This window comes from Metabacillus sp. KUDC1714 (assembly GCF_014217835.1).
Taxonomy (GTDB): Bacteria; Bacillota; Bacilli; order Bacillales; family Bacillaceae; genus Metabacillus; species Metabacillus rhizosphaerae.
Genome location: NZ_CP055263.1, coordinates 5,469,431 through 5,700,116, shown reverse-complemented (window position 1 = coordinate 5,700,116; position 230,686 = coordinate 5,469,431). Strand labels below are relative to the sequence as shown.

The 230,686-nt window shown below is 34.3% G+C and carries 249 protein-coding genes, 1 other RNA gene, 3 pseudogenes and 1 riboswitch (2 of these 254 cut by a window edge); of the genes and pseudogenes, 196 read left to right on the top strand and 57 right to left on the bottom strand.

Annotated elements, in window-relative coordinates:
• The 4 genes from HUW50_RS26455 to HUW50_RS26440 form a co-directional block, all read left to right on the top strand.
• Positions 1-483, top strand: partial view of a MerR family transcriptional regulator gene (locus tag HUW50_RS26455; RefSeq protein WP_185653536.1) — the 3' portion only. 429 nt of this gene lie to the left of the window's left edge; the window shows 483 of its 912 coding nt (coding positions 430-912); its start codon lies beyond the left edge, outside the window; it ends in the stop codon at positions 481-483.
• 126 nt (positions 484-609) lie between these two features.
• On the top strand, positions 610-1,215 hold the full coding sequence (locus HUW50_RS26450) for a genetic competence negative regulator (RefSeq protein WP_066330003.1): 606 nt from the start codon (positions 610-612) through the stop codon (positions 1,213-1,215).
• Positions 1,216-1,546: 331 nt separating this feature from the next.
• Positions 1,547-2,818, top strand: a complete 1,272-nt coding sequence (locus tag HUW50_RS26445) for a Glu/Leu/Phe/Val family dehydrogenase (RefSeq protein WP_066330001.1) — start codon at positions 1,547-1,549, stop codon at positions 2,816-2,818.
• A 203-nt stretch (positions 2,819-3,021) separates the two neighbouring features.
• A complete protein-coding gene (locus HUW50_RS26440; RefSeq protein WP_066329999.1) occupies positions 3,022-3,984 on the top strand; it encodes a YpdA family putative bacillithiol disulfide reductase in 963 nt (320 codons plus the stop codon).
• A 68-nt stretch (positions 3,985-4,052) separates the two neighbouring features.
• Here HUW50_RS26440 and HUW50_RS26435 read toward each other — a convergent pair whose 3' ends face one another.
• Positions 4,053-5,021, bottom strand: a complete 969-nt coding sequence (locus HUW50_RS26435) for an asparaginase (RefSeq protein WP_185653535.1) — start codon at positions 5,019-5,021, stop codon at positions 4,053-4,055.
• Positions 5,022-5,256: 235 nt separating this feature from the next.
• On the opposite strand from HUW50_RS26435, the gene prsW reads away from it, so the two are divergent.
• From prsW to ltrA, 10 genes are all read left to right on the top strand, one after another.
• Complete coding sequence (gene prsW / locus HUW50_RS26430) at positions 5,257-5,919, top strand: glutamic-type intramembrane protease PrsW (RefSeq protein ID WP_066329991.1); 663 nt, start codon at positions 5,257-5,259, stop codon at positions 5,917-5,919.
• Between the two features lie 189 nt (positions 5,920-6,108).
• Positions 6,109-7,389: a spore cortex-lytic enzyme gene (gene sleB / locus HUW50_RS26425; RefSeq protein WP_185653534.1), complete on the top strand. Its 1,281-nt coding sequence runs from the start codon at positions 6,109-6,111 to the stop codon at positions 7,387-7,389.
• 15 nt (positions 7,390-7,404) lie between these two features.
• The gene (gene ypeB, locus HUW50_RS26420; RefSeq protein WP_185653533.1) at positions 7,405-8,748 is read left to right on the top strand and encodes a germination protein YpeB; all 1,344 of its coding nucleotides are present in this window, start codon (positions 7,405-7,407) and stop codon (positions 8,746-8,748) included.
• 262 nt (positions 8,749-9,010) lie between these two features.
• Positions 9,011-9,673 carry a flagellar brake protein gene (locus HUW50_RS26415; protein ID WP_066332061.1) on the top strand — a complete coding sequence of 221 codons (663 nt, stop codon included), beginning with the start codon at positions 9,011-9,013 and terminating at the stop codon, positions 9,671-9,673.
• A gap of 286 nt (positions 9,674-9,959) precedes the next feature.
• Entirely contained in the window at positions 9,960-10,136 is a 177-nt protein-coding gene (locus HUW50_RS26410) for a YpfB family protein (RefSeq protein ID WP_185653532.1), read from the top strand.
• Between the two features lie 145 nt (positions 10,137-10,281).
• A complete protein-coding gene (gene cmk, locus HUW50_RS26405) occupies positions 10,282-10,953 on the top strand; it encodes a (d)CMP kinase (protein WP_066332052.1) in 672 nt (223 codons plus the stop codon).
• 4 nt (positions 10,954-10,957) lie between these two features.
• A complete protein-coding gene (locus HUW50_RS26400; RefSeq protein ID WP_066332043.1) occupies positions 10,958-11,533 on the top strand; it encodes a lysophospholipid acyltransferase family protein in 576 nt (191 codons plus the stop codon).
• A 169-nt stretch (positions 11,534-11,702) separates the two neighbouring features.
• A complete protein-coding gene (rpsA, locus tag HUW50_RS26395; protein ID WP_066332041.1) occupies positions 11,703-12,851 on the top strand; it encodes a 30S ribosomal protein S1 in 1,149 nt (382 codons plus the stop codon).
• An 11-nt stretch (positions 12,852-12,862) separates the two neighbouring features.
• Positions 12,863-13,921, top strand: a complete 1,059-nt coding sequence (gene fni, locus HUW50_RS26390) for a type 2 isopentenyl-diphosphate Delta-isomerase (protein ID WP_066332039.1) — start codon at positions 12,863-12,865, stop codon at positions 13,919-13,921.
• 597 nt (positions 13,922-14,518) lie between these two features.
• Positions 14,519-15,778, top strand: coding sequence for a group II intron reverse transcriptase/maturase (ltrA, locus tag HUW50_RS26385; RefSeq protein ID WP_185653531.1), 1,260 nt, complete (start codon positions 14,519-14,521; stop codon positions 15,776-15,778).
• A gap of 309 nt (positions 15,779-16,087) precedes the next feature.
• Here ltrA and HUW50_RS26380 read toward each other — a convergent pair whose 3' ends face one another.
• Positions 16,088-16,222 carry a YpzI family protein gene (locus HUW50_RS26380; protein WP_066332037.1) on the bottom strand — a complete coding sequence of 45 codons (135 nt, stop codon included), beginning with the start codon at positions 16,220-16,222 and terminating at the stop codon, positions 16,088-16,090.
• A 131-nt stretch (positions 16,223-16,353) separates the two neighbouring features.
• Between HUW50_RS26380 and HUW50_RS26375 the strand changes: the two genes are divergently transcribed.
• The 37 genes from HUW50_RS26375 to ypjB all read left to right on the top strand — a co-directional run bounded on the left by HUW50_RS26375 (position 16,354) and on the right by ypjB (position 51,475).
• Positions 16,354-16,953, top strand: coding sequence for a YphA family membrane protein (locus HUW50_RS26375; RefSeq protein ID WP_185653530.1), 600 nt, complete (start codon positions 16,354-16,356; stop codon positions 16,951-16,953).
• Position 16,954: 1 nt separating this feature from the next.
• Entirely contained in the window at positions 16,955-17,848 is an 894-nt protein-coding gene (locus HUW50_RS26370; RefSeq protein ID WP_066332021.1) for a YIEGIA family protein, read from the top strand.
• Complete coding sequence (locus tag HUW50_RS26365; RefSeq protein WP_066332019.1) at positions 17,845-18,036, top strand: capping complex subunit for YIEGIA; 192 nt, start codon at positions 17,845-17,847, stop codon at positions 18,034-18,036. The genes HUW50_RS26370 and HUW50_RS26365 overlap by 4 nt, the downstream gene beginning before the upstream one ends.
• Positions 18,037-18,360: 324 nt before the next feature.
• The gene (gene der, locus HUW50_RS26360; RefSeq protein ID WP_066332010.1) at positions 18,361-19,671 is read left to right on the top strand and encodes a ribosome biogenesis GTPase Der; all 1,311 of its coding nucleotides are present in this window, start codon (positions 18,361-18,363) and stop codon (positions 19,669-19,671) included.
• A gap of 93 nt (positions 19,672-19,764) precedes the next feature.
• On the top strand, positions 19,765-20,796 hold the full coding sequence (locus tag HUW50_RS26355; protein WP_066332001.1) for an NAD(P)H-dependent glycerol-3-phosphate dehydrogenase: 1,032 nt from the start codon (positions 19,765-19,767) through the stop codon (positions 20,794-20,796).
• 827 nt (positions 20,797-21,623) lie between these two features.
• Entirely contained in the window at positions 21,624-21,824 is a 201-nt protein-coding gene (locus HUW50_RS26350; protein ID WP_066331999.1) for a DUF2768 domain-containing protein, read from the top strand.
• Between the two features lie 26 nt (positions 21,825-21,850).
• Positions 21,851-22,573 (top strand): hypothetical protein, encoded by a 723-nt coding sequence (locus HUW50_RS26345; protein WP_185653529.1) that lies wholly within the window; start codon positions 21,851-21,853, stop codon positions 22,571-22,573.
• Positions 22,574-22,807: 234 nt separating this feature from the next.
• Positions 22,808-24,286 carry a stage IV sporulation protein A gene (gene spoIVA / locus HUW50_RS26340; protein ID WP_185653528.1) on the top strand — a complete coding sequence of 493 codons (1,479 nt, stop codon included), beginning with the start codon at positions 22,808-22,810 and terminating at the stop codon, positions 24,284-24,286.
• 485 nt (positions 24,287-24,771) lie between these two features.
• A complete protein-coding gene (gene hbs, locus HUW50_RS26335) occupies positions 24,772-25,050 on the top strand; it encodes a non-specific DNA-binding protein Hbs (RefSeq protein ID WP_034332307.1) in 279 nt (92 codons plus the stop codon).
• Positions 25,051-25,324: 274 nt separating this feature from the next.
• The gene (folE, locus tag HUW50_RS26330; protein WP_066331987.1) at positions 25,325-25,891 is read left to right on the top strand and encodes a GTP cyclohydrolase I FolE; all 567 of its coding nucleotides are present in this window, start codon (positions 25,325-25,327) and stop codon (positions 25,889-25,891) included.
• A gap of 192 nt (positions 25,892-26,083) precedes the next feature.
• The gene (gene mtrB, locus HUW50_RS26325; protein ID WP_066331986.1) at positions 26,084-26,308 is read left to right on the top strand and encodes a trp RNA-binding attenuation protein MtrB; all 225 of its coding nucleotides are present in this window, start codon (positions 26,084-26,086) and stop codon (positions 26,306-26,308) included.
• Positions 26,309-26,661: 353 nt separating this feature from the next.
• Positions 26,662-27,447, top strand: a complete 786-nt coding sequence (locus tag HUW50_RS26320; RefSeq protein WP_185653527.1) for a heptaprenyl diphosphate synthase component 1 — start codon at positions 26,662-26,664, stop codon at positions 27,445-27,447.
• 2 nt (positions 27,448-27,449) lie between these two features.
• On the top strand, positions 27,450-28,163 hold the full coding sequence (locus HUW50_RS26315) for a demethylmenaquinone methyltransferase (RefSeq protein WP_066331976.1): 714 nt from the start codon (positions 27,450-27,452) through the stop codon (positions 28,161-28,163).
• Between the two features lie 155 nt (positions 28,164-28,318).
• Positions 28,319-29,290 (top strand): heptaprenyl diphosphate synthase component II, encoded by a 972-nt coding sequence (gene hepT, locus HUW50_RS26310; RefSeq protein WP_396652565.1) that lies wholly within the window; start codon positions 28,319-28,321, stop codon positions 29,288-29,290.
• Positions 29,291-29,402: 112 nt separating this feature from the next.
• Positions 29,403-29,849, top strand: a complete 447-nt coding sequence (gene ndk, locus HUW50_RS26305) for a nucleoside-diphosphate kinase (RefSeq protein WP_066331965.1) — start codon at positions 29,403-29,405, stop codon at positions 29,847-29,849.
• Positions 29,850-30,097: 248 nt separating this feature from the next.
• On the top strand, positions 30,098-30,877 hold the full coding sequence (locus HUW50_RS26300; RefSeq protein ID WP_311774021.1) for a CheR family methyltransferase: 780 nt from the start codon (positions 30,098-30,100) through the stop codon (positions 30,875-30,877).
• Positions 30,878-30,953: 76 nt separating this feature from the next.
• Entirely contained in the window at positions 30,954-32,126 is a 1,173-nt protein-coding gene (gene aroC / locus HUW50_RS26295; protein WP_066331960.1) for a chorismate synthase, read from the top strand.
• A complete protein-coding gene (gene aroB, locus HUW50_RS26290) occupies positions 32,126-33,223 on the top strand; it encodes a 3-dehydroquinate synthase (protein ID WP_185653525.1) in 1,098 nt (365 codons plus the stop codon). Before aroC ends, aroB begins: the two co-directional genes overlap by 1 nt.
• Positions 33,216-33,581 carry a chorismate mutase gene (gene aroH, locus HUW50_RS26285; protein WP_066331954.1) on the top strand — a complete coding sequence of 122 codons (366 nt, stop codon included), beginning with the start codon at positions 33,216-33,218 and terminating at the stop codon, positions 33,579-33,581. Before aroB ends, aroH begins: the two co-directional genes overlap by 8 nt.
• A gap of 409 nt (positions 33,582-33,990) precedes the next feature.
• Positions 33,991-35,538, top strand: coding sequence for an anthranilate synthase component I (trpE, locus tag HUW50_RS26280; RefSeq protein WP_185653524.1), 1,548 nt, complete (start codon positions 33,991-33,993; stop codon positions 35,536-35,538).
• The gene (gene trpD / locus HUW50_RS26275; protein WP_066331942.1) at positions 35,507-36,526 is read left to right on the top strand and encodes an anthranilate phosphoribosyltransferase; all 1,020 of its coding nucleotides are present in this window, start codon (positions 35,507-35,509) and stop codon (positions 36,524-36,526) included. Before trpE ends, trpD begins: the two co-directional genes overlap by 32 nt.
• A complete protein-coding gene (gene trpC, locus HUW50_RS26270) occupies positions 36,519-37,283 on the top strand; it encodes an indole-3-glycerol phosphate synthase TrpC (protein ID WP_066331940.1) in 765 nt (254 codons plus the stop codon). Before trpD ends, trpC begins: the two co-directional genes overlap by 8 nt.
• Positions 37,276-37,932 (top strand): phosphoribosylanthranilate isomerase, encoded by a 657-nt coding sequence (locus HUW50_RS26265; protein WP_185653523.1) that lies wholly within the window; start codon positions 37,276-37,278, stop codon positions 37,930-37,932. The genes trpC and HUW50_RS26265 overlap by 8 nt, the downstream gene beginning before the upstream one ends.
• On the top strand, positions 37,913-39,139 hold the full coding sequence (trpB, locus tag HUW50_RS26260) for a tryptophan synthase subunit beta (RefSeq protein WP_185653522.1): 1,227 nt from the start codon (positions 37,913-37,915) through the stop codon (positions 39,137-39,139). The genes HUW50_RS26265 and trpB overlap by 20 nt, the downstream gene beginning before the upstream one ends.
• Entirely contained in the window at positions 39,105-39,920 is an 816-nt protein-coding gene (trpA, locus tag HUW50_RS26255; protein ID WP_185653521.1) for a tryptophan synthase subunit alpha, read from the top strand. The genes trpB and trpA overlap by 35 nt, the downstream gene beginning before the upstream one ends.
• Positions 39,921-40,041: 121 nt before the next feature.
• Complete coding sequence (hisC, locus tag HUW50_RS26250) at positions 40,042-41,127, top strand: histidinol-phosphate transaminase (RefSeq protein ID WP_185653520.1); 1,086 nt, start codon at positions 40,042-40,044, stop codon at positions 41,125-41,127.
• Between the two features lie 190 nt (positions 41,128-41,317).
• Positions 41,318-42,421: a prephenate dehydrogenase gene (locus tag HUW50_RS26245; protein WP_066331925.1), complete on the top strand. Its 1,104-nt coding sequence runs from the start codon at positions 41,318-41,320 to the stop codon at positions 42,419-42,421.
• A 53-nt stretch (positions 42,422-42,474) separates the two neighbouring features.
• Entirely contained in the window at positions 42,475-43,770 is a 1,296-nt protein-coding gene (aroA, locus tag HUW50_RS26240; protein WP_066331923.1) for a 3-phosphoshikimate 1-carboxyvinyltransferase, read from the top strand.
• A gap of 213 nt (positions 43,771-43,983) precedes the next feature.
• Positions 43,984-44,904 (top strand): hypothetical protein, encoded by a 921-nt coding sequence (locus HUW50_RS26235; protein WP_066331920.1) that lies wholly within the window; start codon positions 43,984-43,986, stop codon positions 44,902-44,904.
• A 133-nt stretch (positions 44,905-45,037) separates the two neighbouring features.
• Positions 45,038-46,306 (top strand): tetratricopeptide repeat protein, encoded by a 1,269-nt coding sequence (locus tag HUW50_RS26230; protein WP_185653519.1) that lies wholly within the window; start codon positions 45,038-45,040, stop codon positions 46,304-46,306.
• Positions 46,307-46,386: 80 nt separating this feature from the next.
• A complete protein-coding gene (locus tag HUW50_RS26225; RefSeq protein ID WP_066331916.1) occupies positions 46,387-46,938 on the top strand; it encodes a ReoY family proteolytic degradation factor in 552 nt (183 codons plus the stop codon).
• Positions 46,939-47,193: 255 nt separating this feature from the next.
• Positions 47,194-47,646 carry a YpiF family protein gene (locus HUW50_RS26220; RefSeq protein WP_185653518.1) on the top strand — a complete coding sequence of 151 codons (453 nt, stop codon included), beginning with the start codon at positions 47,194-47,196 and terminating at the stop codon, positions 47,644-47,646.
• Positions 47,647-47,790: 144 nt separating this feature from the next.
• On the top strand, positions 47,791-48,297 hold the full coding sequence (locus HUW50_RS26215) for a QcrA and Rieske domain-containing protein (protein ID WP_066331903.1): 507 nt from the start codon (positions 47,791-47,793) through the stop codon (positions 48,295-48,297).
• Between the two features lie 4 nt (positions 48,298-48,301).
• Positions 48,302-48,976 (top strand): menaquinol-cytochrome c reductase cytochrome b subunit, encoded by a 675-nt coding sequence (gene qcrB, locus HUW50_RS26210; protein WP_066331901.1) that lies wholly within the window; start codon positions 48,302-48,304, stop codon positions 48,974-48,976.
• Between the two features lie 79 nt (positions 48,977-49,055).
• On the top strand, positions 49,056-49,823 hold the full coding sequence (locus tag HUW50_RS26205) for a menaquinol-cytochrome c reductase cytochrome b/c subunit (protein ID WP_066331899.1): 768 nt from the start codon (positions 49,056-49,058) through the stop codon (positions 49,821-49,823).
• A gap of 180 nt (positions 49,824-50,003) precedes the next feature.
• A complete protein-coding gene (locus HUW50_RS26200; protein ID WP_066331887.1) occupies positions 50,004-50,600 on the top strand; it encodes a lipoprotein heptaprenylglyceryl N-acetyltransferase LhaT in 597 nt (198 codons plus the stop codon).
• Between the two features lie 83 nt (positions 50,601-50,683).
• Positions 50,684-51,475 carry a sporulation protein YpjB gene (gene ypjB / locus HUW50_RS26195; protein ID WP_066331884.1) on the top strand — a complete coding sequence of 264 codons (792 nt, stop codon included), beginning with the start codon at positions 50,684-50,686 and terminating at the stop codon, positions 51,473-51,475.
• 61 nt (positions 51,476-51,536) lie between these two features.
• Here the strand turns inward: ypjB and HUW50_RS26190 are convergent, their stop codons facing one another.
• Positions 51,537-52,409, bottom strand: a complete 873-nt coding sequence (locus tag HUW50_RS26190; RefSeq protein ID WP_066331881.1) for a YitT family protein — start codon at positions 52,407-52,409, stop codon at positions 51,537-51,539.
• Positions 52,410-52,556: 147 nt separating this feature from the next.
• Between HUW50_RS26190 and HUW50_RS26185 the strand changes: the two genes are divergently transcribed.
• The 17 genes from HUW50_RS26185 (at position 52,557) to HUW50_RS26105 (ending at position 68,959) form a co-directional block, all read left to right on the top strand.
• Positions 52,557-52,883, top strand: coding sequence for a nucleotide pyrophosphohydrolase (locus HUW50_RS26185; protein WP_066331877.1), 327 nt, complete (start codon positions 52,557-52,559; stop codon positions 52,881-52,883).
• Between the two features lie 76 nt (positions 52,884-52,959).
• Positions 52,960-53,757, top strand: coding sequence for a 4-hydroxy-tetrahydrodipicolinate reductase (gene dapB / locus HUW50_RS26180; protein ID WP_066331873.1), 798 nt, complete (start codon positions 52,960-52,962; stop codon positions 53,755-53,757).
• A gap of 14 nt (positions 53,758-53,771) precedes the next feature.
• On the top strand, positions 53,772-54,179 hold the full coding sequence (gene mgsA / locus HUW50_RS26175; RefSeq protein WP_066331868.1) for a methylglyoxal synthase: 408 nt from the start codon (positions 53,772-53,774) through the stop codon (positions 54,177-54,179).
• 175 nt (positions 54,180-54,354) lie between these two features.
• Entirely contained in the window at positions 54,355-55,068 is a 714-nt protein-coding gene (gene bshB1, locus HUW50_RS26170) for a bacillithiol biosynthesis deacetylase BshB1 (RefSeq protein WP_066331866.1), read from the top strand.
• Positions 55,065-56,198: an N-acetyl-alpha-D-glucosaminyl L-malate synthase BshA gene (bshA, locus tag HUW50_RS26165; protein ID WP_066331861.1), complete on the top strand. Its 1,134-nt coding sequence runs from the start codon at positions 55,065-55,067 to the stop codon at positions 56,196-56,198. The genes bshB1 and bshA overlap by 4 nt, the downstream gene beginning before the upstream one ends.
• A 125-nt stretch (positions 56,199-56,323) precedes the next feature.
• Complete coding sequence (locus tag HUW50_RS26160; protein WP_066331849.1) at positions 56,324-57,538, top strand: CCA tRNA nucleotidyltransferase; 1,215 nt, start codon at positions 56,324-56,326, stop codon at positions 57,536-57,538.
• Positions 57,508-58,488: a biotin--[acetyl-CoA-carboxylase] ligase gene (locus HUW50_RS26155; protein ID WP_185653517.1), complete on the top strand. Its 981-nt coding sequence runs from the start codon at positions 57,508-57,510 to the stop codon at positions 58,486-58,488. Before HUW50_RS26160 ends, HUW50_RS26155 begins: the two co-directional genes overlap by 31 nt.
• 645 nt (positions 58,489-59,133) lie before the next feature.
• On the top strand, positions 59,134-59,973 hold the full coding sequence (panB, locus tag HUW50_RS26150) for a 3-methyl-2-oxobutanoate hydroxymethyltransferase (RefSeq protein ID WP_066331843.1): 840 nt from the start codon (positions 59,134-59,136) through the stop codon (positions 59,971-59,973).
• Positions 59,970-60,818, top strand: a complete 849-nt coding sequence (gene panC, locus HUW50_RS26145) for a pantoate--beta-alanine ligase (protein WP_066331841.1) — start codon at positions 59,970-59,972, stop codon at positions 60,816-60,818. The genes panB and panC overlap by 4 nt, the downstream gene beginning before the upstream one ends.
• A 72-nt stretch (positions 60,819-60,890) precedes the next feature.
• Positions 60,891-61,274: an aspartate 1-decarboxylase gene (panD, locus tag HUW50_RS26140; protein WP_066331824.1), complete on the top strand. Its 384-nt coding sequence runs from the start codon at positions 60,891-60,893 to the stop codon at positions 61,272-61,274.
• 339 nt (positions 61,275-61,613) lie between these two features.
• Entirely contained in the window at positions 61,614-64,439 is a 2,826-nt protein-coding gene (gene dinG, locus HUW50_RS26135) for an ATP-dependent DNA helicase DinG (RefSeq protein WP_066331822.1), read from the top strand.
• A gap of 203 nt (positions 64,440-64,642) precedes the next feature.
• Entirely contained in the window at positions 64,643-64,813 is a 171-nt protein-coding gene (locus HUW50_RS26130) for a YpmA family protein (RefSeq protein ID WP_066331820.1), read from the top strand.
• Positions 64,814-64,828: 15 nt separating this feature from the next.
• A complete protein-coding gene (locus HUW50_RS26125) occupies positions 64,829-65,335 on the top strand; it encodes a cell wall elongation regulator TseB-like domain-containing protein (RefSeq protein WP_066331816.1) in 507 nt (168 codons plus the stop codon).
• A 99-nt stretch (positions 65,336-65,434) separates the two neighbouring features.
• Positions 65,435-66,727 (top strand): asparagine--tRNA ligase, encoded by a 1,293-nt coding sequence (gene asnS, locus HUW50_RS26120; protein WP_066331812.1) that lies wholly within the window; start codon positions 65,435-65,437, stop codon positions 66,725-66,727.
• 197 nt (positions 66,728-66,924) lie between these two features.
• Positions 66,925-67,632, top strand: a complete 708-nt coding sequence (locus HUW50_RS26115; protein ID WP_066331808.1) for a DnaD domain-containing protein — start codon at positions 66,925-66,927, stop codon at positions 67,630-67,632.
• 102 nt (positions 67,633-67,734) lie between these two features.
• A complete protein-coding gene (gene nth / locus HUW50_RS26110; protein ID WP_066331803.1) occupies positions 67,735-68,400 on the top strand; it encodes an endonuclease III in 666 nt (221 codons plus the stop codon).
• Complete coding sequence (locus tag HUW50_RS26105; protein WP_066331800.1) at positions 68,390-68,959, top strand: YpoC family protein; 570 nt, start codon at positions 68,390-68,392, stop codon at positions 68,957-68,959. Before nth ends, HUW50_RS26105 begins: the two co-directional genes overlap by 11 nt.
• A 33-nt stretch (positions 68,960-68,992) precedes the next feature.
• Here the strand turns inward: HUW50_RS26105 and HUW50_RS26100 are convergent, their stop codons facing one another.
• The gene (locus tag HUW50_RS26100; RefSeq protein ID WP_185653516.1) at positions 68,993-71,692 is read right to left on the bottom strand and encodes a penicillin-binding protein 1A; all 2,700 of its coding nucleotides are present in this window, start codon (positions 71,690-71,692) and stop codon (positions 68,993-68,995) included.
• A 74-nt stretch (positions 71,693-71,766) separates the two neighbouring features.
• Complete coding sequence (recU, locus tag HUW50_RS26095; protein WP_066332085.1) at positions 71,767-72,357, bottom strand: Holliday junction resolvase RecU; 591 nt, start codon at positions 72,355-72,357, stop codon at positions 71,767-71,769.
• 282 nt (positions 72,358-72,639) lie between these two features.
• Here recU and HUW50_RS26090 point away from each other — a divergent pair, with 282 nt between their 5' ends.
• Complete coding sequence (locus HUW50_RS26090) at positions 72,640-73,623, top strand: DUF2515 domain-containing protein (RefSeq protein WP_066331789.1); 984 nt, start codon at positions 72,640-72,642, stop codon at positions 73,621-73,623.
• Between the two features lie 67 nt (positions 73,624-73,690).
• On the opposite strand, the gene HUW50_RS26085 is transcribed toward HUW50_RS26090, so the two are convergent.
• Positions 73,691-73,789 carry a spore protein gene (locus HUW50_RS26085; protein WP_066331786.1) on the bottom strand — a complete coding sequence of 33 codons (99 nt, stop codon included), beginning with the start codon at positions 73,787-73,789 and terminating at the stop codon, positions 73,691-73,693.
• Between the two features lie 177 nt (positions 73,790-73,966).
• On the opposite strand from HUW50_RS26085, the gene HUW50_RS26080 reads away from it, so the two are divergent.
• Both HUW50_RS26080 and HUW50_RS26075 read left to right on the top strand, forming a co-directional pair.
• Positions 73,967-74,227, top strand: a complete 261-nt coding sequence (locus tag HUW50_RS26080) for a hypothetical protein (RefSeq protein WP_066331781.1) — start codon at positions 73,967-73,969, stop codon at positions 74,225-74,227.
• 55 nt (positions 74,228-74,282) lie between these two features.
• Positions 74,283-74,648: a DUF1798 family protein gene (locus HUW50_RS26075; RefSeq protein WP_083964605.1), complete on the top strand. Its 366-nt coding sequence runs from the start codon at positions 74,283-74,285 to the stop codon at positions 74,646-74,648.
• A gap of 177 nt (positions 74,649-74,825) precedes the next feature.
• On the opposite strand, the gene HUW50_RS26070 is transcribed toward HUW50_RS26075, so the two are convergent.
• Positions 74,826-74,990, bottom strand: a complete 165-nt coding sequence (locus HUW50_RS26070) for a hypothetical protein (protein ID WP_185653515.1) — start codon at positions 74,988-74,990, stop codon at positions 74,826-74,828.
• 141 nt (positions 74,991-75,131) lie between these two features.
• Between HUW50_RS26070 and HUW50_RS26065 the strand changes: the two genes are divergently transcribed.
• Entirely contained in the window at positions 75,132-75,593 is a 462-nt protein-coding gene (locus HUW50_RS26065; protein ID WP_066331777.1) for a YppG family protein, read from the top strand.
• Between the two features lie 148 nt (positions 75,594-75,741).
• Here HUW50_RS26065 and HUW50_RS26060 read toward each other — a convergent pair whose 3' ends face one another.
• The 3 genes from HUW50_RS26060 to HUW50_RS26050 are packed head-to-tail and all read right to left on the bottom strand — an operon-like array spanning position 75,742 to position 76,502.
• Positions 75,742-76,002 (bottom strand): Acb2/Tad1 domain-containing protein, encoded by a 261-nt coding sequence (locus tag HUW50_RS26060; RefSeq protein WP_066331772.1) that lies wholly within the window; start codon positions 76,000-76,002, stop codon positions 75,742-75,744.
• A 60-nt stretch (positions 76,003-76,062) separates the two neighbouring features.
• Entirely contained in the window at positions 76,063-76,311 is a 249-nt protein-coding gene (locus tag HUW50_RS26055; protein WP_066331769.1) for a sigma-G-dependent sporulation-specific acid-soluble spore protein CsgA, read from the bottom strand.
• Positions 76,312-76,316: 5 nt separating this feature from the next.
• Complete coding sequence (locus tag HUW50_RS26050) at positions 76,317-76,502, bottom strand: hypothetical protein (RefSeq protein ID WP_066331767.1); 186 nt, start codon at positions 76,500-76,502, stop codon at positions 76,317-76,319.
• A 122-nt stretch (positions 76,503-76,624) separates the two neighbouring features.
• Here HUW50_RS26050 and HUW50_RS27360 point away from each other — a divergent pair, with 122 nt between their 5' ends.
• Positions 76,625-76,750, top strand: coding sequence for a hypothetical protein (locus HUW50_RS27360; RefSeq protein ID WP_260445623.1), 126 nt, complete (start codon positions 76,625-76,627; stop codon positions 76,748-76,750).
• Positions 76,751-76,811: 61 nt separating this feature from the next.
• Here the strand turns inward: HUW50_RS27360 and HUW50_RS26045 are convergent, their stop codons facing one another.
• Positions 76,812-77,288 (bottom strand): Hsp20/alpha crystallin family protein, encoded by a 477-nt coding sequence (locus tag HUW50_RS26045; RefSeq protein WP_066331760.1) that lies wholly within the window; start codon positions 77,286-77,288, stop codon positions 76,812-76,814.
• Between the two features lie 165 nt (positions 77,289-77,453).
• On the opposite strand from HUW50_RS26045, the gene HUW50_RS26040 reads away from it, so the two are divergent.
• The 14 genes from HUW50_RS26040 to HUW50_RS25975 all read left to right on the top strand — a co-directional run bounded on the left by HUW50_RS26040 (position 77,454) and on the right by HUW50_RS25975 (position 92,257).
• Complete coding sequence (locus HUW50_RS26040; protein WP_066331759.1) at positions 77,454-77,951, top strand: PTS sugar transporter subunit IIA; 498 nt, start codon at positions 77,454-77,456, stop codon at positions 77,949-77,951.
• A 143-nt stretch (positions 77,952-78,094) separates the two neighbouring features.
• Complete coding sequence (locus HUW50_RS26035; protein ID WP_066331757.1) at positions 78,095-80,371, top strand: DEAD/DEAH box helicase; 2,277 nt, start codon at positions 78,095-78,097, stop codon at positions 80,369-80,371.
• 75 nt (positions 80,372-80,446) lie between these two features.
• Entirely contained in the window at positions 80,447-81,712 is a 1,266-nt protein-coding gene (locus HUW50_RS26030) for a ribonuclease H-like domain-containing protein (protein WP_066331753.1), read from the top strand.
• A gap of 302 nt (positions 81,713-82,014) precedes the next feature.
• Positions 82,015-82,314 (top strand): CotD family spore coat protein, encoded by a 300-nt coding sequence (locus HUW50_RS26025; protein ID WP_066331749.1) that lies wholly within the window; start codon positions 82,015-82,017, stop codon positions 82,312-82,314.
• A 137-nt stretch (positions 82,315-82,451) separates the two neighbouring features.
• Entirely contained in the window at positions 82,452-83,012 is a 561-nt protein-coding gene (locus HUW50_RS26020) for an SLOG family protein (protein ID WP_066331747.1), read from the top strand.
• Between the two features lie 104 nt (positions 83,013-83,116).
• Positions 83,117-83,416 carry a cell division regulator GpsB gene (gpsB, locus tag HUW50_RS26015; protein WP_066331745.1) on the top strand — a complete coding sequence of 100 codons (300 nt, stop codon included), beginning with the start codon at positions 83,117-83,119 and terminating at the stop codon, positions 83,414-83,416.
• A gap of 70 nt (positions 83,417-83,486) precedes the next feature.
• An RNA gene (gene rnpB / locus HUW50_RS26010) (RNase P RNA component class B) lies at positions 83,487-83,881 on the top strand.
• A 204-nt stretch (positions 83,882-84,085) separates the two neighbouring features.
• On the top strand, positions 84,086-85,231 hold the full coding sequence (locus HUW50_RS26005; RefSeq protein ID WP_066331744.1) for a THUMP domain-containing class I SAM-dependent RNA methyltransferase: 1,146 nt from the start codon (positions 84,086-84,088) through the stop codon (positions 85,229-85,231).
• A gap of 263 nt (positions 85,232-85,494) precedes the next feature.
• Entirely contained in the window at positions 85,495-85,680 is a 186-nt protein-coding gene (locus HUW50_RS26000; protein WP_066331733.1) for a hypothetical protein, read from the top strand.
• 321 nt (positions 85,681-86,001) lie between these two features.
• Positions 86,002-86,196 carry a hypothetical protein gene (locus tag HUW50_RS25995; protein WP_066331726.1) on the top strand — a complete coding sequence of 65 codons (195 nt, stop codon included), beginning with the start codon at positions 86,002-86,004 and terminating at the stop codon, positions 86,194-86,196.
• Positions 86,197-86,375: 179 nt separating this feature from the next.
• Positions 86,376-88,298 carry an ATP-dependent DNA helicase gene (locus tag HUW50_RS25990; RefSeq protein WP_066331725.1) on the top strand — a complete coding sequence of 641 codons (1,923 nt, stop codon included), beginning with the start codon at positions 86,376-86,378 and terminating at the stop codon, positions 88,296-88,298.
• A gap of 175 nt (positions 88,299-88,473) precedes the next feature.
• Positions 88,474-89,937, top strand: coding sequence for a carboxypeptidase M32 (locus HUW50_RS25985; protein ID WP_066332072.1), 1,464 nt, complete (start codon positions 88,474-88,476; stop codon positions 89,935-89,937).
• A gap of 133 nt (positions 89,938-90,070) precedes the next feature.
• A riboswitch (purine riboswitch) is annotated at positions 90,071-90,172 on the top strand.
• A gap of 181 nt (positions 90,173-90,353) precedes the next feature.
• Positions 90,354-90,947 carry a xanthine phosphoribosyltransferase gene (locus HUW50_RS25980; RefSeq protein WP_066332477.1) on the top strand — a complete coding sequence of 198 codons (594 nt, stop codon included), beginning with the start codon at positions 90,354-90,356 and terminating at the stop codon, positions 90,945-90,947.
• Positions 90,944-92,257: a nucleobase:cation symporter-2 family protein gene (locus tag HUW50_RS25975; RefSeq protein ID WP_185653514.1), complete on the top strand. Its 1,314-nt coding sequence runs from the start codon at positions 90,944-90,946 to the stop codon at positions 92,255-92,257. The genes HUW50_RS25980 and HUW50_RS25975 overlap by 4 nt, the downstream gene beginning before the upstream one ends.
• 618 nt (positions 92,258-92,875) lie before the next feature.
• Here the strand turns inward: HUW50_RS25975 and HUW50_RS25970 are convergent.
• On the bottom strand, positions 92,876-93,019 hold the full coding sequence (locus HUW50_RS25970) for a hypothetical protein (protein ID WP_157094390.1): 144 nt from the start codon (positions 93,017-93,019) through the stop codon (positions 92,876-92,878).
• A gap of 355 nt (positions 93,020-93,374) precedes the next feature.
• Complete coding sequence (locus HUW50_RS25965) at positions 93,375-93,560, bottom strand: hypothetical protein (RefSeq protein WP_066332484.1); 186 nt, start codon at positions 93,558-93,560, stop codon at positions 93,375-93,377.
• A gap of 353 nt (positions 93,561-93,913) precedes the next feature.
• On the opposite strand from HUW50_RS25965, the gene HUW50_RS25960 reads away from it, so the two are divergent.
• Positions 93,914-94,150, top strand: a complete 237-nt coding sequence (locus HUW50_RS25960; protein WP_066332494.1) for an HPr family phosphocarrier protein — start codon at positions 93,914-93,916, stop codon at positions 94,148-94,150.
• A gap of 110 nt (positions 94,151-94,260) precedes the next feature.
• Here HUW50_RS25960 and HUW50_RS25955 read toward each other — a convergent pair whose 3' ends face one another.
• Positions 94,261-94,707: a hypothetical protein gene (locus tag HUW50_RS25955; RefSeq protein WP_185653513.1), complete on the bottom strand. Its 447-nt coding sequence runs from the start codon at positions 94,705-94,707 to the stop codon at positions 94,261-94,263.
• 258 nt (positions 94,708-94,965) lie between these two features.
• The gene (locus tag HUW50_RS25950) at positions 94,966-95,184 is read right to left on the bottom strand and encodes a helix-turn-helix domain-containing protein (RefSeq protein WP_066332500.1); all 219 of its coding nucleotides are present in this window, start codon (positions 95,182-95,184) and stop codon (positions 94,966-94,968) included.
• Between the two features lie 163 nt (positions 95,185-95,347).
• Between HUW50_RS25950 and HUW50_RS25945 the strand changes: the two genes are divergently transcribed.
• The 13 genes and pseudogenes from HUW50_RS25945 (at position 95,348) to HUW50_RS25895 (ending at position 105,318) form a co-directional block, all read left to right on the top strand.
• The gene (locus HUW50_RS25945; RefSeq protein WP_066332501.1) at positions 95,348-95,602 is read left to right on the top strand and encodes a hypothetical protein; all 255 of its coding nucleotides are present in this window, start codon (positions 95,348-95,350) and stop codon (positions 95,600-95,602) included.
• Between the two features lie 13 nt (positions 95,603-95,615).
• Positions 95,616-95,858 carry a hypothetical protein gene (locus HUW50_RS25940; protein WP_066332502.1) on the top strand — a complete coding sequence of 81 codons (243 nt, stop codon included), beginning with the start codon at positions 95,616-95,618 and terminating at the stop codon, positions 95,856-95,858.
• A gap of 181 nt (positions 95,859-96,039) precedes the next feature.
• Positions 96,040-96,264, top strand: a complete 225-nt coding sequence (locus HUW50_RS25935) for a hypothetical protein (protein ID WP_066332510.1) — start codon at positions 96,040-96,042, stop codon at positions 96,262-96,264.
• Positions 96,265-96,341: 77 nt separating this feature from the next.
• The gene (locus tag HUW50_RS25930; RefSeq protein WP_066332514.1) at positions 96,342-96,749 is read left to right on the top strand and encodes a VWA-like domain-containing protein; all 408 of its coding nucleotides are present in this window, start codon (positions 96,342-96,344) and stop codon (positions 96,747-96,749) included.
• Positions 96,750-97,007: 258 nt separating this feature from the next.
• A complete protein-coding gene (locus tag HUW50_RS25925) occupies positions 97,008-97,550 on the top strand; it encodes a GNAT family N-acetyltransferase (protein ID WP_066332523.1) in 543 nt (180 codons plus the stop codon).
• A 343-nt stretch (positions 97,551-97,893) separates the two neighbouring features.
• Entirely contained in the window at positions 97,894-98,991 is a 1,098-nt protein-coding gene (locus HUW50_RS25920) for a type III polyketide synthase (RefSeq protein ID WP_066332525.1), read from the top strand.
• Positions 98,992-98,995: 4 nt separating this feature from the next.
• Entirely contained in the window at positions 98,996-99,544 is a 549-nt protein-coding gene (locus HUW50_RS25915; RefSeq protein WP_066332528.1) for an isoprenylcysteine carboxyl methyltransferase family protein, read from the top strand.
• Between the two features lie 370 nt (positions 99,545-99,914).
• Positions 99,915-100,535, top strand: a pseudogene (locus HUW50_RS27705) (dynamin family protein); the annotation flags it as partial.
• Between the two features lie 1,266 nt (positions 100,536-101,801).
• Positions 101,802-102,485: pseudogene (locus HUW50_RS27700) on the top strand (dynamin family protein); the annotation flags it as partial.
• A gap of 1,122 nt (positions 102,486-103,607) precedes the next feature.
• Entirely contained in the window at positions 103,608-103,796 is a 189-nt protein-coding gene (locus HUW50_RS25905) for a hypothetical protein (protein ID WP_066332534.1), read from the top strand.
• The gene (locus tag HUW50_RS25900) at positions 103,789-104,055 is read left to right on the top strand and encodes a DUF2533 family protein (RefSeq protein ID WP_066332537.1); all 267 of its coding nucleotides are present in this window, start codon (positions 103,789-103,791) and stop codon (positions 104,053-104,055) included. The genes HUW50_RS25905 and HUW50_RS25900 overlap by 8 nt, the downstream gene beginning before the upstream one ends.
• 99 nt (positions 104,056-104,154) lie before the next feature.
• Entirely contained in the window at positions 104,155-104,289 is a 135-nt protein-coding gene (locus HUW50_RS27350; RefSeq protein ID WP_260445621.1) for a hypothetical protein, read from the top strand.
• Between the two features lie 132 nt (positions 104,290-104,421).
• Entirely contained in the window at positions 104,422-105,318 is an 897-nt protein-coding gene (locus HUW50_RS25895; RefSeq protein ID WP_066332540.1) for a 5'-3' exonuclease, read from the top strand.
• Between the two features lie 173 nt (positions 105,319-105,491).
• On the opposite strand, the gene sspL is transcribed toward HUW50_RS25895, so the two are convergent.
• Positions 105,492-105,632 carry a small, acid-soluble spore protein L gene (gene sspL, locus HUW50_RS25890; RefSeq protein ID WP_066332541.1) on the bottom strand — a complete coding sequence of 47 codons (141 nt, stop codon included), beginning with the start codon at positions 105,630-105,632 and terminating at the stop codon, positions 105,492-105,494.
• Positions 105,633-105,841: 209 nt separating this feature from the next.
• Between sspL and HUW50_RS25885 the strand changes: the two genes are divergently transcribed.
• Positions 105,842-106,117 (top strand): DUF6123 family protein, encoded by a 276-nt coding sequence (locus HUW50_RS25885; protein ID WP_083964614.1) that lies wholly within the window; start codon positions 105,842-105,844, stop codon positions 106,115-106,117.
• A 20-nt stretch (positions 106,118-106,137) separates the two neighbouring features.
• Here HUW50_RS25885 and HUW50_RS25880 read toward each other — a convergent pair whose 3' ends face one another.
• Positions 106,138-107,034, bottom strand: a complete 897-nt coding sequence (locus HUW50_RS25880) for a DMT family transporter (RefSeq protein ID WP_066332547.1) — start codon at positions 107,032-107,034, stop codon at positions 106,138-106,140.
• Between the two features lie 28 nt (positions 107,035-107,062).
• The gene (locus tag HUW50_RS25875) at positions 107,063-107,452 is read right to left on the bottom strand and encodes a reverse transcriptase-like protein (RefSeq protein WP_066332549.1); all 390 of its coding nucleotides are present in this window, start codon (positions 107,450-107,452) and stop codon (positions 107,063-107,065) included.
• Between the two features lie 315 nt (positions 107,453-107,767).
• Here HUW50_RS25875 and HUW50_RS25870 point away from each other — a divergent pair, with 315 nt between their 5' ends.
• Both HUW50_RS25870 and HUW50_RS25865 read left to right on the top strand, forming a co-directional pair.
• On the top strand, positions 107,768-108,454 hold the full coding sequence (locus tag HUW50_RS25870; protein WP_311774020.1) for a reverse transcriptase-like protein: 687 nt from the start codon (positions 107,768-107,770) through the stop codon (positions 108,452-108,454).
• Positions 108,447-108,623: a zinc-finger domain-containing protein gene (locus HUW50_RS25865; RefSeq protein WP_066332555.1), complete on the top strand. Its 177-nt coding sequence runs from the start codon at positions 108,447-108,449 to the stop codon at positions 108,621-108,623. Before HUW50_RS25870 ends, HUW50_RS25865 begins: the two co-directional genes overlap by 8 nt.
• 66 nt (positions 108,624-108,689) lie before the next feature.
• On the opposite strand, the gene HUW50_RS25860 is transcribed toward HUW50_RS25865, so the two are convergent.
• Positions 108,690-108,920, bottom strand: coding sequence for a DUF2564 family protein (locus HUW50_RS25860; RefSeq protein ID WP_066332803.1), 231 nt, complete (start codon positions 108,918-108,920; stop codon positions 108,690-108,692).
• Between the two features lie 234 nt (positions 108,921-109,154).
• Here HUW50_RS25860 and HUW50_RS25855 point away from each other — a divergent pair, with 234 nt between their 5' ends.
• Positions 109,155-109,343 (top strand): hypothetical protein, encoded by a 189-nt coding sequence (locus HUW50_RS25855; protein WP_066332557.1) that lies wholly within the window; start codon positions 109,155-109,157, stop codon positions 109,341-109,343.
• A 139-nt stretch (positions 109,344-109,482) separates the two neighbouring features.
• On the opposite strand, the gene cspD is transcribed toward HUW50_RS25855, so the two are convergent.
• Complete coding sequence (gene cspD, locus HUW50_RS25850) at positions 109,483-109,683, bottom strand: cold-shock protein CspD (protein WP_046590248.1); 201 nt, start codon at positions 109,681-109,683, stop codon at positions 109,483-109,485.
• Positions 109,684-109,954: 271 nt separating this feature from the next.
• Here cspD and HUW50_RS25845 point away from each other — a divergent pair, with 271 nt between their 5' ends.
• A complete protein-coding gene (locus HUW50_RS25845) occupies positions 109,955-110,209 on the top strand; it encodes a hypothetical protein (RefSeq protein WP_066332565.1) in 255 nt (84 codons plus the stop codon).
• Between the two features lie 154 nt (positions 110,210-110,363).
• Positions 110,364-110,630 (top strand): phosphocarrier protein HPr, encoded by a 267-nt coding sequence (locus HUW50_RS25840; protein WP_066332577.1) that lies wholly within the window; start codon positions 110,364-110,366, stop codon positions 110,628-110,630.
• Positions 110,631-110,681: 51 nt separating this feature from the next.
• Here HUW50_RS25840 and HUW50_RS25835 read toward each other — a convergent pair whose 3' ends face one another.
• From HUW50_RS25835 to metA, 4 genes are all read right to left on the bottom strand, one after another.
• Positions 110,682-110,834 (bottom strand): hypothetical protein, encoded by a 153-nt coding sequence (locus tag HUW50_RS25835; protein ID WP_185653511.1) that lies wholly within the window; start codon positions 110,832-110,834, stop codon positions 110,682-110,684.
• Between the two features lie 452 nt (positions 110,835-111,286).
• Positions 111,287-112,282 (bottom strand): metal-dependent hydrolase, encoded by a 996-nt coding sequence (locus HUW50_RS25830; protein ID WP_066332578.1) that lies wholly within the window; start codon positions 112,280-112,282, stop codon positions 111,287-111,289.
• Positions 112,283-112,332: 50 nt separating this feature from the next.
• A complete protein-coding gene (locus HUW50_RS25825) occupies positions 112,333-113,490 on the bottom strand; it encodes a diglucosyl diacylglycerol synthase (protein ID WP_066332580.1) in 1,158 nt (385 codons plus the stop codon).
• Between the two features lie 327 nt (positions 113,491-113,817).
• A complete protein-coding gene (gene metA, locus HUW50_RS25820) occupies positions 113,818-114,726 on the bottom strand; it encodes a homoserine O-acetyltransferase MetA (protein WP_066332584.1) in 909 nt (302 codons plus the stop codon).
• Positions 114,727-114,999: 273 nt separating this feature from the next.
• Here metA and HUW50_RS25815 point away from each other — a divergent pair, with 273 nt between their 5' ends.
• The 3 genes from HUW50_RS25815 to HUW50_RS25805 all read left to right on the top strand — a co-directional run bounded on the left by HUW50_RS25815 (position 115,000) and on the right by HUW50_RS25805 (position 117,857).
• On the top strand, positions 115,000-116,691 hold the full coding sequence (locus HUW50_RS25815; protein ID WP_066332587.1) for a formate--tetrahydrofolate ligase: 1,692 nt from the start codon (positions 115,000-115,002) through the stop codon (positions 116,689-116,691).
• Between the two features lie 122 nt (positions 116,692-116,813).
• Positions 116,814-117,326, top strand: a complete 513-nt coding sequence (locus tag HUW50_RS25810) for a hypothetical protein (protein ID WP_066332589.1) — start codon at positions 116,814-116,816, stop codon at positions 117,324-117,326.
• 39 nt (positions 117,327-117,365) lie between these two features.
• On the top strand, positions 117,366-117,857 hold the full coding sequence (locus HUW50_RS25805; protein ID WP_066332592.1) for a glutathione peroxidase: 492 nt from the start codon (positions 117,366-117,368) through the stop codon (positions 117,855-117,857).
• A gap of 289 nt (positions 117,858-118,146) precedes the next feature.
• Here HUW50_RS25805 and HUW50_RS25800 read toward each other — a convergent pair whose 3' ends face one another.
• Positions 118,147-118,395: a hypothetical protein gene (locus tag HUW50_RS25800; RefSeq protein WP_260445620.1), complete on the bottom strand. Its 249-nt coding sequence runs from the start codon at positions 118,393-118,395 to the stop codon at positions 118,147-118,149.
• A 129-nt stretch (positions 118,396-118,524) separates the two neighbouring features.
• On the opposite strand from HUW50_RS25800, the gene HUW50_RS25795 reads away from it, so the two are divergent.
• The 9 genes from HUW50_RS25795 to HUW50_RS25755 all read left to right on the top strand — a co-directional run bounded on the left by HUW50_RS25795 (position 118,525) and on the right by HUW50_RS25755 (position 125,451).
• The gene (locus HUW50_RS25795; protein WP_066332596.1) at positions 118,525-119,136 is read left to right on the top strand and encodes an HD domain-containing protein; all 612 of its coding nucleotides are present in this window, start codon (positions 118,525-118,527) and stop codon (positions 119,134-119,136) included.
• A 253-nt stretch (positions 119,137-119,389) separates the two neighbouring features.
• Entirely contained in the window at positions 119,390-120,514 is a 1,125-nt protein-coding gene (locus tag HUW50_RS25790; RefSeq protein ID WP_066332598.1) for a conserved virulence factor C family protein, read from the top strand.
• 128 nt (positions 120,515-120,642) lie between these two features.
• Positions 120,643-121,077, top strand: coding sequence for a BrxA/BrxB family bacilliredoxin (locus HUW50_RS25785; protein ID WP_066332607.1), 435 nt, complete (start codon positions 120,643-120,645; stop codon positions 121,075-121,077).
• A 142-nt stretch (positions 121,078-121,219) separates the two neighbouring features.
• Positions 121,220-121,999 carry a class I SAM-dependent methyltransferase gene (locus HUW50_RS25780; RefSeq protein ID WP_066332612.1) on the top strand — a complete coding sequence of 260 codons (780 nt, stop codon included), beginning with the start codon at positions 121,220-121,222 and terminating at the stop codon, positions 121,997-121,999.
• Positions 122,000-122,030: 31 nt separating this feature from the next.
• Positions 122,031-122,162, top strand: coding sequence for a YuzL family protein (locus HUW50_RS25775; RefSeq protein WP_083964617.1), 132 nt, complete (start codon positions 122,031-122,033; stop codon positions 122,160-122,162).
• A 311-nt stretch (positions 122,163-122,473) separates the two neighbouring features.
• Positions 122,474-123,073: a YpjP family protein gene (locus tag HUW50_RS25770; protein WP_066332617.1), complete on the top strand. Its 600-nt coding sequence runs from the start codon at positions 122,474-122,476 to the stop codon at positions 123,071-123,073.
• A gap of 316 nt (positions 123,074-123,389) precedes the next feature.
• Positions 123,390-124,127 (top strand): anthrax toxin lethal factor-related metalloendopeptidase, encoded by a 738-nt coding sequence (locus HUW50_RS25765; RefSeq protein WP_066332619.1) that lies wholly within the window; start codon positions 123,390-123,392, stop codon positions 124,125-124,127.
• Positions 124,128-124,171: 44 nt separating this feature from the next.
• A complete protein-coding gene (locus tag HUW50_RS25760) occupies positions 124,172-124,966 on the top strand; it encodes a thymidylate synthase (RefSeq protein WP_066332627.1) in 795 nt (264 codons plus the stop codon).
• Complete coding sequence (locus HUW50_RS25755; protein WP_066332631.1) at positions 124,963-125,451, top strand: dihydrofolate reductase; 489 nt, start codon at positions 124,963-124,965, stop codon at positions 125,449-125,451. The genes HUW50_RS25760 and HUW50_RS25755 overlap by 4 nt, the downstream gene beginning before the upstream one ends.
• A gap of 132 nt (positions 125,452-125,583) precedes the next feature.
• On the opposite strand, the gene trhA is transcribed toward HUW50_RS25755, so the two are convergent.
• Together trhA and HUW50_RS25745 are read right to left on the bottom strand one after the other, a co-directional pair.
• Complete coding sequence (gene trhA / locus HUW50_RS25750; RefSeq protein WP_066332634.1) at positions 125,584-126,225, bottom strand: PAQR family membrane homeostasis protein TrhA; 642 nt, start codon at positions 126,223-126,225, stop codon at positions 125,584-125,586.
• A 188-nt stretch (positions 126,226-126,413) separates the two neighbouring features.
• Positions 126,414-127,508, bottom strand: coding sequence for a sigma 54-interacting transcriptional regulator (locus HUW50_RS25745; protein WP_185653510.1), 1,095 nt, complete (start codon positions 127,506-127,508; stop codon positions 126,414-126,416).
• A 205-nt stretch (positions 127,509-127,713) separates the two neighbouring features.
• On the opposite strand from HUW50_RS25745, the gene ilvA reads away from it, so the two are divergent.
• The 10 genes from ilvA to ypmT all read left to right on the top strand — a co-directional run bounded on the left by ilvA (position 127,714) and on the right by ypmT (position 136,716).
• Positions 127,714-128,982, top strand: coding sequence for a threonine ammonia-lyase IlvA (gene ilvA, locus HUW50_RS25740; protein WP_066332641.1), 1,269 nt, complete (start codon positions 127,714-127,716; stop codon positions 128,980-128,982).
• A 93-nt stretch (positions 128,983-129,075) separates the two neighbouring features.
• Complete coding sequence (locus tag HUW50_RS25735; protein WP_066332648.1) at positions 129,076-129,327, top strand: DUF2535 family protein; 252 nt, start codon at positions 129,076-129,078, stop codon at positions 129,325-129,327.
• A 275-nt stretch (positions 129,328-129,602) separates the two neighbouring features.
• A complete protein-coding gene (locus HUW50_RS25730; RefSeq protein WP_185653509.1) occupies positions 129,603-130,445 on the top strand; it encodes a DegV family protein in 843 nt (280 codons plus the stop codon).
• A 128-nt stretch (positions 130,446-130,573) separates the two neighbouring features.
• Complete coding sequence (locus HUW50_RS25725; RefSeq protein WP_260445619.1) at positions 130,574-131,548, top strand: nucleoside hydrolase; 975 nt, start codon at positions 130,574-130,576, stop codon at positions 131,546-131,548.
• 99 nt (positions 131,549-131,647) lie between these two features.
• Complete coding sequence (locus tag HUW50_RS25720; RefSeq protein WP_066332660.1) at positions 131,648-132,241, top strand: SCO family protein; 594 nt, start codon at positions 131,648-131,650, stop codon at positions 132,239-132,241.
• A 214-nt stretch (positions 132,242-132,455) separates the two neighbouring features.
• A complete protein-coding gene (locus HUW50_RS25715) occupies positions 132,456-133,262 on the top strand; it encodes an SGNH/GDSL hydrolase family protein (protein ID WP_066332663.1) in 807 nt (268 codons plus the stop codon).
• Positions 133,263-133,269: 7 nt separating this feature from the next.
• Entirely contained in the window at positions 133,270-133,851 is a 582-nt protein-coding gene (locus HUW50_RS25710; protein WP_066332665.1) for a YpmS family protein, read from the top strand.
• 295 nt (positions 133,852-134,146) lie between these two features.
• Positions 134,147-135,295, top strand: coding sequence for an FxLYD domain-containing protein (locus tag HUW50_RS25705; protein WP_066332670.1), 1,149 nt, complete (start codon positions 134,147-134,149; stop codon positions 135,293-135,295).
• A 3-nt stretch (positions 135,296-135,298) separates the two neighbouring features.
• Positions 135,299-136,420: a S1C family serine protease gene (locus HUW50_RS25700; protein WP_066332672.1), complete on the top strand. Its 1,122-nt coding sequence runs from the start codon at positions 135,299-135,301 to the stop codon at positions 136,418-136,420.
• A 101-nt stretch (positions 136,421-136,521) separates the two neighbouring features.
• Positions 136,522-136,716: a protein YpmT gene (gene ypmT, locus HUW50_RS25695; RefSeq protein ID WP_066332674.1), complete on the top strand. Its 195-nt coding sequence runs from the start codon at positions 136,522-136,524 to the stop codon at positions 136,714-136,716.
• A 205-nt stretch (positions 136,717-136,921) separates the two neighbouring features.
• Here the strand turns inward: ypmT and HUW50_RS25690 are convergent, their stop codons facing one another.
• Positions 136,922-137,107, bottom strand: coding sequence for a hypothetical protein (locus HUW50_RS25690; RefSeq protein ID WP_066332681.1), 186 nt, complete (start codon positions 137,105-137,107; stop codon positions 136,922-136,924).
• 322 nt (positions 137,108-137,429) lie between these two features.
• Here HUW50_RS25690 and HUW50_RS27345 point away from each other — a divergent pair, with 322 nt between their 5' ends.
• Both HUW50_RS27345 and HUW50_RS25685 read left to right on the top strand, forming a co-directional pair.
• The gene (locus HUW50_RS27345) at positions 137,430-137,561 is read left to right on the top strand and encodes a hypothetical protein (RefSeq protein WP_260445616.1); all 132 of its coding nucleotides are present in this window, start codon (positions 137,430-137,432) and stop codon (positions 137,559-137,561) included.
• A gap of 280 nt (positions 137,562-137,841) precedes the next feature.
• Positions 137,842-138,651, top strand: coding sequence for an alpha/beta fold hydrolase (locus HUW50_RS25685; protein WP_185653508.1), 810 nt, complete (start codon positions 137,842-137,844; stop codon positions 138,649-138,651).
• A gap of 161 nt (positions 138,652-138,812) precedes the next feature.
• Here HUW50_RS25685 and HUW50_RS25680 read toward each other — a convergent pair whose 3' ends face one another.
• Both HUW50_RS25680 and HUW50_RS25675 read right to left on the bottom strand, forming a co-directional pair.
• Positions 138,813-139,058 (bottom strand): DNA alkylation repair protein, encoded by a 246-nt coding sequence (locus HUW50_RS25680; RefSeq protein ID WP_066332687.1) that lies wholly within the window; start codon positions 139,056-139,058, stop codon positions 138,813-138,815.
• A gap of 150 nt (positions 139,059-139,208) precedes the next feature.
• Complete coding sequence (locus tag HUW50_RS25675; RefSeq protein WP_066332690.1) at positions 139,209-139,631, bottom strand: MarR family winged helix-turn-helix transcriptional regulator; 423 nt, start codon at positions 139,629-139,631, stop codon at positions 139,209-139,211.
• A gap of 171 nt (positions 139,632-139,802) precedes the next feature.
• Between HUW50_RS25675 and msrB the strand changes: the two genes are divergently transcribed.
• The 5 genes from msrB (at position 139,803) to HUW50_RS25650 (ending at position 142,800) form a co-directional block, all read left to right on the top strand.
• On the top strand, positions 139,803-140,759 hold the full coding sequence (gene msrB / locus HUW50_RS25670; RefSeq protein ID WP_066332693.1) for a peptide-methionine (R)-S-oxide reductase MsrB: 957 nt from the start codon (positions 139,803-139,805) through the stop codon (positions 140,757-140,759).
• Positions 140,760-140,877: 118 nt separating this feature from the next.
• Positions 140,878-141,255 carry a VOC family protein gene (locus tag HUW50_RS25665; RefSeq protein WP_066332695.1) on the top strand — a complete coding sequence of 126 codons (378 nt, stop codon included), beginning with the start codon at positions 140,878-140,880 and terminating at the stop codon, positions 141,253-141,255.
• Between the two features lie 137 nt (positions 141,256-141,392).
• Positions 141,393-141,518 carry a YjcZ family sporulation protein gene (locus HUW50_RS25660; protein WP_066332700.1) on the top strand — a complete coding sequence of 42 codons (126 nt, stop codon included), beginning with the start codon at positions 141,393-141,395 and terminating at the stop codon, positions 141,516-141,518.
• Between the two features lie 131 nt (positions 141,519-141,649).
• The gene (locus HUW50_RS25655; protein WP_066332704.1) at positions 141,650-141,877 is read left to right on the top strand and encodes a YozE family protein; all 228 of its coding nucleotides are present in this window, start codon (positions 141,650-141,652) and stop codon (positions 141,875-141,877) included.
• Positions 141,878-142,119: 242 nt separating this feature from the next.
• Complete coding sequence (locus tag HUW50_RS25650; RefSeq protein ID WP_066332709.1) at positions 142,120-142,800, top strand: hypothetical protein; 681 nt, start codon at positions 142,120-142,122, stop codon at positions 142,798-142,800.
• Here HUW50_RS25650 and HUW50_RS25645 read toward each other — a convergent pair.
• A complete protein-coding gene (locus tag HUW50_RS25645) occupies positions 142,797-142,985 on the bottom strand; it encodes a hypothetical protein (RefSeq protein ID WP_066332711.1) in 189 nt (62 codons plus the stop codon). The two genes, HUW50_RS25650 and HUW50_RS25645, sit on opposite strands and share 4 nt — an antisense overlap.
• Positions 142,986-143,273: 288 nt before the next feature.
• On the opposite strand from HUW50_RS25645, the gene HUW50_RS25640 reads away from it, so the two are divergent.
• Entirely contained in the window at positions 143,274-143,456 is a 183-nt protein-coding gene (locus tag HUW50_RS25640) for a YozD family protein (RefSeq protein WP_066332712.1), read from the top strand.
• Positions 143,457-143,642: 186 nt separating this feature from the next.
• Here HUW50_RS25640 and HUW50_RS25635 read toward each other — a convergent pair whose 3' ends face one another.
• Positions 143,643-144,755, bottom strand: coding sequence for a DUF2515 family protein (locus tag HUW50_RS25635; protein ID WP_066332715.1), 1,113 nt, complete (start codon positions 144,753-144,755; stop codon positions 143,643-143,645).
• 157 nt (positions 144,756-144,912) lie between these two features.
• On the opposite strand from HUW50_RS25635, the gene HUW50_RS25630 reads away from it, so the two are divergent.
• The 7 genes from HUW50_RS25630 (at position 144,913) to HUW50_RS25600 (ending at position 149,488) form a co-directional block, all read left to right on the top strand.
• Positions 144,913-145,092 carry a hypothetical protein gene (locus tag HUW50_RS25630; RefSeq protein ID WP_157094392.1) on the top strand — a complete coding sequence of 60 codons (180 nt, stop codon included), beginning with the start codon at positions 144,913-144,915 and terminating at the stop codon, positions 145,090-145,092.
• The gene (locus tag HUW50_RS25625) at positions 145,093-145,887 is read left to right on the top strand and encodes a serine/threonine protein kinase (protein ID WP_185653507.1); all 795 of its coding nucleotides are present in this window, start codon (positions 145,093-145,095) and stop codon (positions 145,885-145,887) included.
• Between the two features lie 17 nt (positions 145,888-145,904).
• Entirely contained in the window at positions 145,905-146,675 is a 771-nt protein-coding gene (locus HUW50_RS25620; protein WP_066332722.1) for a sporulation protein, read from the top strand.
• A gap of 51 nt (positions 146,676-146,726) precedes the next feature.
• Entirely contained in the window at positions 146,727-147,341 is a 615-nt protein-coding gene (locus HUW50_RS25615) for a PH domain-containing protein (RefSeq protein WP_066332725.1), read from the top strand.
• Between the two features lie 544 nt (positions 147,342-147,885).
• Positions 147,886-148,395 carry an AAA family ATPase gene (locus HUW50_RS25610; RefSeq protein WP_066332727.1) on the top strand — a complete coding sequence of 170 codons (510 nt, stop codon included), beginning with the start codon at positions 147,886-147,888 and terminating at the stop codon, positions 148,393-148,395.
• An 84-nt stretch (positions 148,396-148,479) separates the two neighbouring features.
• Positions 148,480-149,106 (top strand): phosphatase PAP2 family protein, encoded by a 627-nt coding sequence (locus HUW50_RS25605; RefSeq protein ID WP_185653506.1) that lies wholly within the window; start codon positions 148,480-148,482, stop codon positions 149,104-149,106.
• Between the two features lie 70 nt (positions 149,107-149,176).
• On the top strand, positions 149,177-149,488 hold the full coding sequence (locus tag HUW50_RS25600; protein WP_185653505.1) for a YodL domain-containing protein: 312 nt from the start codon (positions 149,177-149,179) through the stop codon (positions 149,486-149,488).
• A 42-nt stretch (positions 149,489-149,530) separates the two neighbouring features.
• On the opposite strand, the gene HUW50_RS25595 is transcribed toward HUW50_RS25600, so the two are convergent.
• Positions 149,531-149,680 carry a hypothetical protein gene (locus HUW50_RS25595; protein ID WP_185653504.1) on the bottom strand — a complete coding sequence of 50 codons (150 nt, stop codon included), beginning with the start codon at positions 149,678-149,680 and terminating at the stop codon, positions 149,531-149,533.
• Between the two features lie 5 nt (positions 149,681-149,685).
• Entirely contained in the window at positions 149,686-149,826 is a 141-nt protein-coding gene (locus tag HUW50_RS25590; protein WP_185653503.1) for a hypothetical protein, read from the bottom strand.
• A 212-nt stretch (positions 149,827-150,038) separates the two neighbouring features.
• Here HUW50_RS25590 and deoD point away from each other — a divergent pair, with 212 nt between their 5' ends.
• From deoD to HUW50_RS25575, 3 genes are all read left to right on the top strand, one after another.
• Positions 150,039-150,746 carry a purine-nucleoside phosphorylase gene (gene deoD, locus HUW50_RS25585; RefSeq protein WP_066332740.1) on the top strand — a complete coding sequence of 236 codons (708 nt, stop codon included), beginning with the start codon at positions 150,039-150,041 and terminating at the stop codon, positions 150,744-150,746.
• Positions 150,747-150,944: 198 nt separating this feature from the next.
• Positions 150,945-151,781, top strand: a complete 837-nt coding sequence (locus HUW50_RS25580) for a M15 family metallopeptidase (protein ID WP_260445615.1) — start codon at positions 150,945-150,947, stop codon at positions 151,779-151,781.
• A 13-nt stretch (positions 151,782-151,794) separates the two neighbouring features.
• On the top strand, positions 151,795-152,301 hold the full coding sequence (locus tag HUW50_RS25575) for a mismatch-specific DNA-glycosylase (protein ID WP_066332747.1): 507 nt from the start codon (positions 151,795-151,797) through the stop codon (positions 152,299-152,301).
• A gap of 125 nt (positions 152,302-152,426) precedes the next feature.
• Here the strand turns inward: HUW50_RS25575 and HUW50_RS25570 are convergent, their stop codons facing one another.
• The 3 genes from HUW50_RS25570 to HUW50_RS25560 all read right to left on the bottom strand — a co-directional run bounded on the left by HUW50_RS25570 (position 152,427) and on the right by HUW50_RS25560 (position 153,820).
• A complete protein-coding gene (locus tag HUW50_RS25570; RefSeq protein WP_066332751.1) occupies positions 152,427-152,681 on the bottom strand; it encodes a hypothetical protein in 255 nt (84 codons plus the stop codon).
• Between the two features lie 94 nt (positions 152,682-152,775).
• Positions 152,776-153,489: a class I SAM-dependent methyltransferase gene (locus HUW50_RS25565; RefSeq protein WP_185653502.1), complete on the bottom strand. Its 714-nt coding sequence runs from the start codon at positions 153,487-153,489 to the stop codon at positions 152,776-152,778.
• Positions 153,490-153,547: 58 nt separating this feature from the next.
• Positions 153,548-153,820: a hypothetical protein gene (locus tag HUW50_RS25560; RefSeq protein WP_185653501.1), complete on the bottom strand. Its 273-nt coding sequence runs from the start codon at positions 153,818-153,820 to the stop codon at positions 153,548-153,550.
• Between the two features lie 295 nt (positions 153,821-154,115).
• Between HUW50_RS25560 and HUW50_RS25555 the strand changes: the two genes are divergently transcribed.
• Entirely contained in the window at positions 154,116-155,504 is a 1,389-nt protein-coding gene (locus HUW50_RS25555; RefSeq protein ID WP_260445612.1) for a S41 family peptidase, read from the top strand.
• Between the two features lie 498 nt (positions 155,505-156,002).
• Here HUW50_RS25555 and HUW50_RS25550 read toward each other — a convergent pair whose 3' ends face one another.
• Positions 156,003-156,629 (bottom strand): nitroreductase family protein, encoded by a 627-nt coding sequence (locus HUW50_RS25550; protein WP_066332766.1) that lies wholly within the window; start codon positions 156,627-156,629, stop codon positions 156,003-156,005.
• 143 nt (positions 156,630-156,772) lie between these two features.
• Here HUW50_RS25550 and HUW50_RS25545 point away from each other — a divergent pair, with 143 nt between their 5' ends.
• The 3 genes from HUW50_RS25545 to HUW50_RS25535 all read left to right on the top strand — a co-directional run bounded on the left by HUW50_RS25545 (position 156,773) and on the right by HUW50_RS25535 (position 158,205).
• Positions 156,773-157,093 (top strand): winged helix-turn-helix transcriptional regulator, encoded by a 321-nt coding sequence (locus HUW50_RS25545; RefSeq protein ID WP_066332772.1) that lies wholly within the window; start codon positions 156,773-156,775, stop codon positions 157,091-157,093.
• 4 nt (positions 157,094-157,097) lie between these two features.
• Complete coding sequence (locus tag HUW50_RS25540) at positions 157,098-157,838, top strand: SDR family oxidoreductase (protein ID WP_185653499.1); 741 nt, start codon at positions 157,098-157,100, stop codon at positions 157,836-157,838.
• 127 nt (positions 157,839-157,965) lie between these two features.
• The gene (locus tag HUW50_RS25535; RefSeq protein WP_066332779.1) at positions 157,966-158,205 is read left to right on the top strand and encodes a hypothetical protein; all 240 of its coding nucleotides are present in this window, start codon (positions 157,966-157,968) and stop codon (positions 158,203-158,205) included.
• 205 nt (positions 158,206-158,410) lie between these two features.
• On the opposite strand, the gene HUW50_RS25530 is transcribed toward HUW50_RS25535, so the two are convergent.
• A complete protein-coding gene (locus tag HUW50_RS25530) occupies positions 158,411-158,872 on the bottom strand; it encodes an Hsp20/alpha crystallin family protein (RefSeq protein ID WP_066332783.1) in 462 nt (153 codons plus the stop codon).
• Between the two features lie 143 nt (positions 158,873-159,015).
• Between HUW50_RS25530 and rarD the strand changes: the two genes are divergently transcribed.
• From rarD to bshB2, 4 genes are read left to right on the top strand one after another with little or no spacing between them, the layout of a single operon-like run.
• Positions 159,016-159,957, top strand: coding sequence for an EamA family transporter RarD (gene rarD / locus HUW50_RS25525; RefSeq protein WP_066332786.1), 942 nt, complete (start codon positions 159,016-159,018; stop codon positions 159,955-159,957).
• Positions 159,958-159,980: 23 nt separating this feature from the next.
• Positions 159,981-160,247 carry a hypothetical protein gene (locus HUW50_RS25520; RefSeq protein ID WP_260445611.1) on the top strand — a complete coding sequence of 89 codons (267 nt, stop codon included), beginning with the start codon at positions 159,981-159,983 and terminating at the stop codon, positions 160,245-160,247.
• Between the two features lie 22 nt (positions 160,248-160,269).
• Positions 160,270-160,620, top strand: a complete 351-nt coding sequence (locus tag HUW50_RS25515) for a YojF family protein (protein WP_066332792.1) — start codon at positions 160,270-160,272, stop codon at positions 160,618-160,620.
• Between the two features lie 42 nt (positions 160,621-160,662).
• Complete coding sequence (gene bshB2 / locus HUW50_RS25510) at positions 160,663-161,337, top strand: bacillithiol biosynthesis deacetylase BshB2 (RefSeq protein ID WP_066332796.1); 675 nt, start codon at positions 160,663-160,665, stop codon at positions 161,335-161,337.
• 56 nt (positions 161,338-161,393) lie between these two features.
• Here bshB2 and HUW50_RS25505 read toward each other — a convergent pair whose 3' ends face one another.
• Positions 161,394-162,758 carry an MATE family efflux transporter gene (locus tag HUW50_RS25505; protein WP_185653498.1) on the bottom strand — a complete coding sequence of 455 codons (1,365 nt, stop codon included), beginning with the start codon at positions 162,756-162,758 and terminating at the stop codon, positions 161,394-161,396.
• A 323-nt stretch (positions 162,759-163,081) separates the two neighbouring features.
• Here HUW50_RS25505 and cdaS point away from each other — a divergent pair, with 323 nt between their 5' ends.
• From cdaS to HUW50_RS25470, 7 genes are all read left to right on the top strand, one after another.
• Positions 163,082-163,705, top strand: a complete 624-nt coding sequence (gene cdaS / locus HUW50_RS25500) for a sporulation-specific diadenylate cyclase CdaS (RefSeq protein ID WP_232329029.1) — start codon at positions 163,082-163,084, stop codon at positions 163,703-163,705.
• A gap of 349 nt (positions 163,706-164,054) precedes the next feature.
• Positions 164,055-165,089 carry a C40 family peptidase gene (locus HUW50_RS25495; protein WP_066334136.1) on the top strand — a complete coding sequence of 345 codons (1,035 nt, stop codon included), beginning with the start codon at positions 164,055-164,057 and terminating at the stop codon, positions 165,087-165,089.
• 446 nt (positions 165,090-165,535) lie between these two features.
• Positions 165,536-166,423: an AAA family ATPase gene (locus HUW50_RS25490; RefSeq protein ID WP_185653497.1), complete on the top strand. Its 888-nt coding sequence runs from the start codon at positions 165,536-165,538 to the stop codon at positions 166,421-166,423.
• A gap of 10 nt (positions 166,424-166,433) precedes the next feature.
• Positions 166,434-168,353 (top strand): vWA domain-containing protein, encoded by a 1,920-nt coding sequence (locus HUW50_RS25485; RefSeq protein ID WP_185653496.1) that lies wholly within the window; start codon positions 166,434-166,436, stop codon positions 168,351-168,353.
• A gap of 445 nt (positions 168,354-168,798) precedes the next feature.
• The gene (gene sucA / locus HUW50_RS25480; RefSeq protein ID WP_066334129.1) at positions 168,799-171,660 is read left to right on the top strand and encodes a 2-oxoglutarate dehydrogenase E1 component; all 2,862 of its coding nucleotides are present in this window, start codon (positions 168,799-168,801) and stop codon (positions 171,658-171,660) included.
• Positions 171,661-171,753: 93 nt separating this feature from the next.
• Positions 171,754-173,007: a 2-oxoglutarate dehydrogenase complex dihydrolipoyllysine-residue succinyltransferase gene (gene odhB / locus HUW50_RS25475; protein WP_066334126.1), complete on the top strand. Its 1,254-nt coding sequence runs from the start codon at positions 171,754-171,756 to the stop codon at positions 173,005-173,007.
• Positions 173,008-173,296: 289 nt separating this feature from the next.
• On the top strand, positions 173,297-174,643 hold the full coding sequence (locus HUW50_RS25470; RefSeq protein WP_185653495.1) for a sodium-dependent transporter: 1,347 nt from the start codon (positions 173,297-173,299) through the stop codon (positions 174,641-174,643).
• Positions 174,644-174,798: 155 nt separating this feature from the next.
• Here HUW50_RS25470 and HUW50_RS25465 read toward each other — a convergent pair whose 3' ends face one another.
• Positions 174,799-175,710 carry a superoxide dismutase gene (locus HUW50_RS25465; protein WP_260445610.1) on the bottom strand — a complete coding sequence of 304 codons (912 nt, stop codon included), beginning with the start codon at positions 175,708-175,710 and terminating at the stop codon, positions 174,799-174,801.
• A 64-nt stretch (positions 175,711-175,774) separates the two neighbouring features.
• The gene (shc, locus tag HUW50_RS25460) at positions 175,775-177,667 is read right to left on the bottom strand and encodes a squalene--hopene cyclase (RefSeq protein WP_185653494.1); all 1,893 of its coding nucleotides are present in this window, start codon (positions 177,665-177,667) and stop codon (positions 175,775-175,777) included.
• A gap of 113 nt (positions 177,668-177,780) precedes the next feature.
• Here shc and HUW50_RS25455 point away from each other — a divergent pair, with 113 nt between their 5' ends.
• From HUW50_RS25455 to HUW50_RS25440, 4 genes are all read left to right on the top strand, one after another.
• Positions 177,781-177,987: a DUF6501 family protein gene (locus tag HUW50_RS25455; RefSeq protein ID WP_185653493.1), complete on the top strand. Its 207-nt coding sequence runs from the start codon at positions 177,781-177,783 to the stop codon at positions 177,985-177,987.
• Positions 177,988-178,192: 205 nt separating this feature from the next.
• The gene (locus tag HUW50_RS25450) at positions 178,193-178,723 is read left to right on the top strand and encodes a helix-turn-helix domain-containing protein (protein ID WP_260445609.1); all 531 of its coding nucleotides are present in this window, start codon (positions 178,193-178,195) and stop codon (positions 178,721-178,723) included.
• 247 nt (positions 178,724-178,970) lie between these two features.
• Positions 178,971-179,480, top strand: coding sequence for a GNAT family N-acetyltransferase (locus tag HUW50_RS25445; RefSeq protein ID WP_185653492.1), 510 nt, complete (start codon positions 178,971-178,973; stop codon positions 179,478-179,480).
• Positions 179,481-179,746: 266 nt separating this feature from the next.
• Positions 179,747-180,934 (top strand): DHH family phosphoesterase, encoded by a 1,188-nt coding sequence (locus HUW50_RS25440; protein WP_185653491.1) that lies wholly within the window; start codon positions 179,747-179,749, stop codon positions 180,932-180,934.
• 180 nt (positions 180,935-181,114) lie between these two features.
• On the opposite strand, the gene HUW50_RS25435 is transcribed toward HUW50_RS25440, so the two are convergent.
• Positions 181,115-181,264 (bottom strand): hypothetical protein, encoded by a 150-nt coding sequence (locus HUW50_RS25435; protein ID WP_185653490.1) that lies wholly within the window; start codon positions 181,262-181,264, stop codon positions 181,115-181,117.
• A gap of 95 nt (positions 181,265-181,359) precedes the next feature.
• Complete coding sequence (locus HUW50_RS25430; RefSeq protein WP_185653489.1) at positions 181,360-181,803, bottom strand: cupredoxin domain-containing protein; 444 nt, start codon at positions 181,801-181,803, stop codon at positions 181,360-181,362.
• Positions 181,804-182,057: 254 nt separating this feature from the next.
• Between HUW50_RS25430 and HUW50_RS25425 the strand changes: the two genes are divergently transcribed.
• Complete coding sequence (locus HUW50_RS25425; protein WP_185653488.1) at positions 182,058-182,435, top strand: KGG domain-containing protein; 378 nt, start codon at positions 182,058-182,060, stop codon at positions 182,433-182,435.
• A gap of 330 nt (positions 182,436-182,765) precedes the next feature.
• On the top strand, positions 182,766-183,569 hold the full coding sequence (proC, locus tag HUW50_RS25420; RefSeq protein WP_185653487.1) for a pyrroline-5-carboxylate reductase: 804 nt from the start codon (positions 182,766-182,768) through the stop codon (positions 183,567-183,569).
• Between the two features lie 228 nt (positions 183,570-183,797).
• Here proC and HUW50_RS25415 read toward each other — a convergent pair whose 3' ends face one another.
• From HUW50_RS25415 to HUW50_RS25400, 4 genes are all read right to left on the bottom strand, one after another.
• On the bottom strand, positions 183,798-184,466 hold the full coding sequence (locus tag HUW50_RS25415; RefSeq protein ID WP_185653486.1) for a serine/threonine-protein kinase: 669 nt from the start codon (positions 184,464-184,466) through the stop codon (positions 183,798-183,800).
• A gap of 346 nt (positions 184,467-184,812) precedes the next feature.
• On the bottom strand, positions 184,813-185,022 hold the full coding sequence (locus HUW50_RS25410) for a cold-inducible protein YdjO-related protein (RefSeq protein WP_066334089.1): 210 nt from the start codon (positions 185,020-185,022) through the stop codon (positions 184,813-184,815).
• Positions 185,023-185,266: 244 nt separating this feature from the next.
• On the bottom strand, positions 185,267-185,446 hold the full coding sequence (locus HUW50_RS25405) for an H-type small acid-soluble spore protein (protein ID WP_066334086.1): 180 nt from the start codon (positions 185,444-185,446) through the stop codon (positions 185,267-185,269).
• Positions 185,447-185,560: 114 nt separating this feature from the next.
• Complete coding sequence (locus tag HUW50_RS25400; RefSeq protein WP_185653485.1) at positions 185,561-186,733, bottom strand: DUF418 domain-containing protein; 1,173 nt, start codon at positions 186,731-186,733, stop codon at positions 185,561-185,563.
• 320 nt (positions 186,734-187,053) lie between these two features.
• On the opposite strand from HUW50_RS25400, the gene HUW50_RS25395 reads away from it, so the two are divergent.
• The 10 genes from HUW50_RS25395 (at position 187,054) to HUW50_RS25350 (ending at position 196,146) form a co-directional block, all read left to right on the top strand.
• Complete coding sequence (locus tag HUW50_RS25395; protein ID WP_185653484.1) at positions 187,054-187,620, top strand: tetratricopeptide repeat protein; 567 nt, start codon at positions 187,054-187,056, stop codon at positions 187,618-187,620.
• Positions 187,621-187,622: 2 nt separating this feature from the next.
• Positions 187,623-189,773 carry a tetratricopeptide repeat protein gene (locus tag HUW50_RS25390; protein ID WP_185653483.1) on the top strand — a complete coding sequence of 717 codons (2,151 nt, stop codon included), beginning with the start codon at positions 187,623-187,625 and terminating at the stop codon, positions 189,771-189,773.
• Entirely contained in the window at positions 189,770-191,104 is a 1,335-nt protein-coding gene (locus tag HUW50_RS25385; RefSeq protein WP_066334077.1) for a phenylacetate--CoA ligase family protein, read from the top strand. The genes HUW50_RS25390 and HUW50_RS25385 overlap by 4 nt, the downstream gene beginning before the upstream one ends.
• A gap of 11 nt (positions 191,105-191,115) precedes the next feature.
• Positions 191,116-191,868 (top strand): amidohydrolase family protein, encoded by a 753-nt coding sequence (locus HUW50_RS25380; RefSeq protein WP_066334067.1) that lies wholly within the window; start codon positions 191,116-191,118, stop codon positions 191,866-191,868.
• A 16-nt stretch (positions 191,869-191,884) separates the two neighbouring features.
• Positions 191,885-193,138 carry a phenylacetate--CoA ligase family protein gene (locus tag HUW50_RS25375; RefSeq protein WP_185653482.1) on the top strand — a complete coding sequence of 418 codons (1,254 nt, stop codon included), beginning with the start codon at positions 191,885-191,887 and terminating at the stop codon, positions 193,136-193,138.
• A gap of 21 nt (positions 193,139-193,159) precedes the next feature.
• Entirely contained in the window at positions 193,160-194,266 is a 1,107-nt protein-coding gene (locus HUW50_RS25370; protein ID WP_066334057.1) for a 3-dehydroquinate synthase II domain-containing protein, read from the top strand.
• 18 nt (positions 194,267-194,284) lie between these two features.
• Entirely contained in the window at positions 194,285-195,046 is a 762-nt protein-coding gene (locus HUW50_RS25365; RefSeq protein WP_066334055.1) for a 2-amino-3,7-dideoxy-D-threo-hept-6-ulosonate synthase, read from the top strand.
• Positions 195,047-195,060: 14 nt separating this feature from the next.
• Positions 195,061-195,219, top strand: a complete 159-nt coding sequence (locus tag HUW50_RS25360) for a hypothetical protein (RefSeq protein WP_157094415.1) — start codon at positions 195,061-195,063, stop codon at positions 195,217-195,219.
• An 18-nt stretch (positions 195,220-195,237) separates the two neighbouring features.
• Positions 195,238-195,390, top strand: a complete 153-nt coding sequence (locus tag HUW50_RS25355) for a hypothetical protein (protein ID WP_157094414.1) — start codon at positions 195,238-195,240, stop codon at positions 195,388-195,390.
• Between the two features lie 132 nt (positions 195,391-195,522).
• Positions 195,523-196,146 (top strand): CAP domain-containing protein, encoded by a 624-nt coding sequence (locus HUW50_RS25350; RefSeq protein ID WP_083964656.1) that lies wholly within the window; start codon positions 195,523-195,525, stop codon positions 196,144-196,146.
• Between the two features lie 116 nt (positions 196,147-196,262).
• Here the strand turns inward: HUW50_RS25350 and HUW50_RS25345 are convergent, their stop codons facing one another.
• Together HUW50_RS25345 and HUW50_RS25340 are read right to left on the bottom strand one after the other, a co-directional pair.
• Positions 196,263-196,445, bottom strand: coding sequence for a hypothetical protein (locus HUW50_RS25345; RefSeq protein ID WP_066334053.1), 183 nt, complete (start codon positions 196,443-196,445; stop codon positions 196,263-196,265).
• A gap of 139 nt (positions 196,446-196,584) precedes the next feature.
• Entirely contained in the window at positions 196,585-196,791 is a 207-nt protein-coding gene (locus HUW50_RS25340) for an alpha/beta-type small acid-soluble spore protein (protein WP_066334046.1), read from the bottom strand.
• A 421-nt stretch (positions 196,792-197,212) separates the two neighbouring features.
• On the opposite strand from HUW50_RS25340, the gene HUW50_RS25335 reads away from it, so the two are divergent.
• The 3 genes and pseudogenes from HUW50_RS25335 to HUW50_RS25325 all read left to right on the top strand — a co-directional run bounded on the left by HUW50_RS25335 (position 197,213) and on the right by HUW50_RS25325 (position 199,973).
• A complete protein-coding gene (locus HUW50_RS25335; RefSeq protein WP_066334042.1) occupies positions 197,213-198,001 on the top strand; it encodes an alpha/beta fold hydrolase in 789 nt (262 codons plus the stop codon).
• Positions 198,002-198,123: 122 nt separating this feature from the next.
• Positions 198,124-199,173, top strand: coding sequence for an aldose epimerase family protein (locus HUW50_RS25330; protein ID WP_066334038.1), 1,050 nt, complete (start codon positions 198,124-198,126; stop codon positions 199,171-199,173).
• Between the two features lie 241 nt (positions 199,174-199,414).
• Positions 199,415-199,973 (top strand): annotated as a pseudogene (locus tag HUW50_RS25325) (shikimate kinase).
• A gap of 307 nt (positions 199,974-200,280) precedes the next feature.
• On the opposite strand, the gene HUW50_RS25320 reads toward HUW50_RS25325, so the two are convergent.
• Positions 200,281-200,472, bottom strand: coding sequence for a hypothetical protein (locus HUW50_RS25320; RefSeq protein WP_185653481.1), 192 nt, complete (start codon positions 200,470-200,472; stop codon positions 200,281-200,283).
• A 196-nt stretch (positions 200,473-200,668) separates the two neighbouring features.
• Positions 200,669-201,451: a hypothetical protein gene (locus tag HUW50_RS25315; protein WP_066334027.1), complete on the bottom strand. Its 783-nt coding sequence runs from the start codon at positions 201,449-201,451 to the stop codon at positions 200,669-200,671.
• A gap of 153 nt (positions 201,452-201,604) precedes the next feature.
• Here HUW50_RS25315 and HUW50_RS25310 point away from each other — a divergent pair, with 153 nt between their 5' ends.
• Positions 201,605-202,237: a hypothetical protein gene (locus HUW50_RS25310; protein ID WP_066334024.1), complete on the top strand. Its 633-nt coding sequence runs from the start codon at positions 201,605-201,607 to the stop codon at positions 202,235-202,237.
• Between the two features lie 80 nt (positions 202,238-202,317).
• On the opposite strand, the gene HUW50_RS25305 is transcribed toward HUW50_RS25310, so the two are convergent.
• Positions 202,318-203,868, bottom strand: coding sequence for a bifunctional metallophosphatase/5'-nucleotidase (locus HUW50_RS25305; protein ID WP_185653480.1), 1,551 nt, complete (start codon positions 203,866-203,868; stop codon positions 202,318-202,320).
• Positions 203,869-204,112: 244 nt separating this feature from the next.
• Between HUW50_RS25305 and helD the strand changes: the two genes are divergently transcribed.
• The gene (gene helD, locus HUW50_RS25300; RefSeq protein WP_066334012.1) at positions 204,113-206,458 is read left to right on the top strand and encodes an RNA polymerase recycling motor HelD; all 2,346 of its coding nucleotides are present in this window, start codon (positions 204,113-204,115) and stop codon (positions 206,456-206,458) included.
• A gap of 21 nt (positions 206,459-206,479) precedes the next feature.
• Positions 206,480-206,758, top strand: coding sequence for a hypothetical protein (locus HUW50_RS25295; RefSeq protein ID WP_066334008.1), 279 nt, complete (start codon positions 206,480-206,482; stop codon positions 206,756-206,758).
• A gap of 64 nt (positions 206,759-206,822) precedes the next feature.
• On the opposite strand, the gene HUW50_RS25290 is transcribed toward HUW50_RS25295, so the two are convergent.
• Positions 206,823-206,981 carry an anti-repressor SinI family protein gene (locus HUW50_RS25290; protein WP_157094413.1) on the bottom strand — a complete coding sequence of 53 codons (159 nt, stop codon included), beginning with the start codon at positions 206,979-206,981 and terminating at the stop codon, positions 206,823-206,825.
• 151 nt (positions 206,982-207,132) lie between these two features.
• A complete protein-coding gene (locus HUW50_RS25285; RefSeq protein ID WP_066334005.1) occupies positions 207,133-207,894 on the bottom strand; it encodes an NADPH-dependent oxidoreductase in 762 nt (253 codons plus the stop codon).
• Between the two features lie 213 nt (positions 207,895-208,107).
• On the opposite strand from HUW50_RS25285, the gene HUW50_RS25280 reads away from it, so the two are divergent.
• Entirely contained in the window at positions 208,108-208,902 is a 795-nt protein-coding gene (locus HUW50_RS25280) for a glycerophosphodiester phosphodiesterase (protein ID WP_260445607.1), read from the top strand.
• A gap of 149 nt (positions 208,903-209,051) precedes the next feature.
• On the opposite strand, the gene HUW50_RS25275 is transcribed toward HUW50_RS25280, so the two are convergent.
• Positions 209,052-209,234 (bottom strand): hypothetical protein, encoded by a 183-nt coding sequence (locus HUW50_RS25275; RefSeq protein WP_066327605.1) that lies wholly within the window; start codon positions 209,232-209,234, stop codon positions 209,052-209,054.
• 290 nt (positions 209,235-209,524) lie between these two features.
• Positions 209,525-210,427, bottom strand: coding sequence for a glutamate biosynthesis transcriptional regulator GltC (locus tag HUW50_RS25270; protein WP_066327604.1), 903 nt, complete (start codon positions 210,425-210,427; stop codon positions 209,525-209,527).
• A 172-nt stretch (positions 210,428-210,599) separates the two neighbouring features.
• Here HUW50_RS25270 and gltB point away from each other — a divergent pair, with 172 nt between their 5' ends.
• The 11 genes from gltB to HUW50_RS25215 all read left to right on the top strand — a co-directional run.
• Positions 210,600-215,165, top strand: a complete 4,566-nt coding sequence (gene gltB / locus HUW50_RS25265) for a glutamate synthase large subunit (RefSeq protein WP_185653479.1) — start codon at positions 210,600-210,602, stop codon at positions 215,163-215,165.
• 15 nt (positions 215,166-215,180) lie between these two features.
• Positions 215,181-216,665 (top strand): glutamate synthase small subunit, encoded by a 1,485-nt coding sequence (gene gltD, locus HUW50_RS25260; protein WP_066327592.1) that lies wholly within the window; start codon positions 215,181-215,183, stop codon positions 216,663-216,665.
• Between the two features lie 227 nt (positions 216,666-216,892).
• The gene (locus tag HUW50_RS25255; protein ID WP_185653478.1) at positions 216,893-218,881 is read left to right on the top strand and encodes a beta-galactosidase; all 1,989 of its coding nucleotides are present in this window, start codon (positions 216,893-216,895) and stop codon (positions 218,879-218,881) included.
• 15 nt (positions 218,882-218,896) lie between these two features.
• Positions 218,897-220,096 carry an oligogalacturonate lyase family protein gene (locus tag HUW50_RS25250; RefSeq protein WP_185653477.1) on the top strand — a complete coding sequence of 400 codons (1,200 nt, stop codon included), beginning with the start codon at positions 218,897-218,899 and terminating at the stop codon, positions 220,094-220,096.
• A gap of 265 nt (positions 220,097-220,361) precedes the next feature.
• The gene (locus tag HUW50_RS25245) at positions 220,362-222,971 is read left to right on the top strand and encodes an exo-rhamnogalacturonan lyase family protein (protein ID WP_232328979.1); all 2,610 of its coding nucleotides are present in this window, start codon (positions 220,362-220,364) and stop codon (positions 222,969-222,971) included.
• Positions 222,972-223,230: 259 nt separating this feature from the next.
• Complete coding sequence (locus HUW50_RS25240) at positions 223,231-224,754, top strand: extracellular solute-binding protein (RefSeq protein WP_066327578.1); 1,524 nt, start codon at positions 223,231-223,233, stop codon at positions 224,752-224,754.
• A 158-nt stretch (positions 224,755-224,912) separates the two neighbouring features.
• Positions 224,913-225,839, top strand: a complete 927-nt coding sequence (locus tag HUW50_RS25235; RefSeq protein ID WP_066327753.1) for an ABC transporter permease — start codon at positions 224,913-224,915, stop codon at positions 225,837-225,839.
• 36 nt (positions 225,840-225,875) lie between these two features.
• Complete coding sequence (locus HUW50_RS25230) at positions 225,876-226,760, top strand: carbohydrate ABC transporter permease (RefSeq protein WP_066327751.1); 885 nt, start codon at positions 225,876-225,878, stop codon at positions 226,758-226,760.
• A 135-nt stretch (positions 226,761-226,895) separates the two neighbouring features.
• A complete protein-coding gene (locus HUW50_RS25225; RefSeq protein ID WP_083964475.1) occupies positions 226,896-229,259 on the top strand; it encodes a helix-turn-helix domain-containing protein in 2,364 nt (787 codons plus the stop codon).
• A gap of 82 nt (positions 229,260-229,341) precedes the next feature.
• Positions 229,342-230,052, top strand: coding sequence for a DUF1961 family protein (locus tag HUW50_RS25220; RefSeq protein ID WP_066327746.1), 711 nt, complete (start codon positions 229,342-229,344; stop codon positions 230,050-230,052).
• 25 nt (positions 230,053-230,077) lie between these two features.
• A protein-coding gene (locus HUW50_RS25215; RefSeq protein WP_066327574.1) for a polysaccharide deacetylase family protein crosses the window boundary here: on the top strand, positions 230,078-230,686 show its 5' portion. 192 nt of this gene lie beyond the right edge of the window; only the first 609 of its 801 coding nucleotides appear in the window; its start codon is at positions 230,078-230,080; the stop codon falls past the right edge of the window.

The following is a 230,686-nucleotide window of genomic DNA, read 5'->3' as shown; positions in this document are numbered from 1 at the left end:
ATTGACGATCAAATAAGAGAAGGCAACATAACAACTCCTCAAAAACAATTTGCTTTTTCGTTTTTACGGTCGCGCATCGGGATGATTTTGCATACACTACCAGGAATTGGATTGTTGCCTAAGGTAGTTGCTGTCTGTGGTCCAGAAGAATCATATGAACTAGGATTGCTAACCTTTACTGTGTTTTTGCGGATTATGGGATTTGAAGTAATATACATAGGAGCGTGTCTTGTAGATGATGATTTCGAAATTGTCCTAGAAAAAGTCAAACCAAGGTTTCTGTTTTTATCATGTGATTCAGACGGAAATGCGAAAAAAACCTTGGATCTTGTTGAAACTCTTTCTTCAAAATATAAGCAATTACAAATTGGTTTATACGGAAAAGCTTTTAGTAAAACAATGAATGCTCAGTATGATAAACATCTGTTAGGTCAAAGTAAACAACAATGGGAAAAATGGTTGAAGGAAAAATTAGGGCATTAAAATCAAGATTTTAAACTTGTCTTAATTATGTACAGAGTGTAAACTGTTAAAAAATATTAGAACCATCTCATATAAAAATCATATTATGATTGTATATAGAGCGTTCTGACGGCAGGAGGGTATGGGATGCGGCTAGAGCGACTGAACTATGATAAGATAAAAATTTTCTTAACAACAGATGATTTGAAAGACAGAGGACTAACGAAAGAAGATCTCTGGAAAGACTCTTTAAAAGTTCATCAATTATTTAGGGATATGATGAATGAAGCAAGCGTGGAATTGGGCTTTGAGGCGCATGGACCTATAGCTGTCGAAGTGTATTCACTTCATGCTCAAGGGATGGTTGTTATTGTCACAAATAGTCAAGAAAACGACGAGATTGATGATGATTTTTCTGATGATTATATAGAAATGCAAGTTAAATTAGATGAAAGCTTTGACGTTATCTATGAATATGAATCATTTGAAGATATCATTCAACTTTCAAATTGTCTATATCAGCAAAATGTTTTTGAAGGTATGATCATATTTTTTCAAGAACGTTATTACTTACTCTTAAGTGACGATCAGCAAATTGAACTTGATGACTTAGTCTCGATATTAGCTGAATATGGAAGTCCTTCGACCTTAACCGTCCATAGATTAAAAGAATACGGTAAAATCATAATGGAAGATAATGCGATTCAACAAATCTATTATCATTTTTGGAATAAGAGCAAAGAACAAAAATGAAAAAATCCTCTTTAAGGATTGCGTCGATAAAGGCTTCTTAGTGAATTATTTCAAACTATTAAAAAACGACATATAAAAAAATATGTCGTTTTTTTCGTTTTTAAAGTAGTGTGGAAAAGATATAATAAGTTACTGAATTCTAGTTATAATAAACTAAATGGTCAAAATCTACATACGTTAATCTAGTTAATATTGAAATCGTTTACGCAATGAAATGAAAATCTTATAATTATGATTTTTCTTCTTTGCATAAACATTTTTAAAGTGTATACTAATGTCTGAAAGGTGGACATTCTTTCATTTACTGATAAGATTTAGGAGGTTAGCTTAAATGGTAGCCGAGAAAAACACCGGTGCTAAAAATGATAAACTTGATGTGTTGAAATCCACACAAACGGTGATACATAATGCTCTTGAAAAACTAGGGTATCCTGAAGAAGTATACGAATTATTAAAAGAACCAATTAGATTGATGACAGTAAAAATTCCCGTTCGCATGGATGATGGTTCAGTCAAAATCTTTACTGGCTATCGTGCACAACATAATGATGCAGTCGGTCCAACAAAAGGTGGAATTAGATTTCATCCAAATGTAACAGAAAAAGAAGTGAAAGCTCTTTCCATATGGATGAGTTTGAAATGTGGAATTGTTGATCTTCCATATGGTGGAGGTAAGGGTGGAATTGTTTGTGATCCAAGAGATATGTCGTTTAGAGAACTAGAGAGATTAAGTCGTGGCTATGTTCGTGCGATTAGTCAGATTGTAGGTCCGACTAAAGATATTCCTGCTCCTGATGTTTTTACTAATTCTCAAATTATGGCTTGGATGATGGATGAATACAGCCGAATTGATGAATTTAACTCTCCTGGATTTATAACTGGAAAGCCTTTAGTCTTAGGTGGTTCACATGGACGTGAATCTGCAACGGCAAAAGGAGTTACAATCTGTATTCGTGAAGCAGCAAAGAAGAAGGGTATAAAGCTTGAGGGTGCGAGAGTTGTTGTACAAGGCTTTGGTAACGCTGGAAGTTTCCTTTCGAAATTCATGCATGATGCTGGAGCGAAAATAGTTGGGATTTCTGATGCTTATGGTGGACTACATGATCCTAATGGTTTAGATATTGATTATTTACTTGATCGTCGTGATAGCTTTGGTACAGTAACAAAGCTGTTTAATGATACAATTACAAATAAAGAATTACTTGAACTTGATTGTGATATTCTTGTACCAGCAGCAATCGAGAATCAGATAACTGAAGAAAATGCTGGGAATATTAGAGCAAGCATTGTTGTAGAGGCTGCAAATGGGCCAACAACATTGGAAGGGACTAGAATCCTTTCTGAACGTGGTATTCTTTTAGTCCCAGACGTTTTAGCAAGTGCTGGTGGCGTAACAGTTTCTTATTTTGAGTGGGTTCAAAATAACCAGGGCTACTATTGGACTGAAGAAGAAGTGGAAGAAAAGCTAGAAACTGTAATGGTGAAATCGTTTAATAATATTTATGATACAAGCCAAAATCGAAGAGTTGACATGCGCTTAGCTGCCTATATGGTTGGTGTGAGAAAAATGGCAGAGGCTTCTAGATTCAGAGGCTGGATCTAAGGTTTTCTATTTGCAACAGATTGAAAAATCTCCTATCATGTTTGATAGGAGATTTTTTTTGTAGGCTCTATTTAAGCTCACTGTTGATTTTTGCACTTTGTTGATTGGATCGGAAATTTTACTTAGAGGTAATTTCTTAGCTTAAGGAGTTTCATAATATATAAAAATTAAAATAATTATAAATAATACAGGAGTGGGGAATTGTGATTAAGGAAGATACTATAATTGTCGGTGGGGGCCCTTGTGGTCTATCTGCTGCGATCGCTTTAGAACAAACAGAGAAAAAGCCTCTAGTGATTGAAAAAGGAAATATTGTAAATGCTATTTACAATTATCCTACACATCAAACGTTTTTTAGTTCAAGTGAGAAACTTGAAATAGGTGATGTCCCATTTATTACAGAAAATCGAAAGCCATTTCGAAACCAGGCATTAGCCTATTATCGGGAAGTGGTACGTAGAAAAGAGATTCGCATTCATTCGTTTGAAACCGTCGAAAGTGTTGAAAAAAAGGGTAAATACTTTATCGTTTATACCGATAAAGAGGTTTATGAAGCAAAAAATATCATAATTGCGACAGGCTATTATGACCATCCCAATTATATGAATATCCCTGGTGAGGATTTACCGAAGGTATTTCATTATTTTAAAGAAGGACATCCCTATTTTAATAAAGATGTTGTTGTTATTGGTGGGAAAAATTCAAGTGTTGATGCGGCTTTAGAGCTAGTAAAAGCAGGTGCAAGGGTTACTGTGCTATATCGAGGAAATGAATATTCGCCTAGTATTAAGCCGTGGATTTTACCAGAATTCGAAGCACTTGTTCGAAATGGTACAATTACGATGGAATTTCAAGCGAATGTTACTGAAATAAGTGAACATTCATTAAAATTTCAAGTCAATGGACAAACAAAAGAAATAAAAAATGATTTTGTTTTTGCTATGACAGGCTATCATCCCGACCATCAGTTTTTAACAAAAATGGGTGTATCGATCGATCGAGAGACTGGTAGGCCAACCTATAATTCTGAAACGATGGAAACTAATATTGAAGGTATTTTTATTGCTGGTGTTATTGCAGCAGGAAATAATGCAAACGAAATATTTATTGAAAATGGACGTTTTCATGGTCAACTTATCTACAGTGCAATTCAACAAAGAAACTAAGAGAAAAAGTGAGAGATGCATGTTGCGCACCTCTCACTTTTGCAATATTCACCATTTTAACCGACGATTTATATCGAAAATATCTTTTCTAGTTCTTTACGATCAGTTGTTGTTTCTAATGCGATCATCAGCTTTAGTCTAGCCTTTTGACCATTTAAACCATTGCTAAAAATCATTCCGAGTTCCCTCAGGTGTCTGCCTCCGCCTTCATAACCGTAAATATCTTGAACAATACCATTAAAGCAGCGGGATACAAGAACTATTGGTACACCTTTATTTAATAAATTTTTCAAGCTAGGAAGGAGCATTGGTGGTAAATTTCCTTGTCCTAATGCCTCAATAACCAGCCCATCAAGTTGTAACAGGTCAATTGCATGGAAAAGAGAATCATCCATTCCAGCAAAAGCTTTAAGTAAAAGTACGTTTTTATCAAGATTAGCAACATGTAATGGTTTGTTGATTACTGGTTTGTGGTGGAAAAACACACCACCCTTATTTACAATTCCAATTGGGCCGTATTGTGGACTTTGGAAGGTTGCAACATTGCTAGTGTGTGTTTTTGTTACATTTTTTGCTGTGTGTATTTCATCATTCATAACGACAAGAACACCCATATTCTTAGCGTTTTCGGATATTGCAACCTTTAATGAAGATAAAAGATTGTACAACCCATCAGATCCTAATTCATTACTTGATCTCATCGCTCCAGTTAAAACAATTGGAATAGGTAATGATAATGTCACATCAAGAAAAAATGCAGTTTCTTCTAGTGTATCTGTGCCGTGCGTAATAACAACTCCATCGAGATTATGATTCTTTCTATTTTCTTCAATATAATTTTTAATTTGCAGCATGTTAATTGGCGTAATATGTGGTGATGGTAAATGGAATAGCTCTGTTGATATTATATTAATATCAGGAACTTCTTTAATATGATCGACGAGAGGATTTTTTTCACCAGGCTTTACTTCACCAGTCTTTTCATCTTCTTTCATAGAAATTGTCCCGCCTGTATGAATTAATAGTATATTTTTCATCGTTGAATCCTCCATGTATGTGCTAGAATAAATGTTCTGTTTAAATGACGTTTAGTCATTTTCAATTTTACGATAACATGATACGATTAAAAAAGTGAATCGTCTATAGAAAATTCGTTTTTAATCCTATTTATTATTACTTATACATAAATCATTTCGATATGTATATATTTGATTTAAGGTTTATTAATGCTAGTTTAATCGAAAGATTTTCATTTAGAAAAGAGGCCTGTGAATGATTGCGATTATTTCTGCGGGCATCGCCCCAGGTCTTGCTTTATTATGCTATTTTTATTTGAAAGATCAATACGAATCTGAGCCTATTTATATGGTGCTACGTTCGTTTATTTTCGGGGCACTGCTTGTTTTTCCAATTATGTTTATTCAATATGTTTTAGAAACTGAATCAGTTTTTCCATCTAAAATCCTATATACGTTTGTTGCAGTTGGGTTTCTTGAAGAATTTTTTAAATGGTTCATCTTGTTCTTTACAATCTATCAGCACGTCCATTTCAATGAACATTATGATGGGATCGTATATGGTGTATCTGTCTCACTAGGATTTGCTACATTAGAAAATATCGTCTATTTATTTGCGAATGGAGTTGAGTACGCCTTTGGTCGGGCAATTTTACCTGTTTCAAGTCACGCCTTATTTGGTGTCTTAATGGGTTATTATTTAGGAAAAGGTAAATTCTCAATTGGTGATAATCGAACAAAGTGGATTTTGTTTTCTTGCATAATCCCAATCTTACTACATTCTATGTATGATTCTATTTTATTAAGCTATATGAATTGGCGCTATATCATGCTTCCGTTTATGCTATTTCTATGGTGGTTCGCGTTACATAAAGCTAAAAAAGCAAGAGTGAAGATAATTGATTCTAAGCTGCCCTAGTGCAGCTTTTTTTGTCGTTATTTTATTAACTTTCCAACCGATTTTCATCCATAAAACTAAATCAAGTATTAATTGTTCATAATGCCATGAATTGTTTAAATTGGTTGTCACATAATTTAGTATGAATAAAATACCAAAGACTACAAAAAATACGTTTAAGCATTTACATCTACTTGAGGAGGCAGCAACATGAAAAACATGCGCATAATGTTGATGGTAGCAGTAGTAACTTTTACATCCGTCACATTTCAATTTTTTTCAATACATGTCCCAGAGGCACATGCTTTTTCAGAACAAACTATTCAAAGAGGTGCAACGGGTAGTGATGTTATTGAATTGCAGTCAAGACTTCAATATAACGGGTATTACCATGGAACTATTGATGGAGTTTATGGATGGAGTACGTATTGGGCAGTACGAAATTTTCAGCATATGTTTGGTTTAGATGAAGTTGATGGCCTAGTTGGTCAAAAAACGAAGGATATGCTAAGAAATTCTACCAAGTTCTATAAAGATTTTGTTTATAAACAAATTAATGAAGGGAAAAAATTCACACACTATGGTGGGGTCCCATTAGCTCAACAGACTGCGCCTAGTGAACAACAGATACAAAAGGCAAGACAAATAGCAGAACAAAGAAAACAACAGCGTGAGCAAAAATACAAAGCACAAGCAAAAGAACAGCAAGCCCAGCAGAATCAGCAAGCCCAGCAAAAACAGCAAGAACAACAAAAACAGCAAGCTCAACAGAATCAGCAAGAACAACAAAAACAGCAAGCTCAACAGAATCAGCAAGAACAACAAAAACAGCAAGCTCAACAGAATCAGCAAGCACAACAAAAACAGCAAGCTCAACAGAATCAGCAAGCACAACAAAAGCAGCAAGCTCAGCAGAATCAGCAAGAACAACAAAAACAGCAAGCTCAACAGAATCAGCAAGCACAACAAAAGCAGCAAGCTCAGCAGAATCAGCAAGAACAACAAAAACAGCAAGCACAACAGAATCAGCAAGCACAGCAAAAGCAACAGGCACAACAGAATCAGGAAGCACAAAATAAAGCAACTCAAAACAAAGAACAAAAGGAGTCAACTGCAGTTAATTTACCAGGTGGTTATTCACAAAATGATATTCAATTAATGTCAAATGCGGTATATGGGGAGTCCAGGGGTGAACCGTACATCGGACAGGTAGCAGTTGCAGCTGTTATTTTAAATCGTGTTAACAGTGCTACATTCCCTAATACAGTAGCAGGTGTTATCTTTGAGCCTCGAGCTTTTACTGCAGTCGCAGATGGGCAAATTTGGCTCACACCTAATGAACAAGCTAAGAAGGCTGTGTTAGATGCAATTAATGGGTTTGATCCAACTGAAGGAGCCATTTATTATTTTAACCCTGATACAGCAACTAGTTCATGGATTTGGGGCAGACCACAAATTAAACGGATTGGAAAGCATATTTTCTGTGAATAGAAAGGGTGATGAAGCATGATACGTGGAATCTTTATTGGTATTTTATCAATTGCAGTTATTGGTTCCGGTTATTGGGGGTACAAAGAACACCAAGAAAAAAACGCAGTGCTGATTCAAGCAGAGAATAATTATCAGCGAGCCTTTCATGATTTAACATATCGAGTGGACCAATTGCATGATCGTATTGGAGCAACTTTAGCTATGAATTCAAAACAATCTTTATCACCTGCACTTGCAGACGTGTGGAGAATAACATCTGAAGCACAGTCAGATGTAGGACAACTTCCTTTAACATTATTGCCTTTTAATAAAACTGAAGAACTTTTAGCTGGAATAAGTGATTTTACTTATCGAGCAGCTGTTCGTGATTTAGAGAAAGAACCGTTAACAGATGAAGAGTATAAAAAGCTAAAGACAATGTACACGAAATCTGAAGATATTCAAAATGAACTTCGAAATGTTCAACACTTAGTCATTGAAAACAATTTACGCTGGATGGATGTTGAATTAGCTTTAGCTTCTGGACAAAAGCAAGCAGATAACACAATCATTGATGGTTTTAAAACAGTCGAAAAAAATGTAGAGGCATATTCAGAGTCTGATTTTGGTGCAAGTTTTACGTCAATGAATAAAACAGGAGAAGGTTTTGATAAGTTAGAGGGGAAAGAAATAAGTAAAGAAACAGCAATAAAAATCGCAAAAACCTTTGTCCAAAACAAAGTGACAGATTTGAAGGTAACAGAAAATGGCGAAGGCTCATCATTTGGTTTCTATAGTGTTTCTATGCACGACAAAGAGAATAATACGGATATCGATATGGACTTAACGAAAAAAGGTGGGCATCCCGTTTATTTAGTGCAAAATCGCGACATTAAAGAAAATGTTATTAGTCTTAATGAAGCCTCTAATAATGCCAGAGAATTCTTAAATGATCATGGTTTTGAAGATCTTGATCTATTTGAAAGCGCACAGTATGATAATATCGGGGTCTTTTCTTTCGTATCAATTGTAGATGGTGTGAGAATCTACCCAGATTCAATACGAATGAAGGTTGCTTTAGATGATGGTCAGGTCATAGGTCTTTCTGCACGTGATTATTTAGCTGCACATAAAAAAAGGGAAATACCAAAACCAAATATTTCTAAAGAAGAAGCTGCTAAAAGGTTAAATCCAAGTTTAGAAGTACAACAAGATAGATTAGCCATAATAATAAATGAATTAGGGCAAGAAGTACTATGCTATGAGTTCCTAGGAACAATTAATGCTGACACATATCGAATTTTCATTGATGCAGAAAACGGTATGGAAGAAAAAATTGAGAAATTGAAAAATCCAGAACCAATCTTCCAAGAAGTTTAAGAACTTTAAAAAAATCAAAGTGAAATCTTAATAAATATTCTTTATTTTTTCAATTGAGTTGATAAGAATATTAGGTTGTATATACTGTATTATTATTAAAATAGAATGAGAATATTTTAAAGGATATCCTAATTGTTTTATTTTTTAGGGTATCCTCTTTCGTTTTAACACACTTAGCTATTTTCTGAAGTTTGTACTCTTGCGCATCGGAATGGTCCATGCTTTAATAAGAATGAGAGTGTATTCAGAAAGAGTGATATTTGTGCTTAAAATTGGGGATGTCATAAATTTAGAAACATCAGATGGTAATGGCGAAAGACTAAAGTGTAAGCTAGTCGAAAGAAAAGGAAATCAACTATATATCGATTATCCAATTAATGCAATTACAGGTCGTTCGGCCTATTTGATGCTCGGTACAGAGCTTATCGCTTCTTTTGTTAATAAGGATCATAATGCGTTTCATTTTCAAACAGAGGTTACTGGACGTGTAAAGGAAAACATTCCAATGATTTCTATTACATATCCTGGTGACAACATGTTAATTCGGATTCAAAGGAGAGAATTTGTAAGGGTTGATACTTCAGTAGATGTGGCAATTCATCCTAAGCAAGATGAATTTCAACCTATAATTGCTGTTACAACAGATATAAGTGCTGGAGGCTCAGCGATCCTTCTTCCAAAATCTACAAAGTTGAAGCAAGGTCAAGAGATAGTTGTATGGTTTTCCCTGCCATTTCAAAATGAATCAATTGAATATATAAAACTAAATGCTAAAATTATCCGTTTTATTCCTGCTGAAAATGAGTTATTTTTAAAAGCACCGCTACAGTTTTTAGAAATCGATGATGCCACTCAACAAACATTGATTCGTTTTTGCTTTCAGCAACAAATTCAACTGCGTAGAAAAGGACTTATTACAGAATAAATTTTGGTATTTTTATGCATACTATAATTAAAAGTGCAAGCGCCAGTTTAGCGACATATGAACTGTAGCACTCGAATGAGATAAAGCGAGACTTATCGGACTTTTAAGGGCAGGTATCATTTACTGCTCGTTAAGTGTGGCAAAGAAACACGAAGAGTGATAGTAATTCGATGTTGGCTTAATGTATAAGAAGTGTAAAGTTCATTTCTACTTTAGTGCTGGAGCTGGATGTTAAACTGTTACGCATACGCTAGATGCATTTTTAAAAAATACCGGAGTTGAAGCAATGAAACGGTTTGAACGTATTTTAATCAAATTAATTGTCATTCAATTTGTAGCATTAGTATGTGCGCAACTATTGATCCAACAATCGACCATTCAACCATACCTTTCTCGTGTTGTTCAATATGAAGGGGTAAATAAAATTACGATTACAGAATGGCTGGAAACATTTAGTCAATAGAAAATGATGCAGGTGGGGATTTGACCTGCTTCATTTATTTGGCATGCTGTATCTATGGCATTATTAATGCATCAACCAAATGCGTTCTCCTTTGGCAACTTAATGACATCAAAACTACTAGACTAAAAACCTATTTGGAGGAAATATGGAACAGAAAATTTCAATCGCAATTGATGGACCAGCTGCTGCTGGTAAAAGTACGGTAGCAAAAATAATTGCTGAGCATTATTCATACATTTATATAGATACTGGTGCAATGTATCGTGCTTTGACATACAAAGCATTGCAAGAAAACATTGATCTAAAAGATGAAGAAAAGGTAGCAGACGTTCTTTCTACCATTATTATTGAACTACAGCCATCAGAAGATGGTCAAATCGTATTGGTCAATGAAGATAATGTTACGGAAATCATTCGGTCAAATGAAGTGACAAATAATGTGTCAATTGTGGCTATGCACCCTAAGGTAAGAGACGAGATGCTAAAACGTCAGCGGTTATTGGCAAAAACAGGTGGCGTAGTAATGGATGGACGTGATATCGGAACTCATGTATTACCTAACGCTGAGTTGAAAATTTTTTTACGAGCAACTGTTGAGGAAAGAGCAAAAAGACGTCATGAAGAAAATCAAAAAAAAGGTTATATATCTGATTTTGAACAACTTAAACTTGAAATTGCCAATCGAGACAAACTAGACTCTGAGAGAGAAGTTGCACCTTTAAGAAAAGCGGAGGATGCAATCGAAATTGACACTACAGCTTTGTCTATACACGATGTCGTAAAAAAAATAGAAGATTATATAGAAGAAAGGCTTTGATAACGTGTCATTATATCCTTTTGCAAGATCAGTTGTAGCTGGTATTTTAAAGCCAACTTATCGAATTAAAGTCGAAGGTTTAGAGAATTTCCCAAGAGATGGAGGGGTGTTTCTCTGTACCAATCATATTAGCAATTATGACCCGCCAGTCGTTGGAATTACTGCACCAAGAAAAGTATTTTTTATGGCGAAAGCAGAGTTATTCAAAGTGCCCATATTAAAGGACTTACTGATGAACTTTGGGACTTTTCCAGTAAACAGAGGTGGTAGTGATCGTGAAGCACTGCGAACAGGTCTTAAAATTTTAAAAGAAGGTAATGTATTAGGATTTTTTCCAGAAGGAACAAGAAGCAAAGATGGAGAATTAGGTAAAGGACTTCCTGGAGCGGGATTTTTTGCACTCCGTTCTAATGCTGCAGTAGTACCTTGTGCAATTATCGGGCCATATAAACCTTTTAAAACATTACGGGTTGTTTACGGTAAGCCGATTAATATGGACGAATATCGTGAGAAAAAAATTACTACTGAGGAAATGTCCGGGATTATTATGGGAGAAATAGGAAAACTTCTCAAAAAGTAACCAAGATGAGTACTTACTACTTGACAAAAAGTAGCATTTATTAGAAGTTTATTAAAAGAGGTTTTTTTTATTTTATTTTCAAAGAATAAAAATTCCTTTTAAATAAAATGAAATCTTACATATATTTAATCAAAAGTCGCGCAGGTTTTGACCAAGGAGGGTAATTGAAATGGTAGAAGAGTTGAATAACGTACAAGTTGAAACGCCTGAAGTTGGAGATATCGTAAAGGGTATCGTGACAAAGGTAGAAGAAAAACAGGTTATTGTCGAAATAGAAAACTGTAAGCATACTGGTATAATTCCAATTAGTGAACTTTCTAGCCTTCATGTAGAAAAAGCTTCTGATGTGACAAAAGAAAATGACGAATTAGAATTAAAAGTAACTAAGGTTGAAGATGAAGCATTAGTTCTTTCAAAAAGAGCAGTAGATGCAGAAAAAGCATGGGACTCATTAGAACAAAAATTCGAATCAAAAGAAATCTTTCAAGCTGAAGTTAAAGATGTTGTAAAAGGTGGCCTTGTTGTTGATTTAGGAGTAAGAGGCTTTATACCTGCATCATTGGTTGAAGCGCATTTTGTAGAGGATTTTTCAGAATACATGGGGAGAACTCTTTCATTAATTGTTGTCGAGCTAGACCGCGAGAAAAACAGAGTGATTCTTTCACATCGTGCTGTAATAGAAAAAGAACAAACTGAAAAGAAATCAGTTGTATTAGAATCTATTAAGGTAGGGTCTACAATCGAAGGTACAGTTCAGCGTCTTACAGATTTTGGTGCTTTTGTTGATATTGGTGGAATAGATGGGTTAGTTCATATTTCTCAGCTTTCCCATACACATATTGATAAACCATCTGATGTTGTTGAAGAAGGTCAGAATGTAACGGTTAAAGTTCTAGCAGTTGATCGTGATAATGAAAGAATTTCTTTATCTATTAAAGAAACGCTCCCTGGACCATGGGCAAATATTGCAGATAAAGTAAAGGTTGGAGATGTTCTTGAAGGTGAAGTAAGAAGACTAGTATCCTTTGGTGCATTTGTAGAGATTTTACCTGGAGTTGAAGGCCTTGTCCACATTTCGCAAATTTCTAATAAACATATTGGTACTCCACAAGAAGTATTAGATGAAAATCAATCGGTTAAAGTAAAGGTATTAGATGTTAATGAATCTGAACAACGCATTTCGTTAAGCATTCGTGAATTAGAAGAATCTCCAAAAGCAACTGATGAAGATTTCCGTAATTACCAAGCAAAGGAAGAATCATCGTCTGGCTTCCAATTAGGTGAAATGATTGGGGATCAATTAAAAAAACTTAAATAATGGTGATATAGGTGAGCAAAAGAGCACAAAGAAAAATCGAACATATCCAACATGCATTAGCAACGGGGCAACAACGCACAAATGGATTCGATGATATTACCTTTGTTCACCAGAGTCTACCAAACTTGTCTATAGCAGAAATAGATTTATCAACAAAAGTTGGCGAACTTACTTTAAGTTCGCCTCTTTTTATAAATGCTATGACCGGTGGTGGCGGTGAGGATACGGTAATTATTAATGAAGCATTATCAAAAGCTGCAAAAAATGCAAATATAGCAGTTGCAGTTGGTTCACAAATGTCTGCGATTAAAGATAAGAGTGAGCGTCCTTCCTATGAAATTATTAGAAAGGTTAATAAAGAAGGAATTATCTTTGGGAATTTAGGCAGTGAGGCAACAGTTGAACAAGCAAAAATAGCAGTTGATATGATTCAAGCGAATGCATTACAAATCCACTTAAATGTAGTACAAGAACTAGTAATGCCAGAAGGTGACCGTGACTTTAGTGGAGCCTTATCAAGAATTGAGCAAATTGTCAAAGGTGTTGACGTACCTGTAATTGTAAAAGAAGTTGGCTTCGGTATGAATCGAGAGGTAGCCGCTAAGTTAAAAGAGGTAGGAGTAACTGCTGTTGATGTTGGAGGATTTGGAGGAACAAATTTTTCAAAAATCGAAAATATGAGAAGGCGAAAAATGCTCAAGTTTTTTGATCAATGGGGAATATCAACTACAGCCTCAATTGCAGAGGTAAGCAGTTTAAAACGTATCCCTGTAATTGGTTCAGGTGGTATTCAAGATGCACTTGACATTGCAAAGGCAATAGCGTTAGGAGCATCATCAGTAGGAGTAGCTGGTTATTTACTGAAAGTATTCATAGATAAGGGCTATGAGCATTTAGAGCAAGAAATTAACCAAATGATAGAGGAATTAACGATCGTTATGTCTGCACTTGGTTCTAGAACAATACAGGAACTTCAATATGCTCCATTAATTATCAGTGGAAAAACCCATCATTGGTTAACTGAAAGAAGTATCGATACAAAGGAATATAGCAACAGAAAAATTCGATGAAAAAATGGCTAGTTGGTTATTAAACCAACTAGTCATTTTTAAGTGCGCCCAGCATGGGTGCAGTCTATAGGGTGAAAGTCCCGAACTGTGAAGGCAGAAGTAGCAGTAGCTTAACGCAAGGGTGTCTGTGGTGACGCAGAATCTGAAGGAAGCGAGCGGCAAACCTCCGGTCTGAGGAACACGAACTTCATATAAGGCTAGATACCATTGGATGAGTTTGCTTAACAAAACAAAGTCCTTTCTGCCGAAGGTGGTATAGAGTAAATGAAGCAGATAGATGGAGTGAAAGACTGTACTCTTACCTGGGGAGGTCTGACTGATAAGCCAAGCACTCTTGGTAACCTATCTAGTGATAGATAGCTGAACAGTCAGAAGTCAGCAGAGGTCATAGTACCTTTCAAACTCGAGAATGAAAGGGAAGGACTGAACAAGTTAGGAAGGATGAGAACTAGGCGTTCATAAGTAGTGTAGAAGCAGACAATCTCTTACGAGACTTACTTGAAGGAAGAAGTGGTGAATACACAGGGGACTTCAAGAGGGTGGAGCTACAAATGGCACAAATAGAACATCTCATTCACGTAGAGAGGATATATCTTAATGTTAATGGAACGAATTCTATCACGAGAAAACTTACTGAACGCTCTTAAACGAGTGGAACGTAACGGAGGCAGTCACGGTGTAGACAAGATGTCGACCCAATACCTGCGTTCGTATATTGTCGAGCACTGGGACGAATTGAGAAAGTCTCTCCAACAGGGAACCTATGAACCTCAACCCGTTCGTCGTGTCGAAATCCCGAAACCAAACGGCGGAGTTAGATTACTAGGAATCCCTACCGTGATAGACCGTTTCATTCAACAAGCGATTACTCAAACATTAACCCCAATTCATGACCCAACATTTTCTGAAAACAGTTATGGGTTTCGTCCACAAAGGCGAGGGCATGACGCTGTACGGAAAGCGAAAAGATACATCGAAGATGGTTATAGGTGGGTAGTCGACATAGACTTAGAGAAATTCTTCGATAAAGTGAACCATGACAAACTCATGGGGCTACTGTCAAAGCGTATTGACGATAAAGTTCTACTAAATCTTGTTCGAAAATATCTCAATGTCGGGATTATGATGGGTGGCGTGGTCTCACAAAATACAGAGGGAACTCCACAAGGAGGTCCGCTAAGTCCACTACTTTCAAATATCATTCTAGATTTGTTAGATAAAGAATTAGAGAATAGAGGGCATAAATTCGTGAGGTATGCGGATGATTGTAATATTTACGTGAAATCTAAGAAAGCTGGCTTACGAACAATGGCGGGTGTAACGTCTTTCATTGAAAAGAAGCTTAGTTTAAAGGTAAATCGTGAGAAATCAGCCGTAGATCGACCATGGAACCGAAAATTCTTAGGCTTTAGTTTTACTAACAGAAAAGAGCCGAAAATACGTATATCCAAACAAAGTATCAAGAGATTTAAACAGAAGGTTAGGGAAATAACGTCAAGAAAATCACCGATACCAATGGATGTAAGAATAAAGAAATTAAATCAGTATTTAGTGGGTTGGTGTGGGTATTACGCATTGGCAGATACTCCAAGTATCTTTAAAGGTTTGGAAAGTTGGATTCGAAGAAGACTGAGATTGTGTTACTGGAAACAGTGGAAACTTCCTAAAACAAGGATAAGGAAACTTATAGGACTAGGAATTGATAAACACAAAGCATATGAATGGGGAAATAGCAGAAAGGGCTACTGGCGAATAACCAGTAGTCCAATCCTTCACCGTGCCCTCAATAACTCTTTCTGGAGAAAAGAGGGTCTCAAAAGTCTATCTGAACGATACGAAACTTTACGTCACACTTAATTTGAACCGCCGTATACCGAACGGTACGTACGGTGGTGTGAGAGGTCGGGGGTTAGTCACCCCCTCCTACTCGATTATTCAGGAAATTATAAAATTCAATTACTGTTGCTAAGAGATTGGCATCCAGTTCCAGCGCCTAGCCCCTCTTGGGTCTAAGCCACTCAAGAATTGAAGGTTAAAAACACCTTCAATTCATGAGCGTCTTAATTGCCCGATGCTGTTCAAGGCGCTTGCGCTTTTGTTCTTATCAGTGACCTGTAAACTCTTCGTAAAGGACAATAATATAGGACCAGGCAAAACAACTTCTAATTATTTTTTATTTCTGTTTCTAGCGGATTCAGGACCTTCTAATGTTGTAGCCCCAGGGTAGTTAAGTGATTGATCACGATCAGATTCTACTCTTCCGCTTTTTCTAAGCTTTTTTTCTTGACGATCTTTTCCCATTTTAAAACCTCCAATCATGTGTACTATTATTTTTTGTCTGTTTTCTTTTATTCATTAGTGCTATTTTTTGTTAATTTTTCGATTAAAGGTAATTGGAAAAAGACATAATGGGAATAGTAGGAGGGATGAGAGTGGAAGGAATATTTTTTTATTGGCTTATGTGGTTAGCTTGGGTTGTTACAACTTTTTTTATGAAAAAAGGAAAAGCGAGAATAAAATTAGCAATTTTCATAATGCTTAACATCATTATTAGTGAATTTTATATGATTATTGGAGATTTTTATGTCAGGGTTTCGCTGCTATTATTTTTGCTTTTAGGATATTACCTTGCTGTTAAACATAAAAAACAAAGAATAGTGTCCTTTTATATGACAACATTAACATTAATGTTTGCTTATGCAGGTATTTTACTATTTCGAATTTATGATCCAGTTTGGTTTTTGTTCGATTATCGATTAATCGTAAGTGTAGCTGTCAGTTTGTTAGCTATCTATCTAGGGAAACAAACTGTACAAAAGTATGCTCTTTACATTATTTCAGTATGTCAAGGCGAATTTTTATATTGGTTTATTTTAGGGAAGTTTCATAAAGGCTTAACAATTGGGACTGCTGCCTTTTTAGATATGATAGTCATTGGGTGCTTAATTATTTATATTTGCACAATATCTCAACAATTTATTGTCTTTATTGAACAAACGTTACAAAAACCGGCAAAGGAGAAACAAGGATGATATGAATGAATACACGTTGCCAGTACTTTTTGGTGTGATAGTTGGAGTTCTAACTCGTCTCCATATGCTTAGAACAGATTATAGGCAATATCCTACTTACTTACATGGGAAAATAATTCATATTGCGCTCGGGTTTATTGCAGCTGGTTTAGGTACAGTTGCAGTTCCATCGATTATGGAAGAGGATTTTACCGCGATTACCTTTCTTACATTGGCAGCATCACAATTTCGTGATGTTCGTAATATGGAGAGGAACACGTTAACCGTTTTGGATGGTTTTGAACTTGTTCCGCGGGGGAGTACATATATTGAAGGAATTGCAATTGCGTTTGAAAGTAGAAATTATTTGGTTATATTTACATCATTGCTTACTACATTTGCCTATTTAACAGTAAATATTTATACTGCATTAATTGTTGGGGCTATTTGTTTTTTTATTTGTAGAAAGCTTATGGCTGGAAGTAGAATAAAGGATATAGTAAATATCAAAACAGCAGATCTTCATTTTGAAGGAGCAGGATTATATGTTGATGATATTTATATAATGAATATAGGGATTCCTGATAAACAAAAGGCCATTTTAAAGTATGGTCTAGGTTTTGTTCTCACGCCTAAAAATGACAACTCAAAAACAACAATTGCTAATTTAGGACAACGTCAAGCGATACTTCATGATGTATCGACTGCATTAGGGGTTGTTCGTGATTCAGGAGAACCATCTTTGGTTCCGTTGGCAAAAAGAGATCTTGATGATGGTCGACTAGGTGTGTTTGTACTTCCTCAAGAACGTGATATTGAAAAAGCAATTCAAGTAATTGGAGATTGTCCAACACTTGAAAATGCTATTAGAATGCCATCTGAAGCGAAGGCAAACCGACATGGAGGAAAAAAATGAGTAGTGTACTTGAAAAATATATACTGGCTATCATTACAACTGATGAAACGAAAGCTGCTGGTGGTACTGCAATTTTCATTTGCAAAACTCAAGAGGAAATGCATTTTTATGCCAAAAATCTTGAAGCAATATTAGATGGAATAGCACATGGAATTGGGGAAGATTTGTATATTATTGTGAAACACTAAGTTGAGTATTTGTGAATTGTTTGCTAATATATAAAAGTTAAGCCCTTCTTGTTTAAATAGAAGGGTTTCTTTTGTAGAGGGAAATTAGTTTTTACATATTAGGTGTGATGTAGTGCGCTGGTGCTTTTGTAAGTTTACCCAGTCGTATTAAAATACTTTTAATGTTATGAAATTAGATATAGAACATTTTTAACTTTTCATAGACTGTTGAATGTACAGCTTCTCATCTTATATGTAGGTGAGTTGAGACTTCTTCTCTTTAGGAAATTCACAATTAAATGTGGAAACATAATAATGGAATGTAGAATAGGAAGGGTGTAAGACATGGCAAAACCAGTTGTTGCAATCGTAGGACGGCCTAATGTAGGAAAATCTACAATTTTTAACCGAATTGTAGGAGAACGAGTTTCGATTGTAGAGGATATTCCTGGAGTGACAAGAGATCGAATCTATAACTCTGGAGAATGGCTTAATAATCAATTTAATATCATCGATACAGGTGGAATAGATATCGGAGATGAACCGTTTTTATCACAAATTCGTCAACAAGCTGAAATTGCAATTGAAGAAGCAGATGTCATCATTTTCTTAACAAATGTACGTGAGGGTGTAACTGCTGCAGATGAAGAGGTAGCCAAAATTCTCTATCGTTCAAATAAACCTGTTGTACTTGCTGTTAACAAGGTGGACAACCCTGAAATGAGAGCAAATATTTATGACTTTTATTCTCTAGGATTCGGAGAACCATATCCGATTTCAGGTTCTCATGGATTAGGATTAGGTGATTTATTAGATGAAGTGGCGAAACATTTCAAAAATATAGGCGCAGAAGACTATGATGACACAACAATTAAGTTTTCATTAATTGGTAGACCGAATGTGGGCAAATCATCACTTGTAAATGCAATATTAGGTGAAGAGCGTGTCATTGTAAGTGATATTGCGGGTACAACTCGTGATGCAATTGATACAGTATATAAATATGAAGGTCAAGAGTTTGTTATTATTGACACAGCTGGTATGAGAAAAAAAGGAAAAGTATATGAAACAACAGAAAAATACAGTGTTCTTCGTGCATTAAAGGCAATTGATCGTTCTGATGTTATTTTAGTTGTTATAGATGGTGAAGAAGGAATTATTGAACAGGACAAGCATATAGCAGGTTATGCTCATGATGCTGGGAAAGCTGTTGTAATAGTTGTGAATAAATGGGATGCAGTTGAAAAAGACGAACGAACAATGAAGGAATTTGAAGAAAATATTCGTGAACATTTTAAATTCTTAGACTATGCTCCGATCGTTTTCTTGTCAGCAATGACAAAGAAACGTATTCACACATTAATGCCTAATATAATCTTAGCAAGTGAAAATCACTCTAGAAGAGTTCAAACAAACGTCTTAAACGATGTCGTCATGGATGCTGTCGCTATGAATCCAACTCCAACACATAAAGGGAAACGATTAAAAATATTCTATACGTCACAGGTTGCAGTCAAGCCACCTACATTTGTTGTTTTTGTTAATGATCCAGAACTCATGCATTTTTCTTATGAACGATTTTTAGAAAATCGAATAAGAGCAGCTTTTGAATTTGAGGGTACTCCTATAAAAATCTTTACCCGAGAAAGAAAGTAGTCCTGAATTTAAATGATTTGCTATTGTGTAATAAGGCTAACTCTATATTAATGGGGGTTAGTCTCATTTCTTAAAGAAAAGGGGCGTGACAAAATGGAACAAATTACAGTGTTAGGTGCTGGGAGTTGGGGTACGGCTTTAGCGATTGTCCTTGCAGATAACGGTCACAATGTTAAGTTATGGGGCCATCGTCCAGAATTAATTAATAATATTAATAAAACGAAAAAAAATGATAAATACCTTCCAGGAGTTGAATTGCCAGCTAAAATTGAGGGATTTTCAAACTTAGAGGAAAGCTTGGTAGGTTCAAAAACTATTGTACTTGCTGTGCCTACAAAAGCAATTCGTGGTGTTTTGAATGAAATTACGAAGGTGATTAAAGAAGCAATTACAATTGTTCATGTTAGCAAAGGGATTGAACCTGATACACTCTTACGTATATCAGAAATAATTGAAGCTGAGATGCCAAGTCACTTACTAAAGGATGTTGTTGTCCTATCTGGTCCAAGCCATGCAGAAGAGGTTAGTCAAAGACATATTACAACAGTAACATCTTCATCTAAAAATATGGTAGCTGCTGAATACATACAAGATTTGTTTATTAATCAACATTTCCGCGTCTATACCAATCCTGATGTTATTGGTGTAGAAATCGGTGGAGCATTGAAAAATATTATCGCTTTGGCTGCTGGTATTACAGATGGTCTAGGTTATGGTGATAATGCAAAAGCTGCTCTTATTACCCGTGGACTTGCTGAAATTGCACGGTTAGGTAGCAAGATGGGGGGGAACCCATTAACTTTTTCAGGTTTAACTGGAATTGGAGATTTAATTGTTACGTGTACAAGCGTGCATTCTAGGAACTGGAGAGCAGGTAATCTGCTTGGGAAAGGTCAAAAGCTAGAAGAAGTATTAGAAAATATGGGAATGGTAGTTGAAGGAGTACGGACAACAAAAGCTGCCTACCAGCTTGCTCATAAATATGATGTGAAAATGCCAATAACTGAGGCTTTATACGAGGTATTATTTAATGGACAATCGCCAAAAGTAGCGGTTGATTCTTTAATGGCACGTGTAAAAACACATGAAATGGAAGATCTTGTGAACATAATGGAAAATCGATAATTCAAATCGAATATATATTTACTTCAGTCACACTTTCTATAGTTGAATTACATGTACTATTAGAATGACTAATCAATACAGCAAGCCCAAATGGAGCTGCATTATTAATAGAACTAGTCTATTTTCTAAATCGGGAAGCCATTCAAATAAAATAGCCTAGTTACTTACCCATTTCCTTCTGTTAATAGGTGACAAACACATCATACCTAGCATATAATACGAAGAATTAAAAAAATAGGAACAATATATCCTATAAGGTATGAAAGCTGCATGTTAATAATGCGGATTAATATGACATGTTTGATCTGATTTCTTGGGTAGCCTGACCAATAAAACCTGACTTGTAAAGTTTACACGGCATATCTAGGCATTAGAGGATGCAAAATCATTTATATCCGCATAGAATGCAACGAAGTCAAATAAGAGTTGTTCTTATTGATGGGTACTGTTTAGTCGTATAAATTGCTGAAGTAAAGTTCGTCCCCTCTTTACTTCAGTTTTTTATTGTATCTAAACAAGGATTAACATAAAAAGGACAAGCTTTGGACAAGCCCTGTAAAGTATATTATAATCGACCATGGAATTAACTTTTAGTTATTATAAATAGTAGGTCTTAAAATTTTAATACATAATGAACAAGGCGGATACGCTTTTCATAAAGCTTAGGTAATGATAAATTTCAAGTGCTGTGGATAAGTGCTTGCATCTGCAAGCGTCTAGCTATATCGAAATGTATGTAAATACAGCTTTTATTCATGAATATCTAATTTGTTTGCCCGAGAATGACCAAGGCTTTTGCGTTTTGTTTTTAAAGGAGGAGTCTGTTTATGAGTGCAGCCCTTATGAAAATGTGGATATCATTTGCATCGATGGGGTTTATGTTTATTGCAATATTGTTTATTTATCTAAGTCGCTTTAAATTAAAGGGGTTATTAAAAGTAATCTTTACAATATTAGCCTATATTTTTATGATTCTAGCAGGGATTATCATTTTGTTTGTCGTATTCAGCGGACCTGTTACCGAATAATTAAATGTAAAAGGAAGTTATTGCGGATGAAATTTATTAAGATTATGGCTTGTTTTTTTGGCTGTTTCCTTTTATCTGGTTGTCTCTATCCAGAAGAAAAGCTACAGAAAAATACAATACCCTATGAAGACCAAATTGCTGCAGTCCAAAATTCTGTAGATCGATTTCAGGAAGAATCGGGAGGACTACTTCCTATAAAGACGAGGGATATGACAACACCGATTTATCAAAAATATCCAATAGATTTTTCAGCGTTATCTCCTAAATATATGGCAGAACCACCAGGAACCGCGTACGAAAGTGGTGGAATCTATTTATATACACTTGTAGATGTGGAAGAAAACCCAACAGTGAAATTAATTGATTTACGTATTGCTGAGACAATACATGAACTAACTGTTAGGTTAGATGTCTATCGTCAATCAAATGGTTATCCACCATTTAAAGATCTTATAACAAATGATATCTACACATTAGATTATGAGAAACTTGGATATGACGAAGATCCATTCGTTGAAAGTCCGTTTTCGGGGGAGAATTTACCTTTAGTTATCGATAAAAACGCAAAGGTTTATGTAGACTATCGTATTGATTTATTTAAAGCATTGCAAGAAAAAGAACATTCTTACAAGCCGGGGGATGATATTCGGGATCTGTTAGTGAAGGATACCTATTTTGTTCCTGCGTATTCTTTGCCCTATAGAATAAATGAAAAAGGCGAACCTGTATTTGTTGAAGCGAAAGAATAACACTTTGTTTTTAAAAAACTTTATAAAAAAGTCATGAACCCTTCTTTAAAGAATAAACTCTAAAAGAAGGGTTTTCTTTTTCACTTTTGAGGGGTTATTAATAAAAAAATCGATATTTGGAAAAAAAATTGCGGGCAAAGGCATAAATAAATAGGACAACGTCATACATATATAATGTCCTATAAGAAGACGGATAAGCTTTATCCCAATATTGTATGATCGGGAGGGGATCACTTGGAAAAAGTAGATATTTTCAAGGATATCGCTGAACGAACTGGTGGCGATATATATTTAGGAGTGGTTGGTGCAGTAAGAACAGGTAAATCTACTTTTATAAAGAAATTTATGGAATTAGTCGTACTACCTAACATTGACAATGAATCTGACAAAGCTAGAGCTCAAGATGAATTACCACAAAGTGCAGCTGGTAAGACAATTATGACAACTGAGCCGAAATTTGTCCCGAATCAAGCAGTTTCTATTCATGTGGATGAGGGACTTGATGTCAATATTAGATTAGTAGACTGTGTAGGTTACACTGTTCCTGGCGCTAAAGGTTATGAGGATGAAAACGGTCCTCGCATGATTAATACTCCTTGGTATGAAGAGCCAATACCATTTCATGAAGCGGCAGAAATTGGAACACGTAAGGTTATTCAAGAGCACTCTACACTTGGTTGTGTGATTACAACTGATGGTTCGATTGGAGATATACCACGCCAGGATTACTTAGAAGCTGAATCAAGAGTAATTGAAGAATTAAAAGAAGTGGGGAAACCGTTTATTATGATTATTAATACGGTCCGCCCTCATCATCCTGAAACGGAAGCCCTTCGCAAGCAATTAAATGAAAAATATGATATTCCAGTGCTAGCAATGAGTGTTGAAAGCATGAGGGAATCAGATGTTATGAGTGTCTTAAGAGAATCTTTATACGAATTCCCTGTGTTGGAAGTAAATGTAAACTTACCAAGTTGGGTAATGGTCTTAAGAGAAGATCACTGGCTACGTGAGAGCTATCAGGAAGCTGTAAAAGATACAGTAAAAGATATTAAAAGACTTAGAGATGTAGATCGAGTTGTCGGACAATTTAGTGAATATGATTTTATTAACAAAGCAAGCTTAGCTGGTATTGAGATGGGGCAAGGGATTGCTGAGATTGATTTATATGCTCCAAATGATTTATATGATCAAATTTTGAAAGAGGTTGTAGGAGTAGAAATTCGTGGTAAAGATCATTTGCTACAGTTAATGCAGGACTTTGCTTATGCTAAAGCTGAATACGATCAAGTTGCAGATGCTTTAAAGATGGTAAAACAAACTGGATATGGTATTGCAGCACCTGCTTTGAGTGACATGAGTCTTGATGAGCCTGAAATCATTAGACAAGGATCAAGATTTGGTGTTCGTCTTAAGGCTGTTGCACCATCTATTCATATGATCAAAGTTGACGTAGAGTCTGAATTTGCTCCAATCATTGGAACTGAAAAGCAATCGGAAGAATTAGTACGCTATTTAATGCAAGACTTTGAGGATAATCCATTATCAATATGGAATTCTGATATTTTTGGACGTAGCTTAAGTTCCATTGTCCGTGAAGGAATTCAAGCGAAATTATCGTTAATGCCTGAAAATGCTCGATATAAACTAAAAGAAACATTGGAGAGAATTATTAATGAAGGCTCCGGTGGTTTAATAGCGATTATATTATAACTTTTGGACCTCTATTTAAGAGGTCTTTTTTTAATTATAAGGAAATTAATTTTATCATCGCCTTTATTATTCTGGTAAATTAATAAAGTTAAATAGATATAAAATTTCATACTAAATGCTCAAATATGACATATATTAAGATAATATTTACAAAAATGTAATGTAAGTGGCGAAATTTAACTTAAAATAAGAACATTCATTCTTGTTTTAGTAATTAACCCTTGATATGATTGGTTTTTTATTAGGATAAAACTTGATTCACTTGTTTTATTATGTTACTCTTTTTACAGAAATTATTTTCTCTATTGGTCGATTCTTCCTAAAACACCAATATTCATGATGAAAATCATTGAATTATGTAGAAAAATCATATAAGATAAGCGTGTTGATAGTATTTTCACGTTCTATCATGTATAGAATTTATCGAATCTGTGAAGAAATGAAGACTAATAGTAATTCCATCCCTTTGGGAGGAGGTGAAAGGCATGAATAAAACTGAACTAATCAATGCGGTAGCAGAAGCTAGTGAATTATCTAAAAAAGACGCAACTAAAGCAGTAGATGCTGTTTTCGATACAATTTTAGATGCACTAAAAGATGGTGATAAAGTACAACTTATCGGTTTTGGTAACTTCGAAGTTCGTGAGCGTGCGGCTCGTAAAGGTCGTAACCCACAAACTGGTGAGGAAATTGAAATTGCTGCTAGCAAGGTGCCTGCTTTCAAACCAGGTAAAGCACTTAAAGACGCTGTAGCAGGAAAATAAGTTATAGTTTGTCATGTAATATCTATTACATACAGCCATTCTTCACAGAAGCCCCTTTCTAAGGGGCTTTTCATTTGTCTGTCGGAATGGTTTCATTATCCACTTCAGGTGTGTCAATCGGCAGTGGGAAATCCATACTTGAAGAGAAAAAACACCTTCTACTTTGCCCTTTAATGATAGCCTGCAGTATACCTCTTTACACTTTTAATTTTGCTTTTATCTTATTATTTATGCTAGAATCTAAAATCAAATGTAATCGAATAGGAGGACAGAAATGGGACAAGTGGATTTTGGGAAAATCGAACAAGCGGTAAAGTTAATACTTGAAGCGATCGGTGAAGACCCAACGCGAGAGGGCTTACTAGATACCCCCAAACGTGTTGCTAAAATGTATGGTGAAGTTTTCAGCGGGTTAGATGAAGACCCATCAGAACATTTTAAAACAATTTTCGGTGAGGATCATGAAGAACTAGTATTAGTTAAAGATATTCCTTTTTATTCAATGTGTGAGCATCATTTAGTTCCTTTTTATGGTAAAGCACATGTAGCTTATATTCCTAAAGGTGGCAAGGTGACAGGTCTTAGCAAGCTTGCACGTGCAGTTGAGGCAGTTGCTAAAAGACCCCAATTACAAGAGAGAATCACATCTACTATAGCAGATAGTATAAATAGATCTCTTGAACCTCATGGGGTTATGGTTGTTGTAGAGGCAGAACACATGTGTATGACAATGAGAGGTGTTAAAAAGCCAGGTTCGCAAACAGTTACATCTGCTGTAAGAGGGATATTTAGAAAAGATGAAGCTTCTAGAGCAGAAGTATTATCATTAATTAAAGGATGAGCTTTTTCATTATCCTGGGTGGAAAATCATATGAATTTAAAACATAAAGATAGTCTTCATCATTTATTAAGTGGTATGATAGAGATATGTTATGGTTGATTTCATGATTTATTGGCAAGTCTGAAATGCATATATCATTAAAATAATCTTAATAGGTTTAAAAAGACAATCTGTAAATAGGCAGGTGTAGGAATGAATCAAAAAAATGACTTCGTTATGATAAAAGCCATTGAGGATGGCGTGAACGTGATCGGACTTACTAGAGGTTCAGATACTCGATTTCATCACTCTGAAAAGCTAGATAAAGGTGAAGTGATGATAGCTCAGTTCACAGAACATACTTCTGCAATTAAAATAAGAGGTAAAGCGCATATTCAAACAGGCATTGGAGAATTAGAAAGTGATTCACGAAAATAAGCAGGGTTCCCTGCTTTTATTTGCGTTTAAAAACAGTGTAGACTGCATAAAGTAGATTAAAAAGAACAAATATGATTCATTGTGTTATAATTGATTGTAATTTAATTTTTGAATGGAAGAATATTAATTAACGTTACAATATTAACCATGATACTAATTTATATTGCATGATTTACTACATAAAATATGTGGATTATAGGTATTGACGAACACTTAAAAGTGGATAACCGTCCCCTTTTCCACGTTAACCGCTTAGCTTCCACTTGAGTGGATTCTGTATAGATTTTTACATGAATAGCTATTGTAACATTCAATAGAGAGAGAATGTTAAATTGGGGACAAGGGTGATATATTTGCAGGACATCTATGTAAAGTTAGCGAAAATGAAAATAGCGTTAGAGGAGAAACTCACACATCCATTTTTGGGAAAGTATTTACCTTTACCAAAAATAGATGAGGATAAGCTATTGCTCTTTTGTGCAATTTTTGATGAGATAGATCTTTCAGAGGAATTAAAAGAAAGTTATATTTTGACGGCTATGCTTGTTCAAATTGCCCTTGATACTCATGACGATGTAACAACTCATAATAATATTAATTCAACTGAATTTGTGCAAAGACAATTAACCGTATTGGCTGGCGATTACTTTAGTGGATTATATTATTTTATGCTTTCAGAGGTAAAGGATTTCAAAATGGTAAGAACATTGGCCGTCGCGATTAAGCAAATTAATGAACATAAAATTAGACTCTACCATGATGATGAAGTCAATATTCAATCTATAATGGATAGTTTGCTTATTGTCGAAACAGCTTTATTTCAACGTGTAGCCGAGCATTTTAATCTCGATCGATGGAAATTGATATCTACAAAGTTTTTAATTTATAAAAGACTATCTCATGAAAAATTTCAAATTGAGAACGAATCAAATATTCCCGAAAATCAAAAATATGAAGGCATGTTCTCAGGTAACTATTTAAAGAGAGTATGTAATATGTATTTTGAAGAGACGTCCTCTCTTTTAGAATCAGGTTTTCTTAAGACTCCTGCTATAAAAAATCTACTGCATAAACGATTGCAATCCATTCGTTTCTATGAAACATTACATTATAAAAAGACTGTGGAAGAAGGTTTGTAAAAATGGATCAATCTAAAGAAGAAAGAGTCCATGGAGTATTTGAAAAAATATACAAAAACTATGATCAAATGAATTCAGTTATAAGCTTTCAGCGTCATATTGCATGGAGAAAAGAAACCATGAAGCGAATGCAAGTTAAACCAGGTCAAAAGGCATTAGATGTTTGTTGTGGTACAGCTGATTGGAGTATTGCACTTGCAAATGAGGTTGGTCCTAACGGACAGGTGATAGGGCTAGATTTCAGTCAAAATATGCTTCAAATCGGACAGCAAAAGGTTACGCAGCTTGGCTTATCAAATGTAGAACTTATTCATGGAAATGCAATGAAACTACCTTTTGAAGATCAATCCTTTGACTTCGTGACAATTGGTTTCGGATTAAGAAATGTACCAGACTACATGCAGGTATTAAAAGAAATGAATCGAGTTTTGAAACCAGGCGGCAAGGCTGTATGTTTGGAAACCTCACAACCAACAGCACCTCTATTTAAACAAGGATATTATTTATATTTTCGCTTTATTATGCCTTTATTTGGTAAGTTGTTCGCAAAAAGTTATCAAGAATATTCATGGTTACAAGAATCGGCTCGTGATTTTCCTGGAATGAAGGAACTTGCTGATATGTTTAAAGAGGCAGGGTTTGAAAGAATTCAAGTAAAACCATTTACTGGTGGAGTGGCAGCAATGCATTTAGGAATAAAACCTAATACGAAATAATCAATTATATAGATTACCACTGCATGGTTTGAGTGCTTACATAAAAGCAAACTCCATTAATTCTGAAAGTTTATTCCTCCTCGATAAAGTTAATTAAGATACAGATCGCAAAGTTAGAAATAGTAATAATATGTTCGACAATAAGATGTATTAAGGTGAATAGTATGAAATTTAAAGCATTGTATTCCTTTTTGAATACAGACCTCTCAATAATTGAACAAGAATTAGAAAAGACAGCTATTTCAGAGCACCCTTTGTTAAGAGAAGCGAACTTAGAGCTTTTGCAAGCAGGAGGCAAACGAATTCGGCCTGTTTTTGTTTTATTATCAGCCATGTTTGGAAACTATGATATAAATAGAGTGAAATATGTTGCAGTTGCACTTGAAACCATTCATATGGCATCACTAGTTCATGATGATGTTATTGATGACGCTGAGTTGCGTAGAGGAAAACCTACAGTGAAATCGAAGTGGGATAATCGCATTGCAATGTATACGGGAGACTATTTATTAGCAAGATCATTAGAGGTCATGACAAATATTGATGATTCTCTGGCACATCAAATCTTATCCAAGACGATTGTAGAGGTTTGCTTAGGTGAAATTGAGCAAATTAAAGACAAATATCGTCTTGATCAATCTATTCGTACATATTTAAAGCGAATTAAAAGAAAGACTGCTTTATTAATAGCTGTAAGTTGTCAATTAGGAGCCATTTCAACAGGGGCTTCAGAAGAAATACATAAAAAGCTTTATTGGTTTGGTTATTATGTTGGAATGTCATTTCAAATTACCGATGATATTCTCGATTTTACTTCAACTGAAGAAGAACTCGGAAAGCCAGTTGGAAGTGATCTTCTGCAAGGGAATATAACACTCCCAGTTTTGTTTGCATTGGAAAATCCGATGATAAAAGCAGAAGTAGAAAAAATAACAAATGAAACATCACCAAATGAAATTCAACCACTATTAAAAAAGATTTTAGAATCTGATGTAATCGAAAGATCTGCGAAAGTAAGTGATCAATACCTTCAAAAAGCATTTGAAATAGTAGAGACTTTACCAAAAAATCGCTCGAGGACTTCCTTGATTAGTATCGCAAAGTATATTGGAAAAAGAAAATTTTAATTATTAGACTTTTTCTCCATCCCATTATTGCATATTGCTCCTTATGCATGGTATTATTTTCTTGGGGTCATGAAAGCCTATACATAAACTTCAATGGGGTGGAGAATATAATATGGAAAAAACATTCTTAATGGTAAAACCTGATGGCGTGCAACGTCAGCTTATTGGGGAAATAGTTGGTAGATTCGAAAGAAAGGGCTTACAACTAGTTGGAGCTAAACTTATGACGATTCCTGTTTCTCTCGCTGAGCAACATTATGGAGAGCATAAAGGTAAACCTTTTTATGATGATCTGGTCAGCTTTATTACATCAGGCCCAGTATTTGCTATGGTATGGCAAGGAGAAAATGTAGTTGAGCTCACTCGTAAGATGATGGGAAAAACAAATCCAAAAGATGCTGAGCCAGGAACAATCAGAGGTGATTACAGCATGTTTGTTAGTAAAAATATTATTCACGGATCAGATTCACCTGAAAGTGCAAACCGTGAAGTTGCGCTATTTTTTAACGAAAATGAGCTAGTTGAATATGATAAATTAATTAATAGTTGGATTTACTAGAAGCTAGCATTTGCTAGCTTCTTGTTTTTTAGATAAAAATTGTATAAGACCTTTAGTTATTGTTTATACAATCAAAATTTATATTTCAGAGAAGGTAATATAACTGAGATTTTCCCCATTGTAGGGCGTTAAGCCATGTTTTTTAAAAAAATTGCGCAAATTCTCACAAATTTAAGATATACTATAAATTATTCATAAAAAGATGAAGAGAATTTTTTAATCGCTTTGGTTATGTATTAGGAGAGTAAATGATGGTTGATAAGGATTATGAGCAATTTATCACAAAAGTAAAGCACAAAACTGGTATTGATTTATCCCTTTACAAAGAAGCTCAAATGAAGAGAAGGTTAATATCTTTATATGAGAAGAGAGGCTTTTCTAGCTTTAGTGATTTTTACAACGGTCTTAGTAAAGATAATGACTTATATTATGAATTATTAGATCGGATTACGATAAATGTTTCTGAATTTTACCGTAATTATAAAAGATGGCAAGTGCTAGAAGAAAAAATTCTTCCTAGCCTACTAGAAAATAATAATCAGTTAAAGATATGGAGTGCTGCATGTTCGACAGGTGAAGAGCCATATACAATTGCGATGATCCTTTCGAAACTTGTAGATCTATCAAAAGTAAAAATTATTGCAACAGATATCGATGAAAATGTTATTGCTAGAGCCAAGCAAGGGATTTATCCTGAACGGTCACTAAATGAAGTTCCTAATGATATGAAAAAGAAATATTTTAAACAAGTGGGGACGAATTATCAGGTTAGTGATCAAATTATTAATGCAGTTCAATTCAAGAAACAGAATTTGCTAGCAGATCCATTTGAATCTCAATTTGATTTAATAGTGTGTCGAAATGTCCTTATTTATTTTACGGAAGAAGCGAAAGAGATTCTGTACAAAAAATTCAGTGGTGCATTAAAAAAACAAGGGATATTCTTTGTTGGAAGTACTGAACAAATTTTTAATGCAGAGCGTTATCAACTCACTTCTGTTGATACGTTTTTTTATCAAAAGAGCTAAAATCAGCTATTTTTTTTATACTAGTTATGGTATATTTGTACTTAAAAGCGTTAGTGCGTTGAAGGGAGAGAGAATTATGAGATATTTAACTGCTGGAGAATCTCACGGACCTCAATTAACTGCAATTGTTGAAGGTGTTCCGTCCGGTTTAAATTTAACTGCAGAAGATATAAATAGAGATTTAGCTAGAAGACAAAAGGGCTATGGTCGTGGCCGTAGAATGCAAATTGAAAAGGATCAAGTTCAATTATTGGGTGGGGTAAGACATGGTAAAGCCTTAGGGTCTCCAATCTCTTTAGTTGTAGAAAACAGAGACTGGAAGCATTGGACAAAAATAATGGGTGCAGAGCCAATTACTCCTGAGGAAGAACAAGAAGTAAAACGTCAAATTACACGTCCACGTCCTGGTCATGCTGACTTAGTTGGTGCGATGAAGTATGGTCATCGAGATATGAGAAATGTATTAGAACGTTCTTCAGCACGTGAGACAACAGTTCGTGTAGCTGTTGGTGCTTTAGCAAAGCAAATTTTAGCAGAGTTAGATATAAAAGTTGTTGGACATGTTTTAGAAATTGGCGGTGTAAGGGCTGAAAATACTGAATACCGTGATATTGATGATCTTTTAGCAGTAACAGAAGAATCACAAGTAAGATGCTATGATCGTCAGGCTGAAACTAAAATGATGGAAGCAATTGATCAAGCGAAGGAAAATGGCGATTCAATCGGAGGAATTGTTGAAGTTGTCGTTGAAGGACTACCAGCGGGAATTGGCAGCTATGTACATTATGATCGCAAGTTAGATAGTAAGATTGCAGGTGCTATTGTCAGCATTAATGCCTTTAAAGGTGTGGAATTTGGTATCGGCTTTGAAGCGGCTAGAAAATTTGGTAGTCAAGTTCATGATGAGATTGAATGGACTGAAGAAGCTGGATATACTCGTAAAACAAATCGTCTAGGTGGATTCGAAGGTGGCATGACAACAGGTATGCCAATTGTTGTAAGAGGGGTTATGAAACCAATTCCAACACTGTATAAACCATTAAAAAGTGTGGATATTGAAACAAAGGAACCATTTACTGCAAGTATTGAACGTTCTGATAGTTGTGCAGTCCCTGCAGCAAGTGTTGTAGCAGAGTCAGTTGTAGCATGGGAAATTGCAAATGCAATTGTCGAGCAGTTTGGTGCTGATCGTATGGATCTTATAAAAGAAAATATTAAGAAAATGCGCGAATATACGAGGGATTTTTAATGAAGTCGATTTTAATCAATACTACTGAGGAGAGCTACCCGGTATTTGTTGGTAATGAAGCGATAAATGAATTGCCTTCCCTTTTAAGAAGCCTTTCTCCATCAAAGGTTCTTATTGTAACAGACACAAATGTTGACCAATTATATGGTAATATGTTGGTCGATAAAGTTGACAAGGAATGGATGACCTATAAGTATGTAATTAAAAGTGGTGAGGCAGCTAAATCATTTGATATGTTTTACGAACTCCACTCTTATGCCTTAAAACAAGAACTAGATCGTAAATCAGTTATCATCGCCTTCGGAGGTGGAGTAGTTGGTGATTTAACGGGTTTTGTTGCCGCTACATATATGAGAGGAGTACCTTTCATACAAGTGCCAACAACATTATTAGCACATGATAGTGCAGTTGGTGGTAAAGTAGCGATAAACCATCCTGAAGGAAAAAATATGATCGGTGCTTTTTATCAACCAAAAGCAGTTGTTTATGATAGTAACTTTTTACAAAGCCTGCCAACTAATGAACTGAGATCAGGTTTTGCAGAGGTTATTAAGCATTCTCTTATTCGAAGTGAAAGTCTGTATCAGTTCTTATATTCAGAAATTCGCCATTTAGAAGACATAACAACAGATAAATTACAACGCATGATTCTTGAAGGAATCCAAATAAAAGCAGATGTTGTATCAAAGGATGAAAAGGAATTAGGACTTCGAGCAATCTTAAACTTTGGACATACACTTGGACATGCAGTAGAAGCAGAAGCAGGCTATGGAAAGCTTTCACATGGTGATAGTATTGCGATTGGTATGCTATTTGCTACATGGTTAAGTAATAAAACACTTAATGTTACGCTTCCATACTACGAATTGAAATCATGGTTTAAAGCGATTGGTTTTCCAACAGAGGTGCCTTATTCACAAACAACGAATCAATTGATTAATAAAATGAAAAAAGATAAAAAAACTAAGTCGAATCAATTGACAATGATTTTATTAGAAGAAATCGGTGTTACAACATCAGTGCTTTTTTCTGAAGATGAATTATATTCTTTACTTGATGAGTGGAGAGCTGAAGAACGAGGTGAAAAGGTTGATTAGGGGAATTCGAGGAGCAACAACTGTTATTGAAAACAAAGAAGATGTTATTTTAAAAGCTACTGAAGAGTTGATACATGAAATGATTCGTAAAAATGATATACGACCTGAAAATGTTGCACAAGTGATTATGACTGTTACAGAGGATCTAACAGCAACATTTCCTGCAAAAGCTTTAAGAACACTAAGAGGCTGGACATATGTTCCTGTTATGTGCATGAAGGAAATACCAGTTCCTAACAGTCTTGGGAAATGTATAAGAATTATGATGACTGTAGAGACAAATGAAAAGCAAGAAAATATCCATCATGTTTATTTGGAAGAAGCAGTTAAGCTAAGACCAGATTTGTCTATTATCTGAGCGTTTGTTAATAGTAGAAGCTAATCGAAGTAATAATTTTACAGCGTGAAAATTCAGAACAATCTTACATTAACCTTGACAATAATTGATGTAATGTAATAACATGATGAAGAAGATTGATTAGTTAATTAGTTGAGTAGAATAGATTAGTATAGTATAGGGTAGCAGAGAATGAGTTAGTTTAGCTGAGGTTTTATTTTTAACGGCACAAGTCTACCCAAAAACCACAGTGTTTTTGGGTTTTTATTTTTTCTTTTAAGTATTTGTATACTTTAAACATACTAAAAGGACATACTTTTTCAAAAGACCTGTCCTTGTATGTAACAGAGAAAATGTGCTTATACAATCTTCAAATAGTTACAACCTCCTAAATCCTCGTTCTCCAAATTTATTGGAGGAGTGAGTCAATTTGAATTTTTCTTCTTTTACTACATTTTGTGAAGATAGTAAGCATTATCGAACAATCCCCATTGTTAAAAAATATATCGTTGATACATTTACACCCATTCAATTATTTCAGCTTTTTCAGGATGAAGCTGTTTACTTATTAGAGAGCAAGGATTCTGAATCTAGTTGGTCTCGTTACTCATTTATAGGTCTAAATCCATTTTTATTTATAGAAGAAAACCATGGAGAATTTTCGATCTTAAATGAACAAAGAAAAACACTTTCTAAGTCTCATTCTTTAACGGAAATATTTGAGAATCTGCAAGAGCATTTGGCCATTAAACTTCCTGAATTGGATATTCCTTTTGTAGGAGGAGCGGTAGGTTATATTGGCTATGACACAGTATCGATCTTAGAAAAGGTAGAAAAACATGTAACTGACGATCTTAAGCAGCAAAATTGTATGTTTTTTGTCTGTGAAACAGTTATTGCTTTTGATCATCAAGAGAAACAACTCTATTTTATTCATTTTGAACGAGTAAACGGAGAAGAAGTTGAAGATGAAGTACACCTTAAAGCAACTTACCAGCTTGCTGAAGCAAAAATGAACAAATATATAAGTAAGCTGAAGCAAAAAGAACAGCCAGAACATTTTCCATTACCAGTTTCAGCTGAATTTGACGTTAATTTCGATGAAATTAAGTCAAATTATGAAAAGAATAAGTTTCTAGAGGATGTTGAGAAAGTAAAGGAATACATTCGTGCAGGAGATATTTTCCAAGGAGTTTTGTCACAAAGATTTGAAATTCCGATCTCAACTGATGGCTTTTCATTATACCGTATTTTACGAATAGTAAATCCATCCCCATATTTATTTTATATTCGTTTTAATGATACAGAGCTTGTAGGTAGCTCTCCTGAAAGGTTAATTTATATTCAAAATAAACATCTTGAAATACACCCTATTGCTGGAACAAGAAGACGTGGCAAAACAACTGAGGAAGATCTTTATTTTGAAGAAGAATTAAAAAATGACGAAAAAGAAAAAGCAGAACATTATATGTTAGTAGATTTGGCGCGTAATGACCTCGGTCGAGTAGCAGAATATGGTTCAGTAATAACACCGACGTTAATGGAGGTAGGGCGATTTTCACATGTTATGCACCTAATCTCAAAGGTTACAGCAAGAATTAAAAGTGATATTCATCCAATTGATGCACTACTTTCATCATTTCCAGCAGGAACTGTATCTGGTGCTCCAAAAATTCGGGCAATGCAAATCATTCAAGAATTAGAACCTACAGCAAGAGGCAGCTATGCTGGTTGTGTCGCATATGTAGGCTTTGATGGAAATATTGATTCATGTATAACAATACGAACGATAACTGTTAAAAATAATACTGCATATGTGCAAGCTGGAGCTGGAATTGTTGTTGATAGTGTTCCTGAGCTTGAATGGAAGGAAACGTGTAATAAAGCGAGTGCCATGTTAAAAGCAATCCAATTAGCAGAAAAGGTTTTTAATGAGGAGGTAAATGGTGATGAAAGAGCTACTAGCACAATGTATTGAAGGAAATACATTAACTGAGAAACAGGCAGAACAAGTAATGGATTCGATTATGGAAGGAGAGGTAACACCAAGTCAAATTGCTAGCCTTGTTTCGATTATGCGACTTAGAGGCGAAACAGTTGATGAAATCGTTGGTTTTACAAAATCGATGAAGAATCATATGACATCGATACACTATGAAAGCGATGTTGTCGATACGTGTGGCACTGGTGGTGATGGAGCCTCAACCTTTAATATATCAACAGCTGCTGCAATAGTTGTTTCATCATTAAAGGTGAAAGTTGCAAAACATGGAAACCGTGCATTTTCCTCTAAAAGTGGAAGTGCAGATGTCCTTGAAACTCTAGGAATAAATATTCAAACAACACAAGATGAAGCTGTGAAAAGCCTTGATGACAAAAACATGAGCTTTTTATTTGCGCCGATGTTCCATTCATCAATGAAGCATGCTGTTAATCCTCGAAAAGAAATCGGCTTTCGAACTGTTTTTAATCTACTAGGACCATTATCAAATCCGGCTAATGCCAAAAGGCAAGTAATTGGTGTATTTTCAACTGAATATGCTGAAAAAATGGCAAAAGCGTTAAATCGTTTAGGTGCAGAGCATGTATTGCTTGTTACAGGACGTGATGGGTTGGACGAAATCTCTATTTCAGCTGAGACAGATGTCGTTGAGCTTAAAAACGGTGTGATCACTAGATATGTTCTCCATCCAAATGACTTTGGGCTATTAGAAGGTGATATTGAAGATATAAAAGTATCAAATGCGCAAGAAAGTGCGGAACTAATCGAAAGTATTTTTCGAGGAAGAGCACCAAAAAGTGCTGAGGATATTGTGGCAATTAATGCTGCAGCTGCACTATATGTAGCAAACTATGTCCAAACATTTGCAGACGGTGTTATGTTTGCTAAAGAAGCGATTAGGAACGGTTTAGCTTTACAGCAATTAACGGTGTTACGTCATCAGCGGGAGGAAAACTATGCTTGATAAAATAATAGAAACAAAGAAAGAAGAAATAAAAAAACTAATCTTACCTGATGATGAGAGGCTACCACGTCTCTCCTTCTATGATGCATTAAAAGCTCCACATCGTGAACTAGGACTTATTGCAGAAGTCAAAAAGGCATCCCCATCTAAGGGATTAATAAAAGCGGATTTTCACCCTGTTGAAATTGCCCTAGCATATGAAAAGGGTGGAGCAGATTGTTTGTCAGTACTAACAGATACACCATACTTTCAAGGGAAACGAGAGTATTTAACTGATGTAAAGAAGGCTGTAAACCTTCCAATATTAAGAAAGGATTTCATTATCGACCACATTCAGATTGATGAGGCAAATCGTATTGGTGCAGATGCCATATTATTAATTGGAGAAGCACTTGAGTCTTCGCTATTAAAGGAACTTTATCAATATGCGTTACAGTTAAATTTAGATATACTAGTAGAGGTACATGATCAAGATACACTAGAAAAGGTATTAAAGGTTATAACACCAAAAATTCTAGGGGTTAATAATCGAAACTTAAAAACCTTTGAAACAAATATTGGGCAGCTAGAAGAAATGGCATCTTCTATCCCAAGGGATACGTTACTCGTTAGCGAAAGTGGCCTATATACAAGAGATGATTTAAATCTTGTTCAGCAATATGGAGCTAAGGCTGTATTAGTAGGAGAATCGCTTATGAGAAAAGACGATCAAGCTGTGGCAATTAAAGAACTGTTTGGAGAAAGTATCAATGCCTAAACCGTTATTGAAATTTTGTGGAATTCGTTCTCTTGATGATTTGAAAATTGTTTCTAGCTCTCAAGCTGAATACATCGGTCTTATTTTCGCAGAAAGTAAACGGAGAGTAGATCCAAAAATCGTAAAAACATGGCTAAAAGAAGTAGATATTACTGCAAAAAAACTTGTTGCAGTTTTTGTTAATCCTACCGCAAATGAACTCGCTGATGTTTTAACAAATCTTCCTATCGATGTTATACAATTTCATGGAAATGAATCCTATGAGGATATAAAAAAAGTAAAAGAGACTTTTGCGGGCACTGTGTGGAAAGCCCTTCATCACCATTCTAAAACTATTGAAGAGATGCATTCTTTTAAAAATATTGTCGATGGATTTGTTATCGATTCAAGGATGAAAGGTCAATGGGGTGGGACAGGTGTTAGCTTTGATTGGTCTGCAGTCCCTCATTATATAAAGTTCTCTCGCGATACAAGCAAGCTATGTTTTATTGCTGGTGGTGTTAATGAAAGCAATATTGGAAAATTATTAACATATCACCCTCAAGGAATCGATTTATCTAGTGGTATAGAAGTAGATAACAAGAAAAGTAAGGATAAGATCGAACGAATAGAAGAAAGGGTGTTACAGAATGTCAATATATCCAGATAAGAATGGCAGATATGGAGAGTTTGGTGGTCGCTTCGTACCTGAAACATTAATGAGTCCATTAGCAGAAATAGAACAAGCACACAAAGAAGCAATGCAAGACCCAGCATTTTTAGAAGAATATCATCATTTATTGAATGAATACTCTGGCAGACCGACTACTGTTACGCTTGCAGGAAATGTAACAGAAAAACTTGGCGGTGCTAAAATCTACCTAAAAAGAGAAGATTTAAACCATACAGGTGCTCATAAAATTAATAACGCCATCGGACAAGCTTTACTTGCGAAAAGAATGGGTAAAACAAAGATTATTGCTGAAACGGGTGCAGGGCAGCATGGTGTTGCAACAGCAACTGTCGCTGCAAAGTTTGGTATGGAATGCAAAGTGTTCATGGGTGAAGAGGATGTAAGACGTCAACAGTTAAATGTGTTTCGTATGCAGTTACTTGGTGCAGAGGTTATTCCTGTAACAAGTGGAAATAAAACATTGAAAGATGCAACAAATGAGGCAATGCGTTATTGGGTTCAGCATTGTGAGGATCATTTTTATATAATTGGGTCGGTTGTTGGTCCACATCCATACCCTTATATCGTTAGAGAGTTTCAACGTGTAATTGGTGACGAAGCTAAAGAGCAGTTTCAAAAAATTGAGGGCACTCTGCCTACTAAAGTAATGGCTTGTGTTGGTGGTGGAAGTAATGCCATTGGTATGTTTGCTGCATTTTTAAAAGAAAAAGTTGATCTAGTTGCAGTAGAAGCAGCTGGAATGGGTGTTGATACAGACATGCATGCGGCTACAATTACAAAAGGAACAAAAGGTGTTCTTCATGGATCATTAACCTATTTATTACAGGATGAATTTGGTCAAATTACTGAACCATATTCAATTTCTGCAGGGCTTGATTACCCTGGTATAGGACCTGAACATGCCCATTTAGCAAGCACAGGACGAGTGAAGTATGAAAGTGTAACAGACCAAGAAGCTTTAGTTGCGCTAGAATTATTGGCAAAGGAAGAAGGAATCTTAGCAGCAATTGAATCTGCACATGCACTTTCTTCTGCTTTTGAACATGCAAAACAAATGGCTAGTCATGAAAGTATTCTTATTTGCTTATCAGGTAGAGGAGATAAGGATGTACACACCTTAATGTCTCATTTCAAGGAGGAAGCAAAACATGAAGACACTATTCAAGCAGCCACTACAAAATAAACTTTTTATACCATTTATTACTGCGGGTGATCCAGATGGTAACGCAACAATAGATTTAGCAGTTGCATTGCAAGAGGCTGGTGCGTCAGCAATCGAACTAGGGATACCGTATTCTGATCCAGTAGCGGATGGACCCGTTATTCAGAAAGCATCCAGCCGAGCATTAAAGAACGGTATGAATATAGTAAAAGCAATGAAGCTAGTTCCTGAAATGAGGAAAAAAGGAGTAAATATTCCGATTATTCTATTCACGTATTATAATCCTGTGTTACAATTAGAACAGGAATCCTTTTTCGCTTTACTGCGAGAAAATACGATTGATGGTTTGCTTATTCCTGATATCCCTTTTGAAGAAAGCGCGGAACTTCGTCAAAAATGTCAGGAGCATTCAATCTCATTTATATCTCTTGTTGCACCAACATCATCAAGTCGAATTAAAATGATTGCGGAAAATGCAGAAGGATTTGTATATTGTGTTTCTTCCTTAGGAGTAACTGGTGTCAGAAAGAATTTTGACAACTCAATAACCTCTTTCCTAGATGAAGTAAAACAATATAGTAATGTACCTGTCGTCGTTGGTTTTGGCGTATCTTCTAAAGAGCAGGTAGAAGAGTTATCAAGCATTTGCGATGGTGTTGTAGTAGGTAGTGCATTAGTTCGAGAAATTGAACGACTACAAACATCCTTATTAAACGAAACAACTCGCAACAAGGCAATTGACGAATTCAGAGAATTCGCTAAAACCTTTGGCTCTGAAAATGAAAGTAAAGAGTATGTATAAGCACATGCAATTCATTATTTAATTGCTTAATTTTAATTAACACATTAAGATAGTATACAACATTATCAGAGGGAAGTTCCCTCTGATTAAGTTTCACTTATAGTAGGAGAGGTGTTATGCTTTGCAAATTAAAGAGCAGTTACTAAGTTTAAAACCATATCAACCAGGAAAACCAATTGAAGAAGTAAAAAAAGAGTTTAACTTAACAAAAGTAGTCAAACTTGCATCAAATGAAAACCCATATGGTTGCTCAAAAAAAGCAAAACAAGCGATACTAGATGAACTTGATCAGCTAGCTATTTATCCGGACGGCTATAGTGCTCTTCTTCGTACACAAGTAGCTAAGCATGTAGGTGTAAATGAAGATGAATTATTGTTCGGAAATGGGTCTGACGAAGTCGTGCAAATTATTTGTCGTGCACTTTTAAGCCCACAAAAAAATACGGTGATGGCTACTCCAACATTTCCTCAATACAAACATAATGCTGTGATTGAAGGAGCAGAAATTCGGGAAGTTCCACTTGTTGATGGAGACCATAACCTTGATGAAATGCTCACTAAGATTGATGAAAACACTACAGTGCTATGGGTTTGTACACCAAATAATCCTACTGGTACATATGTAAAAAAACAAGAATTATTAGATTTCTTAAGTAAAGTACCTAAACATGTTCTTGTTGTAGTTGATGAAGCCTATTATGAATATGTTGTGGCAGAGGATTATCCTCAAACTGTCCCACTTTTAAAAGATTATCCGAATTTAATGATCCTTCGAACTTTTTCAAAAGCATACGGACTTGCAGCGTTGCGTGTTGGCTATGGGATTGCAAATGCTGACTTAATCCGAAAAATCGAGCCAGCAAGGGAACCATTCAATACGAGTCGTGTTGCACAGGCTGCGGCAATTGCTGCCTTAGAGGACCCAGCATTTGTTTCTGAATGCAGTGATAAAAATAAACAAGGTTTGCAACAATTTTACCAATTCTGTGAAGATCTAAAATTAGAATTTTACCCATCAGAAGGAAATTTTATCTTAATCGATTTTAAGCGAGATTCAGATGAAGTTTTTAATGCATTACTAAAAAAAGGGTATATCGTTCGTTCCGGAAATGCATTAGGTTTTCCAACACATTTGCGTATTACTGTTGGGACGGAAGAACAAAATGCAGAAATTATTGAGATATTAAAAGAATTTGTTCTTGAATAAAGTTTTAGTCCTCTTTTCAAATAGAAGAGAGGACTAAGTTTTAGAAAGCTATTCTTTAATGCAACAACTATTAAACTTATTGATATATATAATTAAATAATGTTCTTTTTTTATAGTTTCTCTTATAGTATAACCCTTACTTTATCTATGAATAGCCTCTTTAGAATGATAGGCAAAAAAGGTGATTTTGATGGTGAAAAACATTTATTTAATAGGACTCGGCTTAATAGGGGGCTCTATTGCTTTATCAATTAAACAAAAAGATCCTTCAATACATATCATTGGGTTTGATATTAATGAAGATCAAGTGATGCTAGCAAAAAAGATCGGTGCTATAGATGAAATCTCACCAACTCTTTTTCCGAATCTAGCCTCTGTTGATATTATTTTTATTTCTACACCTGTTCAGCAAACAATAAACATTATCGAACAGCTTCAAGCTGTGGAGTTGAAACAGGGTGTAATTATTACAGACGTTGGCAGCACAAAAGTGAAAATAGTAGAATGTGCAACAAAATATCTAAATGGTAGAATTAAATTCATCGGAGGTCATCCGATGGCTGGCTCACATAAGTCGGGAATTTTAGCCGCAAAGCCTCATTTATTTGAGAATGCTTTTTACATATTAACCCCTTCAGAATATGTAACCCCTCATGATCTTTCTGTTCTAACAGAGGTCTTGGATGGAACGAAAGCTAATTTCATAGAGATGTCTCCCGAAGAGCATGATAAGGTGACAGGGGTAATAAGTCATTTTCCTCATATAGTTGCTGCAAGCTTAGTGTATCAAGCAGAAAGCTATGAAGAACAATTTCCACTTGTTAAAAGACTCGCAGCTGGCGGCTTTCGAGATATAACGCGAATTGCCTCTAGCAACCCTGCAATGTGGAGAGATATTTTACTACACAACAAAGGTCCATTGTTAAATCTGTTTGAAGAATGGATTTCTGAGATGGAACGAGTAAAAAGCTTTGTAGAAAATGAACAAGCTGATCAATTATATACGTATTTTGAGCATGCGAAACAATATCGAGATGGTTTGCCTGAAAAACAAAAAGGGGCAATCCCATCATTCTATGATTTATTTGTGGATGTTCCTGATTACCCAGGTATAATCTCTGAGATTACTGGTTATTTAGCGAAAGAAGAAATAAGTTTAACAAATATACGGATTATTGAAACGCGAGAAGAGATTTATGGGGTATTAAGATTAAGCTTCCAAACTGAACGTGATCGTGAATTAGCAATAGATTGTATTGGTAAATATTCAAATTATGATACATTTATCATATAACAAGTGAACAACAACAAAAAAGAATTCTTATGTATTTAATAGAGGTGGATTTAATGGCAGATTTAAAAAAGTTATCAAAGGTAAGCAGTTTAGCCGGTTCTGTTGAAGTACCAGGTGATAAATCAATCTCACATCGAGCTGTTATGTTTGGGGCTATAGCAGATGGTAAAACAGAAATTTCAAATTTTTTAATGGGTGCTGATTGCTTAAGTACGGTTTCCTGTTTTCGAAAAATGGGTGTAGCAATCGATATTCAGGAAGGTCTTGTTACTGTTGAAGGAAAGGGCTTAGATGGTTTAGAAGAGCCTTCAGAGATCCTAGATGTAGGTAATTCAGGTACCACAACCAGATTAATGATGGGAATATTAGCTGGAACCGATTTCCACTCTTGTATCATTGGTGATGAGTCAATTGCAAAAAGGCCTATGTCTCGTGTAACTAATCCATTAAAGCTGATGGGTGCAACAATTGATGGACGAGAAAACGGACAATATACTCCTTTAGCAATTCGTGGTAACAACCTAAACGGGATAAACTACGAATCACCAGTTGCTAGTGCACAGGTTAAATCAGCAATACTTTTAGCGGGGTTACGGACGAATCAAGAAGAAACAATCGTAACTGAACCACATAAATCGCGAGATCATACTGAACGTATGTTAAGAGCGTTTGGTGTTAAAGTTAAAGAGGATGAGAGGTCAGCTTCAGTTATAGGTGGCCAAAACCTTAAAGCAACAAATATCTTTGTACCAGGTGACATCTCATCTGCAGCCTTTTTCCTTGTTGCAGGAGCTATTGTCCCTAATAGTGAAATACTCTTAAGAAATGTCGGAATTAACCCAACAAGAACAGGAATTCTCGATGTGTTAAAAATGATGGGTGCCTCAATTGAAATAATCCCGCAAGAAAACCAGTCTTTTGAACCAATTGCTGATATTTTAATTAAATCATCATCTTTAAAAGGAACAACCATTAGTGGTGACTTAATTCCTAAACTAATAGATGAAATTCCAGTTATAGCGTTATTGGCAACTCAAGCTGAAGGTGACACAATCATTAAAGATGCAAGTGAGCTTAAAGTGAAGGAAACAAATCGAATCGATACGGTAGTCGGTGAATTAACAAAAATTGGAGCTAACATTAAGGCGACTGATGACGGCATGGTTATTACAGGTAAATCGAACTTGCTAGGAAATGCAACTGTATCTAGTCATGGAGATCATCGAATTGGGATGATGCTTGCTATAGCTTCATGTATTACCGAACAGCCAATCAACTTACAAGATGCTACAGCAATTGATGTTTCCTATCCAAACTTTTTTGATCATTTATCAGTATTATCAAAATAATATTTTACTTAAAAACTATTGAGATTAGCTTTCTATTATTGATTAGTCAATCAAAACCAAGCTTGGTTTTGATTCAATTAATGATAAAAGCTGTCTCTTTTTTGTCGTCTAGAAACTTTTAATATCCTGTACTGTGGTGTGAAAACAATAAGCATAATTTTTCAGATCCCCACATAGCTTGTCTTATAGAGGATGAAAGGTGGGGAGTGTATCATGAGTTATATCATTGACAGAGTAAATCTATTAAAGTCTGATGGTCTAGAGAAAACATCATTATTAATTGTTAAAAATAAAATTGAATTTATGCGTCACACTATGGAAAATATTCGTTTTATGAAAATGGATATGAGCTCTTATTTATTAACCCCAGGATATGTCATGCTGGATTTTTCTCTTCATACGTCACTTCATTTCCAAGAATTCAAACAATCTATCATTGAAAAGTATCTAAAAAAAGGATGTACATCACTTCTTACGGTTGTAAATATAGATTATGAACAACAACTAAGTGCAAAAGTAAAACAAAAAAGACACTTAATGATAAATTCTCCGATTGATTATTATATTAGTGTTAAGATTCCATTTAAAGCTTTGAGCCCATCAATTTTAAGAAGATGTAAACAAGAAAATATATCTGTGGTTTTTGTGGAAATTGATAATACTGATAAGCTCACCTCAAAATCCTGGGGATGGATAAGGGACGCAATGTTTTCAAATCCAATCACTCTTATTCCATTTTCACGAGATGAAAGCACTGTTATTAGTAAAAAGCAAAAGCTCCTTCAAGTATGGGAGAAAATCATGAAAGAACATCGATTATCTTCTATTCCAACTCCATTAAAAGAAGGAGTACCATTAACAAAAGAAGCATTAATGAGATTAGGTATTTATCCTGAAAAAGGAGATATTCGAGTTGGTGGACAAGTAAATTATAATTTGTACAAACTAAACGAAATAAGGTATCATACCGATGGTAAGCCTATTATCAATTATGATGAACACTTCCCGAACATTACAGCACACCAAGGAAGATTAATTAATGTAAACGGAGAAGTCTCATTTCATCCAGGAATTGGCGAAGAATGTTTTATCACAATTTCAAGTCGTTTCATACCACAATCAGCATCATTTTGATGTATGATAAAGATATGTAAATAACAAAACGAAATAGGGCAAACCTCAAAGTCATCAAACATCAAGTTTTAAATAAACATTTGATATGTCGATTTAATAATTCAAACAATTGTTTATAAAGAAAGGAATTACTATGTTTAATCAAGTGCTAAACGAAGCAATAAATCTTGTAAATAAGGGTGAAACTGAAGAAGGATTAAATTTATTAGCAAATATACTTCCAACACTTCATGATGAAGAGAAACTCCATTTAGCTGATCAATATTATCAATGGGGTATCATTGATCAAGCACATGAAATAGTTGAAGAACTTCATTTTCTGTATCCTGAGGAAACACAAGTAACTTTATTTTTAGCCGAACTTTTCTTAGATTTGGAGAAAGAGGAAGAAGCGATCAATTTATTAAATACAATTACATCTGACCATGAGGCATATCCACAAGCGTTGCTACTTTTAGCTGATTTATATCAAATGCAAGGTTTAGCTGAGGTCAGTGAACAAAAATTGCAAGAAGCAAAGCAGTTACTACCTGAGGAGCCTGTTATAGACTTTGCACTAGGAGAATTTTACTTTCACCAAGGCCAATATAAGCATGCAATACCTTTTTATAAAGCAATTGTAAAAGATCAGAAGTCTATTTCAGGTGTTTCAATTGAACAAAGGTTAGCTGAGTGTTTAAGCGCAACAGGGGAGTTTGAGGAATCGCTTGATTATTATAAACAAGCCGTAATCGAACAAGAGGATCTAAATACGTTATTTGGTTACGGATTTACTGCTTATCAAGGTGGATTTTATAAAACAGCCATTCAACAATTTACTAGGCTAAAAGAAGCAGATCCGCATTTTTCTTCCCTTTATTTGTATTTGGCGAAGGCGTATGAGAATGAAGGTCTCTTACCAGAAAGTCTTGAAACTGTTCAAGAGGGAATTAAGGTTGATGAATATAATAAAGAACTATACTTATATGGCGGTAAGATTGCCATTAAATCTGGCCATATTCATGATGCTGAAAATTTATTGCGTGAAACGCTTGCCATAGATCCAGGTCATATAGAGGCTGCTATTACTTTAACTCATATTTTCCTTCAAGATGAGCGATATGATGATGTAATTGATTTAATATCTGAAAGTAAAAGATATGGAGAAGAGGATCCTCAGTTTGAATGGAACTTAGCACGAGCTTATCATCAAAAAGAAGAGTATTCAGAGGCATTAAACCATTATCAACTTGCATATAATTCTTTCAAGGATCAACGAGAATTTCTTCATGAATATGGGTACTTTTTATTAGAAGAAGGTCGTAAGCAAGAAGCTAAGGAAATATTTGAAAAAATATTAATGCAAGACCCTTCAAATGTCGAAATTGGTGAGATATTGCTACAATTAGAAGATGAGTTTTAAGGGAAATAAGGAGGATTTTATTTTGTTTTTGTGGAATTAACCATAGTATGAATTAATTGAACTGCAGAGGAGGGAATTGTATGGTGGCCCCTGTATCTGTCCACGAAAAGAAAGATTTTGTCAGGTGGTTTTTAAACCATTATCAGCTGAAAAGAAGAGAATGTGTGTGGATTTTAAATTATTTAATGAGTCATGATACCTTAATGGAAAAAGTTCATTTTGTTGAGCAAGCTCAGTATTGTCCTAGGGGTATAATCATGTCAACGCATTGTGTTGAAGAAGTTCCTTTTCGCTTTTATAAAGAAAACGTAATGACAACAGATGCAGAAAAATCATTCCATGATATACGTTTAAATAAAGATGAAGAACTTTTTATTCAACTAAATTTTAGATCTGTTTATCAATCGCCACAGTACGCCGCTGTATTAGAATCAAATCCATTTATGCCCGAACACTTACATGGAAATGAGAAGGATCGTGAAGTTGCTGAAAAAGTTCTAGATCATTCCCTTCAAACTTTTCAAAAGGAAAAATTGTTACAATTAATTGATGAAGCTCTTGATCGTCAAGACAAGGAAGGTTTTCAAAGACTTACTCAGCAATTGATAAACTTGAAAAATCATCAAAGCTAAATAAGTGAGAGCGGCCTACATATCTGGTTGCTAAATAAAGTAACACTTTTAAAGTACCTGAAAAATTTCATTAAACCGGAGACTATTAAAGAAGCTAACAACCTATTCACTAGGTGTGGCTTCTTTTTCTTTTTAAGGACTTTTCCAGTTTCTAAAGACTATCATAGTCTCTTTATATGCTTCAAATTTAACAATTTGTAAGACAAGCTTTATAATAGATCTAGTCGTAAAAATATCGGAAAGGAGTGGAATAAATTGAAGTGGGTTGCAAGTGATGTAGATGTTATTAACCAATCAAAAGAGTACGTAGATACTGCGATAATTCCGTTAATACCTGTTTCTTTAAAGTCAGATTTTAAAGGTACTGTGTCAAAAGGTGAGTTTATTACGTATGTTTCAGATGAACTTGAGAGACAATTAAAAGGAAGAGTTTTCTTATTTCCTTCATTTTCATATTTAAAGAATTCTGAGAAAGTGATTGAAAATGTAATAGAATGGAAAAATGAAATACAACAGGAATTTAAGCATGTTCTTTTTCTTACAAGTGATGAAACTTTAAAAAACAGTAAATGCGAACAGTTAAAGGCTCATCTTATTTGGTTACCATCAGTACCGTTTGAGCATATGAATGAGGGTTTGAAGAGAAAGCTTTTACAGGACCAAGTCGAACAAATTTTGAACATTTTATTACAATCTTGGAATAATTGAAAAAAACCTTTTTATTTCCAAGATTACAAATCAGGATTTTATTGACCTCATGGAAAGATTGATATATCATGAGTATGTCCTAGTTTTATATATCATTTCCGTATGTCCTAAACGGACTTAGCTTAAGATAGAGGGGGGAAAATGATGAGCGAGAAAAAACATCGAGTTTCTAGACGTCAATTCTTAAACTACACGCTTACCGGTGTAGGCGGTTTCATGGCTGCAGGTATGCTTATGCCTATGGTTCGCTTCGCACTTGACCCTGTGCTCCGACCAGCAGAAGAAACAGAGTTAGTACAAGTTGTAAAGGTTGACGAAATTACGGAAGAACCTCAACGCTTTGACTTTAAAATCAAGCAAGTAGATGCTTGGTATGAATCAGAAGAAACAAGATCAGCTTGGGTTTTTAAAGAAGGTGACAAAATTACGGCTTTATCACCAGTTTGTAAGCATTTAGGCTGTACTGTCGGTTGGAATAATGATCCAGCAAACCCGAACCAATTTTTCTGTCCGTGTCACTATGGCCGATATAAAAAGGATGGTACAAATGTTCCGGGAACACCACCAATTGCTCCGCTTGATGTTTATAAGCAAGCAGTTAAGGATGGCTATTTATTTTTAGGTGCAGCAAAACCACGTGGGGAGGCGTAATCTATTGTTAAACAAAATTTATGATTGGGTTGACGAACGGTTAGATATTACGCCGATGTGGCGAGATATTGCTGACCATGAAGTTCCTGAACATGTTAACCCTGCACACCATTTTTCTGCCTTTGTTTATTGCTTTGGCGGATTGACATTCTTTGTAACAGTTATTCAAATTCTTTCTGGTATGTTCTTAACAATGTATTATGTACCAGATATTAAAAATGCATGGGAATCAGTTTTCTATTTGCAAAACGAAGTAGCTTTTGGTCAGATTGTCCGTGGTATGCACCACTGGGGAGCTAGTCTTGTAATAGTTATGATGTTCCTACATACATTGCGTGTATTTTTCCAAGGTTCATATAAAAAACCTCGTGAATTAAACTGGGTTGTTGGCGTACTTATTTTCTTTATTATGCTAGGTCTTGGTTTAACAGGTTATTTATTACCATGGGATATGAAAGCGTTATTTGCAACAAAGGTTACATTGCAAATTGCTGAATCAGTACCATTAATTGGACCAACAGTTAAAACATTATTATCTGGTCATCCAGAAATCGTTGGTGCGCAAACACTTACACGTTTCTTTGCTATCCATGTATTCTTCTTACCAGCTGCTCTTTTCGGTTTAATGGCAGCTCACTTTATCATGATACGTAAGCAAGGTATTTCTGGTCCACTATAAGATCTAAAGAGTAAATAGAAATTTATAACCGATACCATTAACTTTTTATCGGAAACCACCTTAGTAAGGAGGGGAAATCATGCATCGCGGAAAAGGTATGAAATTTGTAGGTGACTCTCGTATTCCTGCAGAGAGAAAGCCGAATATTCCGAAAGACTATTCGGAATATCCTGGAAAAACAGAAGCGTTCTGGCCAAACTTCCTTTTAAAGGAGTGGCTAGTAGGTGCTGTTTTCTTAATTGGTTTTTTATGTTTAACAGTAGCACATCCATCGCCGCTTGAGCGTGTGGCTGACCCTACTGATGCTGGTTACATACCATTACCAGACTGGTACTTCTTATTCTTATACCAATTGTTGAAATATTCTTATGCATCTGGACCTTATACGGTTATAGGTGCAATTGTTATTCCAGGTCTTGCTTTCGGTGCTTTAATGTTAGCTCCATTTTTAGACCGTGGCCCACATCGTCGTCCGGCAAAGCGTCCTATTGCAGTAGGAATGATGATTCTAGGTGTAGCGGGTACGTTTTACTTAACTTGGGAATCTGTTGCAACTCATGACTGGGAAGCTGCAGCTGAACAAGGTAAGATTAAAGCAGAAGCAGATATTGATAAAGAATCTGAAGGCTATGCAATCTATCAGGAGCAAGGCTGTATTTCTTGTCATGGTGACAATCTTGAAGGTGGAGCTGCAGGTAAGGCTCTAGTTGATAATGGATTAGAACCTGATAAAATTGCGGATATTGCTAAAAATGGTCAAGGTGCTATGCCTGCTGGCGTATTCAAAGGCACAGATGAACAATTAAAAGTACTATCAGAATTTATCTCTGGTGTTACGGCAAAATAAAAGCTGACTATTGTCAGCTTTTTTTGCACGATCAGAATTAAGAAAAAAAGACATTCACTATCAGGAATATGAAGAAAATCAAAGCAATATTAGAAAGTATAAATTATTTGTACTAAGTTTAATGTCAGATCCGTCATCTAGTATTTCTAATAAAAAACAAAGAGTCTGGTGAGTGGGAAAATGAAAATATTTCAATATGTTTTAGGTCAGAAGCCTATTTTAATAGTCATGTTTTTAATTAACTTTTTCGGAACCTTTTACGGTTACTATTGGTACAGATATCAATTGTCTGAAACCCCAGCACACTTTTATTTATTTGTTCCTGATAGTCCCACTGCAAGTTTATTTTTTTTGATTGTTTTACTCGGGTTTTTAATTCGTAAAAACTTTCCTCTAATAGAAGCTTTAGCGATTGTTACGCTATTCAAGTATGGGATTTGGGCAGTCATAATGAACATCTTAGTATTGTTGATTGATGGAAGTTTACCTTGGGAGGGGTACATGTTAATTGCATCCCATTTTGGAATGGCTATTCAAGGCTTACTTTATGCACCCTATTATCGCTTTAAAGCTTGGCATTTATTAGTTGCTGCTGTTTGGACTTTACATAATGATGTAATTGACTATGTTTTTGGGATGATGCCGCATTATAGCATGTTAATGGATTATAGTAATCATATTGGTTACTTTACATTTTGGCTAAGTATTATTTCACTTTTAATTGGTTATGGTTTAGTACTGAATAAACGGTCTTACAAATTATCTCTTCCAAAATAAAAACTTTTTTAGCTTGAATAATTTGGTCTAACCTTGTCCATTTCTACATACGATTCTTAGTAGAAGTTCTAGGGGGGACAAGGATGAAGAAATGGATAGTCGCACTCATTATTGGAATGGTGCTGATTCACATAAAACCAGCACTTGCAGAAGAAACTTATGACTGGGAATCGTTAAATCAGATTTCTGATTCAGCATTACAACTAGCGAAGCAAGAACGCTTTAGCGAGTCTGCCCAATTACTTGAATATTTTGCTGTTAAATTTGAAGAAATACCAATTGATAGAGAGTATATATCACTAGACCATTTTCGAACCATTACTAGTACTCACAAAAATGCAAAAGATATCATACAGGATGAAAAGATAAGTACAGATGAAAAAGTTCGTTCCTTAACAAAATTCCGCTTAGTTGTAGATGCGATGGTATCTGAACATCAACCATTGTGGGGTTCGATGGAATCTTCAATTATGGAAACATTCTCTCAAATGAAAAGTGATGTTGAAGAAGGGGACAATCAATCTTTCCAACATGATTGGAATCAATTCTTAGCTCTATATGAGGTGATTTATCCCAGTATACAAGTGGATTTTGATAGTCAACGTGTTAAAAAGATGGATGCCCATATTTCTGTTGTAGAGGATCGCTTATTCCAAGAGATTCCTGAAACAAGTCGTGTAAAGCAATTAGCTATCATGGAAGAGGAATTAAAAGCACTTTTTGAGAGAGTGAAAGAGGATGAGGCAGATCCATCATTACTATGGGTAATAATTTCAACGGGGAGTGTGATTTTATTATCACTATCATACTCAGGTTGGAGAAAGTACCGAGGAGAAAAGGAAAAGCAAGCAAAAAGGGAAAATAATAACCAATAGAAAAGAGAGGTTGAAATTCTAACCTCTCTTAGCTGCTGTATTACTAGTAATTAGCCACGATCTACCGTTGAATAGGTTTTTTATTTTCATCTAACGTAAATCCCTCACCTAAAACATCGTGGACATCACTAACAGCTACAAATGCATGTGGATCAACAGAAGTAATAACACTTTTCAATCTAACAATTTCATTTTTTCCTACTACACAATACAAAACATCTCGATTCTGCTTTGTAAATGACCCTTGTCCTTTTAATACAGTTACTCCTCGATCCATTTCTTTCATAATTCTTTTTGAAATTTCCTCAGATTGACTTGAAATAATAGTAGCACCTTTTGCTGCATAGGCTCCCTCTTGCATAAAGTCGATTACGCGAGCTCCCACAAAAACAGCTACAAGTGTATACATTGCTTCTTTGTAGGAGAGGTAAGTAATTAACGACAATGAAATGACACATAGGTCAAATAGAAACATTGTTTTTCCCATACTCCAGCCTAAATAACGATGGGATAATCTAGCGATAATATCTACTCCTCCAGTTGTTCCACCATAACGAAAAATAATACCTAACCCGATACCAAGTGAAACTCCAGCGAAAAGAGCTGCAAGCGTTAAATCATCATTTAATGGCATATTAATTTGATAACGTTGAAAGATCCATAAATACACAGATAAACTAATCGTACCAATCATTGTGTATAAAAATGAAGTTCTTCCTAGAACCCGCCAACCGATAAAAAACAATGGTATATTTAATAATAAATTGGATATTGATGGATCAAACTTGAACAGGAAGTACAACATGAGGGTAATACCAGTGAACCCACCCTCTGCCAAATTATTTTGCATATTAAAATGTACAAGCCCAAAACCAAATATGGCTGACCCAATTAAAATAAAAAGTATGTTTTTTATACGAATATCACCAAACATTAGACACCTCCCAAAATGCAACCATGGCAAAAATATTATAGTTGATAGAAAGTCAAGGTGCAAATTTTGAAAAAATGATGACGAAATAATTGTAAAACTTAATTGTATTAGCTAACATTATATTGATAAGTAAATGAGGTGAAACAAATGGAGCATAAAACGATGAAAGACCTTCAAAATGATGTTGACCAATACATAAGCGGGTTTAAGGAAGGATATTTCTCACCATTAGCAATGATGGCTCGAATTTCCGAAGAAGTTGGCGAGTTAGCCAGAGAAATCAATCACTATTATGGTGAAAAGCCCAAAAAGGCTTCTGAAAAGGAAAAGGAAATAGAAGAAGAACTGGGGGATGTTCTATTTGTTCTAATATGTCTTGCTAATTCATTGAATATAGATTTGGAAAAAGCACACGATCTTGTTATGAATAAATTTAAAACAAGGGACAAAGATCGCTGGACGAAAAAAGAATAGCAATGCGGATACACATTGTTTATTATAGGACAAATAATTCGCAGAAGCTAGAAACTATAATAAAGGAGTTTGGAAAATGAAAGAGATTAAAATTGTCATCGCAGGGGCTCGTGGTAGAATGGGAAGTGAAGCAGTTAAGCTTGTTGAGGAAACCACACACTTTTCATTAGTTGCAGTTGTGGATCATAAACATGAAGGAAAAAGCCTAAAGGATCTTGATGGATTTGATGTCGATGTGCCTATCTATACAGATATAGATAAATGCTTTTTTGAAACGAGTCCGGATGTATTAATAGATTTGACTACACCAGAGATTGGCAAAATACATACAAAAAAAGCCTTGTTAAATGGGGTTAGACCTGTAGTGGGTACAACAGGGTTTTCTGAGGATGATTTAGCAGAGCTTCAAGAACTAACAACTGAGAAAGGTATTGGAGCTATTATTGCACCGAACTTTGCAATAGGAGCGATCTTAATGATGAAATTCTCTCAGATGGCAGCAAAGTATCTTCAAGATGTTGAAATAATTGAACAACATCATGATCAAAAATTAGATGCTCCTTCTGGTACAGGGTTAAAAACGGCAGAAATGATCGCAGCAGTTAGAGAAGAGAAGCAACAAGGTCACCCAGATGAAAAAGAAATTCTTACTGGAGCACGAGGTGCAAATTATAAGGGGATTCGTCTACATAGTGTACGCTTACCTGGTTTAATTGCACATCAAGAAGTTATGTTTGGTGGGGATGGACAAACATTAAAAATTCGTCATGATTCATATAATCGCGCATCGTTTATGTCAGGAGTTAAACTTGCTGTGGAAAATGTGATGAAAGTAGATTTATTAGTGTATGGATTAGAAAACATTATTGAATAAAGGGGAAAATTAAAATGAAAATAGCATTAATTGCTCATGATAAAAAGAAAACGGATCTTGTTCAGTTTGTATTGGCATACAAACCGATCTTCAAAGATCATGAACTATTCGCTACAGGGACAACAGGGTTAAGAATTCAAGAAGCTAGTGGTTTATCGATCCACCGTTTTCAATCAGGACCACTTGGAGGAGATCAAGAAATTGGTGCGCTTATTGCAAAAAATCAAATGGATATTGTTATTTTCTTTAGAGATCCATTAACCGCACAACCACATGAGCCTGACATTACAGCACTTATTCGTTTATGTGATGTTTATTCAATTCCACTAGCAACAAATATGGGGACAGCCGAGATCTTGATCCGTGGACTAGAACGTGGTGATTTAGAGTGGAGAGAGGTTATTCATTCTAAAAACAATTGATGTTTTTTGAGCAACTTACATTTTGGTGAAAATAGAATATTTGTACAATTCCCATACAAAGATAATGGAGAGGAAGGAGTATGCTAACCATTTAATAAAACCAAAGTTACAGAATGGTTAATTAAATGGTTAGCGTAGCTTTTTAGAGTATCCTTCTTTAGCTAAGGAGAGGAAAATGAGTAAATTACTAGATATGCTTGCAATTGGTGCTCATCCTGATGATGTAGAAATTGGGATGGGTGGATCGATTGCAAAATATGCAAATAAAGGCTTTAAAATCGGAATTTGTGATTTAACAAAAGCAGAACTTTCCTCAAATGGTACGGTTTCTGTCCGTCAAGAAGAAGCAAAGCGAGCAGGGGAAATTTTAGGTGTGGCAAAGAGAATTCAATTAACATTGCCAGATCGTGGACTGTATCTAACAGATTCAGCAATTCAATCGATTGTAACAATTATTAGAGAAAATCAGCCGAAAATTATTTTTGTACCCTATTTTGAAGATCGCCATCCAGATCATGGACATTGTGCGAGACTAGTAGAGGAAGCTGTTTTCTCTGCTGGAATTCGTAAATATAAGGATACATTGGACCTACCATCACATCGTGTACAATCCATTTATTATTATATGATAAACGGGTTCCATAAGCCTGATTTTGTTATCGATATTTCAAATTCGATCGATAAAAAATTAACAAGCTTAAGAGCATATGAAAGTCAGTTTGAAAAGTCATTGGGTTCAATGGAAACCCCACTAACAAACGGGTACATTGAATCTGTTGAGAGCAGAGAAAGGCTGTATGGGAAAGAGGTTGGGGTCATGTACGCTGAAGGATTTAAAACGAAAAATCCAATTCTACTTTCAGAAGATCTTTTAGGTGAAAGACAATGAGAAAAAAATTAAAAATTGGCATAACCTGCTATCCTTCTGTAGGAGGATCTGGAGTTGTTGCAACTGAGCTTGGAAAGCTACTTGCAGAACGTGGACATGAAATCCACTTTATTACCTCAAGTCTACCTTTTCGCTTAAATAAAGTATATTGTAATATAACATTTCATGAAGTTGAAGTGAATCAATATTCAGTCTTTAAATATCCACCATATGATTTAGCATTAGCAAGTAAAATGGCTGAAGTTGCTAAAAGGGAGAAATTGGACTTATTACACGTTCACTACGCAATCCCACATGCAATCTGTGCTTATTTAGCTAAGCAAATGGTTGATGATGATCTTAAAATTGTTACTACACTACATGGTACGGATATTACAGTTCTAGGTTATGATCAATCACTTTCAGATTTAATCCGCTTTGGAATTGAAGCATCAGATAAAGTAACCGCTGTATCAAATGCTTTAGTTAGTCAAACCAATGAGTTAATCCAACCTAAAAAAACAATCGAGACCATTTATAATTTTATTGATGATCGAGTGTATCAGAAAAAAAATGCATCACATCTTAAAAGAGAATACGGAATTGGTGATGATGAAAAAGTCATTATACATGTATCTAATTTCCGAAAAGTAAAACGTGTGCAGGATGTCATTTATTCTTTTCATTTAATCCAACGCAAGATTAATGCTAAACTATTACTAGTTGGTGATGGACCAGAAATGACATTTGTAAGCAAACTTGTTCGTGAATTAGGTCTTACCGACAAAGTTCTTTTTCTAGGTAAACAGGATAATTTAGAGGAATTATATTCATTAAGTGATCTTATGTTATTACTCTCAGAGAAAGAGAGCTTTGGTTTAGTTTTATTAGAGGCAATGGCGTGTGGAGTCCCGTGTATAGGAACTGATACAGGGGGAATTCCTGAAGTTATTACTGAAGGTGAAACAGGATATATATGTGATATTGGCGATATTGAAACAGTCGCATTCCGTGCTGCCCATATATTATCAGATGATGAATTACATAAAAAAATGTCAGATCATGCTATATTTATCGCAAGAAATTCTTTTCATTCTGACAAAATCGTCTCCCAATATGAATCAATCTACTATGACCTGATTAAAACTTGAATGATGTAATTACATACCCTTCAAAATGAAGGAAATAATATGGTGGTAAAAACAAATTAAGCTTGATATTAGTTTATCAAGCTTAATTCGTCAATTTCGACTTGAGTATGACAAGGAGTAGAAAAATGGAAACCCCATTTGATAATGCAAAACCTATTTTAGAAAAGTTACATATTGCTGGCTTTGAAGCCTATTATGTTGGTGGAGCAGTTCGTGATCACCTCTTGAATCGAAGAATAGGAGATGTCGATATTGCTACTTCAGCAAAGCCAAAAGATGTACAAAATTTGTTTGAACATACTATTGATGTTGGAGCAGAGCATGGAACAATCATTGTGCTGCACAATAAAACGCCATATGAAGTGACAACCTATCGTACTGAATCAGAATATGTAGATTTCCGTCGCCCTAAAGAGGTTTCATATATTACATCCTTAAAAGAGGACTTAAGGAGAAGGGACTTTACAATAAATGCAATGGCAATGGATATAGATTGTATTATTCTAGACTATTTTAATGGAAAAGCTCATTTAAGTGAAAAGCTTATTCAAACTGTTGGTTCTTCATCTGAAAGATTCACCGAAGATGCTTTAAGAATGCTCCGTGCTGTTCGATTTGTTAGTCAATTGGATTTTACGCTATGTCCTGAGACTAGATTATCTATTAAAGATCATGTACATCTTTTAGAAGTCATTTCAGTAGAACGAAAAACCATTGAGATTGAGAAGCTTCTTAAGGGGATAAACCATAAAAGCGCACTTGAAATCATATTAGAAACAGGAATGAATGATTATTTACCTGGTCTAGAAATGAAACAAGATGAATTGAAGAAGCTTAGAACATATAACTTAGAAAATCTGAAAACAAGTGAAGAACTTTGGACGATATTTACATATTGTATAGCCCCGCGGTCTGTCCAAACATTCTTAAGAAAGTGGAAATTACCAGTAAAGCTCATTAAGGCTGTGGAAAAAAATATAGAATATTTAACAGTCGTAAACGAGCAATCTTGGTCTGACTTTTTATTATATGAAGCTGGGATTGAAAGAGCTGTTACAGTAGAACGAATTCGTTCGATAATGACAGACCCATTGAACTTTGATGCAAACGTAAAGAGGATAAAGAATTTAATCCTTGAATTACCTATTCAACACAGAGAACAGCTCGTAATTACAGGACATGATGTTATTCAATATATAAATAAACAACCAGGTCCTTGGGTTACAAAAGCAATTAAAGAGGTTGAGAAAGCAATTATTTCGAAAAAAATAGAAAATAATAAGTCTGCTATAAAGGAGTGGCTAATGAGATGCAAACTGGACTTCGAACAAAACTATTAAAAGCCTTCTCTACAGCAGATGGGGAATTTTTATCAGGTCAAAAAATTAGTGAAACGATTGGTTGCTCAAGAACAGCCGTATGGAAACATATAGAAGAGCTAAGAAAGGAAGGCTATGAACTAGAAGCTGTTAGAAGATTAGGGTATCGCATAAAGAAAAAACCCGATAAAATTAGCAACAATGAGATTCACTTAGGACTAAAAACACAGATGATGGGTCGTACCATTCATTTTGAAGAGACGGTTACCTCTACACAGAAAATAGCACAAAGTTTAGCAAATGATGGTGTACAAGAAGGAACAATTGTCGTGGCAGACCAACAAACTAATGGAAGAGGGAGAATGTCTAGAGCTTGGTATTCGCCAAGTGGTACAGGAATTTGGATGAGTATGATTATTCGACCTAATATTCCTGTTAACACAACACCACAGCTCACACTTCTCACTGCAGTTGCTATTGTACAAGCTATAGAGGAGCTTACACCACTCAAGCCTGATATAAAATGGCCAAATGATATTATGATTAACGGAAAAAAAGTTGTCGGGATATTAACAGAATTACAGGCAGAGGCAGATCAAGTCCATTCGGTCATAATTGGCACAGGTATTAATGTTAATCAGAAAATTGAGGATTTTCCCGAAGACTTACAAAATATTGCTACATCCATTCTTATTGAAACAGGAACATCTTGGGAAAGAGCACAACTTATTCAAACGATTTTATTAAGGTTTGAAAGTCTATATTCCTTATTTTTATCAAAAGGATTTAAACCAATTAAACTCCTTTGGGAAAGCTATGCAATAAGTTTAAATAAAGTATTGATTGCCAGAACTCTCAAAGGCACTGTTGAAGGAATAGCTATTGGTATCGATGATGATGGTGCTTTGTTAATTGAAACGTGTGAAAAAAAGATTGAAAAGATTTACTCTGCAGATATCGAATTGAAATAACAGAAATTCATTTTTTACCGCTTAGGAAATTTTAAAATTCTTAAACTGTGTATAAGCGCACGACATCCAGCTCCAGCGCCTAGCCCCACTAGGGTCTAGCTAATTAGAATTGAAGGCAAAGAACGCCTTCTATTCTAAATCATCTTATTGCCCGAGGCTGTTCAAGGCGCTTGCGCTTTTGTTCCTGATGGTAATAGGGATTATTTTCTGCTATACTTTCACTTGGGTAGTATCTATTAGAACTACACCTCATTGAAGTGGGAATAATTAATTCATGAAGCATTCTACTTTAGTTAATAGTAATAGTAGAGTCTAAACACAACTGATTGAAATGAAATTCTGCCTTGATCCAAAAAGGACTAGGACAGAGGGATGAAAACCGATTTTAGTATGCCTACAAATCCTTCTTTCTTTGTCGAAAGAAGGATTTTTTCGTTGAAAAAAACGTTCAAATTGATATTTTCTCCCCCGTTCCTAAAAATGAATTGACCGTGGTACAAGAAAGTATGGAAGTCGTTATGTAAATTTGATTCAATTAAGGAATTTTATAAAAACGACCAAAAAATTCATAACTTTTGGATAAGAAAAATGCCACTAGACCTTGGGGATAAAGCCCATTTTTTCTACTAAATAGGAGGGGTATACATGAAAACTAGAATTGATTTTATGAATATGAAACAAAATAGAGAACCAATTACAATGCTAACTGCCTACGATTATCCAAGTGCAAAACAAGCTGAGTATGCTGGAGTAGATATGATTCTTGTAGGAGATTCATTAGGGATGGTTGTACTTGGATATGACTCTACAATACCCGTCACAATAAATGATATGATTCATCACACAAAAGCTGTTAAACGTGGAGCGAAAAATACATTTGTTGTAACAGATATGCCATTTATGTCTTATCATCTTTCAAAAGATGAATCATTGAAAAACGCAGCAAGACTTATGCAAGAGGGTGGAGCTGATGCTGTAAAGGTTGAAGGTGCTGATGGTGTTACAGATATAATTGCAGCACTTACGTATGGTGGTATTCCAGTTGTTGCTCACCTCGGACTTACTCCACAAGCAGTAAATGTACTAGGGGGTTATAAAGTCCAAGGGAAAAATGCTGAGGCTGCGAGAAAACTAATTGAGGATGCTAAGAAATGTCAAGCTGCTGGTGCTATTGCTCTTGTGTTAGAGTGTGTTCCCCGTCAAATAGGAGAAGAGATAACGAAGCAGTTAACGATTCCGACAATAGGAATTGGTGCTGGTTGCCAAACTGATGGTCAAGTTTTGGTTTATCACGATTTAATAGGTTACGGCTCAGGCAATGTACCAAAATTCGTAAAACAATACGCTCAGGTAGCTGTAACAATTGAGACAGCAATTAGTCATTATATTTCTGAGGTAAAGAAAAGATCTTTCCCCGAAGAAAAGCATTCTTTTAATATGAAGGAAGAGGAGCTTAATGGCTTATATGGAGGGGTTAAGAAATGAATGTTGTAACGACTAAGCTGGAATTAATAACGAAAATCAATAGATATAAAGAAAGGAATCAAACAATAGGCTTTGTGCCGACAATGGGATATTTACATGAGGGTCATATGAAATTGCTTGAAGAGGCAAGAAAGGATAATGATATTGTCGTCTTAAGTATTTTCGTAAATCCACTACAGTTTGGTGTTAATGAGGATTATGATTCATATCCGAGAAATCAACAAAGAGATGAAGAACTTGCGAAATTATCAGGGGTTGATCTATTATTTAGCCCTTCTGTACCAGAAATATATCCAACTGAGCCTTCATATACAGTTAAAGTCCAATCTCGTGTGAATGTTTTATGTGGGAGATCAAGAAAAGGACACTTTGATGGAGTAGCAACAATATTAACTAAACTATTTAACCTCATCAAACCTGACCGAGCATATTTTGGAATGAAGGACGCACAACAAGTAGCAGTCATAGATGGGTTAATAACAGAATTTTATTTTCCAATTGAGTTAGTATCAGTCCCAACAATTAGAGAAGCTGATGGACTCGCTAAAAGTTCGAGAAATGTAAAATTAAACGAAAAAGACCGCAATGAAGCACCAGTTATTTATAAGAGCTTGTCTAATGCAAAAAATGAAATTGCAAAAGGTGAACGTGATAAAGAAAAACTGAAAGCTCTAATTACTACCACCATTTCACAGGAAACAGATGGGGAAATTGATTATATAGAGATCCTTTCCTATCCAAATTTGGAGGAAATAGAGGTAATTAGGGGAAAAGTGATTATTGCCATCGCTGTCAAGTTTACAAACGCAAGGCTAATTGATAATATAACGATTGAAGTTAAATAAAACAGATCTTTATTGTAGAAAATGCAAGATTTCAAATATAGATTAAAAAGAAGAATCGGGGGAGAAGTCATCATGTTTCGTACAATGTTAAATGCTAAAATTCATCGTGCTCGTGTAACGGAAGCAAATTTGAATTATATAGGCAGTATTACAATAGATGAGGATATTATTGATGCAGTAGGTATGATTGCGAACGAAAAAGTTCAAATAGTTAATAATAATAATGGTGCCAGATTTGAGACTTATATTATTGCAGGTGAAAGAGGTAGTGGAGTTGTATGTTTAAATGGTGCAGCTGCACGATTAGTACAAGAAGGCGATGTTGTGATTATTCTAACTTACACGCTTGTTGCGGAACAACATGTTCCATCACACAAACCAAAAGTTGCAATTATGGATGAAAATAATAGGATTGTTGATATTTTAGGACATGAACCAGCAGCAACAATTTTGTAAATTGAATAGTTAACCTGTCAATTTCGAGGTCTGGCTCTCAAAAGACTCTAGGATTACTGTTACTAAATAACAGGGATTTTTAGTCTTTTAAAATGAGTCAGTCCTTTTTTTGATTAAAAATATGATATAGTTAAGTTAAGATTTTCGAATCATATGTAGTAGGTCAGATTTCCTTATGAGTATACATGTTAACAACTATTAGTTAGCTTTATGGGACCCATTGGATTAACATCTTAAATTTTCTCTTTATCTTAGTCTAATGAGTGTGCCTGACCAATAAATTTCCTACTTCCCAAGAAAAACGCGCCCTGCGTTTCTTAATAATAGAGGTGTCAACAGATGAATGAGCAACGATATGTTGTTATTGATTTAGAAACAACAGGAAATGCCCCAAAAAAAGGAGATAGGATTATTCAAATTGCTGCTGTAGTCATAGAACAGGGGCAAATTGTCGATAGATATATGAGCTTTGTTAAACCTATGCAAAAAATTCCTTTATTTATTGAACAATTAACAGGGATTACTAATGACATGGTAGAGGAAGCACCAACGTTTGAAGAAATAGCAGAGGATTTAATTTCGTTGCTGTCTGATTCTTACTTTGTAGCTCATAATGTCTATTTTGATTTATCCTTTTTACAGGAAGAACTAAAGAACTGTGGCTTTCAATTTTCAGGACCAATACTAGATACAGTTGAATTAGCAAGAATTGCTTTTCCTACCGAAAAAAGCTTTAAATTATCTGATTTAAGTGATGGATTTAATATAATTCATGAACACCCACATCGTGCTGATAGTGATGCAGAAGTAACGGCCCTGTTATTATTACGGATATTTGATAAATTAAAGGCTTTACCTGTTATTACACTGCAGCAGTTATCAAAGCTTTCAAGGTCCTTTATAAGTGATATTGAAGAAATAATAGAGGGTGTAATCTCAGATAAATTAGTAAAAATTGAGCAACAGCAAGACAGAGCAGATTTGGATTTGATTAGGTCATTGGCTATTAAAAAGGTTCAATTAAACTTACCTGAAAATGCAAATGACTCGGCAGAAGAAATTCTTTCTATTGAAGATTTTATCGAGCTTTTTCAAAATAAAAATGGCAAGTTAACTGGTATCCTTCCTACTTATAACGTGCGGACAGACCAAATGTACATGATGAAAGAAATCTTTGATGCATTTTATACGCATCAACATGGGTTATTTGAAGCTGCAACGGGGAGTGGTAAAACGATCGCTTATTTGGTGCCAGCGATATTCTATTCAAAAAAAGAACAAAGGCCAATTATTGTTAGTACATATACAACGAACTTACAATCACAAATGATTGAGCGAGATATTCCTTTTCTTGAAAAAATTCTACCCTTTCATTTCACAACTACAATTTTAAAAGGACAACGTCATTATTTGTGTTTACAGAAGTTTGAGCAGTCACTTAGAGAACCTGAAGATAACTATGATTTCATCCTAACAAAGGCACAGCTCCTTCTCTGGTTAACAGAGACGGAGACTGGGGATATAGATGAACTAAATATTCCCTCTGGTGGCAAGGTTTTATGGAATCAACTTCATGTTGATGGATCTTCTTTAAAGAGAAATCCCTTTTCGGGATATTGCTTTTATCAGCGTGCAAAAGAGTTGGCAATAAGGGCAAATATTATTATTACAAATCATGCGATGTTATTGTCTGATCTCGAACGTGACCATCAAATTTTACCTCTGCATCAAGAGGTAATTATTGATGAGGCACATCATTTTCATAGAGTAGCTAGTGAACAGCTAGGAAGTAGATTTTCTTATCTTGATGTACATAGTATGCTAAATCGTTTAGGAACATTTCATACAAATGGACTTATTAATAAGTTTGCCCGTGTAAGTGAAGAAATTGGTCAAAAAAACCATCATTTCTTGCAAGAAATGGATGCTCATCTACTACAGCTGCAAGAGGAATGCCATCAATTATTTTCAGGAATTCATTCTTATGTCTTAAAACGTAGGAAGGATTCCCACTTAAATCGAACTTCTTATAAATATAATACGGAAAAAGAAAATAATCGAACATGGGATTCTATTTTAGAACTTGCTAATAGAATAAAGTTTATCATGTACGATCTGATCATCTTGATGGAAAAATCATTACAGGTATTGGGCAAAGTGGATGATGCTGAACTATCTATAAAAAATAAAATTATTTATCAAGAATATAAACAAGTTCTCTCCGTTGTTAAGGAATATAAAGATAAAATTGATTATTTATTTTTCAAAAATGATGAATCAATTGTTACATGGATTGAAATTGAAACAAAAGGCGCAAAAAACGCTGTTTCCATCTATGCCCAGCCACTTGAAATAGCTGACTTTTTAGCTGATCAATTCTTTGCAAAGAAACAGAGTGTTATTTTAACTTCTGCAACATTAACAGTAAAGAAATCTTTTTCTTATATTATTGATGCAGTCGGATTATCAGATTTTTATCCAAAACAGCTACAGCTTAAATCTCCTTTTCGATATAAGGAGCAGGTAAAGCTATTTGTTCCAAGTGATATGCCTTTAGTGAATGAAGTCACACTTGATGAGTATTCTGAAGCGATTGCTGCTAATGTAGGTAGTGTTGCCCAAATAACTGATGGAAAGATCCTTGTATTGTTTACATCGTACGAGATGCTAAGAAAAACATATCAATTGTTAAAAGAAGATGAAACACTTGATGATTTTATCATTATGGGACAGGGAACTGGTAGTGGAAGTCGAACAAGATTAACAAAGAACTTTAGACAATTTGGCAAAGCGATTTTGTTAGGAACAAGTAGTTTTTGGGAAGGTGTTGACTTTCCAGGGGATGAGTTAACTGCATTGATGATTGTCCGCTTACCTTTTGCATCTCCTGATGAGCCTATCGTAGCAGCTAGATGTCAAATGTTGGAGAGAAGAGGTAAGAACGCATTTTATGATTATTCACTTCCAGAAGCGATTTTACGTTTTAAACAAGGCTTTGGTAGACTAATTCGAAATGAAGCAGATCGAGGGATATTATTTGTTTTAGATAACCGAATTGTTTCTACAAGATATGGTAAAGATTTTCTTGAATCTATTCCAGATCTCGAAATTGAAAAAAAACCGATGCATTTACTTACACATTCCATTGAAGACTGGATTGTGTAAAAAAGAGGCCGAGTCAATTGCTGCAAAGCAACTAAATCAGCCAAGTATGGTGTGAGTTAGGAGAAAATTATTATCATACTAAAGTATTTACACTGTTATAATGGATCCTGGTACAACAAGTAAGAGTTTGTTGTAATGTTATTGTGTCCAGACTAAACAGACATATAAGTTACAAAATTTGTTTCGTGTAGGAGGATTATGTCATGGAAAGCAAAATTGAAATTGTATCAACAGTTACTGTCGACCATTCAGAAGATCTATATAAAATCGTTGATATACTAAATCGAACATTAAAAAGAGATGATTTAATGTTTGGTCTAGCATTAGATCAAGAAGACCAAAAGAAGTGTGTATTTACAATTTATCGAACATAAGGATGTCGTTATAGAATGGGTAAAAAAACATTAATTACACTAATTATAACAATCGCCATCCTGATTATTGCTGCTTGGGTATTTGCAAGTACATATAGTGCTGCAAGGGAACAATACATCGATGGCCATGAAGAATCGAAAAAGCTTGCATTAGAAAAAGGAAAGCTATCTATAATCGATACGATTGAAACATATAACGGGCAGATAAAGTATCATGTCATATCTGGGGAAAATAGTAGTAATGAAAAGGTTTATGTTTGGGTTCCTCAAACTAAGAAGAAAGAGACAGTAATCGTAAAAAAACAGTCTTCTGGGATTACTGAGCAACAGGCAATAGCAAAGGTAAATCAAGTATATAATCCAGAGAATATTGTAGATGTAAAGTTAGGTATGGATGAAGGAATCCCAATCTGGGAAGTGAAATATCGTGATAAATCAGAGCGTTACACTTTTGATTTTGTCAATTTTTATAATGGTGAGATCATTAAACATATGGCAATTAAAGAAGAAAAGCAATCTTAAAATAGAGATGATTGCTACACATACTTAAAATAAAGTATAATATTATGTGGTTAGTACATAATTGATTTGACATCGGAGCTTTTTGGAGGGAATTATTTAGTGAAAACAACGATAGTAGAAGTAGGAAAATTTGTCGGACAAGAAGTGACAATTGGAGCTTGGGTTGCAAATAAACGTTCAAGTGGAAAAATTGCTTTTTTACAATTAAGAGATGGAACAGGATTTATTCAAGGTGTTGTTGTAAAAGCAGAGGTTGATGAGGCAATTTTTCAAAAAGCCAAATCAATCACACAAGAAACTTCCATTTATGTCTCTGGGATCGTACGTGAGGATGAACGATCACCGTTTGGATTTGAACTTGGAGTAACTGGAATCAAAGTAATTGCTGAATCAGTTGATTATCCGATAACACCAAAAGAACATGGTACTGAGTTTTTAATGGATCATCGTCACTTATGGCTTCGTTCTAAACGTCAACACGCCGTAATGAAGATTAGAAATGAGATTATTCGTGCAACATATGAATTTTTTAATAAAGAAGGCTTTGTAAAGGTAGACCCTCCAATTTTAACTGGAAGTGCTCCTGAAGGTACATCAGAACTTTTTCATACGAAATATTTCGATGAAGATGCTTATCTTTCACAAAGCGGTCAGTTATATATGGAAGCTGCAGCAATGGCATTAGGGAAAGTATTTTCCTTTGGGCCAACCTTTAGAGCAGAGAAATCAAAAACACGCCGTCATTTAATTGAATTTTGGATGATTGAACCAGAGATGGCCTTTTATGAATTTGAGGACAATTTGAGTGTTCAAGAAGCATATGTATCTTATATTGTACAGAGTGTGCTTAAGAACTGTGCATTGGAATTAAATACTTTAGGAAGAGATATTTCTAAGTTAGAGCAAATTAAAGCGCCATTCCCAAGAATTACTTATGATGATGCGATTACGTTCCTTCATGAAAAAGGCTTTACAGAAATCAAATGGGGTGATGATTTTGGTGCTCCACATGAAACTGCAATAGCCGAAAGCTATGATAAACCAGTATTTATTACTCATTATCCAACAAGCTTAAAGCCATTTTATATGCAGCCTGACGCAGATCGTGAGGAGGTAGTACTATGTGCAGACTTAATTGCACCTGAGGGCTATGGTGAGATTATTGGTGGTTCTGAACGTATACATGATATGGAATTACTTAAACAACGCTTAGATCAACATGAGCTAGATAGTGATGCATATAAATGGTACTTAGAGCTTAGAGAATATGGTTCTGTTCCACACTCAGGCTTTGGACTAGGACTTGAACGAACAGTTGCCTGGATTAGCGGTGTAGAGCATGTACGTGAGACAATTCCATTCCCACGTTTATTAAATAGACTTTATCCATAAAATAAAGATACTGACTCTTAAAAGCTTGCATTCGTCTGCTTTTAAGAGTCGTTTTTTTATGATAAATATGAGAATTAAATGTGAATCAGCAGGATAATCACATTTAGCGTCAAGATGGATATTGGCAAAAACAACCGAGGGTGATTTTATACAATGTTTAATGTAGTCATGTTATACTTGAAAGTGAGGTGTGTTGGATGAATAAAGAACAATTCATATATTTACAGGAGACGGGAAATGTATCAATACCCGTTATTTTATTTAATAATTATTCAAAATTAGGTCTCAACGAAGAGGAATTTATGATGATTCTCCAAGTTAAAAAATTTAAACAAAATGGGAATCAGTTTCCAACCCCAACGGAGTTATCCGAACACATGTCATTTTCTACATCAACATGTACTTCAATTTTAAGAAGTTTAATTCAAAGAGGTTTTTTAACAATAGAGGAATGTGAAGAAAATACGATACTTTTTGAAAACTATTCTTTAAAACCTTTATGGGATAAGTTATATTCCTATTTAATGCAGGAAAACAACAAATTAGAGCAGGAGCAAAGCAAGCAAGAGGATCTAAGCTTGTATACCATTTTTGAAAATGAATTTGGCCGCCCACTATCTCCGTTCGAGTGTGAATCATTAGCAATATGGATTGATCAAGATGATTATGATCCAGTTATCATAAAAGCTGCTCTAAGAGAAGCTGTCATGTCAGGTAAGTTGAACTTTCGCTATATTGATCGAATTTTATTTGAATGGAAAAAGAATGGGATTCGAACAATTGATCAAGCACGAAATCATGCTAAAAAATTTCGTCAACATCAAGGAAACTCTTCTAGTAAGCAGCAAGTGAATCAAGAGGAGTATCAACGTAAAGTTCCTTTTTATAATTGGCTTGAGAGCTAGCATCTAGCTCTCTTTTTCTTTGAAACAAAACCAATACTGTAATAATAATGAAGAAAATTTCCGTCCATATTTCCTTCATATAAAAATAAAGAAGGTGAATCCATGCTAACAAAGGTTCAAATTCGGGAATGTTTAGATACATTTCATAACATGTTTCCAGAAGCACATTGTGAATTAATTCATGATAATCCATTTGAACTTGTTATTGCTGTGGCATTATCAGCACAATGTACAGATGCACTCGTAAATAAAGTTACAAAAAACTTGTTTCAAAAATATAAAACACCAGAGGATTATCTTGCAGTTCCATTAGAGGAATTACAATCCGATATTAAATCTATTGGCTTATACCGTAATAAGGCTAAAAATATCAGAAGCTTGTGTGAAACACTTCTTGAACAATACAATGGAGAGGTTCCTCGTGAGCATGAAGAATTAATAAAGCTTGCAGGAGTAGGGCGTAAAACAGCAAATGTTGTCGTGTCTGTTGCATTCGGTGTTCCAGCTATCGCTGTAGATACACATGTTGAAAGGGTTAGTAAGCGATTAGGAATTTGTCGGTGGAAGGATTCTGTTTTAGAGGTTGAAAAAACATTAATGCGAAAAATTCCCAAAGAAGAATGGTCAGATACTCATCATAGATTGATCTTTTTTGGTCGTTACCATTGTAAAGCCCAGTCACCTAAATGTGATGTTTGTCCACTTTTACATTTATGTCGTGAAGGGCAAAAGCGGATGAAAAAGGATAAAGTTACAAATGCTAGATAATCATGATACTGAATATAAAATTCCAGAATCATTTCTATTTGCTCCTTTTTCTACCAAGAGAAAAACGTTTAAAAAGCTAGATATGGTGGATATTGATGATATCTTAAGTAAAGAACTCTTCTATTTTGATATGCTGCATTTAGTAAGCAATCAATTAAGCAAAGATCCTCCTTGGGAGAACTCAGAAATCACAGTTAAGGCTGTTATCCAGCAATGGAAGATGCTAGAACCGGATTTACAAATAAGTTATGCTAAGAGAAAGCCTAATCTGGAGGTTGAATCCGTATCAATTCAATCTATCTCATTATTTTTACTAGCTCTTTTTTGGGCAAATAATACCCCGATAAAAAGTTTAAATGTAAAAGAGATGATGGTTTCAGAATTAAAACTAAAACCGGTAAATTGTGAAGAACGGTTATTGTTTATACTCAATAAGCCCACTGGATACCATTCTTTTATCCAGCTACAACAATTGTTTGCTGAACTTGAAAAAAATTACTATAAAACATTGGCGATCCAGGGCTTGAAACAAAAAAAAGAGATTACTGCTTACGAGTAATCTCTTTTTCATGCTTAGAGAAGAGAAATCATACTATTCTTCTTCTCCATCTTCTTCATTTTTTCTCCCATTATTATCTTGGGGAGGTGTACTAGCATCGGTAGCAGGCGGTGTATCAGTAGTATCCTCAGGATTAGTTACTTCTTCACCGTCCTGAGTACCATCTTCGCCTTCGTTTTCATTTTGATTCCCATTCCCATTTTCGCCTTCGCCTTGATTGTCATTCCCATTTTCTTCTTGATTGCCATTCCCATTCTCGTTCCCATTGCCGTTGTTATTTTTGTCATCTTCCACATTTTCTTCTTCGGTTCCTTCAGCATCTCCAGGAAGCTCTGGAACATCCACTTCTGGCTCTGGTACTTGAATCTTCGTTGCAGCTGCATTACTTCGATTGCTATTATCATCATCACTAACAGCTACAACCTGGAAGGAATAGATCGCGCCTGGGATAACATCTGCTATTTCATAACCCATATTTTTGGATGTATTTACGACTTGGTATTGGCCTTCATCAACAGACTGCCTTACCTCAAAGGATACATTATCTAAAGCTTTCTCATCGAAACTCCAACTAAGACTAATAGAATTTGTTACTTGATCATAATTTATATTTAGATTTGATGGTTTATTAGGTTTTTGGTTCACGTATTTTTTTGAAACCTTTGAAGGCTCAGAACCTTTAACAAAATATTCATATGAAATCCTGCTTGAAGGTGTATATTCACTTGCTAATACAGCCTCCATAGAACCTTTTTCAACTGCTTTTTTCACTACACTATCTGGTTGTTCAAAGTCTGCTGTATCGTCACCTGCAATTTCAGAGAAGACCTCTTTAAACATAGCTCTTGCAAGCTTTTGATCTGACGAATCCAGGTAGACCTTTTCACTATCCTCTGAAATGTTATATCCAGTCCAAACAGCTGCGGTATAGTTAGGATTATAGCCAACAAACCAGGCATCCTTTGCAGCTCCAGAAGGGATATTGTATTTTGCTCTATCATCATCAGTAAAGTTTGTAGTACCTGTTTTCCCTGCAATATTTACTCCTGGAATGGCAACTGATTTACCAGTTCCATATTCTACAACAGATTTCATCATGTCGGTAATCATGAAAGCAGTGTAATCGCTCATTGCTGGCTCTGGTTCTGGAGCAAGACTTATTTCAGTCCCATCACTTAAAACAATTTTTTTAACAGCATGTGGTTCGATAAAAATCCCATTATTTCCAAAAGCACTAAATGCTCCTGCCATTTGAAGAGGGGAAACACCATGTTTAAAACCACCGATTGCATATGACTCATGAATTTCAGGTAGTGGGATACCAAGACCTTGAGCAAAATCTTGAGCTTTTTCTAATCCAACCTTTTGTAATGCTTTTAATGCTGGAATATTTCTTGAATCAGCTAATGCTTGTCGAATAGACATTTGGCCCTTATAACTTCTATCCCAGTTATTTATTGGTGTTTTTCCATCACTATATGTGTATGGCTCATCAATCTCTTGAGCATATGTTGAATCATATTCTAAATGTTCAATAGCTGGACCATAATCAAGAATAGGTTTAATCGTTGATCCTGGTTGTCGTCTAGTGTCTGTAGCGTAATTGTAACCACCAACAGGTTGATTACGTCCGCCACCTATTGCTCGAATTTCACCTGTCTGAGTATCAATTAAGGCGATACCAGCTTGTAACTTATCATCAGGATAATTAAGTGTATCACCATTTAGCACATTTTCGACTGTATCTTGAGCTTTCGGATCTAAAGTAGTATAGATTTCTAATCCAGCAGATCCTGCATCAATATCAGTTTTTTCTTTTACCTCTTCAATAACTTCTTCAACGAATGCATGATAAGGGTTTGCTTTTTCAGTCGGTTCGATGACAGTAGATTGTACAGGAATATTCTTTGCCTCATCGGCTTCAGCTTCTGTAATAAAACCATGCTTAGCCATTAATGTTAACACGATATTACGTCGTTTCTCTGCACTCTCAGGATTTGTTCTTGGATTATAGTTATTTGGACTTTGAGGAATACCAGCGATCATTGCTGCCTCATGAAGCTCTAGCTCACTTAAGTCCTTACCATAAAACGATTCTGCAGCTTGTGCTACACCATATACATTTCCAGGAAAGTAAATTTTATTTAAATACATTTCAATAATTTCTTGTTTTGAATATTTTTGTTCTAATTGAAATGCTAGCCATACCTCTTGAACTTTACGTGTAATCGTTTTTTCAGTTGTTAAAAGGGAGTTTTTAATAACCTGCTGTGTTATTGTACTACCACCTTCGGCACCAAAGCCTTCTTTTACGTTTGCTAAAAGTGCACCACCTAGACGGATAATGTCCACCCCGTTATGTTCATAAAAACGTGCATCCTCTGTTGCAAGAACTGCTTCTTCAAGAACTTTAGGAATGTCATCATAAGGGACATATGTCCGTTTAACTTGACCGAATTCAGTAATTTCCTCGCCATTTATATCGTAGATGACTGAGGAGAAAGAATCTTTTAATTTTTTATCATCTAAAGGAGGTGCCCCAGCTACAATTGCTGCAAATGTAATTCCACCTGCAACCATTCCCACGATACCAATTGCTAATAATGTTAATAAAATCTTTTTCCACAATGGAGATGATTTCTTATTTTTTTGTTTTCGTTGTTTTTTTTGCTTTGGCGAGTTTTGCGCCTGTTGTCGTTTCCGCTCTTCACGACTTCTATATTGTTCTGACATTTTACTACCAACCTTTCATAATAGGCTTTCATTAAAAGCGTTATTATAAGTAACGATTCATATTTGAATTTATCTTAAAAATATAGTTTATCTATAATTTTTAGATAGTCAATCCTTGCTTGATATCCTAAAGGGATTTTATGCCCATGTTCATTTAATTCATCATGTGTAATTGACTTTCTTCCTCCAGTTTCTTGACGGTTCCAAAAGGTTAACAGGTTTTGTGCCTCTAAATAATAAAATTCATTAAATGCTGACAAAATAACAAAGCATATCCCACCTTGTTCAACAATATTTCTCATATGATCAATTTGGTGAGCATGGAAATTTTGTAAAGGAAATGATGTTTTATTTTTTGTTTCCTTTGCTTCGAAATCAACGTACTTACCACGATAAATCCCATTATAATCTGTTGTTGAGCTCTGTTTAAAATAAGCCTCTTTGATCACTGCTGCACTTCTTCTAGGGTAGTCAACATTAACGATTTGGACAGGTGTTGGCTTTTTATGTATAACAGCTAGTTTGCTTTCAAGATAGTATTTGTTTGTTTCATTTAAATCTTCCTCAAGTGTCATCCCGCGATTGCTATAAGTGATCGTTTGCTGTTTTTTATGTACGAATTGTTCCTTTGGTTCATAAGGCTTTCCGTTAGGGTAACGAAAAATCATACTTGACCTCCTCATCGAAACTACTACCTATCATACCAAAAATATCAAGAAATGTTTGTTAAAAAAGTTTCAATTTTGTTAATGTGTACATTCTAAACGTTTAGGAGACGATAATTTGTATAACGGTAAGGGAGAAATATCCGCTTACTATTTCGTGAAAATTTCTTTAAGCTGTTAAATAATATAACTGATCTCAGGCACAGAGTATAGAATAAGCTATTTCTTCTTAATTGAACATGGCTTGGCATATTTTTAATTTGTTTTATTAGAGGTGGGACAATGATTAACAGCAAACCATTAGCGAAAAATAGCATTAGTGATCAAGAAATCATCACATCTATAGTTAATACGACAAGAAAAAAAAATTACGACAATATATCTAGAACAAAAGCATATCAAGACTTTTATGAACTTCATCCAGAAATTAAATGGTCATACCTTGCGAGTATGGTTTCTAGAAATGCAGGCTGGAGCATGACAGACCTGCAGGGGGAATGGTTCCGTAAAGCATTAGGTATGGACCAGAGATCTTTGCTTTTTATGATATATGAACGAGCAAATTGGACAATTTTTCAAGATGCATACCCTCAACTCTTACTTTATGAGTGGTCAAAAAAGTTAAATAAGCCACTTTTTTATTTATTCGATTTTTTTCAGGTATCTCAATTTATGTTAAAAGAATGGAATTATTTTTGGTGTAATAAACAAACAAATCGATTATTAACTGCACTTATTATTAATGAGCAAAATGTAATTCAAGTTCCTGTAATAAATAATAAACAGTATAAGAGCTTAGTTTTTAAAAAGAATCCTTATAAAATTCAAGATATGTTGCACTTTAGTACAGTTATTTTCCCAACCTTAAGTGGAGAACTTTTTGGTTTTTCTGTTTATAACTTTAATAATCTGACAAATAGGATTGAACTTGGTAAGCGATTGGCTTGGTTACTATTCTCCGCTGGTTTATATGAACAATTTTTGACTTTTTCCAGGTCTGTTCCACACACTGGTTCAAGATATGATTATGAACAAACCTTTCCCGAAAAAATTAAAAGGGAAACACCCTTATTACGAACAGCATATCCAATGGTTTCACATAGTATAGACGAAAAAAAACAAGATTGGTTTCATGGTCAAAATTCAAAAAAGTGGTTTAAAGAGCCCAAAATCCCGAAAAACTATGAACTAACTAATTGGTTTAGACATAAGCAAGATCAATTACATTTACTAACATTACTTCAAGAGTATTGGAGAAATGGATAAAGAAAGCAAGGACGGTAGTCCTTGCTTTCGTTTCATTGGTGAAATAGTTTTAAATACCCTATACCCTTTACGTTGAAGGTCGGTTAGGGCCATCCAGCTTTTTATCTCCTGTATTACGTGCTTTTTCTTCTACAGATTGTTGTTTACCTTTTGGTTTTTTAGCCATAGTTAGCACCTCCTATTAAGTAGTCTTTACTAACGTATTTGTTTCCATGCAGGTCGAACATAGATGTCGAAGGATGTACATTTTCATTTTCTTTGACGAATAGAAACTAGTTTTGTCAAGCATGAAGGTAGTCATAAATATTCAGCGAATTAATTAACAGGAAGAGGAGGGAGAACGTTGAAAAATATCATTGATAAGAGTGTAATTGAAGGAAAATTAGCAGAATTAGAACAAGAGCTTATGGCACTTGAGGAAGTATTTATAGCTAAGGTTTCAACTAATAAAATGGAGATTAAATTGCGGGAGGATGCTAGTCGTATTGATCTGCAGCTAACTGAACTAATTTCTTGTTTAAGCATTGAAAAAGAAACACAACTAAAGAATGATAGTTATCAGTCTCATGCTTCCTGCTTTCCTTTTGTAGCAACAAATATTTAAGTAATGTGCGTTATTTTAACTGATTTGGTATGATAAGTGCAGAGGTGAGCTTTAAATGGAATTAATCATGTTTTCAAAAGAGCTTCTGCAGCTTTTAAATGATTGTAAGGTTAGATTTGAAAAAATAAAGCAAAAACCAGAAAAAACTGAATCGCTTTTTTATAATGAGGTAAAGCCAGCATTTGAGATGGTTATGAAACAAGCAACTATGTGGAAGCCGTTAGCAGAGGCTTGGGTAAAGGAACATAAACCTAAATATATCCATCTTTCACAAATTGAATCAACTATTGATAATATTGAGCAGATTGTCCTACAGTCATTTTATAAGGATGTAAATAATCAAAGATTTCATAATCTCCATAATTCTGTGGAATATATCATTGATAGTATTCTGACAGAGATTGAAGTAGGGACTGACTAGAGCAGTCCCTTATTTACGTTCATATAAAATAAAATTTCTGTACTGTTGATAACACTTAACATCCAGCTCAAGCGCCCAACGACTAGTGAACTTCACAATCCTTTTACGCTAAGTCAACTTTGAATCGCTGTCTCTCTTAGTTATACGTAGCTAAACAGGTGTTTGCGCTTCTGTACATTACTTTTCTGTCTTAATACTAACTGGATCTTGATCTTCACTTGCGACTGGTTCAATAGCATATGCTAAATGTTCAGTTTCCTTAGCAGAAACTTCTTGTCCATGTTTTGGAATTGTAGGATCATGTCCTCTTTCTTTATGGTTAAAATGTTTCCCTCTTGCCAAGATAATCCCCCCTTAATGTGTTCCCTTCTAATATGAGCAAATCAAGCAATATTCATGTATTGAATTTTGTTTCACCCAATAGGCATTTTATTCATATAGTAAGAACAACTAGGATTCGATCAATGGGAGGAGGAATTTTTGATGAATCAACAACATGCTTTTCAAAGAAGGAGAAGAAGAGAAAGTCCATACTATCCACCAGTTCAGACTTTTCCTTTTTTGGAGCAACAGACATCTGATTTTCAAAATGGCCAAAATATGAATACTTCAACGTATCAGCAACAATATCAAAACCCGTATTATCAACCCTATCAGCAACAATACCAACCACAGTTTCAAAATCCTTATCAACCATTTTATGGAAATGGGAACAATAGTATGTTAAATGGACAGTATATGAACTCGCAATATCCAACACCATATCCTAAGCCAGTACCAAACTTTAAGCAACAGCCAACAGGTTTTCAGACTGTTATTTCACAATTTAAAAAATCTGATGGTCAATTAGATATTAACAAAATGATGGATACAGCAGGACAAATGATGAGTGCTGTAAATCAGATGGGAGGGCTATTTAAAGGGGTTACCTCAATGTTTAAATAAAAGAAAAGAGCAAATACGAGGGAGACCTCATTTTTGCTCTTTCTTTAAATGTGTAGCAAGTAGTTGTTTCACTTCATTATAAGATAATCCTGATTGAGCGTTTAAACGTTTAACTTCATCCACATTAGTATTCGAGTATTTTTTTGTGCTAAAAAGTTTCAACATATTCATTCCCTTGATTTTTCTCTTCCAATCGTTCTTTCCTTACACGTAGTGCAAAGTTTGCACTTTGTAAATTTGAGATTGCCAAAGAATTTTCTGGACAGGCAAAATCACCATTTTGGTGTGATTTTAGTTTTTCAACAAGTACACTTATTACGTCTTCAACTTGACACCCATTGACGCCTTCCTTATCAATAGCACCAGTTTGGAATTTGATATTAATGTAGTGATTACTGTTTCTATTCATTTGAATTTCTCTCCCTCGGGTACATTTTCAACAATTAAATTTATGCTATATGAAAACAACTTAAATCAACAATTCATAAACCTCATTTAATTGGTTGCCCCTAATAAAATCTTGTTCATTAAATGCATATTTAATTTCATCAGGTAAAACATTGTTTAGAAATTGAATCTCATCTTCATCCAGTGTTAACACTAAGTCTCTTTCAGTTTTAAATTGTCCTTTTTCTAATTTTAAGCTAATTCTTTTAGCTACTGAGCTACTATCATAATTTGAAATTGCTTCTGTTAAATATCCTAATGTAAAATCCATGGTAATCAGTCCTTAAAAAAGTTTTTGAATTCTGTTGAAGTTTCAGACGTTTTTGAATAAGGATTATCTTTACTAATATTTTTGCTATCTAAATTTGTTTTGATTACGAGAGTTGGGGATGAAGTTGGTTCTGCGATAACACGATCGTTTAACTCATCGAAGTCAGGCAGATCTGATTTCTTTTTGTCCATTTTTTACACCTCCATGCTTTAGTGTTTGAAGTAAAGAGGATTTCTCTCACGTCAAAATTTGGATTTTTTTATCGTCATAGATTTTTCTTAATGTGTAATAGTAAAGTTAAGAGGTGATAAAAATGGTGAGAATAAAACGTAAACAATCAAGAAAAAACGAGGTAACAGCTTCTGCAAAAGATTTAGCGAACGATCCAACACCAGAAGAAAACCCTAAGTATGGTGGTAAATCACATAAAAACAGTTAAGGTCAGACTCAGGGAGTGTCTGACCTTTTCACTGTATTAACATTATGTTATAGTAAAATTTTTATAAATCATCTTCTATATAAAAGTGTTCTGATTTTTTGGGTATTGTAACAATTAGGGAATCTTTTTTAAAAGTTGTTTTAATATCATTTTCTTTAACAGGATAAGGTAGTAGAATTGTTCTTGATAAGCTATCAAGTGATGTATAATTTCTAAATGTAGATGACTTTTCATTAAATTCTTTAATTTCTTCGCGATTCGTGATAGAAATCGTTAAATATTGGTCAAATAGCTCAAGTCTAACTTGTTCTTTTTTAACGGGAGGAATTTTTAATTCTACTATACAATTTTTATCTGTTTCATATGTGTTAACATGAATATGGTGATAGGGAAATGAATCAGTAAGCATTGTATCAAATTCATTCATAAATTGCTTTAATGGCTCTGTGCGAAAAAACTGATCAACAATTTGGAAAAAGTCTATCTGTTCTATTGGTTGCACCTTATTTTTATTAACCAAATTATCCTTTTTTCTCATTTTAACCCACCCTACATAATATAAATTACAAATTATTATATGAAGAGTTTGAAAAAAGGTTTATGGTATTTAGATATAAGATATTTTGTTTAGGTAAATCATTCCGTTGTTCATAACGTTTTGAATATACTGGAAGTAAATATAAAAGCAAAGAGGAGGATTTTTATGTTAAAATCATTATTTGGAAAAAAAGAAAAAGTGACTAAAGAATCAATTTTTGCCCCTTTAACTGGAAAATTGTTAGATATAGAAGAGGTACCGGATCCTGTATTTTCTCAAAAATTGATGGGGGAAGGGATGGCGATTGAGCCAACAGAAGGCGTTATTGTAGCTCCTATTGATGGACAAGTTATTCAAGTCTTTCACACAAAACATGCTATTGGACTGCGTTCGCAAACAGGATTAGAGCTACTAATACATATTGGGCTTGAAACAGTTAGTATGAATGGAGATGGCTTTGATGTTCATGTTAAAGAAGGTCAAAAGGTAAAAGTGGGTGATCCATTAATTACCGCTGATCTTTCCTTGATAAGGGAGAAAGCCGCAAGCACAATTACGCCAATCGTTATCACGAACTCAGATATTCTAGAAAACATCACAAAAGTTTCATCAGGAAAGGTAATAAAAGGAACCTCAAATATACTAGATGTAAAAGTTAAGTAATTCATATTTACACATTAAATAAAAATAGTTTTTATTCAAAGCAGAAAATATTTCTGCTTTTTATTTATTTGCGAACATTTATTCGGTAAAATAGGAACTGAACATCCACATTTGTGTAGGATGAAGATAGAGGTGGAAATAAAATGGAATTTAGAAAATCGTTAACAAGTCTTCTTCATGCTTTAAAACAAGAAAAAGAATTTTGTGAACAAATTGTTCACTGGCATACGATCCCATCTAAAGAGGCGGAAGCGGTTGATTTGCCTGATGATATAGATATACGCTTAAAAACAGCCTTGCAAAACAGAGGAATTTCAGAATTGTATACACATCAACATGAGGCCTATCAATTTGCGAATAAAGGCTCAAACTTTGTTGCTGTCACACCTACCGCATCAGGAAAAACGTTGTGTTATAATCTTCCCGTCTTGCAAAAAATTTTAAATGATGAATCAAGTAGAGCATTATATCTTTTTCCGACAAAGGCACTTGCACAGGATCAAAAATCGGAATTAAATGAGATTATAACTGAAATGTGTGTCGGGTTGAATTCCTATACATATGATGGTGACACGTCACCCGCAATTCGACAGAAGGTTAGAAAGGCAGGACATATCGTTATTACGAATCCAGATATGCTGCATTCAGCGATTTTACCACATCATACGAAATGGGTATCTCTTTTTGAAAACCTAAAATATATCGTAATTGATGAGCTTCATATTTATCGTGGAATATTTGGCAGCCATGTTGCCAATGTTATAAGACGCCTTAAACGAATTTGTCAATTTTATGGAAGTAACCCGCAATTTATATGTACATCTGCAACAATAGCAAATCCTAAGGAATTAGCTGAGACACTGACAGGTAAGGAGATGGAGCTCATTTCTAAAAATGGGGCCCCATCAAGTAAAAAGCATTTTATTTTTTATAATCCACCAATTGTGAACAAGCCGTTAAATATAAGGAAAAGTGCAACGCTTGAAGTGAGAAGGCTTGCAGGGCATTTTTTAAAAAATAAAATCCAGACGATCGTTTTTGCTCGAAGTCGAGTACGAGTGGAGATCATATTAACGTATTTGCAAGAACTTATAAAAAACGAACTAAAACAAAAGTCAATTCGTGGATATCGTGGAGGATATTTACCAAAACAAAGAAGAGAGATTGAACAAGGTCTGAGAAACGGAGACGTGTTAGGCGTTGTTAGTACAAACGCACTTGAACTAGGGGTTGATATCGGTAGGTTGCAAGTTTGTATCATGACTGGTTATCCTGGAACAATTGCTAGTGCATGGCAGCAAGCAGGTAGAGCAGGAAGAAGACAAGGGGAAGCAGTGATAATAATGGTTGCGAGCTCTAGTCCACTAGATCAATATATTATTCAAAATCCTAATTATTTCTTTGAACAAAATCCTGAAACAGCTATCATAAATCCAGACAATCTCGTCGTCCTTGTAGACCATTTGAAATGTGCAGCTTTTGAGCTTCCTTTTAAAAATGGTGATACATTTGACGGACTTGAATTAGAAGATATATTACAATTTTTAGCAGAGGAACGGGTCCTATATTATAACGACAACACATACCATTGGATGAATGATTCCTTCCCAGCGCATAACATTAGCCTTCGTTCAGCTTCTCAGGAAAATGTCATAATTATCGATCAATCTGATATTGCGAGTGTAAAGGTGATTGGGGAAATGGATCGATTTAGTGCGATGACTCTTTTACACGATGAAGCGATTTATTTACATCAAGGGGTGCAATTTCAAGTGGAAAAGCTTGATTGGGAGGAGAAAAAAGCATTTGTAAGGGAAGTGGATGTTGACTATTTTACAGATGCAAATTTGGCTGTACAACTTAAGGTTTTAGAAGAAGACATGCTCATAGAGAAAGAAAGTGCTGGGTATGGATTTGGCGATGTAACCGTTCAAGCGATGGCAACGATTTTTAAAAAAATAAAATTTGATACTCATGAAAATATCGGTTCAGGTCCTATCCATCTTCCAGAAGAAGAACTCCATACAAATGCAGCGTGGATAAGTATACATTCATTTAATAAAGAAGATATGTCAGAAAAACGTCTAGAAGAATCATTGATTGGAGTAGCACATGTACTTCAGCATGTAGCACCATTAAAAGTAATGTGCGATCCGTCTGACCTGCACGTTGTTGCTCAAATCAAAGCGGTCCACAATAATAAACCAACTATTTTTTTATATGATCGATACCCAGGAGGCGTGGGATTAGCAAAGAAAATTTACGAAACAATGAATTCTGTCCTATTAGAAGCGCTCAATTTACTGTCAAATTGCCCATGTCACAATGGCTGTCCTTCTTGCATTGGGACTGAAAGCATCTCAAATTCAATCAAAAAAGATACGTATCTGCTTCTTACAAAACTTGCTATTAAGGAATAACAGCACCAACTAAATTGAAGGAAAATCATCGTAGCTCTGTCCTATTCCTCCATACTAAAATAAAGGATGAGGCAAATGTCGTTAAAAAATAAATTAAATAGGTTGAAAAAGCATGTGATTAGAGAAGAAAAAGATTCAAGTGATCAACAGGTAGAACATGATCCAGTTGATCACTTGTGGAAAGAGCATCAAACTTCTGTCTTTTCATATGATAAGCAAGTCTGTCTAATAAGGGAAGTGACCTATCCTTTAGATTATAAACACGGACATTATCAGCTTGGTGAATTCCATAAGATTGTTTCGATGTGGAATGAGAGTGATCAAACCCATCCGTTATCTTGTAAAGGTCATGATGCAAGTGAATTGTTTTTCTTTGATACTGAAACAACAGGACTTGGCGGGGGAGCGGGGAACACGATCTTTTTATTAGGTCAAGCTCAGGTTTTTGCTGATCGTGTTGTCATTAAGCAGCATTTATTACCTAAACCCGGCAATGAAGTTGCCTTATATCAAAGTTTTTTACAAGGAATTAATAGTAAAACTCTTGTTACTTACAATGGCAAAGCATTTGATTGGCCACAAGTAAAAACTAGGCACACGTTAATACGAGATTCTGTCCCAAGTCTTCCGGCTTTTGGTCATTTTGATCTGTTTCATGCTGCAAGGAGGCTTTGGAAAAATGAGCTTGAATCCGTAAGACTTGTTAATGTAGAAACTGAAATCCTTAATATTACCCGAGAAAATGATATTCCTGGGTTTCTAGCACCAATGCTCTATTTTCAATTTGTTAAACAACAACAACCAGATATCATAATGGGAGTCCTCAAACATAATGAAATTGACGTATTATCGCTTATCACTCTATATATCCATTTATCTATAAAACTTCTAGAAACAGATAATGAAGCAAATGCATCAGAGCACTATGAAATTGCCAGATGGTTAGATTATATAGGGGAAAAATCATCTGCATTTTCAGCTTATCAATCCTTAATGGAAAAAGAACCAAATAATAAGGATGAAGCAAATTACAATCTCTCACTGCATTATAAGAAACAAAAAGAATGGAATAAAGCGATAGAATCATGGAAGGAAATAATCCACTCATCAAATAATAAAACTATTACCTGTAAAGCATCAATTGAATTGGCTAAATACTATGAACATAAGGAAAAAAACTATGAGGATGCAATCCACTATAGTGAACTTGTGTATAAGGTGGTAAATGAAAGCGAGCAAGTTTTACTGAAATTAGATATACGTGATGTTGAAAAAAGAATAAATAGACTGAAGCGGAAATATTCAGAAAATATTGCCCGGGTAAGCGCAAAAAGTGAGTAAATTCGTCAAAAAAATGACGAAATTATGAATTTATATAGATCAAGCAATAAACCAATTGTAGATCTCTGTTGAACGATGTAAAATAAGTGACTGTACGAACTTTTAAAAGGGAGAAGAATATTGTGTACAAAAATATATTATACTTGTTTTTCATCGTTATCGTTTTAACAATTTTTATTTTCACAAACTTTAAAGAAAGCTTTTATGCTTTTCTATAAAATTAGGTACTTGCATTAGTACATGTACATCCCTTTCATCATAGGCTAGAAGTGTAAGACAAATGATTGAAAGGAGAATGATATATGCATTGTAGACCGAAAGTAATGGCACCTATCGTACACCCAACTAAATGTTGTGTACAAAATAATTATTCTGAAACGATCGTACCACACATCCATCCACAACACACAACAACTGTGAATCATGATTTTTATAAGCATCAACACTATTTCCCGCAAACTCAATCAGTTGAGAATGAGGTAACACATCAACACTTTAACGTTTACGGTCAAGCTCCAGCTCCAGGTTTTGGTTTCGGAGGTCCTGGTTTCGGAGGCCCAAGACCTCGTCCAGGATTTGGACCTGGTCCATTTGGTCGATAAGTAAACGGATTAGGAGCTGAATTTTCAGCTCCTATTCTTATTATAAAAAGTTCCCAAAGTTAGATGCTTTTTTTACGTACTCATTATTTATCGTTATAATGTGTGGTATTATTTCGTATATTGATAAGGTGATTAATGTGAAGGTTTTAACAATCTCTGGCTATAAATCGTTTGAATTAGGAGTTTTTAAAAATGATGATCAAGCTGTACAATACATTAAAAAAGCAATTGAAAAATCGTTACTTGGTTTCTTGGAAGAAGGGCTCGAATGGGTAATCATTAGTGGGCAAATGGGTGTAGAATTATGGGCAGCTGAGGTTGTATTTAACTTGCAAATGGAATACTCTGATTTAAAGCTAGCTATTCTAACGCCTTTTCTTAATCAAGAAAGTAAGTGGAATGAAATAAACAAAGAATATTATGAATTTATCTTGTCTCAGGCTGATTTTGTTGATAGTATTACAAAACGAGAGTATGAAAGTCCAGTACAATTCCGTCAAAAGAATGAATTTCTTGTAAGTAAAAGTGATGGTCTGCTTCTTTTATTTGATGAAGAAAAAGAGGGCTCTCCAAAGTATTTATTGGAAACTGCCAGAAAAAAGCAAGAATTAACTAGTTATTTCATTGGATTCATTACTTTTTCCGACCTTCAACTAGTTGTGGAGGAAGAAAATATGAAAAATGCTGATTTTTGGTGATTCGTGTAAGTTAATAACGGAAAATAGCGATTGAACGAAATTGACAATTAGCGAGATTTCTGAAAAAATATAGGTTGATGACTTCGCTATAAGAGGTGAAAGATATGCTTTCAGATAAAGTAAAATTAACGGCAAAAGAAATTTTAGAACGAGAATTTAAATCAGGAGTAAGAGGCTATAAACAAGAGGAAGTTGACAAGTTTTTAGATCTTGTTATAAAAGACTATGAAACATTCCATCAAGAAATTGAAGATCTACAACAGGAAAATCTTCGTTTGAAGAAGCAATTAGATGATACATATAAAAAACAACCACCAGTTCAAACGAACACAACAAACTTTGATATTTTAAAACGATTATCTAATCTTGAGAAACATGTATTTGGCAGTAAGCTATATGATTAAATAATCCATTTTTTTACACTTGTTTTATGAGAGATATTTAGGTATACTTAATTTTGCTGTTTCATTAATAACGTTCAGGTAATCGCTGCAGTCTTTAGGATTGTAGAGGAAAGTCCATGCTCGCACGGTGCTGAGATGCCCGTAGTGTTCGTGCCTAGCGAATTCATAAGCTAGGGCAGCAATGAGCTTTTAGCTCGGCTGACGGCAGGGAAAAAGCCTAAGTCTTCGGATATGGCTTGACTACCTTGAAAGTGCCACAGTGACGAAGTCTTACAAGAAATTGTAAGAGTGGAACGAGGTAAACCCCACGAGCGAGAAACCCAAATTATGGTAGGGGCACCTTCTTGGAGGAACCAAACGAAGAGAAGGACAGAAGCTTTACAAGCATCTGTAGATAGATGATTACCACCTGAGTACGAGGCTTTGCCGCTTGTAGTACGATGGAACAAAACATGGCTTATCGAACGTTATTAATCAGTATGAAAACATATGCACAAGGGGCTGATCAATTCAGCCCCTTTTCATTTACATATTTTCTGGTTATATCATGTCAAAATAGACGATGATGTTATAGTGAAAAGTCTTGTCCTGTAATAAGGGAATTGGTCGCTAATTAACATACATATTATATGCCTATTATAGGTAATAGGGGTAAAGGTAGGGTGAAAAATGAATAAGTTAACACTTATTGCAACATCAGCAATGGGTTTAGAAGCTATTGTTGGGAAAGAAGTTAAGGATTTAGGGTATGAGTGCAAGGTAGAGAATGGCAAAGTAACTTATGAAGCTGATGAACTTGCTATTTGTCGATCAAATTTATGGTTACGAACAGCTGATCGTATTAAGATTAAGGTTGGAGAATTTCAAGCAAAGACCTTTGATGAGCTTTTTGAAAAAACTAAAGCGTTAAACTGGGGTGATTACTTACCAGTAAACGCAGAATTTCCTGTAATAGGGAAATCTGTGAAATCTACTTTGGCAAGTGTACCTGATTGTCAGGGAATTGTTAAAAAGGCAGTAGTTGAAAAATTAAAATCTCATTATAAAACAACCGGTTGGTTTAATGAAGATGGACCCCTTTATCGAATTGAGGTAGCACTTTTAAAAGATGTTGCAACAATTACAATTGATGCAAGTGGTTCAGGTCTCCATAAGCGTGGGTTCCGAATTGATCAAGGGGGAGCACCAATTAAGGAAACACTTGCAGCAGCTCTAGTCTTACTATCAAGATGGACACCAGATCGTCCGTTTGTCGATCCTTTTTGCGGTTCAGGTACAATCCCAATGGAGGCTGCACTTATCGGTCAAAATATAGCACCAGGTTTTAATCGTGAATTTGCTTCGGAAAAGTGGCATTGGATTGGCAAGGAAAAGTGGGATCTTGCAAGACAGGAAGTTGAAGAAAAGGCAAAGTATGATCAACCCCTTGATATTCAAGCTGCAGACATTGACCATCGTATGATCCGTATTGCTGAGGCTAATGCTGAGGAAGCAGGTCTTCGTGAGCTTATAAACTTTAAACAAATGCAAGTTAAGGATTTTACTACAACAAAGGAATTTGGTGTGATAGTCGGCAATCCTCCTTATGGAGAGCGACTCGGTGAAAAAAGAGCTGTAGAGCAAATGTACAAGGAAATGGGACAAGCATTTGCTCCGTTAGATACATGGAGTATCTATATGCTTACTTCTCATGAGGGCTTTGAAGACTTTTATGGAAAGCCAGCAACAAAAAAACGCAAGCTGTTTAACGGCTTTATAAAAACTGATTTCTATCAATATTGGTCAAATGTACGCCCACCAAGAAACAAGGATTAAATTAGGTGGCAGACTTTATAGTTTTAGTGAAATTTAGAGTCTGCTTCTATTGTCTTTAACAAAGGCTCTTTTCTAAGAGATTGTTCCTTTTAAAACGAAAACTGTTTAAGGTTGATTGGAGCGAGCATCTGTAGCGGAAATCAACCACCCCGCACTAACATGGTAAATAGCAACAAAGTTTGCGAGAACAGCCTTAATAAAGAATTACTCTACGCTAATTAGACTATCCTTGTTATAATATAGGATAAAAGGAGGTGGAATAATTGTCTTCAATACTTAATCAACTTGGACCAAAATATTTTGCTTTAGATGCAGCGCGTGTGGATGCAAGTCCGACCGAAGTAATTATAACGAATGATGAAGGAAATACATACTATATTGTTACACCTGATGTGTTAACAGAGGAGTTACTAGAATTGGGATTTAAAAAAGTAGAAGGCGAAGAGTAATTTCTCTTCGTTTTTCTAATTCCATAATAATAATAACCTTTTTCTCATAATTTAATTCTGCAAGTTTCTTCTAGCTAACATAGATCACTTTACAAAGCCTTTTTCGAATAAAATAAGCTTGTTTTGTTAAATATAAGACCATTCCTAAAAATGAATCGTTTCAATGTGAAAATCAACAAGTAAATATTAGTAATAAAGAATAAGACCGAAATCATATGATTAATAATTAGCGAAAACTTTTCATGCTAGATTCATAATAGGTTCTTACTTTAATACGGTTGATTTGATATTGAAAGTAATAATGAAGGGTGGTTTTATTTTATGTATGAAGATCAGCAATTTCAACTTATTTCAAAGGCACTAAGTTCCACTCAAAAATCGTTAGAGGAACAAATAGGATTAGAGTCTCCTGCAGTGCTTCAAATAGGAAATGCTAGAGAAGATATGATTAAAGCTTTATCACATGCAACATCGATTGATCATCAATTAATAATTGAAACTTTATTTGATAAATAAAAATTTAGAAAAGCCTGGTTTACGATCATACTAATAATATAAATTCTCAAAAAGGAGTGGCTAAATTTGGCTAACTCCTTTTTAGATGTATACATATGAATTGACATCTTCTTTATTAAATAAGATAATTATATTTTGTGGATTAATTGGAAATTGAAATTATTGGAGGAAACGTACACATGGTGACGTCCCGTTTGCCTTTTGCTATATCAAAGGATGAGAGCTTTTACCAAGCCTTAAACAATTGGATAGGAGATGTTTTTTACGATATCCTTCCTGAGAAAGGGTTTGAGTTAAGAGACGAACAAATTTTCATGGCCTTTCAATTGGAGAGGGCATATCAAGAGAAAAAAGTTATGTTTGCTGAAGCAGGGGTTGGTACAGGGAAAACTATCGTGTACTTGCTATATGCTTTATCATATGCGAGATATACAGGTAAACCAGCAATCATTGCTTGTGCAGATGAAACGTTAATAGAACAGCTAGTTAAGCAAGAGGGCGACATTGCAAAGTTGTCTGAATTTCTTGATTTACAAATGGATGTCCGTCTTAGTAAAACCCATAGTCAATATTTATGTTTAAATAAACTAGATGACGTTATCCAAAAAAATGGGGATGAAAAATATTTAGATGTCTATCAATCACTTCCAGACTTCGTTCATGAAAAAGCTGGTATGCAACAATTTTCAGCGTATGGTGATCGTAAGGAATTCGGGCATCTTTCTGATGAAGAATGGGACAAGATTGGATGGGATTCCTTTCAAGATTGTTTTACTTGTTCACAAAGACATCGCTGTGGTCTAACATTGTCACGAGATTACTATCGTAAAGCTACTGATATCATTGTATGTTCACATGACTACTTTATGGAGCATGTGTGGACATATGAATCAAGAAAACGTGAAGGTCAAATGCCGCTTTTGCCTGAGTATAGTAGCGTTGTATTTGATGAGGGGCACTTATTGGAGTTTGCTGCTCAAAAGGCACTAACACACCGTGTTAAGCAAAGCTCGTTACAAATCTTTTTAGAACGATTACTACAAAATGAGATTCGTGAAGAGCTTGCATATCTAGTTGAGGATGGTCTAGCTATTAACGATGAATTTTTTGATGATATACAACAATGTACCACTAGTGTTGAAGGATCAAATCGTCTGAAAATTAATCGCAAGACTAAGCTTCAAACTACAGCAAACAATCTACAAAAAAAATTAGCTGAAATTAGTGAAGCACTTGTATTTGAAGGCGAGCTTTTTACAATTGATGATTATGAATTGAAAATTGTTGAAGAGTTTATTGATCAAATGGAGTATTCACTTTCATTGTTTAATCAAAAAAATAATGCGGTGAGCTGGGTTGAAGAAAAAGACAACGATTATAGCCTTGTTATCATGCCAAGAAAAGTTGAGGAAGTTTTAAAAGAAAGAGTATTTTCAAAGAACTTGCCTTTTATTTTCTCTTCAGCTACTCTTTCAGAAAGTAAATCTTTTGATTTTATTGCAAACAGTTTAGGGATAAACGATTATTTATCACTTTCTGTTGAATCACCGTTTGACTACGATGAGCAAATGAAATTACAGCTCGTTAATGAAGTAGATCGAGCAATGAAATTTTCTAGAACGCTAGAAGAATTAACTCACTCTGGGGGAAGAGGACTTATCTTATTTTCTTCTCAACAAGAATTAAAGTGGTTCAAAGCTTCTATTGCTTCAAATAGCTATGAGTTTCCAATTCTCTTTGAAGGTGATAAAGAAATTAGCTCACTTGTGAAGGAATTCCAGCAACATGAGGAATCAGTTCTATGTGCAGTTCATTTATGGGAAGGCCTAGATATACCAGGCCCATCACTTTCTAATGTGATTATATGGACTTTACCATATCCTCCTGAAGACCCTGTGTTCGAAGCGAAAAGGTCAGATAAGAAGGATCCCTTCATGGAAGTAGATTTACCATATATGCTCTTAAGGCTTAGACAAGGAATGGGCAGATTGATTAGAACTAGTGAAGACAGCGGATCTATCACAATTTTTCTTGGAGATAATGATCAGTTTGTTATGGATCAAATAACTGCTGTATTACCTGTAGAGCCAATTGTTGGATAGGCTGGAGCTTTTGCTCTTTGTCTATCCTTTTTTTACGTTACAAATCCGTTGCATAAAATGATGAAGAAATTTGATTGACAATAATGATCAGGGTATTTACGCTTTAAATAACTAGACAAAGGGAGTGATTTAATTGACTCAAATTGAAAAGGATTTTTTGGATTATATAAAAAAAATGCAAGCGTATGAAGAAGCTATCAATGTCATGTATTGGGATATGCGCACAGGAGCACCTAAAAAGGGACTTGAACAGCGTTCAGAAGTTGTTGGTATGCTATCAACCGAAGCTTTCCAAATGCTTGTATCAGATCAAATGAATGAATATTTGGTAGCTCTATCAAAAGATGAAGTATATAGCGGACTTAATCCAGTGACACAAAAGGCTGTTGAGCTTCTCAAAAAAGAATACAAAAAAAATAAAGTAATTCCTCCGAAGGAATATCAAGAATATGTTGTCCTTTGTTCAAAAGCTGAATCAGTTTGGGAAGATGCGAAGGAAAAGTCTGATTTTCAATCCTTTGCACCTTATTTGCAAAAGCTTGTAGATTATAATAAAAAACTTATTACATATTGGGGTTATGAAGGAAATAAATATAATACATTGTTAAATGAATATGAACCAGGCGTCACTGTTGAAGTATTGGATCAAGTATTTGCGCAAGTGCGGGAAAAAATTGTGCCACTTGTAAAAAAAATTGCCGAGTCATCCCATCAGCCTAAAACGGATTTTTTATATCATCATTTTCCTAAATTAAATCAACGTGGGCTTAGTGAGTTCCTGTTAAATGAATTAGGCTATGATTTTGAAGCAGGTCGATTAGATGAAACGGTTCATCCCTTTGAAATTACGCTTAACCGTGGTGATGTCAGGGTAACGACAAAGTATGATGAGAAAGATTTCCGGACAGCGATCTTTGGTACAATTCATGAATGTGGACACGCAATATATGAGCAAAACATATCAGAAAAGCTTGAAGGGACTTTTTTATGCAGTGGTACTTCAATGGGGATACATGAGTCGCAATCACTATTCTATGAAAATTTTGTCGGAAGAAATAAAGGTTTCTGGCAGCGTTACTATAATAACCTAAAGGATTTTTCTCCAGAGCAATTTGATGGTGTTAGTTTACAAGACTTTTATGAAGCCATAAATGAGTCAAAGCCTTCCCTTATTCGTATTGAGGCAGATGAGCTAACCTATTCTCTTCATGTTATGGTTCGTTATGAAATCGAAAAAGCTTTATTTAACGATGAAATAACTGTAGAAGAGCTTCCTCGTATTTGGAATGAAAAATATGAAGAATACTTAGGTGTCACACCTCCAAATGATGCAAAGGGTGTATTGCAGGATGTTCATTGGGCAGGAGGAAGCTTTGGATATTTTCCGTCATATGCATTGGGGTATATGTATGCAGCACAATTTAAACATGCAATGCTGAAAGATTTACCTGATTTTAATGAATTAATTGAAACAGGCCAATTTGAAAAAATTAGAAATTGGTTAACAGAGCATATTCACCAATATGGGAAAACAAAACAACCTTTAGAGATATTGAAGGATGTAACAGGTGAAGGATTAAATGCTAAGTATTTAATTGAATATCTTGAAGAAAAGTATCGTTACATCTATCATATTTAAATACATTTATTAAAGAGGAAGCAGCTCAGTTGCTTCTTTTTTAATTGTACGAATATTCTTAATTAGTTTAATGATTAAAGTTCGTGTTTTTCGCAAAAAAATATTTGCAAATCATTCATTTATTGTTATAATTCATTTAATTGCAAATAACGCTCATATAATCGTGGGAATATGGCCCACAAGTTTCTACCAAATAACCGTAAATTATTTGACTATGAGTGAGGTTAAATGTTTCGCTATAAAAAATGGGTATTTTCCTATTTTTTTATAAAAGCGGCATTGCTTCACTTATAGTGAAGCAATGCCGCTTTTTGTATTATTAAAATTTAAATTACAGAAGAAAGCATAAAAAATAAGGCTCTCTTTTTGTAACTATTCATATAAATTAATTTAATTAATCGTTAGGGAGGAAGAAAATGAAACTGCTTAGAGAAAAAATACAAGATGAGGGTATAGTTCTTTCTGACGGTGTGTTAAAAGTTGACTCATTCTTAAATCATCAAATCGATCCAGAGCTTATGAAAGAGATAGGCTTAGAGTTTGCTAGACTTTTTAAAAAAGAAGGTATTACAAAAATCGTGACAATCGAATCCTCAGGTATATCTCCTGCTGTTATGGCTGGTCTTGAGCTTGGTGTGAAGGTTATCTTTGCAAGAAAGAGAAAATCTTTAACATTAACAGATAACTTACTCGTATCTTCTGTCTATTCATTTACAAAACAAGAAGAAAATACAATTGCTGTATCTTCCCAATTTCTAAACAAATCAGACCGAGTACTTATAATTGACGACTTTTTGGCAAATGGAGAGGCAGCAAAAGGATTAATCGATATTGTGAAAAAATCAGGTGCTTCCATTCAAGGTATCGGGATTGTGATCGAGAAATCGTTTCAAAAGGGTGCAAGTGAATTAAAGAATTCAGGCTACAGAGTCGAATCTTTAGCGAGAATTCAATCGTTAAGAGATGGCAAGGTAAGCTTTGTTGAAGAATTTGAGGAGGTTAAAGCATGAAGCAATCATTACAAAACGTTTCGTTAGGTATCCAACATGTACTTGCTATGTATGCTGGTGCTGTTGTAGTTCCTTTAATTGTAGGAAGTGCAATTGGTTTATCTGGAGCACAATTAACTTACTTAGTTGCGATTGATATTTTTATGTGTGGTATCGCTACGTTTTTACAAGTTTGGAAAAATCGTTTTTTCGGACTTGGCTTACCAGTTGTATTAGGATGTACGTTTACTGCAGTTGGGCCGATGATTGCCATCGGTAATGAATATGGCGTATCCTCGATCTATGGAGCTATTCTTGTTTCTGGACTCATCGTTATTCTTATTTCATCTGTCTTTGGAAAGTTAGTTAAGTTTTTCCCACCTGTTGTAACAGGTTCTGTTGTAACGATCATTGGAATTACATTAATTCCTGTTGCAATGAATAACATGGCAGGAGGTCAAGGAAGTCCAACTTTCGGTTCAAAAGAAAACCTTATTCTCGCGTTTGGAGTTCTATTCTTAATCATACTTCTTAATCGCTTTTTTACAGGATTTATTAGAGCTATTTCAATTTTAATTGGTATTATCGCAGGAACTGTTGTGGCTGGTTTTATGGGGATGGTAGACCTACAGGCTGTTAATGATGCTTCATGGTTTAATATCGGAAAGCCTTTTTACTTTGGTACGCCTACCTTTGAATTAGCACCAATTATTACAATGACGATTGTTGCAGTTGTAAGTATGGTTGAATCTACAGGTGTGTATTTTGCGTTAAGTGATATTTGCAACAAAAAACTTGACGATAAAGATTTAGCTAGAGGGTATCGTGCAGAAGGTCTCGCTTATATGCTAGGTGCAATTTTCAACGCATTTCCATATACAACATTTTCGCAAAATGTAGGTCTTATTCAAATGTCTGGCATTAAAACAAATCGTGTTATATACACAACAGCAATCATGTTAATTGGATTAGGCTTAGTACCAAAAATTGCTGCTTTAGCAACAGTTATTCCTTCATCTGTTTTAGGTGGCGCGATGGTTGCTATGTTTGGAATGGTTGTTGCTTATGGGATCAAAATGCTTGGCCAGGTTGAGTTTGCTTCACAGGAAAATCTATTAATCGTCGCTTGTTCCGTTGGGTTAGGGCTTGGCGTAACAGTTGTCCCAGAGATTTTCGCAGGTCTTCCTGAATCAGTTAAAATTTTAACGAATAGCGGTATTGTTGCTGGAAGTATCACGGCGATCGTACTAAATATCGTTTTTAATGTCATTCCATCTGGTAAAAAAGCTGGAAGCAATCGTGATGCTGTTGTTCAAGGGCAAGCATCTTAAAGAAATAAGTATAAAGTGAAAATCAGCACGCTTAATCCAACATTCTATTAGTGAAAAAACGTTAAAACGTTACCTACATTTTCGTGTGTATAACATGAATTTGGAGGTGACGTTTTTTTATATATAAAAAGAAGGCTGTTTTCGCAAACTTTGTTGCTTTTAAAATAGTATTGGGTTGGTTGATTGGCGCTCCAGGATGCTCGCTTTCCGTGGGGCGGGCGATGAGCCTCCTCAGCGCGAAGCGCCTGCGGGGTCTCATCTGTCCCGCTACTCCCACAGGAGTCTCGCACCTTCCGCACCAATCACCCTAATCAGTTTTATTCAAAAACAACAATCTTTTAGAAAAGAGCCAAAAAGAAAAAGAATGACCGCCAGAGTAAATTCTGTAAAAGAAAATGTGAGGATAAACGTTTTATTTTACATTTCAAAAAGGGTTAAGAATGTTTCATTTCAGCGGAAAAGTCAGAAGGTTAACGTGATAGCACTATTGGTTTGGTTCTTATAATGAACATTACGGATTTATATTACGAGTAAATGATTTGGATATGAGTGTTATTAGATACCAATAGTAAGGGGAATTATGCGAAAAATTTTATTTGTTTTTTTACACTAAGAAAGTCAATACTTAACTCCTACAAATTTTAGATTCCGTTCTTCCTTACTATTTTTTATTACTTCCTTTACTATGGAAACAGCTTCCAGAATAGAATTTGCACTAATTTCAATTTCTTCAGAATCAATAGAAAAGATAAATCGCTTCATTGAATACACCGCCTCTTTGAAAGTTTTTTTCAGAATAGGCAAGGCATGTATCAAAGCACCACAGGGGAGTGGGTAGTGTTACATTCCTTGTACCTAATCTATGTATTAATGATATGTTAGGAATGTTACTAATGCTAATTAATTGTGAGGTTTTCTTCCTTTGTTATATTGTCGAAAACACATAAATGCGTAACAAAATGTTCACTTAATGTTCATATTTAATCAGACAACATAGACAGTTGCTAAGTGAGTTGTGGCTTCTCTGCTATGTAATTTCAAATGTAATTTAACTCCTAATCCAATTTAATATAACGAAAAAGAAGAAAAGCACCCTATAAAGAGTGCCTTCCGAATTCTATTTACTAAACAAACTTCTAACGCCTTTATAAATTAAAACGAGTGAGAAGACTAATACAGTTAATATGCCAAGTATATTAAAATAAGGTGCTAAAGCAGATAAGAATGTTTCCTCTAGATTAACCTTAATAAGTGCAAAACCAGATAGGATCGTTGCAAGGAATAAGAAAATCCGATTATCCATTATTTTCACTCCTTCCTATAGGGTTGTTAAATTATATGACCTAAATGTTACAAATATGACAGGTTTGTAAAAGTATCGTAAGGATGCTTTTTAATTTTGTTAAAATTTAGAAAGGTGATGTGAAAATAGGAAAATGAATGAACGATATGAGTTTTTAAAAAAACAATGGGTAGTTTATTAAATCAAAAAGAGGTAAGCAGGTAAATTGATTAGTTGGGAGGATTCAATATTGGTACCATTTACTCATTGAATAAATGAAGGAATTATTATCTGCAAATGAATCAAAAATTCTTGTCATGACATACCTATATATAAAATAGAATTTAACTATTCTTACTATAGGAGAAAAGCAAATGAGAGTAAAGGATATAAAAATAACTCAAAATCTATCAGTAACTAAATTAATTGAATTAACCGAAGTTGCAAATAAGTTCGAATCAGAAATTCACATTGTTGGGAAGCATTATAAAGTGGATGCTAAAAGCTTAATGGGCTTATTGGCAACAATAAGGAATGAAGAAGTAACAATCCTTACAAAAGGAGAAGATGAAGAAGAAGCGATCAAAGAGTTTATAAAATTGTTGATATAGTCGGAGTAAGGCAATTTCTAGTTCTTTAGCTTTTCAAAGAAGGAATAGATCTTTATACAATGAAAAGGCTGACTTATGTCAGCCCCTAATCTAACTCGTTCATACATGATTTAACTCTCTAAGATTCTTTCCTTTTGTTCTTCATACTCGTCTTCTGATAAAATCTCCAAGTCTGCTAATTCTTTTAACTTTTTAAGCTTTTCAAAGTTATCAATTGCGGAATCTGCACGTTGTCCTTTTATTTCTTCTATTTTATTATCGATCGTTTCCTTCAAATCTAATGCAAGTTCCTTTTCGTTTTTGGAAAATTCAATCGTATTTTCATGCTTTTCATTTTTATTTTTATTTTCTCCACAATCTAATACAATATTACCATTAGACGCTAAACTAGGATTCTTAAGTGTAACATTAGTAATATTTTTGAATTGAATAAGTTTGACTCTGTTAAATTTACCTAAAAATCCGTGATGAATAATTTCAATACTACTCTGATACATGTATATTGTTGTTTTACTTCCTTTTTTGAAGATATATTCTTTAAATGCTAACTCAGCCATCGTAAGCTCCTTTTCTAATAAACAAGTTAATTATATTTTACATAAAATTCACTCAAAAGTTAAGGTTCATTGATTAAAAAAAGCTAATTTGGTAGAGTATTATGGTAAATTTAATATTTGTAATATTTTTCGCAGTTCCTGCTTTTATTTTGAATACGGACTAAAGCAGGTAAAAAATGCCTTCTCTTACTCAAAATTGAGTGAAAGAAGGCATTTTTATTTTTTCGATCAGAATAAATTAATTTTATAGAGATCTAATCACTTATCTGAAACTTTCCAGGAATACAACTCTTCAATTGAACAATTTAGTTCTTTTGAAATTGTCATGGCATTATTTAAATTCATGACCTTAGTATCTAAATAATTAGTAAGTTGGTCCTTTGGAATATTAGTATTAAGAGCAAGGGTGTCAAGATCGGTGTTGTTTTTTAATAAAAGTTGCTTGAAATTACTTTTTTTAGCTTTGTATGTAGCCAATATTTTACACCTCTCTTCTATTGTAAGGATACCATAGTGACTGATTAAAAGAAAGTAGATCATTTATCATTGTCGTATTTAGATCATAATAATTTATATAATCATTAGCATCTTATGTTTTATAACATATAGTAATATAAGTGTTTGAAGAGGGTGGTTACAATTGAAGCCTGTTCAAAGCGTATTTAATTTTAATAACATAAAGATATTGAATATGTCAGGAAACTCATCATTTAACATTGGTGAAATAAGTAACAAAGAGTTTTCTTCTACAAATAATATTAAGGGATTAAACTCCTCTATAGGTGATCACTCTGAATCTCAATCAATTATGAAAATATCCGACTTTGATGAGGAAGATAATGAACAACCTAAAGCAAAGGATCCTTCAGAATCGGAAACCTTTAACCCAATATGAAAGGAGAATTAATTTGTCCTCTTCCAATTTTTTTAACCTCCAGGGTATTAAAATTGTAAATATTTCTGGGAATGCATCGATAAATCCGGGTTCATCAAATATATCTGGTAATGGTATCACAGGTAAAATTGTAGGATTAAGTTTTGGAATTGGTGATGGATCAATAACAAATTCAATGCATTACAACACGTATATAGATCCAGATCTTGTTGATCAAAATGAAGGTGCGAGTCCATCAAATTCTTCGCAGTTGTAGGTAGGGATAAATAAAATAATATTCATAAAAATTGGACTTTCTGATGTTGATATGATTTTTCATTTCATGAAATTTATTAAAAGAATATAATCTATGTTCTTTTTTTTTTGAACTTCTCCAATTTGAAGTAAGGTTTAAAATATCATCTCATGATACATATTAAGGAAAAAGAGGTGATGATATGAATTTCTTGAATACTTTTTCTGATTGGAAGCAAGCAAGAAATGAAAAGGTACGTTCAGAGATGGAATCTTTAGGACGATGCCCGGATTGCAGAGGAAAAGGCTTTATATCAACATTAACGAGCGTTTATACACCTACGTTTGATGCGATTTTTGACTGTCCTGGATGTAATGGAAGTGGCCAATTTTCTGATTGGAACGTGTCTGATAATAACTTAACATAAGATTTTTCTTATAAATCATTTTAAGTTTGCACAAAATAGATATGCTTCAGAAAAAATTGTGAGGGGGAGTTATTAATATGAAATGGCAAAGACTGTTACTTTCTAAGTTACAAGAAAGAGAAGGTAAAAAAATTGCCCTCGCAATAGACACATCTACAAATCAAACAAAAACAATACTAATCCAAAATATTGTTAAATTGTTTGGTGAAGTGTGTCCAAAGAGCTTATTAGTACAAGCAGACTTTAAAATAAGAAGTATTACTTCGATAAAAGACGATCAAATAAAATATTATACACATGGTAAATCGTCTTATACAGAAGTGTTAGAATGGACAGAAAAAGAAGAAATAGACACACTTTTTTATATTACTGATGTAACAGGATATTTTTATGAAGAATTAACATTTAAAAAAGAGGTATTCTGGTTAGTTCCAGATGAGTTTGTCCCTAAAGTACCTTTTGGAAAAGCGATTCGTGTTGCTTAACAAAATCTAATATGTTGTTAAACGATATTATAAAATCAAGGAAAGACTGAGTATTCTCATTAGAATTACTCAAATATGACAGGGGGATAGAGAAACTAGCCATTTTAATTTTTCATTAAAACAAACAAATCTAATAGGTTATTTGCTCATAAATTTGCGAGTTTCCGTCCGAATTATCTTTTTCCTAGAAAGGAAAGGCTGACAGCTAATGTCAGCCTTTAAATTATTGGCTTGTTTTCTATTAAGGGGTTGATGAGCATGACAGAAAATCAACAGATAAAAGAATTTATCGCAAAAAATGGGGATGCAGTTGTGCTACGTCCTGCTAGAACGGATGATGCAGCACAAATCGTTAAAGCAGTAGAAAATATATTGAAAATTGGTTCTTATATTCAAAAAGAAAGTGCACGTACGGTAAATGAAGAAAAAGAATTTATAAATGAAATGAAGAAACTTGATAATATGTATGTAACAGTAGAAATAGAAAATAAAATTGTTGGAATAGCTAGGATAATCAGAGGGGAGCTTGAAATGAAAAGGCACACAGGTCTTTTTAGAACATGGCTTATAAAATCAGCACAAGGAAATGGAATAGGGAGTCAAATCATGGATTATACACTTTATTGGTGTAGAACACATGAGTTACATAAATTATGTTTAACAGTATTCGCATCAAATGATTTAGCTGTTAAACTATATGAAAGATATGGTTTCATCCAGGAAGGTACACAGAAAGAGCAAGTAAAAGTAGATGGACGTTACGATGATGAAATATTTATGGCATATTTTTTCAGATCTTAAGATTACCAAAATTTAATAATGATAATGGGTGTAAATTGCGATATAATAATAGTGCACAACAACAACTCCTTTAATACGTCTAGCTTTTCCCCAGATGGGAAAGGCTTTTTTTATCGTTTGCGAATTAAAATGTTGATCTGTGGAACCACCGAACTACATCAATCCCTAATCTCTAGCCCAAGATTATTGCCATAAGCTGATAATGCCCCTAAAGAACTTTTAAACTAACTTTACTTCACAATCCCTTCAATATCTGTTTTATTTTATTTAAAACCCTCAAAAACGGATAATTTTACATTTATTTGGTAATAGTATCCTTAATGAAATTGAGGTGAATTTACCATTGGCCTATATATTATCTGTAGGTAAGGCAATCCCAGAAAACGAAATGAGTCAGGATACAACAGTTGAATTTGCTAAGGAAATTTTCCAAGATTCTTTTAAGGATATCGAACGTTTACTAACCGTTTTTAAAAATGGTGAGATTCAAAAAAGAGATTTTGTTGAAAATCTAGATTGGTACAAAAAACAGCATACATTTGAAGAGAAAAACCAAATGTATGTTGATAAGGCAGTCAAATTAGGTAGTGAAGCGGTTAAAAACTGTTTGACCAACTCTAAACTTTTAGATCAATCAATCGACTATAAAGAAATTGATGCGATTTTTTTTATTAGTAGTACCGGGATTTCGACACCGAGTATTGATGCAAAGATTATCAATCAATTGCCTTTTAAAGAAACAATAAAACGAATTCCGATTTGGGGATTAGGATGTGCAGGCGGAGCTTCTGGTCTTTCCCGTGCATATGAATATTGCAAGGCATATCCGAAATCACTCGTTCTTGTGATTTCAGTAGAGCTATGTAGTTTAACCTTTCAACACGATGATTTTACAAAGAGTAATTTAATCGGTACATCACTGTTTGCTGATGGTGTAGCTTGTACATGTCTTGCTGGTGAATCTTCTAACAGGCTGAAACATTCAAAACTAAATGCTCTCCCCTTTATTAAAGGAACTAGATCAACGTTCTTAAGAGATTCGGAGGATGTTATGGGTTGGGAGATTAAAAATAATGGATTTTATGTCGTGTTCTCCCGTGATATTCCTTCAATTATTAATCAATGGCTTCGCCCTCAAGTAAAAGGTTTTTTACAAGAGAAAGGTTTAAGTATAGAAGAAATTGCTCATTTTATTGCACATCCAGGGGGAAAAAAAGTTCTTGATGCCTATATGGATGGATTGGGCTTTAAAGAACAGCATTTACATATTTCTAAAGAAGTACTAATTAATCATGGAAACATGTCATCTGTAACAGTTATGTATGTACTTCAAGAATATCTTGAGAGGGAAATTGGTCAGGAGAATGAATATGGATTAATCGGTGCACTAGGGCCGGGGTTTAGCTCAGAAATGCTACTTGTTCATTGGGAGAGTGTATAAACAAATGTTCTATGGCTTATTGTTGCTTCTAATTGTTCAAAGAGTAACCGAGATGTTTATTGCTAAGCGAAATGAAAAATGGCTGTTAAATAGGGGAGGAATTGAACATGGAAGTGAGCATTATCCTTACATTGTTGCACTTCATGTAATGTTTTTACTATCTCTCTTATTTGAGGTTAATATCCTCCACAAAGAAGTAACGGTATTATGGTACATACTCGTTCCAATACTGGCTTTTACACAACTAATTCGCTATTGGGCTGTGGTGTCGTTGGGTAGTTATTGGAATACGAAAATTATTATTGTTCCAAATGATCTTGTAGTTTTGAAAGGACCGTATCAATATATGCGGCATCCTAACTATGTAGTGGTAGCAGTGGAGTTCTTATTCATTCCATTATTATATCAAGCGTACTTTACCGCAGTATTATTTTCATTATTGAACATCGTCATGATGACAATCCGGATACCAGCAGAGGAAAAGGCACTTCAGTTGCATACTAATTACCAAGAAGTATTCAACTTGAGATCAAGATTTGTACCGAAAAGATAATGAACTTTTTTCAGAAAAATGAGAAAGTAATATTGAAAATGATTATCATTAATGGTACAATATTTTTGTAATGAAAATCATTCTCATTTTAAATCTTGGAGGTCTACTGCGAATATGACGATGTTATTTGTAGGTTGTACCGTTGTTGCATATAGTGTATTGATTGGCTACATATTAAAGAATATAAATGTACGAAAGGCATAACTTTTTCTGCTCACCTCAGGTGAGCTTTTATTTTGCGTTAAATGTTTAGTAAATAAACGACACAAAGAAAATCAAGCATAAATATAATAAAAAAGGAGCTAACTCAATTAAATTAGCTTCTTTTTTGCATAGCAAAAATCAAAAAGATTCTGTAAAATGAAACTTAATGAAAACTAAGCAGAAGAAAAAGGGGATTACAATGACAGCTGCTGTAAAAACAGATCAATTAATGCAAATGTTAATAAAGCTCCATCAAATGGTCAAGACAGATGATAATGAAAATGCTGATAAGCTTGTAGAATTAGTTAATAAACTTTATAATGATAAGCTTTATGTCGCGTTTGCTGGACATTTTTCTGCAGGGAAATCATCTATGATTAATAAACTTCTAAATGAACAAGTGTTACCGACTAGTCCAATACCTACAAGTGCAAACTTAGTTTTATTGGAGAATGGTCAAGAACGGGTAACCTTATATTCAAAAGAGAAAGAAAGTATTGAGCTTGCTGGTAACTATTCGATCGAGCAAATCAAGGAATATTGTAAACAAGGCGATGAGATTGAAAGGGTCTATATTAAAAAACCTTATCGAAATCTTGATAATAATGTTGTCATTATGGATACACCGGGAATTGATTCAACAGATGCTGCACATAAACTATCAACAGAATCAATGCTTCATATTGCAGATGTTATTTTTTATGTAACAGATTATAACCATGTTCAATCTGAAGAAAATCTATCATTTGTAAAAGAAATGAAAAATAAGGATAAAATTATTTTTCTCATCGTAAATCAAATCGATAAGCATAAAGAAAGTGAAGTACCTTTTACCGATTTTAAAAATCAAATCGAAACATCATTTTCAGAAATTGGTCTTCATCATCAGGATGTATTTTTCACGACATTAATGAATGATGACCATGAGTATAATCAATTAAATGAGATAAGAGATATTATTCGTGTGGTTGTTAACAATAAAGATGAATACATGGAAAAGAATGTGTTGGCATCAGTTACACAGTTAGCTAAAGAGCATTTGGAAAAATATAAAGAACAATTAGATTTAACAGATGTTGATAAGGAACACATTAATACTGTATTAGCTGATTTTGTGAATAAGAAGAATATGGTACTAGACCTAATTGATGAGGAAGAAAGAAAATTAAAAGATTTATCCACTGAAATAAATGAAAGAGTTTCCTCTTTATTAAAAAGTGCAAATATAATTCCGTATGAAACAAGGGAAAAAGCTGCATCATTCATCGAAGCGGTAGATCCTGCCTTTAAAGTAGGCTTTTTATTTTCAAAATCTAAAACAGAGCAAGAACGTGAACAAAGGAAAAAGGCACTATTTGAAGATTTGAAGAAAAACGTCGAAACACAAATCACTTGGCATTTTACACCATTATTTAAAGAATATATTCAGAAATATGAAATCCATGATGTAACAATTCTTCAACAGGTTCAGACGTTTTCAATTGCACTATCAGAACAAATTGTTGTGGATGCATTGAAACCTGGAGCATCATTTAATAACCAATATATTTTGACCTATTCTTCAGATGTCAGTGATTTAATTAAGAAGCAAAGTAAAAATATAGCTATGAAGATTTTTGATCAAATGATGAATCTAATTAGATTAGAACAACAGGAAGGTATCGACAGGGCACATTATGATCTTAAGAAATATGACAATGAGATTAGTTATTATGAAGGAATATTGTTGAAATTTGAGCAGTATTTTACCTATGAAGCAGCAATTAATAATCTATTTAATGGACCAATTATTGACAGCCAAGATAGTAAACAGTGGCTCTTAATTAACCAAGTTTATCATCATCGCGTGCAAGATTCATTAAATTTGAAAGAAGTAGTCAAAATTGAATCAGAGGAAAAACGTTCAGAGGAAAAGCATGTTGCAAGTCAACTGGATAACAAAGACCAATTTATAACCGAAACACAAGAAATGATTAAACGACTTAGAGGTATCCGTGGATTTAAACAATTTACTGATTCATTAGAGAGTAAAGTAAATAGTTACAATAATCGATCATTTACTGTTGCATTATTTGGGGCATTTAGTGCTGGGAAATCATCATTTGCGAATGCATTAATTGGTGAGCGAGTATTACCATCTTCTCCAACGCCTACAACTGCAACGATTAATAAAATTGCTCCTACTACAGAGGAAAAGAAACATGGATTAGTAGAAGTGAAATTAAAAGCAGAAGAAGCAATAATAAAGGAAGTTGTAGAAAGTATTCCATCATTAACCAACAAACAATTGACCTTAGAGGAATTGATTGTAAAACTCAAAAATGTTGAAGGAAAAGATCAATCTGAAAAGGACAGTATAAAAAAGTACACCATAGCACTAATTGACTATCAAAAACTTACAAGCAGCGGCTTGCTTATAACATCAACAAAAGAAACGTTTAAAGATTTTGTAGCAAAAGAAGAAAAAGCTTGTTTGGTAGAAGAAGTCATCCTTTATTATGATTGTGCAATTACAAAAGCTGGAATAACATTAGTCGACACACCTGGAGCTGATTCCCTTCATAAACGACATACTGATGTCGCCTTTCAATATATTAAAAAGGCAGATGCTATTCTTTATGTAACGTATTATAACCATCCATTTTCCAAAGGAGACAGAGAATTCCTTCGTCAATTGGGACGTGTAAAGGACTCATTTACGTTAGATAAGATGTTTTTTATAATCAATGCAATTGATTTAGCTAAGGATGAACAGGAAGTCGAACTTGTAAAAAACTATATACGCGATCAACTCTTACAGCAGGAAATCAGGAATATTCGACTCTATGGTGTATCAAGCTTAAATATCATTTCTAACAAGTTGGATATAGAAAAAGACTATATGCTGTTTAAAGAACAATTTGAGTATTTTATTAAACAAGAATTGACTAATACAACAATTATTTCAATAAATGAAGGCTTGAAACGTACAAATGAAAGATTAGTGTCGCTTATCCAGGCTGCTGAAAAAGATGAAGCGGAAAAAGAGAGTATTAAGTTAAAACTGATTGAAGAAAAAAAGAACGTAGAGCAAGAAATAACTGCGTTGACAAATACGCATATTATGAATACTGTTAATCAGGAAATTGAGGAACTTATCTTTTATGTGAAACAAAGATTGCTATTGCGTTTCAATGATTTCTTCAAAGAATCCTTTCATCCAGGGGTATTTAATCAAAATAAAAATACTCAACTAGCGCTTCAATCTTGTTTAATGGAATTAATTAGAACAATTGAATTTGAATTAGTACAAGAGCTACAAGCAACAACTCTGAGAGTGGAGCGTTTCATTCAAAAGGTGTTAGCTGATGAATTCATAAGAATAACACAACTGATCAAAAAACAATCCCAATCAGTAACCTTGACTATGCCTGAAATGAAAGATATTCAAACACCTCTCATTACGGTTGAATTTTCTTCAGCTATGGTCACTAATTTAAACCTTTCATTGAAATTATTTAAAAATACGAAGGCATTTTTTGAAAAGAATGAGAAAAAGACTATGAGTGAAGATTTACTTAAACGTATAGATGTTCCAGTATCTGTTACATTAGAACATTACTTAAATGAATTTTCTAATTATTATAAAGAGGTGATCAAGAATATTCATTCAAGTCTTGTTCAAGCGACACGAATACAAACTGAAGAAGGCTTTGATGCTTTACTTGATATACAGGCAGAAGATACTGAACAATTAAAACAGTTACAAGTTACTTTAGAATCAACAATAAATCTTCTTAATGGATGATCATTATCGTTAACTTGTGATAAAATCATAGGATATAAACACGAATTAACATGTGTCTTTGGGAGGATTACCATGAATTCTAAAGCGTATCAGGTATGTGCTACCTGTATTCATTTTCAAGCTGTACGTATAGATAAAAAAATGACTTATTTGTGCAGCCGTCTAAAATATGAAACAAAGCCATCATATGCGTTTCAGTGCTGGGAACCTAAAGAACATGTTAAAAGGCTAATGGAGAAAAGAGGAAGCATAAATGAGTAATGTTCATGAAGCAATATCACAGCATAGTAAAAAACAGCATAATCACATTCAATCATTTTTAAAGCTTGAGGCAAAACGTGAATCATTAATTGAAGAGGCCATCCAATTATGTGTTAGCTCCCTTCCGTATGAGGTTGATAACATTAATCAAGTTACAGGAGAAATGAATCGTCTAGCATCTGAAGGAATTGTTCCAACACGTAAAACGGTGACGAAGGAAATGGTTCAAGAATTTGTCCGAAAAAAATACGGTAAATAAAACACCGAATATTTCCATCATTCATTTTTACCTTTCAAAGATTTAAATTGTGGTTGAGGTGGAAAGCTAATCTCGATTAAACTTGAAAGGGTGAATGTTATGGGTCGTACAAAACTTGGAAACGCAAATGCACAACGCAACAATAATAAAAAGAAAAAGAATGATTTTAACACAGAATTTGCATCATATGCACAAAATGAAGCTCACAAAATGAGTAGTAAAAATAAAGACTAAGCCAGTTGGCTTAGTTTTTTTGTTATGTGTTAATACTATTATTCAAACAGCATATGCCTGGGTTGAAGTTCCAATCCACTAATGGGCATTATATGTTATGATACTAGTAGTATTTAGGCAGGAGGGAATTAAATGAAGAAAGAAAATCATTTATTAATCGTTGACGGTATGGCATTATTATTTCGTTCATTTTATGCTACATCTGTTTATGGACAGTTTATGATAAATAGTAAGGGAATTCCTACAAATGCAGTTACAGGTCTTTTAAAACATCTTATAGCAGCAATTGATTATGTGAAACCTACTCATGTTGTTTGTTGTTGGGATATGGGAAGCAAAACATATCGTAATGAACTCTTTGACGGTTATAAAGCAAATAGACCTGAGGCCCCAGTCGAGTTAGTTCCGCAATTTGATCTAGCAAGAGAGGTAGTAGAAGCTTTAGATATTCCTAATTTAGGTATTGAAGGGTTTGAGGCAGACGATTGTATTGGAACGTTAGCTAAAACGTATGAGGCTGAAATGAAAATATCCATATTAACTGGTGATAAGGATATTTTGCAATTACTAAATGACAATGTTGATGTCCTAATTTTTCAAAAGGGAATTGGAAACTACAAACATTATACAAAACAAACATTTATGGATGAGTTTGAAATTGAACCATATATGCTAATTGATGTAAAAGCATTAATGGGAGATTCAAGTGATAATTATCCTGGAGTTAAAGGAATCGGAGAAAAGACCGCTTATAAACTTATTAGTCAATACAAATCAATTGATGTCCTTCTTGAAAGTCTGAAAGATTTAACAAAGGGGCAGAAAACAAAAATTGAAAATGACTTGGAAATGCTCCATCTCTCAAGAAAGCTTGCTGAAATTAACTGTCAAGCACCTTTACAATGTTTAATTGATGATACACTTTTTCTGGTTAATGAGGACAGAGCGTTTTCAATGATAAAAGATCTCGAATTAAGAGGTGTTCACACACTTTTGAAAAATATTACAGTTGTAGGAGAGGCTATATAAATGCCTCTCTTATAGTTTCAAAATTTATATTTTTTCTAACTTAATTTTGGACCTAGCTCCAGCGCCTAGACCATCTTAGGTCTACAGCCACTAAGGAATTGAAGACAAAGAACTCTCCTATTCCTTTGCGTCTTATGCCTGCCTTAGTCTGATCAAGGCGCCCTGAGCTTTTCTTACTTCGTATTTTTCTTCTTAGCAGCATTTTCTAGCTTGCTCTTTGGTTCTGTTGAAAACTCAACATCTTCTCCATATCCTTGTGGATTGACACTTGGTGCTTTTTGACCACGATTATTACCTCTTTTTTCACTACTCATTATCATGTCACCTCCACATGTATTATGACCATTTTCTCATAAAATTAATTAAAAAAACTTTTGGTTAAGTTATCCCTAAGTCAAAAGTCTTCATTATTAGATAAATTTTACATAATAAACTTTTATATTTCTACTAAAAAACAATAGAATTAATCGACAGGATTCGCTATCATTGTCTATATACTGATTATGTAAGGATGGAATTCAAATTGGCAAAAACGGTGCAAACAGTTACAGATTACGTAGAATATTTAACAGGAAAGGGCTTTACTTTAGGTGAGGACGCATACGGCTTTATTCAGTTTGGCAAACATTATACAAATTCACAGGATGAAATCGTCATTATAGCAATTGAGCTTACATTAAAAATCCAAAAGGAATTTGATGGTGCTTTTTTCATTTCCTTGTTAGAGATGTTAGATAAAGAAGCAATTATAAACAGGAAACAGGCAATTAGACATGTTGAATCATTGAATTTAATGTAAGTAAGCCCGAATAACCGAGCTTACATACCATGCTTTTGTTTTATCCCTTTAATTTCTTTAATATCTGGTAATTCGGTCACGATCATTGCAATAAAGATAAGTAAACAACCAATTAATCCATTTCCACTTAGACGTTCATTGATTACAATAAAAGCAGTAAGTGCAGCAAAAACGGGCTCCATTGCAAAAATAAGTGCTACTCTTGCTGCAGTAGTAAATTGTTGAAATTTTGTCTGGATAAGGAATGCAATCGCAGTTGCAAAAATAGATGTAATCACTAATGCAATAATAACATCTCGATTAAATAAGGCATCATAACTAAAAGATGTTTTTTCAAACATAGTCGAACTAATAAAGCTTAGTAGAGACACAGTAGATAATTGAACAATTGTTAATGGTATCGCCTCATGCTTGCTCGAAAATTTACTAGTAAAAATAATATGAAGTGCAAATGCAATAGCACAGAAGAAAACAAGGAGATCACCTATATTCATACTCATCATATCTCCTACAGTAAGGAAGTAGAGTCCAAGTGCTCCAATAAAAGCACTAAGAAAAACGATTGATCTAGGTTTATCCTTTAATATCCATATTGCAAAAAGTGGTACAATCATAACGCTAAGCCCCGTAATAAAGCCTGCTTTTGAAGAAGTTGTATAAAGTAAACCGATCGTTTGAAAAGCGTAGCCGAGAAATAAAAACACACCTAAAAACATACCAGCTCCTAATAAGTTGATTGAAAACTTCGATTTTTTTTTCATAAAGATAAATAATAATAAAGCTGCTAATAAAAATCTCGTACCATTAAAAAAATGAGGGGGTAGGAATTGTATCGCCTTTTGAACAATCACAAATGTTGAACCCCATATAAATGCTACAAATAATAAACTTATATCAGCTAATGCTGTTTTTTTCATACTCTTCACATCTTTCTTCTCTATCGTTTTACTTATTGTTTAAAATAGCATTTCTCGCAAGTTGATCAGCTACTTTATTTTCTTTACTAGGAATCCACTTAATAAAGAAAAGATCAAATTCTTTTGATAACTCTAAAACACGTTCAAGTAGTGGTGCATACGAGGGGTTTTTAACAAATTGTTTTTCGATGGCACGTTCGACAAGCTGTGAGTCTGTGCGAAACGATACAATTTGATAACCATTTTCTAAACAAATTTCCAAGCCTTTTATTAATGCATGGTATTCTGCTTCATGATTTGTCATTATCCCAAGAGGGAGTGAGTACTGTTCTGCTTTTCCATGCCCTTTAATAAAAACTCCAGCACCTGACAATCCAGGATCGCCAGCACTAGCACCATCTACATATACCTCAATCATTAACTCATAACCTCCTAACGATGTTAAATTGTTTAACAAAAACAAAAACGGTGATAAAATAGGTTTCATTGGCACTTTTTTAAACTCATAGAAAATAGTTAGTTAGAAATAAACAAAAATGATTAACTTATGGTTAATGGAATCAAAATAAAGGTAAATCGAATAAATTATAGCACATTGATAACATTAGTAAATATAAAGTGATTTTATTCAGGAGGGTTATACCCTTATGAATTAATCTCAATGCATTAACATTTTTTTTTTTACATCTATATATACTAACTCGAGTGTGAAATCCATAGAACTTAATCAGGAGTGAACCCTTTGAAGTATAGAATCGAATGGACATATCAAACGAAAAAAAAGTTTCAAGCACTTATTTCGACAGAATATTTATCATTAAATGAGACGATACTTTTAGCTGAAGATTTTATGCAAACTGGAAGAGTAAAACAACTTTATTTTTCATCTGAAGACGGGCAAACCTGGACGCTAAAGGAATTAAAACGTCTTAAAGATATTGTTAAGGATGAACCACATGATGTTATTGCATATTTTGATGGTGGATATCAGAAAAACACTAAATTAGCAGGCTTTGGGGCTGTAGTCTACTACACACAGAGTGGTAATCGTTATCGGATCAGAATGAATGAGAAGGTTATGGAGTTAACATCAAATAATGAAGCAGAATATGCAGCTTTTTATTATTTGGTAAATATACTAGAGGAGTATGGAATAACAAAACAAAAGATAGTATTTAAAGGTGATTCCCAAGTAGTACTAAACCAGCTATCTGGTGAATGGCCATGCTATGAGGAAGAATTTACAATTTGGTTAGATCGTATAGAGAATAAAATAAAAAGTCTTCATATCATACCTGAGTATGAGGCTATATCTAGGAAAGAGAATAATGAAGCAGATAAACTAGCAACACAAGCGATGAGTGGAATTGAAATTAGAAGTAAATTGATATTGGACGAGGAAGTTGACGAAAATGAGTAAAAAACAAACATTGCAGGAACTTAGTGAAATATTAGATACTTATTGTGTTAATTGTCTACTAAAGAAGCATTTCCGTGAAGAATTTGGTAAGCGTCATGCTCACTCTTTTTGTATTAATCAATGTACTGTAGGTCAAAAGATAAAAGAAGTTGGAGAAAAGTTATTATAAATGCTAAATCCTAAATAGATCTTGAATGTTCTAGCAATAAAAAAATCCGCATATCGCGGATTTTTTTTATTGCTTTGCCTCAGATAATTGATGCTCACATTGATCTAATAATTGTTGCTGCTTTGTTAAAAACTCTTGATCAACACCTGTTTTAGGTGATCGATTCATTAGATCCTTTGCATCACTTATCGCATTTTCTGCATGATGGATTGCTTCAGGATCTAACTGCATTGTTGCTGAACCGACCATTTTTTGCGCAGCCTTTACTGACATCTCAATTTGACTTAATTCATTCATTCCACTAATTAATCCACTATGTTTAATTTGATCCAATGATAACACCTCCAGTTTATAGGATTTGAATTATTAGAAGAAAATATTCGTTAAAAAAAACAATTGTATACATATATCGAAATCAGTAATGTCGTGTTAAAATGAAGAAAGGAGTATACTATGTAAAAATATAACACATTTATGAAACATTTAGACTAGTTATTCGTCAATTTTCTGATTGAAAGGAGTGGAAATGACATGGGGAATGAACCATTAGATACATCAATTAAAGAAGCATTCTCAGAAATTTACCGAGATCTTGATAAATTAGTCTTTATAGCGAACAACGCAAATATTTTTAATCAACATGAAGTAAGTAGAATTGAGAAAAGTATTAAGCAAAATGTAAAAGCGGTGGAATATCTACTAGTAAGTCAAAAACGTTAGCAAATTGGTAATATAGGCTCATTTATCGAATAAACAATTCTAAGCGTTTTGAACAAATAAAAAAGAGGCGGAGAAAACTCAGCCTCTGTTAATTCAAGTTGTCTATGGTTGAATCACAAGTTATTTGAAGTGCTTGTGATTATAACTTTGTTACGTTAGCAGCTTGTGGTCCGCGGTTACCTTCAACGATTTCGAAAGAAACTTCTTGACCTTCTTCTAATGATTTGTATCCGTCACCTTGGATAGCAGTGAAGTGTACGAATACATCATCTCCGCCTTCAACTTCGATAAACCCAAAACCTTTTTCATTGTTAAACCATTTTACTTTACCGTTTTGCATAGTACTTAATCCTCCTAATACTGTAGCACAGGTGGTGCTAAAAAAAATTTTATCATTAACAGAATATTATATGTATAATTAATCGTTATAAAAACGTTATCATAAATACTCAACTTAATGATGTTTTAACTATACACTAATTTTATAAAAACCGTCAAGCTTAACAAGGATAATTTTACAAAACTTTCAGAATCTTCCCGTGGAGAAAAAATATTATAAATACACACAAAGTACAAGCATATAATAGTTAAAAAGCTTGGAGAGGATCTTAATGCTTAAAGTTCACATTAATGGGGAAGATATTTTAATAACAAGTAGCCGTAGGATTGACGAAGCTGGTTTTGCTAGAGCATGTGAATTTGTTGCTAAGTGTGATAAAGCGATCCTAGAGATGAGGAAATCTTCTATCATTATTCTTCAGGATCATGAGCTAAATTCGATCGTTATTGAGCGTATGAATACAGATACTTTTACTCTACATGTTCAATATGAAATAAATAGTAAGAATGTCTATCAAATTAATTAATAAACTAGTTCCCTTTTTTTAAAAAAAGTTTATAATAATGTTAATAACTAAAGTAGCTTTTTACAGCTGCATGAGATGAAGAATTACATACAAATTCATCAATCTAAATAGAGTAGAAAAGCTACATTGGCAAAAATGGAAGGAGAATGTACAAATGGTAGAAAAAACTTTTACAATTACAAGTGAAGCAGGGTTACATGCTAGACCAGCAACTGCATTAGTAAATGCTGTTAATTCTTTTACTTCTGAAGTAAATCTTGAAGCGAATGGTAGAACTGTGAATCTAAAATCAATTATGGGTGTAATGTCTTTGGGTATCTCAAAGGGAGCAGTAATTAAAATAACTGCAAATGGTAGTGATGAAGCAGCTGCACTTGAAGCGGTTGAACGTGCTATTACAACTGAAGGTCTAGGAGAATAATCTAGCGCAAAACACAAACAGCCACTGGTACATTCAGTGGCTGTTTGTGTTTTATTCGATCCTTGATTTATCCTTTTGATCTTTATTACGTTTGTTCCCTTTACTATTATCACCTGGAATGTGATCTTGTGCCAATTCCATTTGATATTGACCATTTTGAGGGGAGTTTTGATTTTTACTACCTTTGTTATTTTTTTTCGTCATAAAGTCCTCCTGAGTGTTGGTAATAAGTAAGGTTGTCACTCGAGATTAAAAGCTACTCCGAATGGATAATGAACATCTTACTTTTAAGGTATTTACTCCATTAATATGACCATTAAAATCAACTCTTATTTGTATAATTACATAAAAATTATTTAACCACAGTAAAAGAATTATATAATTTCATAAACGAAAAAAATGTCTGATCACCACGTTAAAGTAGTATCAGACATTTTTTTAGGTTGTTTTCTCAAACTTTGTTGCTATTTCCAAGAAGTGCGGTGTGGTTGATTTCCACTCCAGTTGCTCGCTTTCCGTGGGCGGTCTTTGAGCCTTTTCGACGTAAACGTGAGCGGGCTCGCACCTGTCCCGCTGGAGTATCGCAATCCGCTCCAATCAACCTCAACAGTTTTCGTTTTATAAGCAACAATCTTTTTGAAAAAAGTCTTTTTTTATTATAATTGCATAGCTCGCTTTTCCGATGGGAGGAGCTTTTCATTTAGCTTTCTTGAATGGTGTACCCAGCCAGTATAGGAAGCTAAAATACTTTTAGCTTGATCAAGTTTGACGACAGCCATATACGGATAATGATCCTTATGACGGAACCGTAAATCAATCCATCGGACCTCAGAACCTGATGATGTTGGAAAATAGAGAGCGTGAACATGTTTTGAGTTAGCTAAAAAATGTTGTACATTTTTATCAGTTAAAGATGCTTTTATTATTTCACAATTAGGATTATGTTTTTCAAAATGATGAATCCAGTTAATATTCTTACCAATTATTGAACCGACCTGGTAAGAAGACTCAGTTTCAAACACAAAATGCCACTTTTTCAACCATATTGTAGGAATTATGGTGAAAATCCCGGACTTTTTTGTTTTGTTCAAAAAGAATTTCCTATTTTGAATCGATAAAAAATACCTATTTATGAGATAGATTGCTAGAAAGATGTATCCAAAGAAAAAGACAATACCGGGTGGCAACCCTGTTAACCACAAGGTAAATCCAATCAAGTGAACAATAATAATAATCGGATCAAATAACGGAATAAAATTTAATGATAGCCATTTTTTAGTTATAGGCCTTCCAGCCTGCGTTCCGTAAGCGTTCATAATGTCGAAGCCAACATGCAGAACAACAGCTATAAACGTCCAAAGAAGAAGGTGCATTAATGATACATTCCAACCAAACAAGAATATTACTCCTGAAACAAAGAAAGTCCATATAAACAATGCAGGGATTGAATGAGATGCACCTCGATGGTGTTCAGTATACATGCCAGTTCCTTTAAGAAGTTTTATAACATAATCAAAATCAGGAGCATTAGAACCTATAATAGTGCCTAACAAAACAGCTTGAGCAAGTTCTGGATTAGAAGATATAACAGGATCTATATGTGCAAGGCCTGCTAAACCAATTCCAATTGTGATATGAGTACTTGTATCCATTAGGACCTCCAGGTAATGTGAATTTACCCTTTTCATCCCTGAAAGATGTTTTAGTAGTTTACGGAGCCAGCCATCATATGTTTATCTTTAATATAAGCAGCTTCCTTAATTATATCTTCTACAATTAAGTCTGCTGATCCTGGAACATGCAGCTTTTTGATGTTCATTTTCATTTGCTCTAATCTATGTTCATCTTCAAGTAATTTATATACCTCTTCAGAAATATCCTCTATTTGATTGACAATGATTGCGGCGTTATTATCCTCAAAAAAATGTGCGTTTTCTTTTTCTTGACCTGGAACTGGCTTGAATAGAATAACAGGAACGCCTAGTGCAGTAGCTTCTGTTAGTGTGATTCCACCAGGTTTAGTAATCATGCATGATGCGATTCTATAAAGCTCATCAACTCTCTCAACATAACTTAGCACCTTTATTTGTTCGGGATTGCTATGTGTTAGGGGGTCAAGACTTTCTTTTAAAAGTGCATTATTTCCACAAACCACGACAGTCTGGATGTTGTCACTTTTAGAAATAAAAGATTGGCATAATTCTTTTACGTTTTTTAAAACACCATGTGCACCTGCCATTATTAAAAGGGTTTTCTTACTAGAATCCAAATTGTACTTTGCATATATTTCTTTTTTGCATACTTCATCCTCAAATTGAGATCTTATCGGAATTCCGGTCACATTCACAGTGCCAGGATGAATTCCCACCTGTATTAGCTTTTCTTTAACATGGTTTGATGCGACATAATACTTATCGATATTTTCGTGAACCCATATTCTGTGTAAACAAAAATCAGTTAAGACATTAAAGGTTGGAATAACAGTTCCAGTTTTCCTGCGATATTCAGGAACAACAATCATTGGGAACGTATTAATAATCATATCAGGCTGTTCACTAGTAACGATTTGATGTAAACGTTTATGCCCCATTTTAAAATAAAGATTCATCATTCTTTTGTTATAAATTTTATCTACACCGTAATAAAATATGCGATAAAACTGTTTTCCAATTGAAAAGCTTTTTAAATACAAATATTGAGTAATCTCTGAAAAAACAGGAAATGATTCTGAATATAGATTACATACTACAACTTTTTCGAAACCAAGCTCTTTACATTTATTTTCTAATGTTTTTGCAACTTGAACATGTCCATTACCATATTTCGCGGTCAAAATTAACACTTTTGAATTACTTTTCAATATTTTCACCTCAATCTAATCAGAAACGAATCGAAACAACAAATTCAGTTCTCCATTAATAAAAATTATATGAAGAAATCGAACTGAATTTGTCTTAAAGATTACCATATAAATGTTACTTTTTTATAAAGCAATTATTAAGTATTTCTTAAGATGTAAAATCGTTGTAAAAATATTGAATCAAAAAAAATTAACTTCTTAATTGTTCTCAACTTTACATTTAATTACATGATCAAATAAGGTAGAGGAACATATTCTCTTTCCTTTCTACATTCATTAGAAACAACTAATCTACTTTACTTGCAATAAAACTTTATTCTTACCCTTTCAATCCCAAATATAAGGTGTTTCTTGGTAAACATAATAGTTTAACCAGTTGACAAATAGGAGGTTCCCATGTGATCTCCAACAGTGAATTGGTTCTTTATTTGGATCATTATCAGCAAAATAGTTAACTGGAACTTCAATTTGTAATCCTTTTGCTATGTCTCGTTCATACTCATCCTTTAGAGATGTTCGTTCATATTCAGGATGACCAGTTAAAAATATTTGCTTTCCATCCTCAGACATTACTAGACAAACACCGGCTTCTTCTGAATAAGAAAGGAGTTGAAGCTCTGAAACAGAATCGATTTCTTCTTTCAGTACATCTGTATGTCTTGAATGTGGGACGTAATACAAGTCATCGAACCCTCTTAATAATTTTACAGTGGGATTTACAATTTCATGCTTAAAAACACCAAAGCATTTTTTTTCCAGTTGATATTTATTTACGCCGTAGTGATGGAAAAGTCCTGCTTGTGCTCCCCAACAAATATGTAAAGTTGAGGTAACATTTGTTTTCGTCCAATCCATGATTGTTTTTAGCTCATCCCAATATGAAACCTCTGAAAATTCTAAATGCTCAATTGGTGCTCCAGTAATGATCATTCCATCAAATTTCTTATGTTGTATATGCTTAAAGGTTGTATAAAATTCCTTTAAATGCTCAATCGCAGTAGTCTTTGATGTGTGTGTGTCAGGCCTTAAAAATGTTATGTTCAATTGGAGTGGAGAATTCCCCAATAATCGTAATAATTGAGTTTCTGTTTTTTCCTTTTCAGGCATAATATTTAAGATAACGATATTTAAAGGTCGTATATCTTGTGAATACGCTCTTTTTTCGTCCATAATAAAAATATTTTCTCGCTCTAGTATTTCTTTAGCTGGTAAATGACTAGGTATGTTAATCGGCAATAAAAGCACCTCCGTAAATTTCTTTCTATGGTTGATTCTTTATTATAGAAAGTTTAGAAAAATAATTCAATTCGAACTTTCATAATTTTGCATTTTTATAATAAAAAAATTAATTGATATTTTTAATTTCTTATTTCTATATTTTCTCATGATTCATACATTTAAATTCAGGTGAATAAGAAACAAAGAGAGGTCTTTGATTGCTGAAAATTAATTCCATTATACATGGTAAGATATTCTGAACAATAAATCTAGCAAAGTGAGGAAAATATTGTGAATAGAAATAAAAAATATAAATCTGATATTGATATTGCTCAACAGGTATCACTTTTTCCTATAAAACAACTTGCAGAAAATTATTTGGAGCTCAATGATGATGAATTTGAATTGTTTGGTAAGTATAAAGCAAAACTTTCTCTGCAGATTCTTGAACGTTTAAAAAATAAACCCTCTGGAAAAGTCGTTCTTGTTACCTCAATAAATCCAACGCCTGCAGGGGAAGGGAAATCAACTGTAACTGTAGGCTTAGCTCAAGCGCTTAATCAGCTAAATAAACGAGCAATTGTTGCTCTAAGAGAACCCTCACTAGGACCAACATTGGGTATGAAGGGAGGTGCAACTGGTGGAGGATATTCACAGGTATTACCTATGGATGATATAAATCTTCATTTTACAGGAGATCTTCACGCGATAACAACTGCAAACAATGCTTTAGCCGCATTTATAGATAATCATATTCACCAAGGGAATGAGGTTGGAATAGATCCGAGGAGAATTATCTGGAAAAGAGTGTTAGACTTAAATGATCGTGCACTCCGGTATATTACAATTGGCCTCGGAGGACCCACACACGGGGTACCACGTGAGGATCATTTTGATATTACCGTTGCTTCAGAGATTATGGCTATATTATGTTTAGCTGATAGCTTGGCTGATTTACGGTCTAGGCTCGCCGAAGTTGTTATAGGCTACACATATTCTAACAAACCTGTAACAGTTGCTGATATAGGGTATGAAGGGGCACTCACATTAATTTTAAAAGAAGCGATCAAGCCTAATTTAGTTCAAACGCTCGAACACACCCCAGCGATAATTCATGGTGGTCCATTTGCAAATATTGCCCATGGCTGTAACAGTCTTTTAGCAACAAAGATGGCTGCAAAACTTGGTGATTATGTTGTTACAGAAGCAGGCTTTGGTGCAGATCTTGGTGCTGAGAAATTTCTTAATATTAAGGCAAGAATAGGTAAGATTCACCCTTCAGGAGTTGTTATTGTTGCGACGATAAGGGCTTTGAAAATGCATGGTGGATTGAAAAAGAATGATTTACAACAAGAAAACACAGCAGCTCTAATTTTAGGTTTTTCAAACCTGAAAAAACATATCGAAACAATAAAAAGTTTTGGGTTACCTTATGTAGTAGCGATCAATAAATTTATAACTGACACTGATAAAGAAATCAAAACAATTTTGGATTGGTGTCATGATAATTCCCATCCAGCTGCGCTTTGTGAAGTATGGGAACATGGCGGAAAAGGTGGAATAGATTTAGCGAAAAAACTTCTTAAAACGATTGATGAGGAACAAAATCAATTTAAACACTTATATGATACTGCTTCTTCTATTAAGCAAAAAATATTTAACATTGCAAACATCGTTTATGGTGCAACAGGTGTGCAATATACAAGTAAGGCAGAAAAACAAATGAATGATTTTGATCAATTTGGGTGGAGTCAATTGCCAATTTGTATGGCGAAAACACAGTATTCTTTAACCGATGAAGCTCATGTTTTAGGCAGACCAGAAAATTTCACAATCACGATCCGTGAATTTAAAATATCACTTGGTGCGGGATTTATTGTCGCGATAACGGGTAATATTATGACAATGCCTGGGTTGCCCAAGAAACCAGCTGCGCTTTCAATGGATGTAAATGATGAAGGTCTTGCAACAGGGTTATTTTAAGTAGAATTTTTTAAACTTTATTGGTTTGAAATAAACAAATTGATGGGATAGAACATTTTCAAAAAGGTGATACTTTTTTTCGGAATATATAAGTTTCTTTATCTTTTTTATAGGAGGTAGTAATGTTTGATCCTACTGTTTTTGATAACTTAAAGGTAATCGTAGAAGGGTATATTTATGATTTGGATCTTGAAAATGAGATTTCGGTTACCGATAGAAGTGATAATATTGATTTAGCCACGATGTCAAGATTATATACAATTACATTCGCAAATAAGTATAAGAAAAATCCGACTGCAACAATTGGAATGGAGATGAAGCAACAGCAGCTTGTTGGCGAATTACTGCATTCGATTGAAAACCCAGGATGCCATATAAACGTGGCATTAGAAGCGCAATTGCAAACTCAAGATTATGACGAATTCCTTTTAAAGAAACTTAAAAAAATCTGGGAAGGTCAATCGATTAAGCTTTTCCTTACAAAAGAGATTACCTCGAACTTAAAGGTATATCATCACCGCTATCAAGTGGATTTTCAGATATGCTATGGAGAAGATGATATTGAGGATTTGTTACATATTGTCGAGCATTCCATCTCATTACTAGACATGATGTCTAAAAAGCTTAAAAGTTGAGAAATACTTAAATCTTTATAAGGTAGAAAAGAGGTTTTTATGAGCATTTATGATTTTGAAGTTGAAACAATAAAAGGTGATAAGAAAACTTTAAAACAGTACGAAAATAAGGTTTTATTGATCGTTAATACAGCTAGTAATTGTGGATTTACACCCCAATACAAAGAGCTACAAGCTTTATATGAGGAATACGGTGACCAAGGGTTTACAGTGCTAGGTTTTCCATGTAATCAGTTTATGGGGCAGGAGCCAGGTAGTAATAGTGATATTGAAAACTTTTGTGAGATGAATTACGGGGTAAGCTTTCCTATGTATTCTAAAATAGATGTAAATGGAGAAAATGCTCATCCTCTTTTCGTTTACCTAGCATCAAATGCCCCAGGCTTATTAGGTAGCAAAGCGATTAAATGGAATTTTACAAAGTTCTTGGTTAATAATAAAGGAGTAGTAATAAAGAGATTTTCTCCAAATACAAATCCATCAGAAATAAAACCAGATATTAAAGATCTGTTAAAAGAAGTCAGAGTTTAAGGCTTCTTTTTTAGTGTCTTGGGAATGAAGCAGGCCAAAATTGATCAATCCTCATTATAATAAATGGCTCTTTTCTAAAAGATTGTTGTTTTTGAACAAAACTGATTAGGGTGATTGGAACGGATATGCGAGACTCCTGTGGGAGTAGCGGGACAGATGAGACCCCGCAGGCGCTTCGCGCTGAGGAGGCTCATCGCCCGCCCCACGGAAAGCGAGCATCCTCTCGCTGCAATCAACCAACCCAATACTATTTTAAAAGCAACAAAGTTTGCGAAAACAGCCTAATAAATTAATACATAACTAAAAAATATTGAATTTGCTGATTAGGTAAAGGGGTAATTTTTTGTACACGATAACCAATACTTAGTAATTGAGATAAAGTCTCTGCACAATTGGAACGGGGCGGTTCTATTGGTGCGTGGTAGCTTTTGTATAACTCATTTACAATGTTGTTTTCAGAACAATGAAGTAAAACGATATGTCTTCCAGTCCAAGCTTGACCGATTGTTGGTTGCAGGTAATTAACAGTTCTCATCATGACACACCCTTACAATTTGATATGATACTATATGTGTAATATCAAGTACTTTGTTCTTTATGTTTCATAATAAATCAACATCGAAAAAATTTAGCTAAGTAGCTTATTAACTTAGAGGGGTATAAATTAATGGAAGAAAATTATTTTGTTAGCAAGGTAGAAGAATTTGTTAAAAAGCAACTTTATGATGAGGCAAGTGGTCACGACTGGTGGCATATTGACCGTGTACGAAAGAATGCACTCCGAATTGGAGCAACAGAGAATGCGAATATTTTTATTGTTGAATTAGCTGCATTACTACATGATCTAATTGATGACAAGCTTTCTGAAGATGTGAAGCTTCAGATCAATGATGTTGAAGGATTATTAATGAAGATGGAGATTGATAGAAAAGTTGTTGCAGATGTTGTGGACATTATTCAAATTATTAGTTTTCGTAAAAAAACGCCAGTGCATCATTTATCGCTTGAAGCCAAAGTTGTTCAAGATGCAGACCGTCTTGATGCCATTGGTGCTATTGGTATAGCTAGGACGTTTACATATGCAGGTTCTAAAGGAAATCTTATCTATCATCCAAATAACAAAGAAGGTACTGACGCAATCAGTCATTTTTATGATAAATTACTTAAATTGAAAGACTTGATGAATACAAAAACTGGGAAGCTACTCGCTGAAGAAAGACACCAATTCCTCCAAGTATTTTTAGATCAATTCTATAGAGAGTGTAACGAAGTAAAATAACAACAAAGAAAAGCGCAAGCGCCTTGATCAGACTAAGGCAGGCATAAGACGCTCAGGAATAGAAGACGTTCTTTGTCTTCAATTCCTGAGTGGCTGTAGACCTAAGAGGGTCTAGGCGCTGGAGCTAGACACCAAAACTTAGTAAGAAAAGTTATAAATTCTGATACTGTAAAGAAAAGCTCAACCTCTATGAATAGCGATTATTAAAGAGGCTATGTTACAATAAATATACTAATGAAAAGGGGTGCTCATAGTGAAAATAAAATCGATTGAACCTACTCCTAGTCCTAATACGATGAAGGTGCTTTTGACAGAAGAACTTCCATCTGGAAAAAGTAATAATTATAAAAAGGAACAGGCTAAAGAAGCACCAAGTATTATTAGAGAGATCTTACATATCGAAGGAGTAAAAGGTGTTTATCATGTTGCTGATTTTCTCGCTGTCGAAAGAAATGCTAAATATGATTGGAAAGATATTTTAGCACAAGTTCGTCAAGCGTTTGGAGAAGATGTAGAGGAAGGGAATTTTAACGCTAGACAGCAAGAAGAAGCATTCGGTGAAGTTAAGGTTTTTGTTCAAATGTTTAATAATATTCCGATGCAGGTTAAACTTACAGACGGATTGACTGAAGAGCGCTATGGCTTACCAGCACGTTTTAAAGAAGCTGTATTAGCGGCACAGCAATCAAATGAAAATGTAGTATTAGATCGCCAGTGGAAAGAACATGGTGTAAGATATGGCGATCTTGCGGATATTGGAAAGGATGTCGTTGATGAATTAAGTGCAGCCTATGCGGATGATCGATTACAAAGGCTGGTGAAATCTGCCTCTGAAGCAGGCCATAAAACAAATACACCGGTAAAAAAATCTTATAAAGTAACACTAGATATGTTAAATGATGAGGATTGGTCTGTTAGATTTGCACATTTGGATCAAATGGATCCAACAGAAGACGATCTTTCGGTATTAGAAAAGGCTCTAAATGATGAAAAACCTTCAATAAGAAGACTAGCAACTGTTTATTTAGGGATGATTGAAAAACCAGTTATATTGCCATTGTTATATAAAGCTTTAAACGATAAAACGGTTACAGTGAGACGTACTGCAGGTGATTGTTTGTCAGATATAGGTGATCCATCAGCAATGGTGCCAATGATGAACGCATTAACTGATAAAAACAAACTCGTTAGATGGAGAGCAGCGATGTTCTTATTCGAGGTTGGAGATCAAACCGCATTGACAGCTTTAAAGCAAGCAGAAGATGATCCTGAATTTGAGGTTAGTATGCAGGTGAAGATGGCGATAGAACGTATTGAGGGTGGAGAAGAAGCTAAAGGATCTGTTTGGAAGCAAATGACCGAGAGCAGGAAAGGCTAAAGATTTTTGACCTCATGTACTGTTTTTTATGGAAGAAATAGAAGTAGTTAAAATGAATTAACAATATTGCAATGGTAAAATCCCTATTGTATTCTTGAACTATAGATTGAAATAATGGAGTGATGCAAATGTCAATGGCATATGAAGAATATATGAAGCAAATTGTTAAGCCTATGAGAGCTGAGCTTACAAATGCTGGATTTGAAGAATTAACGACAGACAAAGAAGTTGAAGAGTTTATGATCGAGGTAAAAGGTACAACGCTTGTAGTTGTAAACTCTGTATGTGGCTGTGCGGCAGGACTTGCAAGACCAGCTGCTACTCAAGCTGCTTTAAATGCAGAGAAAAAACCAAATAAACTTGTTACTGTTTTTGCCGGGCAGGATAAAGAAGCCACAAGTAAGATGCGTGAGTATTTTAAAGGATATGAGCCTTCATCACCATCAATGGCGCTATTAAAAGATAATGAAGTCGTTCACTTTATACCTCGTCATGAAATTGAAGGAAATTCAATTGACGTAATTATGCAAAATTTAGAAAGTGCGTTTGAGAAATACTGTTAAAAAGGATGCGATTGCGCATCCTTTTTATTTTCAATCAGTCATTAGAATAGAGCATGGCATGATGATCTAGCGATTTACTTATCATAGGAAGACATATGCAATGCTTAATTCTTTGGCTTATTACTTAGAATGGAGAAATAAGATGATTGTAACAACCTCAAGTAGACCAGATGATCAATTGATACAAACTGCTATGGAAATTGCCTTCGAGCTAAATGGTTCATATGTGAAACGGAGTAAACAAGCTGTAGAGTACCTTAAAAAGAATTATCGAGATAATACACTCGTTGTAGGGAAAAATCGCTTAGAACTGCATTTCTTAGATCAAAATAATCCATTGTTTTTTCATCCAAACTCAGCCATGTTTAGAATTAAGAGGCTGCTAAAAGGTGAAAAAGATCCTTTTTCTGAAGCTTGCAATTTACAAGTTGGCGATTCTTTTTTAGATTGTACACTTGGATTAGCATCAGATAGTATTGTTGCTAGCTATATTGTGGGAAAAGAAGGCATTGTAAAGGGGATTGAAGAAAGCAGTAGTCTAGCTTATATCGTAAAAACAGGATTGCAACAATGGGAAACAGGCCTAGAAGTATTAGATAATGCAATGAAACGCATTGATGTTTCATCAAATGACCATTTAACGTTCTTAAGAGGCTGTCCTAATAATTCTTATGATGTTATTTATTTTGATCCGATGTTCGAAGAAACAATTGAAGAATCAATCGGGATATTACCTTTAAAAAGTATAGCTAATTTTACACCATTAAAGAAAGAGGCAATAAATGAGGCGAAACGTGTTGCTAAAAGAAGAATTGTTTTAAAAGATCATTGGCGTAGTACTCGTTTTGAGGAAAATGGATTTATTGTAAACATCCGAAAATCTGCAAAATTTCATTATGGCGTAATAGAAATATCGGATTAGCGAAAGATAATAGTGTGGAGGTGTTATGAATATGCCAAAAAGAAAAGTAGACCCTTCAAGGGCTGGGCTAAGCTCACCGAACGTCGAGGGGCAAGGAACAACAATGAGTGAAGCAAAAGGCAAGCAACTTGATTCGGCTAGAAAGAAAACGAAAAGAACGTAGAAAAACGAGGCTGACCTATCATTAGGCAGCCTCGTTAGTATGTACTCAATCTGTAATTTCTACAAAAATAAAATATGCAAGTGTAACGAAGCAACCAATGAAAAAAATTGTATCATACCCCATCGTTCAAACCTCCCAAAGTGATATCCTTAATATGCGTATGTATTCTTTATTTTAAACGTTTTTTCTTTTTATTTAAAGAAAAATCGCCTTTTATATTTTAATTGTTTTGTAATATATTTGTTATATTAATACAATTGGGTATATGATAAGATATTTATATATTAGTATTATCGGAAGGAAGTCCCGCTATGAATAAATGGTTTAGAAAATCACTTGTCATTCTATTCTCGATTGCAACCTTCGGGCTTGTAACACCACCGGCATCTCTTGCAGTTCAAGATAAACCATCAGAAGATTCAGTGTCTAAATCTTCTATTAATGATGACAGTATAGAGCAAATTTTACCACCGAAGGTAGAGATTGAAGAACTTCCATTATCAAAGGATCAAGTTCTAATCAATTTACTATCAGAGGCAGAGCAAAAGTCTTTTATAAAATTCGGCGATAAAATTGGTGGCGTCATTGAAGATGAATTTAAAGAAATGATTTTCCCTAAAATGGAAGAAATCATTACATATTATTTGAATGTTGAGGACGACGAACTTTTCCAACAACTTGAGGTATCAAAGCCTTCAGGTGGAACTGGTGAAAAAATCTTTCATATTTACAATACAATTACTGGTGAAGACGTTTTACGCTTCCATGTCCGAAGAGAAAATCGGCCTTTAGAAGGATATTGGTTTAATTTCCATTATCATACTTACCATGATTCATTTCAATCTCACAAGGATTTGGGGAGTATTTACTGGGATAAAAATACGCCTCCAAATTGGATGAGCTATCATTAATAAAAAGATATGTAAACGCTGTATAATTAACCTTTCTTCAAGTGCGCAAAAGTATTTGCGTGCTTTTTCTCTGTGTAATTCTGCATACTAGTAAACTTATTTCTACGAGAAATCATTTTAGTAATATAGTTTAATCTATTAAAATATGTTATGATTGTAATAGAAGATTCAAAATATTTAAGTTTTGTTGATTGGATTAGTTTTCTTATCAACAACTTTCTAAATCAATTGAAAGCACTTTGATATCACCTCAAAGTTTCCATCATCTGAAAAAATCCACTAGAAGGTTCATTTAATCATCGAGAGGATGTACAACATGAAAAAGGGTATTTTCATCCTAATCATATCTTTTATTTGTATTCCTTTTTATCATTTGGCTAGAGCAGTTCCTGAAGGTATCCCGCTTTCTACATATTCCTTTAAGTCGCTTGAATTGACGCTATCTAAACCAATAATTGGAGAAATGGTTTTCTTGCCAGATGGCTCATTTGCTGAATATGAAGCTTTAATTATGATAAAAAATTTACAAAAAATAGATCAAAATATTTTAATGATTGCCGCAGAGCAAAATATCCAAATTAAGCTATTTAATGGGTCTTTAACTGATCAAAAGGGATTAACTAGTTTGAAAGATAAAAAACCTAGAGGCTATGCTGATTCATCTCCTAACTGGAATCAAGTTCCTGGTATGAGTAATGATCGAGTTGTTTATGCGAAGATTGGGCATAGTGAATATGGGAAAGGTCATGGATCTGTTTCACTAGAATTGCATGAAGTAGCACATGCAATTGATCGATATGTATTCCATTATGTTCGTGAAGATCCTACATTTCTTGCGATTTGGAAGCAAGAGGTTGAACAATTGTTTCCTAATCGAAACTATTTTATCAATTTTCCTGAAGAGTATTTTGCAGAAGCTTTTGCAATGTACTATTACAACAATGATACCAGATTTACACTTGAAGAAAAGGCACCGCTTACATTTTCATTTATTCAATCATTAGAAAATCAAGCAGCTATCCAAACACAGAAATCCTATGTGAATGTAAGATAAAATGGTAAAATACATGTAGTATTCTTAGTAAGGGAAGTGTCGAAATGAAGCAATACTTAGAATTATGTAAGCATGTTCTTGAAAATGGGGTCAAAAAGGAAGATCGTACTGGTACAGGTACAATTAGTACATTTGGTTATCAAATGAGATTCAATCTTCAAGAAGGATTTCCATTAATCACGACTAAAAAACTTCATACAAAATCAATTATCCACGAGTTGCTTTGGTTTTTAAAGGGTGATACGAACGTAAAATACCTTCAAGACAATGGAGTAAAGATTTGGAATGAGTGGGCGGATGAAAATGGGGAGTTAGGACCAGTTTATGGTCACCAATGGAGATCTTGGCCAGCAAAAGACGGTTCTACAATTGATCAAATATCAAATGTCGTTAATCAAATAAAAAATAATCCCGATTCTAGACGGTTAATTGTTTCCGCCTGGAATGTTGCGGATGTTGATCATATGGCACTACCACCTTGTCACTGCTTTTTTCAGTTTTATGTAGCTGAAGGGAAATTATCTTGTCAGCTGTATCAGCGTTCAGCAGATGTATTTTTAGGTGTTCCATTTAATATCGCTTCTTATGCATTATTAGTCCATATGATGGCACAAGCGACAAACCTTGAGGTTGGTGAATTTGTACACACATTTGGTGATGTTCATATTTACTCAAACCACATCGAGCAAGTGAAAGAGCAAATACAAAGAGAGTTGCGACCATTACCAACTTTAAATATAAATGAAGATGTTACATCTATTTTTGACTTTACATTTGAGGATTTTTCAATAGAAGGCTATGATCCACATCCACATATTAAAGGAGCTGTTAGCGTATGATTTCTTTACTATATGCAATGGATAAAAACAGACTTATCGGTAGTAATAATCAGCTCCCTTGGCATTTACCTCAGGATTTGGCATATTTTAAACGCATCACAATGGACCATAAAATTGTGATGGGACGCAAAACATTTGAATCTATTGGTAGGCCATTACCAGGTCGGGAAAATATAATTATAACAAGAGATCAACAATTTTCGCATGATGGATGTAAGGTGTTGCATTCAATTGACGAATTTTTAGAAATGGCAAGAAAAGTGGACGAAGAAATTTTTGTCATCGGTGGTGCGGAGATATTTAAAGAATTGCTTCCTTTTAGTGATCGTTTATATATAACACATATTCATCACGAATTTGAAGGAGACACTTTCTTTCCAGAAACAAATGATACCGAATGGGAAACAATCTCAAATGAGCCCGGGATAAAAAATGAAAAAAATCCTTATGATTTTGATTTTGTCATATACGAAAGAAAAAACTAGGTTTTATATTAATTTGTTAAAATCTTAAAGAAATGCAAGATTAAAAAAATAGCCTTATAAAAAAAGCAGCCTCTAAATTGTTCACACTTGTTAAATGTACTAGTATGAACAACGTATAGAGGCTGCTTTTGCTTATGGTAAAAGATAAAACAAGATAGAAAAGAAATGTAGAATTGTACCTGCTAACACAAAGATATGCCAAACTGCATGGTGGTATTTAAATCCTCTCCACATATAAAAGACGGCACCAATTGTGTAAAGTACTCCTCCGATAACTAATAAAACTACACCATTAAAAGCAACATTTTCAGTAATATGGTTCCAAGCAAAAACAATTAACCAGCCCATTACAACATACATAATCGTTGAAAAAAATAAATACTTTTTCACAAAAAATGATTTAAATACTGTTCCAGCAATCGCGAGTCCCCAAACAACTCCGAATAAAGTCCATCCAACCCACCCTTTAACTGCAATAAATAAGAAGGGAGTATAGGTTCCAGCGATAAAAAAGTAAATAGCTGAATGATCTAGTATTTCAAATATGTCCTTCGCTTTTCCAGCTGGAAAGCTATGGACAAGGGTAGAAGCGGTGTATAACAGCACCATTGTCACCCCAAATAAAGTAAAGCTTACGATGTGCCATGGAGTTCCATATAAAGAAGAGAAAACGATTAAAATAACGAGCCCTGCAATACTGAGTAATCCACCAATTCCATGTGTAATCGAATTAGCAATCTCTTCGCCTTTTGAGAATGTGTGTGTGTTTGCCATGTGAATCTCCTTTCTTAGTAAATCAATTTGTTCCATAAGTCTGCGATTATTAATGAGGATGTGTTTTTATTTAGGCTGTTTTCTCAAACTTTGTTGCTATTACAAGTAATGCGGTGTGGTTAATTTCCGCTCCAATCAACCTTAATAGTTTTCGTTTAAAAATATAACAATCTCATAGAATAGTGCTTTTATTTAATAATTTCCTTGAGTGAAAGTAAAAAGTCTACTCCCTCTAGGGTGATTTTTGTTCCAGCTCGGCCTCTACCCTTAGTGACATAATGATGCTTTTCTAAGAAATCCAAACGATGTCTGACTTGTTGAGTCGTTAAAGGATTTGATAAAGATTTACTATTCTCAGAAATAACTCGTCTGCTAGCTGGTTCACCTTTTTCGTTTTGCAGTTTAATTTCTTCTAGAATAAACGCATATTCCAGTTTGTCCATCATTGTTAATTGAATAGTATTTTTTTCTTGAGGCTTCTTCGTTTTCTGTTTATCGACGCGAATGAGACCATGAGGTAGGTCATGTAGCTGAATCGATCTTCCATCAGAGACGGTTAGCATATAATCGACCGTGTTTTTTATTTCTCGAATATTACCTGGCCAGTCATAATGATTTAAAGCATCTTGCACGGCCTGGTCTATTCTAATCGTACTCCCTGATTTAGCAAGGAAATGTTCGATGAAAACTTGTATATCTTGTTTTATCTCCTTAACTTCAGGTAACGAGATCGATAGTACATTTAGTCGGTACAATAAATCATCTCTAAAGTCATTTTCAAGCGCTAAATGTTTATTTGTAGCGGAAATGAATCGAACATTTAAGGGGATGAGCCTGGAGCCATTTAAACGTCTCCATCCCTTATTTTCAATAACACTTAAAATCTTTGTTTGTATTTTTGGAGATAAATCACCAATATTATTAAAAAATATTGTTCCGCCAGTTGCCAAGTCAAACAAACTAGAAGAATCATTAGAAATGTCTTCGTAGCCAAACAGTTCCTCTTCTAATAATTCAGCATTATGTTCTTTACAATCAACTGTCACAAATGCGCAATTTTTACGAGGTGAATGTGTGTGTATTGCTTGAGCGAATAAATCCTTGCCTGTTCCTGTTGCTCCATGTATAAGGATTGGAAAGTCAGTCAAGGCTATTTTTTTTGCAATATGAACATTCTCCAATAGAGAGGGATGTTCTGAAATAATATCTGAAAAGCTAGATAGTGGATTGTGTGAAAAATTCCGAACTTGCTCACATGTAAAAAAACTTTTGTTTGAATTCAAATCATAACCTCCGAACGTGGTGTAAAATCATTATAACACCCAATTAAAACTAAATACACCCAATTGGTGAAATTCATCTTCAATTTTTAAATCAATGATAAGTACTTACATTTAAAAAATATGTGAAACTTTCTATTATTTCCTTTAAATTTTGAATATTCATGATATAATTTTCTATTAACAAGCAGTTGAAAGGGTCGTGAAGATGAAGCAAACTATCAATGAATTACAAAAGGTATACGTGGAAGATATTTTAAAGGCACATCATTTGTTGAAGGATGTTGTGACTCACACACCACTTCAAAAAAATGAACAGCTTTCTGAAAAATTTCAATGCAATGTTTATTTAAAACGTGAGGATTTACAAGTAGTTCGATCGTTTAAGATTCGCGGAGCTTTTAATAAAATTAAACAACTTGATGAACTGCAAACAGTAAATGGCATTGTATGTGCGAGTGCTGGGAATCATGCTCAAGGTGTTGCATATTCATGTAGACAATTAAAAATTCACGGTAAAATTTTCATGCCATCAACAACTCCACGACAAAAGGTCACACAGGTTGAGTTATTTGGTAAAGAATATGTTGAAATTATTTTAACTGGAGATACATTTGATGATGCATACCAAAAAGCTGTAATCTGTTGTGAGGAAGAAAATCGTACGTTTATCCATCCTTTTGATGATGTTGATGTGATTGCTGGTCAAGGCACAGTCGCAGTTGAAATTTTAAATGATACGGATGTTGATATTGATTACGTTTTCGCAAGTGTTGGAGGCGGGGGATTAATTTCAGGTTTAGGTACTTATTTTAATAGTATTTCTCCTTCTACAAAAATGATTGGGGTAGAGCCAGAAGGTGCAGCTTCTTTATTTAACTCTAGATTAGAAGATAAAGTGGTTTCTCTCGATAAAATCGATAAGTTTGTTGATGGAGCAGCAGTAAAAAGAATTGGTGATAAAACCTTTGAGATTTGTAAAGATGTTGTTGACGAGGTTGTGCTATGTCCAGAGGGAAAAGTATGTACAACTATTTTAGAGTTATATAATGAAAATGCGATTGTTGCTGAACCAGCTGGAGCGATGCCAATTGCTGCACTTGATTTTCTAAGAGATCAGATAAAAGGCAAAAATGTTGTCTGTGTCGTTAGCGGTGGTAATAATGATATTGGTAGGATGCAAGAAATTAAAGAGCGTTCAATGATCTATGAAGGCTTACAGCATTATTTTATTGTAAACTTCCCACAACGTGCAGGTGCACTTAGAGAATTCTTAGATGAAGTTCTTGGACCAGATGATGATATTAACCGCTTTGAATATACTAAAAAGAATAACAAAGATAATGGACCTGCATTAGTAGGTATTGAATTAAAACAAAAAGAGGATTATGATCCATTACTTCAAAGAATGAAGAAAAAAGGATTCTATTATACTGATGTAAATAAAGATAGCAATTTATTTCATTTGCTTATTTAGTGAAAAAAATCTTTTTATGTGACAATTTTAGACAGACTTCATTTAAATATTGGGTTATAATATAGGAAACGGGTAAAAAAGAGGATTGATAACTTGTTATTAAAAAGCCTAGAGTTCAAGCTGATGAGTGGACAGAAGGTAAAAATTACTGATATCCCAGTATTGGAGGAAGATAACAAATACCGTTTCATGCTTCAAATCCGTTTACAAAAATTTTTAACAATTATTTATGCCCAAAAACAACCAAAAAGTAGTTATTCATTTAAAGATTATTTGAAAAAGGTGATAAAATGGCCTGATTATGAGGCGATTTTTGGAACCTATATATTAAAAAACAATGCATAGTGAAACCTTCAACTGAACCAGAGAAATCTGGTTTTTTTTTGTGCATTAATTGAAGATTTCTTATGTTCTATGATACGGACACATCCATCAGCTTGAGAGTTTTTGTACTTTTAATTATCTTTTTATTACAATTCGTAGTTGTGAATGTGATGATAACATACGTGGAAAAATATCATAAAAGATTCACTATCCTATATGGAATCAGCCATTATATACATTGAATCATAATAGATAGAATGTATAATAAGAGATAGTATTTTTAGGGATGTGATGAAATGAGCAATGTTAGAATCGTAACAGACTCCACAATTGATGTAAGTAAAGAAATTCTTGATGAATATGAAATTACGGTTGTACCATTATCAATTACAATTGATAACAATACATATACAGACGGCGTAGATCTTACACCTAGTGAGTTTATTAAAATGATGAAACAATCAGAGGAGCTTCCCAAAAGCTCGCAGCCGCCTACTGGGAAATTTTTAGAGGTATATGACAATTTAAGCAAAGATGGTAGCGCAATTATTTCGATCCATATGACGAGAGGTATGAGCGGAACAATGCAATCAGCTCAGGGAGCGGCACAGATGTCAGCTGCAGACGTTACAGTAGTGGATTCGATGTTTATTTCTAAAGCTTTGGGCTTTCAGGTTATAGAAGCAGCAAAAATGGCTAAGAAAGGATATACAAAAGAACAAATCTTGCAAAGAGTAGAGGAAATTCGCAAAAATACAACACTTTATATTACGGTAGACACCCTAGATAATCTTGTTAAGGGTGGGAGAATTGGTAGGGGGAAAGCTTTAATAGGATCATTATTGAATATTAAGCCAATAGCTAGCCTCCAGGATGGCGTATATACACCAATTGGCAAGGTACGGAGTCAGTCACAAGCAATTAAATATCTCGTAAAGCAATTTGCTGATGATGTAAAAGGTAAAACAGTAAAAGCTGTAGGGATAGCCCATGCAGATGCATTTGACTTAGCCTCAAAGCTAAAACAAGCGATTGCGGATATTAACCCAAATTGTCCTGTTGATATTTCGTTTACCACTCCAGTTATTTCAACACACACAGGACCTGGTGCAATAGGTTTTATGTTCTTTGCTGAGTAATAAAAGGGATTAGCAAATTATGCTAGTCCCTTTTTTAGGCCCAGAAAAAATGTTGAAAGAAAATGAGTTTTGCAATAACTGGGTTTTAATGACATATAATTTAATTAAACACAAGCATGTTGGAGGTGGTGTATATTATTAAGAAAAAAGTTCTTTTTATTGGAGACTTTGGAATTGATGATATTGTCGCGTTACTTTTTGCTTATTATAGTGAAAAAATTGATATTGTTGGTGTTGTTGTCGATTATGGAAATATCTCAAAAGAGAATGCAACGAGAACTGCAACATTTATTCAAGAAATAACAGACAAAACAAATATTACGATAATTGGTGGTGCAGTTCGACCATTAACAGGCGAGAATCCGACTTATTTTCCTGAAATCCATGGTGAATATGGAATGGGTCCCATTTACCCAAAAATAAAAGTGGAACCCCCATCTGAATTTGAAAATTTCCATCAGATTTCTTCAGTTATTACCGAATACGAACATGAGCTTACCATTGTAAATGTCGGGAGATTAACATCATTAGCCACTGCAATTGTCCTATATCCTAATCTAATGTCAAAAGTTAAAGAAATATATATTATGGGTGGAGCATTCTTATATCCAGGTAATGCATCACCAGTAGCTGAGGCTAATTTTTATAGTGATCATTATGCAGCAAACCTTGTTCTTACGTATGCTGAAAATGTAAAGATCTTTCCCTTAAATATTACAAATTATGCGATTATTCCCGAAAGTAAGTTAAATGAGTTGGATGTATTTACGAAGGAAACTGACGACAAGATTGGTCAAATGTTAAAGCCAATGATTGATTACTATTCAAATTGGTATAAAAAAAGAGATCCTTCTATAACAGGTGGACCAATGCATGACCTTTTAGCTCTATGGGCAACTGTTAATCATGATGCATTTCAATTTATAGAAAAGCCAGTAAAAATTGATACGAGTAATGGTGATGCTAGAGGATTGAGTATAGGTGATTTTAGACCTTATAAAGAGTTAGCAAAATTCCCAATACATTCTATAGCGATTCGTTTTGATTATGATTACTTTGTTTCAGATGTTATTAGAACCTTTAAAAGCGAACTGGATTTTTAATGTCATGTTGTCATGAATTCTTCACAAGCTTTGCCTTTAATTACACCAGGTAATTTGATACACTTTTATTTGTCGATGAAAAACGAAGGGTGAAGATTAATGAAGAAGAAATTTAAACATGTATTATTATTTTCTATATTTGCGCTTGTACTTCTGTTTATTTCAGCATGTGGTAATTCATCTCCAATAGCAGATCCGCTTAATTATGAGGTACAGTCCTTTCAATACAAAAATCAAGAAGGTCAAAATGTTTCTTTAAAGGATTTAAAAGGTGATGTTTGGATTGCTAATTTTATTTTTACAAGTTGTGAAACAGTGTGTCCACCTATGACCGCGCATATGACTGAGATACAAAAGAGGATAAAAGCAGAGGGATTAGATGCGAAGATTATTTCTTTCAGCGTTGATCCGGAAATTGATACACCTGAAAAATTAAAGGAGTTTGCTGAGCCTTATTCAATTTCTTTTGAAAATTGGAGCTTTTTAACAGGATACACACAAAAGGAAATTCAGGAATTCGCTATGGAAAGCTTTAAAACAATTGTTCAAAAACCAAGTAATTCTGATCAAGTTGTTCATGGAACTAGCTTTTACTTAATCGATCAAAATGGAGTTGTTATGAAAGATTATAATGGTGTTGATCAGCCACCTTATGATCAAATAATAACTGATATTAAAGCTTTAACAAAATAACTTAAGGTGCAATGTCTTTTGGTTTGCTAATCCCAGTCTTATGTCCTTCCTCGGAGAATATCGGCACCTCCTAATATAGGTTTTTGTACCCGTTTAAAAGGGATAAATATAGTTAGATTACGCAAAAAAGATTCCATTTGGAATCTTTTTTACTAAAATATGCACTTAATATAATGATATACTTTGTCCCTAGACCAAATAGCAGGGTGATTTTATGATTAGAAAAATGTTAATAGTTAGTAGTATGTGTCTATTGATAACAGGTTGTATGTCTGAACAAAGCTCAAACCTTGAATCAAAACCTGTTACTTTGACAAAAAAAGCTGAACCATCTGAAGAGTTCGTTCCCTCATCAATAAAACTAGTTGGGATTGGTGATTCATTGACAAAAGGAGTAGGAGATGAATCGAATCAAGGTGGATACATTGGTATGGTTAGGGAGAAGTTAGAACAACAAGAAAATATTAGAGAAGTAGTAGTGGATAACTATGGAGTAAGAGGACATAAAACTAGTAATCTTCAAAAAAAGCTGAAGGAAGAAGAAGTAATAGCTAGTATAAAAGATGCGGATATAATTGTTATGACTATTGGCGGTAATGATATCATGAGTGTTGTTCGCAATAACATTTTATCTCTTGATTTTGAACCGTTTCGTAAAGAACAGAAAAACTATGAAAATAGATTTCAAACTATCCTGACTACAGTGCGAGAGCTTAATTCATCTGCACACATTGTCTATGTGGGCTTGTATAATCCGTTTAAATACATGCTACCTAAATTAACTGAAATAGATATGATTATAAACGAATGGAATTTAGCAACTCAACAAATGATAAAACAAGATGAAAGGGCCGTCTATGTATCGGTGGATCAATTGTTTTCCACAGAGAGTGATGAAAGACTTCTTTATAAAGATGAGTTTCATCCTAATCAAAGTGGGTATTCTTTAATTGCAGACAAAGTTTATGATGCATTAAAGGAAAATGAGATTTATCAAGATTCAACAGTGAGAAATGAGTGAGTGCTTCATGAATAAATGGAAACTATCCTTTCTTGTACTAATTATCATAAATGTATTATTCATCATTTTTGTTACGACTTCGTTGCTAATACCTAGTGAAAAGCCGATTGAAGAAGTGAAAACGGACAAAAATAGTGAAGATGTATTAATACCATTTCTTATAAGTACAGAAAAAAAGTCGTTAACAGACTTAATTAATCATTACCTAGAAGAAGAAACAGATCAAAAAAACTTACAATATCGAGTCGAGTTAGAGGAAAATGTAAATGTATATGGAGTTATAAAAGCATTTAATAAAGATATCGATATGACGTTAATTCTCGAACCTAAAGTTAAATCCGATGGAAATATGCAATTATTTGTAAAGGAATTATCAATAGGCAGGTTAAAATTACCGATATCATATGTTTTGAAATATATGAGTACCAATTATGATCTTCCAAATTATGTAGTAATTGACTCCAGTAAAAAAGAAATTGATATCAACCTTGATGAACTTACGTTAAAAAGTGGTTTAAGTGCTCGTGCAGAAAGCTTCAATCTAAAAAAAGATGATATTACGTTTACATTGTTTGTGCCTTTACCATAAGATAGATACAAAAGGGACTAACACCTTCTATGTTAGTTCTCTTTTTGATTTTTAGTAATAGATATTCACACTCTCTTATTTAGAAAATGGTACGAATTACCCTGTATTCATAACCTAGTATGAAGAAGACGAAACATGTATACTAAACAATATATATGTCGAATAGTTTGGTGCATTAAAAACATGTTTATCTTAAATGAAAAATAGATTGATTGTATTTAGGGATATAGATACTAAAAAACACTAGATTGTGGTGCTCCGTCCCCTTTACCACAGAAAAGAGGAGGATTTCTTAATGTTTTGTATAAACTGTGGAGCCAATCATTTAGAAAATAACGCTAACTACTGCTCAAATTGTGGTAAACAGCTCAATCAGCATGTAGGAATAAATAATAAAAAGGTACACTATCTCATACCTATTATTAGCTTGATAATTGTTATTATATTGTTATTTTCTGTGGAATTCTATGAATCAAAAATTAACGAAAAGGTTTTAGTTTTTCAAGAAAATGCCGAAAGAAAAGCGTTAGCAGGAGAATATGATAAAGCATTAGAATATATCGAACAAGGCCTATCATATCGTAATGATTACGATATATTAAAGAAAGAAAAAGAAATGATTATATCAATTAAAGAGCTAAATGAAGAGTTAATTGGTGTAGAAAAGAAAATTATGAATGAGGACTTTGATGACGCGCAAAAAGAGATTAACCTTTTAAGGAGACAAGTTAATATAAATAGCTCTCCATTATTTATCAATCTTACAAATCAAATAGAGCAGGTAGAAACAAGTGTAAAAGTTGGCGAAATAAAAGAAGAAATTAATAAACTCACGACAATTGATGAACTTGCAGATAAGCTTTCAACCTTATATTCTTTAGAACTACAAGAAGCCTCAGAGTTAAAGCAACAAATCTACACAAAGATGGTGATGATTAGTGCTACCAATGCAGAACAAAATCTTGAGAATAAGCATTTTAATCAAGCCTTTAATGTAATAGATGAAGCACTTCAATATGTTGTGAACAATGAAAAGCTTTTATCCTTAAAAGATAGAATAACAGAGGAAAAGTCTTCCTTTGAAAAGGCAGAGCAAGAACGGATAGAGAAGGCTATATTAGCTGCTAAAAAAGAAGAAGAACGTAACCTCACAAAAGCCGTTCAAGTTACGAGCATTAATTTAAAGGTTGACAAATATGGAGATGCATATATTGATGGTATTGTAAAAAATAGCGGTACAGAGACTGTTCATTCAATTATTATTGAATTTACTGTAGTAGATAAGAGCGGGAAAAAACTAGAAGAAGGAAAAACGAATGTATTTCCAAACAAACTAGTGCCTGGTCAAACAGGGGAATTTGAGCATGTTACATATTCAGCGAAAGAAAATGCGAAAGTAAATATTAATAATATATCCTGGCTACTTGAAGAGAAGAAAGGATAATTTATGAATAAAAAATTGGTTCGTAGTATCATAGTATCCGTTCTTATTTGGATATGTGGTGGTATTGGTTATATATATATAAAAGATAAAACAGCTGAAAATGTGTTTTCTGAATCATTAATTCTAAAAAAAGATAATAATACGAGCAAGGAACAAGTAGTTCCTGATTTAAAGGAAATTATTCGAGAGGCTCAGAAGAAGGTTGTTATGGTTGAGCTAGATGATGGATCGATTGGATCAGGGTTTTTATATAATAATAAAGGTGATATCATTACGAATGCACATGTAGTAAATGGCTCGGAAATCGTAAAAATTAGGACAACTGATGCAAAAGGCTATGAAGGTAAGGTTATAGGGATTAGTACAGAAACTGACGTTGCTGTTGTAAGAGTTGATGGATTAAAGGATATTGAACCTTTGATATTATCATCTAATAGTAAATTAGAAATAGGTGATGAAATTTTAGCTTTAGGTAGTCCATTAGGTTATCAAAATACTGTAACAACAGGAATTATCAGTGGAACGGACAGAGAATTAGATGTTGAATCGTATACTTATGAGAATGTATATCAAATCTCGGCACCAATCGCACCTGGGAATAGTGGTGGGCCACTAATTGATCGTAAAACTGGTAAGGTGGTTGGAATAAACTCGGCTCGTATAGAACAAGGAAACATTGGCTTTAGTATCCCTATAAACTCTGTGTTTCCACTAGTTAATTCTTGGTCTGAAACACCTATGAAAAACCTTCCTGTAACATCAGCTATTGACGATTTAGCTGAAATAGACGAAAATAAAATGCTAGAGACATCTGATTATCTAGTTAGCTATTTTATTGAAAGTATAAATTTCCGCGATTTTGTTACCGCATATTCGCTTTTAGGTAGTCAATGGCAATCAAATGTGGATTATGATACATTTCGAAGTCAATATTTGAATATCATTTCAATAAGCATTGATGAATTAAAGAAAGAGAACAAAGAAAATAAGGTTTTTGTCGAAGCTATATTAACCTCTTTAGAACGAAATGGAGAGGAACAGGTTTCGAAAACCTATAAAGTAAACTACGAAGTTGCTTACGAAAATGACCAAGCTAAAATCATAATAGAGAAAAAATTGGACTGATCCAGTTCATTGGCGACATTTAAGGTTTTATTTGGTGTTTATACTATACCACGATAGTGAATTTCTGGTGAATGAAAATGAAGATGCGGGGGATCATTTATATGAAAAACAAATTTGTTTTATTTGGAATCGTAGCGATATTAATCTCACTAATTTTTGGTGGAGTTGCTTATCAGCAACTTGTTGCAGAAAACATGGATGAAGTATATTTGAATATTGGATACAGTACATTATTTTTAAGTATAGCCGTTTATTTGTGGCATATGAAAGACGAAAAGCAAAAGAACAATAGTTGAAAAAATGGGAGGTCAGAACCTCTCATTTTTCCTTTGAAGGAAATGATGTCGGAAATTTCGCTAATTTATTCTGCACAGCGATCCTGTACTCTATATTTAGAGCAAAACCCTGCTTGAAGCAGGGTTTTAAGCAATACATAGTATTTCCTTCATGTTGGATGGTTGCTTAGCTTAAGTACCTAATAACTTGTTTGGTTTTAAGAATTTATTCAGCTTCTTCAGTAGTTTCTTCTTCAGTTTCAGTACCTTCTTCAGTTTCGGTACCTTCCTCAGTTTCTGTTTCTTCAGTGTTTGTGTCTTCTGTTTCAGTATCCTCTGCGTTGTTACATGCAGCCATTAAAAATACAGCAAGTAATGATGCTCCAACTTTCAATAACAAGCTCTTATTCATTGATTATTCCTCCCATGTAACGAATGAGTGATTTTTTTTGAACCAGCTGGCTCAATCTAATAATAATTGAAAATGCGGGCATGTATACTCTTTTTACAAAAACTGTACATTTTCTTTAGAAAATTAAAATACAGATAAAATATGTTAACAAAATTTACAGTAAATTATTGTAAAGTCAGGTAGAAAGATAGATTCTAAGTTTTTTGATCAGTCGGTAGTCTTGCTTTATGATTCTTAGAAGATATACTATTTAAGGGCATTCAACATATTTCTTCCTGTAAGGGAGAGAATAATGATTAACATTCTTTTTAGGAGGATAAATATGAAAGGTAAGTCGAAAAAATTAAGTTATGAATCAGATGGAAAGATGGGGAAACAAAAGGAGAAGAAACACAAGAAAAAACAACAAGATGAAAAAGAAATCTTTTTTAATTCAACTCAGAATAGTGAATGAATAGTAGGATCAGGAGATTCCTTAAATGATAGAAGTTCAACCTCCTGCCAATTATCAAATTTAAAAGTATTTTGTGAATTGCGTAATAACACCCTGAATTCCTTCATAGGTGTTATTACGTATGTAATTAATCTTTTAAATAGTTTTCAAATCCCTCAGCTGTAGTTAAAGGTTTTAGATGTATTTTGCTTTATCATGCAAAAATATTTGAGTTCAAACAAAATGTTTGTTACGATTACCGTTGAACTGATAAAAGTTTACATTTGAACTCGGAGGGTGAATGATGGAGCGATTTACTCATAATGTAGGGGATAATATGATTTCTTACATGGACCAAGGTATAGGTCATTGTGTAGTATTAATTCATGGGTTTTGTGGTAATCACAATTATTGGAAGTATATCGTTCCACATTTAGTGAAAAAAAACAGAGTTCTTACAATTGATTTAAGGGGTCATGGGGAATCGAGTACCCCGAGGGATAGTTATGAAATAGCAGAGATGGCAGAAGATATTTCGATCCTTTTAAATTCTTTACAAATTGATCGTGCAACATTAGTAGGTCATTCATTAGGAGGATATATAGGTCTTGCCTTTGCAGAAAAACATCCTGAAAAACTTTCTGGCTTGGCTCTAGTGCATTCAACTGCGTTTCCTGATACAGAAATAGGAAAAGTAAACAGAGACAGGGGAATTCAAAAAATTACAGCTGAGGGGATCGTTCCTTTTGTTAATGATTTAATACCAAAGCTTTTTTCAGTCAAGAATGCAAATGAACGAAAGAATGAAATAGATTATGTGAAAAGCATTGGTTATAAAACATCTGATTATGGTGCAATATGTGCACTTGATGCGATGAAAAATAGACCTGATCGAAATGATGTGTTAAGAAGTCTCGAAGTGCCAGTTCTTTTAGTTGCAGGTAGAGAAGATCAACTTATTCCATTAGACCGTGCCTTTTCTGTTGAAAAACCAACTATAAATCATGTTGTGATTGAAGACTGTGGACATATGTCCATGCTTGAACAACCTGACCAATTAGTTGATGTTTTACTACATTATTTACAAACAATTACTGATAGTAAAAGATAATAAACTGTAGCCCCTCTCTAAACATTGTTTACATTGATTGAGGGGCATTTTTGTAATAATTTAGAATTTATATTCTTAAGGTAGTTTAGTTTAAGTGTATAAGAATAATAAAAGTTTCAAACATTAGGTCTTGGTGACAATTAAGTTCTTTATAACATAGTTTATTGTTTTAGCTGAGCTCTTTTAATAAATGTTAGTTCTTCCTCAATAAGACCGCATACGCCACATTGCACCTTATATTGAGGTCCATTATAAGCTACATGGAAGGGGTCTAAAGATGCTTGTTCTAATTCCTCAATAAGGTCTCCAGTTTGAGGATTTAATTTAACCGATTTAACATGTTGTTCAATAATATTAAACCGTGAACGATTTGTTTTGCAGTTTGGACATAAATAAGGGGTTGACATACGGATTACACCTCCTAGTATATTAAATACTAGCTTGTGCGATTTTGTGGGAAATATGTAAAAAAGCTATAATAAGTCACTATTCAAGCGATGTTAGAACCTTGCATAGTTTGGTTTTATAGCCTTTTTCTCATATATTTAATTGAATTCTTAAGCGTTTAATAGTTTATTAAATAAGGTGATGAAATTTTCCATATCTTGGTCACTAAAATCATTGAATTTTTGTAATAAGAAGTCAGTCTTCTTTTTTTCAAATAATTCTAATGTATTTTTACCCTCTTCAGTTAAATGAAGGTCAACAATTCTACGGTCTTGAACAGATCGAACACGCTGTATCCAGCTCTTTTCAATTAGAGAATCTGTTACTGCAGTAATGTGGGATGCTGATACATTTAGCATTTTTGATAAGTCTGATGACTTTCTTGAACCTTGTTCATAGAGTGTTTTGAGAATGAAAAACTCATTTCTTGACATTTCTTTATCGTAAACCTGGTTCATTTCTTGTCGTAATTTCTTATAAACATGTCGCATGAGTGCTTCCATTTCATACATTTTATCTTGCCGACTTTTCAAGCTAATTTCCTCCGAACCTACAATATATTCTTTTTTAAGACTAAGGAATCTTTATGATTGTGTCAAGTTATTTACAATTCAGGGGCTTTCCAATTGAAAATCAGTTTACTTTCATCCGTTTTATCTCTTGATATATAATATAGACAACCACTATAAAGGGGGCGTTACATAATGAGTAAGGACAAATTAGAATTAGCGACATTTGCTGGGGGATGTTTCTGGTGTATGGTACAACCATTCGATGAACTTCCAGGGATTGTAAGTGTGATATCTGGCTATACCGGTGGAGAAAAAGAAAATCCTACCTATGAAGAAGTTTGTTCTAATACTACAGGACATCTCGAAGCAGTTCAAATTACATTTCAGCCTGAAATTTTTCCATATGAAAGCCTATTAGAATTGTTTTGGCAGCAAATTGACCCTACAGATGCAGGCGGTCAATTTCACGATCGTGGGGAATCTTATAAAACTGCGATTTTCTATCATTCAGAGGAACAGAAACAGTTAGCTGAAAAATCAAAGCAATTACTAGAGGAAAGTGGAAGATTTTCAAAACCAATCGTTACAATGATAGTAGAAGCAAAGCCATTTTATCCAGCAGAGGGTTATCATCAAGATTTTTATAAAAAAAGTACTGCTAGATATAAGCAATATCGGACTGGTTCAGGTAGAGATAAATTCATTGAACAGTATTGGAAAGGCAAAGATCAACATGCATTAAAAGAAGTATTAAGCCCAATTCAATTTGAAGTAACACAAAATAACGGAACTGAGCCACCTTTCCGAAATGAGTTTTGGAATCATGAGGAAGATGGCATTTATGTTGATATTGTTTCTGGAAAACCATTATTTAGCTCGACAGATAAATATGATGCAGGTTGTGGGTGGCCAAGCTTCACAAAACCGATCGTGGAATTAGAAGTGATTGAGAAAATGGATACAACACATGGCATGCTTCGGACAGAGGTAAGAAGCAAGACTGCTGATTCTCATCTTGGTCACGTTTTTAACGATGGTCCAGGACCAAATGGACTTCGTTATTGCATTAATTCAGCTGCCCTAAGGTTTATTCCAAAAGAAGATCTTGAAAGAGAAGGATACGGGCAGTATACTCGTTTATTTGAATAATTGGTTATTAACGTAAATGAGGTGACTACAAAATTGTCTTATGATAAATTGTAAGATAATTGATTATGTGTAATATAATATAGACATTTGATTAAAAATACAGAGGGAGTTGCTGGAGATGACTGTTCTTGGCTTTGAACATGTAGGAATACAAGTAGCAAATATTGAAAGATCAATTACATTTTATCAAGAAGTTGTTGGATTAACGTTAATTGATCAATTTTTACATACTGATGGGGATAAAAAGCTTGCTTTTTTAGGTGTAAATGAGGAAATTATTGTTGAATTTATTGAGGGGTATAATGCCGATCTTCCTGCTGAAGGGAAGGTTCATCATGTTGCATTCAAAGTTGAAAATATTGAGAAGGAACAAAAGAGACTTGATGAAGCAGGTGTTGAATGGATTAGCAAAGATATTACAGTCCTTCCAAATGGCGCAAAATACATTTTTTTTAGAGGTCCTGATCAGGAATGGATCGAGTTCTTTGAAAAGTAAAAATCGTTTTACTTTGAGTTACACATTGTTGTGTAACTTTTTTTTCGTTTAAAATAGGCGAATGCACATGCAATACAACCCACCCATGACATAAAGTAAAGAGAAATCTAATATTAGGATAATAGGAGTGGATAAATATGCATTGCTACTATGATCACGGATATCCTTGTGGAAACGTTGGGTACGGTACTGGTAATAGCTTCGTTTTAATTGTTGTCCTTTTCATCTTGTTAATTATCGTAGGTGCGGCTTACGTACGATAAACAAACTAATGGCTTAGAGCTCCATATAGGGGCTCTTTTTTTCGATGGATTTATTTAGAATTAGGCTAAGGGTTTCAATCTACCCATTAAAAAGCTATAATAAAAAAATCTTGTCTATGGGGGAATGAGACTTGAAGTCCTTTTATCATTATTTAATGAAATATCGTCATCCTAAGCCAAAGGATGATATTGCAAAATTTGCAAATGATGCATATCTTGATCATGGTTTTCCTAGAAATTCTGATCGCTATGATGAGTTAAGCTCATATTTAGAGATGAATGGGCATTACTTAAAAAGTATGTCAGTATTTGATGATGCATGGGATCGTTATCAAAATGAAATCCTAAAACAAATATAAATATCAATAAAAGACATAAGGCCATCTTTGACAAGACACTTTATGTCTTTTTACTTTCAAAAAAAAATTTCCGTTTTTGAAAACTAATTTTTTATTTAGAAGGCAGTTTATATAAACTACCGCCTTTTTGAATGGACGAACTATCAATTTCATCTTCTTATCCAAAAAGTGCCCATGACGAAATAAGAAATACAGCATATACTATCCTATCCTTCATAATCACGACAAAGGAGAGATGGGCGATGAAAAATAGACCAAAATATAAAATAGGGGACATTGTCGTGATTATTATGTATGGAACAGTTGGGACAATTACGAAGCTACATCAAGTTGACCAACACTTTGTGTACGAAGTAAATCATAGTGAAATTTTATACTTTGAAAGCGCTCTTCAATTATATTCCGATTATGATGGTTCAGTAATCGAAACGGAACAGATTAGCATTGATGTTCTTTATCAAATTGGAGATATAGTCCTGGTTAAAGGATATGGTAGTTCATTATTCCGAATCGTGGGCATTAGAACAGAGGTTTGGCGATATGCTGATGATGGATGGGAAGAACTAACATATGAATTGACAAGGATGTCTGATGGTGAATGGCTGGAAGCTACCGAAGATGAGATGAGCCTAATGATAAGTAATCAAGACGCTGAAACATTTATGCAACAACTTCATCTTAATAACACGAAAACAGATACAGGTCGATATTTTAAAGCAATGATTAGTAATCATATTAGTTCAGATACCGATGAAGTAGGAAATGGGCTACAGGAGCAGAATAAAATGATTGATGAATTACTTGATATCTACAATGATTATAAGGCACTTTATCAAATGTTTGGAGAGCCTGAATATAAAGAAATGATGGATTTAATTTTAAAAAGTCTTCGAAGATATCGAGAAACGGATAGTAATAATTAAAAAAAACAGGTAATTAAGAGAAAGCAAAAGTATGGTATGCAAAAAACAATCATCCCGAGAAATAATCCTCTAATTAAAAATTGTAATAGCTTGTCAAATCCTGGTCCATCAATAAACTGAAGAATATTGTGATTTGATCTTCTTTCTTTTTCAATTATTCCATTCTGATAATCCGCTTTTAACATACTATCCACTCCTAATTAAGAATGCTTGTCCACTTAAATCTATCTATATGAGAGAAAACCTTCTTTATTCCAGTTTCTATATATATTATTTATTTTTTAAGGTTTAACAGGCTTAAAACTCCGACTTTATGATTCAGGAGATGCTAAGAAAATAGGATGTTGGTAACTGTCCATAAAGATCTGTTAAGTCTTGTTTTAATTAAGATTAGCCTTTAATGAAAAATTAAATGTTTTAAGGTGACATATGTCCTTTTACAAGGACATAAACAATAAAAGGGGGGCGATATTGTGAAGGAAATTGAAGTGATTATTGATACAGAGGAGATTGCGGAGTTCTTTTACAATGAGCTCACAAAAAGAGGGTATGTTCCTGGTGAAAGTGAGCTAGAAGAACTAGCGGATATTACGTTTGATTACCTTCTAAACAAATGCATTATTGATGAAGATTTAGATTTTGAGAATGAAGATTAATAGTTAATAACATTGAGGCTGACTGAATAGTGGAACGTCTGAATTCTAATCACTATGTATTTTGGTTGAAACCCCATAATACTGAATGTGTGAAAAAGGACTGATACTAAGTCAGTCTCATTTGTATGTTCAAATTACGTTTCTATCGATCTAAATATAATCTAGAATTATTTTTTCTAGACGATACTAGCCAATCTTGTGTTTAGTTAACTTTAATTTACCAAGCGCCAATAACATGTTTAAATCACGTTTGACATCCTTTGTTATGTCTGTTTCATTCATCGTTATGCCAATTTCGAAAGATTTTATTTGAGCTATATCTGTAAACCAATCTTGTTTTGTAGGAAATGAATGTGATACATCGTTCCATGCATGTGGCAATGAAGGACTATAGATCTTATGAACATGATGATTATCCTTTGTATATAAATGTGGCCAATAGTCACTTCTTGAACCACTATGGCCAAAGTAATTGGCAAAGCTATATATTGAATTATATTGATGCTTAGAAAACAGAATTGAATACAGCTGCTTTCCAATTTGAATTCGTTCAGACACTGAGGAAAATTCATGAACTTCAATTCCTGAAAGTTTATAATACCTTAAAAATGGATATCGTTTATAAGGGAATATTACATGTGTAAGACCCATTTTTTCCTGCAAAACATATGGTAATGTATGAAAGATTTTATTTTTCGTTGTTTGCGAAGACATTAAGTGTTTTTCTACATAATTTTGTTCATTTGTAATGAGAGCTAAGGTTAATAAGCTAGAATTTGAGGACGAAAGAAAGTAGTTCCAGATAGGAATCATAAATTTTGAAATATGAAAAGCGGGTAGTAAGTGAAAGTATGATCTGTTTTCATTCTTGCTTTTTTCGTATAAAAGTAATTGGGGATATGCATCATAAAAAATTAGCGCATTTGCTCTCTCTAAAAAGTCGAACATTATCTGCCTTTTCTCATTGTCAAAAAAATGGCTGACCAACGAGCTTTTTAAGTCGGTCATACTGTATCCACCATTACGAGACACCATATGAGCAAGAAATGACCAATGAATTTCTTTATGTTTGGAAAAAAAACGGAGATATGCTTCTGTTCTAGTTAAATTATTAACATTATGTTGTTCTGTTTCCTTGTAAATTTCTCTAATTAAATTACGCTCAGTTTGTGTTGTGAAGACAGGAGTTAGATTATTTAATGATTGATTTATCTCTTCGTAAAGCTTTATCCGTTCAGATTCTTGTACTGTAGGGTATTCCTTTGGATTCGGAGCAAATGTTTTTAATAGTCCCAACATGTAAGCCATCCTTTGTATTTATACTTTTATTGTAATGTTAAAAAATGACTGTTGCTAAAAATTCACGATATAATTGATGTATTATTGTATGTAAAAGTGAAACCTTTGTTCTTTTAATTCGTATATATAAACATAAAGCAGAAAAGAGGGATAAAACATGTTACGCAAAATACTTAAATCACTCATATCAAGTAAAACTTCCCATTCCCATAATCGTTATAGCTCAAGTGATTTTAAAAAACGAAAATCAGGCTATAATCATCCATCTAAATATGGCCATCAATATTATAAGAAAAAGCATAAATCAAGTGGTTTCTTTAGTTCCTATAGTAGCTAAATGAAGAGGATTTACTCAAAGCTAATAGAAGTTAGTGAAAAACCTTTAAAGACTGCAGAACTTATTGGTGGGAAATATATTGTTGTAAATTTGCTCGGAAAAGGAAGCTATGGTTACACGTATTTAGTGAATGATCAACAAGGAAATCTTCTTGTATTGAAACAATTACGGAAGTACAAAATGCTTGAAGAATCAGGTCGGAATTCATTTAAACGTGAGGCAAATATATTAAAAACTTTAAATTGTTCAGCATTTCCGACCTTTTATGAACATTTTGAAGAGAATAACAAACAATTTATTGTAATGGAGCATAAAAAGGGAAGTACATTTGAAGAAATAATCTTCCGTGAAAACATTTCATATACTGAATCTTCAGCTTTCAATGAGCTTTACCATATCTTACATTTGGTAAAATATATTCATGAACTCGGGTTTATACATCGGGATTTAAGAATTCCGAACATACTAAAAAATGATAAAGAATACTTTATTATTGATTTTGGACTTGCAAGAAAGCTAGAAGATCAAACAAGTCTAATTGAGAAAAAAGTCAATCATCTCGAAAAGCAATTGTACCGGGAAATTGCCTTTAAAAGTGATTTTTACGCTTTAGGACATTTTTTATTGTTTTTACTTTATTCGTCTTTTGAACCAATTTCTAAGAAAAAAAGAAGCTGGGAAGAAGAATTACAACTTACACCCATCGCAAAAAAAGTATTAAGAAAAATGCTTCAACTGGATGAACCGTATGCAGAGGTCCAATTATTAATAAATGATGTAAAAGAATGCATTTAAACGGAGGAGAAAGTTATATGTCATTTTTTAACAAGGTTTTGGCTAGTATTGGAATTGGATCAGCTAAGGTAGATACAAAGCTTTCCCAATCTTCAATTAAAGTAGGAGAGGAAGCAGAAGGAATTGTTGAGATTAAAGGTGGTAGCATCGAACAAAATATTGATGAAATCTACTTAACTATCAATACTACATATGAAAAAGAATCTGATGATAAAATCATTCATAAACAAGCTGTTATTTCAACAATTAAGCTAAATGAGCCCTTTGTTATAATGCCAGAAGAATTAAAAACCATTCCTTTTAAAATTAAAATCCCGATGGATACTCCAATAAGTACCGGTTCCTCAAAAGTTTGGATTCAAACTGGAGTAGATATAAAAGGCTCAGTTGATCCAACAGACCGCGATATGATTGACATTTTGCCAAGTGATATGGTCGAGGAAGCAATGAGCGTATTTTCACAACTCGGTTTTAAATTAAGAAAGGTTAAAAATGAAGCAGCTCCCTATAAAATTCGTAAAAGGTTACCGTTTATTCAAGAATTCGAGTTTGTTCCAACTTCAGGTCCTTATTATGGTAAATTCGATGAGATTGAGTTGATCTTCTTTCAAATTGATGAAACTAAACTAGAAGTAATTATGGAAGTGGATCGTCGCGCAAGGGGACTAGCAGGTTTGTTCTCAGAAGCATTAGATATGGATGAATCATTGATTCAATTTACCATACAAGATTATGAACTTCCTACAATTAAAGCTACCTTCAATGATGTACTAATGAAGCATAGTTAAACAATTATAGAGTGGAAAATAACAACTATTATTAAAAATGGAGATGATTAGATGTTTAAAAAATTAGCTGCTGATGCATTAGGATTATCTGATATTGGAACAATTATTCAGCCTTCAGATTATGATAAAACGGATGCTGATGACTATGTTATGCATGAAGATAATGAAAAAATCTACTTTTTAATAAAAACAAAAGCTGATGAATATTGCTTCACGAACCTTGCTGTTATACACGTAGATGGAGCTAGTGCGGCATCATCTAAAAGAACATTGAATCGATATCCATATTCTCAACGTAAAATTTCAGGAGTTGCGCTTGAAACAGCTGGAAAGATCGATATGGATGTAGAAATAAAATTTTCAATTGGTAGTGAAACATTTGATATTGATGTAAGAAAAGATCAAATTGAACAATTAAAAGATCTATACAAAGCGCTTATCCGTATTTCTGAAATAACCTTCGAAAATGAGATTATGTTAAATATGGCAACACAAAGTTTAGATAAGGCCGTAGCAGTTCTACAAAATGCTCGAACAGATGATAATAATCTTTCAGATACATACAAAGGGCTTACTGAATTCGGTTTTAATTGGCTATCTTCCGCTCGTGAACAATACCATGAGAGAGACTTTGGTGAAGTATTTGAGAAGTACATTAATAACTAATAGTTGCACTTTCATAATAAAACGTTGTACGAAGGCTGACATGATTTTTAGTCAGTCTTTTTGATATAGTTAATTCCAGAAATGTAAGTAAAGCAACAACTTGTTTAATGAATAATTATTCTTGCTAAAATGCATGTTTCGTTTGAACGATATATAGTTATTTCTCTATTAAGATGTACATCAATATTTTGCTCATGAAATTTGATCAAGTTATGGAAACTAGGTTTTGAGGAAAAAAGGTTTAAGGTTGAGGTTTGCTAGAAAAGATGGTAACAAAATCATAGGTTGATGTGGTTACCGTAATTGTGGTAACCCTCACTTCATATCTGAATAAGGGATTGTATTGAAGTCTATTGCGAACCTCTAAACTTTGCTTCTAAAGAATCCTTAGATAAAGCAATAATGCAGGATTTATAGTTGAAGGATTGTTAAGATAGGCAATATTAGAATGGGAAATTATGTGGTGTAATATGCTCGTAGGTAAGAGAAGATTATATTAAAATCAATTTAAGGTAATCTTCACGTTGAAAGGTGATGATAATAGATGAAAGATTATGCTAAGCTACCTTTATTTATTATTACAGGTGCTAGTGGGAGTGGTAAAACGACAATAGTGCCACATCTTCGAGAACTTTTACCTGAATTTGATGTATTTGATATAGATGAAGAATTACTCACTAATGCCGTTGGGGATTGGCAAATAGTAAAAAATATTTGGATGAGAATTGCTAGTCATATTGCAAAAAGTAATAGAATGACTATTTTGTGTGGAACTCAAATGCCTTGGGAAATTAAAAAGTGTGAGGATTATAAAGAATTTAGTCAAATTTTATTCCTAAACCTCCATTGTGACGATAGAGTTCGTGAAAAACGTTTGCTTGAAAGAGGCTGGTCAAATGAACTTATAAAGGAGCATAATCAATTTGCGAAATGGTTAATAGAGAATGCAGATAAAGAATATGAACCACCAATGGTTATGATCGATACATCAAATACGAGTGTTAATAAGGTTTCAATAAAGGTAAAGGATTGGGTTGAAAAATATGCAAGGTAGAGATCTAACTTACATTTTTTTGTCAGGGTTTTTAGCTATATCTCAACAACAGACCAGTTCTTTGTGTAAAGGAGAGGAATGCTTTTGATAAAGTGGTTTATTGTATCACTATTCATATTTCTACTCTGCGCTATTATTTATCCCTATGAGGTAATAGGTTCTTTAGATAATAATGTAACACTTTTTTTCGAAAAGGTTCGTTCACCGTTATTGAATGATGTGTTTTTATTCATATCGGATATCGGATCGATTAAATACATGTTGCCAATTTGTTTTGTTATTGCGGTTATATTACTTATTAGACGGAAGGTTATAGATGTCGTTTTTTTATTTGTCATGCTTTATAGTGTAAGGCAGCTAAATTATCAGCTTAAAGAGCAATTTTTAAGAGAACGCCCTTCTTTTAATGCAGTATATGAAGCGGCACATTATAGCTTTCCAAGCGGTCATTCAATGAATTCCATGGCAGTTTATAGCTTTATTTGTTATCTATTAATTCGTTATTTGAGTAATACAAATAAACAAAATAAGACTTTATTAATCAGTACGATAACCTTAATTTTTTTAATTGGATTAAGTAGAATATATTTGGGTGTTCATTACCTTACTGATGTAGTTGCAGGATTTAGTGCAGGTTTTGTGTGGTTTATTGTTTTAACAACAATAATAGCTAAAATAAATCAGTTGTTCGACAAAAAAAGATTGTTTTAGATAAAGGGATTTTCTCCATGAATAGCCAATTTAAGTAGTATATAATGCTGACTTACTTGGAGGGAGAAATGTGGTTTATTCTTTATTGGTTAAAAAACGATTAAATGCATATGATATTACGATTTTTCAAACTCCTAAGTTTGGAGACAAGAAAGGGTATGAAGCTGTCTATCGGTGTTTTCTAGAAGGGAATAGACATAATGATGTATTAGAAAAGGCTTTTCAAACCTTTAATGTAGCAGACCGAATGCCCCCAGATTATCAGGCACGATATGTATGTACAGGTGATATATTATTAATTGATGAGGGGAAAAAAGGACAATTTTACTATAAGCTTCATCCAGAAGGATGGAAACAAATAAATCGTATTCACGTAAGGTGAGGCTGACAGTTTATTAAAACTGTCAGCTTTTCTAATCCTATATTAATGAGATTCTTGATTATGTCCAGGACCATTTTTTCGCTTTGCTGAAGATTCTTCCTTACCATGAGCAATTTCCTCAGCGCCAGTTACTTCTGGTGGAATATGATTATTCTTTTTAGGTGTAATTCGATTACGATGCTTTTTACCCATTTAATTTACCCCATTTCATTTGTGTTGTTATTATTGTGAGTTTTTTGTTTTTTTGATTTTTTTGATGCTTGAGGGTGTGATCTGTTTCGAGAACCTGGATTTGTTTCATTTGCATGCTGTACAGCTTGTTCTAGTTTCTTTTTCAAATTTTTCCCCTCCTAAATAGATTTACTTTTATATCATTTCCCTCCTAGCTTAAGATAAAGCTGTAAAAAAATGATTAGCATAAAATTAATTATGTATTTGAAAAGGTGTTACAATATCCCTATTTTCTCTCGGGGAAACTTTTATTTGGATTATTTCTTATGGTATAGTAAATTGACTCTTTAGTTACATTTGAATAGGAGGGAAAAGTAAAATGAGTGTACATATTGGTGCAAAAGAGAATGAAATTGCTGAAACGGTATTACTACCCGGTGATCCATTACGTGCAAAATATATTGCAGAAACGTTTTTAAATGATGTGACTTGTTACAATGAAGTAAGAGGAATGCTTGGCTTTACTGGGACATATAAAGGAAACAGAATTTCTGTGCAAGGAACGGGTATGGGAGTTCCGTCAATCTCTATATACATAAATGAGCTTATGCAGAGCTATGGTGTACAACAGTTAATCCGTGTGGGAACATGTGGTGCGATTCAAAAGGATGTAAAAGTGCGGGATGTCATATTGGCAATGAGTGCTTCAACTGATTCGCAAATGAATCGCTTAACATTTGGTGGGGTTGATTATGCACCTACAGCTAACTTTGATCTTCTTAAAAAGGCCTATGATACAGGACTTGAAAAAGGATTAAATCTTAAAGTAGGTAATGTATTTACAGCAGACATGTTTTACAATGATAATGCTGAATTAGAAAAATGGGCACAATATGGTATCCTAGCAATCGAAATGGAATCAGCAGCCCTCTATACACTAGCTGCAAAATATGATCGTAAAGCTCTTTCTGTTTTAACAGTAAGTGACCATATATTAACAGGTGAAGAAACAACTTCAGAAGAGAGACAAACTACATTTAATGATATGATCGTCGTTGCACTTGATGCAGCTATAAAGAAAGATTAACGTGTGCACCAGCACACGTTTTTTTGTGCTATAAACTACTCTTGTAATGCAGAAATTGTCGATAATATTTGGCAAGTAATGAGTTTAAATATTTAGGTATAAAGGTAAAGATGTGAGTAGGAGCTAATAATCATTTATTTCGAATGTAATTTAATGATAAAATAAGTAATGTTATTGATTTTAGGGTAGGGTGGTAATATGTCGCATTATGTAAAAATAAGTATGATTTTGTCTCTTACTGTAACACTTACAGCTTGCACAAGCTTCTCACTTCCAAATGGGATGCCGTTTAGCGGAAATCATGAGGGGCAGGATATAAAACAGTCGGGTCAAAGAAGTGAAATAGAAAATAATTTAGTTATATCAGAGGAAAAGCAAATTGATGAAGATTTTCTATTAGAGTCAAACTTTTTTAATGTTGTAAAACAAGTAGACGGAGATAAAATAATTGAAAATCCGACAAATATTCTCTCAATGGTAAATAAAGAATATACTTTACCAGAGGAATATGAGCCAACAGACTTGGTTGCTCCAAACGTTGAATTTTCATTTGGTGAAGAGGATATACCGAAACGATATTTAAGACAAGAGGCAGCACAAGCTTTAGAGGAATTATTTTCCATAGCTAAAAATAATGGTATTGAATTACTTGCTGTATCTGGGTTTCGATCATATTCAAGACAACAAGGGATATTTAATGTTGAAAAAGAAGATAAAGGTGAAGAACAGGCTCTACATGCAGTTGCTCTTCCAGGTCAAAGTGAACATCAAACAGGTTTAGCAATGGATGTTACGAGTAGAAGTGTAAATCTTGAAATAACTGAGGATTTTGGTGAGTCAATAGAGGGTAAATGGGTCAAAGAGAATGCACATAAAGCAGGTTTTATTATCCGATACCCAAAAGGAAAAGAATCCATTACAGGATATCAATATGAGCCTTGGCATTTACGTTATGTTGGAAAAGAAAAGGCAGCGATAATCTACAAGAACGGGCTCACTTTAGAAGAGTATTTTCAAAAGGTGAAAAAAATATAGCGGAGATTAGTTTATGTTAGATAAAATGGACCATATAAAACAGGATTTGAGGATCCTTTTCATTGGATTTAATCCTAGTCTTGTATCTGGAGAAGTGGGACATCATTATGCAAATAAGCATAATCGTTTTTGGAAAATATTATATGAAGCAGGTATAACTGTTCGACAGTATAAACCAGAAGAAGATTTTACGTTGCTAAACAACGGGATTGGATTTACGAATATTGTCTCACGGCCATCAAGAGCTGCCGAAGAAATCACTTCTGAAGAATATAAAGTAGGAAGAATTATTCTACGGCAAAAAATAGATGAATATAAACCTAAAATAGCCTTTTTTGTAGGGAAAGGTGTTTATCTTCAATATAGTCAAAGAAAAAAGGCAGACTGGGGAAAACAAGAGCACAGTATTGTAGAAGGAGTCATTGATTTTGTTGCACCATCCTCAAGTGGATTAGTTAGGATGAGAATCGATGACATTATTTCCATTTATAAAGACGTAACTAAATACTGCCAATGTTAGTAGTAAAGGGAAGGCTGTAAGCCTTCCCTTTTTGAAGTATAGTTTTTCAATTAGCTAGTTCTTAATATCTTAATACTCTTGAAGTCTAAAGGTAAACTGCAAATGAAAAAAGCGTTAGCGTCTATTTACCAGAAAAATAAACCAGCTAAAGCGATCCCAGTAATAAATCCTAAACCAATCCCATATGGGTATCCATAACCGTACCCGTAACCACCATAGAAACCAAGACCATATCCACCTCTTTGTACCATAGGCTCGATAAAGACTTTATTATTCGAAACTCTACAAATTCTCCCTACATGTACACGACCATTTCTATCATTAATCCTAACAACCTTTCCGTTATAGCGACAACATAAATTATAATAGTGTTGTGACATGACTTTCCCTCCCTTACGCTCATTTAACATATCTTATGTGAAATGAACAGTAAGAGATTGTACGCTAAACCTAGCTATAATAAATTGAGTAAGCTTAATTGTTACGCTTTTTACGAGCAAAAAATACACAATAAGAAAGTTTATTAGCGTATTTTATTGTTAGTCTTTCATGTTCAGAAAGAAGTATGAAAGCGTGATCGGGAATTGATTTAATTGGGCTAAATTCTGTGGTAGGTTCATTATCATCAAAAGTAAGATCTAGCTGTGATAAATGCTTATAAATTGGTAGCTCATATTCAGTAAATAGATTATTCCATTCACTTATGGAATATATATGTTCACATCCGTAAAATGCTGTAAGTTCTAATTCTTCCTCTGTTGTAAGCGGGGCATTTCGAATCATCTCAATCGCGACCACTATACCTCCTGGCTTTAATATGCGTGAAAGTTCCGGTAAAGTGTTTGGAAGCGAGGTGAAATTCAATACAGATTCACATAAAATAAGATCATACGTATCGTTAGGAACAGTCGTATGTGAAAGATCTTCATTCATATAAGGTATATCAAAATTTAAGTTGAGGTTTCTATTTTTTGCATGTTCAATCATTTGTGTGTTAATGTCCAACCCAGTTATTTGATAACCTAATTGGTGCAAATAGCTTGTCGTTTGTCCTGTTCCACAACCAGCGTCAAGTATCGTACTATCTAATGGGAATTGTTCACTTTCAAAAATTTTTTTTGTTAGCATTATTCCACCGGGATGTGCACCACCGATACCTAATAAAGATAACAGATTTAAATAATTCATTGAATACCTCCATTCAGTTCCCTAAACTTAAATTATGCGGGAACAAAAGGACAGGTGCTTAGATACAGCTAAAAATGCAATGTCTCTCATAAATTTTATTTAATTTTGGAGTAATCATTTGATGAATTTCAGCTTTGTATATCGTTTGAAGCGAATATTTTACATGTAAAGTATTTAAAAAATGATCGACACAATCATTTATATAACTTGAAATTTGATTTTTATAAAAAAATGCTTTCGATTTAATTTTATTATCAATATCTTCTATTAATAAAAACGAAAAATTAATCATTGCTAAATCAGTTTTTCCAATGTATTCTGCTAGTTGCATGGTACATTACCTCCTGAATTTACATTCGTGTAATAAACTTTACAATTAATTAATGAAAAAGTATCGGGCAATTTGTCGAAATGAAAAAATAAATTACTGTTATAACTATTCAACACTAAAAAAAACCGTTCTAGATAAAACGATGGATTTATTTAAGCATAGTACTAAACCCAATAGACTACATAATTTCTTATATGATTTAATTATAAAAACGAACCTTTTCCTCATAATTGTTGACGTTTTAATTTACCTTAGACATAATAGGTACATACATAAAGGTGGTGTAATTGTTACAGTGAAAAAGAGTAGATTGTTCATTTGGATTATTGTTACAGCAATTGTTACTGCGGGTATTACATACAGTATTGTTAAACCTAAAGAGGTAAGTATTGCTGGTAATGGAGACCCTTTCCAAAAGTTAAGATCAACGTATGATATTTTACAAAAGGGTTATTACAAAGATATTGATACAGACAAGCTTGTGGAAGGGGCAATTAAAGGGATGGTTGAATCCCTAGAAGACCCATACTCTGTTTATATGGATGTTGAACAAGCGAAGAGTTTTAGTGAAAATATCTCATCTTCATTTGAAGGAATTGGTGCTGAAATTCAAGAAAGTAATGGTACTATTTTGATTGTTTCTCCTATAAAAGGGTCACCTGCTGAAGAAGTTGGATTAAAGCCAAAAGATGTCATTCTAAAAGTTGATAAAGAGTCAATTGAAGGCCTTTCAGTCAATGAAGCAGTAATGAAAATTAGAGGTGAAAAGGGTACAAAAGTCAATCTTGTTGTCAGACGTGAAGGGGTAGGCGAGTTGAATTTTACAATTACCCGTGACACAATCCCATTAGAAACAGTTTATTCGGAGGTTATTGAGGATAATATAGGTAAAATTCAAATTACCAAATTTTCCGAAACTACAGGTGAAGAATTAGCAAAAGCGTTAACAGATTTACAAGAGGAAAAAGTAGAAGGGTTAATTATAGACCTGCGCCAAAACCCAGGTGGATTAATGGATCAAGCCTTAGCTATGTCGGAACTATTTGTAGCGAAGGGGGAAAATATCCTTCAAGTAGAATATAATAATGGTTCTAAAGAAGTGTATAAATCAGAGAATGAGGCAGCAATTGACTTACCAATAACCGTTTTGATTGATGGTGGAACTGCAAGTGCTGGCGAAATCATGGCTGCAGCATTACATCAGTCAGCAGGAATTCCTTTAGTTGGTGAAAAAACCTTTGGAAAAGGAACAGTCCAATCAGCTGAATCATTTAAAGATACATCATCAGTAAAATATACAACTGCAAAATGGCTAACTCCTGATGGTACTTGGATTCATGAAAAAGGGATAGAGCCACAAATAAAGGCAGAACTTCCTGCCTATGCAAACTTACCTTTTATTAATCCAGAAATTGTTCTTAAAAAAGGTGATTCTAAAACTGAAGTAAATGCAGCTCAACAAATGTTAAAAGCATTAGGTTATGAAGAAGTTAGTGTAGAAGGCTACTTTGATGATAGTACTGAAAAAGCAGTTAAAGATTTTCAAAAGCAACATAAACTTACAGTGGATGGTAAAATAACTGGTGAAACCACAATGAAAATCATGGAACTGATTCAAAGTAAATTACAAGAAAATGATACACAGCTTGAAAAGGCGATATCTGTACTGAAAGAAAAGATGTAACCAAACTTATGAATTAAAGACAGTATGCTTTCCTTGCATAAATTCTTGCAAGGAAAGGGATCTGTCTTTTTTAATTAGTCTCTGTTAAAGCTCACTGTTGATTTTGGCACCTTGTTGATTGGAGCGGATATGTGAGACTCCTGCGGGAGTGCGAGTCCAAGGGAGACCCCACAGGTGCAGAGCACCGAGGAGGCTCCCGGACCGCCCGCGGAAAGCGAACGCCTGCAGCGGAAATCAACAACCAAGCTTAACAGAGCCTTTAATTAAGGCTGTTTTCGCAAACTTTGTTGCTTTTAAAATAGTATTGGGTTGGTTGATTGGCGCTCCAGGATGCTCGCTTTCCGTGGGGCGGGCGATGAGCCTCCTCAGCGCGAAGCGTCTGCGGGGTCTCACCTGTCCCGCTACTCCCACAGGAGTCTCGCACCTTCCGTACCAATCACCCTAATCAGTTTTGTTCAAAAACAACAATCTTTTAGAAAAGAGCCTTAATAAAAAAAATTATAGCCAAGTAGATACTTGTTCAAGGTCCAAGCGGTTGCTTTGATGTGCTGGTTTAACTGCTTTTCCAATGGTAATCAACATTATCGGTACGAATCTTTCTGATATGTTAAATTCTTTTATAAATTGTTCTTTATTAAAGCCACCTATGGAACAAGTATCATATCCTTTTGCTTTAGCTGTTAGCATTACTTGCATGGCTGCTAAGGAAGCATTTAAAAATGCTGCATCTCTAGCAAATGCTTTATCAGTATAGGCACGACTTATTTGACCTGCTAATGTTTCTTTAATTTCAGGTGTAATATAGCCAGCTTCTACTAATGGATCATATACTAAATCAGTATTATTATTGGCTTCAAGGTCACCTAAAATCGCGATAACTGCAGATGACTCAACGATTTGACTTTGATTATAAGCGACAGGAAGTAACTTTTGCTTTGACTCTTCGCTCTTAAAAACAGTAAAATGCCAATGCTGCAAGTTCCATGCTGATGGTGCCTTAGTTGAATAGGTTAAAATCTCAGATAATTCTGCTTCTGATATTTTAACTTTAGGATCGTAGTGACGTACAGATGCTCGATTATTAAGAACTGTAAATAGATCTTCTGCGTATGTTGTTGTACTCATGTGAAAAGCCTCCTTGGTTGAATTTGCTGTATATTTCTTTTATACTAAAAGTTATATACTTACTTTTTGTAAGTTCTTTCACATAACATATAATAGTTGATGTGATAAAATGAGTCAAGAAATTAAAACAAGGGGCGATAATTATGAAGATCAATCTTTGTCCGAAAATGGAATCTGCCTTTCGTCTTTTAGGTAAACGATGGATTGGTATCATCATTCATGTTTTATTAGATGGTCCTAAAAGATTTAAGGATCTGACAGAGATTATCCCTAGTATTAGTCAAAAGATGTTATCTGAAAGGCTAAAAGAGTTGGAAAATGAAGGTCTTTTGGAAAGGATTGTTTATGATGAAACACCTGTGAAAGTAATTTATCAATTAACTAAAAAGGGTAAACACTTAGAAGGTGTTATGAACGAAGTTGGAATCTGGGCTAACACATATTGTACTCCTGAGGAGGACTGATTGTATGTCTAAAACAGTTATCGTGACTGGAGGATCAAAAGGAATAGGGAAAGAAATTGTTTCTCAATATGCTGTGAAAGGATATAAAGTCATTATAGCTGATATTGATGAAGACACAGGTAAAGAATTAGAAAAGGAATACCAAGCTCAATCCTTACTCGTCAGCTATATAAAAGCAGATGTATCACAAGTATCAGACATTGAAACTTTGATGCGAGAAACAATCTTACGATATAATACAATTGATATACTTATTAATAATGCTGGTATTTCAAAATGGGTTTCACCATATGACATAACGGTTGAAGAGTGGGATTCAGTTATCTCAACAAATTTAAAAAGTGTGATGTTTGCATCTAGAGAAGCTGCTAAATATATGAAAAAAAATCAATACGGTGGAAAGATCATAAATATTGCTTCAACAAGAGCGATTATGTCTGAGAAAAACTCGGAGTCTTATGCTGCTACAAAGGGTGGAATAATTGCAATAACACATGCTCTGGCAGCCTCACTTGGAGAAGATAACATTCAAGTCAATGCGATTTCTCCTGGGTGGATTGAAACGGGTGATTATCAATTATTAAGGGAAATTGATCATACACAGCATTTTTCGAAAAGAGTTGGTAAACCAATTGATGTTGCAAGGGCATGTTTATATTTAACGATGGATGAAAATGATTTTGTAACAGGTACAAATCTTGTTATTGACGGTGGAATGACTAAAAAGATGATTTATGAGGACTGATTTTTCAGGCATTGCGTTTATGATTAACAAATTTAAACTAATTACCTAAAACATAGATATTAGCCCACTCAATATTTACTTTTATGAATACTTTTTAGTGTAGGTAAATATTAGAGGAGGAAATATAATGTCACCTTATATGATGCGAAATAATATTCATAGACCATACCCTGGTGGAAGATTCTTTTTTGGTGGTCCGTTTGTGGGCGGTTTGCTTGGTGGTTTAGTCGGAAGTGCGATTTTTAGACCGAGACCACCATTTTATCCACCTTATCCACCTTATCCTTATGGTGGAAATCCATATGGTTATGGGTATGGGTATGGTAGTAGCTATGGCTATCCATATGGCGGGGGGTACCCATATTAACAATCTTTTATCTCGTATGACTCGCACCATCAAAAATGAACGGAATTTTGAATTTCACTGAGAGCTCTCCTTCCATTAGGGGTTAAATAAGTTCCTTAAAATCAAAAGAAACTACCTATCTGTAGGTAGTTTCTTTTGATTTTGGCTCTTTTCTGTTGCTTTAAAGCGAGTGTGGTTTTGTATTATTAGTGGGTTAATTTCTATATTAATAGGAAATATCTACTTCTGAAATACTATGGTCATGTAACCTAATAAATTGTATTTCAAGGCAGCCTTCAATAAACCTAGCTTTTGCTCCTTTCCTTTTTACTGGAGATGGAAGCAAATATTTATTTTGATCTGATTGATTTGGGTAGTTGTGAACAATTAATTGATGGTTTGTATGCTGTATTTTAATCTTTCCAACATCGTCTTTAGAAACAGGTAGTTTTACATATACAAAATCGTTTGTTTCAAAAATTTCTGGCGACGATTTTTTGGCAGTGTTTCCTCTTTTTTCATTTTGAGTAAGTTCTCCTTGAAATGGAAAGCTTTGAGTGAAATCTTCTCCAAAAACATTTTTCATTACTGATTGTATATAGTTTTCAACTTCCTTTGGATTCATTTTATTAATGTGTTGAGTAAATCCCTTTTGATCGAATGGGAATTGTTTATTCCAAGGAAACATTTTTTCACATCCTTAATGATGAAGATAGTTATTAACATGATATGCAATGTAAAAGAAAACGGTTAGCAATGCTTATATCTTGTAGGACATGAACTTTCAAGTTTATAATGAACGTTAAGTGCATAAGAAGTGAGGTTATAGAAGTGAATACATCAGCAGGAAATACATACAAACAAGGACTTATTTATACAGCGGGATCATATTTACTTTGGGGGATATTACCTTTATATTGGAAAATGATTGAAAATGTATCAGCAGAAGAGATACTAGCACACAGAATATTTTGGTCATTTTTATTTATGCTCATTTTACTTTCTTTAAATAAAGAATGGAAAAATATAATAGTCGCAAGTAAGAGGATGATAAAACAACCGCTATTATTTCTTTCATTAGTTTTCTCATCTTTACTAATAAGCATAAATTGGTTTGTATACATATGGTCTGTTAATAATGAACATATGATTGAGGCAAGCTTAGGATATTATATAAATCCTTTAATAAGTGTCCTTTTAGGAATGATCTTCTTTAAAGAGAAGTTAAATTTTTGGCAAAAGATGTCCTTCGGTGTTGCGGCAATTGGTGTTATGATCATGACAATTCATTATGGGGAAATTCCATGGGTAGCATTAACTTTAGCATTAAGCTTTGGATTGTACGGGTTGACGAAAAAGCTGACAAAATTCAGTTCAACAATTGGCTTAACGTTTGAGACGATGGTTGTAACTCCGATAGCAGTATACTATTTATGGGTGATAGCTAGTCAAGGCAAATCTGAATTTTTAGCTTTTGATGTATCAACAAATTTATTATTGGTAGGAGCAGGTGTCGCAACAGCTTTACCATTATTACTTTTTGCAAGTGGTGCACAACGCATCCCATTATTTATGGTTGGAGTGCTCCAATATATAGCACCAACCATAACGTTAGTTATCGGAATTGTCGTATATAAAGAACCGTTTACGACGATTGAAATGGTTACATTTACGTTTATTTGGAGTGCATTAATCCTTTTTACATTATCTAATTCAAAATACTTTAAAAAAGTTGAAGTAAAACGATCAAGAAAAAATACAATTGGTATGTAAAGAAGAGAAGAAATTGAGGGATTATGATGGGTGAAAAAGAATTATTAGATGCATATCGACAACTATGGATAAACCGAGAACTACCTATTGAAATTGACGAGACTGAGACTTTGAGAGCTGCAATTGAAAAGGAACTAAAGGATGAAATGACACATCCACGACTTCGGAAAAGTCCTTATGAGAAGTTTCACATATCTGTCAAAAGAATTGTCTCTTCTACATTAAATGATGACTACAAAATAAAATTGATTGATTCACATATTAACGTACTTGAAACGCTCACGAAATAAATTTAATAAGGGAGTTATAAAAATGAAGCCAATAACAAAACAAGCTGTACAAGCATACTTAGAACAATTTTTAAACAAAACAGTTTATATACATTTAGAAACGACAACAGGAGCATACTCTGCTCATAAAAACGAATCAAACATGACTGTAGTTGCATTTATTCGAAATACAAAAGTAACGTATCATCAAGCAAAAATTACTGGAAATGGTCCTTATCGTGTCGGATTAAAAATGAATGAAGGATGGATTTATGCAGAGGGTTTAACGGACTGGGTCTATAATGATGAAAATCAACTATTAATGGCTGGTCACAACTCAGAAGGACAATTAGCTATTGCTTTACAAATAAGTGAAAAACCTTTCCAGTATTAAAATTTAATACGTTAAAATTAATAACTAAAGAGGAGATTGAAAATGAAAGAACATGTTTTAGTAATTTTACCGCACCCTGATGATGAGTCATTTGGTGTTGCAGGACTAATTGCACAAAAAAGAAAAGCTGGTATTCCGGTTACATATGCTTGTGGTACCTTAGGTGAAATGGGAAGAAATATGGGAAATCCACTTTTTGCTAATCGTGAATCTTTACCAATTATCAGGAAGAAAGAGTTAGAGGACGCTTGTAGGGCAATGGACGTACAAGACTTAAGGATGCTTGGACTCCGTGATAAAACAATAGAATTTGAAGATGATGAAGAGTTAGCTGATATGATGGAGGAAATAATTGATAATGTTGAGCCCACACTTATTGTTACGTTTTATCCAGGGTTTGCAGTCCACCCGGATCACGATGCATGCGGTGCTGCAGTTATTCGTGCATTAAAACGTCGACCGATTGAAAAACGTCCTGTAACCTATTGTCTGGCTTTTTCAAATAATCGCTTTGAAAAAATTGGTGACCCAGATATTACGATTAATATTACAGATGTAGCGGATATAAAATTACAAGCACTTAAGGCTCACCGTTCACAAACTGAAGGGATGTTAAAGCAGATGGAAGAAAAGTTATTAAATAATGATCCAGAAGCTAAGCATTGGTTTGAGCAAGAAACGTACTATACTTACAAATGGGAAGACAGAGAAAAATAGGGTTTACTCAATAATAAAATCATATTTAATACATACAAAAAAGCTAATTCACTGAATTAGCTTTTTTGTATTAGGGCAATCTCATTTTTCCTCTGAATAATATGAAGTCGAATTGACAGTCCAATAGCACCCGCTGCGAGCCCAGAAATTAACCCGATCCAAAATCCAAATGCATCTAATGTTGTATAGGTTGCTAACAGATAGCCGACAGGTAATCCGATAACCCAATATGAGACAAGAGCCATTATAAAAGTAATATTGACATCCTTATATCCTCTTAAAACTCCTTGAATAGGAGCAGCGATTGCATCTGAAAGTTGAAAAAATATTGCATAGATTAAAAAGTCCTGAGTTAGTTTTAATACAGCTGCATCTGACGTATAAATAGATGCAACCTCAGGTCGGAAGAAATAGATACAAGCTGCAGATAAAGCTGAGAGAAAGATAGCCAATCCAATTCCTATATAACTATATTGCTTTGCATCCTTTAACCGTTTTGCACCAACTTCATGGCCGACAATGATTGTTAAGGCCATTGAAATACTTAATGGAAGCATATAAAGAAAGGAGGCGAAGTTTATCGCAGCTTGATGGGAAGCGATCGTGATCGTATTGTATTGGCTCATTAATAGGGTAACAGCGGCAAAAATACTTGTTTCAAAAAAAATAGATAATCCAATAGGAACGCCTATTTTTAATATCTCATTCCATGCCTTAAAAGAAGCCTTATAAAATGTTTTAAATACGTAATACTCTTTAAAAGGAGACTGCTTCATAATAATGACTAACGCAATGACAGTAATACACCAATACGTAATAGCAGAGGCAACACCTGCACCGATTCCCCCAAGTTTAGGTAACCCGAATTTTCCAAAAATAAATAAATAATTAAACACAAAATTAATTGGTAGTGAGGTTAAAGTAATAAACATTGTCACTCTAGTAAAACCTAGTGCATCGATAAAACATCTTAAAACAGCGTAGATAAACAAAGGTAAAATTCCAAAAGATAAGGCAATTAAATAACCCTTTGCAATATGGCGGACTTCTTGTTCTAGGCCCATGTTAGTTAAGATTGGATCTAAAGAAAAATAACCAACAATGATAATAATTATTGAAAGTATTACACTTAAATATAAACCTTGGATAATTATATTTGGTACTTCTTTATTTTTGTTAGCACCAACTAAATGAGCAATAATTGGTGTTATGGAGAGCAAGATTCCACTTAATCCTGTATAAACTGGCACCCATAGACTTGAACCAATCGCAACCCCTGCTAAGTCAGTAGGATGAACTTTTCCTGACATTGTTGTATCGAAAAAGTTCATCGAATACAATCCTAATTGTGTAATGAGTATCGGGAATAAAATACTCGATAATTGAATGATCTTTTCGCGTTTTGTAACTGTTTTCTTCATATAAATATCCTCGTTTCTTCTTGTTGACTAGAGAATTATAACATGAAAAAAACAAAGAAATCTTATTTTGGTTGATTGTCTGATTTTCTCGATTCACCTTTAAACATTTGATAATAAAAGAAGCCTAATGAAAGTACTCCAAGGATACTAAAAGTATATTGTAGTATTTTATGTGTTAGCATTGGCAAAACCTCCCATTACTAGTATGTTGAAATAATTGGAAAAGATACATTTGAAAATAAAATGACTTTTTTAGAATAAAAATATCTTTCATAATTATCTTGCAAAATAATAAAACTAAAACAAAGGAAGGGGCGGATATTTTGGAAGGCTACAATACAGTTACAAACATTAAGAATCATATAGCTTTTCATTTAGAACAAATTATTGAAGAAGCAGAAACGATGAGATCTTCGATAGAGGACAAGGACTATTGCTTATTATGTGAACTTGCACATATTAAAGAACAGTTTAATGAAATTCAAACTTCTGCTTCCTTTTTTTACTTAAAAACCTATATAGCAGACTTTACACAAAATTACATTGACATCGCAAAGGCTATTCAAAATTTATCTGAGCGACGCCATGGAGCACTAATAATTGTTGAACGTAATAATCCAGTTGACAGCCTCCTACAAGGGGGTATTCAATTAAATGCAAATCTATCGAACAGATTGATTGAAAGTATATTCTTTCCGGGAAATCCTTTACATGATGGCGCACTTCATATAAAAGGGGACTATATCGTATCAGCTGCGAATGTCTTACCATTAACTACGCAAAACTTTGGAAATGAAAAAGTTGGTACAAGGCATCGAGCTGCAATTGGACTTTCAGAATTGATAGATGCCCTTGTATTAGTGGTTTCAGAGGAAACAGGCAGAATGTCATTTGCCTTGGACGGTACACTATATCCAATTAGTACGGCAAAAGATAGTATTCACTAGTTAAATCTACATTAAGTTCTAAACTTTGGAATTGTATTGCTTTAAGGAGTAATTCAAAACCTTTGTAAATTTTAACGATTAAAGTTTATGTAATACACTTTCATATCAAAAAGGAGGCTGACAATTATTAAATCAGCCTCCTTTTTACATTTATTTTTTTAATATCAAAGGATTTTAGTAAAGATTTCATTGTCAGCAACTACTTGTTTATGTATGATAAAAATGAAGAAATTTGTTTCATTTTACCTATTTTTATCTATTTATACCATATTTCTAATAATTTTGTAGTTTTTCGTCTACTAATCTATTAAACTAAGTTTGTATACAAGCGTAGGAGGTACTATTTGTAATGAAACAAAAACTGATTGGATTGACAGCAACAGCAGTAGTAGGATCGTCCCTATTTACTTCAATAGCAGCAGCAGACAATGTGAAGGTGGAAAGCGGGGATACTCTTTGGGAGTTATCTCATAAATATAACACGTCCGTTAATACATTAATGAGTCTGAATGGATTAAAGTCGGATTTCTTAAGAGTAGGACAAGTTCTGGAAATTCCAGGTACAACTAATAATCCGTCTTCTGGAACACCAGTTAAATCTGAAACAACACAAAAAACTTCTACTAAAGCACATAAGGTGAAATCTGGAGATTCTTTATGGGATTTAGCTAGGGCGTATGGTACATCAGTAGCTGAATTGAAAAAGCTCAATGGTCTAAAAAGTGATATGATTTATGTAGGGCAAAATCTGATCGTAAATAAATCGACTACAGAATCAACAGGTAATAGTCAAACAGAAGAACCTGTTAAGCAGCCGACTCAAACAGGTACAACTGGTTCATACAAAGTGAAATCTGGTGATTCTCTATGGAAAATCGCCAATAAGTATAACCTAACTATCGCAGAGATTAAGGTTGCTAATAATCTAACATCAGACATGCTAAGAATCGGGCAAGTTTTAAAGCTGACTGGGGCAGTAAATACATCTTCTGAGGATAAAACAGTTACACCGGAAACCACAACCAATTCAAGTAAAGTTGATAAAATGATTAGTGAAGCTAAAGCCTTAATGGGTACTCCGTATAGATGGGCTGGGAATACACCTTCTGGTTTTGATTGCAGTGGATTCATTTACTATGTCCTAAATAAAGTTACATCTGTTTCTCGTTTAAGCACAGCAGGGTATTGGGATACGATGAAGTCAATTAGCACACCTTCTAAAGGTGATTTTGTCTATTTTACAACCTATAAAGCAGGTCCCTCACATATGGGAATTTATTTAGGAAATAATGAATTTATTCATGCTAGTAGTTCTGGTGTTACAATATCCAACTTAGATAATTCGTATTGGAAGCAACGTTATTTAGGTGCTAAACGTTTCTAAAAAATTAATTAACTATCCATCAAAATAAGAGCCTAAATTGATAGGTTCTTTTTTTGTTGGTTAAAATTTCAGAAAATACAAGCTACTACCAGCATTCTTCATTATTTAGTTAAAGCTCTTTTCTAAAAGATTGTTGTATTTGAACAAAACTGATTAGGTTGATTGGAACGGATATGCGAGACTCCTGTGGGAGTAGTGGGACAGATGAGACCCCGCAGGCTCTTCGCGCTGAGGAGGCTCATCGCCCGCCCCATGGAAAGCGAGCATCCTGGAGTGCCAATCAACCAACCTAAAACTATTTTAAAAGCAACAAAGTTTGGCGAGTCAGCCTTAGTTAACAACATTCTCTATTCGTTTCCTTTGTAACCACCACTCGTTTCTAGTATACTCATCTTTGGTTATGTTAATAAAAAGAGATAGATAAGTTAGAAAGAAGGACTATTTAAATGGATAATTTACAATCTTTTAATTTACCTGATGAAATAAAAACACTTATACAAAATCGTTCACAAAGCCCAATTAATGAAGAAGAAGCTTTATTAGTAGGAAAAGGTGGATTTACGCCATCAGATGATTCGATTTTAATAGATGCAATGATAGCACTGGCATTAGGGAAAAATGTCTTATTGAAAGGCCCAACAGGATCTGGAAAGACAAAGCTTGCAGAAACATTGTCTAATTTATTTCAACAACCAATGCACAGTATAAACTGTTCAATTGATATGGATGCGGAAGCACTTTTAGGATTTAAAACGATTGAAAATCAAAATGGATCCACAACGATTAAATTTGTGAATGGTCCTGTTGTAAAATCGATGAAAAGTGGACATTTATTATATATTGATGAAATAAATATGGCGAAACCTGAAACATTGCCTATTTTAAATGGAGTGCTTGATTATCGAAGAATGATCACAAATCCATTTACTGGTGAAGTTATTAAAGCAGATAGATATTTTGGTGTGGTTGCAGCTATCAATGAAGGATATGTTGGGACAGTGCCATTAAATGAGGCGCTTAAAAATCGTTTTGTCGTCATCGATGTACCTTATATTCAAGGTCAAGAATTAAATAATGTCTTACAAAGCCAATCAAGACTTACTGATAAAAAATTATTAAATACCTTTACGAAGCTTTCAGCAGATTTGCTTGCACTTGTACATAATGGGCAAGTATCTGAGGAAGCAGCTTCAATTCGTGCATTAATAGACACCTGTGATTTAGCAGGATTTTTACCACCACTTCGCGCCATTGAAAGAGGAATTGTTGATAAGTTAGAGGATGAAAGGGAAAAAGCGGCCATTCGCAATCTAGCAGAGACTTTATTCGAGTGAGGTTATTACATTGAGATTTATTAAGTTTAACGATCAACAAGTTGATTCCTTTTTATTTATGGAATTATCTGACCTTGCAAAGGCACTTACGAAACTGAGTGATATTGAGGTTGACTATAGTGTGCAATCTTATATAGACCCCGTACAGCGTAAAATATATGTTAGCCATTTTTGGGATCATCGTGAAAAAAACGAAACCGTTCCTGCATTGAAAAGTGATATTTATCTAAGATGTATCGGTAATTTTTATCATACAAACTTTCAAGAAATTGGATTATTTATCGAAAAAACGAAGCTATTAAAGCTGAATGGCTTTGCGAAACAATTATGTATGTTATTAGAAGATTTACGCCTCGAGGAAATTTGTAAAAAAGAACGCCCAGGTACAAAACGAGCATTTGAGGTAAGAAGAAATTTATATCGAAAATATTTTCATAGTCAGCTAACCATTCATCAAGAGCGTAGTATATTGACAGATGCTCTCTTTAATACTCTTTATTTACGTTTAACAGCACAATCTCCATTAGAACAAATGCCAATATTATCAGATAGTGTTGATCGTGCTCTTCCATTTATTGAATCTAAAATCTTTCAAGTGTATGAAGTAAATACAACAAAAGCGGTCATTCAAATTGTCTTAGACATAATGGATGTTTTAGAAGAAATGCTTGAAAAAGATATGTTAAATACCTATTTCTATTTAGCGGATTTACCATATGGGTCCTATGAAACAAATAGTCTTTTTGATGAGTTAAAACGAAAATCAAAATTGAAAAATAAAGACTCTTTGGAAGAAGCTAAAAAAGGTGATGAAGATGTACATGGAGATAAGTTACCAACATGGCATAGTGAAACAAGCAAACCTACGAAAAGCTTTTTGCAATTTGATTTAGAGCAAGGGACAAACACGACAATAAATGGGGATGGCATTGTCCGTGAAGGTGATGATGGTGATCAAGCACTTGCGATGGTACAAGGTACGTCAAAGAAAGCGAAAAAGAACGATTATTCAAAATTAGAAGCATTGGAAAATAAAAGTGAAGATCGTTCTATGGCAGGTGACCTTGTATATGGTAAAGAAAATAAATTTGCAGTTCCTGTATTTGTTGAAGCTAAACAACCTTTACCAAACGAACTAGAACAATACAAAAAAGATCGCAATGACATTCTCTTATTTCAGAATAAGCTAAAGCTTATGATTCAGAAAACATTGGAGCATAAAAGAACGCTACCTAGAACAGATCTTCATATCGGAAGGTTAAATAAAAAGCTTTTAAGACTTCTTACAGATGAAAATCCGAAGCTTTTTTATAAAAAACAAGAAAAATCGCAGCAAATAGATGCTGTTTTTACGCTCTTAGTTGATTGTTCGGCATCCATGTTTGATAAAATGGAACAAACGAAATTAGGAATCACACTTTTCCATGAAACGTTAAAATCAGTGAGAGTACCACATCAAATCGTTGGATTCTGGGAAGATACGAATGAGGCCTCAAAAACACGTCAACCAAATCATTTCCACACAGTAATAACATTTGATGATTCGCTAAAGCAACAATCCGGTCCTGAGATCATGCAGCTTTCACCTGAAGAGGATAACCGTGATGGATATGCTATAAGACATATGACAAAGCAATTAACGATGAGAAATGAAAAACAAAAATTTCTTCTCGTTTTTTCAGATGGTGAACCTGCAGCGATGGGATATGAGAGAAATGGTATTATCGACACACATGAAGCAGTTTTAGAGGCGAGAAAACTGGGAATAGAAGTAATGAACGTTTTTTTATCACGAGGAGAAATTGACGAACCCACAAAGAAGACAATTCAGAATATATATGGAAAATATAGTATCTTTGTTGATAAAATAGAAGAGCTTCCAGAGCAACTATTCCCGTTATTGAAAAGATTACTTTTAAAGACCATTTAACGGTAGACCTCTAGCTCTTATTTAAGAAACTAGAGGTCTTTTATTAATGCTTGAACAATCCTTATTTAATTAAATTTACTTGATCTATTAGTTTTAAAAAAAAGTTGATAAAAATACTCTGAAAAAATAAAAATTAACCTTTTTAACCCAGAATTTGTTGTATGATAGTATCATGGAAAACAAGTTATCAGTAGGGAGTTTTAAACCTTTCGATCAATTACTGTCTGCTTTTTAACTATAAATAAAAAAATATGAAATTTTTTTGAAATTTTTCATTAACTTCGCTTGGAATGTTGAGATAGCAATGGTAAAATAGGGTTTGGAAGCGTTTCAATATCATACTACTATACTTGTATCACTAAATAATATTGTAGGATAATATTTAACTTTCCTACGTATCAGAATTTTTTTCTGATCATTTACGAATAGTTGGGGGTAATGTTAGATGTCAGAAGGTACACTGAAGAGAAAATTCCCTTGGGAAGACTTCCATGGTCCAAACCTCGGCTATGTCATGGAGCAATATGATCAATATAAAGTTGATCCAAACTCTATTGATATAGAATTAAAGGAAATCTTTGATAACTGGGGTTCTCCTTCTATACAGACTAATCAAATGACAATATCAGCTGATAACGAACATCTTAGTGCTGATAAAATGACCAAAATTGCAGAAGCAGTTAATCTAGTAACAAATATTCGCAGACATGGACACTTAAATGCAGCTATTTATCCGTTTGAGGATTGTAGTGAAAAAAATGAATTTCTTCTTTTAGAAGAATATGATTTGACAGAAGAGGATTTAAAGGATATACCTGCTCATCTATTATGTAAGGATGCTCCAGCACATGTAACAAATGGGCTAGAAGCGTATAAATACTTAAAAGAGGTATATAAAAGTTCAATTGCATTTGAATTCAGCCATGTACACAATTATGAAGAAAAAACTTGGCTAGTAAAGATGGTTGAATCCGGTAGTATTTTTAAGGATTTATCTAAGGAAAAACGTACTTCTATTTTAAAACGATTAACAGAGGTTGAAGGTTTTGAACAATACCTCCATCGTACTTTTGTTGGACAAAAGCGTTTTTCAATTGAAGGGTTGGACATGCTAGTACCAATTCTAGATGAATTGATTTCTAGTGCTGTACAAGTTGGTACAGATACAATAAATATTGGAATGGCCCATCGTGGTCGCTTAAATGTATTAGCACATGTACTTGGCAAGCCATATGAAATTATTTTTTCTGAATTTCAACATGCACCGAATAAAGAATTAGTACCTTCTGAGGGTTCAATAGGCATTAATTATGGTTGGAGCGGTGATGTTAAGTATCATTTAGGTGCTAATAAACAGATTAAAGATGAAAATACAGTTCGAGCGAAAGTAACATTAGCAAACAATCCAAGTCACTTAGAATTTATTGATCCAATTGTTGAAGGTTACACTCGTTCAGCTCAAGAGGATCGTTCCGAAAAGGGCTATCCTAAGCTAAATGTTAGTGATGCTATGGCCATCTTAATTCATGGGGATGCTGCATTCCCGGGTGAAGGAATCGTTGCTGAAACGCTTAACTTAAATAAGTTAACAGGTTACCAAACTGGTGGGACGATACATATCATTGCCAATAATATGATCGGATTTACAACAGAAAGCCGTGATTCTCGTTCAACAAAATATGCTAGTGATTTAGCAAAAGGTTATGAAATTCCAATTGTCCACGTAAATGCAGATGATCCAGAAGCATGTTTAGCTGCTGTATTGATCGCGATGGAATATAGAAATAAATTTAAAAGCGACTTCTTAATCGATTTAATCGGCTATAGAAGATTTGGACATAACGAAATGGATGAACCATCAATGACTCAGCCTAAGTTGTATGAAAAGGTTCGTAAACATCCAACAGTTCGTGAATTATATGGTAATAAATTAGAAAATGAAGGCGTTTTAAAGTCTGAAGATATTAAAAATATTATCGAGGATGTTGAAACAACTCTTGAGAAGGCTTTTCAAAAAGTACCTGATAAAAATGTAGCACAGGCTCACGAAATAAAACTTCCTGAATTTGTGAATAGTGGATTGCCGGATTTAAAGACTGCAGTAGATAAAGCTAATTTACTAAAATTAAATGAAGAGATTGTGAACTGGCCGGAAAACTTTAAAGTATTTCCTAAGCTGCAAAGAATTTTAGAGAAAAGAGCAAAAGAACTTTCTGAAAATGGAAAAGTAGATTGGTCTTTAGGAGAAGCGTTAGCCTTCGCGTCAATTTTAGAAGATGGTACTCCAATCCGTTTAACAGGACAGGATTCACAACGTGGTACATTTGCCCATCGACATATTGTTATTCACGACATTGAAAATGGAGAAACTTATTCACCGCTTCACCGTTTAACAGATGCAAAAGCATCATTTGCTGTTCACAATAGTCCATTATCTGAGGGTTCTGTTCTGGGATTTGAATATGGATATAATGTGTTCGCACCAGAAACATTAGTTTTATGGGAAGCACAATTTGGTGATTTCGCAAATGCTGCCCAAGTATTTTTCGATCAGTTTATAGCAGCAGGTCGAGCGAAATGGGGTCAAAAGTCTGGTTTAGTCATGCTTTTACCTCATGGATTTGAAGGGCAAGGTCCTGAACATTCAAGTGCTCGTTTAGAGCGCTACTTACAATTGGCAGCAGAAGATAGCTGGACAGTTGCAAATTTAACAAGTGCAGCTCAATATTTCCATATTTTACGTCGTCAAGCAGATTTGTTGAAACGTGAGGAAGTTCGTCCATTAGTCATTATGACTCCAAAAAGCTTATTACGTAAACAACAATCAGTTTCTGATATAAATGAGTTAAGTGAAGGGGAGTTTAAGCCTGTAGTCGAACAACCAGGACTAGGACATACTCCAGAAAAAGTGAAAAGACTTGTATTATGTAGCGGAAAAGTTTCAATTGATCTAGCAGATAAGCTAAAAACTATTGAAGACAATACAGATTGGGTACACATCTTAAGAGTAGAAGAACTTTATCCATTCCCTAAAAAGATTATTTCATCGATTATTGAGAGCATGACATCTCTTGAAGAAATAATCTGGGTTCAAGAAGAACCACAAAATATGGGTGCTTGGTTGTTTATTGATCCTAGATTACGTGATATCGCACCTGAGGGAGTTCCAGTACGATATATTGGTAGAAGAAGAAGACAAAGTCCTGCTGAAGGAGATCCAAATATTCACAAAAAGGATCAAGAAAGAATTGTAACTGAAGCATTGACTCAAAAAGTATTAGACCAATCATTTGTAAATTCTAAATAAATAGGAATCACTTGCAAATTATTAGCTTTTCATTTTTATAGCAGCTTGGATGGATAGCTTAAAAGTGTTGCAAGTGCTCAAGGGGGAACCAACATGGCTGAGATTAAGGTACCAGAATTAGCAGAATCTATTACTGAAGGAACAATTGCACAATGGCTAAAGCAACCAGGTGATTCAGTTGAAAAAGGTGAATACCTTTTAGAGGTAGAAACTGATAAAGTTAATGTTGAATTAACAGCAGAATTTTCAGGTGTTTTAAAAGAGACACATAAAGAGTCCGGTGATACTGTACAGGTTGGAGAAACTATTGGTGTCATTGATGAAAAAGGACAAGCTTCAGCGTCAACACCAGAGCAAACAACAGCTGAAAAAGTAGAACCTAAAGCTGAAGAGCCAGTGAGAGGGCAAAATGATGGTGCAGAAGGAGATAATAAACAACGTACGATTGCTTCACCTGCTGCAAGAAAACTAGCACGTGAGCGTGGCATAGATTTACAACAGGTTCAAGTAACTGATCCACTAGGACGTGTTCGTAAACAAGATGTTGAAGCACATTCTGTTCAAGCTCCTGTGAAACAGGTTCAAGCAGAACAAGTAAAACCACCGGCAAAATCAACTGTGGCTGTACAGCAAGAGCAACCAGGTAAACCTATTGAACGTATCAAAATGTCAAGACGTAGACAGACGATAGCTAATCGTTTAGTAGAAGTCCAACAAACAGCTGCAATGTTGACAACGTTTAATGAAGTTGACATGACAAATGTAATGGAAGTTAGAAAACGTCGTAAAGACAAATTTTTCGAACAGCATGATGTCCGTTTAGGATTTATGTCTTTCTTTACAAAAGCAGTTGTGGCTGCATTAAAACAATACCCATTATTAAATGCTGAGATTCAAGGTAATGAGATTGTAATGAAAAAGTTTTATGATATCGGTATTGCTGTTTCAGCACCAGAAGGTTTAGTTGTACCAGTAGTTCGTGATGCTGATCGTTTAAATTTTGCTGGTATTGAAGGTGAGATATTAAACCTTGCTACAAAAGCTCGTGACAATAAATTAGGTCTGAGTGATTTACAAGGTGGAACATTTACCATTACAAATGGTGGGGTCTTTGGTTCATTATTATCCACACCAATTCTAAATGGACCACAGGTTGGTATTCTCGGTATGCATAAAATTCAGCTTAGACCAGTTGCGATTGACGCTGAAAAAATGGAAAATCGTCCGATGATGTATATTGCACTATCTTACGATCATCGTATTGTTGATGGTAAAGAAGCAGTAAGTTTCTTAGCTACTGTTAAAGCACTTCTTGAAGATCCAGAATCTTTATTATTAGAAGGATAACCAGGTTAAACAGAATGGTGAATTTCATCATTCTGTTTTTTTTGAAGTTTGATAGGAACGATTATTCATACCAACTAGATTAATGAATGTTTAACGTTTTAGGTGAAATTCATATTTTTATTATGAAAACAAATAAATGTTTGGAGCAATTTTTTTAAAATTTGCATTTTAAATTATCGTAGTAAAATGTTAAAATGATAACTTATATGATGTTTGTATAGTGTTGGTTATTAATTCAAAGTCATTTCTAATCAAACTAGCTAACAAGAGAAAACGTAGAGGTGATTTTGTGGGTAACAATGTTGAACAATGGTCTTCGAAGCTTGCATTTATATTAGCTGCTGCAGGTTCAGCGATTGGATTGGGAGCAATTTGGAAGTTCCCATATGTGGCAGGTACTAGTGGAGGCGGAGTGTTTTTTCTAATATTTATTCTATTTACTTTATTGGTCGGCTTACCATTATTAATAGGTGAGTTTATTATTGGAAGAAGTACTCAAAAGGATGCGATACAGTCATATAAACAAATCGCACCAAATTCATCATGGCATTTCATTGGCCGACTCGGGATTGTAACATGCTTTATTTTATTATCCTTCTATAGTGTAGTGGGCGGTTGGATTTTAATTTATATTTTTAAAGGATTAACAGGTGGATTAAGTGGTCTTACAGAACAAGAGTATGGTGAATTATTTGGTCAAAGCATTACAAACTCAGGTTTAACAATCTTTGCTCAATTTGCATTTTTACTGATCACGGTATTTGTTGTTTCTAAAGGTGTTTCAAATGGGATTGAAAAAGCAAGCCGTTTTATGATGCCTGCACTATTTATCATCTTTTTTATATTAATTATTCGTTCCGTCACATTAGATGGAGCAATGGAAGGAATTATGTTCTTCCTTAAACCGGATTTTACAAATGTAACATCTGAAACGATTTTATATGCAATGGGTCAATCATTTTTCGCATTAAGTGTTGGGGTATCAGTAATGGTTACTTATAGTTCATACTTATCAAAAAATGAAAATCTTCCACAATCTGCTATTTCGATTGTTATATTAAATCTATTGGTAGCATTTCTTGCTGGTTTAGCAATCTTTCCAGCTGTATTCTCATTTGGGTTGGAACCCGACGCCGGTCCAGTCTTATTATTTAATGTTTTACCGACTGTATTTAACCAAATGCCATTTGGTGTTTTCTTTCTAATTGCATTTTTACTCTTATTTTTATTTGCAACATTAACTTCAGCCTTTTCAATGCTTGAAATAATTGTTGCCCCTCTTGCAAAAGGTGTTGAATCAAAACGAAAAAGGTTTTCTTGGATACTTGGGATATGTATTTTCATTGTTGGAATTCCGTCCGCACTTTCATTCGGAGTCTTGAGTCATATTACACTTTTTGAAAAATCGATTTTTGATGCAGCAGACTTTTTAGTAAGTAATATATTAATGCCTCTTGGTGCATTATTAATTGCAATATTTGTTCCTTTTAAACTCTCGAAGGAAACACTCTATCAAGAGCTTTTACAGGGATCATCACTGAGCAAGAAGCTATTTGTCCTGTGGTATATGCTATTAAAATTCGTTGCACCAATTGTCATTATTTTAGTATTTTTAGATGTTTTAGGTATCATTTAAATGTAAGGCGGATATTCTTTTAATTATCCGCCTTTTTATCGTTTAGTAAATTATAAAATTCTGTACTTTGAATAAGCGCTCGACATCCAGCTCCAGCGCCTAGCCCTTCTTATGCTTGTCGGGGCTGTTCAAGGCGCTTGCGCTCTTGTTTTATGTTAAAACGGCTTCCACTTTAATTGTTGTGCTTCATGAAAACGTCTTTCTACTTCTCGCCAGTTTACAATATTCCACCAATTGTCTACATATTTTTTTCTTTCGTTCTTATATTGAAGGTAATAAGCATGCTCCCACACATCTAATACAAGTATTGGGACAACATCCCATTGGCTTAGATTTTGATGTTTTTCAGCTTGCAAAATTTCTAGCCGTCGTGAGCGTGGTGACCAAACTAAAATAGCCCAACCAACACCTTCAACATTGTTTGCAGCTTCAGTGAAATGAGCTTTAAATTTTTCGAAGCTTCCAAAGGATTGATTGATTTCTCTCATTAACATGCCCGAGGGTTTACCGCCTCCATTTGGACTCATGATCGTCCAGAAAATGGTATGAAGATAATGTCCCGCTCCGTGAAAAGCAGCTTCTCTCTCCCAATGTTTAATAAGATCGAAGTTATTAGATGTACGCGCTTTTTGCATCTCTTTTTCGGCTTTATTTAATCCATCAACATAGCTTTTATGGTGTTTATCATGATGTAATCTCATTATTTCTTGGTGAATGTAAGGCTCTAACGCATCATAATTATATGGTAACGGAGGAAGGGTATGCTCTCCAATTGGTACTGTACCCGAGTGAGTTTGAACCCGTGATTTTTCATCCAATTCTTTAGCATCCCTAACTTCAAAATAACCATCAAATTGTAAGTATAATTGATTTGCACGCTCATAAATTTCCATTTCTTCCATTGTGCTTTCTTCGGTAAGCTCATTTTGAAATTGTGTCAATTGCTGTTTCCAATCGTCCAATTTATTTGAAATATCTCGTTCTTGTAGCTTTTCAAATATTCCATGGTAGCTAGCTAAAATCTCATCACACCATTGTCTCATTGAAACAATGTATTCTTTTGACAATCGAATCCCTCCCCTTATTTAGTCGTAGTCAATATATGCATGAAGAGTAAAAGGTTGATTGTTTTTAGGGATTTTGTAAGTGCACCTTTAAATAGTGTGAAAGAGTTAACAAAGGGAAAATATAATTGTAGCTATGATAATTAATGTAAAATTGACCGGGTAAACCGACACCAGTAGGGTATGATGACGATTCTTTGCTATTGGTTTCATTTAATAAAAAGGCAACTCCTTTTTGTACTGATTCACTATTTATATCATTAGCTTGAATAAGTGTATCAAGTGCCCATGATGTTTGCGAAGGTGTACTAAAGTGAAGCGGAATAAATTGTTTTTTCTCACTGCTTGAACAGGATTCTCCCCAACCACCGTCACCAAGCTGGATAGATTCTAACCATTTTAGCGCTTTTTGTATGGCAGGGAATGTAGGTGAGACCCCAACAGCAACAAGACCTGTTACTGCAGCCCAAGTTCCATAAATATAACAAACACCCCAACGACCATACCACGAGCCATTAGATTCTTGATTGTTCAATAACCAGTTGACTCCTGCTTTTATGCTTGGATGATTTAATGTTAATCCAGCATAATTACCTAAGAACTCTAATGCTCGACCTGTTAAATCCGCAGTTGATGGATCAATTGCAGCATCTTTAGCATTTTCTAGCGGAAGATAGGTAAGTAATTCAAAATCAGTATTTTTTTCAAATGCTGCCCACCCGCCATTTGAATTTTGCATCGATAATAGGAATGTAACACCTTTATTCCATGCAAAATGAATTCTATTATTCGTTAGTGCACTTCTCGTTATGGCTCTTAAAGCTGCTGATGTGTCATCGTTATCAGGGTTTATCGTATTATTATGTGAAAAGCCCCATCCACCAGGTACAATATTTTGGTTGTGAATCTTCCAATCTCCCTTTTTTGAATGTTGTTTAGAGAGGATATAAGTGGTAGAGTTTTTAATAGCCTTTGTATAAAGACTAACATTTGTTTCCTGTAAGGCATAGCTAATTAATGCTGTATCCCAAATAGTAGAGGTTGAGTTTTCTAAGTGTATGCCATTACATTTTGATGTGATAAGCTGTTTAAGAGCATCTACTGACCGCTTGATAATCGGTGCTTTTTTTTCATAGCCTAATGCAAGTAGGGCATAGATCATAAAGAATGTTGCACTAGCATAGCTAAATAGTGTCCCATCCCCTTCGATTCTTTGAAGCATATACCTTTCTGCGCGATCATAACCTAAACGATGGAGATAGATAGGTAGCTGTAATAGATTTTTCATTTCAGTTATGAATGGATTTTGTGTACGAGTATGATGTGATAAGTCCCATTGATCTAATTGATCAGTGAGGTTACGATCGAAAAGGTGATCAAGATTTGGTTTGAATTTTGATTGAATTGAATATTTTTTATTCGCAGCAATTAGCATAGGGACAAAGTGTATTCTTGCGTAAGTGCTAAATTGATAAAAATTTAATGGGTAGGAAGGAGGGATAAGTAGGAAGGTCATAGGGATATAAAATAACTTCGGCCAACGATATAAGCCATTTACTGCAAGCATCCATTTTGTCATAAAATGAGTATTTGATAAACCGCCGTTCTTTCGAATAAATCGTTCTGCTTCTTGTAGTATATGGTGTTCTCGAGAATAAAGTCCAGAATAAAGCAGAGCAGTATAAGCTTGGACTGTTGTGGAAAGATTCCCATCCTTTTCATCAGGGTATGCTTTCCAAATGCCAATATTTGATTGTAAAGTAATAATTCGTTTTGTTAATTTTTCTATAAGAATCTCTTCATCCTCAATTTCTAATGAGCGTATTGTCATGATCATAAAGGCGTCGGTCATAAGACCACCTTCAAAACAAAATTTCCAAGAGCCATCTTCTTGTTGTAGCTTTATTATTTCATCAACTCTTCTTGAGATTTCATCACTTATTATCTCATTTGTTATCATAAGAAATTATTCACCTCACCATATGAGTATGCAAAAGGGTTTTTTGTTATGTTTATTTGGCAATTTCCTTTAATTCATATAAAATAAAAGAAAGAAGAAAGGATTGAATTGATATGATACATAAAACATGGCAAACATCAGCACCTATTAAAAAAGTAACCTGTATACATACAAACGCTGAAAAATATATGGTTAACCGCGCTTTAACCGCAGGCAAACAGTATGAAGTACAAAATGAAACAGAAGAATTTTATTTTGTCATTGATAATACTGGAAAAGTTGGCGGCTATTATAAAGATTATTTCGAAGTGCAATCATAATGTATTTAGAAAAAGGATGAACAGTATCATCCTTTTTTTAATACTCAAAAAAAGATTGACATTATTAAAAATAATATTATTATTAAAAACGATAATATAAATGAAAACTTTCCAATCGCAATTTGTTTTTGTTACATCATTATTATCAAATATGAAAATAATATCAAAAACAATTTCAACTAGTGAATAAAGGAGTAGTGTCATAATGGATTCAAAAGCAAAATTAATATTACACCCAGTAAGAATGAAAATTGTTCAAACATTAATAGGTGGAAGGGAATTAAATGTACAGGATATAGCTCAGAAATTAACAGATGTACCACAGGCTACACTTTATCGTCATTTAAACAAGCTATTAGAAGCTGAGGTTATTCGGGTCGTAAGAGAAAATCAAATTCGTGGTACGGTTGAAAAAATCTTTGCATTAAGTGAACACGAAATAGGAGGAAAAGAGGACCTGGAAAAATTAAGTCGTGATGAACATTTAAACTTGTTTCTAACATTTATGACTCATTTGCTAGGTAAGTATGAGAACTATCTAAATCAGGAACAAATTGATTTATTTGCGGATGGGGTGAGTTTTCGTGAGGCAATTGTTTATTTATCTGATGAAGAATTTAAAGATTTTGCATTAGAGTTATCAAAACTAATGCAAAGAGTGATTGAAAATGAACCTTCGAGTGATAGACAGGCAAGGCATATTGCAAGTATTTTTATTCCTGAGCAAAAAAAATAAACATAATAAAGTGGGAGGAAATAACTAAAATGCAAGCAATTAAAAGGAAAGAACATAACATAATACATAATCTTGTTCATCATTTGTTTCATTTATTAATAGAATAGTATATTAATTTAACTTGTAATTAGGTCCTATTTTTAGTATAAACAATACATAGTGAAATAAAATTTATTATTGAAAAATAGAAATTTATAAATACGATTTAGAATTATTACAAAGGTTTAACAAGAAAGGAAAAACGTACATGGGTGAGAAAAAACTGCATATAAGAGATGCACAGCTTGAGGACCTTGCGAAAATTGTTGAAATATACAATTCGTCTATTCCTGGAAAACTAGCAACCGCTGATTTAGAAGAAATAACTGTAGAGAGCAGAGTAGCATGGTTTCATGATCACAACTCACAATATCGACCTTTATGGATGTTAGAGGAAGATGACGAAATTGTTGGTTGGTTAAGTTTTCAATCGTTTTATGGAAGACCAGCCTATCATGCAACTGCAGAAGTAAGTATATATTTAGACCCATCTGTTCATGGAAGAGGCTATGCGCGAGTCTTAATTGAAAAAGCTATTTCACAATGTCCTAAATTAGAAATAAAAACATTACTTGCATTTGTATTTGGGCATAATGATCCAAGTATTCGGTTATTTGAAAAGTACAATTTTGAAAAGTGGGCTCACTTACCTAAAATTGCTGATATGGCAGGTGTTGAAAGAGATTTGCTAATACTTGGGAAACGAATTACTCAATAATAATTAGTTAGGATACAAATGCATCTTCTTTATGCGTTGTATCCTACCTGTGATAAGATAAACCAACGAATTTAAAACCTATTCAGCTCGCTCTTTGTAGAGGGGAGTCAAGGATTGCTCTATTTTCCTTCATTTATTGAGTACCGAGAATTCATCATATTCGTTTTGGATATGAATTGCTTGAATAGATTCGTTCACATAAAACAAATACTTATTAAGAATGAATATGTCTATTACATAAAAAAGTAAAACTAGAAGGTGAATCTATGCAAGATCAATTATGTACTCATAATGATTTAGATGGTGTAAGCTGTGGAATTCTTGCAAAGTATGCATTTAATGACAAGATTGATGTATATTATCATTCGGTAAACAGTCTTGATTATCATGTTGAAAGGTTTCTAAATGAAGCTAGCGAGAAGAAGACAAAACATAAACTTTACATAACAGATTTATCTGTAAACAAAGAAAATGAAATAAAATTAAATGAGTACGTTTCAAATGGAGGGGAAATTCAGTTAATTGATCACCATAAGACTGCCCTTCATTTTAATGAATATAATTGGGGACTAGTACAGGTTGAAGAATCGCATGGAAAGTTAGCTTCTGCCACTTCTTTATTTTATAAGTATTTAGTGGAGAAAAATATAATAAAGCCTTCGATTGCTTTAGACGAATACGTTGAACTAGTTCGTCAGTATGATACATGGGAATGGGAGAAAAATGAAAATATAAGTGCAAAAAGATTAAATGATCTTTTATATATGCAATCAATTGAAGAATTTGAAGAGAAGATGCTTGATAGGCTTGAACAAAATGATCATTTCACATTTGATGAATTTGAAGAAAAAATATTAGATATTGAAGAGAAAAAAACAGAACGCTATATTCGACGGAAAAGAAAAGAGTTAGTTCAAACGTTTATCGGTGATCTTTGTGTTGGGATTGTACATGCGGAGTCCTATCATTCAGAACTTGGAAATGCACTAGGAAAAGATTATCCTCATCTAGACTGTATTTCAATATTGAATATGGGGAATAAAAAAATTAGTTTCCGTACCATTCACGACTGTGTGGATGTCTCTGAGCTAGCCTCAAAATACGGTGGTGGAGGTCATGCGAAAGCAGCAGGCTGCCAGATAACAAAAGAAGCGTATAAAGAATTCGTTCAAAAACCGTTTTCTATCAAACCATTAAAAGAAGATGCACGACACAATCGATACAATAACAAGGATCGCTGTGCCCACTATGAAAACAAAGAGGATGAACAGTTTTTAATTTATAATGGAAAGAAAGAGCAGTTTGTTATCGAAAAAAATCATGTTTTACTTCCTGAAGCATACCCATCCTTTGAATTAGCAGAACGATTTTTAAAAAGATCCTATTCTGCTGGTCTTTCTAAGGATGAAAAGCTGATGAGTTATTTAATCAAATCTTATGAACAAAATAAATAATTGTTTAGACAGTAAAGAATAGAAAACATAAAGTCAAAGGGTCAGACCTTCCTTCTCGATATATAGTCAAAAAATGAGTTTGAACTATATAAATTTAGTTTGGATGGGTTCGACCCTTTTAAGTTTATTGAAAAAGTATTATATGTAAAAATTGTATAAGGTAAAATGTGAATTTCTTAATTAAGCACTTGTTTCAACGGATGAAACTTCTGAACGGTGGACTAAAATTATATCATGAATCACTGATTCAACTTTTCTTAGTTCGCAGTAACCACTGGAGTATGTATAAAATACTTCATACAATTCCTCATTATAAATGACAACCTCCAAAATTAAACCACCTTTATATTTCATATTTGATATAATACATTACCCTTATTTTTAGTAGTTAAACTAGTTTTTTAAGAATATTTAATATTTTTTAATTAGTCTACAACGATATTGGCAATCATCGGAACACCATGACCTTCATGCGAATGTGTATCACAAATTAACCGGTATGTGCCTTCTTCTTTAAAATGCAGAGGTACAAGGGTTTCTTCGCCTTTTTTGACTGTTCCCTTTATATCAGTTCCTTCAATGTAAAATGGATGTTCATCACCATTTACTCCAATTATACTTAATGTTACCTGTTCATTCTTTGGAATCACAATTGTCCCTGGATCCCAGCGATAAGCTTCAATTTTCTTTCCATCAGCTGTCGTTGAAGTAAATTCGCCTGTTACCATGTTTATGACAAGTTCATTGCTCTTTTCCTCACTGTTATTGAATGTAGGAATGGCATCATTCGTAAAATAATACAAGCCACCGACTACAATAGCTGCAACAACTAGCAACAACCACTTTCTTTTGATAATGATAAACTTCATAAATTCCCCTCCCTAATGCATGTCTATATTATCTATATGTAAATAGAAGGAGAACTTGTCTAAAAGATTCAGGGATATGATAATTTTTTTCTTTGAAAATAGTAAAATGGGTTTTTCGACAAACTTGCCTTTATTACTCTAGAATTTTATTTAATTAGTCATTATTTACTATATTTGGACAAATACGTTTGAGGTAGATATGAAGTGGTATATGAACAACTGTACAACATCAAAACCTAAAGGAGGATTTCAAAATGAATAACGAAAACAACAAAATGAGTAGAGAAGAAGCCGGCCGTAAAGGTGGTAACAAAACAGCAAGAGAGCATGACAAGGAATTCTATCAAGAAATCGGCCAAAAAGGTGGAGAAAAAACGGCAGAGGAACATGATAAAGAATTTTACCAAGAGATTGGCCGAAAAGGTGGAGAAAAAACAGCTGAGGAACATGACAAAGAATTCTACCAAGAGATCGGTCGAAAAGGTGGAGAAAAAACAGCTGAGGAACATGATAAAGAATTTTACCAAGAGATTGGTAAAAAGGGTGGAGAAAAAACCTCAAAAGAGCATGGTAAAGAATTCTATCAAGAAATTGGAGAAAAAGGTGGAAATAGCTCTCGGTCGAATAGATAAGAGTGAGTTTTCTTTGACTAGAAGAACATGATGTTTATCAATATCGTAAAATTGTAAAATAACATAATTTATTAATCAAAACCCAAGATGAATTCATATAATGAGGCCATCTTGGGTTTTATGCTATTGTAATATGGAGAAAACCATGTTATAGTAATAAAGCGATGAGCTGAATTGTGTAAGTCGACAGACATGCCAACTGGCTAAATGCACGATGTGGCGTGCAGTCTATCGCCTCAATACGCAAAAAAGACGTCTTTTAGACGTCTTTTTTTATTTTGCTGGAATGTTAATAGGGTAGACAATATTTTTCTTAGAAAAGAGGCTGTTATGAAAAATCCTTCTATATTATTTATTGGAGCAGGAAGAATGGCTGAAGCTATAATTGCAGGGTTACATAAAACGAGTCGCGATCAAATAGAAAAAGTATATGTATCAAATCGGTCGAATTCAAAAAGGTTACAAATCCTTGCTGCAAAATTTGGTGTTATCAAAGTACAACACTGGAGTGAAGCAATCCAAGATGTAGATGTTATAGTACTCGCTATGCCACCTGAACAACATGAAACCATTTTAGAACAGTTGAAAAATTATGTTGATAATCAATTTATCGTAACTATTGCTGCAGGAATTGGTCCGTCTTTTTTAGAAGCTAGGCTGCCTTCTAATAGTGCAGTTGGGTGGATTATGCCGAATACAGCAGCTGAGGTAGGGCATTCGATTTCACTCTATACATATGGTAAGGCTGTTACAGAAAGACATAAAACACAAATGTCACTACTTGTAAATTCCGTTGGAAAAGCACAACTTTGTACAGAACAGGACATTCACAATTTAACAGCTGTTACAGGTAGTGCACCAGCATTTTTGTACCTCTTTGTTGAATCACTTATTGATATGACGGAAAAATTAGGAGTCACGAAAGAGACTTCACAGAAATTAGTTACTGAAATGGTAATTGGTTCTGCAGAAATGTTGAAAGCTGGAAAATCACCTGAGGACCTTAGGGAGCAAGTAACAACTCCAGGTGGTGCAACCGCAGAAGGCCTTAAGATACTTAGTAATGGTGGCTTTCAACACCTTATCCAAGAGGCAATTGTTGCTACTAACAAAAAAGCAAAGGGTAACAATTGAAGAACAACAAAAGTGCAAGCGCCTTGATCAGCCTCAGGCAAATAAGATGATTTAGAATAGAAGGCGTTCTTTGTCTTCAATTCTAAATTAGCTAGACCCTAGAGGGGCTAGGCGCTGGAGCTGGATGTCGTGAGCTTATCCACAGTTCAAGAATTATATAATTTCCAAAACGATCAAAAATGCTGACTCATTGTAATAATGAGTCAGCATTTTTTCTGGAATTTATCATTAATGACTAAAATCATTTTCATCAGCTGATTCTTGTTTTCTTCTAAATCCGCTTAAAAGTAAATAATACTGATAGGCTTTTCTTATTCTTTCTAATAACCAAAATGGTAGAGCGAAATGCATTTTTTTAAATAAAGGAATATAAAAAAGGAAGTACATTTTTTTGAAATGCTTCCATTTCGGGCAGGTGTATGACTTTAGGAAATCTGACACATCAACGATATACCCTTTCCCATCATTCATAATAATATTTTTCCCGTGTATATCGGTAGGGTTTAACCCTCTTTGTTTAGCGTGCTCTATAGCATTGTCAATATCCTCAATTACAGTCTTAGGTACATAAACACCATCCCTAAATGCCTGAAACAATGTTATACCGTCTAACTTTTTAAGCACGAGATAACGTTCACCATATTCATCAAGCTTTGAATATGAATGATGATCACCTAGTTTTTTGTAAACTTGTATTTCTTCTTTTATTCCGTCACGATTTTCCGCATAGACCTTAACAACTTTTCCATCAAGTGATGCATGAGTAAAAACGGCAGCAAAATTTCCTTTTCCAAGCAGATTCCATCCTTTAGGGATGTTCGTTACGATTACAGGATCGTACGGATCTATGCTAATAATTTGAATGTTATTTACCAATTCAAATTTTATCCAAGACATTTTACACCTCGAGTTACATAACTTATGTGAAATGTCTCTCACTAGTTATTGAAGTTTGTATATAATCATAATAAGATTAAGAATAATTCATTCAGAAATTATACCAATTAATTGTCATAAAACAAATTGGTTCCAAAGAAGAAAGCAAAATAAAATCCCATGTTTAAACATGGGATTTTATTTTTGTTTAGGAAATAATAAAATTCTTGAACTTTGGATAAGCGCTTCGACATCCAGCGCCTAGCCAATTTAGAATGAAGGCAAAGAGCACCTTCTATTCTATATCGTTTTATTTGCTCTAGGCTGAACGAGGCGCTTACGCATTTGTTCTTTGATGTTTATCTGATTATTCTTTTTTTAAGCTAACTGCAGAAAAATTTTCTAAAACAGGTAATGTACGTTCATCTTCAACCATAGTGTGTCCACAAAGTGGACAATTTGGTTTTTCGTCAGATTTAAAATTGTCTCTCATCCAACCATTACAGTCTTCTGAGGCACAAGTCCATATCTTTAATGTTACCTCTGGTGGTTTTTCAACTTGCTGTTGAAATCTCATTTAAACACATCCTTTAGTAAGGAGATTTAGTACTACATACATTATACACATTTTTCTTAACAATATGTATTATACGTAACAAATTCTTTCCAATTTTCCATTATTCAATATACAATATCTCTATTCATTTAAAAAAGGAGTTTTGAATATGAATTTCATGAATATTGTTGGAATAAGTGATAAGTACTGTTTAATGAAAAAAACAAAAGAGTCAAACCCTTTTGTTTAAGCTATATATTCCGTATTACTCTTCAATCAACTCTGATACTGCTACTTGTGTTCTTTCCTCAAGTGGTCCTCTTAAATGGCATGTAACCATTTCTTGATCTTCGTGCAATTCATCAATCCATATCGAACTTCCATTGTACATTACTTTAATATCAGCTGGAGAAGAGAGAATTTGTCTAACCCGATTCATATCCATTAAAAAACCTCCTAATTAAATTATCATTTTATTTTTTACATAAAATAGGTTTTTTATCCTGCAAACAGGCATTCAATTAACTACATTTTGTTAATTAAGTGGATATTACTATAATTATGATCTTTGTTTAACCTTTTTAAAAGGGACGAATTTTCCATAAGTAAATGAACGCCAAAGCCACTCAACGGGTCCAATTTGAAAATATGTAAGCCAGAAGTAGCTAAACAGTACTTGAGAAGAAAATAACAAAAAACTGAAAAATGTTCCCTCAACTAAGTTGATTTTTTCATATAGATGAAAAACGCGGAAAAAACAAAGCGAAACAATTGTTTGAAGTAAATAATTTGTTAAAGCCATACGTCCTACATAGCTAAAGGGTATAAAACGTTTCTTGAAAGTTGTATGTTCTATAAGCAAATAGAGCGAACTCATATAAAAAATGCAAAGTGTTATCCCGCTGAGACTTGTAAGGAAATGGGTAAGTGCTTCCCAAACAGGACTTATATTTAAATCCGACAAAATCAATCCATTAGCAAAAATAATCGGTAAACTCATAAGAAAACTCCATTTACACAATGTCTTAATTTGTAATCGATTTGAATCATTATAAACAAATAACTTCTGCTTTCCCGCATACAACCCTAATAAAAACATACCTAAAATTGGGACCATTGCTATTGGTAGCTGTGTGAGAATTGGTATTACCTCTATCTTAATTCTATAAAAAAGCCATTCTTTATAAGTAGCGTCCTCATAAATTATTGAGTATGTATCTATCTTTTTCATAATAAGATGTTGATCGAAACCAGAATCAGTAGGTAAGAATACACTTGCACCAAGTAATACATGATATAAAGTTAGGAAAGCAAAGGACCAGTAAAGGATTTTTTTGCTTGAAAGCTTATGAAAAAATAAAAGTAAAAGGCCCGTTACCGCATAAAGGTGCAAAATATCTCCGTACCAAAGAAAAATAAGATGAATAAGACCTATCATTAGTAAAAAGATCATTCTTTTAATGAATAGGGATAGACCATTTGTTTTCATGATGAATAAATAGAAGCCTAATCCAAAAAGAAAAGCGAATATTGGATAAAATTTCATTTGAATAAACAACTGGTAAAATAGTGATAGAAAATGGTCAGCACCATGATAGGTGGTAGTGATCCCATAATAATTCTTCAAAAAATCTGGTGAATGAAAGGTTCGCATATTGACAAGCAATATACCTAGAAGGGCAACACCTCGTATAATATCCAATAACAAAATCCTACTACTTTTATCAGTCATATAGATAAACCACCTTCCTCAAACTTTAAATTGCTCATTTCTCACTAAGTCTATTAGTCTTTCAACTAGGTCACACATTTTACTTAAGTTTATAATAAAAGGGTTAATAGACTACACAAAGTCATTTAAACAATGACTATCAATAGTTTGAAAGCGCTTCCTAATTGGATTCTATCATCAAAATTATACTTTTCCATTATAGTCTATCACCATACCATTCCTACAACATAAAGTGTAAATGTATTTAAAAACTACAAAGTGTAAAAAAACTTGTAGTGCACGACTTTTAATTGTGAAATTAACAAAGGAGGTGCAAGAATTTGGCAAATGGAAAAAATGACTGGAAGAAAGATTTTGAAAAAGCCATTACTCTTCACAAAAAAGGTATTAATGGTGATAAGCAAGCAGCACAAAAGGCATATGAAAGCTTGAAAAACATTAAGCTCCAGGTAAATAATCATCCATTAGTAGAAGCTTACTTCGGAAGCTCATCAGCTTTAATCGCAAGGGACCATTCCGATATAAATGAAAAATCAAACTATGGTAAAAGAGGAATAAAAGCTCTTGATCAAGCAATTAAATTAGATGAAGATAATGTAGAAATTCGTCTATTACGAGGAAACGTAGCATTACGATTACCTGAAGTCTACTTTAAACGTACAAAAACTGCCATAGAAGATTTTAATTATTTAATCAAAGCTTTTGAAAATAATAATCGAGATATCACGAAAGATCAATATCATGAAATTTTACTAAAACTAGGTAAGGCTTACCATACAGTAGGCGACTCCATACGTGCTGAAGAAACTTGGAATAAACTATTAAGTTTAAATAATAGCAAGTATAAAAAGCTTGTTGCTGAAGCAAAGAAAACAGGGGGTGAATAAATGTGGGAAAAAAGGTTAGAACACAGTACCGACAAAATTTAATTTCAACTTTAATAAAATCAAACCCGTATATTAGACCAGAAAATGTTTTAAGAGAAATAGAACCAAAACAAGAAGTAGCAGCAGTACTAGAGCCTGTAAAAGAACTAGTACATGAACGGGTACAACAACTAGTAGATGAAGTAGTGGATGAACCTGTTCAAATTCCTAGCCCAGAATCAATACCAGCACAAATTCAGTTATCATTAGAAGCATTAGTAGATGAACTTGTAGATATATTAGTTCAAGATCAAGACCAATCTTTCAGTAATCAAAACAATTCCATCAAAACAGAGAACTCAAATAAAAGCAACAAATCTAAGGTCAATGGGTCTTATTCTAATCAAACAAGAGAAAAGAACGTAAACAAAGAGCAATCACAAGTGTCAAGTAAAGTTTCAATTCCACAAAATGAGCCATTAAATGCAGCTATTGAATTACACAATGAGGGGATAATGGGAAACAAGCAAGCAGTTAAAAGTGCATATAACTCATTAAAAGATTTAGCAAAGCAAGATAAAAATAATTTAGAAATCCAAGCTTATTTAGGCAGTGCTACTACTTTACTTGGAAGAGATGCAAATAGTGTAACAGATAAAATGAAGTATGCATTAGAAGGCTTGAAGCTGTTAGATGCAGTAGTTGAATCAGCTCCAAATCTAGTAATTGCTAGACTGTTAAGAGGAAATGTTTCTTTTCGATTACCTGAAATGTATTTTCAACGAACTAGTACTGCAATTGAAGATTTTTCATTTTTAGTCCAGGCTTATGAAAAAGACTCTTCCATTCTTACTGAAAGTGAATATAACGAAGTTTTAAAAAATGTAATTGAGGCATGCAAACGATCGAATCAACTTGAAAAAGCAAGCATGTTTCAAAATAAATCGAAAACTGTAAATGGTGAAGGTAAGGTAAAAGGAAACTCAACATCTAGTAAACAATCTTCATCTAAATCTTCAACAAAGGCAAAAAAAAACAGCAAGGGTAAAGGACTAACTGATGAAGCCATTAATATCTATGAAAGAGCATTAAATGGTAGTTCAGTTGAAGTGCAAGAGGCAATCGAATTCTTTGAAAACTTTGTATTAACGAATTCTGCACCTGAGGTTGAAATGGCTTACTTAGATGTGCAGTCAATGCAAGGAAGAGATTCGATAAACACGTATGATATGTTTGGCAGTGCGATAAAATCATTGAAAGCTATGGATAGTCTTGTAAATGAATACCCTTCTAATCGTGATCTCCGACTTGTCCGTGCAAATCACAGTTTACGTTTACCAGAAAACTTTTTTAGACGTGCAGCTACAGCTGTAAGTGATATTGAGTTCCTCTTAAAAGAATATGAGAATGATCCTACCTATTTAACAGAGGAAACCTATCACCAGCTTTTATTTGACCTAGGTTGTGCCTATGAAAGGCTTGAAATGATAGCGGAAGCAAATGAAACATGGAACAGGTTATTAAAAACTAAAACTAGTTTAAGTGAGGTAATGCAGCAAAAAGTGTATGACAAGAGAGAAGTGTATGCTTTTCAAGAGATAAATCTTTCTAAATATTCAACATCAAATAAAGATCAATTTTATAACATGGCGAAAGAACTTCATTATCTAGGTGCAAAAGGGAGCAAAAAAGCTGCAAAGCAAAGCTTAGAAGCTTGGGAAAAAGCGCTGAAAGCATATCCAAATTGTGAAGTTGCGAACACGTATTACGCGGCATCAGCTGCTTTAATGGGCAAGCATGCAAGTGACCCCCAAGAAATGTTCGGAGAAACGATTAAAGCATTAAAGATTTTAAAAACATCAATTAAGACAGATAATCCTGAATTATTATATTTAAGAGGTTCAATCTATCATGCCTTACCAGAGGGCTTCTTCCATTCAAGTGATAAAGCAATAAAAGACCTTAAGGCTGTAAAATCTGCATATGAAAGTAATCGTGAAAAACCGCGAATTTCACATGAGCAATATGTAAAGCTTTTATTTGATTTAGGACAATTATATAAAAAAACGAGTTTCCTAGATAATGCTGAAAAAACATTTATAACACTCTTAAAAGTGGCTCCTGAATCTAAATATGCGCAACGACTAGTAAGTCAGGGGGTTAATAAAGAATGAGTTCGTTGTTTGAAAAAAAACTAAAAAAAGTGAGTATGCCTTTAACCATTACCAAATTCTTTGATGGGACCCTCCATCCAGATAAAATGTCAGCACAACAGATAGAACAATATCATCTTGAATCACTTAAACAAATTGTTCTAAAGGCATATGAAAAAAATGGTTTTTACCGGAAAAAGCTTGATGAGGTTAATGTGAAACCGACTGATATTCAACAAATAAGTGACTTAAGTAAATTACCTTTCTTAACTAAAGATGAGCTTCGAGGAAAACCATATCTTCTTTTAACATGTGACAAACAGGAAATTGCACTTGTTCAAGTATCAACTGGCACCACAGGTGGAGAAGAAATTTATATGATGTATACGTGGAATGACTACTACTTGCATGATCTAGCCCCGAGATATCCTGAATTATTTCCAGTAGATCCTGGCGATGTTTGTTTAAATGCACTTCCATATGAAATGAGTGCAGCGGGTTTAGCATTTCATAAAACATTTATGGAAGGCTGTGAAGCAACTGTCATCCCAGCAGGGAAGGGTGGAGCGTATTCAACCGCTAAGAAAACATTAAAAATGATTCGCGATTTAACGCCAAACATTGTGATTACCACTCCATCATGGGCAATGCTTTTGGCAGAGGAAGCGAGTGAACAAAACTTCGATTTAAAAACGCTACAGTTAAAGAAATTATGGATTACTGGTGAAGGCTGTTCTCCTTCTTTTCGTCAACGCCTTGAAGAATTATGGGGGGTGACCGCTAACTTCTTTTATGGAAGTCTTGAATGTGGTGTATTAGGTATTGAATGTGATGCACATGATGGATACCATTTAGCACAAGCACATGCAATTGTTGAAATTGTTGATCCCAAAACTGGAGAATCACTAGATGAAGGTGAAATTGGAGAAATTGTTGTAACAAGTGCGCTTCGCTACGATACACCGATTTTACGTTTCCGTACTGGTGATCTAGGATATATTGAATCGGAATCTTGTTCATGTGGGGTAACTATGCCAAAGTTTTATTTGCGAGGAAGAGTTGTTGACCAAATTCGCTACAATGGCACATCTTTATCACCTTTTTACCTTGAAGAATTTTTAATGCGTGAGCCTGAAATCGGAAACTGGTTTGAATTTGTTTTGAAAAAAGAAGGAGACAATGACGTTATTAACGTACGTTGTGAGCTTGCAGAAACTGTTGAGCCCTCAGAGCATTTAGCAGATTCCTTAGCTAGTAGAATGGAATTCGCATCAGGCATTCCATTTGTTTTTGAATTTGTTGAAAAGCTACCACGTCCACAAGGAAAGACAGTCAGAGTTGTTTATGAATAGAGGTGAAGATATTGATTATTGATGCACATACGCATTTATCAGACACAGAGTATGGAAACACAGAAACGTATATAAAGCTAATAAAAGAAGCAGGGATTGATCAAGGTGTAGCGGTTCCAGGAGCTATGCTAGATGTTCGAAAAATGACGGATTATATTACAGGTAAATCCAAACCAGATAATCCAGTCCCTGATAATCATTACGTTGAAAATGCAATTAAAACGAATAAAAACATCCAAGGGTTTATTTGTATTAACCCACATGATAAAGATGTGAGTGAACAATTAGAAAATGGTCTCAAGCTTGGATTTAAAGGACTTAAGCTCTCTCCTTTATCTCATCAATTTTCATTTGCATCAAAAGGTGTTACTTCCTTAGCCTCCCTTTGTGGTGAGTACGGTTTCCCTGTTTATTCTCATGTCGTATACAGCCCTGGTGCGTCAACAGCTAAATTTGTTCAGCTAGCAAAGCAATTTCCAAAAACCAATTTTATCATAGGTCATATGGGTTTTGGTCCAGCTGATCAAGAAGCTGTTGAGGCTGCAAGAACACTTCCTAACTTCTATTTGGAAACATCCACAGGTAACTATCTTCATATTCAGGAAACTGTAAAGAAGCTTGGCACTTCAAAGGTGATTTTCGGCTCAGAATACCCTCTTTCACACCCTGCAATTGAGTTAGAAAAAATTTTAAGATTGCAAATAACCGACAATGAACGTGAACAAGTTTTAAGTAAAAATATTAAACATCTTCTACAGATGTAATAAAGGGTGTGTTTACATGGACACACATAAGAAGATGGCAGCATTAAACGAAGTGCTTGCTTACGCCAAAACGTCCAATTATTATTCAAATCGTATTCCACAGCTACCAATAAAGTCACTTGCTGATTTAGCCCACATTCCTTTTACAACCAAAAATGATTTGCGTTCACAATCACCTTATGGACTTTTGCCAAGTCAGGCAGAATCTTTATCTCAGTATCATGAATCATCTGGAACAACTGGCCAACCCGTTTCTGTATGGTATAGCGATAAAGATTTAGATGAAATTACGAGCCGGATCGCGACATGTGGTGTTAATTTTAACCAGGAAGACATTGTCCTCATCCGTTTTCCATATGCTCTCTCAACGATCTCACACTTTATGCATCGAACTGTGCAAAAACAAAGAGGATGTGTCGTACCTGCAGATAGTCGCACAACGGTAACACCTATGCCAAAAGTGATCAATTTATTAAGGAATTTAAATGTAACCGTGCTTGCGTGTATTTCCTTACAAGCAATTATGCTAGCAGAAGTAGCGGAAATGCAGGGGTTAAACCCAAAAACGGACTTTCCATTCCTAAGGGCCATTTGTACAGCTGGTGAACCATTAACACCGTACAGAAGATCTTTAATAGAAGGCATTTGGGGTGTCCCAGTATTTGATAATTATGGAATGACAGAGATTGGAACAGCAATGATTGATTGTCCTTCCCAACAGATGCATTTGTTCGATGATTGCTTTCACATTGAGGTTTTACAAGATGACTTTCAAACAGAAGTAAACGATGGTGAATGTGGTAACTTAGTTGTTACTACATTACGAAAACGAGCCACCCCGATGATACGCTATGCTACAGGAGATATTGTTCAGGTTAAACATAGCAAATGTTTATGTGGAGCTAGCTGTTCATTTGTTATTCGAGGAAGAAAAGATGACATGATCACAATAAATTCCGTCCAATTTGATTTGTATGAAGTCGAAAAAATCATATCCAAATTACCTGCAAGACGATTTTGGTCGGTTGGTAATTGGAAAAATCACCTCTATCTATTTGTCGAACAAGAATCTGAGCATGATATGGTGCCAAAGGAATATATTGACTCACTTAAAACTGCCTACGGTATAGACCTCTCTATCTTCCTTTTAGAAAAAGGAACCCTTTATGATCGGAAGGATCCTTTATCCTTTGGTATGAAGGCGAAGCCTCGCTATTATTTAACTGAAAAAGAAACACAAAGCCTATTAACACAAATAAAAATTTTTTAAATTGGAAGGAGCAATTATTGTATGCAACAAAAAGCAAGACAAGTTTGGTATGACGGTAGAGGAGTTTCAGTTGAAAATATGGATGTATGGGAGTTAATTAATCATTCTCCTATTGATAAAGTATTGGTTTCATTAAAACAGCGTCAGGATGGATACTTTCCTCAAAAAATATCCTTTATTACAGAAGTAACAGAGAACGAAGAGCTTGAACAGGTGCCAACAGGTGATGTTGTGTTTTCTGATGATCAAGAAATTTTAACAAATGCTAAAAAATCAGGCTATAAAACATGTATTTTTTATTCAGTAGATAATCGAGAAATGTTAGAACGATGTTCAAGAGAAGCAAGTAATTATGACTTTGCTGCAGTAGATTTTGACCTACCGACAAACATTCCACTTGAATTAATTATTGCTAGATTAGAAGAAAGCAACACAATTTTATTACGTGCTGTAAACACGGCGATTGATACCGAGATTGCTTATGGAACGCTAGAAAAGGGTAGTGATGGTGTTCTGTTTACTACATCTGATATTGATGAGGTTAAACGACTAACTACATTTATGTCGAAGCAATCTTTGCCTATTTTAGAATTGCATCCAATGGTCGTCACTGAAGTAATGCATGCAGGTATGGGAGTTCGAGCATGTATTGATACAACAGGAATCATGACTCAAGATGAAGGGATGATCATTGGTTCTACATCTGGTGGAGGAGTATTTGTTTGCTCTGAGACACATTATCTCCCTTATATGAACTTAAGACCTTTCCGTGTAAATGCTGGTGCTGTTCACTCATATGTTTGGCAGCCAGAAGACGCTGCTGAGTATTTAAGTGATTTGAAAGCTGGAGATAAAGTTCTTTGTGTTAATACAAAGGGGGAAACTCGAGTTCTAACAGTTGGTCGGATTAAAACAGAGGTACGCCCAATGTTATTGATAAAAGGAAATGTTGGAGATCGCGAATTAAATGTCATTGTTCAAGATGACTGGCACATCCGGATTATGAGTGCTGATGGAAAACCTCGAAATGCGTCAACGATTCAACCTGGTGATGAGTTACTTGCCTATGTATGTGAACCAGGAAGGCATGTAGGGGTTAAAGTAAGTGAAACAATTATTGAAAAATAGAGGGAGGGTGAAATCTTAATGTCAGGAAAAGAAATACGTCTAAAGAAACTATACCACCATTCTGAGAAGTTATTAATTGTCCCATTGGATCATGGTATTACAATTGGTCCTGTTACAGGATTAGCTGAGATAAATGAAACCGTTAAAGCCGTATTTGCAGGTGGTGCAGATGCAGTAGTCGTTCATAAAGGTCTTGTTCGTTATTTAAAGGATACACTTGGTTCAAATAAAGGTGAATTAATTATTCATTTATCTGCGTCTACTTCACTAGCACCTGAAGCACAGGCAAATCGTAAGGAAGTCGTTTCTTCTGTTGAGCATTCGATTCGTTTAGGGGCAACAGCTATTTCGACTCATGTTAATTTAGGTTCACCGTTTGAAGCAGAACAGTTAAGGGATGTTGGTTTAATTGCTGAAGAATGTGACAAATGGGGTTTACCATTACTTGCGATGATGTATGTGCGTGATGGTTCGAAGGAACATGAGTTTGATCCAAATCGTATTCGGCATGCAGCCCGTGTCGCAGAAGAGCTAGGTGCAGATATTGTAAAAGTAAATTATAGTGGATCAGCTGAGTCATTTAAAGATGTGGTTACTGGAGTGAAAATTCCAGTATTAATTGCTGGTGGTGAACGACTAAATTCAAATGCTGATTTGTTAACAATGATTGACGATGCCGTATCTGCTGGTGCTAACGGGATCTCAATAGGCCGTAATATTTTTCAAGCTGAAAACCCGACAAAACTTTGTGAAAGCATTCGTTCAATTTTAGACCAATAAACACGAGGTGGAATATGGATAATAAAATGAATCAAGGAATTGGAAATTTAGCTAAAAAAATAAAGAAATTAAAACAACAAGGAGCAAATGGTGAAGACATTCAAGCTGCTGTTTTTGACATGATTAAAGATCTAGGTTTAAACATTCCAATCGATAAAAATCAGAGCAACTGAAAGGGATGAATAAAAACGATGGCAAATAAAGAAAATAAACAAAATGTTAAGAAAGCTGTCAAAACGTTTAAGGATCAAATAAACACTGCGTTAGACGGCAATAATCAGTCTAAAGACATCCAAGCAGCTGTTAATGAATTGTTAAATACGTTAAATATTCAAAGACCATAAGGTTTGGAGGTTGAACATTTATTTGTTCAGCCTCTTTTTATTTAATTTATTTTAGAAAGTATGCATTCAAATTGTAAAATAAGCCAAAATAGGATGGTGGTAAAAAATACAATTATTAGTGGAGGAAATACAATGCTAAAAAAAATAATTTTGGCTACAACCATTTTGATGTCAGCACTACCTACTGTTTCTCATGGTCAAATCAAGACCTTTAAAGAACCACCATTTGAATTTTATAAAGTGTCACCAGGAGATACTTTTTGGTACATAGCACAGCGTTACGGACTAGATTATCGAAAACTTATGGAATTAAATCCAACAGTTGAACCAAGAAATATGCACGTAGGAGAAGTTATTCGCTTAAAAGCAACTGCATCAAGTCCAAGTGGATTTGAAGAACAGGTTGTACAATTAGTTAATCAACAAAGAGCAAAAGCTGGATTAAAACCTCTTACACATCGCGCTGATGTGAAAAATGTTGCCCAGAAAAAAGCTGAAGATATGATCAATTCAAATTATTTTTCTCATACAAGTCCAAACTATGGTTCACCATTTGATATGTTAAAAACATTTGGAATAAGCTATTCCTATGCTGGAGAAAACATTGCAAAAGGCCAAAAAACTCCACAAGAAGTGATGAATGCATGGATGAACTCATCAGGTCATAGAGCAAACATATTAAAACCAGAATTTGATACAATTGGTGTTGGGTTTTATCATGGTGCATGGGTTCAGATGTTTATTAAGGCGAGATAATAATAAAAACAGTAGTAGTGTTGGCTTGTTGTACTGAATGCTAGAGCATTAATCTAAATTAGAAAAACAAGGGGTGGTGTTAGTCACCCCTATGTTTCTGATTATTAAAACTAGATTTAATTGTTACTTTTAAAAACATCCCTACCAACTGCTCCGACAGACATATTTGTTTCTGACCTTGTATTAATGTCATCTTCACGTCTAGCTTTATCATGTGAATGTTGTTGGTCAGAACCAAGATAAGCTGATTTATGTTTTGCTTCAGTCTTGATAAATTGATCAAAATTTTGGTTTACCATATCATCTTTCATCTCCGATAACTTTTATGTTTATGTTTCTTCCCTATCATAACCTTTTTCTTATTTTTCATGACCTTAATTTAAATGAAAAAGGTACCAGTTAAGGTACCTTTTTGCCAATTATATGAAATTGAAGTTGTTATCTTGCTCCGCCACTCATTTGTGATTGAGCAAAAGAAACTAAACGTTTTGTGATTTCTCCACCAACTGATCCATTTGCACGAGATGTTGTTTCTCCACCAAGGTTTACACCAAATTCTGACGCGATTTCATATTTCATTTGGTCGATCGCCTGAGCAGCACCAGGTACCACTAGTTGATTTGAGTTATTACCATTGCTTGCCATGTTGAATCCATCTCCTTTATGAATAATTGTTTGGTGGGTTAAGTTGGATTTGCACCAAGCTTTTAACCTTCTAGGCTAACCCGTGATTAGTTAGGACTATTATGATTCAACGATTAATTTTTATACTATTTTCCTTTATAAGGTTCTGAAGTTCACTGATGATTTTGGCACTTTGTTTGGACGTCTGCAGCGGAAGTCAATAACCAAGTTTAAACAAGTGCCTTTTCATAAGCTAATAATCTTTGTGATGTTGTTGATAATAATATCTCACGTTTAAATTGAATTATTCTTCCGTTGACCTGGTAAATATAGTCAATTTTAAGATAGACGAAAGAACGACATTTTCTTGGATCTATTGGCTAACCTGAAAAATGTTGTGGAATAATAGCATCAATATTATGATTTATTAGGAGTTGACATCGTGGCAAGCGTTACTATAGAGAAAAGCAAGCATATAACATACGATGATATTGGTGAAGGAATACCTGTTATCTTTATTCATCCACCTGGTATGGGAAGACATGTTTTCTATTATCAACGAAATCTTAGCAGGGACATGAGAGTAATATTCCCAGATTTGTCCGGTCATGGAGATAGCTCGAAGATAACTAGTGAAGAAGTAACAATAGAATATTATAGCAAAGAAATAATTGCTCTTATTGATGAGTTAAAATTAAAGAAAGTAGTTTTATGTGGATATTCTGCAGGTGGTGCAATTGCACAATATATTAGCTCTCATTTTCAAGACCGTGTGGGTGGCTTAATATTATTTGGAGGGTATCCAGCTGTATTAAATTCTTCTCTTAGATTGGAGCATAAGCTTGGTATGTATATGGTTAATCACCATAAAAACCTTTTAACACATATTTTAGCAATGAGTCATACTAAAAATGATAAATTAAAAAAATTACTTATTACTCATATGAATAAATCACAGCAAGGTGTTTGGTATAGATATTATGAAGAGGTCCTTCATATGAATATCATTGAAGATATTTATAAAATTAACGTACCATTGTTATGGATGGATGGAACGAGGTCAGATGCAATAAATCGATACAATACTTACTTTAAAAAAAGAACATCTGATTATCGCATTGTCCTATTTAAACATGTCAATCACCAAGTACCAACAAAGAAATGGAAACAAGTAAATGAAGAAATTGTCCAATATATTCTTAACTTAGACACAATGAAAGAAAATCTTTAAATTTTAGCAGGAAATAAAAGAAAAATGAATAATATTATATAGATTGCAGTTTTTTATTTGCTCCTAGTCCGAGGAATAAAAAAATATAGACATTCTAATCGTTATAGCTGGAGGAGAGAAGCATGGAAATTTTAAGAAAACAATTTGGAGAATATAAGGGAGAACCAGTATATTCATTTACGCTTCAAAATAATCAGGGTATGAAAGTAACTTGTATTTCCCTTGGTTGTATTATTACAGAGGTGCTAACTCCTAATAAAGCAGGAGAATTTGAAAATGTCGTTCTTGGCTTTGATGATGTAAATAATTATATAGAAAATTCTCCATATTTTGGCGCAGTCGTTGGGCGTGTTGCAGGAAGAATTAGTAGTGGAAGTTTTGATTTAGATGGAAAAACCTATACCTTGCCCAAAAATGAAAGCGACAATCATTTACACGGTGGACCAGAAGGCTTCGATCGAAAGCTTTGGAAAGCCGAAATTGTGGAACGTAAAAATGAGGTAGGTGTGGAATTTTCATATTTAAGCAAGGATGGGGAAGCGGGTTATCCAGGTAATTTATCTGTTAAGGTAACGTATCTATTAAATAATCAAAATGAATTGTTAATTTCATACGCTGCTACAACTGATAAGAAAACATTGGTTAATTTGACTAATCATACATATTTTAATTTAAGTGGTGATGTAAAAACAGATATCTTATCCCATAAATTAAAATTAAAAAGCAAACAATTCCTTGAACTAAGTGAGCAATTAATTCCAACTGGTGCTTTTCTTGATACTGAAAATACACCTTTTGACTTTAGAAAAGGTAAAACAATTCAAGAAGGCATCACAGCAGATCATGATCAAGTTAAATTAGTAGGTCAAGGTATTGACCATCCATTCGTACTAGAAGAAAATCATAATCAAGAGATTATATTGCTTGATGAACAAAGTGGTAGAAAATTAATCGTTGAAACAGATGAACCAAGTGTAGTTATATACACGTCAAATATGATGGATGAAAGTTTTCAAATTCGAGATGTACAATCTAAAAAGTATTTAGGAATATGTTTAGAAACTCAAGGGCTACCAGACTCAATTCATCATGCTGAATTTTCTCCGTGTATATTAGATGTCGGAGAGAAGTATAAAACAACAACAAAGTATACATTTACTACAGCTGATTAAAACAAAAAACTGCTCTAATACTCTGTAAAATGAAGGATAGGTGAATGTACCTTTTTATAAACAGAGTAAGTGTTTATCTTTAATGTCACACATTAAATAAAAATTAAGTACATCACATCTATATAGTGGTGTACTTTTTTATTTATTTCTTATTCAAGTAGTGCAGTTTTGTTGAAGAAGGAATTTGTATGTTTGAAAAAGAATTATTTTTTAATAAATGTTTATTTTTTAAGGAGGATATATGAAATTTATTTTAATATTTGGACCACAGGCAGTTGGTAAAATGACCGTTGGACATGAATTAGAAAAAATAACTGAACTGAAACTTTTTCATAATCATATGACAATTGAGTTCGTTACTCCTTTTTTTAGTTATGGATCTGAAGTAGGAAAAAGATTGGTTAACTTATTTCGCCAAGAAATATTTGAAGAAGTTTCTAAAAGTAATTTATATGGTTTGATTTTTACTTATGTATGGGCATTTGACCAGCAAGCTGATTGGGATTATGTTGATAAAATCTGTAATATTTTTGAATCTAAAGGTGGAAGTGTTCACTTTGTAGAACTTGAAGCAGATATTGAAGAAAGAATAGATCGTAACAAAAGTCCCCACAGACTTGAACATAAGCCGACAAAAAGAAATATAAAGTGGTCAGAAAACGAATTAAAAACCAGTTTAGAAAAACATAGATTAAATTCAAAAGATGGGGAAATAACAAAGGAAAACTACATTAAAATAAAATACTAATTTAAGTGCAGAAGACGTTGCAAAAATGATTAAAGAAAAATTTCAATTATAGTAGGACTAAATAGATGGAATGGATACTCCTGCTTGCAGTTGTTATTTGGTTTATCTCCAAAAAAAGGATAAATAGAGCATATTTTATTCTGCTCATCTATCCTTACGAATTTACCCCAAAAAAATGTCTGAGATTAAATTAAAATATAATGTTATTAAGGGATTAAACAAAATATCTTGACTTTTAATAATAGCGTTTTTTACTATATAAAGCTCACTGTTGATTATTGCACTTTGTTGTGTGAAAAGGCTGAAGCGGTTATCACCAACTAAGTAACAGAGCCTACTTTAGAATTTTAAAATATAACTTAATCCCCATATGGATAAGACACGTGAATACTATCAATTGTCCCTGGTTCATCTTGAATAACATTTAGAGATTGCATATAATTTGCAAATTCCTTCTGAAGCTCTTTAGGTGCACCCTCTTTTAAGTGCCAGTTACCAGGCTCATCAACAAAATATTCACTGTTTACAAACTTAGGATACTTTTTAGGCAACCTTATCACTCCATTTCTATATATAATCCTCTTTAGGTTTACCTTATATGGGAGTTTAAATCTTGTTAAATGAGTGTTTTTTTCAAAACATAATGGGAAGAGGGAGATAATTAACGATAATTTACTCAATGGCAATTTAAAAAGCTGATAGCATATGTCTTTAGAGAGGACAATATGAATCAGCTTTTTAATTAGTCTATTTCGAGGTTATTGTTTCCTTTTCTTTTTTGTCTTTTTCAACCGTTATTCTATGGTGGAAGAAGCCTGACTTTGTAAAAAGTTGTGTAACGAATCCTGTTATTTGTTTATAATTATCTTCGATTTTTTCGACTACATAGTTAAATCTTTCAAACAATGTTGCTTTTAGACTGTCCATCTCTCTTGACATCTTTTGGTTTAATGCTTCTTGATGCTCTAGTCGTTCAAGAATCGTTTTATGGAAAGATTCCTGTAATTCAAGAGTTTTTAGTATATCAGCGTTTATAGTATTTTGTTCCTCTAATTGATCGCTAAGACTATGATGAAGACCACCGAATTGTTCGATTTTTTTCGAAAGTTGTTGAATGGCTGTATCCTGAATGGTTAGCTGATCAACAATCGCTTGATTTATTAATCCTTCATTATCATATTTTTTTATTAATTCATGATTAAATTCATCGATAGCTTCAAATCGCTCTAACAATGTTTTGTAAGCTTGCTCTTGTCTTGTAATATTTTCAATTAGTGGTGTTGTCCGTTTTTCCTGATGTTCAATTTGTTTTAAAACATGGTTAAAATGTTGTTCTTGTTCATTTCTCGTTTCGTTTACTAGATTATTTACCTCATTTGAGGCATTTTTTAATGAGGAATTTATATTACTCTGCTGCTTAATAAATTCCTGCAGATAATTTTTTCGAAAAGAATCTTGATTGGAAGTTATTTTTATTTCTGAACTTTGTTTATATAATGTACGGTTTTCTTGATTTTTTATATAGACCATTATTTTCACTCCTCTCATTAAAAACGGAAATGATGTTAATAGCTTATGTGCTAACCCAATGTTTTGATCACTAATTTTTCTAAAGATAAAAATGTAGGATTTCTTAACAGGTAGGACATACTAGTGAGGATAAAATAGAAAGGTGGTTGAGAGATGAGTATAGAGTGGTTTGACCGTGTAAGTGGTGAATTACAGGAGCATCTTGAATCAATTTGTGAAAAATATGATCAAGTAGGTCATATGTCAATTGATCGTGGTGCAAAACATCCAAGAATTGAATTTTTTGTAGAGACAGAAGATGATGATCGCGATTATTTTTGCACATTGTTTTTCGATCCTCATAATGAAGACTTCTATATTGAAACATTTGATTTTGAATACGAGCAAACCTCTAGAACGCTTCTTTCAGATATAGAAGACATTATTGATGCTGTACATGAAAGCTTTCATATTTTTATGAATGACGATTATGACGAGGATGAGGAGTCTTTTGAAGTGGATTCGGATGATATAGATTCGGATATATTTGAAGAAATTGATGTTGAATGGGAGACACCTGAGGTTACAGCTTTTACATATGAGGATGAAGTAGAAGTAACGTATCAATTTGGTGTCGTTCAAGAAACTGGTGATGGTGTTCTTCGACGCATCAATCGGATACGGACTGACGATGATGATTTAATTAAAGATGAAACTAATTTTATTTTTAGTAAAGAAGAGGCTAGTACGATTATTGCTATGATTGCAAGTCATATGGATTCATTATCTGAGTTTGATTTGCAATAAATGATCTTTATTAAATGCGAAAAAAATCCCCCCTTAAAAAAGGGGAGAATATGAATCGAAATTCTAATTGAGGTAAGAGTTCACATGTTAATTTTTTCATTGACCTCTTTATTCTTAATGTATTTAATAAAAACATCTTTGATCATTGCACCTGTTGAGATGACTTTTCCAGCTTTAAAAGCTGTAAAACCATCTCCACCTAATGCTAAATAGTCACTGATGGCCACAGTATATACTTGGGAAGGTATTATTTCCTTCCCTTTATTGTCTCGTAAATCTTTGATTTTTCCCCCAGCTTTTGTATTTTCTTCAATGTGATATGAAACCCCAACAGTTTGTAATAAATTCTTTTTGTGCCACTGTTGTTCTAACACAGCTTTGATTTGCTTTCCTGTTAATTTGATTTTTACCACCTTGTGATTAAAAGGTAATGAGCGATAAATATCTTCAACCGTAATATCACCTTTATTTAAGTTTAGTCTAATACCTCCGTGATGAATAAAAGCAATATCAGTATTCATCTCTTCCATCATTGATTTGCTTATTAATTTTGCGAGAAGGGATTCTCCTTGCTTATCCTTTTTTCTAGAAATTGAGTTGTTAGCCGTCATGATAACTTCATTCATTTTATAATTTAACTTCGATTTATATTTATTAATTAGCTTAATTGTTGCCTTGTCTGGTTCAATAAATTGATGCAAAGTTAGATGAATATTTGCATTTTTCTTAATAATTTCACCTGACCTAGAATTTAACTCAAGTTGTACTTGTGATATCGCTTTACCATAGGAATATCCTTGAACAATTAATTTATCATCTACTAATGTATTCGCAAATGCGTGATTATGACCTGCAAAAATTACATCTACTTCATCATGTATCAGTGGTGCCATTTTGACCATAGCTTGCTCTGGATTATCACCGGTTAGATTTGATTTGGCAGAAACATGAGCTAATACAACAATTGCTTTAACCCCTTTATTCAGTAATTGTTCTGTGGCTTGATTAATCGCAGTTACTTCGTCAATTATATCTACTTGCTCTCGATTCTTGTAGACGACAAAATCATTCGTTTCTGTTGTGACAACACCAATAAAGCCGATTTTAATTCCATTTATTTCTTTTATTGTAAAAGCTGGGAAAAGTGGGGAATTTGTCTTTTTTTCAATCACATTTGCGGAAATGTAGGAAGTAGTGGTCCCATTATAGCTATTTTCATGATCCCCGCTTAAAAGTCTTTGCATTTCTGGAACACCATTATCAAATTCATGATTTCCAAGAGTCCCTATATCCACCTTTAATAGGTTTAGAAATTCGATCGTTGGTTCATCTTGGTATAGAGCAGAAATAGGTGGACTAGCACCGACCATATCACCAGCATGAACAAGTATAGTATGTTTTTGTTGAAGTTTTAATTTATTAATATAGGCTGCTACATACTCTGCACCTCCAACTTTTTGCCCGAAAATTTCTTGGTATGTATTTAATTGTCCATGAAAATCATTCATTCCAAGTAATTGTACCTTTACCATATCACCGCTTGTTGAATGATTTGCTGCAGAGTAAACAGATGTAGTTAAGAGGAGAAGGCTAATACAGCTAAACAGGATAATCTTTCTTTGCCTAGTCAAGTTATATCCCTCCTTATTCATTTTCTAAAATAAGCTTAGCACTCATAAATTAATTTCAACTTAAGTGTGCGTAAAGTTTTAATGAATTTATAAATTTGTACATAAGCTAAATTTATATGTAGGGTTTTTAACAGGAAACCACGAAAGTATAAGGGTACAAAGACTTTTAAGATGATTTTGACTTATAATATGTAATCTTTTTGTAAAAGGCTTTTACAAAAGTGGTAGGAAAAGGCGGGGTTACATGGATCAGTTTAAGAACGATCTAAAGGAAGAGCAATCGAGAATAAATTTTGTTAGGAATAAAATGATCGAAGATGTTGCTTTTTTACAAAAACAAACATCCTCGGTGAAAACGGATATCGTCAACATTCGTAAAAACTTTTGGGATGACGTCACTGTCAATATGGATGATGCAGTTGAAGCAGGGGAAACAGCAACAAGTATTAAGCAGCAAGCAGAATTTTTATCCGAACGTGAGCATCGTCATAAACACCTTGATCGTGATTTGAAAAATTTAAAAAGACTTATTGATACCCCTTATTTTGCGCGTATAGATTTTTTAGAGGATGGGGAAAGAGTATTAGAAAGCATTTATTTAGGAATTGCTTCCTATCTTGACCGTAACTCAGATGAGTTTTTAGTCTATGATTGGCGAGCGCCAATTTCAAGTTTGTATTATGATTACTCACTTGGACCTGCAGAATTTACTGCACCTGGTGGAACTGTTCGTGGTGAGTTAAAGCTTAAAAGGCAATTTATTATTAAGGATGCAATTATTGAAGGTATGTTTGATTCCGGAATTACAATCGGAGATGAGCTTCTTAAAGAAGTACTTGGGAAACAGTCAGATACACAAATGAAGAATATAGTTGCTACAATTCAGCAGGAACAAAACAAAGTGATTCGAAACGAAAAAGGAAAGCTCCTTATTGTTCAAGGTGCAGCTGGAAGTGGTAAGACTTCTGCCGCTCTCCAACGAGTAGCATTCCTCTTGTATAAATATCGAGAAACATTAGAAGCTGAGGAAATTCTTTTATTTTCACCAAATCCGATGTTTAATAGCTATATTAGAAATGTTTTACCAGAGCTTGGTGAAGAAAATATGCAACAAACAACGTTTCAACAATATTTACAACATTCTCTTGGAGAATATTTTGAGATTGAGGATCCGTTTTCTCAGATGGAGTATATGTTAACTGCACAAAAAGAAGATTTTTATGAAATAAGACATAAAGCGGCAAAGTATAAATCCTCTTTTCAATATATGGATAAAATAGAAAGTTATCTTACTTATTTAGGTAAGCAAGGGATGGTTTTTCAAGATATCACATTTAGAGGTAATGTGCTTTTTAGCTCGGACGCAATTTATACCTATTTCTACTCGCTTAGCCCAACGATTTCGATTACTAATCGAGTAAAACTCGTTTCAGATTGGTTGGTAAGTGAACTAAAGAAACTTGAGAAAAAAGAGCGAAATAAGGAATGGGTAGAAGAAGAGATTCAGTTTTTAAGTAAAGAGGAATATCAATTTTATTATCAAAAGCTGAGTAAGCAAAAAAGGTTTTCCCAGGATACGTTTGATGATTTTAATCGTGAGCAAGAAAACTTAAGTAAATATGTTGTGAAACGTCATTTCAATTCAATTAAAAAGCAAATTGCTACCCATGACTTTATTGATATACCAGCCATTTATCAGCAATTGTTTAAATTGCCAGGAGAAACCTTTGAAGAAAACGTAGGTGATGAAATTTCAGACTCAGATTGGGCAGATATTTGCTCATTTTCAATTAATGAGATTAACCATGAAAGGCTCACCTATGAGGATGCAACACCATTTTTATATGTTAAGGAGAAAATAGAGGGTTTTAAAGTAAATACTAGTGTTAAATATGTGTTTATCGATGAAGCCCAAGATTATTCTGCATTTCAATTTGCTTTTATAAAGCATATATTTCCAAATGCGAGATTTACTGTGCTTGGTGATTTGAATCAAGCGATTTATGCACATCATTCTTATTCAGGGATTGAAGCGCTTAAGTTTTTATTTGATTCTGAACGAACGGAAAGGATTGAGCTAAAAAGGAGTTATCGTTCAACTAAACAAATTATTGAATTTACACGTGCACTACTGGAAAACGGAAACGAAATAGATCCCTTTAATCGGCAAGGCAGTAAGCCGGTTATGGTTGAAAAAGACTCTACAGAAGCGTTAATAAACGGGATTGCTCAAAGAGTTAAAACACTAGATTCGTACAAGTCAATTGCAATTATTTGTAAAACAGCGCAGGAAAGCGAAAATGTATATAAATTACTAAAAGAGAAAACGGAAGTTCATTTAGTTGATAAAAGAACTAATGAATTTGGTTTAGGAGTCGTCATTATTCCGGCTTATTTAGCAAAAGGCATTGAATTTGATGCAGTTTTCATATTTAATGGGTCTAAGGAGCAATATGGATCTGAAGATGTTAGAAAACTTTTCTATACTGCATGTACACGGGCAATGCATGAATTATTTGTGTATTATAAAGGAGAAATAACCCCATTTATCAGTGAAATACCACAGCACCTATATAATGAAGAGTTTTAGTATGTACGAGGGAGGGACAGTGTGGAAATCCTTGCAAACCTACCATATATAATAATTACGAGATCGATTGAAAATAATATTCAGTTCCAAAGGGAAGAGGAGCACGAGATTACATTGTCTTCTCAGCAGGTTTGTACATCTTTTGATTCTTTTTTATTGGATGAAGTATTAGATATTTCATACCGCTTTTTTTCAAAAGACATGGGTTTTCTCTATTTGCACACGACAAAAGGGATGCATGCTTATGCAGTAAAAACAAGTCCAAAGCCCTTTATCGAGAAATTTAAAAGTATTAAGTAATTTCATTAGAAAGGGACTATTATTATCAACCAATATGTTGACAAAATAGTCCCAGGTGTAATATTTATGTATTACGATTGATTTCAAACTTTTTCATTTCAATAAAACGTTTAAAATCTTCTTTGCCTATCCCAGATCTCATCGCTTCTTTTACCAAGTACATTATCTCTTGATTAACATTAACAGCATCCCCAGCAAGAAAAACATTATTGTTAGCGTTCATACCTTTCCCCCTTAAGATGTTTTTAGAGATAATACCCTTTATTTTAAGAAACAAAACCTAAAAATAAGTTTTTTAAGTGAAAATAAAAACCTGACAGGTCATTGACCTGTCAGGACACTAGATTAAAAGATATTCAAAATATAAGCTATGTTTACTCAAGTAAATCTTTGCAATTAAATCCTTGTTGTTTTAGCATTTGAGGTACATCTTTATAATTGTTGTTATAATGGCTTTCTTTATAAAAACTTGAAATTCTATTTGTCCATGTTGAGTTATTTTGCCCATTTGATTTTATCAATTGTTGTTCTTTAAAAACCTCATTATATGACTTTATGTACTTCTCTTGGTTGTTGTTGTATTCTTCTTTATGAACAAAAGTCTCTTTAGCTAAACGCGGATTTAATCCTGGATCGTCGCTTCCATAACCAATACATAAACCAGCAATTGGAATAACATACTGTGGTAACTGTAACAGTTCAATTACTTCAAGGGGCTGTCTGCGTATACCACCTATCGGTACAACACCTAAACCTAAAGATTCTGAAGCTGCTATGGCATTGCTTAGCGCAATGCCAACGTCTGTTGCTCCAACTAAAAGGATATCTGCATCATGAATAGCTTCGAATGGTACATTTTCGATGTCACTTGCCATTTTTGCTCGATTAAAATCAGCACAAAAGACTAAAAATGTTGGTGCTAGCTTAATGTGTTCTTGATTCCCGCAAAATGTTGCGAGCTTTTGTTTCCGCTCCTTATTTTGCACAACAATTACAGAAACTTGCTGACCATGAATCCATGTAGGAGCTGCTTGTGCAGCCGAGAGTATCGCATTAAGATGTTCATTTTCAATCTGTTTTTCTTCAAATTTTCGAAATGAACGATGACTTGTTAATGTTTTAATAACTTCATTCATGCTTAATCCTCCTCAATCACTAATGCAGTAACTGTACTTTACTTTGGTATTATTTTCAAATAATTCGATTTAAATGATAAACTAAGTAACAAAGTAGTGCTATTCATCAGGCTTTTCAAAAGACGATCTGCGGGTAATGTGATGACGAAAGCTAATCACAAATATAATTATGAGATAGTTTCTAAGTAAACAAAAAACAAAAGGATGGGTGGGGTGACATTGTTAATAAACTCCTTTTTGAAAAACATTCTACGATTAACTAAATCGAAAATTGCTCCTAACAATTTTCTAGTAATTGCCCATCGCGGTGCTTCTGGCTATGCACCCGAGAATACGATGGCTGCATTCAAAAAAGCGCTAGAGTTAAAAGCTGATTATATTGAGTTAGATGTACAGATGACAAAGGATGGCAAGCTAGTTGTCATACATGATACGAATGTATCACGAACAACAAACAGTGAAGGTGAGGTAAGGGATTTTACCTTTCAAGAATTAAAAAAACTTGATGCAGGAAGATGGTTTCATATGAAATTCTCAGGACAAAGGATACCTAGTCTTCAAGAGGTGATTTCGGAATTTCATGGGAAACTTGGATTGTTAATCGAGATAAAAAATCCAAATTTATATCCAAACATTGCTGAGGTACTTGCAGATGAACTAAAGAAGAACAACTTGCATAACCTAGATAACAATGAAGTGATTGTCCAATCTTTTGACTTTGAGTTATTACAACGGTTTAATAAATTTGTTCCAAATGTACCATTAGGTCTACTTGTTAAATATCGTGTACATGGTATTTCGAATGTACAACTTAAAGAATGGTCTACACTTGTTCAATATATAAATCCAAATAAAGCACTCGTCACAAAAAAGTTAGTTAAAAGAATACAGTCTTATAAATTAAAGGTTATGCCTTACACAGTAAGAGATTTGAAGTCAATTAAGGGATTATTGGATGCAAAAGTAGATGGAATTGTTACAGATTATCCGGATTACTTCAAGGAGTGAATATCATTAAAGGCTGATACCAATGGTGTCAGCCTCTTTAATCGTTAAAGAATTTATAATATTCTTGAACTTTTGATAGCGCTTTGACATCCAGCTCCAGCGTCTTATGCCTGCCTTAGTCTGATCAAGGCGCTTGTGCTTTTGTTCATTCATGAATTTTCTTGCTGTTGGCCAATTTCTTTCTCAGCGATTAAGGAGTTAGCAACCTCTTGGTGTTTATGCTCATTTACAGAATCGCCATCAATATTTTTTAGATTTGGAAATGTGCCATCTGTTTGCAATGTTATTTGTTCTTTTTTTGGTGCGTTTGTCAAATAGGTTTCTTTTTTCATAATCTACAAAGCCCCCTTGAGTCTTTATTTAACCCCATTTCATTTATTATAGTTTTAGCTAAAGTAAGATCTCTCATTCCTTTGTCTAATGAACAGGTGAATAAAGTTTTATAATTAGAAGACTCAGTGATGAAAAACAATGGATTGAAAACGCTTATATAATAGAAGAAACTCGTCCTGATTTAAGAGGTAGTTCCCAATTATTCCCTAAAGAGAAGCTGATGATTATTTGTTATGATGTATTACGTAAGGCTAACCCAGATAGTAAAGCTAGCCTTATGTAATGATAACTATTGATATTGCTCTAGGATTGAAAAGAATTCCTTAACATATTCAAAAAAGACTTTTTCAGAAGGAGCCAGTTCTCTTTTACTCGAAATAATGATCCCGACGGTTCTTCTCACGATTGGAAGCTCAATCGGTATTTTTACAGTAAACCGTGGAATCGCCTCGTGGAATGTACTGTCAGGTAATAAAGTGACACCCATTCCTGCTGAGACTAATCCTTTAATTGCATCTAAATCTTCACCTTCTGAGGAAATGCTAGGAATAAAGCCAGCTTGTTTACAAGCATTAATCGCAATTTCTTGGAGAATATAACCTCTTGGAAATAAGACAAAATCATCATTCCTTAATTCATTAAGGAGAATGCTTTTTTTAGAAGCTAATGGGTGTGAAACGTGAATTAATGCTGATATATTTTCTGAAAATAAAATCGTACCTGAAATCTCAGGAATATTTTGTGGGACAGGTCCGATAAATGCTAAATCAATTTCACGATTGATGACAGAGTCGATTAAAAACTTGTAGGAACCTTGCCTTAAATGAAATGCAACATTCGGGTATTTTTCTTTAAAAGCTGTGATAACTGTTGGCAATAAATGACTAGCAAGGCTTGTAGGGAACCCGATCTTAATCGATCCTCTTTCAGGATCAAGATGTTCATCAATTTGTTTCTTTGCATAGTCGATTGCTTTTATTGCTGTTTTCGTATGCTCAAGAAATATCTTACCTATCGGAGTAAGTTTTACATTTCGTCCTTCTCTTTCGAATAATGTAACACCTAGCTCTGCCTCTAAATTTGCAATCTGCCTGCTGATAGCAGATTGAGCAACATGTAAAAACTGAGCAGCTTCTGATACATGTTCTCGCTCAGCTACTTCCATAAAATAATATAATTGACGTAATTCCATCGTGTCCTCCGATCATATATATCAAAATTAGATTAATTAGAACAAAACCTATATATATCAAAATTAGATTGAATCTATCTAAATTATATATTGTTAACATCAATTTGCAAAGATATAATGTAATTATCTGAAAATTATCGGGTGTAAGATTATCTAACGGGGGGAGATATACATGACTTACAATCAAATTCCAAAAGCACAAGGTCTCTACCGTCCTGAATTTGAACATGACGCATGCGGTATTGGTTTATACGCTCATATTAAAGGCCACGCTACACATGATATTGTAAAAAAAGGACTAAACATGCTTTGTCAATTAGACCACAGGGGCGGACAAGGCAGTGACCCACTTACAGGAGATGGCGCTGGTTTAATGGTGCAAATTCCTGATGCATTCTTCAAAAAAACTTGCCAGGAGATGAATCTTCCTGAAAGTGGTCGTTATGGTGTAGGGATGATGTTCTTTTCTAATGACGACGCAGAACGATTACAAATTGAGGAACAACTTAACAATTTTATTGAAGCAGAAGGTCAGCAGATATTAGGCTGGAGAAACGTTCCTGTCAATGCTGATGATATTGGACCTGTTGCGAAAATGAGCTGCCCAGTTGTTCGCCAAGTTTTTATTGGAGCAAATGATAGCATTGAAGATAATATTACCTTTGAACGTAAATTATATGTGATTCGTAAACAAGCTGAAAATTGGGCTAGAGAACGTGAACTACGTTTCTACTTTACTAGTCTTTCAAGCAGTACTATCGTTTACAAAGGTCTTTTAACTCCTGAACAGGTTGATGCTTTTTATCTAGATCTGCAAGATGAAGACTTTGTATCAGCATTTTCTTTAGTTCACTCACGATTTAGTACGAACACATTCCCAAGCTGGGAAAGAGCACATCCAAATCGTTATTTAATTCATAATGGTGAAATTAATACACTTCGTGGAAACATGAATTGGATGAAAGCGAGAGAGCAACAGTTTGTATCTGAAGCATTTGGTGATGATCTTGAAAAAGTTCTACCAATCTTAGATGCAGATGGAAGTGACTCTTCAATATTAGATAATGCATTTGAATTCTTCGTATTAGCAGGACGTAAACCAGCACATGCTGCGATGATGATGATTCCTGAGCCTTGGACTGAGAATCCTCATATGAGTCCTGAGAAGAGAGCATTTTATGAATACCATAGTTGCTTAATGGAGCCATGGGATGGTCCGACCGCCATTTCATTTACAAATGGAAAGCAAATTGGTGCTATTTTAGATAGAAATGGTTTACGTCCAGCACGTTACTATGTAACGAAGGATGATTATATCATCTTCTCATCTGAGGTAGGAGTTATTGAAGTAGAAGAAGAGAATGTACTTTATAAAGATCGTTTAAGTCCTGGTAAAATGCTGCTAATTGACTTAGAAGAAGGCCGTATTATTTCTGATGATGAAATTAAAGATGAAATGGCAAATGAAGAGCCTTATCAAGAATGGTTAAATGACCAACTAATTAAACTTAATGATACAGAGATGCTTGTTGAAGAAGTGATTTCAGACCTTTCAGAGCGTCAACGTGCATTTGGGTATACGTATGAAGATATTCAAAAATATTTACTTCCAATTATTACAGAAGGTAAGGATCCACTTGGATCAATGGGGAATGACACACCACTTGCTGTGCTGTCAGATCGTCCACAATCATTATTCAATTACTTTAAACAACTATTTGCCCAAGTTACAAACCCGCCAATTGATGCAATTAGAGAGCAGATTGTAACTTCAACTATGACATTGTTAGGTACAGAAGGTAACATCCTTCATCCAAATAAAGGTAATGCTCGTAGAATTCAACTGGATTCTCCAGTTCTTTCTAACGATCAATTATCACAATTACGTTTGAACCTTTATCCTGGGTTTAAAAGCATAACAATCGACACTTTATTTACAGAAAATTTAGAGTCTTCTTTACAAGAGATTTTTGCTGAAGCAGAAAAAGCAATTGCTGAAGATGTTAATATCATTATCTTATCTGATCGTGCGATGAATTCAGAGAAAGTGGCGATTCCTGCATTATTAGCAGTCAGTGCTTTACATCAGCATCTAATTCGTCAAGGAACACGTACAAAGGCAAGCATAGTGATCGAATCAGGAGAGGTTAGAGAGGTTCATCATTTTGCGGCTTTAATTGGATATGGTGTTGATGCGATTAATCCTTACCTAACTTTTGCAACTTATAAAGAAGCTGTGTTAGACGGAAGTTTAACTGTGAGCTATGAGGAAACAGTTGCGAAATACATCAAGGGTGTTACAGAAGGTGTCGTAAAAGTAATGTCTAAAATGGGGATTTCAACTGTACAAAGCTACCGTGGCGCACAAATTTTTGAAGCTGTAGGTATATGTTCAGATGTAATCGATCGTTTCTTTACTGGAACAGCATCACAGCTCGGTGGAATTGATTTAGAAACAATTGCTACTGAAGCTACATTACGTCATAAAGATGCTTATTCAGACAAAGTAGATAAGACATTAGATTCAGGTAGTGACTTCCAGTGGAGAAAAACAGGTGAATTTCACGCGTTTAATCCGACAACAATCCATACTTTGCAATGGGCTTGTCGTAAAAATGATTATGACCTATTTAAAAAATTCTCAACTTCTGCAAATGAAGAGAGAATCGGCTTCTTACGTAACTTATTTGCATTTAATAATGAGAGACAAGCGATTTCAATTGATGAAGTTGAATCAGTAGATTCTATTGTTAAACGATTTAAAACAGGTGCAATGTCATTTGGATCTTTAAGTAAGGAAGCTCACGAAACATTGGCTATTGCTATGAACCGTTTAGGCGGAAAAAGCAACAGTGGTGAGGGTGGAGAAGATTCAAAACGTTACATCGCTGATGAAAACGGTGATTTCCGCCGCAGTGCGATTAAACAAATTGCTTCAGGACGTTTTGGTGTGAAAAGTCATTATTTAGTCAATGCTGATGAACTTCAAATCAAAATGGCTCAAGGAGCTAAGCCTGGTGAGGGTGGTCAATTACCTGGTAATAAAGTATACCCTTGGGTTGCAGATGTTCGTGGTTCTACACCTGGTGTGGGATTGATTTCACCTCCTCCACATCATGATATTTACTCAATTGAAGATTTAGCACAGCTTATTCATGATTTGAAAAACTCAAATCGCGATGCGCGTATAAGTGTTAAGCTAGTTTCTAAATCTGGAGTAGGTACAATTGCAGCTGGTGTTGCAAAAGGTGCTGCAGATGTTATTGTCATTAGTGGTTATGATGGTGGTACAGGTGCATCTCCGAAAACGAGTATTAAGCATACCGGTTTACCTTGGGAGCTTGGATTAGCTGAAGCACATCAAACATTGATGTTAAACGGTCTACGTGATCGAGTTGTATTAGAAACAGATGGGAAATTAATGACAGGTCGCGATGTTGTTATGGCAGCCCTATTAGGTGCAGAAGAATATGGCTTTGCAACAGCTCCTTTAGTTGTTATGGGTTGTATTATGATGCGTGTTTGTCATTTGGATACTTGTCCAGTTGGTGTCGCAACACAAAATCCAGAGCTTCGTGATAAATTTACTGGTGATCCTGATCATATTGTTAACTACATGCGTTTTGTTGCACAAGAGGTTCGTGAAATCATGGCTGAGCTTGGCTTCAGAAACATGGAAGAGATGGTTGGTAGCACAGATGTATTACAAGTAAGCGATCGTGCAAAAGCACACTGGAAAGCAAAACACTTAGATTTAACTACACTTTTATATCAGCCTGAGGGTGTACGTACTGCTAAATTTAAGCAAAACCATAAAATTGAACAATCACTTGACATGGTTGAAATTTTACCTGCAGTGGCGAAAGCAATTGAAACTGGAACTTCGGTTGATGCATCATTTACGATCAAAAATATTAACCGTGTTGCAGGAACAATTGTCGGCAGTGAAATTTCTAAACGTTATGGTGAAGAAGGATTACCTGAAGATACAATTACACTACGCTTTACAGGATCAGCTGGTCAAAGCTTTGGAGCATTCATTCCTAAAGGTGTAACAATGCATTTAACTGGTGATTCCAATGACTATGTTGGTAAAGGATTATCTGGTGGTAAGATTATTGTTGCTCCACCTGAAGAATCAAGCATTGTGTCAGCTGACAATGTCATCATTGGTAACGTTCCGTTCTATGGGGCAACTAGTGGTGAAGCATACATCAATGGACGTGCAGGTGAGCGTTTTGGTGTTCGTAACTCTGGTGCAAATGTGGTTGTTGAAGGTGTCGGTGATCACGGCTGTGAATATATGACTGGTGGCCGTGTTGTAATCCTAGGAGAAGTAGGTAAGAACTTTGGTGCAGGTATGTCAGGTGGAATTGCTTACGTACTTGCTGATAATAAAGAAGAATTTAAAGCTCTATGTAACTCTGAAATGATTGAATTCGAAAGCTTAGTTGATGACGAAGAAATCAGATTGGTCGAGGATATGATTCAAGCTCATTTCCGTTATACAAATAGCGCGAAGGCTGAGTTTGTATTAGAGCAATGGAATGAAACTTTACCGAAATTTGTAAAAGTAATTCCAAAGGATTACAAACGTATGATGGAAAAAATTGCTGAACAAATGCAAGCGGGATTAACAAATGACGAAGCTATCATGAGTGCGTTTGAAGCAAATGCAAAATCTGAAAAAAAGGGACCTGCGTCTAAAACAGCGCGTTCCAAAGCAGTAGTACAGTAGAAAGGGGAGAGGAAGATGGGGAAAGCAACAGGATTTTTAGAATTTAAACGTGAAGAGGCGGCCGAACGTGAGCCTCTTACACGTTTAAATGACTGGAAAGAGTATTCAGCTCCTTTCTCTGAGGATAAGTTAAGCAGACAAGGAGCGCGCTGTATGGACTGCGCTACTCCTTTCTGTCACATTGGTACTGAGATTAATGGTTTCACTTCAGGATGTCCAATTCATAACTTAATTCCTGAGTGGAATGACTTAGTCTATCGTGGAAGATGGAAAGAAGCATTAGACCGTTTATTAAAAACAAATAATTTTCCTGAATTTACAGGAAGAGTATGCCCTGCACCATGTGAAGGATCATGTAACGTTGCGATTTCAGACCCAGCTGTTACGATTAAAAACATTGAAAAAGCAATTATTGACAAAGGCTTTGCAAATGGATGGATTACACCACGTATTCCAGAAAAACGTACAGGTAAAAAAATCGCAATTGTTGGTTCTGGACCTGCTGGTTTAGCAAGTGCTGACCAGCTAAACCAAGCTGGCCACCTTGTTACTGTTTATGAACGAGCAGACCGTCCGGGTGGATTATTAACTTATGGTATTCCAAACATGAAGCTTGATAAAGGGATTGTGGAACGACGTATCAATTTACTAAGCCAAGAAGGAATTACCTTTATTACTAATACTGAAATTGGAAAAGATATTACCTCTGAAGAACTACGTGAACAATACGATGCAGTCATCCTTTGTGTTGGGGCACAAAAGCAACGTGACTTAGTTATTGAAGGTCGCGAGGCAAATGGTGTTCATTTTGCAATGGATTACTTAACAACTTCAACAAAAAGCTATCTTGATTCTAATTTTGAAGATGGCAATTTTGTAAATGCTGAAGGTAAAGATGTAATCGTAATTGGTGGTGGAGATACAGGTGCTGACTGTGTAGCTACAGCTATTCGTCAAAATTGCAAAAGCGTTGTTCAATTTGGTAAACATCCAAAACTTCCAATGTCTCGTACACATGAAAATATGTGGCCTGAAGCTCCACATGTATTCACGATGGAATATGCTTATGAGGAAGCCGAAGCGAAATTCGGTAATGACCCTCGTGAATATTCTATTCAAACGAAAAAGCTTGTTTCAGATGAAAATGGAAATCTAAAAGAGCTGCATACAATTCAAATGGAAAAACTTAAGGATGAAAATGGCTTATACTACTTCAAAGAAATTCCAGGTAGTGAAAAAGTTTGGCCTGCTCAATTAGTTTTCATCGCTATTGGATTTGAAGGTGCAGAACAACCAGTATTAAAGCAATTTAACGTTGAGACAACTGCTAGAAATGTTGTTGCAGCAAAATATGGCGACTTTAAAACAAACGTTGAGGGCGTCTTTGCTGCTGGGGATGCAAGACGTGGTCAAAGCTTAATCGTTTGGGCGATTAACGAAGGCCGTGAAGTTGCACGTGAAGTTGATGTTTATTTAATGGGTAGTACGGTTTTAGCGTAAATTATCATATATAAAAGATAATGGCATGAAGTGTTTGCAAAAACACTTCATGCCATTTTTTTGTATTCCTTAATTGATAAAACAATAAAATACTATTCTTGCAAAAATGTATTTATTTAAAAATATATACCTATCAAAAATGTACGATAGTCTTATTATGATTCCTTTGCTTATGATAAAAGAAAGGTTTTTAGGTTAACGACAAAATTTGAAAGGAAGAGCTAATTTTGAGTGAAAAACTTTATCATGGAGCAGCTTATTATCCTGAATTATGGACTGAGGATGTCATTGAACAGGATATTAAGCTAATGCTGGAAACGGGAATCAATGTTGTTAGAATTGGAGAATTTGCTTGGTCAACAATGGAACCAATTGAAGACCAAATTAATCTGAGTTTTTTTAAGGTTATTGTGAATAAGCTTTATGAACACGGAATAGAGACTATATTTTGCACACCTACACCTACTCCGCCAATCTGGTTTACATATAAGCATCCTGAGCGAATGTATGTTGATCGTGATGGACGAACAATGGGACACGGCTCTAGACAGCATGCATGTACTAATAATCATTATTTTAGAGAAAGAGCAGCAATTATTACTGAGCATATTGTCCAAACACTTGGGAACCACCCGGGAATAATAGGTTGGCAGATCGATAATGAGTTTAAGTGTCATGTAAGTGAATGTATGTGTGAAACATGTAAATCATTATGGCATGAATGGCTGAAGAACCGCTATAAGACGATTGAAAATTTAAATGAAGCTTGGGGTACACATATATGGAGTGAATACTATCATCATTTTGAACAAGTGCCCCAGCCAGGTCCTGCACCATTTCTCCATAACTCTTCTTTAAATACTATGTATAAGATTTTTTCAATGGAAAAAATTGCAGAGTTTTCTGACCAGCAGGCTGAAGTTATTAGAACCTATTCAAGTGCACCAATAACTCATAATAGCAGCATTGCTTTCAGTGTTGATAATGAGCGGCTTTTTAAAAATCTTGATTTTGCCTCCTTTGACACATATGCATCGATTGAAAATTTCTCTGCATATTTAATTAATTGTGATTTATGGAGAAATTTTAAAAAGGGCAAAGAATTTTGGATAATGGAAACTAGTACATCCTTTGCGGCTTCATTAGAGAGCTGTGCATCACCACATCCAAACGGATATTTAAAGGCTGAAGCGGCTGCTGCCTATGCCTTAGGTGCCGAAGGTTTTTGCTACTGGCTTTGGAGACAGCAACGAACGGGATGTGAACAGCCCCATAGCTCCGTCATAAGTGCTTGGGGAAAGCCAACAGTAGGATACAAAAATGTCATAGAAGTTGAACATATGCGGAAAGAATTTGAGCCAATCATTCTGTCTACAAAACCTGTACAGGCTGATTTAGCGATCACCTATTCTGATCGAGCAAAAGTTTTTTTAGCAACAGAGCCGCACAAAGGGTTAAATCATCGCGGTTTAGTAACAAATTATTATGAGCGTATATTATCAATGGGAATTCATCGTGATGTAATACCTGAAGGAGCTAGTTTTGAAGGATATAAAGTTGTCCTTACGCCATTCATTCATTTTTTATCTGATGATTATTTGATACGTGGTAAACATTTTGTTGAAAATGGCGGGATTTGGATTGTAGGTCCTTTAACTGGAGGCCGTACTGAAGAACATACTATCCACACAGATCGTGCATTAGGAGAACTTGAAAAGCTAGCAGGTGTTAAAGTGCTTTTTACTTATCCTATGGATCAGAGTGGAACAATCGGTTCTGCATTTGGCTGTTCAGCACCTTTGGGATTGTGGAGTACAGTTTTTGAGTACAGCGAGGAGCATTCAGTTGGCACCATTACGGAAGGATTATCTGCAGGAAAATCATTCTTGACAGAGCATTCGCTTGGAAAAGGGAAGATCGTTATGCTTGGAGCAATGCCAATAGGGCGTGAAGGAGATGTTCTCTTAAAAAGGATGATCGACCATTACTCTATTTTAGCTGAAGTTAATCAAAGAACAGATGTTACTCCTGGAACAATCGTAGCACCTAGAGAAAATGACCACTCTATAATATGGTTTATGATTAATATGGACGGTAATGGCGGTTCTGTGACAATACCCTTCAAGGGGTATGATATAAAAAACAAAATAGAGATAGAATCCGGGAAATTAGAAATTGGACCATTTGAATGCAAAATGGTTGAATTTCAAAAATAAAGGAGGAAACATTGAATGACAAAGGGGAAGAAATGGTCATCTGAACGAAAAAGTTTCCATGACCCGTTAACTGGCGTAGTAATAACACAATTAACTGATTATTACTCACATAGTTACCATTTATATTTCACTAATAACGCATGGTATGATGGGAACACAAAATTATTAATTGGTTCAGACAGAGGAAACAGTACAAATTTATATAGTATAGACTTACTAAGTGGAGATCTGACGCAATTAACAGACCTAAAACGAAATCAGAAAAAAGGAATTCAGGGTACTTTTATTAACCCACATAAAATGGAAGCTTATTTTACAATAGATAGGAGCATTGTGGCAATCAATCTGAAAACCTATCATGAGTCAACACTTTTTGAACTCCCAAAAGGCTATCAATTTAGTAATTTAAGTTGTACTTCTGACGGTAAACACCTTTGTTTCGGACTAACAGAAGATTTATCAAATTCGATAAAAAGCAATCTATCCGGCGGGTATATAGGTTTTGAGGATACGGAAGCTGCAAGACCACATTGCCAGATTTGTTTACTAACAATAGAAACAGGTGAGATAAAAACCATTCATGAAGAAAAGCGGTGGATTGGGCATGTTAATGCTTCTCCAACCCAGCCTAATTTGATAACTTTTTGTCATGAGGGACCTTGGGAGAAAGTAGATCATAGAATTTGGGTGCTTGATATAGACACAGGGCGTAAATGGAAGGTAGTTGAGGGAGAACCAAATCAATATGCAGGACATGAATATTGGCATGCAGATGGTTTGCGTATTGGCTACCATGGCTATACAGATTCATTAGATCGAAAGGATGAGAAGTTTTTAGGTTCAGTAAAATTTGATAATACAGAATATGAGCATTTCAATTTTCCGTACCAAAATATGCATATACATTCAAAAGATACTCAATTAATCGTCGGTGATGGCCAGCAAACGACTGCCTACCATGGTGAATATTATCAAGACTGTTTGTTTTTATGGAAGAAAAATAAGGATAAAATGGAGGGACCAAGAGTACTCTGTAAGCATCGCGGGAGTTTTCATATCCAACAAGTTCACGTTCATCCTTGCTTTAGTCCAGATAGCACAAAAATATTGTATACAAGTGATATGAGCGGATATGGAAACGTTTATTTAGTAGATGTTCCAGAATTCGAAGCTCTGCCAACACTAGATGATGATAGACTAAAAAGTTCAAAGTAGTTTATTAGTGTCAATGATTGTTTATTTAGAAGCAAATTATAGAAAAACTCCTGCAAAGTCCTGAGCTTTCAATTGATAAGCTCAGGACTTTATGTAATTCATTGCCTTTTGCAAAAATATGTTGAAAGACAAAAAAGTGATAATTAACAAAACCATCTGCAAATGCGTACTGATCAAAAAGAATCAAAATAGTCTGGTTGAAGGAAAGAATAATCTGAAAAATAATGAAGGTAGTCTTAAGTATTCAGATAATGCAGGAAAGGTTGTGTTGGTTTTGAAATTGAAATGGCTAAAACATAAGCCGAAAGGTCGATCAGGTGTTTCATGGGGTGTTCCGTGGGAGCGGGGAATTCTAAATAGAGAAGAAACTTTATGTCTAATGGACGATAATGGTAAGAAAACACCTATTCAAAGCTGGCCGATGGCCTATTGGCCGGATGGAACTGTGAAATGGACAGGACACAGTGCAGTTTTTCTAGCAAACGAACAGTCATATGAATTAACAGTTGGTAAAACTCAAATTCCGGAAAGCCCGTTACAAGTAATAGATTCAGAGAATCAAATTATTGTTGATACGGGAGAAATACAATGTATCATAAACAAACAAGGTACAAATTTCATTGAGGAAATTGTAAGCGATTCAAAAGTGATTGGGAATAAGGGGAAATTAATCTCAATCCAAGAAGTGCGGGATGAGACCTCTGGGAAAAAGACAATTCAGGAAATCCCACTTGAAAGCAACATAAAAGATGCAATAGTTGAACAGAACGGTTCAGTAAAATGTGTAATCAAAATAGATGGTGAACATGAAACGATTTCTAGTAACCACAAGCAAACATGGCTGCCTTTTCAATTACGTATCTATTTTTATGCTGGAACCTCATCGATAAAAATGGTTCATACATTTTTCTATGATGGAAATCCTCAAACAGATTTTATTAAAGGGCTTGGGATGGAATTTTCGATTCCTCTAAGTGGTGAAGCATGGAATCGTCATATACGATTTGCTGGTGATGTAGGAATCTATTCAGAACCTGCTCAGCTAATGTTAACGAGAAGACATCGAAATGCCGATGGACTATATGAAAAGCAAATTAGCGGAGAAATAGTGAATTTATTTGATAAACAACATCAGCCTTTGCTTGAACATGTTCAACAAAATGCAATCTGGAATGATTTTAAATTAACACAAGATTCAGCAGATCATTATCGAATAATGAAGCGTACAAATAATGGATATTCATGGGTTGAATCAACTCATGGTACTAGAGCCAAGGGATTAATTTATGCGGGTGGTGAAAGTGGCGGAATAGGAATTGGTGTTAAAAACTTTTGGCAGAAGTTCCCTTCAACTTTAGAAGTAATCGGTTTAAATAGAGCAGATACAAAGTTAAAGATCTGGTTTTGGTCTCCCGACTTTGAGGCAATGGATTTAAGACATTATAGTAATGAAACTCATGTGGTAAGTGCCTATGAGGGATTTGACGAAATGCGAGCAACACCATATGGAATAGCAAACACTAGTGAAGTTTTTTTACAGTGCTATACTGTTGTACCATCACATGAAGAGTTAGTAGAAAAAGCTGAAGAATGGCAATCACCGCCTCTATTAGTCTGTGAGCCAACCTATTATTATGAAACAAAAGCATTAGGTGTCTGGAGTTTACCAGATACAAGCCATCCAATAAAAGCTCAATTAGAATTAGAACTTGATAAGGCGATAAGCTTTTACAAATGTGAAATTGATCAACGTAGATGGTATGGATTCTGGAACTATGGAGATGTGATGCATACATACGATTCCGTCCGCCATCAATGGAGATATGATTTAGGTGGATTTGCATGGCAAAATACAGAGCTGGTGCCAAATATTTGGCTATGGTATGCTTTTTTACGTTCTGGTCGTGAAGATATCTTCATGATGGCTGAAGCGATGACCCGGCATACAAGTGAAGTAGATGTGTATCACTTTGGAGAATACGCCGGTCTGGGATCTAGACATAATGTAGTCCATTGGGGATGTGGCTGTAAGGAAGCAAGAATAAGCATGGCTGGCCTTCATAAATATTATTACTTTTTGACAACGGATGAACGAACAAGAGATTTATTAATCGAAGTAAGAGACGCAGATCAGGCGCTTGCAAATTTAGATCCAATGAGAGAATTCTATCCAGATCATCAATATAAGACACATGCTCGCGTAGGTCCGGATTGGGCAGCGTTTTGTTCAAATTGGCTTTCCGAATGGGAGAGAACAGAAAATACAGCCTATCGTGATAAAATTTCAACTGGAATAGAAGTGTTAAAACAATTACCATTACGTTTGCTTTCAGGTCCAAACTTTGGTTATAACCCAGTGACAAACGAACTGCTTCACATGGGAGATGGAAATTCTGGTGCTTATCATATGGTTATAGCTTTTGGTGGCCCTCAAGCATGGATGGAGCTATCCCAATTATTAGAAGATGATGAATGGGATGACATGTTGGTGGAATTTGGTGAATTTTACGTTTTAAGTGAAGAAGAAAAATTGATAAGAAGCAATGGGATTTTGCATGATAAATTGTTTAGTCTTCCAATGTTAGCGGCAGGTATGGTTGCCTTTGCAGCAGCAAAGAAAAAGGACCCTTCTCTAGCAAAAAAAGCTTGGAAGTTATTATTAGACGAAGAAATTAGTGAGATGAAGTTACCAATTGAAGAAAAAGAAGTTAAGGCATGGAGGCATTTGACAGAGGTTTCAACAATTACGACCAATACAACGTCCCAATGGTGCTTAAATACGATCATTGCCTTGGAATTGATTGGTGAGTATTTATCCTCAGATCAGCATCTAAGTAATAATGAGAATATCAAACTTCTAAATGAAATGAAATAAATGTATTGGATAAATAATGACATAGTAACTGACCTTAAACTAACCAAAATTTCATCTTACAAGAAAGTATTACCTAGACAAAAAAGTAGAAAACCACAGGGGAAATGCAGTATTTACAAGGGTTTTAAAGAAAACAAAAAATGATAATTGTTAGAAAAAAAGAATCGAATTAATGTAAAGGTAGAGGTCAAACCGATCACAACAGTGATGGATTGTATCTAAATAAAAAATCATTATAATACAGGGGGCTGGATTTTAAATGGGTAAAAGTAAAAAAGAATTAAGTAAAAAAATTGTCCTTCCATTACTTTCAACAATGCTTCTTTCTTCATCATTAGTAGCATGTAGTAATTCAGAAAAAACTAGTAAAGAATCCGGAAAAAGCGAATCAAATAATACTATATCAATTATGACAACGGCATATTCGCCAGAACCACCAGGTGAAGATAGTCCAGTATTTAAAGAACTTGAAAAATTTATGGAAACAGATATAAAAGTAAATTGGGTTCTTAATAGCTCGTATTCTGACAAATTAAATATTACATTAGCATCTGGAGAGCTACCGGATATTATGATGATTCCGTCAAAGATACCTAGTTTCATAAGTGCAGTTGAGGATGGGGCTTTTTGGGAACTTGGGCCATATCTTAAGGATTATCCTAATTTAAGTCAAGCAAATGAAATTACATTAAACAATAGCTCCATAGGTGGAAAGATTTACGGTATCTATCGTAGTCGACCATTAGGAAGAAACGGTATTACATTTAGAAAAGACTGGTTGGAAAATGTTGGTTTAAAAACCCCGAAAACAATCGATGATTTTTACAATGTATTGAAAGCGTTCACAGAGAATGATCCAGATGGAAATGGAAAAGATGATACTTACGGTATGGTTGTTTCAAAATACACAGGTCCATGGGATATCATGCAAACTTGGTTTGGAGCTCCAAATAAGTGGGGCGAAGACGCAGATGGTAACCTGCAGCCTGATTTTATGACAGAGGAATATTTAAACGCGTTAAAGTTCTTTAAAAAGCTCTATGATGAAGGATTGATCAATGAGGATTTTGCGGTAATGGATCCGCTAAAATGGGGTGACCCGCTTCTGAATGGACAAGCAGGTGTGATCGTCGATGTCGTGGACCGTGCCCATCGTGCAGAAGAAGATATGATTGCAGCAAATCCGAACTTAAAAGAGCCAATTGATGTTATTGGTGCTGTTGAAGGTCCAACAGGTCTACACAATTTACCTACATCTGGATATTCAGGTATGCTTGCCATTCCTAAATCCAGCGTAAAAACAGAGGAAGAGCTGAAGAAAGTTTTAGCTTTTATAGATAAGCTAAGTGAAGCAGAAGCTCAAACATTAGCCTACAATGGCTTAGAGGGACGTCATTACGAGTTAAAAGATGGTAATTTAGTTGAACTTACGGAAAATGATGAAGCTCTTATTAACGAGTTCACAGATTTGAATCAATTTCAGACGGGAATACCTGAGAATCGATTTATTCAGGCAGAACAAACTCCTTTGTTAGAAAAAGAAGAAATCGTTAAGACGGAAAATGAAGAAATTGTTGTACCAAACCCTGCTGAAGCACTCGTTTCCGAGGTTTACGCTCAAAAGGGTCAGCAATTAGACAATATTATCAATGATGCAAAAATTAAATTTATCGTTGGTCAAATTGATGAAGCAGGATTTAAAGACGCAATTGAATTATGGCGTAGTACTGGCGGAGACGATTATATTGATGAAATAAATCAATTATATAAAGAGGTAAACTGACAATTCCAAAAAAGTCTGTCTCAAAATCAAAGGGTCAGCCCCTTTTGAGATAGACTTTAATCAAAAAATAATTGTACTTCAAAGAAGGGAAGGGAGCGAAAGTGGCTTTTTTAAAAACTCAAAATGTTAAACAGGATTTCAGTCACTCAACGCCTTTATTGAGTGAAAAACAAACAACAACAATTACAAAACTACAACGCTTGAAAAGGGATAGATGGTTGTATCTATTATTAGTTCCTGGGATTCTATATTTCCTTATTTTTAAATATGCACCAATGTGGGGCATAGTCATCGCCTTTCAAGATTATTCTCCTTTTAAAGGCGTTTTTGGTAGCGAGTGGGTTGGATTTGAAAATTTTATAGACTTTTTTCAAAACCCAGATTTTTTTAGATTATTAAGAAATACCTTTATTCTAGCAGTATTAGATTTAGTATTCTTCTTTCCAGCTCCAATAATCTTATCACTTTTATTAAATGAATTAAGAATTAATTCGTATAAAAGAACTGTACAAACATTTATATATGTACCCCATTTTATGTCATGGGTCATTATTGCAAGTATTACGTATATCTTTTTTACTACAAGTGGTGGGGTAATGAATGAAATCGTTTCTTATTTCTATGGAAAGGAAATTAATTTCTTATCCTCCCCTGAGTGGTTTCGTCCATTAATTATGGGACAAATCATTTGGAAAGAAACAGGTTGGGGCACTGTAATTTTCTTAGCAGCCTTAGCTTCTGTTGACCAAGAACAGTACGAAGCAGCGATTGTAGACGGAGCAGGACGATTTCGAAGATTGTGGCATGTCACCCTTCCAGCTGTTAGAAGTACAATTGTAGTTTTACTTATATTGCGACTTGGAAACTTCCTTGATACAGGGTTTCAACAAATTTTCTTAATGTCGAATTCATTAAATCGAAGTGTTGCTGATGTATTTGATACGTATGTCTACTTTGTGGGGATTACACAAGGTGCATATAGTTATAGTACAGCAGTAGGCTTGTTTAAATCAGTCGTCGGCATCATTCTTGTTTTAGGTGCAAACAAGCTTGCGAAGAAATTGGGACAAGAAGGGATCTTTTAGTAGGTTTAAACTTAGAGGAGGTGCTTACAAATGGCGATGCCAAAAATGCACAATACTCCAGCAGGAAGAGTATTTGATGTATTTAACTTTATTTTTTTAGGAATAATCGCATTGTTGATGGTTTGTCCATTCTTATATATTATTGCTGGATCATTTGCTACAGAGGCTGAATTAACAAGAAGAAGCTTTTTTATCATTCCTGAAACATTTTCATTAGAATCCTATAAATATATATTTTCCACAGGTACATTTACACGCAGTATTTTAGTATCGATTGGTGTAACATTGGTAGGAACACTTGTATGTCTCTTTTTTACCTTTACGATGGCTTATCCACTTTCAAGAAAACATTTAATGGGACGTAGTACAATTATGAATCTCATTATATTTTCAATGTTATTTGGCGGAGGCATGATCCCTACCTATTTAGTGGTAAAATCATTGGGATTATTGGATTCCTATTGGGCATTGATATTGCCTTTAGCGATCAATCCGTTTAATTTAATTATTGTCAAAACATTTTTTCAAAATATTCCATTAGAATTAGAAGAGTCAGCTAAAATTGATGGTTGTACTGAATTTGGGATCTTCTGGAGAATTATGCTTCCATTATCAAAACCAGTGCTTGCAACCTTTGCGCTCTTTTATGCCGTAGCTATTTGGAATGATTTCTTTAGTGCATTATTATACATCAATGACAATACGAAATGGCCTGTTCAAGTATTGCTTCAACAAATTATTCTCCTTTCACAAACGATGTTAAACGATCCGACCTCAATGGGTGCTGAATATGTTGAACCCCCAGAGCAATCATTGAAACTTGCTGTCGTTGTCGTGGCAACATTACCGATCTTGATCATATACCCATTCCTTCAGAAGCATTTTGCAAAAGGAATGTTATTAGGATCTGTAAAAGGATAATTGAAAGAAAGGACAATTTATGGTTAGTAAATTGTCCTTTCATATGTAGTGATAAGATTGGATCATTTTTAATAAACCGCTTTCTTTTTATGATTGAAATGTGACATAATAGACTAAATAAATGTTGTTTTATGTTTGATTAGGGGGGATTTTATTGGGGTAAGGAGTGTAGGCAACCATCTAAAAAAAATCAATTGGACCGTTAGTCATTATCAGAAAAATTTTATCCTTATTTTGCTTATTGCCAGTATTCCAGGATTAATTACCGGAGTTCTTATTTATTGGCTTGCTGTTGGTGCAGTGGAGGACGAGCTTCGTAAACTTCATGGAGATCAAATTGTACAAAGAGCAAAAAATATTGATGAACAATTTAGGAATTTGGAGTATTCCGCATCGCGTTGGGCGATCGAACCTCGATTTGGAGAATCATTAAGAAGCATAGATCTTGTTAAACAATTTACAGAATCATATGATATTTCAAAAACATTAGTGCGTTTACAAGGAACACATCCTCTTATTAAAGATGTTGACCTTTATTTAGAAGGAGAAAAAAATATCCTCTTTAATTCTGAATATCAACTTTTAAAGGAAAAGGAAATCAGCAAATTTCACCAGACTTTAGAGAATGGAAACATCTATTGGGGTCATTATCCTGGAAAAGATCAAAATGAATCAAGTTTAGCTTTAATTCATACGATCCCTGCAGCTAGTAAACATCCTTTTGGTTCTATTATAATTACCATTAATAGAGAGAAAGCACTTGATTTATTAAAAACACTAACACCCTATGGAAAAGGCGCTACATTTATTTTGAACGGTGATAATCAGGTCATACTTTCAGCAGATAACACTAATGACCAACTGTTTGTAAGCGCTTTAAAAAGAGAGATAACAAAACATGATGAAGATAAAGAATCGTTTCAATTTACTTTTAATAAACAAATCTATTCGGTCTCTTTAGGTCATTTAAATAGAGTTGATTCAGATTGGAAATATGTATCAGCAGCGCCTATGTCATCAATTACGGCACCACTCGTTATTGTTTCGAGAATCATATTAATTATTAGTGCATTAGCTCTTATTTTAGCTATTATTATGTCTTGGTTTGCATCTTATCAGATCTATACACCAATTAGAAATTTAATGAGTAAATTGATGAACGAAACAACTGGAAAATGGAAACCTACTGGAAAAGATGAATTTTTATTAATTGAACAACAATGGGAAGAACTATCACAAAGGAGTCATTTATTACAAAATCGTTTATCAGAACAGGTGACAGAAATAAAGAATAGCTTTGTTGTGCAGCTTGTTCAAGGATATTTTTCTCATTATAAAGAAGAAGATTTAGTAAAGCGAATGAAAAGTTATGGATGGGTAGTTGAAAATCATCAATATATTGCTCTAGATGTTAAACTAACAGGATTGTTTGAATCAAAAGATCGTTTTTCAAATAATGATGAAAGTCTTGTCACCTTTTTAACTGCAAATATTATGGAAGAGTTAGCTAATGAGATTTTTGAACAATATAATGTGATCAAATTCCCTGATCTTTCAGTTGGTTTATTAGTGGTTTATCCATCTGGAACGATGATTAATGAAGATATTCAACGCTTTGCTAATAAGGTAATGGATGCAGTGAATGAAATTATTAACTTGCAAGTAATTGTGTCAATTAGCGAATCTACAAATAGCATCAAAAAAGTCCATTATCTTTTTGAAGAAATGGAAAAGTGGAAACGTCTTCGAATCTTTGAAAATAAAAATCAGATCATCGATCTTAAGGAAATGAGTTCTTTAAAGGATATAAATAGTTTTCGCTATCCCTTTGCAGTTGAAAAAGAAATAATTCAAACGATTAGAATGGGGCATATCGAAGGAATTGAAAAATTAATTCATCAGTTTTTGGAAGAACTTGCTGAGAATGGCAGAAATGAGATTAATATTCAACAGGGAATAAGGCAATTGTATAGCAGTATCCAGCATGAAATTTTACATGCAGGCATCCATCCGCATGATTTATATAATGGTAAAGATATGTTTGAGGAGCTTACACAGGTCCATACAATTGAAAGCTTCACAAAGTGGTTTATAGAATCGATCATCCTACCTTTTAATCAGAGACTTGAAGGCAGAATGAATATGGAATTAAAAAGAATCGTAGAAAAAGTTGTTTTATTGATCCAAGAAAATTATATGAATGACATTTCTTTAGATAGTTGTGCAGAGGAAGCTGGTACAAGCCCTTACTCTCTAAGTAAGGCTTTCAAATTAATTGTCGGGATTAATTTCATTGATTATTTAACAGATATAAGGATTCAAAAAGCAAAGGAATTACTGTTACATTCCACGATGAAAATAAATGATATTGCTGAAACGGTTGGTTATCGTCATAGCTATTTTAATCGAATATTTAAAAAGCAGATGGGTATACCTCCAAGCCAATATCGAAAATTGCATCAAGAAAAAGAGTTGCTGGAAATAGAAAAGGACAGTTAGGTTGTTTGTAGTCTATATTTTTGATAGATTACTAGGTTTGTGACCACTTAAAATGAGTAGGATTGGAGGAAACTGTTTGATGATGCACAGCTATTTATTTGAGAGAGGAAAAAGACTATATTTAAATTCATTGTCATCAACGAATGATATTGCTGATTGGTTAATAGAAGGTGAAGCAAAAGTTAGTTTTGAAGAAAATCGTCTCCAATTAGAAAATAAATTAGATCCATCAGTACATGGAGATAATTCTCATTGGGTATTTTGGTGCCCAATTAACTTTCCAGATAAAGTGATAATCGAATGGGAATTTTATCCGATAAGGGAACCTGGTCTTTGTATGCTATTTTTTGCTGCAACAGGACGTAATGGTGAAGATTTGTTCAGTCCTAAGCTTCCTAAAAGAAACGGTAGGTACCCTGAATATCATTCAGGAGCAATTAATACTTTGCATTTATCCTATTTTCGACATAAACATGCTGATGAAAGAGCATTTCGAACTTGTAATTTACGAAAAAGCTATGGCTTTCATTTAGCAGCTATTGGAGCTGATCCCTTGCCCCCTGTTGAGGATGCAATACCACCATATAAAATGAAGCTAATTAAATATGAAGGAATCGTTCAATTTACGATCAATCAATTACCGGTATTAGAATGGGTAGATGATGGAACCGAATATGGAAGCATATTATCTGGAGGGAAAATTGGGTTTCGACAAATGGCTCCGATGAAGGCAGCTTACCGTAATTTTCAAGTGCATGAGGCAATTTTGTCTAAACTAAATAAGTTGAAATGAATGCACAAAAGGAGAGAAAAATAGAATGCCAAAAGTAATGTTAGCATTTCCTGAAGGAAAACATAAAGTATTAACTTTAAGCTATGATGATGGAAGAGCAGCTGATAGGAAATTAGTAGACATCTTAAATCAATATGGGATAAAGGGAACATTCCATATTAATTCAGGGTTATTAGGGGTTGGAGATCGCATCTCACAGGAGGAAATAATAGAGTTGTACGATGGGCACGAGGTTTCTGCCCATACCGTTACACATCCAACAATTGCAAGATCACCAAAAGAACAATTAGTTGAGGAAATAATCGACGATCGTAAAGGTTTAGAGAGAATAGTCGAGTATCCAGTTAGAGGGTTGTCCTATCCGAATGGTTCTTTCAATCGTCTTATTAAAGAGGTTTTGCCATATCTCGGTATAGAGTATGGTAGGACAGTACATTCAACAGGCGATTTTTCAATGCCTGATGATTTTTTTGAATGGAATCCAACCTGCCATCACAATAAGAATTTAATGAAACTCGCAGAAGATTTTATAAACCTTCAGAAAAAACAATACCTATACATGATGTATGTATGGGGACATAGCTATGAGTTTGACAATGACCAAAACTGGGAACTAATCGAAAGTTTTTGTCAA

Excerpts from the sequence above, each read along its gene's own strand:
- HUW50_RS25630 (WP_157094392.1), top strand. The coding sequence starts at position 144,913 with ATGTTACGCAAAATACTTAAATCACTCATATCAAGTAAAACTTCCCAT.
- HUW50_RS25315 (WP_066334027.1), bottom strand. The coding sequence starts at position 201,451 with ATGGTCTATATAAAAAATCAAGAAAACCGTACATTATATAAACAAAGT.
- HUW50_RS25515 (WP_066332792.1), top strand. The coding sequence starts at position 160,270 with ATGAAGCCAATAACAAAACAAGCTGTACAAGCATACTTAGAACAATTT.
- gpsB (WP_066331745.1), top strand. The coding sequence starts at position 83,117 with ATGCTTTCAGATAAAGTAAAATTAACGGCAAAAGAAATTTTAGAACGA.
- HUW50_RS25965 (WP_066332484.1), bottom strand. The coding sequence starts at position 93,560 with ATGGATAATCGGATTTTCTTATTCCTTGCAACGATCCTATCTGGTTTT.
- HUW50_RS25835 (WP_185653511.1), bottom strand. The coding sequence starts at position 110,834 with ATGACGAAAAAAAATAACAAAGGTAGTAAAAATCAAAACTCCCCTCAA.
- HUW50_RS26075 (WP_083964605.1), top strand. The coding sequence starts at position 74,283 with ATGGAATTAATCATGTTTTCAAAAGAGCTTCTGCAGCTTTTAAATGAT.
- aroB (WP_185653525.1), top strand. The coding sequence starts at position 32,126 with ATGAAGTCGATTTTAATCAATACTACTGAGGAGAGCTACCCGGTATTT.
- HUW50_RS25595 (WP_185653504.1), bottom strand. The coding sequence starts at position 149,680 with ATGGGTAAAAAGCATCGTAATCGAATTACACCTAAAAAGAATAATCAT.
- deoD (WP_066332740.1), top strand. The coding sequence starts at position 150,039 with ATGAGTGTACATATTGGTGCAAAAGAGAATGAAATTGCTGAAACGGTA.
- HUW50_RS26365 (WP_066332019.1), top strand. The coding sequence starts at position 17,845 with ATGAGTAGTGTACTTGAAAAATATATACTGGCTATCATTACAACTGAT.
- HUW50_RS25275 (WP_066327605.1), bottom strand. The coding sequence starts at position 209,234 with ATGAAAAAAGAAACCTATTTGACAAACGCACCAAAAAAAGAACAAATA.
- HUW50_RS25780 (WP_066332612.1), top strand. The coding sequence starts at position 121,220 with ATGATTGTAACAACCTCAAGTAGACCAGATGATCAATTGATACAAACT.
- HUW50_RS26205 (WP_066331899.1), top strand. The coding sequence starts at position 49,056 with ATGCATCGCGGAAAAGGTATGAAATTTGTAGGTGACTCTCGTATTCCT.
- HUW50_RS25860 (WP_066332803.1), bottom strand. The coding sequence starts at position 108,920 with ATGAATGAATTAAGTCAAATTGAGATGTCAGTAAAGGCTGCGCAAAAA.
- hbs (WP_034332307.1), top strand. The coding sequence starts at position 24,772 with ATGAATAAAACTGAACTAATCAATGCGGTAGCAGAAGCTAGTGAATTA.
- ndk (WP_066331965.1), top strand. The coding sequence starts at position 29,403 with ATGGAAAAAACATTCTTAATGGTAAAACCTGATGGCGTGCAACGTCAG.
- HUW50_RS25755 (WP_066332631.1), top strand. The coding sequence starts at position 124,963 with ATGATTTCTTTACTATATGCAATGGATAAAAACAGACTTATCGGTAGT.
- ltrA (WP_185653531.1), top strand. The coding sequence starts at position 14,519 with ATGTTAATGGAACGAATTCTATCACGAGAAAACTTACTGAACGCTCTT.
- HUW50_RS25350 (WP_083964656.1), top strand. The coding sequence starts at position 195,523 with ATGCTAAAAAAAATAATTTTGGCTACAACCATTTTGATGTCAGCACTA.
- HUW50_RS25720 (WP_066332660.1), top strand. The coding sequence starts at position 131,648 with ATGAAGAAGAAATTTAAACATGTATTATTATTTTCTATATTTGCGCTT.
- gltB (WP_185653479.1), top strand. The coding sequence starts at position 210,600 with ATGACTTACAATCAAATTCCAAAAGCACAAGGTCTCTACCGTCCTGAA.
- HUW50_RS25495 (WP_066334136.1), top strand. The coding sequence starts at position 164,055 with ATGAAACAAAAACTGATTGGATTGACAGCAACAGCAGTAGTAGGATCG.
- HUW50_RS26030 (WP_066331753.1), top strand. The coding sequence starts at position 80,447 with ATGTCGTTAAAAAATAAATTAAATAGGTTGAAAAAGCATGTGATTAGA.
- HUW50_RS25385 (WP_066334077.1), top strand. The coding sequence starts at position 189,770 with ATGAGTTCGTTGTTTGAAAAAAAACTAAAAAAAGTGAGTATGCCTTTA.
- HUW50_RS25900 (WP_066332537.1), top strand. The coding sequence starts at position 103,789 with ATGAGTAATGTTCATGAAGCAATATCACAGCATAGTAAAAAACAGCAT.
- bshB1 (WP_066331866.1), top strand. The coding sequence starts at position 54,355 with ATGAGTAAATTACTAGATATGCTTGCAATTGGTGCTCATCCTGATGAT.
- HUW50_RS25360 (WP_157094415.1), top strand. The coding sequence starts at position 195,061 with ATGGATAATAAAATGAATCAAGGAATTGGAAATTTAGCTAAAAAAATA.
- HUW50_RS25565 (WP_185653502.1), bottom strand. The coding sequence starts at position 153,489 with ATGAATTATTTAAATCTGTTATCTTTATTAGGTATCGGTGGTGCACAT.
- HUW50_RS25795 (WP_066332596.1), top strand. The coding sequence starts at position 118,525 with ATGGAAGAAAATTATTTTGTTAGCAAGGTAGAAGAATTTGTTAAAAAG.
- bshB2 (WP_066332796.1), top strand. The coding sequence starts at position 160,663 with ATGAAAGAACATGTTTTAGTAATTTTACCGCACCCTGATGATGAGTCA.
- proC (WP_185653487.1), top strand. The coding sequence starts at position 182,766 with ATGAAAAATCCTTCTATATTATTTATTGGAGCAGGAAGAATGGCTGAA.
- HUW50_RS25550 (WP_066332766.1), bottom strand. The coding sequence starts at position 156,629 with ATGAGTACAACAACATACGCAGAAGATCTATTTACAGTTCTTAATAAT.
- HUW50_RS26380 (WP_066332037.1), bottom strand. The coding sequence starts at position 16,222 with ATGGGAAAAGATCGTCAAGAAAAAAAGCTTAGAAAAAGCGGAAGAGTA.
- panB (WP_066331843.1), top strand. The coding sequence starts at position 59,134 with ATGAAAACTAGAATTGATTTTATGAATATGAAACAAAATAGAGAACCA.
- HUW50_RS26350 (WP_066331999.1), top strand. The coding sequence starts at position 21,624 with ATGAGTGCAGCCCTTATGAAAATGTGGATATCATTTGCATCGATGGGG.
- HUW50_RS25580 (WP_260445615.1), top strand. The coding sequence starts at position 150,945 with ATGTCGCATTATGTAAAAATAAGTATGATTTTGTCTCTTACTGTAACA.
- panD (WP_066331824.1), top strand. The coding sequence starts at position 60,891 with ATGTTTCGTACAATGTTAAATGCTAAAATTCATCGTGCTCGTGTAACG.
- HUW50_RS25560 (WP_185653501.1), bottom strand. The coding sequence starts at position 153,820 with ATGCAACTAGCAGAATACATTGGAAAAACTGATTTAGCAATGATTAAT.
- HUW50_RS25775 (WP_083964617.1), top strand. The coding sequence starts at position 122,031 with ATGCCAAAAAGAAAAGTAGACCCTTCAAGGGCTGGGCTAAGCTCACCG.
- HUW50_RS25990 (WP_066331725.1), top strand. The coding sequence starts at position 86,376 with ATGGTGACGTCCCGTTTGCCTTTTGCTATATCAAAGGATGAGAGCTTT.
- HUW50_RS25400 (WP_185653485.1), bottom strand. The coding sequence starts at position 186,733 with ATGACTGATAAAAGTAGTAGGATTTTGTTATTGGATATTATACGAGGT.
- HUW50_RS26370 (WP_066332021.1), top strand. The coding sequence starts at position 16,955 with ATGAATGAATACACGTTGCCAGTACTTTTTGGTGTGATAGTTGGAGTT.
- rpsA (WP_066332041.1), top strand. The coding sequence starts at position 11,703 with ATGGTAGAAGAGTTGAATAACGTACAAGTTGAAACGCCTGAAGTTGGA.
- trpC (WP_066331940.1), top strand. The coding sequence starts at position 36,519 with ATGCTTGATAAAATAATAGAAACAAAGAAAGAAGAAATAAAAAAACTA.
- HUW50_RS25355 (WP_157094414.1), top strand. The coding sequence starts at position 195,238 with ATGGCAAATAAAGAAAATAAACAAAATGTTAAGAAAGCTGTCAAAACG.
- HUW50_RS25830 (WP_066332578.1), bottom strand. The coding sequence starts at position 112,282 with ATGGATACAAGTACTCATATCACAATTGGAATTGGTTTAGCAGGCCTT.
- HUW50_RS25375 (WP_185653482.1), top strand. The coding sequence starts at position 191,885 with ATGGACACACATAAGAAGATGGCAGCATTAAACGAAGTGCTTGCTTAC.
- HUW50_RS25700 (WP_066332672.1), top strand. The coding sequence starts at position 135,299 with ATGAATAAAAAATTGGTTCGTAGTATCATAGTATCCGTTCTTATTTGG.
- ypeB (WP_185653533.1), top strand. The coding sequence starts at position 7,405 with ATGATACGTGGAATCTTTATTGGTATTTTATCAATTGCAGTTATTGGT.
- HUW50_RS26060 (WP_066331772.1), bottom strand. The coding sequence starts at position 76,002 with ATGAATAGAAACAGTAATCACTACATTAATATCAAATTCCAAACTGGT.
- HUW50_RS25995 (WP_066331726.1), top strand. The coding sequence starts at position 86,002 with ATGTATGAAGATCAGCAATTTCAACTTATTTCAAAGGCACTAAGTTCC.
- HUW50_RS25635 (WP_066332715.1), bottom strand. The coding sequence starts at position 144,755 with ATGTTGGGACTATTAAAAACATTTGCTCCGAATCCAAAGGAATACCCT.
- HUW50_RS25645 (WP_066332711.1), bottom strand. The coding sequence starts at position 142,985 with ATGTTAAAAGCGGATTATCAGAATGGAATAATTGAAAAAGAAAGAAGA.
- HUW50_RS25985 (WP_066332072.1), top strand. The coding sequence starts at position 88,474 with ATGCAAGCGTATGAAGAAGCTATCAATGTCATGTATTGGGATATGCGC.
- HUW50_RS26050 (WP_066331767.1), bottom strand. The coding sequence starts at position 76,502 with ATGGACAAAAAGAAATCAGATCTGCCTGACTTCGATGAGTTAAACGAT.
- HUW50_RS25800 (WP_260445620.1), bottom strand. The coding sequence starts at position 118,395 with ATGATGAGAACTGTTAATTACCTGCAACCAACAATCGGTCAAGCTTGG.
- HUW50_RS25875 (WP_066332549.1), bottom strand. The coding sequence starts at position 107,452 with ATGATTGAGGTATATGTAGATGGTGCTAGTGCTGGCGATCCTGGATTG.
- HUW50_RS25970 (WP_157094390.1), bottom strand. The coding sequence starts at position 93,019 with ATGAAGCGATTTATCTTTTCTATTGATTCTGAAGAAATTGAAATTAGT.
- HUW50_RS26245 (WP_066331925.1), top strand. The coding sequence starts at position 41,318 with ATGGTGAAAAACATTTATTTAATAGGACTCGGCTTAATAGGGGGCTCT.
- HUW50_RS26155 (WP_185653517.1), top strand. The coding sequence starts at position 57,508 with ATGCAAACTGGACTTCGAACAAAACTATTAAAAGCCTTCTCTACAGCA.
- HUW50_RS25455 (WP_185653493.1), top strand. The coding sequence starts at position 177,781 with ATGATACATAAAACATGGCAAACATCAGCACCTATTAAAAAAGTAACC.
- HUW50_RS26085 (WP_066331786.1), bottom strand. The coding sequence starts at position 73,789 with ATGGCTAAAAAACCAAAAGGTAAACAACAATCTGTAGAAGAAAAAGCA.
- HUW50_RS26040 (WP_066331759.1), top strand. The coding sequence starts at position 77,454 with ATGTTAAAATCATTATTTGGAAAAAAAGAAAAAGTGACTAAAGAATCA.
- HUW50_RS26025 (WP_066331749.1), top strand. The coding sequence starts at position 82,015 with ATGCATTGTAGACCGAAAGTAATGGCACCTATCGTACACCCAACTAAA.
- helD (WP_066334012.1), top strand. The coding sequence starts at position 204,113 with ATGGATCAGTTTAAGAACGATCTAAAGGAAGAGCAATCGAGAATAAAT.
- ypmT (WP_066332674.1), top strand. The coding sequence starts at position 136,522 with ATGAAAAACAAATTTGTTTTATTTGGAATCGTAGCGATATTAATCTCA.
- HUW50_RS25530 (WP_066332783.1), bottom strand. The coding sequence starts at position 158,872 with ATGTTTCCTTGGAATAAACAATTCCCATTCGATCAAAAGGGATTTACT.
- HUW50_RS25285 (WP_066334005.1), bottom strand. The coding sequence starts at position 207,894 with ATGAATGAAGTTATTAAAACATTAACAAGTCATCGTTCATTTCGAAAA.
- HUW50_RS26055 (WP_066331769.1), bottom strand. The coding sequence starts at position 76,311 with ATGGATTTTACATTAGGATATTTAACAGAAGCAATTTCAAATTATGAT.
- HUW50_RS26435 (WP_185653535.1), bottom strand. The coding sequence starts at position 5,021 with ATGAAAAATATACTATTAATTCATACAGGCGGGACAATTTCTATGAAA.
- HUW50_RS26355 (WP_066332001.1), top strand. The coding sequence starts at position 19,765 with ATGGAACAAATTACAGTGTTAGGTGCTGGGAGTTGGGGTACGGCTTTA.
- HUW50_RS26105 (WP_066331800.1), top strand. The coding sequence starts at position 68,390 with ATGCTAGATAATCATGATACTGAATATAAAATTCCAGAATCATTTCTA.
- HUW50_RS25545 (WP_066332772.1), top strand. The coding sequence starts at position 156,773 with ATGAAGATCAATCTTTGTCCGAAAATGGAATCTGCCTTTCGTCTTTTA.
- HUW50_RS25450 (WP_260445609.1), top strand. The coding sequence starts at position 178,193 with ATGGATTCAAAAGCAAAATTAATATTACACCCAGTAAGAATGAAAATT.
- HUW50_RS25445 (WP_185653492.1), top strand. The coding sequence starts at position 178,971 with ATGGGTGAGAAAAAACTGCATATAAGAGATGCACAGCTTGAGGACCTT.
- aroC (WP_066331960.1), top strand. The coding sequence starts at position 30,954 with ATGAGATATTTAACTGCTGGAGAATCTCACGGACCTCAATTAACTGCA.
- HUW50_RS25230 (WP_066327751.1), top strand. The coding sequence starts at position 225,876 with ATGCCAAAAATGCACAATACTCCAGCAGGAAGAGTATTTGATGTATTT.
- HUW50_RS25425 (WP_185653488.1), top strand. The coding sequence starts at position 182,058 with ATGAATAACGAAAACAACAAAATGAGTAGAGAAGAAGCCGGCCGTAAA.
- HUW50_RS25270 (WP_066327604.1), bottom strand. The coding sequence starts at position 210,427 with ATGGAATTACGTCAATTATATTATTTTATGGAAGTAGCTGAGCGAGAA.
- HUW50_RS25505 (WP_185653498.1), bottom strand. The coding sequence starts at position 162,758 with ATGAAGAAAACAGTTACAAAACGCGAAAAGATCATTCAATTATCGAGT.
- HUW50_RS25250 (WP_185653477.1), top strand. The coding sequence starts at position 218,897 with ATGACAAAGGGGAAGAAATGGTCATCTGAACGAAAAAGTTTCCATGAC.
- HUW50_RS25855 (WP_066332557.1), top strand. The coding sequence starts at position 109,155 with ATGGGGAATGAACCATTAGATACATCAATTAAAGAAGCATTCTCAGAA.
- HUW50_RS26130 (WP_066331820.1), top strand. The coding sequence starts at position 64,643 with ATGGAAAGCAAAATTGAAATTGTATCAACAGTTACTGTCGACCATTCA.
- HUW50_RS25440 (WP_185653491.1), top strand. The coding sequence starts at position 179,747 with ATGCAAGATCAATTATGTACTCATAATGATTTAGATGGTGTAAGCTGT.
- HUW50_RS25330 (WP_066334038.1), top strand. The coding sequence starts at position 198,124 with ATGGAAATTTTAAGAAAACAATTTGGAGAATATAAGGGAGAACCAGTA.
- HUW50_RS25370 (WP_066334057.1), top strand. The coding sequence starts at position 193,160 with ATGCAACAAAAAGCAAGACAAGTTTGGTATGACGGTAGAGGAGTTTCA.
- HUW50_RS25975 (WP_185653514.1), top strand. The coding sequence starts at position 90,944 with ATGAAGCAATCATTACAAAACGTTTCGTTAGGTATCCAACATGTACTT.
- HUW50_RS26065 (WP_066331777.1), top strand. The coding sequence starts at position 75,132 with ATGAATCAACAACATGCTTTTCAAAGAAGGAGAAGAAGAGAAAGTCCA.
- HUW50_RS26215 (WP_066331903.1), top strand. The coding sequence starts at position 47,791 with ATGAGCGAGAAAAAACATCGAGTTTCTAGACGTCAATTCTTAAACTAC.
- gltD (WP_066327592.1), top strand. The coding sequence starts at position 215,181 with ATGGGGAAAGCAACAGGATTTTTAGAATTTAAACGTGAAGAGGCGGCC.
- HUW50_RS26450 (WP_066330003.1), top strand. The coding sequence starts at position 610 with ATGCGGCTAGAGCGACTGAACTATGATAAGATAAAAATTTTCTTAACA.
- HUW50_RS26445 (WP_066330001.1), top strand. The coding sequence starts at position 1,547 with ATGGTAGCCGAGAAAAACACCGGTGCTAAAAATGATAAACTTGATGTG.
- HUW50_RS25540 (WP_185653499.1), top strand. The coding sequence starts at position 157,098 with ATGTCTAAAACAGTTATCGTGACTGGAGGATCAAAAGGAATAGGGAAA.
- HUW50_RS26230 (WP_185653519.1), top strand. The coding sequence starts at position 45,038 with ATGTTTAATCAAGTGCTAAACGAAGCAATAAATCTTGTAAATAAGGGT.
- HUW50_RS25935 (WP_066332510.1), top strand. The coding sequence starts at position 96,040 with ATGAATTTCTTGAATACTTTTTCTGATTGGAAGCAAGCAAGAAATGAA.
- ilvA (WP_066332641.1), top strand. The coding sequence starts at position 127,714 with ATGAAGCAAACTATCAATGAATTACAAAAGGTATACGTGGAAGATATT.
- HUW50_RS25715 (WP_066332663.1), top strand. The coding sequence starts at position 132,456 with ATGATTAGAAAAATGTTAATAGTTAGTAGTATGTGTCTATTGATAACA.
- HUW50_RS27360 (WP_260445623.1), top strand. The coding sequence starts at position 76,625 with ATGGTGAGAATAAAACGTAAACAATCAAGAAAAAACGAGGTAACAGCT.
- HUW50_RS25955 (WP_185653513.1), bottom strand. The coding sequence starts at position 94,707 with ATGGCTGAGTTAGCATTTAAAGAATATATCTTCAAAAAAGGAAGTAAA.
- trpA (WP_185653521.1), top strand. The coding sequence starts at position 39,105 with ATGAAGACACTATTCAAGCAGCCACTACAAAATAAACTTTTTATACCA.
- HUW50_RS25535 (WP_066332779.1), top strand. The coding sequence starts at position 157,966 with ATGTCACCTTATATGATGCGAAATAATATTCATAGACCATACCCTGGT.
- HUW50_RS25685 (WP_185653508.1), top strand. The coding sequence starts at position 137,842 with ATGATGGAGCGATTTACTCATAATGTAGGGGATAATATGATTTCTTAC.
- HUW50_RS26225 (WP_066331916.1), top strand. The coding sequence starts at position 46,387 with ATGGTGGCCCCTGTATCTGTCCACGAAAAGAAAGATTTTGTCAGGTGG.
- HUW50_RS25705 (WP_066332670.1), top strand. The coding sequence starts at position 134,147 with ATGTTTTGTATAAACTGTGGAGCCAATCATTTAGAAAATAACGCTAAC.
- HUW50_RS25490 (WP_185653497.1), top strand. The coding sequence starts at position 165,536 with ATGGATAATTTACAATCTTTTAATTTACCTGATGAAATAAAAACACTT.
- HUW50_RS25365 (WP_066334055.1), top strand. The coding sequence starts at position 194,285 with ATGTCAGGAAAAGAAATACGTCTAAAGAAACTATACCACCATTCTGAG.
- sleB (WP_185653534.1), top strand. The coding sequence starts at position 6,109 with ATGAAAAACATGCGCATAATGTTGATGGTAGCAGTAGTAACTTTTACA.
- HUW50_RS25415 (WP_185653486.1), bottom strand. The coding sequence starts at position 184,466 with ATGTCTTGGATAAAATTTGAATTGGTAAATAACATTCAAATTATTAGC.
- HUW50_RS26200 (WP_066331887.1), top strand. The coding sequence starts at position 50,004 with ATGAAAATATTTCAATATGTTTTAGGTCAGAAGCCTATTTTAATAGTC.
- cspD (WP_046590248.1), bottom strand. The coding sequence starts at position 109,683 with ATGCAAAACGGTAAAGTAAAATGGTTTAACAATGAAAAAGGTTTTGGG.
- sucA (WP_066334129.1), top strand. The coding sequence starts at position 168,799 with ATGTCAGAAGGTACACTGAAGAGAAAATTCCCTTGGGAAGACTTCCAT.
- HUW50_RS26035 (WP_066331757.1), top strand. The coding sequence starts at position 78,095 with ATGGAATTTAGAAAATCGTTAACAAGTCTTCTTCATGCTTTAAAACAA.
- folE (WP_066331987.1), top strand. The coding sequence starts at position 25,325 with ATGGGACAAGTGGATTTTGGGAAAATCGAACAAGCGGTAAAGTTAATA.
- HUW50_RS25620 (WP_066332722.1), top strand. The coding sequence starts at position 145,905 with ATGTCATTTTTTAACAAGGTTTTGGCTAGTATTGGAATTGGATCAGCT.
- HUW50_RS26090 (WP_066331789.1), top strand. The coding sequence starts at position 72,640 with ATGATTAACAGCAAACCATTAGCGAAAAATAGCATTAGTGATCAAGAA.
- HUW50_RS25980 (WP_066332477.1), top strand. The coding sequence starts at position 90,354 with ATGAAACTGCTTAGAGAAAAAATACAAGATGAGGGTATAGTTCTTTCT.
- HUW50_RS25845 (WP_066332565.1), top strand. The coding sequence starts at position 109,955 with ATGCTTAAAGTTCACATTAATGGGGAAGATATTTTAATAACAAGTAGC.
- trhA (WP_066332634.1), bottom strand. The coding sequence starts at position 126,225 with ATGGCAAACACACACACATTCTCAAAAGGCGAAGAGATTGCTAATTCG.
- HUW50_RS26315 (WP_066331976.1), top strand. The coding sequence starts at position 27,450 with ATGGATCAATCTAAAGAAGAAAGAGTCCATGGAGTATTTGAAAAAATA.
- HUW50_RS25710 (WP_066332665.1), top strand. The coding sequence starts at position 133,270 with ATGAATAAATGGAAACTATCCTTTCTTGTACTAATTATCATAAATGTA.
- HUW50_RS26005 (WP_066331744.1), top strand. The coding sequence starts at position 84,086 with ATGAATAAGTTAACACTTATTGCAACATCAGCAATGGGTTTAGAAGCT.
- HUW50_RS25760 (WP_066332627.1), top strand. The coding sequence starts at position 124,172 with ATGAAGCAATACTTAGAATTATGTAAGCATGTTCTTGAAAATGGGGTC.
- HUW50_RS26100 (WP_185653516.1), bottom strand. The coding sequence starts at position 71,692 with ATGTCAGAACAATATAGAAGTCGTGAAGAGCGGAAACGACAACAGGCG.
- dinG (WP_066331822.1), top strand. The coding sequence starts at position 61,614 with ATGAATGAGCAACGATATGTTGTTATTGATTTAGAAACAACAGGAAAT.
- HUW50_RS25840 (WP_066332577.1), top strand. The coding sequence starts at position 110,364 with ATGGTAGAAAAAACTTTTACAATTACAAGTGAAGCAGGGTTACATGCT.
- HUW50_RS25570 (WP_066332751.1), bottom strand. The coding sequence starts at position 152,681 with ATGTCACAACACTATTATAATTTATGTTGTCGCTATAACGGAAAGGTT.
- HUW50_RS26235 (WP_066331920.1), top strand. The coding sequence starts at position 43,984 with ATGAGTTATATCATTGACAGAGTAAATCTATTAAAGTCTGATGGTCTA.
- HUW50_RS25880 (WP_066332547.1), bottom strand. The coding sequence starts at position 107,034 with ATGAAAAAAACAGCATTAGCTGATATAAGTTTATTATTTGTAGCATTT.
- ypjB (WP_066331884.1), top strand. The coding sequence starts at position 50,684 with ATGAAGAAATGGATAGTCGCACTCATTATTGGAATGGTGCTGATTCAC.
- HUW50_RS25730 (WP_185653509.1), top strand. The coding sequence starts at position 129,603 with ATGAGCAATGTTAGAATCGTAACAGACTCCACAATTGATGTAAGTAAA.
- der (WP_066332010.1), top strand. The coding sequence starts at position 18,361 with ATGGCAAAACCAGTTGTTGCAATCGTAGGACGGCCTAATGTAGGAAAA.
- HUW50_RS27345 (WP_260445616.1), top strand. The coding sequence starts at position 137,430 with ATGAAAGGTAAGTCGAAAAAATTAAGTTATGAATCAGATGGAAAGATG.
- HUW50_RS25220 (WP_066327746.1), top strand. The coding sequence starts at position 229,342 with ATGCACAGCTATTTATTTGAGAGAGGAAAAAGACTATATTTAAATTCA.
- HUW50_RS26160 (WP_066331849.1), top strand. The coding sequence starts at position 56,324 with ATGGAAACCCCATTTGATAATGCAAAACCTATTTTAGAAAAGTTACAT.
- shc (WP_185653494.1), bottom strand. The coding sequence starts at position 177,667 with ATGATAACAAATGAGATAATAAGTGATGAAATCTCAAGAAGAGTTGAT.
- HUW50_RS25430 (WP_185653489.1), bottom strand. The coding sequence starts at position 181,803 with ATGAAGTTTATCATTATCAAAAGAAAGTGGTTGTTGCTAGTTGTTGCA.
- sspL (WP_066332541.1), bottom strand. The coding sequence starts at position 105,632 with ATGAGTAGTGAAAAAAGAGGTAATAATCGTGGTCAAAAAGCACCAAGT.
- HUW50_RS25650 (WP_066332709.1), top strand. The coding sequence starts at position 142,120 with ATGAAAAATAGACCAAAATATAAAATAGGGGACATTGTCGTGATTATT.
- HUW50_RS26265 (WP_185653523.1), top strand. The coding sequence starts at position 37,276 with ATGCCTAAACCGTTATTGAAATTTTGTGGAATTCGTTCTCTTGATGAT.
- HUW50_RS25905 (WP_066332534.1), top strand. The coding sequence starts at position 103,608 with ATGAATTCTAAAGCGTATCAGGTATGTGCTACCTGTATTCATTTTCAA.
- trpB (WP_185653522.1), top strand. The coding sequence starts at position 37,913 with ATGTCAATATATCCAGATAAGAATGGCAGATATGGAGAGTTTGGTGGT.
- HUW50_RS26125 (WP_066331816.1), top strand. The coding sequence starts at position 64,829 with ATGGGTAAAAAAACATTAATTACACTAATTATAACAATCGCCATCCTG.
- HUW50_RS25615 (WP_066332725.1), top strand. The coding sequence starts at position 146,727 with ATGTTTAAAAAATTAGCTGCTGATGCATTAGGATTATCTGATATTGGA.
- HUW50_RS25660 (WP_066332700.1), top strand. The coding sequence starts at position 141,393 with ATGCATTGCTACTATGATCACGGATATCCTTGTGGAAACGTTGGGTAC.
- HUW50_RS25770 (WP_066332617.1), top strand. The coding sequence starts at position 122,474 with ATGAATAAATGGTTTAGAAAATCACTTGTCATTCTATTCTCGATTGCA.
- HUW50_RS25765 (WP_066332619.1), top strand. The coding sequence starts at position 123,390 with ATGAAAAAGGGTATTTTCATCCTAATCATATCTTTTATTTGTATTCCT.
- HUW50_RS25345 (WP_066334053.1), bottom strand. The coding sequence starts at position 196,445 with ATGGTAAACCAAAATTTTGATCAATTTATCAAGACTGAAGCAAAACAT.
- HUW50_RS25915 (WP_066332528.1), top strand. The coding sequence starts at position 98,996 with ATGTTCTATGGCTTATTGTTGCTTCTAATTGTTCAAAGAGTAACCGAG.
- cmk (WP_066332052.1), top strand. The coding sequence starts at position 10,282 with ATGGAACAGAAAATTTCAATCGCAATTGATGGACCAGCTGCTGCTGGT.
- mgsA (WP_066331868.1), top strand. The coding sequence starts at position 53,772 with ATGAAAATAGCATTAATTGCTCATGATAAAAAGAAAACGGATCTTGTT.
- HUW50_RS25805 (WP_066332592.1), top strand. The coding sequence starts at position 117,366 with ATGAGCATTTATGATTTTGAAGTTGAAACAATAAAAGGTGATAAGAAA.
- HUW50_RS25240 (WP_066327578.1), top strand. The coding sequence starts at position 223,231 with ATGGGTAAAAGTAAAAAAGAATTAAGTAAAAAAATTGTCCTTCCATTA.
- aroA (WP_066331923.1), top strand. The coding sequence starts at position 42,475 with ATGGCAGATTTAAAAAAGTTATCAAAGGTAAGCAGTTTAGCCGGTTCT.
- HUW50_RS25785 (WP_066332607.1), top strand. The coding sequence starts at position 120,643 with ATGTCAATGGCATATGAAGAATATATGAAGCAAATTGTTAAGCCTATG.
- HUW50_RS25625 (WP_185653507.1), top strand. The coding sequence starts at position 145,093 with ATGAAGAGGATTTACTCAAAGCTAATAGAAGTTAGTGAAAAACCTTTA.
- mtrB (WP_066331986.1), top strand. The coding sequence starts at position 26,084 with ATGAATCAAAAAAATGACTTCGTTATGATAAAAGCCATTGAGGATGGC.
- HUW50_RS26190 (WP_066331881.1), bottom strand. The coding sequence starts at position 52,409 with ATGTTTGGTGATATTCGTATAAAAAACATACTTTTTATTTTAATTGGG.
- HUW50_RS25520 (WP_260445611.1), top strand. The coding sequence starts at position 159,981 with ATGATGGGTGAAAAAGAATTATTAGATGCATATCGACAACTATGGATA.
- HUW50_RS26045 (WP_066331760.1), bottom strand. The coding sequence starts at position 77,288 with ATGAGAAAAAAGGATAATTTGGTTAATAAAAATAAGGTGCAACCAATA.
- bshA (WP_066331861.1), top strand. The coding sequence starts at position 55,065 with ATGAGAAAAAAATTAAAAATTGGCATAACCTGCTATCCTTCTGTAGGA.
- msrB (WP_066332693.1), top strand. The coding sequence starts at position 139,803 with ATGAGTAAGGACAAATTAGAATTAGCGACATTTGCTGGGGGATGTTTC.
- HUW50_RS27350 (WP_260445621.1), top strand. The coding sequence starts at position 104,155 with ATGGGTCGTACAAAACTTGGAAACGCAAATGCACAACGCAACAATAAT.
- HUW50_RS25930 (WP_066332514.1), top strand. The coding sequence starts at position 96,342 with ATGAAATGGCAAAGACTGTTACTTTCTAAGTTACAAGAAAGAGAAGGT.
- HUW50_RS25340 (WP_066334046.1), bottom strand. The coding sequence starts at position 196,791 with ATGGCAAGCAATGGTAATAACTCAAATCAACTAGTGGTACCTGGTGCT.
- HUW50_RS25665 (WP_066332695.1), top strand. The coding sequence starts at position 140,878 with ATGACTGTTCTTGGCTTTGAACATGTAGGAATACAAGTAGCAAATATT.
- nth (WP_066331803.1), top strand. The coding sequence starts at position 67,735 with ATGCTAACAAAGGTTCAAATTCGGGAATGTTTAGATACATTTCATAAC.
- HUW50_RS26300 (WP_311774021.1), top strand. The coding sequence starts at position 30,098 with ATGATGGTTGATAAGGATTATGAGCAATTTATCACAAAAGTAAAGCAC.
- HUW50_RS26345 (WP_185653529.1), top strand. The coding sequence starts at position 21,851 with ATGAAATTTATTAAGATTATGGCTTGTTTTTTTGGCTGTTTCCTTTTA.
- dapB (WP_066331873.1), top strand. The coding sequence starts at position 52,960 with ATGAAAGAGATTAAAATTGTCATCGCAGGGGCTCGTGGTAGAATGGGA.
- HUW50_RS26410 (WP_185653532.1), top strand. The coding sequence starts at position 9,960 with ATGAAACGGTTTGAACGTATTTTAATCAAATTAATTGTCATTCAATTT.
- panC (WP_066331841.1), top strand. The coding sequence starts at position 59,970 with ATGAATGTTGTAACGACTAAGCTGGAATTAATAACGAAAATCAATAGA.
- HUW50_RS25410 (WP_066334089.1), bottom strand. The coding sequence starts at position 185,022 with ATGAGATTTCAACAGCAAGTTGAAAAACCACCAGAGGTAACATTAAAG.
- HUW50_RS25310 (WP_066334024.1), top strand. The coding sequence starts at position 201,605 with ATGAGTATAGAGTGGTTTGACCGTGTAAGTGGTGAATTACAGGAGCAT.
- HUW50_RS25810 (WP_066332589.1), top strand. The coding sequence starts at position 116,814 with ATGTTTGATCCTACTGTTTTTGATAACTTAAAGGTAATCGTAGAAGGG.
- HUW50_RS26185 (WP_066331877.1), top strand. The coding sequence starts at position 52,557 with ATGGAGCATAAAACGATGAAAGACCTTCAAAATGATGTTGACCAATAC.
- HUW50_RS25405 (WP_066334086.1), bottom strand. The coding sequence starts at position 185,446 with ATGGATATGAATCGGGTTAGACAAATTCTCTCTTCTCCAGCTGATATT.
- odhB (WP_066334126.1), top strand. The coding sequence starts at position 171,754 with ATGGCTGAGATTAAGGTACCAGAATTAGCAGAATCTATTACTGAAGGA.
- HUW50_RS25690 (WP_066332681.1), bottom strand. The coding sequence starts at position 137,107 with ATGAATAAGAGCTTGTTATTGAAAGTTGGAGCATCATTACTTGCTGTA.
- HUW50_RS25680 (WP_066332687.1), bottom strand. The coding sequence starts at position 139,058 with ATGTCAACCCCTTATTTATGTCCAAACTGCAAAACAAATCGTTCACGG.
- HUW50_RS25960 (WP_066332494.1), top strand. The coding sequence starts at position 93,914 with ATGAGAGTAAAGGATATAAAAATAACTCAAAATCTATCAGTAACTAAA.
- prsW (WP_066329991.1), top strand. The coding sequence starts at position 5,257 with ATGATTGCGATTATTTCTGCGGGCATCGCCCCAGGTCTTGCTTTATTA.
- HUW50_RS25610 (WP_066332727.1), top strand. The coding sequence starts at position 147,886 with ATGAAAGATTATGCTAAGCTACCTTTATTTATTATTACAGGTGCTAGT.
- HUW50_RS25925 (WP_066332523.1), top strand. The coding sequence starts at position 97,008 with ATGACAGAAAATCAACAGATAAAAGAATTTATCGCAAAAAATGGGGAT.
- HUW50_RS25895 (WP_066332540.1), top strand. The coding sequence starts at position 104,422 with ATGAAGAAAGAAAATCATTTATTAATCGTTGACGGTATGGCATTATTA.
- HUW50_RS25865 (WP_066332555.1), top strand. The coding sequence starts at position 108,447 with ATGAGTAAAAAACAAACATTGCAGGAACTTAGTGAAATATTAGATACT.
- HUW50_RS25575 (WP_066332747.1), top strand. The coding sequence starts at position 151,795 with ATGTTAGATAAAATGGACCATATAAAACAGGATTTGAGGATCCTTTTC.
- HUW50_RS25290 (WP_157094413.1), bottom strand. The coding sequence starts at position 206,981 with ATGAACGCTAACAATAATGTTTTTCTTGCTGGGGATGCTGTTAATGTT.
- HUW50_RS26115 (WP_066331808.1), top strand. The coding sequence starts at position 66,925 with ATGAATAAAGAACAATTCATATATTTACAGGAGACGGGAAATGTATCA.